Annotated in this window: 186 protein-coding genes, 1 tRNA gene, 2 pseudogenes and 1 riboswitch (2 of these 190 cut by a window edge); of the genes and pseudogenes, 137 read left to right on the top strand and 52 right to left on the bottom strand. The window is 51.5% G+C overall.

The genetic code is table 11. The features are described 5' to 3' along the window. Together ACFOLF_RS22125 and ACFOLF_RS22130 are read right to left on the bottom strand one after the other, a co-directional pair. Positions 1-384 carry the start of an S-layer homology domain-containing protein gene (locus ACFOLF_RS22125; RefSeq protein ID WP_210038588.1) on the bottom strand. Its footprint begins 993 nt before the window's first position, so the window shows 384 of its 1377 coding nt (coding positions 1-384); it begins with the start codon at positions 382-384; the stop codon falls past the left edge of the window. A 186-nt stretch (positions 385-570) separates the two neighbouring features. Then, positions 571-1014: an Rrf2 family transcriptional regulator gene (locus ACFOLF_RS22130; protein ID WP_210038589.1), complete on the bottom strand. Its 444-nt coding sequence runs from the start codon at positions 1012-1014 to the stop codon at positions 571-573. A gap of 164 nt (positions 1015-1178) precedes the next feature. On the opposite strand from ACFOLF_RS22130, the gene ACFOLF_RS22135 reads away from it, so the two are divergent. From ACFOLF_RS22135 to ACFOLF_RS22155, 5 genes are all read left to right on the top strand, one after another. Further along, on the top strand, positions 1179-1817 hold the full coding sequence (locus ACFOLF_RS22135) for an NAD(P)-dependent oxidoreductase (protein WP_210038590.1): 639 nt from the start codon (positions 1179-1181) through the stop codon (positions 1815-1817). Positions 1818-1853: 36 nt separating this feature from the next. Next, a complete protein-coding gene (locus ACFOLF_RS22140; protein ID WP_210038591.1) occupies positions 1854-2732 on the top strand; it encodes a VOC family protein in 879 nt (292 codons plus the stop codon). 114 nt (positions 2733-2846) lie between these two features. After that, positions 2847-3272 (top strand): hypothetical protein, encoded by a 426-nt coding sequence (locus ACFOLF_RS22145; protein ID WP_210038592.1) that lies wholly within the window; start codon positions 2847-2849, stop codon positions 3270-3272. Positions 3273-3518: 246 nt separating this feature from the next. Next, the gene (locus ACFOLF_RS22150; protein WP_210038593.1) at positions 3519-4541 is read left to right on the top strand and encodes a phage baseplate protein; all 1023 of its coding nucleotides are present in this window, start codon (positions 3519-3521) and stop codon (positions 4539-4541) included. Positions 4542-4738: 197 nt separating this feature from the next. Then, positions 4739-5203 carry a hypothetical protein gene (locus tag ACFOLF_RS22155; RefSeq protein WP_210038594.1) on the top strand — a complete coding sequence of 155 codons (465 nt, stop codon included), beginning with the start codon at positions 4739-4741 and terminating at the stop codon, positions 5201-5203. A 143-nt stretch (positions 5204-5346) separates the two neighbouring features. On the opposite strand, the gene ACFOLF_RS22160 is transcribed toward ACFOLF_RS22155, so the two are convergent. Then, on the bottom strand, positions 5347-6111 hold the full coding sequence (locus ACFOLF_RS22160; protein ID WP_210038595.1) for a MerR family transcriptional regulator: 765 nt from the start codon (positions 6109-6111) through the stop codon (positions 5347-5349). A gap of 290 nt (positions 6112-6401) precedes the next feature. Here ACFOLF_RS22160 and ACFOLF_RS22165 point away from each other — a divergent pair, with 290 nt between their 5' ends. From ACFOLF_RS22165 to abc-f, 5 genes are all read left to right on the top strand, one after another. Then, positions 6402-6929 (top strand): GNAT family N-acetyltransferase, encoded by a 528-nt coding sequence (locus tag ACFOLF_RS22165; RefSeq protein WP_210038596.1) that lies wholly within the window; start codon positions 6402-6404, stop codon positions 6927-6929. Positions 6930-6971: 42 nt separating this feature from the next. After that, positions 6972-7355 (top strand): ribosomal maturation YjgA family protein, encoded by a 384-nt coding sequence (locus tag ACFOLF_RS22170; RefSeq protein WP_210038597.1) that lies wholly within the window; start codon positions 6972-6974, stop codon positions 7353-7355. 26 nt (positions 7356-7381) lie between these two features. Continuing rightward, a complete protein-coding gene (lspA, locus tag ACFOLF_RS22175) occupies positions 7382-7843 on the top strand; it encodes a signal peptidase II (protein WP_210038598.1) in 462 nt (153 codons plus the stop codon). Positions 7844-8135: 292 nt separating this feature from the next. Further along, entirely contained in the window at positions 8136-9161 is a 1026-nt protein-coding gene (locus ACFOLF_RS22180; protein ID WP_210038599.1) for an NADH:flavin oxidoreductase/NADH oxidase, read from the top strand. 416 nt (positions 9162-9577) lie between these two features. Beyond that, positions 9578-11407 carry a ribosomal protection-like ABC-F family protein gene (gene abc-f / locus ACFOLF_RS22185; protein ID WP_210038600.1) on the top strand — a complete coding sequence of 610 codons (1830 nt, stop codon included), beginning with the start codon at positions 9578-9580 and terminating at the stop codon, positions 11405-11407. A gap of 405 nt (positions 11408-11812) precedes the next feature. Here the strand turns inward: abc-f and ACFOLF_RS22190 are convergent, their stop codons facing one another. Further along, a complete protein-coding gene (locus tag ACFOLF_RS22190) occupies positions 11813-13804 on the bottom strand; it encodes a beta-galactosidase trimerization domain-containing protein (RefSeq protein WP_210038601.1) in 1992 nt (663 codons plus the stop codon). 327 nt (positions 13805-14131) lie between these two features. Here ACFOLF_RS22190 and ACFOLF_RS22195 point away from each other — a divergent pair, with 327 nt between their 5' ends. Then, on the top strand, positions 14132-15007 hold the full coding sequence (locus tag ACFOLF_RS22195) for a helix-turn-helix domain-containing protein (RefSeq protein ID WP_210038602.1): 876 nt from the start codon (positions 14132-14134) through the stop codon (positions 15005-15007). A gap of 85 nt (positions 15008-15092) precedes the next feature. Here the strand turns inward: ACFOLF_RS22195 and ACFOLF_RS22200 are convergent, their stop codons facing one another. Next, the gene (locus tag ACFOLF_RS22200; protein ID WP_210038603.1) at positions 15093-15974 is read right to left on the bottom strand and encodes an AraC family transcriptional regulator; all 882 of its coding nucleotides are present in this window, start codon (positions 15972-15974) and stop codon (positions 15093-15095) included. A 160-nt stretch (positions 15975-16134) separates the two neighbouring features. Here ACFOLF_RS22200 and ACFOLF_RS22205 point away from each other — a divergent pair, with 160 nt between their 5' ends. The 12 genes from ACFOLF_RS22205 (at position 16135) to ACFOLF_RS22260 (ending at position 31275) form a co-directional block, all read left to right on the top strand. Further along, a complete protein-coding gene (locus tag ACFOLF_RS22205; RefSeq protein ID WP_210038604.1) occupies positions 16135-17424 on the top strand; it encodes a Gfo/Idh/MocA family oxidoreductase in 1290 nt (429 codons plus the stop codon). 29 nt (positions 17425-17453) lie between these two features. Further along, the gene (gene uxaC / locus ACFOLF_RS22210; RefSeq protein ID WP_210038605.1) at positions 17454-18860 is read left to right on the top strand and encodes a glucuronate isomerase; all 1407 of its coding nucleotides are present in this window, start codon (positions 17454-17456) and stop codon (positions 18858-18860) included. Between the two features lie 615 nt (positions 18861-19475). Then, a complete protein-coding gene (locus ACFOLF_RS22215; protein WP_210038606.1) occupies positions 19476-20102 on the top strand; it encodes an SGNH/GDSL hydrolase family protein in 627 nt (208 codons plus the stop codon). 269 nt (positions 20103-20371) lie between these two features. After that, positions 20372-22858, top strand: a complete 2487-nt coding sequence (locus ACFOLF_RS22220) for an O-antigen ligase family protein (protein WP_210038607.1) — start codon at positions 20372-20374, stop codon at positions 22856-22858. 291 nt (positions 22859-23149) lie between these two features. Next, positions 23150-23974, top strand: coding sequence for an HAD family hydrolase (locus tag ACFOLF_RS22225; RefSeq protein ID WP_210038608.1), 825 nt, complete (start codon positions 23150-23152; stop codon positions 23972-23974). After that, the gene (locus ACFOLF_RS22230; RefSeq protein ID WP_210038609.1) at positions 23971-24810 is read left to right on the top strand and encodes a DeoR/GlpR family DNA-binding transcription regulator; all 840 of its coding nucleotides are present in this window, start codon (positions 23971-23973) and stop codon (positions 24808-24810) included. The genes ACFOLF_RS22225 and ACFOLF_RS22230 overlap by 4 nt, the downstream gene beginning before the upstream one ends. A gap of 7 nt (positions 24811-24817) precedes the next feature. Beyond that, positions 24818-26194, top strand: coding sequence for an extracellular solute-binding protein (locus tag ACFOLF_RS22235; RefSeq protein WP_210038610.1), 1377 nt, complete (start codon positions 24818-24820; stop codon positions 26192-26194). A 71-nt stretch (positions 26195-26265) separates the two neighbouring features. Next, entirely contained in the window at positions 26266-27066 is an 801-nt protein-coding gene (locus ACFOLF_RS22240; RefSeq protein WP_210038611.1) for a sugar phosphate isomerase/epimerase family protein, read from the top strand. 3 nt (positions 27067-27069) lie between these two features. Beyond that, the gene (locus ACFOLF_RS22245; RefSeq protein WP_210038612.1) at positions 27070-27948 is read left to right on the top strand and encodes a carbohydrate ABC transporter permease; all 879 of its coding nucleotides are present in this window, start codon (positions 27070-27072) and stop codon (positions 27946-27948) included. Next, positions 27945-28775 (top strand): carbohydrate ABC transporter permease, encoded by an 831-nt coding sequence (locus tag ACFOLF_RS22250; protein ID WP_210038613.1) that lies wholly within the window; start codon positions 27945-27947, stop codon positions 28773-28775. The genes ACFOLF_RS22245 and ACFOLF_RS22250 overlap by 4 nt, the downstream gene beginning before the upstream one ends. Positions 28776-29155: 380 nt before the next feature. Beyond that, positions 29156-30106, top strand: coding sequence for a DUF1861 family protein (locus ACFOLF_RS22255; protein ID WP_210038614.1), 951 nt, complete (start codon positions 29156-29158; stop codon positions 30104-30106). 263 nt (positions 30107-30369) lie between these two features. Next, positions 30370-31275, top strand: a complete 906-nt coding sequence (locus ACFOLF_RS22260) for an aldo/keto reductase (protein ID WP_210038615.1) — start codon at positions 30370-30372, stop codon at positions 31273-31275. A gap of 92 nt (positions 31276-31367) precedes the next feature. Here the strand turns inward: ACFOLF_RS22260 and ACFOLF_RS22265 are convergent, their stop codons facing one another. The 3 genes from ACFOLF_RS22265 to ACFOLF_RS22275 all read right to left on the bottom strand — a co-directional run bounded on the left by ACFOLF_RS22265 (position 31368) and on the right by ACFOLF_RS22275 (position 33207). Further along, positions 31368-32252, bottom strand: a complete 885-nt coding sequence (locus ACFOLF_RS22265) for an NAD-dependent epimerase/dehydratase family protein (protein ID WP_210038616.1) — start codon at positions 32250-32252, stop codon at positions 31368-31370. An 86-nt stretch (positions 32253-32338) separates the two neighbouring features. Continuing rightward, positions 32339-32716, bottom strand: coding sequence for an MmcQ/YjbR family DNA-binding protein (locus ACFOLF_RS22270; protein WP_379113476.1), 378 nt, complete (start codon positions 32714-32716; stop codon positions 32339-32341). Positions 32717-32778: 62 nt separating this feature from the next. Then, positions 32779-33207, bottom strand: a complete 429-nt coding sequence (locus tag ACFOLF_RS22275; RefSeq protein ID WP_379113478.1) for a cupin domain-containing protein — start codon at positions 33205-33207, stop codon at positions 32779-32781. Positions 33208-33439: 232 nt separating this feature from the next. On the opposite strand from ACFOLF_RS22275, the gene ACFOLF_RS22280 reads away from it, so the two are divergent. After that, entirely contained in the window at positions 33440-34087 is a 648-nt protein-coding gene (locus tag ACFOLF_RS22280) for a PadR family transcriptional regulator (RefSeq protein WP_210038617.1), read from the top strand. Positions 34088-34095: 8 nt separating this feature from the next. Next, positions 34096-35934, top strand: a complete 1839-nt coding sequence (locus tag ACFOLF_RS22285) for an ABC transporter ATP-binding protein (protein WP_210038618.1) — start codon at positions 34096-34098, stop codon at positions 35932-35934. 180 nt (positions 35935-36114) lie between these two features. Here the strand turns inward: ACFOLF_RS22285 and ACFOLF_RS22290 are convergent, their stop codons facing one another. After that, complete coding sequence (locus ACFOLF_RS22290) at positions 36115-36528, bottom strand: organic hydroperoxide resistance protein (RefSeq protein ID WP_210038619.1); 414 nt, start codon at positions 36526-36528, stop codon at positions 36115-36117. 149 nt (positions 36529-36677) lie between these two features. Beyond that, a complete protein-coding gene (locus ACFOLF_RS22295; RefSeq protein ID WP_210038620.1) occupies positions 36678-37343 on the bottom strand; it encodes a fumarylacetoacetate hydrolase family protein in 666 nt (221 codons plus the stop codon). A 162-nt stretch (positions 37344-37505) separates the two neighbouring features. Between ACFOLF_RS22295 and ACFOLF_RS22300 the strand changes: the two genes are divergently transcribed. Then, on the top strand, positions 37506-39056 hold the full coding sequence (locus ACFOLF_RS22300; protein WP_210038621.1) for an FAD-dependent oxidoreductase: 1551 nt from the start codon (positions 37506-37508) through the stop codon (positions 39054-39056). A gap of 149 nt (positions 39057-39205) precedes the next feature. On the opposite strand, the gene ACFOLF_RS22305 is transcribed toward ACFOLF_RS22300, so the two are convergent. Together ACFOLF_RS22305 and ACFOLF_RS22310 are read right to left on the bottom strand one after the other, a co-directional pair. Then, entirely contained in the window at positions 39206-40738 is a 1533-nt protein-coding gene (locus ACFOLF_RS22305) for a sensor histidine kinase (RefSeq protein WP_210038622.1), read from the bottom strand. Continuing rightward, complete coding sequence (locus tag ACFOLF_RS22310; RefSeq protein ID WP_210038623.1) at positions 40735-41421, bottom strand: response regulator transcription factor; 687 nt, start codon at positions 41419-41421, stop codon at positions 40735-40737. Before ACFOLF_RS22310 ends, ACFOLF_RS22305 begins: the two co-directional genes overlap by 4 nt. A 256-nt stretch (positions 41422-41677) precedes the next feature. Between ACFOLF_RS22310 and ACFOLF_RS22315 the strand changes: the two genes are divergently transcribed. The 15 genes from ACFOLF_RS22315 to ACFOLF_RS22385 all read left to right on the top strand — a co-directional run bounded on the left by ACFOLF_RS22315 (position 41678) and on the right by ACFOLF_RS22385 (position 58532). After that, the gene (locus tag ACFOLF_RS22315; protein WP_210038624.1) at positions 41678-43849 is read left to right on the top strand and encodes an ArnT family glycosyltransferase; all 2172 of its coding nucleotides are present in this window, start codon (positions 41678-41680) and stop codon (positions 43847-43849) included. Positions 43850-43900: 51 nt separating this feature from the next. Then, complete coding sequence (locus ACFOLF_RS22320) at positions 43901-44878, top strand: glycosyltransferase family 2 protein (protein WP_210038625.1); 978 nt, start codon at positions 43901-43903, stop codon at positions 44876-44878. Then, positions 44875-46134, top strand: coding sequence for a hypothetical protein (locus tag ACFOLF_RS22325; RefSeq protein ID WP_210038626.1), 1260 nt, complete (start codon positions 44875-44877; stop codon positions 46132-46134). Before ACFOLF_RS22320 ends, ACFOLF_RS22325 begins: the two co-directional genes overlap by 4 nt. Beyond that, positions 46134-46556, top strand: coding sequence for a GtrA family protein (locus ACFOLF_RS22330; protein ID WP_210038627.1), 423 nt, complete (start codon positions 46134-46136; stop codon positions 46554-46556). The genes ACFOLF_RS22325 and ACFOLF_RS22330 overlap by 1 nt, the downstream gene beginning before the upstream one ends. A gap of 7 nt (positions 46557-46563) precedes the next feature. Next, on the top strand, positions 46564-47469 hold the full coding sequence (gene galU, locus ACFOLF_RS22335; RefSeq protein ID WP_210038628.1) for a UTP--glucose-1-phosphate uridylyltransferase GalU: 906 nt from the start codon (positions 46564-46566) through the stop codon (positions 47467-47469). Between the two features lie 442 nt (positions 47470-47911). Then, on the top strand, positions 47912-48874 hold the full coding sequence (locus ACFOLF_RS22340) for a helix-turn-helix transcriptional regulator (RefSeq protein WP_210038629.1): 963 nt from the start codon (positions 47912-47914) through the stop codon (positions 48872-48874). A 427-nt stretch (positions 48875-49301) separates the two neighbouring features. Next, positions 49302-50435, top strand: a complete 1134-nt coding sequence (locus tag ACFOLF_RS22345) for a BMP family lipoprotein (protein ID WP_210038630.1) — start codon at positions 49302-49304, stop codon at positions 50433-50435. A 234-nt stretch (positions 50436-50669) separates the two neighbouring features. Continuing rightward, complete coding sequence (locus ACFOLF_RS22350; RefSeq protein WP_210038631.1) at positions 50670-52193, top strand: ABC transporter ATP-binding protein; 1524 nt, start codon at positions 50670-50672, stop codon at positions 52191-52193. After that, positions 52190-53266 (top strand): ABC transporter permease, encoded by a 1077-nt coding sequence (locus tag ACFOLF_RS22355; protein WP_379113480.1) that lies wholly within the window; start codon positions 52190-52192, stop codon positions 53264-53266. Before ACFOLF_RS22350 ends, ACFOLF_RS22355 begins: the two co-directional genes overlap by 4 nt. 3 nt (positions 53267-53269) lie before the next feature. Beyond that, on the top strand, positions 53270-54226 hold the full coding sequence (locus ACFOLF_RS22360) for an ABC transporter permease (protein ID WP_210038632.1): 957 nt from the start codon (positions 53270-53272) through the stop codon (positions 54224-54226). A 205-nt stretch (positions 54227-54431) separates the two neighbouring features. Next, the gene (locus tag ACFOLF_RS22365; protein ID WP_210038919.1) at positions 54432-55358 is read left to right on the top strand and encodes a sugar-binding transcriptional regulator; all 927 of its coding nucleotides are present in this window, start codon (positions 54432-54434) and stop codon (positions 55356-55358) included. A 176-nt stretch (positions 55359-55534) separates the two neighbouring features. Continuing rightward, entirely contained in the window at positions 55535-56512 is a 978-nt protein-coding gene (locus tag ACFOLF_RS22370; protein ID WP_210038633.1) for a 3'-5' exoribonuclease YhaM family protein, read from the top strand. Between the two features lie 358 nt (positions 56513-56870). Further along, positions 56871-57320, top strand: a complete 450-nt coding sequence (locus ACFOLF_RS22375) for a hypothetical protein (RefSeq protein WP_210038634.1) — start codon at positions 56871-56873, stop codon at positions 57318-57320. 12 nt (positions 57321-57332) lie between these two features. Then, positions 57333-58040 (top strand): AIM24 family protein, encoded by a 708-nt coding sequence (locus ACFOLF_RS22380; protein WP_379113482.1) that lies wholly within the window; start codon positions 57333-57335, stop codon positions 58038-58040. A gap of 66 nt (positions 58041-58106) precedes the next feature. Further along, the gene (locus ACFOLF_RS22385; RefSeq protein ID WP_210038635.1) at positions 58107-58532 is read left to right on the top strand and encodes an HD domain-containing protein; all 426 of its coding nucleotides are present in this window, start codon (positions 58107-58109) and stop codon (positions 58530-58532) included. An 85-nt stretch (positions 58533-58617) separates the two neighbouring features. On the opposite strand, the gene ACFOLF_RS22390 is transcribed toward ACFOLF_RS22385, so the two are convergent. The 4 genes from ACFOLF_RS22390 to ACFOLF_RS22405 form a co-directional block, all read right to left on the bottom strand. Beyond that, positions 58618-59487, bottom strand: a complete 870-nt coding sequence (locus tag ACFOLF_RS22390) for an exonuclease domain-containing protein (protein ID WP_210038636.1) — start codon at positions 59485-59487, stop codon at positions 58618-58620. A 216-nt stretch (positions 59488-59703) separates the two neighbouring features. Continuing rightward, complete coding sequence (locus tag ACFOLF_RS22395; protein WP_210038637.1) at positions 59704-60558, bottom strand: SDR family oxidoreductase; 855 nt, start codon at positions 60556-60558, stop codon at positions 59704-59706. Next, positions 60555-61649, bottom strand: a complete 1095-nt coding sequence (gene uxuA / locus ACFOLF_RS22400) for a mannonate dehydratase (RefSeq protein WP_210038638.1) — start codon at positions 61647-61649, stop codon at positions 60555-60557. The genes ACFOLF_RS22395 and uxuA overlap by 4 nt, the downstream gene beginning before the upstream one ends. Positions 61650-61668: 19 nt before the next feature. Further along, complete coding sequence (locus ACFOLF_RS22405) at positions 61669-62349, bottom strand: GntR family transcriptional regulator (protein WP_210038639.1); 681 nt, start codon at positions 62347-62349, stop codon at positions 61669-61671. A 106-nt stretch (positions 62350-62455) separates the two neighbouring features. On the opposite strand from ACFOLF_RS22405, the gene uxaC (ACFOLF_RS22410) reads away from it, so the two are divergent. The 3 genes and pseudogenes from uxaC (ACFOLF_RS22410) (at position 62456) to ACFOLF_RS22420 (ending at position 70298) form a co-directional block, all read left to right on the top strand. Continuing rightward, positions 62456-63859: a glucuronate isomerase gene (gene uxaC, locus ACFOLF_RS22410; protein ID WP_210038640.1), complete on the top strand. Its 1404-nt coding sequence runs from the start codon at positions 62456-62458 to the stop codon at positions 63857-63859. 133 nt (positions 63860-63992) lie between these two features. Continuing rightward, positions 63993-64190: pseudogene (locus ACFOLF_RS22415) on the top strand (NAD(P)-dependent alcohol dehydrogenase); the annotation flags it as partial. 390 nt (positions 64191-64580) lie between these two features. Beyond that, positions 64581-70298, top strand: coding sequence for a choice-of-anchor I family protein (locus tag ACFOLF_RS22420; protein WP_210038641.1), 5718 nt, complete (start codon positions 64581-64583; stop codon positions 70296-70298). 245 nt (positions 70299-70543) lie between these two features. Here the strand turns inward: ACFOLF_RS22420 and ACFOLF_RS22425 are convergent, their stop codons facing one another. Continuing rightward, positions 70544-71341, bottom strand: a complete 798-nt coding sequence (locus ACFOLF_RS22425; RefSeq protein WP_210038642.1) for an SDR family oxidoreductase — start codon at positions 71339-71341, stop codon at positions 70544-70546. A gap of 266 nt (positions 71342-71607) precedes the next feature. On the opposite strand from ACFOLF_RS22425, the gene ACFOLF_RS22430 reads away from it, so the two are divergent. The 6 genes from ACFOLF_RS22430 to ACFOLF_RS22455 all read left to right on the top strand — a co-directional run bounded on the left by ACFOLF_RS22430 (position 71608) and on the right by ACFOLF_RS22455 (position 80615). Then, positions 71608-72153: a SiaB family protein kinase gene (locus ACFOLF_RS22430; RefSeq protein ID WP_210038643.1), complete on the top strand. Its 546-nt coding sequence runs from the start codon at positions 71608-71610 to the stop codon at positions 72151-72153. Positions 72154-72163: 10 nt separating this feature from the next. Next, positions 72164-72556 carry a DUF1987 domain-containing protein gene (locus tag ACFOLF_RS22435; RefSeq protein ID WP_210038644.1) on the top strand — a complete coding sequence of 131 codons (393 nt, stop codon included), beginning with the start codon at positions 72164-72166 and terminating at the stop codon, positions 72554-72556. Then, on the top strand, positions 72553-74433 hold the full coding sequence (locus ACFOLF_RS22440) for a SpoIIE family protein phosphatase (protein WP_210038645.1): 1881 nt from the start codon (positions 72553-72555) through the stop codon (positions 74431-74433). The genes ACFOLF_RS22435 and ACFOLF_RS22440 overlap by 4 nt, the downstream gene beginning before the upstream one ends. Beyond that, complete coding sequence (locus tag ACFOLF_RS22445) at positions 74430-76079, top strand: bifunctional diguanylate cyclase/phosphohydrolase (protein WP_210038646.1); 1650 nt, start codon at positions 74430-74432, stop codon at positions 76077-76079. The genes ACFOLF_RS22440 and ACFOLF_RS22445 overlap by 4 nt, the downstream gene beginning before the upstream one ends. Before the next feature lie 442 nt (positions 76080-76521). Continuing rightward, on the top strand, positions 76522-78750 hold the full coding sequence (locus tag ACFOLF_RS22450) for an ATP-dependent nuclease (RefSeq protein WP_210038647.1): 2229 nt from the start codon (positions 76522-76524) through the stop codon (positions 78748-78750). Then, complete coding sequence (locus tag ACFOLF_RS22455; protein ID WP_210038648.1) at positions 78735-80615, top strand: UvrD-helicase domain-containing protein; 1881 nt, start codon at positions 78735-78737, stop codon at positions 80613-80615. The genes ACFOLF_RS22450 and ACFOLF_RS22455 overlap by 16 nt, the downstream gene beginning before the upstream one ends. 482 nt (positions 80616-81097) lie before the next feature. Here the strand turns inward: ACFOLF_RS22455 and ACFOLF_RS22460 are convergent, their stop codons facing one another. Next, on the bottom strand, positions 81098-84238 hold the full coding sequence (locus ACFOLF_RS22460) for a hybrid sensor histidine kinase/response regulator (RefSeq protein ID WP_210038649.1): 3141 nt from the start codon (positions 84236-84238) through the stop codon (positions 81098-81100). A 207-nt stretch (positions 84239-84445) separates the two neighbouring features. On the opposite strand from ACFOLF_RS22460, the gene ACFOLF_RS22465 reads away from it, so the two are divergent. The 6 genes from ACFOLF_RS22465 (at position 84446) to ACFOLF_RS22490 (ending at position 92143) form a co-directional block, all read left to right on the top strand. Beyond that, on the top strand, positions 84446-85906 hold the full coding sequence (locus ACFOLF_RS22465) for an amidase family protein (protein WP_210038921.1): 1461 nt from the start codon (positions 84446-84448) through the stop codon (positions 85904-85906). 661 nt (positions 85907-86567) lie between these two features. Further along, a complete protein-coding gene (locus ACFOLF_RS22470; protein ID WP_210038650.1) occupies positions 86568-87668 on the top strand; it encodes a Gfo/Idh/MocA family protein in 1101 nt (366 codons plus the stop codon). Positions 87669-87676: 8 nt separating this feature from the next. Beyond that, complete coding sequence (locus ACFOLF_RS22475) at positions 87677-88570, top strand: carbohydrate ABC transporter permease (RefSeq protein ID WP_210038651.1); 894 nt, start codon at positions 87677-87679, stop codon at positions 88568-88570. Between the two features lie 12 nt (positions 88571-88582). Continuing rightward, positions 88583-89425 carry a carbohydrate ABC transporter permease gene (locus ACFOLF_RS22480; RefSeq protein ID WP_210038652.1) on the top strand — a complete coding sequence of 281 codons (843 nt, stop codon included), beginning with the start codon at positions 88583-88585 and terminating at the stop codon, positions 89423-89425. Between the two features lie 52 nt (positions 89426-89477). Next, positions 89478-90845 (top strand): ABC transporter substrate-binding protein, encoded by a 1368-nt coding sequence (locus tag ACFOLF_RS22485; protein WP_210038653.1) that lies wholly within the window; start codon positions 89478-89480, stop codon positions 90843-90845. Between the two features lie 257 nt (positions 90846-91102). Further along, entirely contained in the window at positions 91103-92143 is a 1041-nt protein-coding gene (locus ACFOLF_RS22490) for a LacI family DNA-binding transcriptional regulator (protein WP_210038654.1), read from the top strand. A gap of 142 nt (positions 92144-92285) precedes the next feature. On the opposite strand, the gene ACFOLF_RS22495 is transcribed toward ACFOLF_RS22490, so the two are convergent. Continuing rightward, entirely contained in the window at positions 92286-92636 is a 351-nt protein-coding gene (locus tag ACFOLF_RS22495; RefSeq protein WP_210038655.1) for a helix-turn-helix domain-containing protein, read from the bottom strand. 169 nt (positions 92637-92805) lie between these two features. Here ACFOLF_RS22495 and ACFOLF_RS22500 point away from each other — a divergent pair, with 169 nt between their 5' ends. The 4 genes from ACFOLF_RS22500 to ACFOLF_RS22515 all read left to right on the top strand — a co-directional run bounded on the left by ACFOLF_RS22500 (position 92806) and on the right by ACFOLF_RS22515 (position 96290). Further along, on the top strand, positions 92806-93264 hold the full coding sequence (locus tag ACFOLF_RS22500) for a hypothetical protein (RefSeq protein ID WP_210038656.1): 459 nt from the start codon (positions 92806-92808) through the stop codon (positions 93262-93264). 11 nt (positions 93265-93275) lie between these two features. Further along, positions 93276-93623: a LytTR family transcriptional regulator gene (locus ACFOLF_RS22505; RefSeq protein ID WP_210038657.1), complete on the top strand. Its 348-nt coding sequence runs from the start codon at positions 93276-93278 to the stop codon at positions 93621-93623. A 279-nt stretch (positions 93624-93902) separates the two neighbouring features. Continuing rightward, positions 93903-95861, top strand: coding sequence for a PrsW family intramembrane metalloprotease (locus ACFOLF_RS22510; RefSeq protein ID WP_379219522.1), 1959 nt, complete (start codon positions 93903-93905; stop codon positions 95859-95861). Between the two features lie 99 nt (positions 95862-95960). Continuing rightward, on the top strand, positions 95961-96290 hold the full coding sequence (locus ACFOLF_RS22515) for a hypothetical protein (protein ID WP_210038658.1): 330 nt from the start codon (positions 95961-95963) through the stop codon (positions 96288-96290). 205 nt (positions 96291-96495) lie between these two features. Here the strand turns inward: ACFOLF_RS22515 and ACFOLF_RS22520 are convergent, their stop codons facing one another. Then, entirely contained in the window at positions 96496-97701 is a 1206-nt protein-coding gene (locus ACFOLF_RS22520; protein WP_210038659.1) for a YibE/F family protein, read from the bottom strand. 178 nt (positions 97702-97879) lie between these two features. Between ACFOLF_RS22520 and ACFOLF_RS22525 the strand changes: the two genes are divergently transcribed. From ACFOLF_RS22525 to ACFOLF_RS22550, 6 genes are all read left to right on the top strand, one after another. Then, a complete protein-coding gene (locus ACFOLF_RS22525) occupies positions 97880-98959 on the top strand; it encodes a HupE/UreJ family protein (RefSeq protein WP_379113486.1) in 1080 nt (359 codons plus the stop codon). Positions 98960-99116: 157 nt separating this feature from the next. After that, the gene (locus ACFOLF_RS22530) at positions 99117-102185 is read left to right on the top strand and encodes an S-layer homology domain-containing protein (protein ID WP_210038660.1); all 3069 of its coding nucleotides are present in this window, start codon (positions 99117-99119) and stop codon (positions 102183-102185) included. Positions 102186-102262: 77 nt separating this feature from the next. Then, positions 102263-103456: a HupE/UreJ family protein gene (locus tag ACFOLF_RS22535; protein ID WP_210038661.1), complete on the top strand. Its 1194-nt coding sequence runs from the start codon at positions 102263-102265 to the stop codon at positions 103454-103456. A gap of 214 nt (positions 103457-103670) precedes the next feature. After that, a complete protein-coding gene (locus tag ACFOLF_RS22540; protein ID WP_210038662.1) occupies positions 103671-104330 on the top strand; it encodes a response regulator transcription factor in 660 nt (219 codons plus the stop codon). Further along, positions 104327-105766 carry a sensor histidine kinase gene (locus ACFOLF_RS22545; protein WP_210038663.1) on the top strand — a complete coding sequence of 480 codons (1440 nt, stop codon included), beginning with the start codon at positions 104327-104329 and terminating at the stop codon, positions 105764-105766. Before ACFOLF_RS22540 ends, ACFOLF_RS22545 begins: the two co-directional genes overlap by 4 nt. A gap of 105 nt (positions 105767-105871) precedes the next feature. Next, the gene (locus ACFOLF_RS22550; RefSeq protein ID WP_210038664.1) at positions 105872-106678 is read left to right on the top strand and encodes a hypothetical protein; all 807 of its coding nucleotides are present in this window, start codon (positions 105872-105874) and stop codon (positions 106676-106678) included. Positions 106679-106830: 152 nt separating this feature from the next. On the opposite strand, the gene ACFOLF_RS22555 is transcribed toward ACFOLF_RS22550, so the two are convergent. The 11 genes from ACFOLF_RS22555 to ACFOLF_RS22605 form a co-directional block, all read right to left on the bottom strand. Beyond that, a complete protein-coding gene (locus ACFOLF_RS22555) occupies positions 106831-107148 on the bottom strand; it encodes an NIPSNAP family protein (RefSeq protein WP_210038665.1) in 318 nt (105 codons plus the stop codon). Between the two features lie 148 nt (positions 107149-107296). Further along, positions 107297-107878 (bottom strand): DJ-1/PfpI family protein, encoded by a 582-nt coding sequence (locus tag ACFOLF_RS22560; RefSeq protein WP_210038666.1) that lies wholly within the window; start codon positions 107876-107878, stop codon positions 107297-107299. A gap of 68 nt (positions 107879-107946) precedes the next feature. Further along, positions 107947-108026, bottom strand: a riboswitch (ZMP/ZTP riboswitch). 92 nt (positions 108027-108118) lie between these two features. Further along, positions 108119-109333, bottom strand: coding sequence for an MFS transporter (locus ACFOLF_RS22565; protein ID WP_210038667.1), 1215 nt, complete (start codon positions 109331-109333; stop codon positions 108119-108121). 9 nt (positions 109334-109342) lie between these two features. Further along, a complete protein-coding gene (locus ACFOLF_RS22570; RefSeq protein ID WP_210038668.1) occupies positions 109343-110938 on the bottom strand; it encodes a response regulator transcription factor in 1596 nt (531 codons plus the stop codon). Then, positions 110935-112725, bottom strand: a complete 1791-nt coding sequence (locus tag ACFOLF_RS22575) for a sensor histidine kinase (RefSeq protein ID WP_210038669.1) — start codon at positions 112723-112725, stop codon at positions 110935-110937. Before ACFOLF_RS22575 ends, ACFOLF_RS22570 begins: the two co-directional genes overlap by 4 nt. Positions 112726-112943: 218 nt before the next feature. Continuing rightward, positions 112944-113771: a carbohydrate ABC transporter permease gene (locus ACFOLF_RS22580; protein ID WP_210038670.1), complete on the bottom strand. Its 828-nt coding sequence runs from the start codon at positions 113769-113771 to the stop codon at positions 112944-112946. 32 nt (positions 113772-113803) lie between these two features. Further along, complete coding sequence (locus tag ACFOLF_RS22585; protein WP_210038671.1) at positions 113804-114676, bottom strand: carbohydrate ABC transporter permease; 873 nt, start codon at positions 114674-114676, stop codon at positions 113804-113806. A gap of 104 nt (positions 114677-114780) precedes the next feature. Further along, entirely contained in the window at positions 114781-115914 is a 1134-nt protein-coding gene (locus tag ACFOLF_RS22590) for a Gfo/Idh/MocA family protein (RefSeq protein ID WP_379113488.1), read from the bottom strand. A gap of 5 nt (positions 115915-115919) precedes the next feature. Then, positions 115920-116735, bottom strand: coding sequence for a sugar phosphate isomerase/epimerase family protein (locus ACFOLF_RS22595; RefSeq protein WP_210038673.1), 816 nt, complete (start codon positions 116733-116735; stop codon positions 115920-115922). Positions 116736-116784: 49 nt separating this feature from the next. Beyond that, positions 116785-118098 (bottom strand): extracellular solute-binding protein, encoded by a 1314-nt coding sequence (locus ACFOLF_RS22600; protein WP_210038674.1) that lies wholly within the window; start codon positions 118096-118098, stop codon positions 116785-116787. Between the two features lie 351 nt (positions 118099-118449). After that, positions 118450-120057: a gamma-glutamyltransferase family protein gene (locus ACFOLF_RS22605; protein WP_210038675.1), complete on the bottom strand. Its 1608-nt coding sequence runs from the start codon at positions 120055-120057 to the stop codon at positions 118450-118452. 425 nt (positions 120058-120482) lie between these two features. Between ACFOLF_RS22605 and ACFOLF_RS22610 the strand changes: the two genes are divergently transcribed. The 3 genes from ACFOLF_RS22610 (at position 120483) to ACFOLF_RS22620 (ending at position 123552) form a co-directional block, all read left to right on the top strand. After that, positions 120483-121163, top strand: a complete 681-nt coding sequence (locus tag ACFOLF_RS22610) for a response regulator transcription factor (protein WP_210038676.1) — start codon at positions 120483-120485, stop codon at positions 121161-121163. 140 nt (positions 121164-121303) lie between these two features. Next, on the top strand, positions 121304-122917 hold the full coding sequence (locus ACFOLF_RS22615) for a sensor histidine kinase (RefSeq protein WP_379113490.1): 1614 nt from the start codon (positions 121304-121306) through the stop codon (positions 122915-122917). After that, positions 122914-123552 carry a hypothetical protein gene (locus ACFOLF_RS22620; protein ID WP_379113492.1) on the top strand — a complete coding sequence of 213 codons (639 nt, stop codon included), beginning with the start codon at positions 122914-122916 and terminating at the stop codon, positions 123550-123552. The genes ACFOLF_RS22615 and ACFOLF_RS22620 overlap by 4 nt, the downstream gene beginning before the upstream one ends. 79 nt (positions 123553-123631) lie before the next feature. On the opposite strand, the gene ACFOLF_RS22625 is transcribed toward ACFOLF_RS22620, so the two are convergent. Together ACFOLF_RS22625 and ACFOLF_RS22630 are read right to left on the bottom strand one after the other, a co-directional pair. Then, positions 123632-124045: a VOC family protein gene (locus ACFOLF_RS22625; protein WP_210038678.1), complete on the bottom strand. Its 414-nt coding sequence runs from the start codon at positions 124043-124045 to the stop codon at positions 123632-123634. 60 nt (positions 124046-124105) lie between these two features. Beyond that, entirely contained in the window at positions 124106-124882 is a 777-nt protein-coding gene (locus ACFOLF_RS22630; RefSeq protein WP_379113494.1) for an ArsR/SmtB family transcription factor, read from the bottom strand. A 200-nt stretch (positions 124883-125082) separates the two neighbouring features. Here ACFOLF_RS22630 and ACFOLF_RS22635 point away from each other — a divergent pair, with 200 nt between their 5' ends. The 15 genes and pseudogenes from ACFOLF_RS22635 to ACFOLF_RS22705 all read left to right on the top strand — a co-directional run bounded on the left by ACFOLF_RS22635 (position 125083) and on the right by ACFOLF_RS22705 (position 144167). Next, on the top strand, positions 125083-126360 hold the full coding sequence (locus tag ACFOLF_RS22635) for a phytoene desaturase family protein (protein WP_210038926.1): 1278 nt from the start codon (positions 125083-125085) through the stop codon (positions 126358-126360). A gap of 194 nt (positions 126361-126554) precedes the next feature. Then, the gene (locus tag ACFOLF_RS22640) at positions 126555-127265 is read left to right on the top strand and encodes an ABC transporter ATP-binding protein (RefSeq protein WP_210038679.1); all 711 of its coding nucleotides are present in this window, start codon (positions 126555-126557) and stop codon (positions 127263-127265) included. Further along, positions 127262-128620 carry an ABC transporter permease gene (locus tag ACFOLF_RS22645; RefSeq protein WP_210038680.1) on the top strand — a complete coding sequence of 453 codons (1359 nt, stop codon included), beginning with the start codon at positions 127262-127264 and terminating at the stop codon, positions 128618-128620. Before ACFOLF_RS22640 ends, ACFOLF_RS22645 begins: the two co-directional genes overlap by 4 nt. A 29-nt stretch (positions 128621-128649) precedes the next feature. After that, positions 128650-129729 carry an efflux RND transporter periplasmic adaptor subunit gene (locus ACFOLF_RS22650; RefSeq protein WP_210038681.1) on the top strand — a complete coding sequence of 360 codons (1080 nt, stop codon included), beginning with the start codon at positions 128650-128652 and terminating at the stop codon, positions 129727-129729. Positions 129730-129896: 167 nt separating this feature from the next. Continuing rightward, positions 129897-130460: a TetR/AcrR family transcriptional regulator gene (locus ACFOLF_RS22655; protein WP_379113496.1), complete on the top strand. Its 564-nt coding sequence runs from the start codon at positions 129897-129899 to the stop codon at positions 130458-130460. Between the two features lie 96 nt (positions 130461-130556). Then, positions 130557-130627 (top strand) — tRNA-Asp (locus tag ACFOLF_RS22660). 280 nt (positions 130628-130907) lie between these two features. After that, positions 130908-132845 carry an AAA family ATPase gene (locus ACFOLF_RS22665; RefSeq protein WP_210038682.1) on the top strand — a complete coding sequence of 646 codons (1938 nt, stop codon included), beginning with the start codon at positions 130908-130910 and terminating at the stop codon, positions 132843-132845. A 648-nt stretch (positions 132846-133493) separates the two neighbouring features. After that, a complete protein-coding gene (locus tag ACFOLF_RS22670) occupies positions 133494-134198 on the top strand; it encodes an ABC transporter ATP-binding protein (RefSeq protein ID WP_210038683.1) in 705 nt (234 codons plus the stop codon). A gap of 2 nt (positions 134199-134200) precedes the next feature. Next, positions 134201-136506 (top strand): annotated as a pseudogene (locus ACFOLF_RS22675) (ABC transporter permease). Between the two features lie 31 nt (positions 136507-136537). Further along, positions 136538-136684, top strand: a complete 147-nt coding sequence (locus ACFOLF_RS22680) for an IS3 family transposase (protein ID WP_210038684.1) — start codon at positions 136538-136540, stop codon at positions 136682-136684. 272 nt (positions 136685-136956) lie between these two features. Next, positions 136957-141081, top strand: coding sequence for a discoidin domain-containing protein (locus ACFOLF_RS22685; protein WP_210038685.1), 4125 nt, complete (start codon positions 136957-136959; stop codon positions 141079-141081). A gap of 369 nt (positions 141082-141450) precedes the next feature. Beyond that, entirely contained in the window at positions 141451-142104 is a 654-nt protein-coding gene (locus tag ACFOLF_RS22690) for a TetR/AcrR family transcriptional regulator (RefSeq protein WP_210038686.1), read from the top strand. A gap of 27 nt (positions 142105-142131) precedes the next feature. After that, positions 142132-142500 carry a DUF4180 domain-containing protein gene (locus ACFOLF_RS22695; RefSeq protein ID WP_210038687.1) on the top strand — a complete coding sequence of 123 codons (369 nt, stop codon included), beginning with the start codon at positions 142132-142134 and terminating at the stop codon, positions 142498-142500. A 59-nt stretch (positions 142501-142559) separates the two neighbouring features. Continuing rightward, a complete protein-coding gene (locus ACFOLF_RS22700; RefSeq protein ID WP_210038928.1) occupies positions 142560-143216 on the top strand; it encodes a formylglycine-generating enzyme family protein in 657 nt (218 codons plus the stop codon). 291 nt (positions 143217-143507) lie between these two features. Next, positions 143508-144167: an SDR family NAD(P)-dependent oxidoreductase gene (locus tag ACFOLF_RS22705; RefSeq protein ID WP_379113498.1), complete on the top strand. Its 660-nt coding sequence runs from the start codon at positions 143508-143510 to the stop codon at positions 144165-144167. A 144-nt stretch (positions 144168-144311) separates the two neighbouring features. On the opposite strand, the gene ACFOLF_RS22710 is transcribed toward ACFOLF_RS22705, so the two are convergent. Further along, a complete protein-coding gene (locus ACFOLF_RS22710; protein WP_210038688.1) occupies positions 144312-144923 on the bottom strand; it encodes a TetR/AcrR family transcriptional regulator in 612 nt (203 codons plus the stop codon). 166 nt (positions 144924-145089) lie between these two features. Between ACFOLF_RS22710 and ACFOLF_RS22715 the strand changes: the two genes are divergently transcribed. The 3 genes from ACFOLF_RS22715 (at position 145090) to ACFOLF_RS22725 (ending at position 147818) form a co-directional block, all read left to right on the top strand. Next, complete coding sequence (locus tag ACFOLF_RS22715; RefSeq protein ID WP_379113500.1) at positions 145090-145995, top strand: NADPH-dependent F420 reductase; 906 nt, start codon at positions 145090-145092, stop codon at positions 145993-145995. A gap of 125 nt (positions 145996-146120) precedes the next feature. Then, positions 146121-146612 (top strand): DinB family protein, encoded by a 492-nt coding sequence (locus tag ACFOLF_RS22720; protein WP_210038690.1) that lies wholly within the window; start codon positions 146121-146123, stop codon positions 146610-146612. Between the two features lie 318 nt (positions 146613-146930). Beyond that, positions 146931-147818, top strand: a complete 888-nt coding sequence (locus tag ACFOLF_RS22725; protein WP_210038691.1) for a fructose bisphosphate aldolase — start codon at positions 146931-146933, stop codon at positions 147816-147818. Positions 147819-147924: 106 nt separating this feature from the next. On the opposite strand, the gene ACFOLF_RS22730 is transcribed toward ACFOLF_RS22725, so the two are convergent. Continuing rightward, complete coding sequence (locus tag ACFOLF_RS22730) at positions 147925-151608, bottom strand: glucuronyl esterase domain-containing protein (protein ID WP_210038692.1); 3684 nt, start codon at positions 151606-151608, stop codon at positions 147925-147927. 474 nt (positions 151609-152082) lie between these two features. Here ACFOLF_RS22730 and ACFOLF_RS22735 point away from each other — a divergent pair, with 474 nt between their 5' ends. The 7 genes from ACFOLF_RS22735 (at position 152083) to ACFOLF_RS22765 (ending at position 159813) form a co-directional block, all read left to right on the top strand. Next, a complete protein-coding gene (locus ACFOLF_RS22735) occupies positions 152083-152640 on the top strand; it encodes a GNAT family N-acetyltransferase (protein ID WP_210038693.1) in 558 nt (185 codons plus the stop codon). 261 nt (positions 152641-152901) lie between these two features. Further along, positions 152902-154137, top strand: coding sequence for a phytoene desaturase family protein (locus tag ACFOLF_RS22740; RefSeq protein WP_379113502.1), 1236 nt, complete (start codon positions 152902-152904; stop codon positions 154135-154137). Positions 154138-154140: 3 nt separating this feature from the next. Beyond that, positions 154141-155004 (top strand): RNA polymerase sigma factor SigJ, encoded by an 864-nt coding sequence (gene sigJ / locus ACFOLF_RS22745; RefSeq protein ID WP_210038695.1) that lies wholly within the window; start codon positions 154141-154143, stop codon positions 155002-155004. A 172-nt stretch (positions 155005-155176) separates the two neighbouring features. Further along, entirely contained in the window at positions 155177-155698 is a 522-nt protein-coding gene (locus ACFOLF_RS22750) for a TetR/AcrR family transcriptional regulator (protein ID WP_210038696.1), read from the top strand. A 185-nt stretch (positions 155699-155883) separates the two neighbouring features. Next, a complete protein-coding gene (locus ACFOLF_RS22755) occupies positions 155884-157362 on the top strand; it encodes an MFS transporter (RefSeq protein ID WP_210038697.1) in 1479 nt (492 codons plus the stop codon). Next, a complete protein-coding gene (locus ACFOLF_RS22760; RefSeq protein WP_379113505.1) occupies positions 157362-158837 on the top strand; it encodes a multicopper oxidase family protein in 1476 nt (491 codons plus the stop codon). Before ACFOLF_RS22755 ends, ACFOLF_RS22760 begins: the two co-directional genes overlap by 1 nt. 121 nt (positions 158838-158958) lie before the next feature. Continuing rightward, positions 158959-159813: an alpha/beta fold hydrolase gene (locus ACFOLF_RS22765; protein WP_379113507.1), complete on the top strand. Its 855-nt coding sequence runs from the start codon at positions 158959-158961 to the stop codon at positions 159811-159813. A gap of 8 nt (positions 159814-159821) precedes the next feature. Here the strand turns inward: ACFOLF_RS22765 and ACFOLF_RS22770 are convergent, their stop codons facing one another. Together ACFOLF_RS22770 and ACFOLF_RS22775 are read right to left on the bottom strand one after the other, a co-directional pair. Continuing rightward, positions 159822-160493, bottom strand: coding sequence for a response regulator (locus tag ACFOLF_RS22770; RefSeq protein ID WP_210038698.1), 672 nt, complete (start codon positions 160491-160493; stop codon positions 159822-159824). Between the two features lie 17 nt (positions 160494-160510). Beyond that, the gene (locus tag ACFOLF_RS22775; protein ID WP_210038699.1) at positions 160511-161671 is read right to left on the bottom strand and encodes a sensor histidine kinase; all 1161 of its coding nucleotides are present in this window, start codon (positions 161669-161671) and stop codon (positions 160511-160513) included. Between the two features lie 213 nt (positions 161672-161884). Here ACFOLF_RS22775 and ACFOLF_RS22780 point away from each other — a divergent pair, with 213 nt between their 5' ends. The 8 genes from ACFOLF_RS22780 (at position 161885) to ACFOLF_RS22815 (ending at position 170240) form a co-directional block, all read left to right on the top strand. Next, the gene (locus ACFOLF_RS22780) at positions 161885-162403 is read left to right on the top strand and encodes a hypothetical protein (RefSeq protein WP_210038700.1); all 519 of its coding nucleotides are present in this window, start codon (positions 161885-161887) and stop codon (positions 162401-162403) included. A 917-nt stretch (positions 162404-163320) separates the two neighbouring features. Next, complete coding sequence (locus ACFOLF_RS22785; RefSeq protein ID WP_210038701.1) at positions 163321-164469, top strand: ABC transporter substrate-binding protein; 1149 nt, start codon at positions 163321-163323, stop codon at positions 164467-164469. 116 nt (positions 164470-164585) lie between these two features. After that, complete coding sequence (locus ACFOLF_RS22790; RefSeq protein ID WP_210038702.1) at positions 164586-165470, top strand: ABC transporter permease; 885 nt, start codon at positions 164586-164588, stop codon at positions 165468-165470. Between the two features lie 42 nt (positions 165471-165512). Next, complete coding sequence (locus tag ACFOLF_RS22795) at positions 165513-166439, top strand: ABC transporter permease (protein WP_379113510.1); 927 nt, start codon at positions 165513-165515, stop codon at positions 166437-166439. Next, positions 166436-167503 (top strand): ABC transporter ATP-binding protein, encoded by a 1068-nt coding sequence (locus ACFOLF_RS22800; protein WP_210038703.1) that lies wholly within the window; start codon positions 166436-166438, stop codon positions 167501-167503. Before ACFOLF_RS22795 ends, ACFOLF_RS22800 begins: the two co-directional genes overlap by 4 nt. A 73-nt stretch (positions 167504-167576) precedes the next feature. Continuing rightward, positions 167577-168386: a DeoR/GlpR family DNA-binding transcription regulator gene (locus ACFOLF_RS22805; RefSeq protein WP_210038704.1), complete on the top strand. Its 810-nt coding sequence runs from the start codon at positions 167577-167579 to the stop codon at positions 168384-168386. A 4-nt stretch (positions 168387-168390) separates the two neighbouring features. Next, positions 168391-169236, top strand: coding sequence for an alkaline phosphatase family protein (locus ACFOLF_RS22810; RefSeq protein ID WP_210038705.1), 846 nt, complete (start codon positions 168391-168393; stop codon positions 169234-169236). Beyond that, entirely contained in the window at positions 169233-170240 is a 1008-nt protein-coding gene (locus tag ACFOLF_RS22815; RefSeq protein WP_210038706.1) for a PHP domain-containing protein, read from the top strand. The genes ACFOLF_RS22810 and ACFOLF_RS22815 overlap by 4 nt, the downstream gene beginning before the upstream one ends. 172 nt (positions 170241-170412) lie before the next feature. Here ACFOLF_RS22815 and ACFOLF_RS22820 read toward each other — a convergent pair whose 3' ends face one another. The 3 genes from ACFOLF_RS22820 to ACFOLF_RS22830 form a co-directional block, all read right to left on the bottom strand. Beyond that, entirely contained in the window at positions 170413-171240 is an 828-nt protein-coding gene (locus ACFOLF_RS22820; RefSeq protein WP_210038707.1) for a carbohydrate ABC transporter permease, read from the bottom strand. Between the two features lie 29 nt (positions 171241-171269). After that, positions 171270-172229, bottom strand: a complete 960-nt coding sequence (locus tag ACFOLF_RS22825; RefSeq protein ID WP_210038708.1) for a carbohydrate ABC transporter permease — start codon at positions 172227-172229, stop codon at positions 171270-171272. A 132-nt stretch (positions 172230-172361) separates the two neighbouring features. Beyond that, positions 172362-173618 (bottom strand): ABC transporter substrate-binding protein, encoded by a 1257-nt coding sequence (locus ACFOLF_RS22830; RefSeq protein WP_210038709.1) that lies wholly within the window; start codon positions 173616-173618, stop codon positions 172362-172364. Between the two features lie 255 nt (positions 173619-173873). Between ACFOLF_RS22830 and ACFOLF_RS22835 the strand changes: the two genes are divergently transcribed. Both ACFOLF_RS22835 and ACFOLF_RS22840 read left to right on the top strand, forming a co-directional pair. Beyond that, positions 173874-174659 carry an arylamine N-acetyltransferase family protein gene (locus ACFOLF_RS22835; RefSeq protein ID WP_210038710.1) on the top strand — a complete coding sequence of 262 codons (786 nt, stop codon included), beginning with the start codon at positions 173874-173876 and terminating at the stop codon, positions 174657-174659. A gap of 344 nt (positions 174660-175003) precedes the next feature. Next, entirely contained in the window at positions 175004-175900 is an 897-nt protein-coding gene (locus tag ACFOLF_RS22840; RefSeq protein ID WP_210038711.1) for an aldo/keto reductase, read from the top strand. 139 nt (positions 175901-176039) lie between these two features. Here the strand turns inward: ACFOLF_RS22840 and ACFOLF_RS22845 are convergent, their stop codons facing one another. From ACFOLF_RS22845 to ACFOLF_RS22860, 4 genes are all read right to left on the bottom strand, one after another. Continuing rightward, complete coding sequence (locus ACFOLF_RS22845; RefSeq protein WP_210038712.1) at positions 176040-176462, bottom strand: DoxX family protein; 423 nt, start codon at positions 176460-176462, stop codon at positions 176040-176042. 34 nt (positions 176463-176496) lie between these two features. Beyond that, entirely contained in the window at positions 176497-176769 is a 273-nt protein-coding gene (locus tag ACFOLF_RS22850) for an SRPBCC domain-containing protein (protein WP_379113512.1), read from the bottom strand. Positions 176770-177104: 335 nt separating this feature from the next. After that, positions 177105-177803: an SDR family oxidoreductase gene (locus ACFOLF_RS22855; protein ID WP_210038713.1), complete on the bottom strand. Its 699-nt coding sequence runs from the start codon at positions 177801-177803 to the stop codon at positions 177105-177107. Between the two features lie 80 nt (positions 177804-177883). Continuing rightward, positions 177884-178924: a LacI family DNA-binding transcriptional regulator gene (locus ACFOLF_RS22860; RefSeq protein ID WP_210038714.1), complete on the bottom strand. Its 1041-nt coding sequence runs from the start codon at positions 178922-178924 to the stop codon at positions 177884-177886. Positions 178925-179136: 212 nt separating this feature from the next. Here ACFOLF_RS22860 and ACFOLF_RS22865 point away from each other — a divergent pair, with 212 nt between their 5' ends. Next, on the top strand, positions 179137-179970 hold the full coding sequence (locus tag ACFOLF_RS22865) for a sugar phosphate isomerase/epimerase family protein (protein WP_210038715.1): 834 nt from the start codon (positions 179137-179139) through the stop codon (positions 179968-179970). Between the two features lie 122 nt (positions 179971-180092). Here the strand turns inward: ACFOLF_RS22865 and ACFOLF_RS22870 are convergent, their stop codons facing one another. Further along, on the bottom strand, positions 180093-180626 hold the full coding sequence (locus tag ACFOLF_RS22870; RefSeq protein ID WP_210038716.1) for a GrpB family protein: 534 nt from the start codon (positions 180624-180626) through the stop codon (positions 180093-180095). A 199-nt stretch (positions 180627-180825) separates the two neighbouring features. On the opposite strand from ACFOLF_RS22870, the gene ACFOLF_RS22875 reads away from it, so the two are divergent. From ACFOLF_RS22875 to ACFOLF_RS22950, 16 genes are all read left to right on the top strand, one after another. Then, positions 180826-181113: a DUF6509 family protein gene (locus ACFOLF_RS22875; RefSeq protein ID WP_210038717.1), complete on the top strand. Its 288-nt coding sequence runs from the start codon at positions 180826-180828 to the stop codon at positions 181111-181113. Between the two features lie 147 nt (positions 181114-181260). Next, the gene (locus ACFOLF_RS22880; RefSeq protein ID WP_210038718.1) at positions 181261-182184 is read left to right on the top strand and encodes a S66 peptidase family protein; all 924 of its coding nucleotides are present in this window, start codon (positions 181261-181263) and stop codon (positions 182182-182184) included. 95 nt (positions 182185-182279) lie between these two features. Beyond that, a complete protein-coding gene (locus ACFOLF_RS22885; RefSeq protein ID WP_210038719.1) occupies positions 182280-183296 on the top strand; it encodes an LLM class flavin-dependent oxidoreductase in 1017 nt (338 codons plus the stop codon). Positions 183297-183525: 229 nt separating this feature from the next. Continuing rightward, entirely contained in the window at positions 183526-185337 is a 1812-nt protein-coding gene (locus tag ACFOLF_RS22890) for a sensor histidine kinase (protein ID WP_210038720.1), read from the top strand. Beyond that, on the top strand, positions 185334-186494 hold the full coding sequence (locus tag ACFOLF_RS22895; RefSeq protein WP_210038721.1) for a response regulator: 1161 nt from the start codon (positions 185334-185336) through the stop codon (positions 186492-186494). Before ACFOLF_RS22890 ends, ACFOLF_RS22895 begins: the two co-directional genes overlap by 4 nt. A gap of 27 nt (positions 186495-186521) precedes the next feature. After that, a complete protein-coding gene (locus ACFOLF_RS22900) occupies positions 186522-187367 on the top strand; it encodes an AraC family transcriptional regulator (protein WP_210038722.1) in 846 nt (281 codons plus the stop codon). Positions 187368-187499: 132 nt separating this feature from the next. Further along, complete coding sequence (locus ACFOLF_RS22905) at positions 187500-188474, top strand: ABC transporter substrate-binding protein (RefSeq protein WP_210038723.1); 975 nt, start codon at positions 187500-187502, stop codon at positions 188472-188474. 158 nt (positions 188475-188632) lie between these two features. Beyond that, positions 188633-189724: a PdaC/SigV domain-containing protein gene (locus ACFOLF_RS22910; protein WP_210038724.1), complete on the top strand. Its 1092-nt coding sequence runs from the start codon at positions 188633-188635 to the stop codon at positions 189722-189724. A 307-nt stretch (positions 189725-190031) separates the two neighbouring features. Then, a complete protein-coding gene (locus tag ACFOLF_RS22915) occupies positions 190032-192947 on the top strand; it encodes an Ig-like domain-containing protein (protein ID WP_210038725.1) in 2916 nt (971 codons plus the stop codon). A 587-nt stretch (positions 192948-193534) separates the two neighbouring features. Beyond that, positions 193535-197641 carry an IPT/TIG domain-containing protein gene (locus ACFOLF_RS22920; protein WP_210038726.1) on the top strand — a complete coding sequence of 1369 codons (4107 nt, stop codon included), beginning with the start codon at positions 193535-193537 and terminating at the stop codon, positions 197639-197641. A gap of 555 nt (positions 197642-198196) precedes the next feature. Next, positions 198197-200188, top strand: a complete 1992-nt coding sequence (locus ACFOLF_RS22925) for an ABC transporter substrate-binding protein (RefSeq protein ID WP_210038727.1) — start codon at positions 198197-198199, stop codon at positions 200186-200188. Between the two features lie 126 nt (positions 200189-200314). Next, on the top strand, positions 200315-201325 hold the full coding sequence (locus ACFOLF_RS22930) for a FecCD family ABC transporter permease (RefSeq protein WP_210038728.1): 1011 nt from the start codon (positions 200315-200317) through the stop codon (positions 201323-201325). Next, the gene (locus ACFOLF_RS22935; protein WP_210038729.1) at positions 201318-202316 is read left to right on the top strand and encodes a FecCD family ABC transporter permease; all 999 of its coding nucleotides are present in this window, start codon (positions 201318-201320) and stop codon (positions 202314-202316) included. The genes ACFOLF_RS22930 and ACFOLF_RS22935 overlap by 8 nt, the downstream gene beginning before the upstream one ends. Positions 202317-202348: 32 nt before the next feature. Then, entirely contained in the window at positions 202349-203410 is a 1062-nt protein-coding gene (locus ACFOLF_RS22940; RefSeq protein ID WP_210038730.1) for an NAD(P)/FAD-dependent oxidoreductase, read from the top strand. A 198-nt stretch (positions 203411-203608) separates the two neighbouring features. Then, positions 203609-204508, top strand: coding sequence for an AraC family transcriptional regulator (locus ACFOLF_RS22945; protein ID WP_210038731.1), 900 nt, complete (start codon positions 203609-203611; stop codon positions 204506-204508). 91 nt (positions 204509-204599) lie between these two features. After that, complete coding sequence (locus tag ACFOLF_RS22950; RefSeq protein ID WP_210038732.1) at positions 204600-205595, top strand: phytanoyl-CoA dioxygenase family protein; 996 nt, start codon at positions 204600-204602, stop codon at positions 205593-205595. Positions 205596-205682: 87 nt separating this feature from the next. Here the strand turns inward: ACFOLF_RS22950 and ACFOLF_RS22955 are convergent, their stop codons facing one another. Further along, on the bottom strand, positions 205683-206015 hold the full coding sequence (locus ACFOLF_RS22955) for a winged helix-turn-helix transcriptional regulator (protein ID WP_210038733.1): 333 nt from the start codon (positions 206013-206015) through the stop codon (positions 205683-205685). 171 nt (positions 206016-206186) lie between these two features. On the opposite strand from ACFOLF_RS22955, the gene ACFOLF_RS22960 reads away from it, so the two are divergent. Next, entirely contained in the window at positions 206187-207074 is an 888-nt protein-coding gene (locus ACFOLF_RS22960) for an NmrA/HSCARG family protein (protein ID WP_210038734.1), read from the top strand. Positions 207075-207198: 124 nt separating this feature from the next. On the opposite strand, the gene ACFOLF_RS22965 is transcribed toward ACFOLF_RS22960, so the two are convergent. Continuing rightward, entirely contained in the window at positions 207199-208527 is a 1329-nt protein-coding gene (locus ACFOLF_RS22965; RefSeq protein WP_210038735.1) for an FAD-dependent oxidoreductase, read from the bottom strand. A gap of 289 nt (positions 208528-208816) precedes the next feature. On the opposite strand from ACFOLF_RS22965, the gene ACFOLF_RS22970 reads away from it, so the two are divergent. From ACFOLF_RS22970 to ACFOLF_RS23025, 12 genes are all read left to right on the top strand, one after another. Then, entirely contained in the window at positions 208817-209914 is a 1098-nt protein-coding gene (locus ACFOLF_RS22970) for a fatty acid desaturase (RefSeq protein WP_210038736.1), read from the top strand. Positions 209915-209949: 35 nt separating this feature from the next. Continuing rightward, positions 209950-211086 (top strand): histidine kinase, encoded by a 1137-nt coding sequence (locus ACFOLF_RS22975; RefSeq protein WP_210038737.1) that lies wholly within the window; start codon positions 209950-209952, stop codon positions 211084-211086. Continuing rightward, on the top strand, positions 211083-211682 hold the full coding sequence (locus ACFOLF_RS22980) for a response regulator (protein ID WP_210038738.1): 600 nt from the start codon (positions 211083-211085) through the stop codon (positions 211680-211682). The genes ACFOLF_RS22975 and ACFOLF_RS22980 overlap by 4 nt, the downstream gene beginning before the upstream one ends. 12 nt (positions 211683-211694) lie before the next feature. Then, positions 211695-212420 (top strand): metallophosphoesterase family protein, encoded by a 726-nt coding sequence (locus ACFOLF_RS22985; protein WP_210038739.1) that lies wholly within the window; start codon positions 211695-211697, stop codon positions 212418-212420. Positions 212421-212867: 447 nt separating this feature from the next. After that, the gene (locus ACFOLF_RS22990) at positions 212868-215090 is read left to right on the top strand and encodes a helix-turn-helix domain-containing protein (protein WP_210038740.1); all 2223 of its coding nucleotides are present in this window, start codon (positions 212868-212870) and stop codon (positions 215088-215090) included. Between the two features lie 327 nt (positions 215091-215417). Then, positions 215418-216986: an extracellular solute-binding protein gene (locus ACFOLF_RS22995; RefSeq protein WP_379113544.1), complete on the top strand. Its 1569-nt coding sequence runs from the start codon at positions 215418-215420 to the stop codon at positions 216984-216986. Positions 216987-217235: 249 nt separating this feature from the next. After that, entirely contained in the window at positions 217236-218141 is a 906-nt protein-coding gene (locus tag ACFOLF_RS23000; protein ID WP_379113514.1) for an ABC transporter permease, read from the top strand. A 3-nt stretch (positions 218142-218144) separates the two neighbouring features. Continuing rightward, positions 218145-219032 carry a carbohydrate ABC transporter permease gene (locus tag ACFOLF_RS23005; RefSeq protein WP_210038742.1) on the top strand — a complete coding sequence of 296 codons (888 nt, stop codon included), beginning with the start codon at positions 218145-218147 and terminating at the stop codon, positions 219030-219032. A gap of 9 nt (positions 219033-219041) precedes the next feature. After that, complete coding sequence (locus ACFOLF_RS23010) at positions 219042-219998, top strand: sugar phosphate isomerase/epimerase family protein (protein WP_210038743.1); 957 nt, start codon at positions 219042-219044, stop codon at positions 219996-219998. An 8-nt stretch (positions 219999-220006) separates the two neighbouring features. Next, positions 220007-220681 (top strand): hypothetical protein, encoded by a 675-nt coding sequence (locus ACFOLF_RS23015; protein ID WP_379113516.1) that lies wholly within the window; start codon positions 220007-220009, stop codon positions 220679-220681. Beyond that, positions 220678-221760, top strand: coding sequence for a Gfo/Idh/MocA family protein (locus tag ACFOLF_RS23020; protein WP_210038745.1), 1083 nt, complete (start codon positions 220678-220680; stop codon positions 221758-221760). Before ACFOLF_RS23015 ends, ACFOLF_RS23020 begins: the two co-directional genes overlap by 4 nt. Before the next feature lie 26 nt (positions 221761-221786). Then, positions 221787-222782, top strand: a complete 996-nt coding sequence (locus ACFOLF_RS23025) for a Gfo/Idh/MocA family protein (protein WP_210038746.1) — start codon at positions 221787-221789, stop codon at positions 222780-222782. Positions 222783-223012: 230 nt separating this feature from the next. On the opposite strand, the gene ACFOLF_RS23030 is transcribed toward ACFOLF_RS23025, so the two are convergent. Genes ACFOLF_RS23030 through ACFOLF_RS23040 form a run of 3 tightly spaced genes read right to left on the bottom strand, consistent with a single transcriptional unit; the run spans position 223013 to position 225604 of the window. Next, entirely contained in the window at positions 223013-223996 is a 984-nt protein-coding gene (locus ACFOLF_RS23030; RefSeq protein ID WP_210038935.1) for an aldo/keto reductase, read from the bottom strand. A 60-nt stretch (positions 223997-224056) separates the two neighbouring features. Next, positions 224057-224920: an NmrA family NAD(P)-binding protein gene (locus ACFOLF_RS23035; protein ID WP_210038747.1), complete on the bottom strand. Its 864-nt coding sequence runs from the start codon at positions 224918-224920 to the stop codon at positions 224057-224059. A 54-nt stretch (positions 224921-224974) separates the two neighbouring features. After that, positions 224975-225604 (bottom strand): TetR family transcriptional regulator, encoded by a 630-nt coding sequence (locus ACFOLF_RS23040; RefSeq protein WP_210038748.1) that lies wholly within the window; start codon positions 225602-225604, stop codon positions 224975-224977. Between the two features lie 108 nt (positions 225605-225712). Between ACFOLF_RS23040 and ACFOLF_RS23045 the strand changes: the two genes are divergently transcribed. Further along, positions 225713-226084 (top strand): VOC family protein, encoded by a 372-nt coding sequence (locus tag ACFOLF_RS23045; RefSeq protein ID WP_379113546.1) that lies wholly within the window; start codon positions 225713-225715, stop codon positions 226082-226084. Positions 226085-226129: 45 nt separating this feature from the next. Here ACFOLF_RS23045 and ACFOLF_RS23050 read toward each other — a convergent pair whose 3' ends face one another. Beyond that, entirely contained in the window at positions 226130-227287 is a 1158-nt protein-coding gene (locus ACFOLF_RS23050) for an MFS transporter (protein ID WP_379113548.1), read from the bottom strand. Between the two features lie 360 nt (positions 227288-227647). Between ACFOLF_RS23050 and ACFOLF_RS23055 the strand changes: the two genes are divergently transcribed. Continuing rightward, on the top strand, positions 227648-228229 hold the full coding sequence (locus ACFOLF_RS23055) for a TetR/AcrR family transcriptional regulator (protein ID WP_210038751.1): 582 nt from the start codon (positions 227648-227650) through the stop codon (positions 228227-228229). A gap of 36 nt (positions 228230-228265) precedes the next feature. On the opposite strand, the gene ACFOLF_RS23060 is transcribed toward ACFOLF_RS23055, so the two are convergent. Further along, entirely contained in the window at positions 228266-229279 is a 1014-nt protein-coding gene (locus tag ACFOLF_RS23060) for a CobW family GTP-binding protein (RefSeq protein ID WP_210038752.1), read from the bottom strand. A 204-nt stretch (positions 229280-229483) separates the two neighbouring features. Between ACFOLF_RS23060 and ACFOLF_RS23065 the strand changes: the two genes are divergently transcribed. Continuing rightward, positions 229484-230686, top strand: partial view of a phytoene desaturase family protein gene (locus ACFOLF_RS23065; protein WP_210038753.1) — the 5' portion only. The gene runs 111 nt beyond the window's last position; the window shows 1203 of its 1314 coding nt (coding positions 1-1203); its start codon is at positions 229484-229486; its stop codon lies beyond the right edge, outside the window.

Here is a 230686-nt window from a genome sequence, read left to right on the forward strand (position 1 = left end):
GAATACGGCCTGGAAACCACCGACCGGTTCATCCGGATGAATGGCCGGGCCGCTCACAATTCCTTGTTGGCTAAGCGCAGCTGCAGCTTCATAATACGGGCTCGATGGGCTCAAGTCGCTGAAGGTGACAGCGTCAGCTGTGGGCTTGTAGTTCAAAATCAGGGCGAGATCTTGAAGCAATTCACCCTTCGTCGTTGAATCTCCAATCGTCAGATCGAATTTCTCCTGCAGAAATAATGAATAATTGCCGGTCTGGTCAACAGCTGGAGCAAGAGGGCTGGCAGCAGCCCCGGCTGCGGCGGAGCTTAGCGGAACCGCCAATAATAATGACATGGATAAAGCGGCAGCGGACAACCATTTTGGATACGAGATTTTTCTGTACATGAATAATTCCCCCCGAGTGTAGTAGCAAATAACCTTAATTCCGATTGATAAGATTGGAATTATTTTTTTCGATTCTATCATTAGAAAAAAACGCTTGTCAACAGAAATTAAATTTTGTGTTTTCCCACAGTAAAAAGCCCCCTTCATGAAAAGGGGGAGATCAATCATTTTGCAGCTTGATTGAAGCTACGGCTGCTGCTGATTCATTGACATTTTTGCACATTCTGAAGCGATGTCTGCGATCGTCACAGCAGCAAGCTCCGATTCCAGGGCAATCTGCGCTCTTCCGAAGGTGTCCTCTAAAGCATGTTCAATATTGTTTCCTACCGGGCAGTTGGGATTGGGATTCTCATGCAGGGAGAACAGCCCTTCCTGACTGGAATGCTCCACCGCGCAGTATACATCAGCCAGACTGATGTCCTTGGCAGGCCTTAACAGGGTGGCGCCGGGAATGCCCGGCGTGGTGGCAATGATGCCCGCTTTGTTCAATACGCCCATGAGCCGTCTTACGACAACGGGGTTCGTATTGACGCTGCTTGCAATATAGTCGGATGTGATCCGCTTGCCCTCATGCGTTTCGATTAATACTAATATATGCACCGCCACAGCGAGCCGGCTGCTGATTGCCATAAGAAGCACCTCATTTCGTCCTCTATCATCGTCTAACAACGGACATGAAATGTCAACGGGGATACGGGAGCAATAAAGTATTTGACAAAAGTAACCTGTAACAATTATAGTTACAACTATATCAGATATTCTGATAATCATCAACCTGTGAGAGGAGCTTGATTATGAAGATTGCCGTAATCGGAGCAAGCGGTAAGGCGGGCAATGCCATCCTGCTGGAGGCGTTGGACAGGGGCCATGAAGGTACTGCGATTGTGAGAAACCCGTTTAAAATAACCGACAAGCGCGCAGCTGTCGTTCAGAAGGATATTTTCGACCTCACGGCAGAGGACCTCAAGGGACATGACGTCATTGTTAATGCTTTCTCGGCTCCGGCAGGCGAGGAGCATCTGCATGTGGATGCCGGAAATGCGCTTATTGAGGCGCTTAAAGACTCGGCGGGCACGAGGTTGATCGTTGTCGGGGGTGCGGGGAGTCTGTTCGTGGATGAAGAGAAGACGACACGGGTGATGGAAGCGCCCGGATTTCCTGAGGAATATTTTCCTACAGCCTCGAATCAGGGCAAGAACCTGGACATTCTCAAGCAGACAGAAGGCATACAGTGGACTTTTGTCAGTCCGTCGGCTATTTTTGCACTCGGCCGCAGAACCGGGGCCTATCAATCCGGGAAAGATAATCTGCTCGTGAATTCCGCCGGTGAAAGCTATGTGAGCTATGAGGATTTTGCAGTTGCCGTCGTGGATGAAATCGAGAATCCGCAGCATAAGAACGAACGTTTTACCGTTGTTTCCGAATCCAAATGAGCGCGATATGAGAAAAACGCGGAAGAGGTGATTGTAATGTCGAACGCGATTCACCCGGAAACAGGCATCAAGCTTGTCAAGCTGAGGGTCAGCGATCTGAAACGCTCAATCGGGTTCTATCAGGATGTAGTGGGATTAAAGCTGATCAAGGAAGAGAACGGAACGGCCGAGCTTTCGGTGGAGGGCGCGGCTCCCATGCTGCTCCTGGAGGAAATAAAAGGAGCCGTTCAGCGCCCCAGAAGATCAGGAGCGGGCTTGTACCATTTTGCCATCCTGCTGCCGGACCGCAAGTCGCTGGGATTATCCTTGCGCAATCTCATCCGTGCAGGCATTCACATCGGCCAGTCCGACCATCTTGTGAGCGAGGCTCTCTACATTGCGGATCCCGACAATAACGGCATTGAGATCTATCGCGACCGTTCGCGGGAAGAATGGCAACGCGACGCTGCAGGCCATTATATCATGGCGGTTGATCCGATCGATTGGGACGGCCTGCTTGCGGAGGCGGGCGATGATCCCTGGAACGGTCTGCCCGCAGGGACCACGGTCGGGCATATCCATCTGCATGTATCCGATTTGGCCGCGGCTGAGCGTTTTTATATCGATGTGCTCGGGTTTGCTGTTATGGCGCGGATGGGCAATGCGGCTTTGTTTATATCCGCCGGCGGCTATCATCATCATATCGGACTCAATACCTGGGCTGGCGTGGGAGCTCCGCTAACACCCAAGGATGCGGCGGGACTCGCCTATTATGTGATCGGTCTGCCGGACCAGGCTGCGCTTTCTGCTGTCCTTGGACGCTTGCAGGAAGAAGGAGTTCCTGTGGCGCATCACGGGGATGGGACGGTTGTTGTTCTGGATCCCAGCGGCATTGAAATCCGTTTATCGGCTTCAGGGGTTGTTCGACACGTTTAGTCATGATAATCAGCTGGAAACTCCTGTGCGCCAAACCTTGGGTTCGGCCGGATTTTTAGTATAATTTGGCAGCTCTCCTGTTATCCGTTACTATGAACAAAGGGGGAGTGGAAAATGAAACGGATCGTTCTTGCGCTGCTCATGATATTGGCTGTGGCGACAGCCTGCACCACCGAGGCGGATCTCAATCTGGATGATCTAAAGACCGTATTCGCGGACAAAGGGATAATGCTGCTGAATGAGGACGGGACAAAGAATCATTTTGTGCTGAAAGGCCTGAAAGCTACTACCTACAAGCTGGAGAATGACGAATCGGTTTCCTTCTATTTATTCCCCACCGAGAAGAAGCGCGAAGAGGGACTCACGGATTTCAATCAGCAAAAATCGAAATTTGATATGCAAATCCCGGCCATTTATGGAGTGAAGAATGTTCTTATTCTTTATTGGTACGGCGGGCAGACAGGCTCCCCTACCCGGCATGATACGGATATCAAAGAAGCCGTCAAGGCGCTAAGCGCATTGGCGACGGATAATATTTGAACCTGGGCGACTCCCGGGGTTTACATACGCGCGCGGCTTGTCTCCTGCAACGGGAACAGGCTGCGTTTATTTTTTTATAAGGACCTGTTTAGAGAAAATTAATACCCGGAGCGGTTGACTGGGACGATCATCGTCAGTATTTTATAAGTACTGCCCGTCAATGCAGATGCATAATAAAAGGAGGTTCGGGTAAAAGAGGAATGATGATAGTCTGATCGGGATAAGTAGAGTAAGGAGGAGATGAAAATGATGAAAATACGCGTGGCCAAATGGGCCGGAGCTCTGCTGTTCATTCTGCTCGCGGCCATCACGTTCGAAAGTTATACGCAGGCAGCTGTACCCGTCTCGCAAAGGTTTGATCTGACGGACCCTTCCACTCAGCTCATTCGCTCGAAGGCTTTGCACAATAATACCGTCCTGCAGTCGTTTGCTTTTGACAATACGAATAAGAAAATCTTCACGGTCCAGCTCATGGCGGGAGGCCAGCAGCTGCCTGGGGAATCGGCTCCTGTATCCGGCGCCAACCGGGCATTGAATGGCGATTTATGCGTGACGAAGCTGGACTTGTCAGGGAATGTGGAAGGATATATGTTCTTGAAGGGATTTGGGCATGGTGTTCAAATCGGTGCTGAGCCGGTGGGTTCCGCTTCGTATTTGTGGACAGAGGTTGATGCGCTCAGCGATGGAACATCCGGCTGGGGCTCCAAGCTGGCACGGTTTCAATTCGTGAACGGTCAGGTGCTGACCTCAGCTTCCTCTTCATTGACGAAGTTCGAGCTCGTACCGGGCGCAGACCGCACAACAGTCAATATCGATATGACCCACGGGTATTTGACCATGCGTTATCGTGAGGACGGTTCTTTCCGCTATGGCGTGTACAGCCTGGCTCAGGTGAAAGCAGGGAATTACACAGCTTTTGCGGATATTGCCCAGCCGTCCGGTCTTGGCACATTCCAGGGCTTCACCTCCTTCGGAAGCACTTTGTACCTCTTGGAGGGAAATTCGTACAACTCGACCACTTCTATCTATCCGAACGGCAACACGTACATTACCAGTGTTAACCTGAATAACGGCATTGTCAGCGACAAGCAGCTGACCAAGGCAGGCTACACACTCACCTTCAGGGAGCCTGAAGGTATGGCCGTCCAGATTCCCGACACGAATCATCCGGAGAACGCGCGGCTTGGCATCGGGCTGGCTTCAACGGTATCGGAGAGCAATACATCCAAGCTGGCCAGTATTTATTATAAGGATTCATTAACGGATTAAGGAGTTTAATTAAACAGGAAGACGATCTAATCAAAAACGTCCGGATGGGTCTTATGCTTCGTTTCAGAGGCATATGGTTCCATTCAGGCGTTTTTTTTCTACGCAAACCAGCGGACCGGGTATGGGAAAGCGACTTAAATAGAAATTTGATACGAATTGTATATAGAGGACTTTAAAATGATAAGGGATGTGGTGGAATGCAGGATCGGTCCTTAATCACAATGGAAGAAATGATCCTGGAGGCGGAGCTGTTTCAATCCGTTTATCCGGATTTAATAGGAGAGATTGACCGGGGTGAGGTCGCGCATGGCAAGCTGAATGATTTTCAGCTTATGCAGGCGGTGGCGCATGCCAAGAACGGATTGGGGGTTCTTAGCTTCGAGCGCCGCCAGGTGATCAACGCGGTTTTTGATGCGTTCACAACCATTTACCGCAAGGATGGCCGGGGCTCGGCGGAGCGGTGGGCGAAGCAGTCATTTGGATGCTTCAGCAGCAGCTTGTCGGTGAAGGAGAAGGATATCGCCGATATCGTGATGAAAATCGACGAGCTGTCCCGGCTCATCCAGGGGAAGGAGTCCGAGCTGCTCCAGCTGTACCGGGAGCTGAATATGCTGCAGAGGTATTTGGCGCAGGAGGAAGGCGTTCAGCCGAATCCTTCCTGACAGCTTTCCCATAGCGGCCTATCATAGGCAGCGCGGCTTGGGCTGCGGCCCTCCACAAGCGGGCTGTGCGCCGCTTGCTGCGCTTGTGAGGATCAAAACCCCGTCCACGCGGCCATGCCGGGGGATGGGGTTTTGATTATTTTTTATTTTCCCGCACCGGTGTAGATGTGGATCGCATCTCTCAGAAATTCTGCCGTTCCCGGCTGAGCGGCGTCATAATGGGCCTTGAACCGCTCGTCGTCGACGTACATTTGCGCGAGCCCGGCATGGGCTTCCTTGCTGTAATTGCTCCAATAAAAGGTGAGCCACTGTTTGTGCAGGTCGGCCGCCTTCTGGGCGAGCCCGCCCGCCGGATCGCCCTCTTTGAATGCTTCTGCGAGTGTGACCGTTAATTCTTCCGCCAGGCGGGTCACCTCGGCATGCTCCTCCTGCGTCATGTTCATGAATTTCTGATTGGACTTGTCGATTGCCTCGTTTCCGTATTTCCGGCGAATCTCTTCTCCGTATTTGTCTTCATTGCCTTCAACCATCTTCTGTTTGAAGCCTTCAAATTTCTGCTGATCGGTCATGGTCGTTCTCCCTTCTGCCGCTGAAATGGTTTGTTCCACATTGGCGATGAGCGTATCAAGCTGCCTGCGTCTGTCAAGGAGCTGTGCGTAATGCGTCCGGAGTGCCTCGGCACTGTCGAAGGATGGAGCGGTCACGACCTCCCTGACCCGTTCCAGCGGGAACCCAAGCTCTCTGAAAAACAAAATTTGCTGCAGTCGGTCGACCTCCGCCTGACCGTAGATCCGGTAACCGGACGAATTGATCCGGGCCGGTTTGAGAATGCCGATCTGATCGTAATAGCGGAGCGTCCTTGTGCTGATTCCAGCAAGCCTGCCTAGCTTCTGTACGGTATATTCCATGCCTTCGCCTCCTGACATTTCTAAATGTACACCTTTACGCCGCGTCAATGTCAATGCCGTCATCGCGGATTTATTTCGCGGCAGACTAATTCTGTAAATGGATATTATTGGAACATAAATAAGCACATATGTTTGCTGCCATCCCGGCTTTTATGGTAAATTAAATTCAATATGAAGAGCATCGCTGGCAAGCCTTCATGCTAGCACTATCATATACCTATCGGGACCTCCTGATTCACAACATGCACATGCAATAGAACAGACCATGATCCATTATGGGAGGCGCATATATGATAAACCAAGTTATACTGGTCGAACCATCCCTGGAGTACCGCGATTTATATATGGACTTTTATGAGGACTGGCTTGGGAGCGGTGAGGACATGGTGCCCTGGGTGATTGAGAGGGATCCTTCTAATTTTGAGGCGTATGTTGCATTCTTGTATGCGGAAGACAGCGAGGACAAGCTGACAAGAGAGAGCTGGGTGCCCCACTCCACCTATTGGCTGATCAATGAAGCGGATAAGCTTGTTGGCGCAGTCAATATCCGCCACCGGCTGAATCAGAAATTATCCGAAAGCGGCGGGAATATTGGTTATGGCATCCGTCCTTCCGAGAGGCGCAAGGGTTACGCCGGAGCCTTATTGGCCAAATCCCTGATCAGAACCAGAGAGCTTGGCCTGAACCGGGTGCTGGTTGTTTGCGACCAAGGGAATATCGGCTCTGAGAAGACCATTCTCAAAAATGGCGGCATATTTGAATCGGAGTTCACCGAAGCGAATGGGAATATCATCAGGAGATTCTGGATTGAGCTGTAGAGGCCGGCGCGGACAGTCATTTGAAAATAGTTGGTGGAGGCCATGAAGGCAAGAATGTATTATATCATGGCGGTATTTATCGTTATGGTGCTGGGCTACGGCTCCAGAGCATATTCCGAAACGCTGCCCGGTTTCGTGTCCGAGCACTTCGGAGATGCACTTTGGGCGGGTATGATCTATTTTGGCGTTCGTTTCTTATGGGTCCACAAGCGCTTATCCTGGGCATTCAGGGTGAGCTTGATATTTTGCTTTGCCATTGAGTTCAGCCAGCTCTATCAGGCGGATTGGATCAATGGCATAAGGAGCACGCTTGCAGGCTCGTTGATACTGGGAAAAGGGTTCCTGGCTGTGGACTTGCTCCGCTACAGTATTGGAATTCTGGTTTCCTGCATGATAGATGCCGCTCTTCGAAGGAATCAGTCATGACAGGCAAGTGAAATGGAGATGAACGAATGCTATTTTATATCATTACTGTAGTGGTTATCCTTATTGATCAAATATCAAAAGGCCTTATCCGCATGTCGATGGAAGTGGGGGAGACGATTTCCATTTGGCCGGGCGTCCTGCGATTTATTCATTACGAAAACACCGGTGCAGCCATGAGCTCCTTTCAGGGCTTTGGCCGTTATTTTGTCATTGTTGCGGTGGTCCTTGCTGCGGCCGTGCTTTACTACCGGCGTCAAGGGGAGCTGCGCGGCGTGATGCTGGAGCTGATTACAGGGCTAATGGTTGGCGGAGCGCTGGGTAATGCTATTGATCGGGCGGTATTCGGCAAGGTGACGGATTTTATCTCGCTCGGGAAAGGGGGAGGAAGCATGAATGTGGCGGATATCGCCATCACAATCAGCTTCTTCCTCATTCTCGCCCGTCTGGCCTTGCATAAAAGAATCTCCTCCCATTCAAGGAGAGTATAAATGTACGGTGATTAATTTATACCCTTAATTATCTGCGTTGCGCTTCAGTCGCGCTCTAACATTTGCACTGCTGCAATACCCAATAAGGGTGTGGTTGTGACCGCAAGATTTTATCCCGATGAACATTCATCGGGATATTTGTGTTTGCCGATGCAGGATAAAATTTATAAATTCACATATATCCTGGTAAAATAAAATAATGCTCCCACTATTCAATTGGAAAGATGAAGGGTTATAATACTCTATAGATTATAAAGTAACTTAAAGTAATATTGTAGAGGAGGAAACAACCTTGTCCAGATTAAATCAAACTTTCTCAATTAAAGGCCTGACGCTCCGCAACCGGATTGTCATGCCTCCAATGTGTCAGTATTCCGTCAGCGCCAAGGACGGCAAGCCGAATGAGTGGCATGATGTGCATTATACTTCCCGTGCTGTAGGGGGTACCGGGCTGATCATCATAGAAATGACGGATGTGGAACCGGACGGACGGATAAGCGATTATGATCTTGGCATATGGTCGGATGAGCATGTGCCGGCGTTTGCCCGCGTTATTGAGGGCATACACCGTTTCGGCGCCAAAGCCGGCATTCAAATCGCCCATGCAGGACGCAAGGCGGGGGATGCGGAAGTGCCGGTCGGTCCTTCTGCCATCCGTTTTAGTGAAGACTTCAAGCAGCCGCATGCGCTGACGACTGAAGAAACGGAAGCCATGGTTGTCAAATTCGGAGATGCCTCCAGGCGGGCAGTGGAGGCGGGCGTGGACACGATTGAGGTGCATGGGGCACATGGTTATCTGATTCATCAGTTCCACTCGCCATCGATTAACAATCGCGATGATAAATACGGACAGGACCGTGCTCTGTTCGGTGTTGAAGTGCTGCGGGCGGTTAAGGCTCAAATGCCGTCAGACATGCCGCTTATCATGCGGTTATCGGCAATTGAATATATGGATGGAGGATACGGCGTCGAATACGCGCTAGAGATGGCGCGCCGTTACCTTGATGCGGGTGTGGATATCTTTCACGTGAGCAGCGGCGGGGACGGCCCTGTCGGCAAGCTCAAGCCGGGCAATTATCCCGGTTACCATCTGCCGCTTGCACGAAAATTCAAGGAAGCGCTGGGCGTGCCGGTTATCGCGGTTGGCATATTGGACGATCCGGAGCTTGCGCTTGCGGCAGTAGCAAATGGCGATGCGGATCTGGTCGCGGTTGGACGGGGAATGCTGAACGACCCGTACTGGGCGGCGCATGCTATTCGCGCTACCGGCGGCGAATGGAAGGAACTGCTTCCGAAGCAGTATGACAGAATCCTGTAAGCGGTCTGCTGGATTTGGCCATTTTCCCTGATACGGCTTGAATTGATGCTGTTAATCGATATATAATGGAACCGTTCCAATATACCAATGACCTTACGGAGGACCCACGCCGATGAATTAATCACATGAATCCCAAGATAACTTGTCAATGTGCAAGCAGCGTTCGTCTATAGCGCGAACCGGTCTGGGATACGTGTGTCAACGCGGGGGTACTCTTTTTATATGAAGCAAGGTGCAGATGGGCTGCGAAAATGCTTGACGCTGTCGGAGATGTCTATTTCAGGCGCTTCGTCTTGCGTTCAGGCATATTAGCGGCATGGTTCATGCTGTTCCCCTGCTTCCCCCGGACACGTATAATGACCGCGAGCTGCTGGCCGCGGTTTTTTGTGTTTCCATTTGGGATCGGGGGAATGACAATGTATGTCGTCAAGGCGTCTGGACTAAAACATGAATATGGCGGGGAACCGCTGTTTGAAGATATTGATTTGGAAATCAGGAAGGGCGAGCGGGTGGCTCTGTTCGGCAGCAACGGCATCGGCAAGACTACGCTTCTCCAGGGCTTGTTCGGCCGGATCCATCTGACAAGCGGGGATATTCACCGCATGCTCCCGCTAACGGATTGGGGCTCGATCGATCAGCTGGTGGAGCAGGGGGAAGAACTGTCCACACTGGAATTTGTCCAGTTTGGCTCGACCGAGCTATATAATCTTAAGCGCACATTACACGACCTGCAGACGCGCTTAAGTACCGGAGACAAAGAATCCGACGTTATGGACCAGTACAGCCGAACGTACGACAGGTATATACAGCTGGATGGGTATGGCTGGGAAGTGAAGACGGAGAAATGCCTGCAGCAGCTGAAACTGGATCCGGCGCTGTGGAAGCTGCCGTTCTGCCAGCTGAGCGGCGGGCAGAAAACAAGAGCGCAGCTGGCGGCGCTGATGGTCAGGGAGCCTGAGTTTATTGTGCTGGATGAGCCGACCAACCATCTGGATGCGGAGATGCTCGGCTGGTTGGAGGAGTGGGTGCGGTTCTATCCGGGCACCGTGCTGTATGTATCGCATGACCGCGCTTTTATAGACCAAACGGCAACAACTGTGATTGAGCTGTCCCGTCACGGCTGCCGTCGTTATCCCGGCGGGTACACCGATTACCGCAAGCAGAAGGATCTGGAGCTGCGGACGCAGGAAGCGCTGTATGCGAAGCAGCAGCAGGAGAAGGAGAAGCTTCTCGAGAGTATCCGCCGCTACTCGGAGTGGTTTCAGCAATCGCATAAGGCTGCGGGCCAGAATGATTTCTACCGGTCGAAGGCGAAGAAGAACGTCTCCCGCATGCACGCCAAGGAATCCGCGCTCGATAAGCTGGAACAGGAAGGGGTGCAGAAGCCGCGCGAATCAGCCCGCTTGAGCATGCGGCTGGAGGACGCGGGGTTCGCAGCAACGACTCTGCTTCGGCTCGAGAATGCGGGCTTTGCGTATGAGGGAACGCCCGAGATATTCCGGAACCTCCAGCTGTCGGTGAACCGCGGCGACCGGATTGCCATTCTGGGGCCTAACGGCGCAGGCAAATCCACGCTGCTGAAGCTGGCGGCTGGCCTGCTGCCGCCGACTTCCGGGGCCGTGCGTCTGCATCCGCAGACCAGAATCGGTTATTTTGCCCAGGAGCTTGGCAATCTGGATGAGGAGGAGACCATCCTCGGGAGCTTGCTTTCCCTTCCCGATATGACGCAGTCGCAGGCGCGGACCATTCTTGGCTGCTTCATGTTCAAGCGCGAGGAGGTCTTCAAGAAAATCGCCGGTCTGAGCATGGGCGAGAAATGCCGGGTGGCCTTCCTGAAGCTGTATTTTGGCCGCGCCAATCTGCTGGTTCTGGATGAACCGACCAACTATCTGGATATCGACACCCGGGAGCGTGTGGAGGAGGCGCTGCAGCAGTATCCCGGAGCGCTGCTGCTCGTTACGCATGACCGGTATTTGATCCGCAAGACGGCGAACCGGCTGATCCTGATGGACAACAATCAAGCTCCGGAGCTGTTTCCCGGGACATACGAGGAATATGCGTCCCGCAGCCGGACTCATCCGCTCAATACGGATGGGCAGGAACGCGCGAATGAGTGCGGACAGCTTGAGCTCCGCCTGGTCCGATTGATGAACGAGGCGGAGCCGGAGAATGAGCTGCAGCAGAAAAAGCTGATGCAGGAAATTAAAGAGCTGCAAAAGCAGATCGCGCTATTGAGGCAGATATAGAATCTGCATATGGATTGTCTGAAAGCATAGCTATTGCAAAGAAGCCGGAAGCGATGAACTGAGCGCTTCCGGCTTCTTTGTGCATGGCAGAAATATTGCTTAAGATTCAAAAGCCCAACTAACCGCCGGAGAGCGGAAAGAAGAAAGTGTCTGGAGCAGCGAAGACGCTCGCATTTTTTGTATATGGCAGAAATATTGCTTAAGATTCAAAAGCCCGACTAGCCGCAGGAGAGCGGAAAGAAGAAAGTGTCTGGAGCAGCGAAGACGCTCGCATTTTTTGTACACGGCAGAAATATTGCTTAAGATTCAAAAGCCCGACTAACCGCCGGAGAGCGGAAAGCGGAAATAGTCTGAGAAGCGCAGGGGCTCTCCTTCCATGTGCAAGCTGTCTTCTTCGCCGGACTTTTATGTCTCGATGACCACCATTTGATGGCATTCCAGGCGCGGAACCGTATAGGCGATGGTCGTTTCATTTTGCCGGAACGGCAGCTCGGTGCCTTGCGGGGCCAGATAAACGCGCTTCGCGGCTTCCGGCAGATTCAGCGCAACCTCCACATCATGAAGCGGAATAATATCTTCGATGACCTCAACGCCATCCCCGCGTTTCACGGGTGAAGCATAGAGAAGATGATTGACATAACGCGCCTGCGCCGGCTGATGCTGCAGCGTCACCACTCCCTGCGCCGGCAGGCTGGTGCGCAGCGTGATGTCAGGGAGCAGCCGGCGCAAGGCCCACAACACCGTCTCCTTCAGGATCAGGCTGCCTTTGGTCGCGTAATCCTCGAACACATTCCAGGCCAAATAAATGCCGTTCTTGTTTTCAGTCATGCCCGGACCGGCGATGCTGCCGCTGGTTGGCGTATGCTGATGGGAGCAGAACGTGAATATATCGCGGTTGAAATAAGGATCCTCCCGGTGTCCAAGCTCCGTTCCTCCGCTGCCCAGAGCTATTCTCTGCCCCTGCGAATAGAAAATATATGCGGCGGAGCCGAGTGCAGGCAGCTCGAAGTGCGGACGGAAATAATCCGGTTTATACGGGTTCTCGCCCAGCCAGGAAGCGCCCAAATCAAGCACAAAGCCGTCGTCTGGCTCCGTCAGGCTGGCGCCGCTGGCTTTCCGCAGCCCGCTCTCGCCGGTTGCGAGCAGCTTGCCTCCTTGGGCCAGATAGGCCTCCAATTGGGACGTCAATGCCTCCCCTTCCGCAAGGCGTATATGGTCGGGGAGAATGATGACCCGATATGCGCCGAAATCCGCCTCCTGGTCGATAACGTCAAACAGCAGCTTGCCTTCCAGAAGCATGCGCACAGCGCCGACATCGGAGCTTTTATTCCGTCCGGTATGCTCATTGGCGGCAGCCTCCTCGGAGAGCAGCGCCACATCGGCAACGGCTGTGGCATCGACGCACCAGGCCTCCTTGGCTTCGGCTTCGGAATACGCGGCTCCAATCAAGGAATAGGTGGCCTCATCCATCAAGCCTTCCGGGTGAAGCTGGTCGCCGATGGAGCAGCGCGCTCCGTTGGCAAGATTGAGCGCAACCTCGTAGCGCAGCGCATTGGGATGCTTGTAGCCGCCGAATTCTCCCCATGAGGTGTGGAATTTGCCTGTCATACCGAGATAAGGCATGCCAAGCGTCTGGGCATAGCGGGCGGAGAGCGGGAAGTGGTCATAGCCCCAGCCGCCCGTCGGCAGCGATTCCAGCTCCAGATGGGTATTCATATGCGCCAAATCACGGCGGCCCCGCTGGATATGGCCCCCATTATGGAAGATCGGCATATCCGGCTTGATGGCATGAATAACGCGTTTGACGGATTCCGTGTAATGGGCATAAACCGTTTCGCCATAGGCCAGAATCACGTTTTCGTCGCGGGGATCGAGACCTTGGGCGCGAATGCCGGCGATGCAGGCTTGGCAGTAGCATTTGCGAACGCCCACAATATCCAGGAAGATGCCATCGGCATCATACCGGGTGGCCACTTCCTCAATCTGCTTCAGCAGCACGTCCAGATAGGGCGTATTCATGCAGAATTCGTGATAGCCCGGCACCATGAATCCCTTGACCCACTGCGTCTGGTCGTCCCTGCTGCGGATCAGCCACTCGGGATGGCGCCGCGCAAGCTTCTCGTCAAGTCCGGCTGAGATATAGACGGGTGTGTTCACGTTGATCTCATGGGCTGCTTCGATCATGGAGCCTAGCAGATCGAAGGAGAGGCCGGGATGGGTCTCGTTGGCCTCCGAAGGGTGGTACGCCCAGCCATGATGACATTTGGAGAATACCGTGATGGAATCGACATGCCCTTTTTGGAGCATCTGCTGGAACTGTTTTTTGTCAAAGGATTTGCCGATGCCGGGGATCATTTCGGACGTATGGAAATCAAGATGGACCTGTCGGAACCGCATGATACAAACAACCCCTTTACGTTTAATGGCGTTAATCGGTACACATGGCGTGAATGTTAGGGAAAAAGGCGGCTTTCAGCTTTAATCTATCGCATCCGCTCTGTTTGCGTATAGGAACGTAAGCGATTTCAATAGGACGATATCGACTTTTTGGAACAATGGGCAAGGATAGGCTGCATAAGCGTTCCCTGCCGTCGAAGGACGGCGGCAGCAAGTTCCTTCTTACTGCCGGATTATAGCGTATAATAACTTTAAACGGAGCGTTTTCAAGCTTGAACAGGATCGTTAGGAATAGAAGCGGCAGGAGCTTGAGGGGAGGTTATAGGCATGGATTGCCTGCAGCTGTTAATACCGCCAATTCCGCAGTTTATGACGATTGGCCATACGGTCTGGGAGCCGGGAGACAGCCATTTTGAACGGACCTTCCAGGTGTACGATATGCTGATTGTGGCCAAGGGAACGATGTATATGGCTGAGGACGGGGTGGAATACGCGATCAAAACGGGCGGAATGCTGGTGCTGGAGGCAGGCAGGACGCATGTTGGGTACCGGCCGTGCGAGGAGGATACGGAGATCTATTGGCTGCACTTTGTCCATAAGGGACCGGCGATTACGGTAAAGGCCGATGATATCCCCTGGTTCTCGATCCGGCGTAAAGATACGGATACAGATACGGAGCCAACGGCGCATTACATGTTTATTCCGAAATTCGCAGAGGGCCTCGATCTGCTGCCGCTTATTCCCACGCTTCAGGCAATGCTGGACTTGCATCGCAGTCTGCAGCTGTTCGGCGCGCTTCAGCTGCATTCTTATCTGGCCAGGCTGTTTACCCAGCTGCAATCGATTGTGGCTGCCGGGCAGCAGCCGTCCAAGTCGCTGGAGATCAGCCGGGAGGCGGAGAAGTTTCTGCGCCGCAGCATCGAACAGCCCTTCTCCTCAGGCGCCCTCGAGGCTGCGCTGTCCTATCATTTTGACTACATAACCCGCTGTCTGAAGAAGCACACCGGGATGAGCCCGATGAAATACCTCCATTATCTTCGTGTGGAGGAAGCGAAGAAGCTGCTTGTCCAGACCCGCGACTCTGTGCCGGTCATCGCCGGCAAGGTCGGCATACCGGATTATAATTATTTTATCCGCGTGTTCCGCAAGCAGACCGGACAGGCACCCGGGGCGTACCGGCGGGAGCGTCAGGGCTTCGTCTGATGCATGTTGACGGCAAATAATCAAGAGTGGAGCGGGATACGCTCGGCAGCACATTAACATAGAAGGGTTTTTAGCCTATACCTCACTAGACCTGCTGCCGCATCGCGTTCATCCGGCTGCCGCTGCGGTAGGAGCGGGGCGAGAGCCCGGACATTTTCTTGAAGGCTTTGCCGAAATGCGAGAAATTATCGAAGCCGGTTCGAAGCGCGATATCCGTGATTTTCAGATCCGTTTCGCGAAGCAGCCGCTGGGATTCCTTCAAGCGCAGCAGATTGATATATTCGCTGAAAGCAAATCCTGTCGCGGATTTGAAGGTGCGGCTCAGATAATAGGAGCTGATGGTGAACTGCTTCGCTACGTCTGTTAAGGACAGCGGCTCCGCATAATGCTCATTGAGAAACTGGACTACCTTGATCATTCGTATATGCATGGGCGAACCATGGTCAGCGGGCGCAGGCTGGCCGTGATCGCCGCTTTTTGCACGGACGGCAATCAGCAGCAGCTCGATAATGGCGTGGCGCAGGCGGATGGCGCATCCTGTCTCCTGCAGCCGCATTTCGTTTATGATTTCGGCAATGACCCGCTTGAGCTCGGGAAGCTGCTGCGCCGGCAGGGAGACAACGGGATATTCGCGTCTAAAAGGCTCCACAAGTATGGCGGCATCGTGAGGGTAGGCCTGCTCCAGCCATTCATGCTGATAATTGATCACAATTCTTTCGTGGTCGGGCACTCCGGTATCGGAGGTTTTGTGCAGCACCTGCCGGTCTATAAAAACCATATCCCCCGCCTTTACCCGGTAAGCGCGGTCCTTTACGAAGTACATTCGCTCGCCCTCACATAAATAATACAGCTCATAATAAGGGTGGAAGTGGTTCGCGGTCATCGAGAAATGTCCTTTGCGTTTTAAATTATCGATATCCCATCCGCCAGATGGATCCTGAAAGCTGGTTCGTGTGGAGGCACTCATTAGTCTCGCTCACCGCCCGTCTATGTTTCCTCATGATATTATAGCAATAAAAGCGGGGTTTGGGGTGACTTATACATAAACTGCGGTGAAAAATCGTTTTATTTGCGCTAAAGTTAGCTGTGACGAACTCATTCAAATCTTGCATGAAAGCGGTGGCAAAATGGCACAACGTAAAAAATATGTATTAGTCGGCACTGGCGGAAGAGCGGAATTCTTCTATGGAGCGCTTGCCGAGCATTACCGGGCAACTTCGGAGCTGACAGCCTTCTGCGATATTAACGAAACCCGCATGGCTTACGCGAATAAGCTGCTTGTGGACAAATATGATCATCCCGAAGTGCGGACCTACCGCGCCGACGAATTCGAAGAGATGATCGCGCAGGAGCGTCCGGATGCGGTTATTGTTACGACGGTCGACCGCACGCATCACAAATATATTATCCGGGCCATGGAGCTCGGCTGCGATATTGTGACCGAGAAGCCGATGACAGTGGATGAAAACAAGCTTCAGGAAATTCTCGATGCCGTCAAACGCACAGGCCGCAAAATCAGAGTCACCTTCAACTACCGCTATGCGCCGCATCATACGAAAGCGCGCGAGCTTATTATGGAGGGGGCTATCGGCCGCGTGAATTCGATCCATTTTGAATGGCTGCTGAACACCCAGCACGGCGCGGATTATTTCCGCCGCTGGCACCGGGACAAGCGCAACAGCGGCGGACTACTGGTGCACAAATCGACGCATCACTTCGATCTGGTCAATTTCTGGATCGGCTCGGAGCCGAAGTCTGTTTTCGCATATGGCGATCTGATGTTCTATGGCCGTGAGAATGCCGAGAACCGCGGCGTGACGGAATTCTATGAGCGCGCGACGGGCAATCCGATCGCCGAGAATGATCCGTTCGCCCTCCAACTCGACAAAAATAAGCATCTGAAGGCGATGTATCTGGATGCCGAGCATGAAGACGGCTACCGCCGCGATCAGAGCGTCTTCGGCGACGGGATTTCCATTGAGGATACGATGGGCGTGCTTGTGAAATACAACAGCGGCGCGATTCTGACGTATTCCTTGAATGCTTATCTGCCTTGGGAAGGCTACCGCATCGCATTCAACGGAACCAGAGGACGGCTGGAGATGACCATTGTCGAGAAATCCTATGTCAATTCCGGCGGGGAAAAGTCCCAGGAGGGTGCCGTGGAAGGGATATCGATCACCGTTTATCCCATGTTCGACGCCCCATATACCGTGAAGGTGGATGAAGGCGAAGGCGGCCATGGCGGCGGCGATCCTGTGCTGCTCAATGATGTATTTGGCGAGCCGGTGCCGGATAAGTTCAATCGTGCCGCGGATCATCGGGACGGCGCGATGTCCATTCTGACGGGGATTGCCGCCAACCGTTCCATACGCACCGGATTGCCGGTTCAAGTGAGCGATCTTGTCAAGTTCTAGGACAACCGCAAGGGAAGGGAGCAGGTAAAATGAAACCGTTTATGGATGACAATTTTCTGCTGAACAGTGAAACGGCAATCGACCTTTACCACAGCTTTGCCAAGGATATGCCAATCATTGATTACCACTGTCATTTGAGCCCGCAGGAAATATACGAGAATAAGACGTTCCGCAATATTACCGATGTATGGCTGTCCGGAGATCATTACAAGTGGCGCGCTTTGAGAAGCAACGGGGTCGAGGAGCAGCTGATTACGGGAGATGCCGACGATCGGAGCAAATTCGACGCCTGGGCGGCTACGGTGCCGGTAACACTTGGTAATCCGCTTTATCAATGGTCGCATCTGGAGCTTAGACGGTTCTTCGGCATTGAAGAGCTTATTAATACGGGCAATGCGGAAGCGATCTGGGAGAAAGCGAACGCGCTGCTGACCGGAGGGGGTTACGGCGCCCGCGACTTGATCACACGCTCCAAGGTGAAGGTGATCTGTACGACGGATGACCCGGCGGATTCGCTTGAATACCATATCAAGCTGAAGGAGGACAGCAGCTTCGATACGGTCGTGCTGCCGTCCTTCCGCCCGGACAAAAGTCTGGAGATTAACCGCGCCACCTTCAGGCCGTGGATTGCCAGACTGAGCGAGGCTGCAGGGCACCCGATCGGCAGCTACGGGGAATTGCTCTCCGCGCTCGAATCGCGGATACAGTTCTTCGATTCGGTTGGCTGCAGGGTATCGGACCATGCGCTCGATTATGTGCCATATGCGGATACGACGGAAGAGGAAGCCGCGGAGATTTTCGCCAAAGCGCTGCAAGGTGCGGAAGTGAGCCTCCTGGAGGAGCAAAAATACAAGACGCATACGCTCCTGTTCCTGGGCCGGCAGTACAACAAGCTCGGCTGGGCCATGCAGCTTCATATTAACGCTTCCCGCAACAATAACAGCCTTATGTTCGGCAAGCTGGGGCCGGATACGGGCTACGATTCCATCAACGACAGCCAGGTTGCGTATCCCCTGACCAGACTGCTGGACGCTCTGAATTCGGCTGATGCTCTGCCCAAGACGATTCTGTACTCCCTCGATCCGGTGAATTATCCGGTGCTGGCTACTGTAATGGGCAGCTTTCAGGGCGGCGGCGTTGCGGGTAAAATGCAGCTTGGCTCCGCCTGGTGGTATAACGACACGAAGGACGGCATGCTGGTGCAGATGAACACGCTCGCGAACATTGGCTTGCTCAGCCGTTTTGTCGGCATGCTGACGGATTCGCGCAGCTTCCTGTCTTACACGCGCCATGAGTATTTCCGCAGGCTGCTGTGCGATATGCTCGGCGACTGGGTGGAGAAGGGCGAAGCTCCCCATGACCGGGAGCTGCTTGGAACCATTGTGCAGGATATTTGCTACAATAACGCGCAGCAGTATTTTGGATTTGCGCAGTAGGGATTATTGTGAAGACGGCTGTCCGGCGGTTTGCGGGCAGCTGTCTTTTTCACATGGAATGCTGCTGACGAAGAAAGCTTCGCTTGTGCGGCTGAAGTCCGACGCTGACGGGGCGCGTTAACATTACTCGCTTCTGTGCGCGTCCTGCAGCAGGTTAAGAGTTTATCGAAGCCGCCGTGCTGAAAAGCCTGCCGGTTTACATGCTTTTGCAGCCTGCTTAAAGTTCTCCATACAGAAGCTGCTGCAGGAGCGGGGATGGTGGGCTGGAAGCCGGAAATTCCTTACTGGAGTCGGCGGAGAGCGGTGAAAAATGGGGAGAGCGTGCCTGCAGTAAGGTTATTCCTTGCTGGAGCAGCTGCAGAAGCGGGGATGGTGGGCTGAAAGCCGGAAATTCCTTGCTGGAGTCGGCGGAGAGCGGTGTAAACGGGGAGAGCGTGCCTGCAGTAAGGTTATTCCTTGCTGGAGCAGCTGTAGAGCGGGAATGGTGGGCTGAAAGCCGGAAATTCCTTGCTGGAGTCGGCTTCCGTATAGGCAGAAGGCCCATAAGATCGGCTGAAATCCCCCTATCCCACTGCGGATTATCGCATGTATAATAGTTAACTGGAGGTGTTATTGATGACATTAATCGAAAACAATGCAGTTGTGCTGTTTCAGGGGGACAGCATTACCGATGCAGGACGCAACCGGGAGGATGGAAATAGTCTGGGCAGCGGCTACGCCAATATTGCCACGGCGCTGTTTACCAGCAAGCACCCGGAGAAACAGGTCCGCTTCCTTAACCGCGGTATCGGAGGCGACCGCGTGGTTGATCTGGAACGCAGGTGGGAGCGGGATTGCCTGGAACTGAAGCCGACCTGGTTGTCGATCTATATCGGGATCAACGATACCTGGCGCCGGTATGACAGGGGCATTCCGATGAGCGCGGAGGAATATGAAACCACCTACCGCAAACTGATCAAGCAGGCGAAGGAGCAGCTGAATGTCAAACTGATCCTGGTAGAGCCGTTCGTGCTTCCGGTCAACGAGGCCCAGAAGACATGGAGAGAGGATTTGGACCCGAAGATTCAAGTGGTCCGCAAGCTCGCCAACGAGTTCCAAGCCCTGTATGTTCCGCTCGACGGGTTGTTCGCTCAAGCGGGTACACAGACAGGCCCCGCTTATTGGGCGCCGGACGGTGTTCACCCATCGCCTGCGGGGAGCGCGTTGATCGCCCAGGCCTGGCTGAATGCTGTGAAAGTTTAAGAGAACTTATTATCAATGACGTGAATATAAGGCTGGTGTCCGGGAAATCAGGCGCCGGCTTTTTTATCGTTTTCTTTCGCTGCAAAGGGGAAGATCTTCCTTGATGCATCCTCTGCTCTTCATTTCATTAAAAATTAAATCACCCAAAATTGTAACTTTTTTCTTTTTTTCTCGTCCATATATTTGGAAATGTCATGCGAATCATGAAAACTGGAATTTATAAATGATAGATGAGTAAAAATCCTCAGTCGTAAAGGAGCTTCACGAAATTGAATACGAAAAAAAAGACACTTCCTCGCGTCCATGAAAAAGAGACATCGAATACTTCGCTCATTCAGTGGGCGATCGTAGCGGCGGTAACGCTTTTCCTGTTTATTTTTCCATTCAAGTACGCGCTGTTTAATGGAGCCGTATTGAATTTTGAAGCGCCCCTGTTTGAATTCCTGATGTATTCGTCCGTCATCGTCTTTCTTCTCGGCATTCGCTTTCTCTACAATTGGAGACTGGATGACTACAGGTTTCTGTTGTCCCTGGGAGTGCTCATGCTCCCGCTTATGTATGTGCTATCTTCCTTCCAGGCGGCTTCCGCCCATAATGCGAAGCTGATGGTTCAGCTTGAATTTATGACCGCGGCTTTCTTTATCGTCGGTCTGTATATGATGGAAAATAAGATTCACAGGAACATCATGGAAGCGGCCATTCAAATATCCGGCTGCACGATTGTCATCTATGGATTCATGAATTGGTTCGGACAGGTATATTATCCCAATGCACTGTGGCTGGCCGATATCTCTTACCGCCTGACCTCGGTTTTTCAGTATTCCAATTCCTATGCCGCATTTCTTACCGCTCTTTTCCTGGGCGGCCTGTTCTCAGCTATCCATACCAGGCAGTGGTACCTGCGGGCAATACATAGTTTCATGCTTGTCCCGATCTGGTTGTCACTCATGCTGACTTACTCGCGGGCGGCGCTTGTTCTGCTGCCAGTCATCGTCTTGTTCATTCTTCCTTTTCTGAAAATAGGCAGGCAGCTGCTTTATTTGATTTATATGGTTCTGGCTGTTCTGTTTTCTTTCCTGATCCTGAGCCATGTGACGCGAATAGGCACCGATATCTCGGCTATACTGGAGCCCGCCTCCGAGCTTGGGAAGACCATGTCCTTCTGGAGTCCTCTCCCCTTAAACGGCTGGAGCTTCGTTCTGGGCATATCTATCGTACTTGCGGCACTGATTGTTTTCATCCACCCGCGGTTATCCGGCTTTCTCGAAGCCAAAACCGCCGGGCTGGAAAAGTCCAGGCTGTCTATTGCCGCTGTACCTGCGCTCTTCATCATCCTGGGGACGCTGGCTGTTACTCTTGTTCTTACAAGCAGCGGAATCAGAAGCTTGCTGCCTGTGAGTATCGCGAACCGTCTGGAAAATATCAATTTGCAGCAGCACAGCGTCCTGGAGCGCGAGACCTTCTACAGAGATTCATTCAAAATCTCGGCTGACTATCCCATCCTGGGCGGCGGAGGCGGTGCCTGGGCAGCGCTTTACCAGAAGTATCAAAACAATCCGTATGGCAGCCAGCAGACGCACAGCTATTTATTACAAACCATGGTTGAAATCGGCTGGCTGGGGCTCCTCGTTCTGCTCGGATTCCTGATTACCGTTTACGGCCTGTTTATCCGGTCCTATATCAGAAATCCCGGGCTTCGCGGCGGAGGCGGATTTTATTTCTTCATCATTTCCCTGTCCATTCTGGCGCATAGTGTAATCGACTTCGATATGAGCTTCATGTTTCTTTCCGCACTTGTGTTCCTGTGCCTGGGCGCCATGCTGGCACCTTATCACAAGACATTTCTCATACCGGCGTGGCAAGCATTTCAAAAGGTCAATTGGCGATGGGTCTTTCCCTCCTCGATTTCTTTGCTGGCGCTTGTTCTATTCATCGGGGCGTACAGGGAATACGAGGCACGCGCAAGCTTCGATCATTCCTTGAATATGGCAGTCGCAGAGAGGAAGCCGCTTAATGAGCTGCTCACCTACATCGACCGGGCGATTGCGATTTCACCGGAGCATCCCGATTATACGCTGCTCAAGATAGACTGGATGAAGCAGGCGTTCAACTCAACCCGGGATGAGCAGTACCGGCAGGAGCAGGGACGGCTGATTACTCAGTTAAAATCCTATTCTCCTTACGACTATATGTTATTGAGAGAAGAATACCAATATTACAAAAGCATAGGAGACAATGACCGGGCCTTGAGGACGATCGACGAAGGTCTGGACAGGTTCCCGTGGGATATGTATTTCTATGAAGCGGGGATGATGGAGTATTATTTGTCCGGGATGAACGGGAGGCAGACGGATGAACAGGCGGCAAACGCCAAGTGGGATCACTCTTTTGCCTTGTATCAGGAAGTGCTGGACCGGATCGAACGCCTCAAATCACTTCCGGAAGGACAGCTTCAGGGCAATGAGTTTATTGTTACCCCGACGATGAGGCTGGCTCTGGGCCAAATTTATTACAACCGGCATGATTACGAGCAGGCCATTAATATGCTGAAGGAGGATATTAATGGTAATTTTGAAGATCCGATCATACGCTCCGAAGTTCATGCCTATCTATCCGCTCTTGAAGCTGCAGGACGGAAGGATGAGGCCTTGCAGGCTAAATTAGTGGAGGCCGAGGAGAAGGCCAAGGCTGAGGCTTTGCAATCCGTCCAGAAAGCAACAGCGCCTGTCGAAGACGAGGAGAAAGAATTTGCCTGAGTCCTGACAGGTCACAGGCTGCCCGGCATCCTTTTCATGAAATCGGTTCAGACCTTGGGGATATCCTCAAGGTTTTTTTGCCCGTTTTCGTAGAATAAATGCCCGATTCAATCGATATTAGTTAAATTAAATTCAAAATACTACAGTATTTTGATGAAATATTTACATGATTTTGATGAGCCTCTGATCTTCGTTCGTTAAGATAAGCACTGACAGCAGGAGAGGAGTGGATCAAATCAATTGTCGGAATACGGGAATGCGAATCATTGGATGAGCAGGATTCGGCTTATTGTGTTGGATTTGGATGGTACGTTGTATCAGGATCCGAAGTTCATTTCGCGGTATATGAATCAATTGGTAAAGGGATCGGACCACGAGCGGACGGTCGACCGGTGGATTGCTGAGGCGATAACTGTCCTTGAGGGACGCCATCCGGTGAAGCCGGGGATGTTTTATGATTCTTTGAACGACATTGTTTTTGAACAGGACGGGATGTCAGTAACCAACAAGCTGTCATGGGGAGGAGAGCGGCTGGACAAGCAGCCAGGGCAGGAGCCGGGAACGGAGCTGCCGGCCGCAGATATTCATTATATTGGAGACGAATGGGGAATAATCACCGTTCTTGCACGCCGTATGGAGCTCACTGACGAACAGCGCAGGGCCGCTTTTCTGGCTGTCAGAGAAGAAATGATCGCGGTCGGGGGTATCGAGCCCCACGAGCATCTTATTTCGGCTCTAAAAAGACTTAATATTCCAAATTTTCGTAAAATTCTAATTACAAATGCGCCAGCCCCGACTGGTTTTGCGTTTGTTTCCCATCTGGGACTGGATGGTCTGTTCGACAGCTATATTTTCGATGGCGGCAAGCCTGAGCTGTTGACCGGGCACATGCACGGGTGGATGCAAAGGGAAGAACTGACCTTCGAAGAGGTTGTGTCGATCGGAGACAATGCCTGGAACGATCTGTATCCGGTCAAACGTGAAGGCGGGCGAACGGTTTGGGTCTCCCGTTACGATTCCTTGCATGAGAACCTCTGGGATTTGCGGGTTCGCTCAATGGATGAGCTGGCGATGTTTCTGGAGCGTCTGGCTGCCTTGAAGGAATCTGCGGAATGAATACAATTACCAGGCGCAATGACATCGTCAAACGGGTGAAAAAGGAAGGCAGCATCGATGTGGAGGGATTGGCGGTGGCTTACGGGGTTTCTGTGGAGACAGTCCGCAGAGACCTGCGTTATCTGGATGATAAGGGCTTGATCAAACGCACATATGGAGGAGCTGTCAAGCGGGAGAGGACAACCTGGGACATGCCTTATAACCAAAGGATCCTGTTTCAGAAGGATCTGAAGGAAGCCATCGCCCGGGAAGCCGTCAAGCAGCTGGAGAACGGCGACAGCATCTACATTGACGGCAACACCACCTGCGTTATTTTATCCCGGTTCATTCCGCCCGATCTGGAGCTTAGCATTGTGACCAACTCCCTGCACATCGCCTGGATTCTCAAGCAGCATGGCGGACGCATGACGATTTATCTGGTAGGCGGGGAGTTGGGACAGGAGGGCATGACCTTCGGTCATAAGCTGATCATGGAGATGAAGCAGTATCAATTCGACAAGGTCTTCTTTTCCTGCATGGGGATTAACGCCAAAGGCTGTTATTACTCCAAATGGGAGCCGATGCTGACTGCTCAAACGGCGGCGGAGCATGCCAACCGTGTCATTCTGCTGGCCGATTCCTCGAAGATGAACCGGAACGGCTTTCTGTTCGGACTGGATCACAAATCCATTGATTGCCTGGTAACGGACGAAGGTGCGCCTGAGCCGCTGCTGGACAAGCTGAGAGAATCGATTGAACAGGTCATTACGGTTCCGGTAACCGAAAATTCGAATGCGGCCAACTCCGATCAGGGAAGCTGGCCGCTGGATTCGCCTATCTTAATTAAAGAGGAGTAAACCATTTATGAAGTGGATGATGGCAAAAACATTCGCCTTATTATTAATTTCCACCCTGCTGGTTACGGCTTGCGGAGTATCGACCCATAACAACAACGCCAGCGTGCAAACTGCGGCATCCGATGGTCAGTCCGCCAACACTCCGGCAGCGCAGCCCGCCGATTCATCGGCGCCGCAGACGCCGGCCGAGCCGGTCACAATTGAATTCTGGCATTCCTTCTCGGGAGAATTGGCGGATAAAGTAACGGAGCTGCTGGCGGATTTCGAATCCACCCACCCGAATATCAAGGTCAAGCCGGTGGCGGTTCCTTACGACGCCATGCTCCAAACCATGCTGTCGGCGGTGGCGGCCAAGAAGCCGCCCGCGGCTGCCCAGATCGAAACGACGCTGATGGGCCGCTTGGCGGCGGACGGAGCTTTGGCTTCAATCGCCGATCTGCTGCCCCAGGATGCGGCGGCGTTGTCGGATGCGATCATTCCAAGTATCCGAGACGCCAATTCTTACGGCGGCAAGCTGTATACGGTGCCGATGGGCTACAATTCCAATGTGCTCTATTACAATAAAAAAATGATCGAAGATGCGGGACTGACCCCGGATGATCTGCCGAAAACCTGGGATCAGTTGATGGAAGTATCGAAGAAATTGACCCAGGACACGAACAATGACGGCAAACCGGAGGTTTATGGCTACGGCTTTCCGACCAGAGCGCCCTGGATTCTCGAAGTGCGGTTGTGGCAAAACAAGGCCGAGCTGTTCGACGAGGCCGGCACGAAAGCGATGTTCGATTCCCCCGAAGCAGTTAATACGTTCAACAATTATCTGAAGCTGGTGGATACGAAATCCACGATTATGGTTTCCACGGATACGGCGGTCAATGAGCTTACAGACATGTTCGCAGCAGGACAAATTGCGATGTTCGAGCAGTCTTCAACCGCTTTCCTCGGCATCGCCGGCAAAGTGAAGTTTGATCTGGGCATGTCGCAATTCCCGACGATGGGAGAGCAGGTATACAGCCTTGGCGGTTATAATCTCGGCGTTTTCGCTGAAGCGCCGGCGGAGCAGCAGCAAGCGGCGGCCGAGCTTGCGAAATGGTGGGCAAGTCCGGAAGGTGCGGCGAAGTGGACAAGTCTTTCCAATTATATGCCGGGCATAACGGCGGCTTGGGATACGGATACGCTCAAGAACTGGCAGAGCGAAGACCCGCGCCGGGGCTTCGCTTCCCAGCAGATCCCTAATGCCCGCCCCCGTCCCTCGCTGCCGGATTACCCGGAAATCTCCGAGCTGCTGGCGGATGCGTTCGAAGCCAGCATGCTAGGTAAAGGCGATCCCGGGCAAAACCTGCAGAAGGCTGCCGGCGAGGCGAATAAAATTTTAAGCAAGTAAGTCCTATTAGCAAACAGCAGTCCCGGGCAAATTCCCGGGATTGCTCATTCCAAAATACGGAGGTTGCAGCAATGAAAATTATACCGTCTGTCGCGATGTCAATTATGAATGTGGACAAGATCCGCTCCTCTTCTTCTTTTATCCAGGCATTTGAATTATCGGTGGATTTCTCGATGGACGAAGTGTCGGACGCCTATCTTGAGGAGTTGAACGGTCTGCGCAAGGAAGCCGGTATTGCTTATACGGTCCATGCTCCGTTCCGCGACGTCAATATCGCTTCCTTGAACAATACGGTGTTTGAAGCGGCACGCATGGATATGATGCGTTCGATGGAGGTTGCCGCCCGAATCGGAGCGGGACTGGTCGTCGTGCATCCCGGTATTACCGGCTTTTTCCCGGAGGATCGTTGGACGGAGATGAAGCGGCGCGAGCTGAGCGTTTTTGAGGAAATGGGAAAATTCGGCGGAGAACGCGGCATTCAGGTCATGGTGGAGAATCTCCCGAAGATGAACGTCCATTTTGAGGATACGTGGACATTGGACGGCATTATCCGGGTGCACGACGAATGGGAGTCGGACGTGAAAGGCGTCTGCTTCGATGTGGGACACGCGTATCACGCCAATCTGGACGTGGCGGAAGCGGTGAGAAGGCTGGGCAGCCGGATCAAGCATCTGCATGTGCACGATAACCATGGAGGAATAATCGACGAGCATCTGCCAATCGGTCAGGGAACGATTCCCTGGGATGATTTCTTCGAAGCGTTGGAGGAAATTGGCTTTGAAGGCTTTGCTGTGTTTGAGTTCGGCCCGGCGGAGCGGCAGCGCGAGGCTGTTCAGCTGCTGGAAGACCGGATGCGGCAGTTCCGGGCTTAAGTTATGGCGGGGATGCGATTCTACCGCTGGATGCCATTTGTATTTGTCGTGCCGTCCATTGCGATGCTTGCCTTGTTTGTCTTTTATCCGACGTTTAACGCAGCCTGGACCAGCTTGACCGACTGGAACGGCATTGCGAAAAATCCTGATTTCATTGGTCTGCAAAATTACGCGGAGCTGTTCGGTGACGAGGATTTTCTCGGGGCGCTGCTGAACACATGCGAGTATGTCGCGCTCTCGCTTCCGGCTACGCTTGTGCTTGCGGTTGGAGCTGCACTGCTTATTGAAAAAACAAGCGTGATATCGACAGTGCTCCGCATGACCTTTGCCATTCCTTTTGTTGTGAGCATCGCCGTCACATCGGTTGTATGGGTTTGGATCGTCGATCCCAATTTCGGCGTATTAAATTACGCCTTCGACCAATTGGGCTGGGAGAAGCAGAAATGGCTGAATGAGCCGGGGATGGCGATGGTTATGGTCGCTATTCCTTCTATCTGGCGGCAGTTCGGCTATTTTATGCTTATCCTGCTCGCGGGGCTCAAGGGGCTGGATGTATCTTATCAGGAAGCGGCCAAGGTGGACGGCGCCTCCTACTGGGTCCGTACGCTGCGGATTACGGTTCCCCTGCTCGGACCGCAGCTGTTTTTTTGCCTCGTGCTTGGTGTTATAGACTCATTCCAGGTATTCGCCCAGGTCGATCTCATGACACATGGCGGGCCCCTTAACAGTACGAATGTGGTTGTCTATTATCTGTACAAGCAGGGCTTCGAATATTTCCATATCGGCTACGCTTCCGCGATCGCGATGGTTCTCATGATTTTGCTCGGGATTCTTACATTCGCGCAGCAGCGCTGGATCGGATCGAAGGTGTTCTATCAGTGAGTGCATATGCTGGACCATTCAGAACATGGTTGTCGGCTGTGGGAAAGCTGCTTTTGGCGGTGCTGGTCGCTTTTCCGATTATCTGGATGGTATTGACGTCGCTTAAGACGCAGCCTGAGGCGGTATCATGGCCTCCGGGCATTTTGCCGGAGCATTGGCAATGGAGCAATTATGCTTCAGTGAACGAGGCGGGAGCATTCGTCCGTTGGTATCTCAACAGCTTTATCGTGGCTATTTCGATTATTGTCTGCAATCTGGTGTTCGGTGTCCCCGCCGCCTTCGCCTTTTCGCGGGCCAATTTCCCCGGTCGCGGCATTCTGTTTTTTATTGTGCTCAGCACGCTGATGATTCCCGGGGAAATACTGCTCCTGCCCTTGTTTATTTTGCTTACGAGGCTTGGCTGGATCGACAGCTATCCCGCATTGATCGTACCGTTTGCGGTTAACGGGTTTATTGTTTTTTTGCTGAAGCAGTTCTTCGATTCAATTCCGCGGGCTTTGGAAGAAGCTGCGATTATCGATGGCTGCGGCCCGTTCCGCTTGCTGCGCTGCGTATTCATCCCGTTATCCTTACCAGCGCTTGCGGTCGCTGCTTTCTTCTCTTTTATCGGCTCATGGAACAGCTATCTATATCCCCTGATGATTACACGCACGGAGGAGATGCGCACCGTCACGGTGGGGCTGTCGCTCTTCAAGAGCGAATTCGGCACCAATTGGCCGCTGCTTATGACGGCTTCGACGTTGATTGCACTTCCTGCCGTAGCAGGCTTTCTGTTTATTGAAAGGCATCTGAAGGATACAATGGCGATCAGCGGCATCAAGGAATAAGGACGTATATATCTATTACCAGAATGCAGGCATAAAGGTTCAGTCTCCTCTTGTTTGCGGTTAAGCCCGGGAGTAATCCAGTCAAGGATTGTTCCCGGGCTTCTTCTTGGGGAGAATAACCGGCCTCAGCAGAGGGATTTCGTCTGGTTTATTTTCTTCGCAGCCAGAAATACGGGCTTTTTTGGTGGTATCATTGCAGCTGAGGCTGGATGACTTGGAACGGCAGAACCCAGTCGCGTATATGATGAAGCATCACTGCCTTTCTGATGGAGCATGCGCCAGAATGTTTAGACGGAGCGGCAGAAAGCGGTTTGTCAGTGGGATCATCAGCAATGATAGCATCGCGGTTAAGCGTGAACGGTTACGGAGGGACGGGACGTATGCTGCTACAACAAACGAAGGTTCAAACCTGCAGGGACCTGCTGCAGCAATTTGAGAATCATGAGCCTGCAACGGGCGGAGAGCGGATCCGCTTCGAAGGTATCGAGGGCCGGGATGTGTATAACATATCGGCTGTTTTTGCCGACCGGGAAAGTCTCGTTATCGCAGGGCGAGTGGAAGGACGCAGCACGGAATTTTCGGAGGTTATTTTTTTCCGCAAGGAAGGCGAGGTCTGGAAGCCCCATCCGGATTATCCGGTTTATGAGCTGCAGGATCCCTTCTTTACACGAATCAAAGGGGAACTGATCTTCGGCGGCGTAAGGGTTATTGCCGATCCGCTGCATCCGCACTGCATCGTGGCTTGGGTGACGGAATTCTATCGCGGTGCGGATATCGCCTGCCTGCAGCATTTTCTCAGCGGTCCATACCATATGAAGGATATTCGTCTGATCGAGCTTGCGGATGGAGAAATCGGTGTGCTGACCCGTCCTCAGGGCTACAAAGGCGGCAGAGGACAGATCGGCTTCGTCAAAGTCGGCCAGCTCGAAGATGTAACCGCTTATCTGATCGGCGAGGCTCCCGTATTCGAGGATCAATTTGCCAGTACGCAGTGGGGCGGCGCCAATGAGGCGCATCTGCTGGACAATGGCCTTGTCGGTATACTCGGTCATATCGCCTCCTTCGATGAGGAGGATGGCAGCCGCCATTACTATGCCATGACCTTCGCCTTCAACCCGGACACCCTGGAGAAGACACCGATGAAAATCATTGCCCGGCGGGGGAGCTTCCCCACAGGGCCCGCCAAGCGCCCCGATCTTGCCGATGTCATCTTCAGCGGCGGTCTGGTGCGCAGGGAAGGCGGCTTGGCGGATCTCTATGTGGGAGCGGGGGATGCCGCAGCGTATAGGATTGAAATCGCGGATCCTTTTCTGGAATACGAGCAGTTGTAAGCAGCGGCGGGTCAGGACGGCATCTGCCGGCCCTGAATCAGCAGAGCGGATAAGACAGCTATTCATCCATTCATGCGCTTGATGTGTTATCCATGTTGAACGATTTTCGCGATGCGATGACCCGTAAGACGCATCTGGAAGCCCCCTCAGTCGGAAAAAGGGGCTTATTCCGGGAATAATCCGGACAAGGATTGTTCATGGCACTTGGACAAGGGTATAATGTAAGGGTATTCAAGATCCGAATCAAAGGAGGAATACCGAAAATGGAAAAAGCATTGCTTGGCCGGACGGGCCTGCAGGTGACAAAGCTTGGTTTTGGAGCCATGGAGATTCGCGGTCCCCGGGTATGGAACGGGCGCCCCGTAGCCGATGAGGATTCCGAGCGTATTCTGAACGCTGTGCTGGACGCCGGCATTAACTTCATTGATACCGCGTACGACTACGGCAGAAGCGAGGAGCGGATCGGCAAGTATATCAGCCATCGCCGGAATGAGTATTTCCTTGCAACCAAATGCGGATGCACCTTGGTGGACAAGGGTGATCACGACGAGACGCCTCATGTCTGGACACGCGATAATATCCTTCATAATATTGAGACCAGCCTGAAACGGATGAAAACGGACTATGTCGATCTGCTGCAGCTGCACGGGCCGACAGTGGAGCAGACGGAAGAAGGCGGACTCGTCGAGGCATTGAAGGAAATCCAGGCCTCGGGCAAAGTCCGCTGGATCGGCATTTCATCCTATTTGCCCCATCTCCCGGTCTACATAGATACCGGTGCGTTCGACACCTTCCAGATTCCATATTCCGCCCTGGAGCGTGAGCATGAGAATCTTATTGCCAAGGCAGGCAAAGCTGGCGCGGGCATTATTATACGCGGCGGCGTAGGACAGGGCGAGCCTGGAGCAGGTCGCGGTTCCCAGGACCGCTGGTCGGCATGGGAAGCGGCGAAGCTGGACGAGCTTCTCGAAGAAGGAGAGAGCCGGACAGGCTTCCTGCTGCGTTTTACTTTGTCCCACCCGCAGCTCTCGACAACGATTGTAGGCACCAAGAATCCGGAGCATCTGAAGGAGAATCTGCGTTTTGCCCAGCAGGGTCCGCTTGCTGATGATGTCTATGAGGAAGCCAAGAAACGTTTGACTGAGGTAGGGCAGGCCGCGAAGGTTTAAACGGAATGGATGACGGTCCGGCAGCGCCGTAAATATAGGAGAAATAACCGGTCTAAACACAGGGTTAATGTGTCTGGCCGGTTATTTTTTGTCTATTTTGCCTGCCCGGCAGCAATCTCCCGGATCAAATTCGGCATCCAGCCGCGGAGCTGCTGGAACGAAAAGCCGGCAGCTTCGGCTTTGGCCGTGTCCATATACCAGGGCTGGGGAATGCCAAACGGCGACATATGCATGTTATCAGTCTCGCTCAGGATATTCGCCTCTTTGCCCACGGCCTGCGATATAAGCGTCATGATTTGTCCAGGGGACAGCTCCCCGTGCGAGCAGGCGTTGACCGGCCCTTCCAGATCGGAACGGCCAAGCCAGAAGAGAAAGGAGGCAGCCTCATCCGAGTTGATGAACGACATTTGCGCATTCAGGTTTGGTATTCCGACGGGCAGCCCCTGCTCAACATGCTCAATGTGAAAATGCAGCCGCCGCGTGTAATCATCATGTCCCAAAACAATGGGGAAACGTACAGCCGCCACCGGAAACGGCGCTTTTTGCAGCAATACCGCTTCAACCAGCCGTTTTCCTTCAGCATAGTCCGCGTTCGCAGGATAGGGCTCCGGAATAGGATAGGTGTAGGGGTCAAAATCACTCTCTTTTTTTCCGGGTTCTCCGAAAGGATACACACTTAATGATGAAGTTGCGATATATCTTCCTGTGCGCCCGGCAAACAAATTCACAGCTTCCTCCGCCTCTTGCGGCGTGAAGCAAATGTTGTCGTAAACAACATCATATTCCGAGGTACCCAGTACAGCGCGCAGAGCGGCCGGGTCTGTACGATCAGCCTGGAGCCGCTTCACCGAGCTTCCGAATGAATCGGGAGTAAGCCCTCTTGTTACGATGGTCAGGTCGACCTGATCATGGATCAACTGTTCCACTAACTTTTTGCCGAAAAATCGTGTTCCGCCCAAAATAAGCGCTTTTTTCATCGTCCACACCTCCTGAAATCAAATTTAACCATGCAGCCAGTCGTTTTCATAGATATATCGTTCAGCCCATCATGACTCACAGAAGGTTATATCGATTTCTCTTCCATCACTTGCTTGAACAGCCGCTTGGGCGCGGCGCGCAAATAAGCTTCCTTCAACTGAATGCCCATCTCTTCCCAGTCCTCGGGATTGCTGACGGATACCCAGCCGTGATGGCCGATATAGGGAGGCCTCGTGAAACGCTCCTGCTGGATCAGAATCTCCTGATTCTCCAGATCCGACTTGAATGTGATCCCGTAGTCGCTCATGATGATAAACGATTTGTTGGCTACCTTGAACGTCGTATGCCCATGCCCATCGATCAACTCGGCGACCTCAGGCAGCGCCTTGCAGATCTTGCGCACCTGCTCAAGCATTCTTACTCCCCCAGGCGTTTTCATCCCGCTCAAATCATGCTTCATCATAGCCCTCCTCGTATAATTGCTGCTCCCGCTCCAAATACATGCTGCCGTATCTGCGACCCGTCCTACTCAAGCAATTCGGAACCGTACCGTTCGAATAGCTGCTTCATGGATTCCGGATCCCGCTTGTCTGCAGCGTGGATGGCATCAATCAGCCCACTAATCTGCGCGGTCATGATAATGAGGTACCGGGCAGGCTCCGGTTTCGGATTCCAATAAGTGTGCGCTGTCCCCCGCGGGACCATGACAGCGTCATTGGCGGAGGCCTCAATCGCCGCATCGCCAATCTGGAAGCCGAGCGTGCCTTCGAGGATATACCACGCTTCATCGTCGTAATGATGCAGATGGAGCGGAGCGATGAGCTGCCGCTGGGTCTGGTCAGGCGAAGTGCCTGAAGCTGTCCACTCGGCAAGCACCAGATTGGAGCCGGATGGCGCCAGAGCCTGTCCGGCAAGAGGTGCGGCAAGGAAGTCAAATTCTGAAGAATGGGACAAATAAATGCCTCCTTTTGAGCGATCTATGAAAAATCTGTGAGCTTTCTGTCAGTTTGTTGTGCAGCAGAGCATCATGAACCGCTTTCTAACTATAATTTACCAGAGAAGGTGAACGAACTCTACCCGTCTGCCGGCCGGCATTGTAATTAATGTCGTTATTGACACAATACGATATATCGTTTATTTTTATATTACGATATATCGTATTCGCTAACAAGGGAGAGATTGAACGATGCGGAATGAGCGGTTTAATCATTTTTTTGAACATAGGGGCAGGAGATACGAAGAGCATGAGGGGCGTGGAGGCAGGGAGGATGGCGGCGAAGGCCGTTTCCGCAGCTCCAAACGGTATTTTGGCCGGGGAGGCGTCAAATATGCGCTGCTCCAGCTGCTTACGAAGGAGCCGATGCACGGCTATCAGATGATGAAAGCTCTGGAGGAGCAATCCGGCGGCTTGTATATTCCGAGTGCAGGATCTATTTATCCTACCCTTCAGATGCTTGAGGACCGCGAGCTGATCGCGGCGGCGGAGAGCGGCGGCAAGAAGGTATACCGGATTACGGAGGAAGGCCGCACGATGCTCAGCGAAAGCCCCGAGCCGGAGCGGGGCGCATGCGGCAAGGGCCGGGAAGGCGAAAGAGGAGAGCGGCACAGGGGAGAAGAAGAGGATCTGCACCGGCATGAGCGGTTCCGCAGAAAGCTGGGTCTAAGTATAGAATCGTATGAAGTGCTGCGGCAGCTGATGAGGGCGGAACGATCCGCAGCCGGCAGTGAGGCGAGGCAGCAAGAGCTTGCCGGAATGGTTGCGGATATGAATAATCTGTTAAAAGCTTATCTGGACTCTGGCGCGACAGATGCCGGGCCCGCCGATACGGAGTGATGGAAAGAATGGACAATTTAGCAAGACGACGAATAAGCATGCAGCCTGCCAAACCGAATCCCGGCAGCATCTGGAGCATGTATAAACGGATGTTTTTCCATATTCGCGGTCAGCGTGGGCTTATCCTTGTGGCCTTCTTCTCGATCCTGGCCGTTTCCCTGCTGGCTTTTGTGATTCCGCAGATTACGCAGTATACCATTGACCACGTTATTCCCGGCAAGCATTATATGACGCTGGTATGGATTGCATTGGGTATCCTGGCCGCCGCAATCCTGCAGGGAATCTTTAATTATTCGAGCGGCATGGCGATGGCTTCTATCGGCCAGAAGGCCGTACTTGATTTGCGTCAGCAGCTGTACCGGCATTTGCAATCGCTGGATGTCGGCTTCTTCGACCGAAGCCGGACCGGAGATCTGATGTCGCGCGTAACCAGCGATGTAGGGATGCTGCAGCAGCTGGTATCGTCCGGCATGATGTCGATCGTAACGGATTTGTTCACCTTTGTGGCTGTTCTTGCCTATATGCTGTGGGTGGATTGGCAGCTGACCGTCATCATTATGATTACCTTCCCTGTGATGATTCTGACGACGCGGTTCTTCTCCAAACGGATTCGCGCCGCATCCAAACGGATTCAGGAGTCGGTTGCCGAGGTGACCAATCATCTGCAGGATACCCTGTCCTCCATCCGGCTGATGAAGGCCTTCTCCACGGAGGACTACGAAACGGAGCGCTTCGCCGTTCGTACCCAGGCGAATATGGGGGCGAATCTGGCCGCCGTGAAGCTGCGTTCGGTCTATGAGCCGATTATCGACATGATCAACTTCGTCGGGATGGCGGCCGTCCTGATTTATGGGGCCAAGCAAACGATGGACGGGGCTTTGACCGTAGGGAACGTCGTTGCTTTTCTCGCTTATCTGCGGCTCCTGCAAAATCCGGTCCGCCGCTTCAGCCGGACGCTGAATACCATTCAGCAATCGGCGGCAGCTTACGAGCGGATAGTGGAAATCCTCGAGACGAAGTCCCAGGTGGTGGAGAGTGATCATGCCCGGGAGCTTGACCGCGTTCACGGCCATGTCCTGTTCGATGATGTAAGCTTTGCCTATCAAACAGGTCCGAAGGTGCTGGAGCATTTTAATTTCGAGCTGCTGCCCGGCAAAGTTACCGCCATCGTCGGTTCTTCGGGAGCGGGCAAATCCACCATCACCCATCTGATCACCCGTTTCTACGATCCGCAGCATGGGAGCATCACTATTGACGGGCATCCGCTGACACAGCTTAGCCTGAGCTCGCTGCGGCGGCAAATGGGAATTGTTTCCCAGGATATCGTTCTGCTGAACGGGAGCATTCGAGACAACATGGTGTACGGGAAGCCGGAAGCGACGCCGGCCCAGATCGAAGCGGCTGCACGCGCCGCTAACGCCCATGATTTCATCATGTCGTTCCCGCAGGGCTATGATTCGCAGATCGGGGAACGGGGAGTGAAGCTCTCCGGCGGCCAGAAGCAGCGATTGTCCATCGCCCGGGCGATTCTGAAGGATCCCCGGCTCATTATTCTCGATGAAGCGACCTCCTCGCTTGATACGGAATCGGAGAAGGCCATTCAGGACGCGCTGGAGCATCTGCTGGAGAACCGCACGTCACTTGTCATTGCCCATCGTTTATCAACTATTCAGCGGGCAGACCGGATCTATGTCCTGGACAAAGGAAAGGTCGTCGAGGTGGGCACGCATCAATCGCTGCTGGAGCAGGGCGGCAGGTATAAACAGCTCTATGAGCTGCAGTTTCCGCAGAAAGAGGAGCCGCAGCAGCCTGTGGAGCACCGAGGCAGGAAATTATCCCGGACATGACAGGATAGCCGGACCGGTGGTGTCGTTATAAGAGAACCTTCTGCGGAAAAGCGTTCTGCTGCAGGGCTGACTATATAACATGCGGTATTACTGCTGTAAGCTCAAAAGAAAGGCTGTATCCTCTGGCGGGTCGATTACCCGCTTGAGGATACAGCCTTTTGTCAGCTGCCGCGTATAAGATCAGGCTTGTGCCGCTCCAACTTTAAGCTCCACATCAATATTGCCGCGTGTAGCCTTGGAGTAAGGGCACATTTGATGCGCCGCTTCCGCAAGCTCCATCGTCTGCTTCTCATCGAGACCCGGAACAGTCACGGCAAGAACGGCGGAGAGCTTGAAGCCGTCATCGTCCTTGTGAAGCCGGACAGTTGCAGTAACCTCCGATTTCTCCGTTTCGATCCCCTTGCCCTTGGCAATGGCTTTCAACGCGCTGTGGTAGCAGGCCGAAAATCCGGCTGCAAACAGCTGCTCGGGATTCGTTCCTTCAGCACCTTCCTTGGGCTGAGTGGTTTTCAAATTCAAATGACCATCGGAGGAGCGGACAACGCCTTCCCGGCCTCCGCGTGATGTGACATGCGCAGTGTAGATAACGCTCATAGTAATTCCTCTCCTTTCATTATGTAAGCACGCTTCTATATTACCCTACTTGTCCGTTGTGCAAACCTTTGAGCCGCACTCTTCATATTTATTTAATATCCTGAATTAATCATGGGATTAAGATCTTTTCTTTACATAGGATTAACAGTTTATTGGTTTAAAAACTTAACTTCAAAGGAACCCAAGGTTTGCTCCCCGCCTGCGGCAGCAGAGTCCAATCCAGTGAGCCTCAGCTCCACCGAATCTCCATCATGGATAGCGCTGACGCCGGCCGGCGTGCCGGTATAAATAATATCCCCCGCATCCAGTCCATAGGTGCTGCCGATATAGGTAACCAATTGTTCCACAGAGAAGGTCATGTCATTCGGGTTGCCCGTTTGGACGGCTTGTCCATTGATATGGAGACTGAAGCGCAGAGCTGCGATTTGCTCCAGACTGGAGACGCTGTGGAATTCGGAAAGAATAGCGGAGCCTTTAAAGCCTTTGGCCAGCAGCCAGGGATGCTGGTTGGCTTTTAAACGGGACTGCACGTCTCTTGCCGTCCAATCGATGCCAAGGGCGATACCGTCAATAAGCTCGCCAACTGGCTTGCCTGGGTCGTAAGCCGAAGAGATCCGGAGCACCAGCTCGGCTTCATAATCGATAATGCCGATATGGCCGGGCAGCTCAGCCGTTCCATGGGCCGGTCGAAGGGCATGCGTCGGTTTGGAGAAGAGGATGGGCTCTTTCGGCACATCATTGCCCAGCTCCTTGGCGTGAAGGGAATAATTGCGCCCCACACAATAAATATTGCGAATCCAGTCAAACTCAGACATGGTTCATTCTCTCCTTTGCATAAACACGATTTGTTTCATTATACCTTAAGGAGAGGCTGTTTTCATCGCAATATCCGCCATCTTTACATAAAAGAGGTTAAATCTGTAAACCCTATCCGCGAACAATAGAGTGGGGCTGCCCATAGACCGGAGTGATGACAGATGTTAATTACAAACCAGCCATTAAGAGAGCTGCCGCAGCTACCCGAATCGTATTGGCGCCATTCCATACAGCTTCCCGATTACCCGAGGCTGGAAGAAGATACATCGACGGATACCGTCGTTATAGGCGGGGGAATCGCAGGAATAACGACAGCTTACCGGTTGGCTGAGGCGGGCGTCAACGTGGTGCTGCTTGAAGCGGATTCCCTTCTTGGCGGAACCACCGGGCATACGACAGCCAAGCTGACCGCCCAGCATGATCTGATCTACGCCCAATTGATCAAGGATCTAGGCGAGGAGCAGGCCAGATTATATTATGAAGCCAACCGCGATGCTCTCGATTTTGTCAGGCATACGATCAAGTCGCTGGACATAGATTGCGGTTATTCCGAGCAGGATGCATACCTCTATGCGCAAACGGTCGATACGCTGACCAAGCTGCATGACGAAGCCGAGGCGTATGCCAAGCTGGATATTCCCGGCGGCTATATTGACAAGATACCCCTCGATGTGCCGACCCATGGCGCCATTGTGATGCATAATCAGGCTCAGTTCCATCCCCTGCAGTACTTGAGCGCTCTACTTCCCCGTATCACAGAGGCGGGGGGACGCATTTATGAGCATACCACGGCGGTGGATGTGGAGAATGGAGAGGAGCCTGTTGTCATCACCAAAGACGGGCATCGGGTGAAAGCATCCCATGTGGTCGTTTGCTCGCATTATCCGTTTATCGACCGGCATGGTTTTTATTTTGCCCGGCTGCATGCCCAGCGTTCCTATGTACTTGGAGTACGCATGGCGGATGAGGAACCATTCCCGGAGGGCATGTATCTGAGCGCCGACGATCCGAAGCGTTCAATCCGTACGGCGTCTACGATGAATGGTGAGAAGCTGGTTCTGATCGGCGGGGAAAACCACAAGACGGGACAGGGTCTGTGCACAATCCAGTATTATGAGGCATTGCGGGATTATGCGGTAAGGCACTTCAACGTGGCCTCGATACCGTACCGCTGGTCCGCCCAGGATTTGCTGACTCTCGACAAGGTGCCGTATGTGGGAGCTGTCACCTCGGGCATGCCTAATGTCCAGCTTGCCAGCGGCTTTGGCAAATGGGGAATGACCGGCGGAACGGCTGCTGCGATGATGCTGAGCGACAGCATCGTCGGGCGCGGCAATCCCTATCTGGAGCTGTATACGCCTCAGCGTTTTCACGCCCGTGCCAGCATGAAGAACGTGATATCGGAGAATGCGAACGTGGCCAAGTATTTGATCGCCGGAAAGCTGGAGATGGTCCATAAGCATGTCGAAGAGCTCCCGCAGGGGGAAGGCGGAGTCGTATCGTTCAATGGAAAGCGCGCAGGCGCCTACAAGGATCCTGACGGGATACTTCATCTGGTTGATACAACCTGCACCCACATGGGCTGCGAGCTGGATTGGAACAATGGCGACCAAAGCTGGGATTGCCCCTGTCACGGCTCGAGATTCTCCTATGACGGAGAGGTTATCGAAGGACCGGCGACCAAAGCGCTTAAAAAGCTTGGCTCCGATTAAGGATTAAAGCATACTGCGGGGGTTAAACCGCTGCTCCCGGGCAATATCAACTTGTCATTACCCGGCCTGCATCACAGGTTCTTGACTTCAACCCGGTCAAGAACCTTATGTTATAACAAAAGGCTGGGAATCTTCCCGCAGCATCTGCTTTACTGCTGGATGACCGGAAAAATAACATCAAATTCGGATCCATGACCGATGCGGCTGCGTACGGTTATTTCCCCGCCGTGCGCCTCCACAATGGATTGCGAGATGGAGAGCCCGAGACCCGCTCCGCCGTATTTGCGCGCCCTCGAATGATCGCTGCGGTAGAACCGCTCAAACAGCCTTGAAAGATGATCCTCATCAATGCCGACACCGTTATCCCGAATGGACAACCTGGTACGTTCACCCTCATGAATCAACCGGATTATGATGCTGCCTGCCTGCGGATCCGTATGCTGAACGGCATTCTGGAATAGATTCAGAATAACCTGCTTCATCTTGTCCGAATCGTATTTCCCGCAAATTTCCTCTGTCAATACGTAACGCACCTCACGGTCCCCCGCAAGCATTCGAAGCTGAGGCTGCATCTCCCGGATAAGCTCGGTCAACGAGATGTCCTCGGTATGAATCCGGGAATCCTGATCGAATTTCGCCAGAACGAGCAGGTCCTCGACGAGCTTATTAATCCGTTTGGACTCACCATGCATGCTGGTTAACGCACCGTTAAGCTGTTCGGGGTTGGCTGCCGCGCCGCGGAGCAGCACTTCAAGAAAGCCGTGGATAGACGTTAATGGCGTGCGAAGCTCATGGGAAGCATCCGCTATAAACTGTCTCATCCGTTCCTTCGCTTCCTTCTCCGCTTCGAATGAGGTCTCCAGCCGCCCGAGCATACTGTTAAAAGAACGGGATAAACGGTCGATTTCCTGCTGGCCCTGGTTTTGAGGCAGCCGCTGGTCAAGCTTGCCGGAATCTATCTGCTCTACCGTGCTGATCATCCTGGACAGCGGAATCAGTGTGCGCCTCAGCACAGGCGCATATAGCGCCAAACCGCCGGCCAGTGCTAACAGGGATAAAAAAATAAAGGTTAGCAGCTGCTGCATTAATGTCCTCATAATGGGAGCCGTCTCCGTACCCATCTGAACATAATCTTCCGAATCCGGGTTGTTTGGCAATCCCAGATGACCTGCGATGACAAGCTGCTCATTACCGTTCGAATCCCGAACCAGTTTATAGTCGGTTCGTCTCCCTTTCCCTCTAAAGCCGTCCCGGGCAAGCGATTGAAGATCTCCCAAACTCAGCTGCGGAGCGGGAATTCCATTATCGGCCCCGGCATCAGTCACGGTACCGTCTTGATTAACAATGACAATGGAAGTGCCGGGCATCAAGAATAAAGGACGATTATTCAGCGGCATGTCATTTCTATCCGTATTCGAGCTTTGACCGGTGTCCCCGGGCCTGCTCGGGTCATCGTTCCTGTTCATTAAACGCGCAATTAGATCCTTGGGCAGCATCATGATCTGAGCATGCATGGATTCGGCTTTGCTGCGGTAGAGCAGATCCTTGGTCAACAGAAATTGCAGGAAGCCGATGAGCATTAGCAGCGCAGCCAATATGAACAGGGAACGGGTCAATAGCTGGGACCGGAGCGAGCGGGAAGAGGCCAGTTTATTGGAGTACCGCTTAAATTTGGCGATCATATCAAATCCACCCGATAGCCCGCGCCTCTGAGCGTGCGAATGAGCCGATGCTCCTTGTCGCGCAGCTTGTCCCGAAGCGAACGGATATAAACTTCCACGATATTTTCTTCCCCGCCAAAATCATAACCCCACACGCGATCCAAAATCATCGTTTTACTAAGCACAATTCCATGATTCAGTACCATGAACTTGAGCAGCTCATATTCCGTAGGCGATAAGGCAAGCGGTTCTTCACGGTACTTGATTTCTTTCCTCCGGTCGTCAATCTGGAAGGGGCCGTGAACCACTTCACCAAGCAAATCGGGAAATTGATTGCGCAAGCGCGCTCCGATTCGGGCCAACAGCTCTTCAAAGTTAAACGGTTTAACGAGGTAATCATCTGCACCCAGCGTTAGGCCTTTGACCCTGTCTCTGACGTCGTCCTTGGCGGTTAGCATAATGACAGCGGTATGATCAGCTGTTTCCTTGATTCGCTTACAGACCTCGAAGCCATCCATACCCGGCATCATCACATCCAATATGATGACATGCGGGGCGAATTTCTCCAGAGATTCCAGGGCAGCATGGCCATCAGGAGCTGTCTTGACTTCATACCCTTCATTTATCAATCCCATTTCCAGAAATTGCAGTATATGCGCTTCATCGTCTACAAGCAATATTTTGACCCCTTTAATTGCTTTCATCTTGCTAACCTCCTGAACGCCAGCCGTTATTTCTTCTATTATGGCCTAACTTGCTGAATTTTGTCTGAATGCGGATGGCTCCGTTATCGAGCAGCAAAAGGGCATTCAGCGAACATTCAGCGATCATTCATGCAGACTTCAGTTAGGGCAGGCACAATGAGAGCAAGCCAAGGGGGAAGATAACCGGGATCACGATCCTTTGGACCAAACAGAATTATATGAGCAAATCGTGAATTCAGGGAGTGAACTCGTACTAATGAACATAACATCTAAATTTCGTTTGGATATCCCTTTAACTTTAATTGTCCTGTTGGCTTTATTCTTGAATGTCTACGGAATATGGAATGATCAGTATGCGAACACCTACTATACGACTGCAGTCGCAAGCATGCTGCAAAATTTTCATAACTTTTTCTTTGTATCGCTTGATACAGCAGGCTTCGTATCGGTGGATAAACCGCCTCTGACATTCTGGATTCAAACACTAAGCGCGTATATCTTTGGTCTTCACGGCTGGAGCGTCATTCTGCCTCAGGCGCTATCAGGCGCAGGTTCCGTCATTCTGATGTACAAGCTGGTTAAACAGCCCTTCGGACTGGCGGCTGGCAGGATCAGCGCCCTCGTCATGGCGAGCACACCTGTGGTCGCATCGGTAAGCCGTACCAATAATATCGATAGTATGCTCGTGTTTGCTTTACTCATCGCAGCATGGCTGCTGTTAAGTGGTATCAGGAACAATCGGATATGGAGCCTGATCGGTGCTTTTGCGATGATCGGCCTGGCCTTCAATATGAAGATGATGCAGGCCTATATGGTCCTGCCGGCTTTCTTCTTCATCACGCTCATAGCCTGGAAAATCAACAGGAAAAAGAAGCTGGGCGTCTTGGCCGGAGCCAGTGCGCTTATGCTGCTTATCTCGATGTCTTGGGCTCTGATCGTTGATGCTGTGCCGGCTGGCAGCAGGCCTTATGTCGGCAGTAGTCAAACGAATTCCGTAATGGAGCTTGCGTTTGGCTACAATGGCGTTTCCCGTCTAACCGGTGAACAAGGCGGCGGAGGAGGCGGAGGCGGCCCACAAGGCGGCGGAATGATGGGCGGTGGTGGCCCACAAGGCGGCGAAATGACGGGAAGCGGCGGCATACAGCGCGATGGTTCAGGGGGACGGGGCCAGCAGAACGTCGAAGCAAGCGGCAGCGATGCGGCTCAATCGCCGCAGCAAGGCCAAGCGGATGGAAGCAATGGCACGCAGGGAGGGTCATCTCCCGGTGAAGACGGCGGAGGCTTCGGGCAAGGGCAGGCTGCAGGCGGCGGATTTGGCGGCGGCAGCCAGGGAGGATCCAGATTCGGGACAGGTCCGGCTGGACCTCTGCGGTTGTTCCAATCCGGATTGTCCGGTCAAGCAAGCTGGCTTCTTCCATTCGTGGCGTTCGCCTGCATCGGATTGTTTGCTAATCTGCGCAGACGCCATTTTACACAGCAGCACAAAGAAGCTATGTTCTGGCTCGCCTGGCTTGTTCCGGCGATGGGATTCTTCAGCGTAGCCGGATTTTTTCATCAGTATTACTTAATCATGCTGGCTGCACCGATCGCGGCTCTTGCAGGGGCAGGCTGGAGGGAGCTGGTCAATCTATATCGTCAATCAACTGGCTGGACTGCATGGCTGCTGCCGGCTGGAATCCCGGCTACAGCGAGCTTCGAGCTGTACATTATGCATCCTTATGACGATACGATCGGAATCGGCTGGTCGATATTGGTGCTGGCAGGCAGCCTCTTTGCTTCAATTCTTCTGATTGTAATGAAGCGTGTGGAGCGCGCTGCACGTCCGGCGGCATTGATTGGATTATTCATGCTGCTCGTTGGCCCGCTGTACTGGGCTGCAACACCAATTGCGTATGGACAGGACAGTATGCTTCCGCAAGCAGGACCAGGCAAAGCGAATAGAGCCGGAATGCCTGGAGGCATAGCCGCGGATGGAAAAATGGGCGGAGGAATGAATGCCGCCGGAGGCTTCGGGCAAACTTCGACCCTGGACGGAACGTCTCTGCAATATTTGCAAACTCATAATACGGGTGAGATTTACTTGTTTGCAACGACAAGCTATACAACGGCTGCTCCTTATATTATCGAATCCGGCGAGAAGATCATTATAACGGGCGGGTTCTCCGGCTCTGATCCGGTCTGGTCTTTGGATGAAGTGAAGTCGCTTGTTCAATCCGGCAAGCTGAAATATTTTATTGTAGGCGGCCGCGGCGGAAACTCGGAGGTGCTGCAGTGGATCCAGGAGAACGGAACCGAAATACCGTCCTCGGAATGGCAGAGTACGGGTACAGGATCAAATCAGCAGATAGCGGGCACGACGGATAATGATGCTAATGATTCAGGTCCCCGCGGCGGAGGAGAGACGCTGTATGAAGTTTCTTTGAGTTAACTATGCCTGTAGGAAATGGACATAGCCAAAACAGTTTAGGAGGAGAATAGAATGAAGAGCAAAATCCGCTATTCCGTTATTGTCCCGATGTATAACGAGGAAGCTGTCATACAGGAGACCTGCCTAAGGCTGAAGTCTGTGATGAACAGGACAGGAGAAACGTATGAGCTTATCTTCATCAATGACGGCAGCAGGGACCGCAGCGCAGAGATCATTCGCGAGCACAATTACTGGGACCCTACTATTAAGCTAATCGATTTCTCCCGCAACTTTGGACATCAGATCGCAATCACAGCCGGTATGGACTATGCCGCAGGAGACGCGGTTATTATTATTGACGCCGATCTGCAGGATCCCCCGGAGCTGATACTGGAAATGATCCCAAAATGGCAGGATGGTTTCGAGGTTGTCTATGCGAAAAGAACGAAGCGCAATGGCGAGTCTAAATTCAAGAAATGGTCTGCTAGCCTGTTCTACCGGGTGCTCAAGGCTTCTACTGATGTGCCGATACCCGTCGATACCGGCGATTTTCGCCTGATGGACCGGCGTGTGGTGAATGAGCTGAGGCGGCTGCCTGAGAATAACCGTTTTGTGAGAGGCTTGGTCAGCTGGGTTGGCTTTCGCCAAACCGCACTGGAATATGAGAGGGATGAACGGACTGCAGGTGAAACCAAATATCCGCTGAAACGAATGATCAAGCTCAGCCTGGACGGGATTACATCCTTCTCCTTCAAACCGCTTAAATTGGCAGGATACTTGGGCTCCATGCTGTCGGGGTCGGGTTTCCTCTACTTCATTTATGTGCTTTACATGGCTTTCTTTACGGATGTGACGATGAGAGGCTGGCCTTCCATCATTGGCGTTCTGCTCATCTTTAATGGTTTCATCCTGCTTATGCTTGGTGTACTGGGGGAATACATTGGGCGGATATACGATGAGACCAAAGGAAGGCCGTTATATATCGTCCGCGACAGCTACGGGATTGCCAGTCAGGACTGGCCCGCCGGCCAGCGGGAAAAGCCGTTATGAATGATCCGCTTGAATTGGAAAGCATCGCGGACAAGCGCAAGTTTGCCGGATTCGTTATTCTGCTCGTCCTGTGCGCAGCAGCTGTAAGACTTGCACTGGCAGAGCAGTATCCGGGTTTTATATCCGATCAAAGATTGTTCGTACAGTGGATGGAGTCGGTCCGGGATCTCGGACTCGGCGGCGCCTTCGCGGCAAATGGCCAAATTAACTATCCGCCGCTGTTTCTATGGATTATGAGTCTGTATGGCGATTTGCTTCATGCACTTGGTATCTCCGCCAATGCGGGTTCGGTTTCCTTTAAATCTCTTCTTATTCTTATTGATCTGGCTGCCATTGCGCTTGTGATAAAGCTTGCTTCAAGTGTGGGCAATTATAATTGGCGCTCTTTCACTATCGTGCTCTTCGCGCTCAATCCGGCCTTGATGACCGACAGCGCAGTCTGGGGACAAGTCGATATCCTGCATAGTATGCTGATGCTGCTTGCCGTTATCTGGCTGCCTCGGCGACCTTTCATGAGCGGGATAATATTTGCTTTGGCGATGCTGACCAAGTTCCAAGCCATAACCGTATTTCCGGTCATTGGGATATGGCTCCTGACTGGTCTTGCGAAGGAACGGAAATTCCGTCCGCTTCTGATGTGGGCTGCAGGCTTCGTTTGTCCCTGGATCGCGACACTGGGCTATTTTGGCGCAGCCGGCAGTTTGGGGAAAATGATCAGCCAAGCCTATACAGATGCCGTAGGCTTCTATACATCTGCAACGATGAATGCCATGAATATTTGGTTTTATGTCATGGGGACCGATCCGAATACCCCTGATACGGAGTACATGGCAATCGGCATTACCATCCGGAATTTTGGATTTCTGTTATTATTCCTCGCGGTGGTCGGAATATGTCTTTATATCTATCGTTCTCGGGAAGAAAGCATCACTGTCCTTCTGAAAGCATCAGCGTCACTATGCCTGGCATTCTTCATGCTTCCTACTGAAATTCATGAACGCTACAGCATTCCTGCCCTTGTGTTTACCTTGCTGGTGCTATTGAAGGATAAGAAGTGGACACTGCCCGCAGGGCTGCTCACATTGACGGTTCTGATGAACCTGATCATCGTTCTGGATGACAACGTCAATTACGGGACCGGTGTTTGGATGGCAATCGTAAATCTATTCGTCCTGCTGTGGATGTTCCGATCGCTGTGGACAGGAGCAGGAAGAGATCCAGTACCGGCTGCAGCAGCTAAAGCGGGTGATGCTTAATGCGGCGAATCATTTTCTCCAGGTTCATAACTGTCGTTAAGTTCGGGTCGGTTGGGATCATTAATACAGGTATTGATCTTGCGGTGTTCACGGCATTGACCGCACTTGGTGTCTCTGCTGTGCCCGCGCAAGTCATTTCCTACAGCTGCGGAGTTCTGAACAGCTATTATATGAACAGGAGCTGGACGTTTCACAAGAACAAGAAAGCGCCAGGCCAGGCTGTACGGTTTGCGGCAGTGAATCTGGCTGCACTCGCTGCGACAACCGTGCTGCTGATGATTTTACATGCTTATACATCTTTCTCACTGCTGGTATGCAAGATTGCCGCAACCGTCTTCAGTGTCGGTATTAATTATATCGGCACCCGGTACTGGGCATTCGGCAATCAGCATCGTTCGTCGCAAAATACGCTTCGGGAGTGATCATCCTATGACCGCCATACGAAAAGCCGTTATTCCAGCCGCAGGTCTCGGAACGCGATTCCTGCCGGCCACCAAAGCGCAGCCCAAAGAAATGCTGCCCATCGTAGATAAACCGGCGATTCAATACATTGTCGAAGAAGCTGTTCAATCCGGCATCGAAAGCATCATTATCGTAACGGGTCGCAATAAGAAATCGATTGAGGATCATTTTGACAAATCGGTTGAACTGGAGCAGTCTTTGCTCGAGAAGGGCAAGCTTACGCTGCTCGGCGAAGTACAGGCGATAAGCGACATGGCAACCATTCATTTCATTCGTCAAAGGGAGCCTCTTGGTCTTGGCCATGCGATTCTCTGTGCGCGGCAGTTCATTGGCGATGAGCCATTCGCGGTTCTGCTGGGCGATGATATTATGGTATCCGAACCGCCTGCATTAAAGCAGATGGTGCATGTGTATGAAGAGTTCGGCAAACCTGTCATCGGCGTCAAGCATGTGACAGATGCTGAAGTGAACAAATATGGGATTATCGATTCGGTCCCCAAATGGGGAGGCGTTCATGAAGTAATGGGACTTATAGAGAAACCGGCGATTCATCAAGCGCCTTCCAATATGGCTATTATGGGCCGGTACATTCTGGAACCCTCCATCTTTGATATTCTTGAGAAAACAGAGAAAGGTGCAGGCGGGGAATACCAGCTCACGGATGCGTTGAATGCATATTGCAGCAGCAAAGAAATTGCGCCGAATACGGTTTCCCGCCGGGATAGCCAAGGATTAATCGCCCTTGAACTGCAGGGCAGCCGGTATGACATAGGCGATAAATTCGGATATATCAAGGCGATCCTGGAGATTGGCCTTCAGCGGGAGGAGCTCAGCCAACTGCTTATCCCCTATCTAAGAGGGCTGGTCAGCTAGTTGGATGATCCCTTCCCATTTGGCACTCGCCCTGCCCCAGCGAATCTGAGATAACGTGGGGTAAATAGCGTTAGACATAGTATTCACGTATCCGAATTTACGTCTCTGCCGGGATACAATATACTATAGTTATCCATGTATTAGCCTTTAAGGTTTCCATTTTCCAATAAGGAAAAATCAAACCAATCCATAAGGTAATCTCTACCCACGCACTTGTCTCATAAACGCATCTCATTCCCGCCAACGTTATGATGGGACGAAGTCCACCAGGCGGCACGGGAGCGGTAAATGGAAGTGTGTCCCGCAAGGGACGAAAACGATCCATGCAGGCAGCAGCTAACAAGCGATTCTCTGTAACACAGACGTTATGCCATTCCGGGTGTCCAGAGGGCCGGGGCCCTTGGGGTCCCTCCTCAGGAGGGATTTAGGGAGGGAATTAATCGTGTCAAAAGCCGACAATATGCTATCCATCCTGTGGCTGCTCAAAACAAAGAAACGGATTACGGCCAGGGAGCTCGCCGAAAAGCTGGAAATCCATATACGCACCATCTATCGTTATATTGATGCTCTATGCGCAAGCGGAGTTCCCATCATCGCGGATTCGGGACATAACGGCGGCTACAGCCTGCTCACCGAATTCAATGAGGCTCCGCTGCTTTTTGACATGAATGAGCAGAAAGCCCTCATCCATGCGGCGATCTTCGCGCAGGAGGCGGGGTATCCGTTTGGCGAGTCGCTGACAAGCGCAGTGGCGAAGCTGAAGAAGTATACCAACGAGGACCAGTTGAATCTGATCAACCGCCATGAAGCGGGAATAGATGTGATCAGCACGCCCTACAATGGTTTGCTGGAATCCGTGCTGCAGGAGCTTGAGCTCTCAGTGGCAGGCGGCTTTACGCTGCTGATGCTTTACAGGAAATCGCACGGCAAGCAGCCCGAACCGCGATCGATTGATCCTTACGGCCTTGTCCTGTGGAAAGGCAAATGGTATATCGTCGGCTACTGCCATCTCCGCCAGGCGGTCCGCAGCTTCCGGGTGGACCGGATTCACGGCATTTCCCGGACCGGAGCTGTGTTCGAGCGTCCGGAGGATTTTTCTGCGCGCGCCTTTCTTCTTCAGGATCTGCTTCCCCGCTCCGGACATGCGGAAAATCTGGTTTCCGTCCGGATCGAAGGGATGGAGCAATCCATTAATGATTTATGCGATCACTGGCTGTTCGGGCATATGCTCGTCGACCGTTCGGAGCGCCATGTCCATGTGAGGATGGAAGAGAAAGCGCTCGGGATGGTACCGCATCTGCTCATGCTTTATGGGCGGTCAGTCCGGATCGTGGAACCGCGCTCCCTGCACGAAAGGCTGGTTGAAGTAACCTCGGAGCTGCTGGATTATTATAAAAAACAGTAGCCTCACGGTTTCGTGCGTCTGCCTGTGCAGGCATCCTATGACATTTGCGTTTGTCGAACCGGCAAACGTTTATTCGTCATGGCTTTCGGGGTATTCATAATCAAACCGTTAATTTTCCTTATTTATCCTCTATTAGGTAAATGATATGGTGAATAAAATGTTACTTACATGTCATATTTATGCATCGAGTTTTCAAGAGGCTAAAACAGATACGATTTGTCTCGCCTAAATTCCTTCAAATTCGACAGTGAAAAATAAATTTTATATGTAATATTAGTTTACAAATAGTGTGATGAGTTTTATATTTAATACAGATCAAACAAATGGTAAATTCGCGATTTTACAATTGTTCAATTATGGGGGAAGGGAGATTAGAGAAGAATAAAGAGCAAGGCCTGTGAAAATTATGAGATGGGGAGTAGAGACAATGAAAAAAAGTTTATTTACTTTGGTTCTGGTTATGATAGTGGCTGCCTTTGCGGCGGGATGCGGAAACGGCAATAACGGAGGCGGCACGGATACAAACGCGGGAACAAATGCAGGCAATGGCGGGAACGCGGCCGAGCCGGCTGGATTTAAGGTAGGCATGGTAACGGACGCCGGTACGATTGACGATAAATCGTTTAACCAGGGTTCCTGGGAAGGAATTTTGCGCGGAGGCGACGAGTTCGGACTGGAAACCAAATATTTGCGGCCAACGGGAACAACGGAAGCGGATTATTTGAAGGAAATGGGCAATCTCTACGATGCGGGCTACAAATTTATCGTGGCGCCGGGCTTTAAATTTGAAACGGCGATCTTTGCCGCTCAGGACAAGTATAAGGATGCCAAATTCGTCATCGTCGACGGAACGCCGCATACGGCTGAGGATCCAACTCCGGTAGTGAAGGAGAATACCGTGTCGATCTTCTTTGCGGAGCATGAGTCCGGATTTATTGCCGGCGTGGCAACAGCGCTGCAGCTCAAGGAAGCGGAAGCGGGCTTTATTGGCGGAATGGAGATTCCGTCTGTACAGAAATTCAACTGGGGCTTCCAGCAGGGCGTCAAATATGCCAACGACAATCTGGGCACCAAGCTGACGATCAAGCCGGAGAATGTAGTTTATCAAGGGAGCTTCGACGACGTAGCTGCCGGCGGCCAGCTGGCTGCACAGATGTATGACCGTGGCGTGAAAGTCATCTTTGCCGCTGCCGGCGGTGTTGGCGTGGGCGCCATTAACGAAGCGAAGACCCGTGTCAAAGCAGGTTCTGACGTATGGGTTGTCGGAGTAGACGTGGATCAGTTTGCCGATGGCGTCTATGAGGGGGAGAAATCGGTCATCCTGACTTCTGCCATGAAGAAGATTGACCAAGCCTCCTATGACATGGTCAAAGCGGAGAAGGAAGGAACATTCCCGGGTGGACAAACCTTGACCCTCGATATCAAAAACGACGGTGTAGGGCTTCCGGCCGAGAACCCGAATCTAAGCGATGACACGATTGCGAAGGTCGGCGAGGTAACGGACAAACTGAAAAGCGGTGAAATTACAGTAGCGGCCGAGCAGGGCAGCTTAATCAAGTAATGGCCGCATTTGCCCAATAGACCGGAAAAGAGACGGGAAACTCCGTCTCTTTTTAAATTATTTAGCCTGTTTAAGTTTCAAACCTGACCTTTTCTGCTATCTTTGAGGGAAGAAGCATTTTTCAAACGATCACAAGGTATAAAATATGGTTTTCTTCTTGAACGCTCTTCGAATTAACGGAATTACGCCGCTTCGTTGCATTTACGTGTAATTTTAGGAAAGGAGTCGTGCGGTATGGATTTTGTCGTGGAAATGATCAATATCCGTAAAGAGTTCCCCGGCGTGGTAGCCAATGACGATATTACGCTGCAGCTCAAGAGGGGCGAAATTCATGCGCTGCTTGGCGAGAATGGGGCGGGGAAATCCACGCTCATGGGCATTCTGTTCGGCATGTATCAGGCGGATCGCGGGACGATCACGGTTAATGGCAAGAATGCGAAGATCACAAGCCCCAATGTGGCGAACAGGCTGGGCATCGGTATGGTGCATCAGCATTTCAAGCTGGTCGGCAATTTTACGGTAACCGAAAATATTATATTGGGCAATGAGCCCTCCAGGGGCTTCGTGCTGAACATTGCCAAAGCTGCCCGCCGGATCGAGCAGCTGTCAAAGCAGTATGGGCTGAACGTTGATCCGCATGCGCGGGTCGAGGATATTTCGGTTGGCATGCAGCAGCGGGTGGAAATACTCAAGATGCTTTATCGCGATGCGGATGTTTTGATTCTGGACGAGCCGACGGCGGTTTTGACGCCGCAGGAAATCCAGGAGCTGGGCCGGATTATGCTGAATCTCATTGCAGAGGACAAATCGATTATTCTGATCACGCATAAATTGAAGGAAATCAAAGCCGTGGCCCACCGCTGTACGGTAATCCGCAGGGGCCGGACGGTCGGGACGGTCGATGTCCGCTCGACCAGCGAATTGAAGATGGCAGAGATGATGGTCGGGCGCAATGTGAGCTTCCAGGTGGAGAAAGAAGCGAGTACTCCAGGCGATGTCCTGCTGAAGCTTGAGGATCTCTCTGTTTATAATAACAAGAACAGTCAGGCGTTAAAGGATTTCTCGCTGGAGGTGCGCGCCGGTGAAATTGTGGGCATTGCCGGAGTCGAGGGGAACGGCCAAACCGAGCTGGTGGAAGCCATTACGGGACTTCGCAAGGTGCGCGGCGGGACGATCACGGTTCAAGGGCAGGATGTTACGAACCGGACAATCCGGGAGCGGATCCACAGCGGAATCGGCCATATTCCGGAGGACCGGCAGAAGCGGGGACTGATTCTCGATTATACGCTGGAGGAGAATATGATTCTGGAGATATACAATGATGCTCCATACTCCCGCAGGGGAATTATGAACAAGGCCGCCATCCGCAAATATGCTGCTAACGTCCTTACAAGTTACGATGTCCGGTCCGGCAAGGGCCCTCTCTCCCTGACCCGCTCGCTCTCCGGCGGGAATCAGCAGAAAGCGATTATCGGGCGGGAGATTGAACGTAATCCTTCGCTGCTGATTGCCGTACAGCCTACACGGGGGCTGGATGTCGGCTCCATTGAATATATCCACAAACGATTGATTGAGCACCGGGACAAGGGAAGAGCCGTTCTGCTCATCTCTCTGGAGCTGGATGAAATTATGAATGTCTCGGACCGGGTCGCCGTTCTGTATAACGGTGAGCTGATGGGTATCGTGAAGCCGGAGGAGTCCAATGAGAATGAAATCGGGCTGATGATGGCAGGCTGGAAAGAAGGGGATGACCAGTGAGAAAAATCATCATATCCCTGCTGGCCGTTCTGTTCGGCTTATTGGCAGGCGCGCTGCTGATGATCCTGACCGGACATCAGCCGATGGAAGGCTACAGATTCCTGTTCGAAGGCGGACTGAAGAACCCGGAGCGGATCGGGAACACGCTTGCTACGGGAACGCCGCTGATTTTTACGGGATTGTCGGTTGCCTTTGCCTTCCGGACAGGCCTGTTCAATATTGGAGCGGCCGGACAGATGCTGTTCGGAGGCTTTTGCGCGACGGCTGTCGGATTGAATCTCGATGTCTCGAGACCGCTGCTGCTGCTGCTCATGATTATCGCCGGATTCCTGGGCGGAGCCTGCTGGGCGTTTATTCCCGGCTTGTTGAAGGCGCGGTTCAATGTACATGAGGTAGTCTCGACCATTATGATGAACTGGATCGCCTATTGGACCATTTATTATGCCGTGCCTTACTACTTGAAGGCGGAATTTCTGGAGACGGAATCAAGGCCTCTGCCAGCGCATGCATCCCTGCAGGCGCCATTTCTCTCCGATATGTTCGGCGGTTCCTATGTGAACCTGGGTCTGTTTCTTGCTGTCATCGTCGTGATCGTCATTTCCTTTATCATCAATAAAACTACGCTCGGCTACGAACTGAAAGCCGTTGGCTTCAACCGGCATGCGGCTGAATATGGCGGGATGCCGGTTAAACGGAGCATTATTTTGTCCATGGTCATCTCCGGTGGATTGGCCGGACTTGGCGGGGTTGCGCAGTATGCGGGCAACAGCTCGAATATTCAAATCGGGGTGCTGCCCACGCAGGGGTATGACGGCATTGCGGTTGCTCTTTTAGGCGCGAACTCCCCTGTCGGCGTGCTAGTGTCAGCCCTGTTCTTCGGTCTGCTGTATTCGGGAAGAGGCTTCATGAACGCGATGACGGAGATTCCGCCGGAGATCGCGGATTCTATCATCGCCATCATTATCTATTTTGCGGCGACGAGCGTGCTGATGGACCGGCTGATCAGCTGGCTGAAGGCAAGGCGCCGCGCGCCTGCCGATGAACGGAAGCTGGAAAGAAAGGAAGGGGGATAAACGATGTGGACCACGATTGAACAAATTTTTCCCTATGCGATTATGTTTACGATCCCCCTTCTGATTACGGCCTTGGGCGGCTTGTTCAGCGAGCGGAGCGGGATTGTCAATATCGGCCTTGAGGGGCTGATGGTCATCGGCTCGTTTATGGGCGCCTTCGTGATTTTCAAGCTGCAGACCGCATGGCCGGATCATCCGGTTGCCGCGATCTGGGTGGGTCTGGCTGCGGCACTGGCGGCCGGCGTGCTGTTCTCTCTGCTGCATGCCTTCGCCAGCATTCACCTGAGCGCGAATCAGGTCATCAGCGGAACAGCCATCAATATGATCGCCGGGGCGCTCACGGTTTTCCTCGCCAGGAATATAACCGGAAGCGGCAATATCCGCATTACAAGCGGATTCCAGCCGTTTAATGTGCCCCTGTTGTCCAAAATACCGGTTATCGGAGACTTGTTGTTTACCAAGACCTATCCCACCACCTGGCTGATCCTGCTGCTGGTTCTGCTCGGCGGTTTTGTATTGAAGAAAACGGCGTTTGGGCTCAGGCTCAGAGCCTGCGGGGAATATCCGCAGGCCGCGGAGGCTGCGGGCATCAACGTGAGAAGGATTCGCTATATGGGCGTGATGATCTCGGGCGCATTCTCGGGACTTGGCGGAGCGGTCCTGCTGGTGACAATCGCAGGCGAGTTCACCGGAACGGTTGCGGGGCTTGGCTTCTTGTCCCTGGCGGCTTTAATATTCGGGCAGTGGCGTCCGCTCGGCATCCTTGCGGCTGCGCTGTTCTTCGGTTTTGCCAGCACGGTAGCGAATGTGTCGCAGGTTATACCGGCCTTGTCCGTATTCCCGCCTGTCATTCTGAAAGTATTCCCTTATGTGGTGACATTGATCGCCCTGGTGCTGTTCTCCAAATCCTCGCAGGCTCCGAAGGCCGCGGGCGAGGTGTTTGATTCGGCCAAGCGGTAACGGGCGGCGCCAAGCGGTGCCAATGGAGGCGAAAATAAAGAATAGCGACCGGTGATGGACTGGCGGAGCAGGTGGAAGCAGCAGCGGTCAAAAAGACAGCTCCACTTAGGCGAGCAAGGCCTGTTCACCGGTCTTCTGTAGAGAACAATAGAGGAAGAGTTGAGGTGCAGTGACTGAAGAACGATTGCAGGATAAAAGGGGCAAAATGCTCGATGCGGCGAGAATGTACTATCAATTGGACTACAGCCAGCAGGAAATAGCCCGGCAGTTCGGAGTTTCCCGGCCGACCGTAAGCCGCTTCCTGCAGCAGGCCAAGGAAGAGGGGCTTGTGCAGATCCGCATTGTGGACCCGCTGGAAAGCCATGATTCTATGGCCAGGCAGCTGGAGAAATCCTTCGGCGTCGAGAAGGCGGTGCTTGTGTCCGTACCGCGTTATGATGATGCCATCGTCAAGAAATATCTGGGGGAGGCAGCGGCGGAATATCTGGATTCCATCATCAAGGACGGGGATGTGATCGGCACTACATGGGGCACAACGCTGTATGAGGTCGCGCTCAATCTGAAGGACAAGCATGTGCGGAATGTGAAGGTTGTTCAATTGAACGGAGGCGTCAGCCATTCGCAGACCCAGACCTATGCGTATGAGATCGTCAGCCTGTTCGGCCAGGCCTTTCATACGGCCCCGTATTTTATTCCGCTGCCTGCTATTGTCGACCACCCCGTGGTGAAGCAGACCATTGAGCAGGACCGGCATATCCGCAATATACTGGAGCTGGGCAAGCAGGCGAATATCGCCATCGTCACGGTGGGAGCGCCAACCGAGGATTCGGTGCTGATCCAGGCCAATTATTTTACCGAGTCTGACCTTCGTCTGATCGGAGAGAAGGGCGCAGGCGATATATGTTCCCGTTATATTGATCAGACAGGCACACTCTGCTCGGAGGAACTGAATGAGCGGACGATCGGAATCGACCTGGAGCAGCTCCAGATCAAGGAGAAATCGATTCTTGTCGCAGGCGGTCCAAGCAAAGTGGACGGCATATACGGAGCACTGCGCGGCAAATATGCCAATATCCTCATAACCGATATCTTCACGGCGAAGCATTTGCTGGAACGGGACGGTTCTGCCTGAGCCGGAATGCGGAATGGGAAGGCGGCTGCAGCACTTTTTTCCCCGGCTGGATAGACTTTCATAGTATAATAACCCTAACCATTCCTGCGGATGCTCTCTTGTCTCTTATTCTGCCATACGTAAAGCCAGGGACAAGGCGAAGCAGCCGAAGGAAGCTTTAGGAGGACTTGCCTGATATGACGCTTATTAAAGAACTGAATTCGCAAGACGAGTTTGTCGGCTTCTATTTGCTGAAGGAGCTGGAGGTCAAGCAGACGAACGGCACGCCCCCCAAGGATTATTTTGATATTGTGCTTTGCGACTCCAGCGGCCAAATGCCGGCCAAGTACTGGGATGTCACCGGCACGGACAAGGAAACCTTCTTCCCGATGGGACTGGTCAAGGTGCAGGGCACCGTTCTGACGTACCGGGAGAGGCTGCAGATCAAGATCTCGCGCATCCGCAAAACAGAGCCTGATGACGGCGTGAATATCACCGATTTTATCCGTTCGGCGCCGATCCGGCCGATTGATCTGGTTTATACCATCAAGCAGGCTATGGAGAGCATCGGGGACCCGGAGATCAAAACCATTGTCGCCTTCTGTATCGCCAAAGTGGAAGAGAAACTGATGCATTATCCGGCGGCCAAGACGCATCATCACGCCTATTTCGCCGGACTTGCCTATCATATGGTTCGAATGCTCGAATTAGGAGAGTTTATCTGCAAGCAGCGCCCGTTCCTGAATCCCGATCTGCTGCTCGCCGGCATCATTCTGCATGATATCGCCAAGCCCGAGGAGATGATTGCGCAGCTTGGCATCGTCTCCGATTACAGCGTACGGGGGAAGCTGATGGGCCATATCTCGATGGCATCCAGCTGGATTACGGAAGCGGCTATCCTGAAGGGAATTGCGCTCGACTCCGACCGCGTTCTGGCTCTCCAGCATCTGGTCCTGTCCCATCACAATCTGGGAGAGTGGGGCAGTCCCGTTCAGCCCCAGACGGCAGAGGCGGTTGCGCTCCACCATATCGACGCTCTGGATGCCAAGCTGCAGATGGTTGAGGATGCGCTCGATACGACGCCGGAGACGGAGCCATGGACGCCGATGATCAGAGGGCTGGAGAATAAAGCCGTCTATCGGACGAACATTCCGCGTGCTGTGCTGGAATCCTGATATTTCTTGTCTAAAGGTGAAACAAGTCCGGTGTATCCGGGCAGGTTTCATCTTTTTTTTCACCTTATAGCAGCGAAGAACCTTGATCTGTCGTCAAAGGACAGGCATTAACCGTTTTTTCTTGACCTGTTTTTCATCTGGAGGGTGGCGGAATCGGGCATAAAGGGTAATGTTTTGTAAAACCGCCATTTCGCATGCTGTCGAATTTTGGGTGGGTCTGAAACAAATGCAGCTGTATATGCGTAATAGACTATAGTCAGATTTTACAAGTTTATCTGAGAGATTGTGAGATTGATAGACGGTATTGCTGTTTCGCTTGCCATGGTTTTGCGAACGCGTTGGAAGGGAGGTCTGCCGTGTGGGCGTTGTGAAATGGGGCTTGTCGCTATGCTGTGCCGTTCTGCTGGCATGCGCTGTCTCGAATGTTGCGTATGCCGGCTTTATGGAGAATGTGAAAGGGATTTTTCAGCTGCCGGACGAGGTGGATGAGCTGCGCGAGCAGTATGACAGCACGAAGACGCAGCTCGATGAGGTTACGAAGCAGTCACAGGAAACCATCGAGCAGTACCGCCAGGCGGAGGAACGGCTGCATGAGGAGAATGTGAAGCTGATGGAGCAGAATGAGAATCTCGCCAAACGCAATGACGAGCTCTCGCAGGCCGTTATTTCCCTTCAGGCTTCAGAAGAAGCGCGAACCGCCAAATCCAGACGCATATGGCTCTTTATTTATTCCGGTATCGGCTTGCTGGCGCTCTACTTCCTCTCGGGCAGATTGCTGCGGCTGCTGCTGCGAAGCAGACAAGCTTAAGAGGGGGCGCGGATGGAAATCATATCTCGTATGGGGGGCGCGGCTGCCAGCCAGCAATCAGCGGTAGAACTGCAGCTCCGCGAAGGGGATGCCGTTCATGTGCTTCACCCCCAGCAGATTGCGGCGTTTCAGGGCCTCTCGCGTCAGCGTGAAGACAAGTTTATGAATATGCAGGGAATTTACCGGAAGAAGAAGCTCATCAAATCAAAGCTGTCCGGGCCGTCCAGCCTTATTCTCGGCTTGCCCGGCGGTTATATGCTGCACTGCATGGAGCTTGACGGCGACAGCAGCTTGCTGTTTGATTTTCGCCATCTGTTGTTTTATACAGAAGGCATCGAGATGAAGAGCGTGCTGCAGAGCTTCAAGAATGTCGTGGCCACCAAAGATATTATGCGCATGAAGTTTCAAGGCCATGGCGCAATCGGACTTATTTCCTGCGGCCCCGTGATCGAGATGGAGCTGGATCCGGTTACGCCTTCTTTTATCGACAGCCGCGCATTGATCGCTTTTCCAAGCCATGTCGGGATCGATCTGAGCGTGTACGGCAACCATTTGGCCAGCCAGCATATGAGCTACCAGTGGAAAATGACCGGAACCGGCAAGGTTCTGCTGCAGGTCGGCTGGCCGGATGCGGGCCTGGAGCAGTTCATCGGCCAGGATAGTCTGGTCAAGCGGCTGCTGCGGGAAATTGTTCCGTTCGGCGGCATTTGGTTCAAGTAATTTGGAGGTTACGAAGCTGATGGATGACCGCACCTTCAGCTCGCTTTACATAAGGAGGGAACGGCTATGGATATTCTGACCAAAGCAATCATTCTTGCCGCACAGGGGCATGACGGCCAAACGGACAAGGGCGGAGAGCCTTATATTCTGCACCCGCTTCGGGTGATGCAGTCGGCAAAGGGGGAGGATGAGCGGATCGTGGCTGTGCTGCATGATCTGGTGGAGGATACCGGTTACACGCTCGCTCATCTTGCCGGGGAGGGCTTCCCGGACGAGATCGTTCAGGCTGTGGATTGCCTGACCAGAAGAGATGGCGAAACCTATGATGCCTTTATCGATCGGATACGGGTGAATCCGTTGGCTTCGAGAGTCAAGATCCTGGATATTAGCGATAATATGAATCTGGGCCGGATTGTTTCGCCGACGCAGGAGGATCACGATCGGCTGGACAAATACCGCCGCGCGCTCGTTGCGCTGAATCAGAGTGAATAGAATATCCCTCATAAAACGCCAAAAAACTGTTGCTGAGTAACAACAGTCGGGATCTGGTGTGCTTTATCATGCCTGGAGCCGTTGATTATTCTTGCTTGCCAGCATCATTGCTGGAGGATTCGGCGGAAGGCGGGTTGGTCTCACCGGCTGGAGCTGCGGGTTTCTGCTTCTGAGGCTGCTGACTTTCAACCACGGTACCAAAATAGGCCTCAAGCTCGGCAGCCTTACGCGGATCGGTCAAGGTTACCTTGTCTTTCAGAAAATGCTCGACGATCAGCTCCCATTGGGGAACCACCCGCTGCGCTTGCATGGTGCGGACCGCGTTCTTGACCATACGCCGTTCCTTGGCATTGGAATAGACATCCTTGAAGTGCTGGGCCTGGGAGAAGTCCAGCCTTGGGGCAACCGCCCGGAATACCTCTGCGGTCATACGGGCATCATCAAGGGCGCGGTGCGCCGAGCCTTCGGGGGTAATGCCCAGCTGTGCCAGCGCGGCTTCGACGCTGACGTCATTGGTGAGCTTCTGATCTCTCAGGAAACCCTTCAGCAGATCGAAGGCCAGCGCCTTCATCCAGTAGGAATCATCCAGCTTGTGCATGCGCGTATCGTATATAATCCGTTTCAGATCCTCGCCGCCCCAGGTAAGGAGCATATACGTTTCGCTGCGGTCCAGCCAGCGGATAAAGTCGGCAATTACCGTCCGGAAGCCTGAGGCCGCATCGATATCTTCTTGGGGAATGCCGGTCTTTCCCTTGATAAAGCTGTTCAGCTTGGAGAAGTAGACGGGCTTGATCAGCGCAGAAAATTCATCCACCTGCCGGTAATCCGCAGTAAGCCGCACCGCGCCGATTTCGATTACCTCCATCGGCTTGTCGCTGGCGAATTTCCGCCCGTTGAATTCAATATCCAAAATAATGTAGTCCGTAATGCTCGCCTCCGATTTTATTGAGCGCATAATCCCTTGACAGCTTGTGTTTTTCGCTCCTCAAGGTACTTATGCGTGCTTACTCCACAATAGCATGTTTGGATGCCTCCGTCGAGAATCGGGCGGGGAGGCAGGCAAAAAGAAAAACGGGCGGCAAGCGCCCGTTTCGGTAATGGCTGATCCATCAGCAGATGAATCGGCCATTACATTTATGATGAGTGAAATTATGGCATTCGTTGAAATGGATCATACTCCGGAATAAGCCATGAAACCGCCGTCGACAGGAATGGTAGTTCCGGTAATAAAGCCGGACATGCTCTCATCCGTCAGCCAGAGCAGCGTGCCGAGCAGATCCTCGGGCTTGCCGAAGCGGCGCATCGGCGTATGGGAGATGATTTTGTGGGAGCGGGGAGTCAATGAACCGTCCTCATTCGTGAGCAGCTTCTCATTCTGCTTGGTCAGGAAGAAGCCGGGGGCGATCGCATTCACGCGGATGCCGGATTCCGCCAGATGGACCGCCAGCCACTCGGTAAAGTTGTTGATTGCCGCTTTGGCGGCGCTGTAGGCGGGAACCTTGGTCATCGGCGAGAATGCGCTCATGGATGAGATATTGATAACCGTCGCACCCTGCTTGCCAAGCATCTGGCGGGCGAAGGCTTGTGTCGGAATGAGGCTGCCGATAAAATTCAGATCAAGCACGCTGCGGAAACCCGTTACGCTCAAGTCAAAGAAAGAAGTCACGCCGGGTGCGTCCACGTCCTCGGGATTGAACAGCTCATTCGTCGTGATGGCTGCCGGCTGGTTGCCGCCTGCGCCGTTGATCAGAATATCGCAGGAGCCCAGCTGCTGCTGTACAGCCTCGGCGGCCTGCCGGACGCTGTCGCTGTCGGTCACATCGCAGGAGAGAGCGATCGCTTCCCCTCCTGCGGCAGCAATCTCCCCGGCAACGGCTTCTCCGCTTGACAGCGTCCGGTTCAGCACGGCGACCCGCGCTCCCTGACGGCCCAGCTCAAGCGCCAGAACCCGGCATAATACGCCGGCTCCGCCTGTAACGACGACGACTTTTCCCTGCAGGGAGGGGTGAATAGGTAATTGGTTCATGAGTAGATCTCCTTTTCCTGTTTTTGGCTGGAAGCGCTCTTGACGTATGCGTCCCATAAGCCCCATAGATACATGATGCCGAGCGCGCGGTCGTACAGACCGTAACCGGGTCTGCATTGCTCGTCCCAGAGGTGCCGGCCGTGATCAGGACGGCAGTAGCCCTCATAATTATTTTCGTGATAGGCCTGCACCACACCTGCAATATCCACGGTCCCATCCTGGGTGCGGTGCGAGGTTTCGATGAAATCGCCGTTCTCGAATACGCGCACGTTGCGGATATGCGCGAACGGAATACGGTCGGCAAATTCGTGGATCATGGCGATGATATCATTGTCCGGATTGGCCCCAAGCGAACCGCTGCACAGCGTCAAGCCATTATAGTAGCTGTCGTGCAGCTTAAGGTAGCGGCGCAGATTGTCCCGGCTTGTAATAATTCGCGGCAGTCCAAAGATCGGCCACGGCGGATCATCCGGGTGAATGGCCATCCGGATGTTATGCTCGGCGGCGAAAGGTATGATTTCATCCAGGAAGTACTTTGCGTTATCCCACAGGTTCTCCTCTGTTACGTCCCTGTAGGCTTCGAACAATCCTGTCAAATACTGCAGCCGCTCTGGCTCCCAGCCCGGCATGGTAAAGGCCGAATTCTCATTGATCCGCTTGACCAACTCGAAGGGGTTGATGTTGTCGATCCTGCTTTTCTCATAGAACAGCGCCGTAGAGCCGTCAGCCGTCTGCTTGTGCAGATCGGTGCGCAGCCAATCAAATATCGGCATGAAGTTGTAGCAAATCACCTCAACGCCGACCTGTGCCAGCTTGGCGATGGTTTTCTTATAATTCGCGATATACATATCACGGCTTGGCAGTCCGAGCTTGATATCCTCGTGAATATTAACGCTCTCCACGACCTTGATATGCAGACCGGCCGCATCGGCTGCCTCCTTGACCTTCATAATGCCTTCCATGGGCCATTCTTCACCTGCAGGGACGTCATGCAGCGCCCATACAATGCCCTCTGTCCCCGGAATTTGCTTGATATAATGGAGCGGGACGGTATCATTGCCTTCGCCGAACCAGCGGAATACCATTTTCATCGTGCAGATTAGCCTCCGTTCATTTGAAATAGGATGGGAATTTCTCTTTCAGCAGCGCCTGATCGGCAATTGTGAGACTCAAGTGATCCTTCATGATCCTCTCGGCCCGGTCGGCATCATGCTCCTGGATGGCCTCTACCATATGCAGATGCTGCTCGTAGAGGTGATCCCAGTGATGGTCGGCAGCCAAACGCAGCATGCGGCTGCGGTTCAAATGGATGTTGATTTGCTGGATAACCGCCCAGGTGTTGCTTTTCCTGCAGCCTTCGAAGATGGTGCGGTGAAAGGCCTCGTCAAGCTCGAACATGGTACGGTAATCCTGCTTGTCGATACAGGCCTGCTGTTTGGTGAGATTCTTCTGCAGCGCCTTCAGCTGTTCATCCGGAAAGCTGTCCGAGCAGGCCAGCCGGATGACGGCGCGCTCCAGCTGCTCGCGCATAAACCGCGCTTCCTCCACAAGCTCAAGATCGATCAGCGAGACGAAGGTGCCGCGCTGGGGGAGGATCTCCAGCAGTCCCTCCTGGGCCAGACGCACGAAGCTTTCACGAATCGGCGTCCGGCTGACATTGAATTTAAGGGAAATTTCCTTCTCCGAAATACCGGTGCCGGGAACAAGCTCCAGCATCATAATTTGCTCCCTCAGCGCATGGCTTACGGCATCGCGGGTGGAGGTAGTTTGAGGCTTCATCGTAAAAGTCATGGGTTCACCTCCCTGGATTGTCAGTTAATGCTTCCATACTACCATACAAGTATGGTAGTATGGAAGCGGATTCTTTAATGCGGATATTAACTTTAGGAGGTCTACGATGTCGCCATTTATTCATGAGGATTGGCTGCTTCAGAGCAAGAGCGCAAAGACGCTGTACCACGATTATGCAAAGGATATGCCGATTTATGATTTCCACAGTCATTTGAGCCCGAATGAAATCGCTGTCAATAAGAAATACCGCAATATGGCCGAGATCTGGCTCGGAGGCGATCATTACAAGTGGAGAGCGCTCCGCTGGCTGGGCGTGGAGGAACGCCTCATTACTGGAGATGCTCCAGACGAGGACAAATTCATGGTCTGGGCCCGTTCGGTACCGGATACTGTCGGCAATCCGCTTTATCACTGGACGCATCTGGAGCTCAGCCGTTATTTCGGCATAGACGAGCTGCTGACGGGCGATAATGCGCGCGATATCTGGAACCGGTGCAATGAGCGTCTGCAGGATGAGGATATGCGGGCGAACGGGATCCTGAAGCGGTTCGATGTCAGAGTCGTCTGCACCACCGATGATCCCATCGACGAGCTGGCGGATCATCAGCAGATCCGCAGCGATAGCGCGATTGAAACGGCTGTTGCGCCAACCTTCCGTCCTGACCGTATTCTGAATGTTGGGGACAGCGGATTTGGGGATTACGTGAACCGGCTGAGCGGGGTTACACAGCTTCCGATTACGCAGTATGATCAATTCCTGGAAGCGGTCGCTTCAAGGGTCGATTATTTTCACAGTCATGGCTGCCGCATGTCGGATCATGGCTTCGAGATGCTTCCGTTTACGCTGCCAGACGAGCGGGAAGCGGCGGCGATCTTCCAGCGGGCTCTGCAGGGCGAGGCGGTATCGCAGGAGGAAGTCATCCAATACCAGACCTACACGCTTGTGCAGCTTGGCCGGTTGTATAACCAGCATGGCTGGACGATGCAGCTTCATATCGGAGCGATACGCAATAATAATGCCAGAATGTTCGCTCAGCTTGGCAAGGACACCGGCTACGATTCGATACTGGATTTTCATCTGGCAAGGTCGCTTAACGGGTTTCTGGGTAAGCTTGATAGCAGCGGCGAGCTGCCGCAAACGATTGTCTATACGTTGTATTCCGCGCAGTACGAAGCGATTGCTTCGGCTATCGGCAACTTTCAGTCGCCTGGCGTAAGGGGCAAAATCCAGCTCGGCTCAGGCTGGTGGTATCATGACCAGAAGGACGGCATGCTGCAGCAGATGAAGGTGCTTTCGAATGTCGGTCTGATCAGTACTTTCGTGGGCATGCTGACCGACTCCAGGAGCTTCCTGTCGTTCACGAGACATGAATATTTCCGAAGGGTGCTGTGCAACCTGCTTGGCACATGGATCGAAGACGGCGAGCTGCCGCGCGACTATGCGTTTATCGGGAAGCTGGTCCAGGATATCTGCTTCAATAATGCCGATAGATATATCCGCATCCAATAAGACTTTCGTTCAACCGGCCTTGAGGCATCACATATGCCAAGGGCCGTTTTTTTTTGACCTTATAGCATGTATGAGTTTCACGTCTGTACATATGTCTATTAGGTCTAAGGGAAGAAACGAACTGCGCCGCCACAATGAGATCGATATTTACGGCGTGTTCCGCTATGCGAATACATACCCGATGGGGATCGGGTTTCTCGCATCCGGCATGATCGACGCCAAATCGCTTATTACGGACCGCTATCCGCTTGCAGAGGCGAGGGATGCGATGGAGTGTGCAATACATAACAAGAGCGGCAGCTTGAAGGTTATGGTTTATCCCAACGAGTAATAGCCAATAGGATAGATTCGGAAGAAACGTCAGGATGAGCATCCTGGCGTTTTTTGTGCGCTATATAACGTTTATAAGTTTAACCTTTACAAAAATGTCTGAGGGAAGAAACCTGCTGCGCCGCCGGATGGCGATAATCGCTGCTCCTTGAAATACCCGGGAGCATAAAATATATCCTACCTTTTTTTGATATTTTTGAGGAAGAAGCTAATACTGCCGCCGGATGATGATGATAACAACTCCTTCTTAGTTTTGCCTGCTCCTTATTATTCTATCAACTTCATCTTTCATGTATTTTTACAAAACCTTAAAAAAAGAAGGGCGGCTGCGTTAACAAAAGACTACTACAATAAATGGGATTATTAAATATAAATGGGGAGTGATAGTCTTTTGAAACAAAGAGGGAAGAAATTACTTTCGCTACTGCTAGCAGCCGAAATGCTTGCCGGTTCCGTATTCGCTGGCGGCGCTGCCATGGCTGCAGAAGGTCCGATCGCAGGGACGCCTTATACTGCAGCAGGTACTTATGATGTTACTGTGCCTCATGTCATTATCAATCAGATTTATGGCGGCGGACGTGAATTGGATGACGAAATCGTGGTTTCCAACGGTTTTGTCGAGCTTTATAATCCGACAAATATCGAAGTTTCCCTGAATGGCTGGTCGCTGCAGTATGCCGATAATGGAATTCCTGGCACCACCGATAAAAGCGACACGGCTGGCGGCGTAACAGGTGATTGGGAAGTGCTTAATCTTACGGGTGCGATTCCGGCACATTCTTCTTATTTGATTAAAGCCAAGAACACAGGTTCCGCTGAGGCGAAGCTTGATATTACCGATAAACAAGATTTGATGTTTGACCATTTTCTTAACAATAAGGGCATGAAGGTTGCTCTTATGAGCGATAATACTCCGCTTACTGCCAAGAATCCTTTTGAAGCAAAGCCCTCCGGTTATGTGGATATGGTAGGAACGGGAAGCAACGATTCCAACAGCCAGATTGATGGCTATGAAATGGAGCATCCAAGCGGAGATGCGGGAGGAACGTCCAAGAAAATTGCCCTCCGCCGGATTAACTTTACCGACTCGGATCACAACAACATCGATTTCGAGCAGGTTAATTACGATAAAGTTAATGAAGCAACCATCACGGCCAAAGGCCCGCGCAGCAGCGCCGATAATGCCTGGGGCATATCACCGCTCGTATTCACGGCGTTATCGCTTCCGGAAGCAAATGCCGGTTCGCCTTATACAGCGTATTCCGTAACGACAGCTGTATATGGAGGCACGATCCCTTATCATTACGCTGCGGACGGATTGCCTTCCGGCCTGAGCATCAACCCTTCGAATGGCAGCATTACGGGTACGCCTGGCGAAGCGGGTACAGCTTCGGTAACGATCAAGGTAACTGACAGCGCAGAATCGCCGCTTACCATTGAGAAAGAACTCCCTCTTATGGTTAATGCGGCTCCGGCTCCTGCAATTGAGGACAAGCTGAGCGTTGAGAAAATCGGCGAATACCAAGTTGGAGAATCGAATGAAGACGGCGGCGTAGCCGAAATTGTGAAATATAATAAAGACAATGGCAAAATGTATGTCGTCAACGGCTCCAGTACGCCGCCAAGCCTGGATATTGTGGCCCTTACAAACGATGAGGAACTGACAAAAGAGAAATCGGTTCTCGTCAAGAACCTCTCGGAAGTAGATGGGTTCGAATATGGCGACTTGACCAGTGTAGATGTCAACACCGCGACCAAACGTGTGGCGGTAGCGATTCAGGAAGCTGATTCCATGAAGCCGGGCAAGATTCTTGTGCTTGATTATGACGGGAATTTGCTGACCAGCTACCCAGCGGGCGTACAGCCGGATATGGTGAAGTATACAACCAACGGTAAATACCTGATGACGGCGGATGAAGCTGAACCCCGCAATGCACCTGACGATCCGAATGGCAGCGTGACAATCGTCGACACAACGACAGGCGTATCGACACAAGTCGCATTCGACAAACCTGATGTCATTGACGACAATGTGCACATTCGGGGCGAGTCCGGCCCAGGCGGCCTGATCACCGGCAGCGGAACGAAAGAAGATGCAATCTTCGATCTGGAGCCAGAATATATCGCACTTTCGGCGGATGAGACCAAAGCCTATGTCTCCTTGCAGGAAGGCAACGCCATTGCAACGATAGACATCGCCGGCAAAACGGTTGATTCCATCAAAGGTCTGGGACTTAAGGATCTTAATGATCCCAAGAATTCTCTGGATTTGGTGGAGGATGGCGAGATCAATCTGGAGAACGTGCCTTTCTCGGGTATGTATATGCCTGACGGCATTGCCACCTACAGTGCGAACGGCAAGCAATACCTGTTCACAGCGAATGAAGGGGATGCGACAGAATGGCCTGTCGACGCTGATGAGCTGACCAGAACAAATGCAACGAAAATTGAGGATATCAAAGACGGACTGAATCCTGACTCAGCCGCAGCAAAATTCCTCGACGGAGAAGACAAATACGATGACGTTGAAGTCGTCAGCGACATGGGCAATGATGGTGTTTATTTGTATGGTGGACGTTCGTTCTCCATCTGGGATACAACTAACATGACGCAAGTCTTTGACAGCGGCAGCGATTTCGAGAAAATCACCGGACAGCGCGTTCCGGATAATTTCAACGCAAGCAACAGCAAGACCGATATGGATGACAGAAGCCCTAAAAAAGGCCCTGAACCGGAGTATGTGTCTGTTGGCCAAGTGGGCAGCAAAGCCTTCGCCTTCGTGGGACTTGAGCGCGTCGGCGGCATCATGACCTACGATGTGACGGACCCGACGAAGCCTGCCTTCGCCAATTACATCAATACGCGCGACTTCTCCAAGGGGATCGAAACGGATGCCGGTCCTGAAGGTCTGGAATTCATTCCGGCTACGGAAAGCCCTACAGATCTTCCGCTTCTGCTGGTCGCGAATGAAGTAGGCGGAACGGTGGCTGTTCTTCAATTGAACGTGACCAAAGTGACGCTGGACAAGTCCGAGCTTGCATTGGCGCCGGGCGGAGAAGGCGCGAAGTTGACTGCTGCTGTAACACCAGTGGGCGATAGCGCACCAACGGTAACCTGGACCTCCTCTAATTCAAGCATTGCCGAAGTAGATGCGAACGGATTTGTAAAACCGGGCTCCAAAGAAGGCACAGTCGTCATTACCGCGCTTAGCGCTGACGGTTACGGCGTTGCCGAAGCGACAGTGACGGTGAGCGACGGTTTCTGGAACCTGACCGTTATGCATACGAACGATACGCATGCACATCTGGCGGACGTTGCCAGACGGGCAACGCTTGTGAACCAGGTGCGCAGTGAAGGCGGCGACAGCCTGCTGTTCGATGCGGGCGATGTATTCTCCGGCGATCTGTATTTCACCAAATGGTTTGGTCAAGCCGATCTGTCCTTCATGAATTACATGGGCTATGACGCCATGACCTTCGGCAATCATGAATTTGATGCCGGCACAGATACTCTGAAGGATTTCGTGAGCAAAGCCAATTTCCCGCTGCTCACATCGAATATTGATTTCAGTAAGGATGCCAACATCAGTCCGCTGCTCAAAGCGCCGGCAACGATTGACGCCAGCGCAAAGAAATCAACGGATAACGCAGGCGTTTATCCTTATATCATTCTGAATGTGAGTGGTCATAAGGTTGGCGTATTCGGCTTAACAACCGAGGACACCAAGGAAACTTCAAGTCCCGGCAAGGATGTTGTGTTCAACGATGCAACCAAGCCTGCCAGGAATACGGTTGCCGCTCTTAAAGAGCAAGGCATTGATGTTATCTTCGCCTTGTCCCATCTGGGCTACAACCGCGACAGAGATCTGGCTCAGGCTGTCGAGGGCATCGATCTGATCGTTGGCGGACATACCCATACGCTGCTGGATAAACCAGTTGTCGTACAAGGTGATGATGCAGCGCCAACGGTTATCGTACAGGCGAACGAGTGGGGCAAATTCCTTGGCCGCGTCGATCTGGCTTTTGATGATCAGGGCGTAGTCATGACGGGTGAAAATCTGCTTAAAGGCGGTCTGATGACAGTTGACGCAACCGTAACGGAGGACGAGGCTGCCAAAAACATGCTCGCTCCATACAATGCGGATCTTGAAGAGCTGAAGAAGCAGGTTATCGGCAAGACGACTGTCGTTCTGAACGGCGAACGCAATGATGTCCGCGCGAAGGAAACCAATCTGGGGAACTTCATTGCAGACGGCATGCTGGCCCGGGCGAAAGAACTCAAAAATGCCGATGTGGCCATCATGAACGGCGGCGGTATCCGTACTTCAATCAAACTCGGCGATATTACGATGGGCGATTTGCGTACGGTTATGCCTTTCGGCAACACCTTGTATGTGCTTGATGTAACGGGTCAAGAACTGAAGGACGGGCTGGAGAATGGAGTCAGCGGCGCGAAGCTGGGCGATCTGCCGGGCAAATTCCCGCAGGTGGCAGGCATGCGCTTCAAATGGGACCCGAACCAGGCCGCAGGAAGCAAGGTTTTTGATTTGCAAATCAAGACAGAATCGGGCTACACCGCGGTTGATCTGACGAAAACATACCGTTTGGCAACGAACAGCTTTGTCGCTCTTGGAGGAGACGGATATGCATCCTTCGCCAAAGCGATTGAAGAAGGCGCGTACCATGAGGATCTGGGCTATCCGGATTATGAAATCTTCATCCAGTACATGACTTCGCTTGGCGGCACCATCTCCCCAGTGGTCGATGGCCGTATTACGGAGCAGGCGAAGCCGACAGAAGGAAACGGAGGTTATTACCCGCCACCAACACCTCCTGTAACGGAAGAGCCGGATCAAGAGCCAGCTGCAGGAACGACTGAATTGCCTAAAGCTGCCCTGCAGGTGACCAAAGGAACGAATGAAGCAGGTCAAGCGCTCAATCAGGTAACAGTTAAGGCAGAGGATCTGCAAGCTGCCCTTGCGGCTGCATTCACGGCAGCAGGAACAGGCAAGCAGGCGGAGCTGGTCATCAACATGCAGGATTTGAGCGGAGCAACGGAAATTACGCTGCCTGCGGAAGCGCTGAATGTTGGGGCAGACAAAGCCGGACAAATGACGATCAGAATTGAGACAGGAGCAGCAGCCTATAACCTGCCGCTGAATGTTCTTAAACTTTCCGAAGCCGGCGCACTCGGCAATGTGAGCGTCCGCGTATCCATCGCACCAGTAAGCGATGCTGCCCTTGCCGCGCTGACCAGTAAAGCAAATTCCATGGGAGCGCAGCTGGTCAACAGCACTTCGCTGGAATTCGAGGTTGTACTGGTTACGGGCAATGAAGAAGAAGAGCGGAACGATTTTGGCACCACCTATGTATCCCGCATCATTTATCTGCCGGCCTCAACGGATTTGAACGGCGGAACGGCTGTTATGGTTGATCCGGTTAGCGGCGAGCTCGTATTCGTACCGAATGTCGGGACGACGCTGAACGGCAAACCGGCGGTTGAAATGAAACGTCCGGGCAACAGCACCTACACCGTCATCAAATACAGCAAGAGCTTCGCTGATTTGAATGGACACTGGGCCAAGAATGAGATTGAGGACATGGCGTCCAAGCTGATTGTCAAAGGTATGGACGACACTCATTTTGCACCAAACAACGCCATCACCAGAGCGGAATTCACTTCCCTGCTCGTTCGCAGCCTGGGGCTGACAATGGGCAAAGGCTCGGCTTCGTTCGAGGATGTTGCTTCGGATGCATGGTATGCAGGAGCGACAGAAGCGGCGGTTGAAGCCGGACTGGTCAACGGCATGGAGCCGGGCAAATTCGCGCCAACTGCGAATATTACCCGTGCAGAGATGGCCGTAATGATCGCCCGCGCAATGGAAATGGTCGATAAGGCCAATGCTGCAGGCAATGCGGCTTCGCTGAGCAAGTTCACCGATGGCGCCTCCATTCCGGATTGGGCGTCCGCACAAGCGGCGCTGCTCGCGGACAAAGGCATCATGCAAGGCGACACGAAAGGCGCTTTCGCTCCTGCAAACAAAGCAACCCGCGCTGAAGCGGCACTGATTTTGGAGCGGACGCTGAAAGAATTGAATTTCATCGACTAAGTGATTCCGGTCCGGCTGATGCCGGACGGAGCTTATAAGGTTAATATGGGAAAAGGGATACTGCGGCTGTGCCGCGGTATCCCTTTTTTAGTCTAAGAAAGACGGGTTATCCCGCTTTCTCACTTACCACTGCTACCCTTCTCATCCAACCTTCAATTCCGGCATTAGCAACAACCTGTTCAGCAGCCGATAATCTTGCCGACCGATCTCACATCAGCTTCTACACGGTACTCAATTAATTATAATCATCCCCGAATCAGCGATTCCGCCCCGTCGATATAAATCTCCGTACCGCTGATATGGGAAGACTCGTCCGAGGCCAGGAACAGCACCAGATCCCCACACTGCTCAATGCTCCCTGCATGACCTTCCAGCGGCTGGCTGCCTTCAGGGAACTCCACCTCCATTTTGACATCATCCAGCGTAGGCGAGATATCGGTATTGTCGTTAATATTCGTATCGATAGCCCCCGGACAGATCGCGTTGACGCGAATGCGGGATGGGCCAAGCTCAAGCGCGGTCATCTTCATCATGGCCACCTGGCCCGCTTTGCTGGAGCTGTAGGCGGTTGCGCCAGTGTTGGAGAAGATCCGGTTGCCATTGACGGAGCTGGTAATAATGATGCTGCCGCCGCCGTTTTTCTTCAAGTAGGGCACAGCGTATTTCAAGGTCAGAAAGGTGCCCCGGAGATTGATCGAGAGAGTCTGATCCCAATCGTCCACGCTGAGCTCCTCCAGCGCCGCCCATTTGCCGTTAATGCCGGCATTGGCGAATACAATATCGATTTTGCCGAACTTCTCCGCCGCCTGCCGCATCCCTTTCTCCACCATCTCGGGTACGGAAACATCCGTCTCAAATACCTCCGCCCGGCCGCCCATCGATTCGATCTGTTTCTTGACTTTATTGGCGTTCTCCGGAGTCCGGTCCAGCATGCAGACCACGGCGCCATGCTTGGCGAGCTTCAAGGCCGCACCTTTGCCGATACCGGAGCCTCCGCCAGTAATAACAGCTACTTTTCCCTGCAAACGTTGTTCAATTGTCATAAGTACAGATCTCCTTTGCTTCTTGCGGATTGATTTACTTTTGTTTACACATGGGGCAAATGCTTGAACCAGTTGAACGCCGGGGGGCCGGTGCTTAACCAGCGATTTATAATCGGCGAGGCTCCTTCCCGGAAGGGAAATAACGAAAATTGTCGAATAAGAAGAGAAGTGATTTTTGCAGATATTTGCTGGAGAATAAACGCGAATTTGCTATAAGGCACAAAGGCCTACGCCTTCATGCACAGATAAGGAGATTGAAGACCACTATGCTCACAGATATGCTCAATGTCCAGCATTTGCTGCGCTCCCGCGGCATCCTGATCAGCTTTACCGGTAAATTGTCGCAGGCGCTTATTGTCGAATATGGAGAAGCGGTCAAGTCATATTTGGAGACGGAAAATCGCCCAAAAAATGAAGTGTTTAATATTTTCTCGCTATTCATTGAACAAACGCAAAACATCAACAATTATTGTGCGGTCAAGACGGAAAGCTCCAACTATGAGGAGATCGCCCATTCCAGCATCGTCACGATTGGCAAAACCGGCAGCGGAAGCTTCGTATGCTCTGGCAATTTGATCGAGAATGCGAACAGCGAAGCCCTTCAGACATATCTGGATACGATTATATCCCTGGACAAAACAGGTCTTAAGACCCTATATAAAACCGTGCTGAAACAAGAGGTCCCCGAAGGCAGCAGAGGAGCGGGACTGGGTCTGATCGATATGGCCAGAAAAGCCTCCGCCCCTCTCGAATACTCGATTGTCAAACAGGATGAAGCCCTGTCCTTCTTTACTCTGAAGGCCATCGTATAGGAGTGTAACCATGGATAAATTAGCAATCGCAGGCACCAAAAGCACGCCGGAGGTTTTATTCGATCCGGTTACCGGGAAGCTCTCGCTGACAGGCCAATCCTATCCCGAGAATGCTTTCAAATTCTATGAACCGCTGCTGCACTGGCTGGACGAGTATCTGGTTGATATGCAATCCGATACCGTGTTATCCATTATGCTGCACTTGCCTTATATTAATACAAGCAGCACGAAGTGCTTCATGATGCTGCTGGAGAAGCTGGACGGAGCCTTCCTGTCAGGCAAAAATATAAGTATCGAATGGCATTATAACGCCGATAACGAAAGCGAGCTGGAATGCGCGGAAGAGTTCCAGGAAGACTTGAGCCTTCCTTTTCAGCTCATTGCGAAAGAAGACCGGGAGTGACGAATCAGGTGGAGAGTCCGACCAGGCAGCCCAAGGCTGCCAAATCCTTGTCCGCTCCGGATTCAGGAGTGACCAGGGTTATGATTTTGGCCAGCGTGCTGATCGTCTTCTCCACTCTGCTAATCGGCACCTTCGGCTACGTGACGACGGAACGGGAGGCTGTCAAGAAGCTGAAAAGCAGCGATCTGCCGACACTGGCCCAGTCGATCTCGGCCAAGGTGGACTCCCGGATCGACAAAGCGCTGGAAACCTCCAGGCTGCTTGCCCATGATCCGGCTCTTCTGGAATGGCTGGAGGGAAAGGAACAGGATCTGAAGCTGGGTTCTATGATTTTTCAGAAAACCGGTTACCTGAAGCAGCATTTGGATTACAGCACGACCTTCATTGTCAGCTCGCTGACCGGGCATTATTGGGATGAAGAAGGTAAGCTCCTGGAAACCGTTTCACAGGAGGACCCTTCGGACGACTGGTTTTTCGACGCGCTGGCCTCCGGGCAGGAGGTCGCGGTCAACTTCGATTATAACAAGGTGCGGGGAGATACCTTCGCATTCGTCAATACACTGGCTGGTCCGGTCGATCACCCCGCAGGCGTCGTTGGCGTCGGCATGAATCTTCACGAGCTGTCAGCCGATTTCTCCTCCTATAAGGAAGATGACAGCACCAAGCTGTGGCTTATTGACAGCAAAGGGATGATCTATCTCTCCGATCAATACAGCAATAACGGGAAGCATATCAGCGATGTGCTGGCGGATTCCGCCCAGCGCCAGGTGCTGTCCGATTACGGACAAGGCATCCGCACGATCGATTACAAGTCGGGGTCGGGAGAACGGATGGACCTCATCAGCTATCCGCTGCACTCCACCGATCTTCAGCTCCTGGTGGAGGTGAAACGCAGCCGGACGGTAGCTTTCCTGCAGACCATTCGATGGAATACGATACTAGCCGCGGCGATCTCTATTATTTCCATTGTTTTCTTCTTTTATTATGTCTCCCGCAAGCTGGCTAACCCCTTCAAGCGCGCCATTGCCATGAATATGGAGCTGGAAACGAAGGTGGAGGAGCGGACCCGGGAGCTGTCTCAGCGTAATTCGGAAATTATCGACAGCATCAGCTACGCCAAGCTGCTTCAGGAATCGGTGCTTCCCGATGAAGATCAGCTGCGGAAGCTGCTGACCGGGCATTTTGTCATATGGCGGCCAAGGGATGTGGTGGGAGGGGACTTCTATTGGAGCAAGCAGATTGACGGCAAAGTCCTTGTCGCTGTCGGCGACTGCACGGGGCATGGGGTTCCCGGCGCTTTCATGACGCTGCTCGCGATCTCTGCGCTTGACCGCATCGCCGATAGGGGAGAAACCGATCCCGCAGCCATCCTTGGCCGGTTGAACGAGCTGCTGAAGCAGACTCTTCATCAGGAGGACCGGAGCGGAACGACCGACGATGGACTGGATATCGGGCTGTGTCTGATGGATGGGGAGAACCTCACTTTCGCCGGAGCTTCAAGCTCCCTGCATCGGGTCGGGGACGACGATCTGCAGATATGGAAAGGCGACAAGCGCAGTATCGGATACCGCAGGACCCCGGCGGATTATGCATACACCAACCACCGGATACCGGCAGGTGAAGCCAGCTGCTACCTGACAACGGATGGCTTCTATGATCAGAATGGCGGCGACCATGACTATTCCTTTGGCAAGAAGCGTTTTGCTGAGATGCTGGTCCGTCACAGGAATCTGGCTGTCCCGGAGCGGAAAGCGGCGCTGGAGAGGGAATTGGAAGCCTATATGGGCAGTGAGAGGCAGCGGGACGATATAACCGTGCTGTCTTTTCGGACGGAGTGGCCGTCAAACAGTGGAGAAAGAGGCAGGGGAAACCAGTGAGTACAGAGGTAAAATACAATCCGGTGTACAACAGCGAGCTCGCGGTCATAACGGAAGGACATAGACAGCTGAACAAGCTAAACCAATCGATGGCCGAGCTGCGTGACGAGTACAGGACGCTGCTGAACCAGTATGAGCGGTTGTTCAAATCATCCCGGAAAATATCTGCGATCAGCGACGTGCAGGGCAATATGCTCAAGCAGCGGGAGAACGATATTCAGAACCTGCTCGATCATGCCAATCAGGGCTTTCTGACGGTTGGACCCAATCTGCGTGTGAACAAATCATACAGCCGGGAATGCGTGCGGATCTTCGGCCGCAAAATAGGCGGCGCTGATATTACCGAGCTGCTGTGGGGCGGCGATCCGGCGCTTCAAGCGGCGGTACGGGAGCGGCTTATCCGCCTGTACGAGCTGCCTGCAGAGCAGTCAATGAGCCAGATTATCGAGCTGCCGCCTCTGGTTGATGTAGGAGACAGGCGGATTGCGATTGAATATAAACGGATTAGCAGCACAGGCAGCGGATTGGCCGAGGATCGCCTGATCATGCTGATTATGACCGATGTGACCGCGCGGCTGGCGACCGAGGAGCGTATTCGATATCTCAGCTCGCATGATTCGCTCACCTCTCTCCATAATCGTTCCTATATGGAGCCGCTGCTGGACAAGATGCCGCGAAGCGACCAGTTTCCCGTCAGCGTCGTCGTGATCGATATGAACGGGCTTAAGCTTTCCAACGATGTGTTCGGGCACCGGGCGGGAGATAATCTGCTCGTTCGCGCCGCGGAGCTGCTCAAGCAGGTGTTCGTCCGTCCCGCCGTTATCTCCCGTTGGGGTGGAGATGAATTCGTCGTTCTGCTGTATCAAACGGATGAGACGGCTTGCGAAGCTTTTCAAATGAGTCTCGAAGCAGGGTGTATGTCATCGGAGGCCGATCCCATCAAGCTGAGCATGGCCGTCGGCAGCGCAACGATTTATCGGCAGGAAGATACCGTGAATGCCGCCATGGTCACGGCCGAGAAGCTGATGTACAAGCATAAGCTGCTGGAGAGCAAGAAGGTGCGTTCCGAAATGCTGGACGGCGTCACGCAGGCGCTGCTTGCCAAAGGCATCGAGAATGAACGGAATATGGAGAAGCTGCATGAATGGACAGCCGGTTTCGCACGGCATCTGGGCATCGCGGAGGGTTCCCCGGATATGAGGCTCATTAAACTGCTGGTCCAGCTGCATGATGCCGGCAACCTGGCGCTTCCCTCCCCCATCCTGAGCAAACCGGGTCCGCTGGATGCGGAGGAATGGGAAATCGTCAAGAGCCACAGCGAGATCGGCTACCGGATGGCGCAGTCCATCGGAGAATATGCCCTGGCGGACGCCATTCTGGGCATGCATGAGCATTGGGACGGAAGCGGCTACCCCTATGGGCTTGCCGGCGAGCAGATCCCGTACTTTTCCCGAGTGCTGGCCATTGTGGACGCTTATGATGTGATGACGCATGATCAAGTGTACAAGAAGTCCGTATCCCATACGGAAGCGCTCCATAAGATCAGGGATGGCGCGGGCAAGCAGTTTGATCCCGAGCTTGTGGAGGCTTTTCTGCGGTTTATGGGTAGTGTGAGCGATGCGGGCGGGAGAATAATGGAACGGTAGATGAATAGATGCAGTTCAGGAGAAGGGGAGTTGTTCCATTGTGGAGCAGCTCCCCTTTTTCTAGTTTTAGTGGAGATGAAATTATACATAACCGCCGTTCATGCGGAGTGTTTGGCCTGTTGTAAACCAACCGGCTTACTCGTATGCAAGGAACAGTACTGTGTGGTAAGAAGAGCGTATCTGACAGGGCTAATGCATCTTATTAGTAGCAGAGGAAAGGTAAAGCAAACATCCCTCGATTTTTTGGCGAATTCCTGCTACAACGAAGAGGAGTAATTTGGAGTGAGATGGCGTTTGATGAAATAACTAATGATTTGGTTCTTTATTCCTAGTACAGGGAAGTTTTTGTACTTTGATAGAGGAAATAGTCACAAAGTGTGGAATGGATAATAAAGGATATGAATAATGTTCAGGTTATCTTTCAATCGAGGGAGTGAACTTAATGAAAATCACAAAATTAAAGGTTGAAAATTTCAGATTATTAAGATCTTTTGAACTTGATTTAGAACACGAATTATCATTGATAATTGGTAAAAACAACTGCGGTAAGACTTCATTACTCTCTTTACTTGAAAAATTTATTGGAGCTAAATCAAGCTCAAATACATTTACACTTGATGATTTTAATATCGAATTCCAAAAAGAAATGCAAATTAGGATTGAATCTATGGAACAACGACCATACTCTTATTTGGGAATTTCGTTAAAATTGTTCATTCAATATAATGACAAAGACGATTTGTCCAATGTTAGTAAACTCATGTTGGATTTAGACCCTGCTAATAAAACTATTGTATTAAAGTTTGAATACTCTTTATTAGAGGAAGACTTCAAGAAGCTAAAAGTTGATTATCAAGAGTATAAACATATTATAGATAATAAATATAGCAAATTAAATTTAGACATTTCAGATATTCCCTCTTTACATAAAAAAACATTAAATGATTTTTTGAAAATTAACCACAAAAAGTATTTTAAGTTATTAAAAAAGTCCATTGGTTATAACGTTCATACTGATACTGAGGTGGATACCGAGTATATTGATTTAATGAAAAGTAAAATCTCTATTGATAAGGTATTAAATTTCAAGATGATTAGTGCAAAAAGGAATGTCTCAAACATTGATTCAGATAGAACTTTATCAGCTTTGTCAGCAAAATATTACAGTAAGAAGGAGGAAAAAGGAAGTAATACAATAAAAATACAAGAATTCAAAGAAGCTCTCAGTAGCACGGATATTCATTTAAATGAAATATACAGTGGGTTATTTGAAAGTGTTATCGAAAAAGTAAAAACATTTGGTGGTGTTAGAAAAGGAGATTCAGTAATAAAAATTGAATCTACTTTACAACATCAAGAATTACTTAAGGATAATACCACTGTAATGTATAGTCATAATGAAGGTCATTCATTACCAGAGAATTACAACGGATTGGGTTATTTGAATTTAATAAGTATGATTTTTGAAATTGAGTTACTTTTAAGTGATTTTAGAATGGAAAACAACGTTAATGAAACTCCGGCTGACATTAATTTACTTTTCATAGAAGAACCTGAGGCGCATACTCATCCCCAAATGCAGTACATATTTATAAAAAATGTTAAAGACATCTTGAACAGAAGTAGCAACGGGGAAGATGGTAGAGCTTTTAATTTGCAGACTATTATCACAACTCATTCATGTCATATAACCTCTGAAAGTAATTTTGATGATATAAAGTATTTTTATAAAACCGATGAGAATCATGTCATTGCGAAGAACCTAAAAGACCTAGAAAAAGAATATGAAGATGACAAAGAGATTAACAATTTCAAATTCCTGAAACAGTATCTGACACTACATCGATCTGAGTTGTTTTTTGTAGATAAAGCTATCTTTATTGAAGGTGACACTGAAAGAATATTATTACCTGAAATGATGAAGAAAATCGACCTTGAATTTCCTGAAAATCCTCTTCAGTCCCAAAATATTTCAATTGTAGAAGTCGGTGCATATTCTCATATTTTTGAGAAATTTATTGATTTTATTGGGGTGAAGTCGTTAATCATAACGGATATAGATTCAGCTAAAAAAATTGAAGAAAAGAATAAAAAAGGAATAATAAAGAAGAAGAATATCAAGTGTAGAGTTTCTGACCCTATAGCAAGCATTACTACTAATGCAGCTTTAAATTATTTTTTTAAATACTATTTTCAAGAGTTTCAGGAGAGGGAAGCAGCGGTTGCTAAAGATATTGACAACAATGAAATAAACAATTTGGAATTTTTTAAAATTTTACCGTTACAGGGAAAATTGCTGAAAAAACAAAAAGAAAAAAAACAATGGTCTCAAAGTAATGAAGGAAATATACTCATAATTTTTCAAACACCCGAGAAAAACTCCAGCGGACTAGTATATCATGCAAGAAGTTTTGAGGATGCCTTTTTTCATGTGAACAGAAAATATATTGTTAATAACAAAGATACATTTAATAGCTTAGTTAACATCGATAACTTCGATGATGATGAAATTGATGCATATGATTTGGCAGAATATTGTATAGGTAAGAAACCGTCTTTTGCTATGGAGATTTTACTTAGTAGTACTAGGGTTGGGGGGAATATTGATCAATTTTCTGACTGGGTAATTCCAGGTTACATAAAGGAGGGATTACAATGGCTGAAAAATTAGAGCTTGAAGTAGAGCGAATTTTCGAAATTATTAAAGAAGAGAATAATTTTCTCCTAAGTGGGGGGGCAGGAAGTGGCAAAACTTTTTCTTTAGTTCAGATTATAAAAAAAGCAATAGAAGACAACCCAGCATCAAAGATTGCATGCATGACATATACCAATGCTGCAGTTAAAGAAATAGAAGACAGAGTTAATCACGAAAATTTATATGTTTCAACTATACATGATTTCTTATGGGATAATATCAAGTCGTTCCAAAGAGATTTAAAAAAGGGGCTAATAGCTCTTATTAACGACGAAAATTCAAAAATAATAAGTCCAGATGGATATGTAGATGAGTTATACTTCAATGGTGTAAATAGTATTCAATATAAGGAATATACTCGAATCAAAGAAGGTATTATTTCTCATAATGAGGTACTTGAATTAGCTAACTATTTATACAAAAGCTACCCACTATTATGTGATATTTTAAAGGACAAGTTTAAATTTATCTTTATTGATGAATATCAAGACACAAGTCCATTAGTTATTGAAATATTTTTAAAGCACTTGAAACAAAGCAGTAAGAAAAACATTATTGGTTTTTTTGGTGATTCAATGCAAGCAATTTATGAAGATGGTGTTGGTGACTTAAATAAATATATTGAATTCAATGACGTAAAAGAAGTTCGGATGAAACAAAATCGAAGAAATCCAAGGTTAGTCATGAATCTATCCAACATTTTAAGAGTGGATGGTTTAGTCCAAGAGCCGTCCACAGATATTGAAGCGCCTAATATGTCTAATGGAAATGTTAAAGAAGGACAAATTAAATTTTTATATTCTTCAAACAAAAATCTTAATGAAATTAAAAAAATGGATATCTTTGAAGGTTGGAACTTTAATGATGCAAAACAAACAAAAGAGTTGTACCTCACACATAATCTTATTGCACCTAAAGCGGGATTCCCAAAACTAATGGAAATTTATGATAAGGATCCGATAATTGACTTAAAGAATAAAATTAAAGCCAAAATTAAAAGTGACAATTTAGAAATAGATGAGGAAAAGACTTTTGACCAAATTGTGGATTTAATTGCACTGAAGAACAGGCAGAAACTTAGAAAGGACATTATTACTGAAGATCCAGAAAGTAAAGCTTTATACGAGCAACTGAAAGACTTACCTTTCTCCAAAGTAAAAAAAATGTACTTAGAAAAGGATTCACTAATTGATGATAAAAAACAAGATGAAACTGATGAAAATAAAAAAAACTCAAGCAGGGACGCATTAATTAACCATCTATTTAAAATCCAATTTATTGTTCAATTATACAAAGGGAAGTTATACAATGAGTTTATTAAGAAAACAGAATTTCAAATAATTTCTATAGAGAAAAAGCATGAAGTTAAAGAAATTATTGCTAATATTGAGAAAATGTCTGATTTTACTATTGAAGAAGTAATTAACTATGCAAACGAAAAAAGAATTTGCCAAAAAGATGATGGTTTTAATAATTTTATTAAAGAAAATGATTATCTTTTCAATAGAGTAAAAAAAATTAAGTTCCAAGAGTTTCAAAACTTATTTTTCTATTTAGAAGGATATACACCATTCTCAACTCAACACAAAATTAAAGGTGCAGAATTTGATAATGTGCTTGTAATATTAGAAAATGGGGGATGGAATAATTTTAATTTTGATTATTTGTTTTGTGGTAGAACTGATAAAGAAAAAATATACTCTAGAACTCAAAAAATATTTTATGTATGTTGTACCAGAGCCAAAGAGAACTTAATTGTTTTCTACCATGATCCTAGTGATATTGTTATTAATCAGGCAATGAACTGGTTTGGAAAAGAAAATGTTCATAAGGTAGAATAGTGCCCTAACGAATACAGGTGAGAAATGATTAAAGTAAGTTTCCAGAATGTTATTAATTCTAGGCCTTTGCTTAATTCTGCAAAGGTTTTTTGCAGTACTTCTCCTTTGGCTATATTAAATTTGTATCAATATCACTAGTGTTGTATAAACCATCAAAAGAAATCAAAAAATCCCATAAAGACGAGAGGATTTATCCACTGGATAATTTATGCATTGGACCTTATGAGCGACTTCCGTCTGGTTTTTAGCTTAACCTCTTATGATGAGGAGTCCGCTCGCTAAAAAGGATTCGACGCATCCTCGATCGGCCGTCTTCCACGGGGTTGTAGGTTCCTTTGCTTCAGCCAATTCCTGAACATTAGATGTAAATCAATAAAGGACTCTTCCTCAGAGAGTTTCTTCCACATCCCCAAACATCGCCTCAAATAAATTCCTCAATCACACGCTTGCAGCACATGCGAATATCGCAAAACATTCCCGTCTTACCGGACTTCCGTCCCACGTTCCGGAATCACAAACGACACCGTCGTCCCCGCCTCCACCCGGCTCTGAATCTTCAACCCCTGACCATAACGCTGCGTCAACCGCCGGTTTGTATTCAACAGCCCGATCCCACCCTTAGGCCTTCTATCGTGATCAAGCAGCCTGTTGACCTCTTCTTCGTCCATGCCCCTGCCGTCATCCTTGATCTCGAAGAGTACGGAGCCCGCCTGGCGGGTGATCCGGATGTGCACGGTGCCGTTTCGGCTGCTTCGGCGCAGTCCATGCTGGACGGCATTCTCGACTAATGGCTGCACTGTGAGCGGCGGCAGGAGCAGGTCAATATCCGGCTCAACCTCCCACACCACGGATAATTTCTCTCCGAAACGCTCCTGCTCGATATACAGATAAGCGCGGACAAGCTCCAGTTCGTGGGAAAGCATGACGAGCTGCTCTGCATTCAGAGAGTCAATGCCGATCCGCAAATACGAGATAAAGGCATCTCCAAGCCTGCGCATTTTCTCGGTGTCGATTTCGCTTAAGGCCATGATTGAATTCAGTGTATTGAACAGAAAATGAGGATGGATCTGCGCCTGCAGGTACGCGGCCTCCATACGCAGGCTCTCATTGATCGACTGCTTCAATGTCGTGAGCGACCAGACGCGGTATTTGAGCTCCAGCGAATCAACGGGCTTGGCGACGTAATCATTGGCTCCCGACAGGAAGCCGGCATAGATGTCCTCCGGCTGGTTGCGCGCGGTCAGAAGCAGAATCGGCAGCTCCGATATCGTGAAGCGCTCCCGTACAGTGCGCGTCAGCTCATAGCCGGACATATGCGGCATCATGACGTCGGCGATCAGCAGGTCCCACTGCTCGGTTCCGAGCAGGTCCAGTGCTTCCTGGCCGGACATAACGGTCCGGATATGATAAGGATCCGAGGAGAAGATGCGGACCAGCACCTTCAGGTTGACCGGATCGTCATCCACCACGAGAATGTTCAGATTCCCGGCAGCGGAGGAACGCAGCGCAGCAGGAAGCGCGTCCTTCATGACGGCTGATTCTGCCGACGCTGCAGCCTCCGGGATGAGCAGCCGGACGGCCGCTTCCTCATACTCGATATTTCCTTGAAAGGACCTTTGCCGGGAATACGTGATATTCGAATTCGCGGCCAATGGGAGCGTGAAGCTGAACACGGAGCCCTCTCCAGGGGTGGACCGGACCGTCAGCTCTCCGCCAAGCAGCTCGACAAGCTGCCTGCAAATACTTAAGCCAAGCCCGATGCCGCCGCCGCTTGTTCCCTGCTGTCCCTGCTCGTAGGGCAGAAATATACGCTCCTGGGTCTCCTCATCCATGCCGGACCCGGTGTCGCTGACATGGATTATAGCCTGGCCGTCTATCACCTCGGACGTTATGGAAATCATTCCTTCATCGGTGTATTTGATCGCGTTATGCAGCAGATTGAACAGAATTTGTATAAGTCTGCTCTCATCGGCCAGAACGAAAGGCATGGATTCCGGAATGTCCAGCTTCAACCGGACGGGCGTGCCCTCGGTCATGAATTCGAGCATGTCGATGACGCCGGAAGTGACCGACTGGATGCAGAGCGGCTCCGGCTCGATGACGATCTGCTTATCCTGCAGCCGGACGACGTCCAGCAGATCGTTAAGCATCCGCGACATCCGGCGGCTGATGGTAACGAGCAGTTCCATATCCCTGAAGCTTTTTTCGCCTATGGCATGCTTCTCGTTGGTTATGACGGTCTGGGCGATGTTGATAATGCCATGCAGCGGGGTTCGCAGCTCATGCGACGTATTGGCAAGAAACTGATCCTTGAGCTTGTTCGCCGCCTGCAATTGCTCATTAAGCTTGATGTTCTCCGCAGTATTGCGGAAATACCGCTTGAACCAGTAGGCCGAGAACCCGACAATGGCGGCAATGATATCGATCGGGTAATAAATGCTGTTGGACGTGCCTTCATGGACGATTGAACCCCAGATGACGCTGGATAGGATGCTGGCCGCGGCGAACAGGAGAAACACGGCGTCCTTATGATTATGGATTACCATGCGTCCGATCAGGCAGAAGAACCAGACCACTGGAAAAATATAAAGGACGGCAAATATTCTGGCATCGGTTGTGTAATAAACGTACGGTGCAGACATGGGTACAAGACTCGCCGAATAAAGGCCAAGTACAATTATGTACGCATAGAACAGCTTGCCCCTTCCGGTATTCCCGGAGAAACTCCTGCCCATCAGCAGCAGGAAGAAGGAGAGCCACATATACGAGAGCAGCCTGATTTTCAAAGCCCAGGTGTAATTAACAGGGAACCAGGTGAGCAGCAGCAAATCATGGTCGGCGATAATGGAAATACCAACGGTGACAAGCATCATGAAAAAAACGAGAAATGCCTTCTGGCGGATGTTGAACACAAACAGAATGAGGGCATACAAACCATGCAGCAGCAAAATGACAAAGGTCACAAGCTGGAATCCGATGGAGTACCAGTGCTCTGAGTCTATAGCGGCCTGCGAACCGAAGCGGATGGATCTGGCAATCCCTCCATGAGTCGGGTTATCGAAGTTGGCCGCCCGTATAAGCAGTTCAATGCTCTCCTGATTGCCAGCCTCGTAAGATACGGTGTAATTAGCGACTCCCATCGGCTTGTAGTCTTCTGCCCGCGCCGCCAGCTTGCCGAATTCCGTCGCCTCCTGGCCATTGATCTCCACCTGGGACGAGGTCTGGATTTCCGGAACCGAGATTTCATAAGGCTGATCCAGGGGATCGACCAGAATACGCAGCCTGTACGTTCCGTAGCCGAACGACGAGTGGCCGTCCCCAGGGAAAGCCTCGCTCCAATCGCCCGGCACCTGCACGAATGAGCGCTTGCCGTCGAATTGGCGCTGAGGGTCTGCATGTGTGATTAAGGCATCAGGGTAAAACTCCCATTCGCCGTCCAGCGTGATTGGACTGGAATTCCCGAAGTCCCAGCCGCGTAAATCCAGCACGCCTTGCTCCGCGCGGGGATGCTCCGGCGTGCTGAGCGCGTACGACCATAGCAATCTCAGGCCAATAAGAACGGCGAGAGATAGAAGGATAACAGCTGCAAATTTCAGCATAGGCTTGCGTCGATTCTTCATCATAGTTCGTTTAAATTCGACATGACAGCTTCATTTCCTTTTCCAGCGGATTACGTTTCGTTCAATCACAAAATGGGAATGATGGCTTCTTCTGTCCGGATCCTGAAACAATGCCGGAAGCTGACGGAGGTTGTCAGGGAAATATCATCAGGAGCGGATATAATGATAGCAGAAGGCCAAATTTGTTATTGGCAGGAGAGGGTGACGAAAATGGGATTTGAGATCATTGAAGCGACCATTGCGGATATTCAGGCGGCGCTGGCATCCGGTGAGTTGACCTCCAGGCAGCTGGTGCTGCTCTACATGAACAGAATCGCGGATCATGACAAGAATGGCTTGACGCTTAATTCCGTGCTGGAGATTAATCCCGACGCCCTGTTCATCGCGGATGCCCTGGATGCGGAGCGGCTAAGGGGCGAATCCCGAGGGCCGCTGCATGGCATTCCCATCTTATTGAAGGATAACATCAATACAGGGGACAAAATGCATACGAGCGCCGGCTCGCTTGCCCTGGCGAATTCCTATGCCGCGGAGGATGCCTTCATCGTGAAGAAGCTTCGGGAAGCGGGAGCCATCATACTGGGCAAGGCCAACATGACGGAGTTCGCCAATATGATGACGGAAGGGATGCCGTCCGGTTACAGCTCGCGCGGCGGTCAAGTGCTCAATCCGTACAATATTTCCACGCCGACCGGCGGCTCCAGCGCTGGCTCGGGTGTTGCGGTAGCGGCGAACCTCTGCGCGGCGTCGATCGGGACAGAGACGTCCGGTTCGATTCTGAATCCGGGCAATCTGAGCTCGACGGTCGGGATCAAACCCACCGTGGGGCTGATCAGCCGAACCGGAATACTTCCACTGTCCAACTCTCAGGATACCGCCGGGCCTATGGCCCGAACGGTGAAGGACGCCGTACTGCTGCTGCAGGGAATTATCGGATTCGATGCAGAGGACGCGGCAATGGGCGGGGGGATCGGCAGGCAGCACGCGGATTATACGGCTTTTCTGGATAAGGATGGGCTGAAAGGCGCGAGAATCGGCATTCCCCGGGATTATTATTTTGAGGAATTGACGGACGAGCAGCTCGGCATCTTCAACCGCGCGGTGGAGATTATGAAGGAATTGGGTGCGGTTATCGTGGACCCGGCGGATATTGCGACGGCAAGGAGCATCGTCTATTCCACGGTGATTCTCAATGAATTCAAAGCCTCGCTTAATGCGTATCTGGCCAAGCTTGGCCCTCACGCTCCGATGCGCACGTTGAAGGATATTATCGAATTCAATAATCAACACCCTATGGAAACGTTGAAATACGGTCAGAAGACGCTTATCGATACGGAATACACGACCTCGGGCACCTTGACCGAAGCCCGGTACATCCGGGATCGTACGACAGACCTCAGGTTCTGCAAGGATGAGGGGATCGATGCCACGATGCGGGAGCACCAATTGGACGCGCTGCTGTTTCCCGCTGATTTCGGCTCCAGAATCACTTCCCGCGCGGGATATCCGTCAATCGTCGTTCCAGCCGGCTACACGCAGGCAGGTCCGCCGTTCGGGGTCACTTTCTCGGCACGGGCCTATGAGGAGCCGGTGCTGATCAGGCTGGCTTATGCTTTCGAGCAGCATACGAAGTTCCGCAAAGCGCCTTCATTGAAGAGCTTTATCGAATAATGGGGTTAAGAAGAAGAAACTTTGCTGCCCAGTGTGACGGTACAGGTAGTTTCCTCTCCTCGGAAATAAGGGAAATGGATAGGCGTACGTACTGCCTGTCATTTGTTATCGTTCCAATTAATCAGGCTGCAGCAGTTGGCAAGCGGTTAGCCCGCTTATAACATCCCACACGTATATCGGAAAATAAATAGTTTCGCATGCGAAATCCATCTTTTTCACCAGACTCTTAGAATTACAGGGTTATTCCAAAAAGCCGTTCATCCGGCTGAAGGATAGCCCTGTTTGCTTTGCCAGCTATGCTTGCATGAAAGCCCAGCCTGCTATTTTAAGCTTTTACCCGAAGCGCACCCTAATCTAACAAGAGAATGACATGCAAAACAATTTGCGGCAAATAAATGCATGTTTGTTTTTCGGGACTACTCAGTTGAAATCGCCTTCATTTTGTAGGGGACAAAAAATAGTCATAATCGGGGCTTTACTGCGCTTAGAGAGCTGTTATTAAGAAAATTGCCGCAAATATAAATAATTTATAGCCAAAAATGTTTGACAATAACGTAAATTTGCATTACTATCAAAACATGCTTAAGAGTTGGTTAGCTTACCTGACATCAAACCCGCAGTATAAATTGGCGCAAAATTCATGACAACGGAGTGTGTACGCATGGGAAAGATAAGAATGGCATTTATTGGTGTCGGCGATATGGGCTCGCACCACTGCATCGGCTTTGATTTGCTGGACGAATGCGAGGTCCGGTACATATGCGATATGAACGAAGCGAATGTAGCCCGAACGCTGGCGGAGCTTGCGAACAGCAAGCCGGTCATCTGCACGGATTACCGCGAGCTGCTGGATAAAGAGGATCTGGATGCGGTCGTCATCAGCGTCCCTAACTATAAGCACAGAGAGGTGGCGGTCGCCTTTCTGGAGGCGGGCAAGCATGTTTTCCTGGAAAAGCCTGTCGCCCATACCCTGGAGGATTGCGATGCGATCATTGAAGCCGCAGAGAAGCATGAGCGGATCCTGCAGATCGGTCTCGTCTACCGCTACTCCAACCTGTACCGCCGGATGGCGAAGGAAGTGGAGAATGGACGCCTTGGCGATGTGAAGCTGATGTGGTGCAAGGAATTCCGCGATCCCTTTCCGCCGACGGACTGGTTCTATGACAAGAGCAAGTCGGGCGGAGCCATCGTCGAGAAGGATTGCCATCATTTCGATATTTTCAACTGGATGATCAAGGCTAACCCCGTCCGCGTATTCGCTTCAGGCGGGCAGCATGTCATGAAGCAGGGACAGGAGAATCTGATCACCAACTCCTACAGCCATTATCCCGCCAAGACGATTTCCGATACGTCCATTGTCGATCATGCTTTCATTACGGTGGATTACGATAACGGAAGCAAAGCGAATTTAGGCCTCTGCATGTATTTGAAACCAAGAAATCTGATGGGCGAAGGACTTGAGATCGGCCTGATCGGAGAGAATGGCGGACAGATGGTGGCGAGGAACGACAAGGCGATCGACATCGTGGGCGGAGCGGATTTTACAAGAGAGCATCTGGATATGGATGTGACCTCGGACTCCATCATGGGCGGCCATACCGGCGGCCAGACCCAGCGGATTGATTTTATCAAATGCATCACAGAGGGCAAGCAGCCGTTTGCGACAGGGCAAGTGGGCAGAAACGCCTTGATGATTGCCTTGGCCGCGGAGAAATCCATACTGGAAGAACGGTATGTATATTTGGATGAGCTATCCAATTAAGGGGTGTCATGATGAATAGGTTGAGGAAATATGACACATTGTTATTTTTCTTGTTTATTATGCCGTGGATTATCGGCTTCATCACCTTTTTCCTGATTCCGTTCGGAACCTCAATCTTCTATGCGTTCACGGATGCCAAGCTTCCTGGCGCGGTCCATTACAATTTTATCGGCTTCGATAATTTCGCTCATATGATCGACGATCCGATCTTCATGAAAAGTCTCTTTAATACGCTTTATTTCGTCGTGCTGGGTGTGCCGATTGTGACGGCGGGCATGCTGCTGCTGGCGATGCTGCTTAATTTCAATGTTAAAGGTATTGCCATATTCCGTACATTTTATTACCTGCCTACACTTGTGCCGATCGTGGCGACGGTCATTATCTGGAGGCTGGTGTTCAACTCGGAATTCGGCATACTCAATGCCGGGCTTGGCCTTCTTGGAATAGACAAGATCGATTGGCTTGGCGGAGAGCATACGATTAAGCCGGTCATCATTTTGCTGCAGGTATGGATATCCGGAAGCGGCGTGCTGATTTTCCTGGCGGCGCTCAAGAATGTTCCGAGTCATCTGTATGAAGCGGCCGAAATTGACGGAGCGGACAGAGTGCGCAAATTTTTCTCCATTACGCTTCCCATGATCAGCCCGTCCATTCTGTTCGTCATCATTATTCAGACCATGTACAATTTTCAAATGTTTACAGAGGCCCTGCTGCTGTCCAAGGGCGGACCAAATTACGCTTCGTACACGTTCGTGTACAACATTTATAAATCGGCCTTTACGGATCTGAAGTTCAGCATGGCGATGTCACAGTCTATTTTCCTGTTTGCCGTTATCGCATTGGTCACCTTGGTGCTGATGAAATTATCCAACCGGTTTGTTTATTACGAGGGTGAGAAATAGGGGGGAACAACTATGAATGGTGGACACAAGAGCGGCGCCGCTGGAACCGCATTGAAATATTTCCTGCTATGCGCGGTCTTCCTGCTGTTTGCGGGGCCGCTGGCCTGGATGCTCTCAACCATGATGAAGACCAAAGCCGAGACGTACAAGGTTCCTCCCGCGCTGCTGCCGGAGCAGTTTACCTTCGAAGCGTTCGAGCGATTATTCGCCATACAGCCCTTGATGTGGAAGTGGATTCAGAATTCGTTCACAATATCGATTTTCGTCGCGGCGGGGGCTGTCATCTCCAGTTCCATAGTCGCTTATGGATTCTCAAGATTCCGGACAAAATACCGGGACAGGCTGTTTCCGATTGTACTGATCACCTTAATGATTCCTCCTTCCATCATGATGATTCCTTCGTATGTTTTATTCGCGAAGCTGGGCTGGATCGATACCTGGCTGCCGCTGATCGTCCCCGCCTGGCTGGGGGGAGCGTATTATATTTTCTTGTTCCGGCAGTTCTTCCTGACGATACCGCAGGAGCTGGATGAGGCGACCTATCTCGACGGCGGCAATCGATGGACCGTCTATGCCAGAGTCATCATGCCCTTATCCAAACCAATCATCATTACGACGATCATTTTCGCTTTCGTCAACTCATGGCTCGATTTCCTCGGTCCGTTCCTGTATATCAAGAACAGCGAAATGTTCACGCTCAGCGTGGGGCTGCAGCTCTTGATCGGACAGACCAGCCAGGATTTCCCGGCGCTCGCCGCCGGAGCCTTCATAAGCATCATCCCGATCGGCCTGCTCTACTTCTTCGCGCAACGGTATATCGTTGAGGGGGTGGTGCTTACGGGCTCCAAGGGATAGCTCCTGTTAGGCTTCTGCTTGTTTTCTACATTATGTTAAAGGGGAACTGACTATGAAAACGAAGAGCAAATGGTTGTTCAGCGCTATGATTCTGGTGTTAACGATGGCAATTGTCATAACGGGATGCGGAAAAAGCAACAACACCGGCGGCGAAACAAATTCGGCCAATAATCCTGAAACGGGCGGGAGCAGCAATGCCCCATCCGATGAGCCCGTAACGATCACGTACTCCCAGTGGGGAACAGCCGAGGAGCTACAGCGTACGCAGGAGCTGCTGGATAAATTCACGGCAGCCAATCCGAACATCACCGTCAAGCTCGAAGGCAAGGACTGGGCCAGCTATTGGGATGGTCTGACGGCCAACGCTGCGGGCGGAACGCTTCCGGATGTCTTGAAAACAAGCTATGCATATATTGATAAATATGCTGACCTCGGAATTTTCAAAGAATTGGACGGCCTGCTGTCGGAGAACTCATTCGATCTTAGCAATATCGATGACAGCCTGCTTGGCCTGCACAAGTATCAGGACAAGCAGGTATCGCTCCCGATTGATGCCAATGTTATTGTATGGTACTACAACAAGGCGCTGTTCGCGGATCCCAAAACAAATCCGAAGGGTGCGGCTGTTCCTACCCTGGAGCCGACCTGGGATGAAATTGTCGATATCGCGACCAAGATGACGCTGGACAAGAACGGAAAAAGCGCTGACGACCCCGGCTTTGATTCCAAAAACATCGTGCAATGGGGCTTGTCCTTGTCCCCCGGCTCGTCCATGGACTGGTTCCTGGAGCCGGAATTGTGGTCGAACGGAGCCAAGTTAGTCAATGACGACGATACGCTTGCGCTCGATACGCCTGAAGCGCAGGAAGTGCTGAATTTCTTCATCGATCTGACCAAGAACAAGAAGATCAACACGACACCTGCCCAAATCGAAGGACTTGGCGGCGATGTGAACCTGACACTCACGACCGGCAAGGTCGCAATGAATCCGGGCGGCAGCTGGAACACCACCAACTACCAGGAAGCCAAAATCGATTACGGCATCTCGTTCCTGCCTAAATTCAAAACGAACCAAACCGTTGTTCAGCCTGCCGGACTTGCGATCAGCGCGAGCACCAAGCATGAAGAGGCTGCCTACAAATTGCTTGCCTGGCTGGCCGGTCCTGACGGACAGACAGAGCTTGCGAAGCAGGGCTATTCCATTCCGGCCAACAAAGCGGCAGCGGATGCCTATGTTCAAACCGTGGGAGAAGCGAACAAGATCTTCCTCGACGCCCAGCAGTACGGCATTGTTTCGCCATTTACAGCCAAGAAGACCGACCTTGTATGGACTTACGGCGAGCAAGCCTTGAAGCTTCCGCTCTCGGGCGAAGGCGACCTTCAGGCGGCGCTAAAGGATCTGGCTTCGAAAATGCAATAGTGCAGCAGCGTTGAGACCAGGCATACGTATAAGCCAAATACAGGACAAGCGTGAACGCGCTTGTCCTGTATTTTTCCGTATGGAAGACGGCATTAACCGTATCTTTACTGGGAACGGTCTTTAAATTCTTGACTTACTCCTGCAAGAACTATAAAATTAGATTTGCCGCAAATTATTGTTGAGTGACTAATAATTGCCCCAACAAAGTCCGGGCTCGGTTCTATTAGATATGGTTTTGTGAAAAGAGGAATGGGAGAATGGCTAAACTGAAAGATATCGCGGAGCGGGTAGGTGTATCCATTTCAACCGTTTCGCGGGTTATGAAGAACGATACGAACCGTTCGGTCAGCGATGAGACACGCAAAAAAATATGGGAAACCGCTGAACAAATTGGCTACAAAACATCCCGGCCGGCCAAGGTAAAGAAAAATGAGCCCAAAAGCACGTATCATATTGGCTGCGTTGTGGCGATGCCTCAGAACAAGTATAATAATCCGTATTTCTCGGTTATTTTGGAAGGAATTGAGAAGGCGCTTACCGAAGCGGGAATGCGTCTTGAATTTGTATACAGCATTGAGAAGCAGTCGGATATCGAGCAGCTGAAGTCGCTTGTGAAGGAGCATCGGATCGACGGCATGCTTGTGGTCGAGCGTATCGACGGAGAGGCTTATCAATGGATCAAGGCCAATGTGCGGAATATTGTCGGGGTGGATATATCGGATAAGGATGTGCCGGTTGTCAGCTATGACCGCGCCGCCGCAGCGAAGGAAGCCGTCAACCATCTGATTGAGCAGGGCCACCGGCAAATTGCGTATATCGGGGGAGCGGAGCTCGATGATAATTTCCGCGATGAGAAGCGTTTCCTCGGCTATCGGAGCGCAATGCAGGAGGCGGGTCTGACGGTCCACGATAACTGGGTTATCGATGTGAAATGGGATGTTTCCTTGAGCTATGAGCTGACGAAGCAGGCGTTTGAGAATAGCGCGCATACGCCGACCGCTATTTTTGCCGCGAGCGATATGATGGCCATTGCCGCGATGCGCGCCGCCACGGAACGCGAGCTCAAAATTCCGGATGATATCGCTTTTTTTGGCGTCGATAATATTGAAATTTCGGAATTCACCTCGCCGCCTTTATCGACCATTCATGTGCCCAAGCTGGAAATGGGCATGTTCGCCGCCAAGCTGCTGCTGGATTATATGGAAAATCAGTATCCCCTTCCGGTCAAAATGATTATCCCCTACAAAATGATGCTCAGACATTCCACAAGAAGCAAAATAGAACGCGATGCCCGGTAGAAATGGCATTCGAACAAAGAGCAAACAATAAGAAATCCCCTCAGCCCATGATCGACAGGGCGGGGGGATTTGTCGTTTCTAACGTTGCAGGAAGGATGAGCTTTTCGTCCACTGCACCAAGGATGGCGATATCCGCTACTCCTCAGCCTTTATGATCATAACGCTCGAAAATCTCCAGCAGCACATTTTTGGCCGTATTGAGATCGCGCGAATCGCGATTTTTCAGCATGGATAAAATCTCCTTGAGGCGGGACTCGCTTTCCGCAAGATCCTCGTATTCCCGGACATAGGAGAATAAATCAGAAACGCCAACATGGAGCGCCACTGCGATTTTTTCGAGATTAAGAATGGAGATATTTCGCTCCGCTCTTTCAATAAACCCGATATAACTGGAATTAAACCCGGCCAATTCGGCCAGAGCCTCCTGGGATAATCCTTTGGATTTTCGAATGTCCCGGATTCTCGCGCCCACCAGCTTAAGGGTTTCCGACATAATGACTACACCTCTCTTCTGCTAAAAGTGTAGTGAAATATAGCAAGCTTCATAACATACCGATAATAAGTTTTTTGGATAAATAACTACTATACGGTAATAAAATGGTGTATAATGACAGGACATGACGGAATAATCTTACTTTTTCCGATTTCGAAAAGAGGCTGGCATGGCAGAGCGACTGGATGAATCGTCCGTATTGTCCCACAGCTTGTTGTTGAATCCTCAATACTGGCATGACACCTCCCGGCGGTATATGGAGAGTGCGCTCATTTTCTGGAATAACGGAATGGCGGAGCAAAGCCTGACGGTTGCGGTTATGGCTGTTAATGCCATGCTGCGGGCTTACTGCCTGAAGGTGGACGGGAAGCTTCCGGCTGCTTCGCCGTCCCTCGACGATGTTCTGATCAGTCATGTCCAAATCCTCACAGGCGTAAACGTGAATATTGAGCTGCTTTCTAAATTCGGCTATCTGCCCGGTCATGGAATGACCCATCAGCTATCGCAGGAGCAGGCGAGAGCTGTATTGGAGCAAATCGACGTGTACCTGCTGCGGCTGTCGCCAGATGCAGCAGCTGCGGGCGCTGAGCCGTACAGCCTGGTTTTTGCAGAGTATCGACACGGTTAAGGAGCAAACCTATGCACGTTCCTGTTAAAGATGTTTATGGCAATCTGCGATTTATTCATATTTCCCGGGACACGGTGTTTCTGCAAACGGACCCTGGCGGAAACCTGCTGTTTCATGGGAATCAGGAGGTATACCGGTCAATCCGGAGTGTGGAGGAGTGGGCTTCCTTGCTGAGCAGGGCGGGCTTCCTCCGTGTGGATCGGGGGACCATAGTCAACCTGAACAAAGGATGGCTGTTCGATCCTAAATTGCGTGTGCTGAAGCCGCAGAGCATGAAGGACGATTCAATTCTCATTCCGGTGGCAGGCAAATTGATTCCTGAACTGAAGCAAGTTCTGGGCGGGGAACCCTGGGCTTGACGGATGATACTATCCGGCTAAAGAACGAGAGGCCTCATTCCAATCAGGAATGAGGTCTTATTTTTGCTGTCTTTCTTTTACCTTCCATTCAATTGGGGTAATCATTAGTATTTGCTCATATTGGCCTGGCCCTATTGCAAAAAAGCATACAATAGTGGGCATAAGCTGCTGTGAAGGGAGGAGAGTATAACGAATACCATCTGGCAAATCCGCACCGGAATCCGGGATTGGCTGGAGGCGGTTTACCGGTTATGTAAAGGCTGGATCGCGAGGTATCCCTTGATCCGTACGGCATATACGGTTTTTTCATGGGTTTCGCTGGCCGTGCTTCTGCTCAGCCTGATTTTCTTCGAAGAATCCCGCAAGATGATGGTCCAGTATTTATGGTCTTTTTATGTACTGCTGCAGTTCTGGGTCTTGTGCCGGGGCAAAACGCTGCCATGGAAACCGGCTGCTGCGTTCGTAATGGCGGGTGCCCTCTTCGTGGTGCCGTTTACGGCCCTTACGGTCAATGCTGTTCATGCGGTTATCGGAGGGCGAACCTCGGACACCTGGTCGATGGCGGTTCTGACACCGGTCGTGGAGGAAGCGTGGAAGCTGATTCCACTGGGAGTCTTTTTGCTATTCTCGCGGCGTGCCTCGGCCCTCAGCCTGAGCGATTATACGCTGATTGGAGCCGCATCCGGCACGGGGTTTCAGCTTGTGGAGGAGCTGTCCCGCCGCTGGGCCAACTCCGGGATCATCTCGGACACTTACGGCTACAGCTATACCATGTTCGGCGGGGAGACGATCCATTGGGATTTCTGGACGCTGTTTCCAGGACGCTTCGAGGAGAGCTTCCTGCCATCCATGATGACGGTCAGCCATCCCGTACATACGGCCATGATCGCTCTCGGCTGCGGCATTGCCTACCGTCTCCGGACCCGGCTGAACAAGTGGATTTTCGTGTTTCCCGGGCTGCTTCTGCTATGGGCGATCCTGGATCATGCCGCCTATAATGGACAATACGGGCTGCCCGGCTGGTTGCTGCATATCCACGATTGGACTGGCAGCGGCTACAAGACGAAGGATGTATTTCTGCTGATGCTGGCAGGTTCGCTGGTCGCCGATTATTGGACGCTTAATCAGGTACGGAGCAAGCTCCCGCTGCTTGCGCAGGAGTCCATCATCAACCCATTCTCCGAAATATGGAATATGGGCGAAGCACTCTTCCGCAGGAACGGCAGGTTCGCTTATCTGATGGGATTTTACCGGGAGCGGCGGGAGCTTGGCTTCATTTTACGCTATGGCAATGAGGAAGCGTCAGGCAGAGAAGACCGGGTCCGGGAACGGATGAAAATATTCCTCGGGGCGGCGGCGGGGCTTGCAGTGGTGCTGCTTGTTGCGGGGTTGTGGGCAGGAATGGAGGCGTATGCTTCGGGAGGCTCGGGTGATGCCTGCTTCGCCTGTCTGTTCGATTCCCTGCAGAACTGGTGGGACCGTCTGAGCGGATTCGAGAAAGGCGCGATTATACTGGGGGCGCTTGCGCTGTCCCTGCTGTTCTTCGAGTTCTGGCCGGCGCTGGGCATTGCGCTGACGATTCCCGGCATTGCCGGTAGCGGGCATGAGATTGCCAGCGATATCCGCGATCCCAAGCGGCTGCTGACGCCTGAGAATGCCATCGCCGCAGGTCTGGCCATCCTGCTCAGCCGAATTCCGTTTGGCAAAGCCCTCGAATGGGCGGCGAAGAAAGGGCGCAAGCCGATACAACGCATCCTCGACAAGCTCAAGCGGCGGAAGCCTGACGGGCATGAACCGGAACAACCACCGAAGAAAGACGGTGCCGGCGGCCATAAAACCGATGATCCTGAGCAGGATAAAGGCAAGGATGAAAATAAATCCGACGAAGAGAAGGACGATACAACCGCAGCGGCAGGGAAATCGTATCATGAGGTCGAAATTGTCGACCAACGGGGCAACCCGGTCGGCGAGTTCGATGGAATCGATTTGGATAAGGGTATTTTCATTGAAGACAAGACAGCCAAGGGGCTGGATATTATCAATCCAAGGACCGGCCTGCCGGCCCAGACGCCGCAGCAGTTCGCCGATAAACAAATCCTGGCGAAGACCCGCAACCGCATATTGAATATGCAAACCAAAGCGGTCGCTACCCGTCCCACTGCCCATGGTTCAGCGGAGGTGCCGTCACTTGAGGAGATCAAATCAATCCGTCAATTCGTTTTTCCGGCTGGATGGTGATACGCCTGCGCTCAGAAGCGCCGTGGAGAACAGTCTGAACCAGCTGAGGACGGAATTTCCGGATCATACATTCAACGTTCTGTTTAGGGGGAAACCATAATGTCCATTAGCGCTTTTATACCTGAGCCTGAAAATGAATTCGAGCGTTTCTTTAACGTGCCGGTCGCAACCGAGGCTTTTTTCCAGGAATGCTGGGAGCCTGCCGTGAAGGCGCTCGGGCTGCAGTGGGTGCCCGTTTTCTCATCCGGCATCGATATTACCAAAGAGGACCTGCCCGCCGTGCTGGATGAGCTGGAGCGCTTGAAGCAGTGGGCTGAGCAGGAGCTGAGCGGAGAGCGCCGCGGACAAATCCTTGTCCGGATTGAACGTCTTGCGGCAGAGCTGCCGAAGGCGCTGGAGCGGGATGGGGCCGTTGTGTTTATTGGGTGAGTTAGGGGATGACAGGCGACTGCGGAACGATTTTCAAAAGAGTGCATACCCAGAAATTGGGAGAAGCGTTTCATAAGTAAGTAATGAAGAAGTGTTGGCCAGTAAGGTGCCAACGCTTCTTTTTTGAATTTGGGATAGCTATTGAGAAAAAGAAACCCGCTCAGGAAAAGGCGGGCTAAAACAGCCGCTCTGCCCTGCACCAATCTCACACTTCAGAGGCACGGGTTACCGTCGTTTTTGCTAGTTCCCTATTCAATGCAGCCTTCTTCTCGAAATTAGGAATAATTCTTGATGAAATAAAAGCAACGATTGGAACAGTCAGAACAACGCCGAAGCATCCGGTTAATCCTTGAATCACTTCAATGGTCACCGTATTCATGTTGGTCAATTGTGTGAAGGATGCCTTAATCGCATAAAGCACCATAAGCGAAGCAAGTGTAGTACCCGTAAGGGCAAGAATAAGCGTGTTAGCCATTGTTCCCATCATATCCCGGCCTACATTGATGCCGGATTTGAATAATTCTCTCTTGGTCAGATTAGGATTAGTCATATAGACCTCGTGAACAGAAGCCGCAATAGAGATAGCCACATCAATGATGGCGCCAAGGGAGGAGAGCAATATTCCTGCGAAAAGCATCCCGCCCAGCTGCATACCCGTTTCATCGGCGATGGTGATCAAGACATCCACCTCTGCAGTATTATATCCTGAAATATGGGTTAAATTTCCAAAAATATAGGCCAGAGCCGCCGAAATAATTACTCCACAGATCGTACCTAATATAGCCGACCAAGATCTCGCAGTCCAGCCGTTCAATAATGTCAGGGTGACAAAGGTTGCTAGAATAACGATCAGCGCGGACGCCAGAAGCGGTGAATAACCTCGATAGAGCATCGGGATAAATAAATAGAATACGCAAGCAAAGGTGAAGACGATGCCTAATACAGACATTAACCCTTTTCTTCCGCCAATCCACCACAGCAGGCCAAAGAATAGCAAAGCCATACCATACAGAATCGGGGCTCTATAATAGCTGTACACTGAAATGATATAGTAGGTGGGACTGGCAGTATCAATGTCAACGATAATGGTCTGCCCTTTTTTGGCAACAACATTTAAATACACACTAATATTATTTGTGATGGTGTGAATTTCACCTTTATGCTCCCCGGAAAGAATTTTAAGCTCCAATTCCTGAGATCCATTATATAAATTCCCCCTGCTGGGCTCTCTTTGCAAATCCTCACTAATGACTCTTAATACCTTTGCTTTTTCGAATTTTTTGGAAGCTGCACTGTTTCCCGACTCATTATGCTTTGTTTCGGGAGCCTGATTGAATGCATACATCGATAAAGAAATGGCCAGCAATACCGCAATGAAAAGAATAACTCTTGCTTTCTTTGACGCCAACATAGTCTACCTCCATACATAGTTGTAACTCTGAATAAGCAAGATTGATTATACCAGTGAATAGCATCCTATAAACTTGCTTTACACAAACAACATAAAGCAACTCTTTTCACTTGATAATATTTAGAAGATAGTATTATGAGGCGATAATTTCTAAAACAGCTATCAGGAGGACTTGAAGTTGAAAACAAGATGGATTTTATTGATTGCAGTATCTATCATTATGTTTGGTATATGGGTGCCTGTTTCGGCTGCGCATGGCAACATCAGTGTAGCTTATTCGGATATCTCGATGGAGAAAGGCATTATAAAATACGTATTCCAGCTTGATATGTACGACATGATAGCAGAGGTAAATCTGGATGACCCGGACATAAACCTATCGACGCAGGAAGTTTTGAACCGCTTCTACAGCAAGTATCATGCGGAAGTGGCAACAGATTTGCTCTCCAAAATCGAACTATATGCGGATAATCTGCCGCTTAAAGGAAAACTGACACAGTTTCGTTTTATAGAAAAGGAGGGTGAGGCGCAACCGTTTGCGGAAGTGGTGCTGGAGTATCCGGTTAGAAATGTACCCAGGCAGTTGGCATTGAACTACAACGTGGTTTTTGAAAGGGATCAATGGCACGTAAATTATGTCAACCTGCATGTTGACGAATTACAAAAAACGGCTGTATTCATTACGCAGCTTCATGAATTGCAAGTGGGCCAAATGAGTTTGCAATATGCGCTAAAGCAGTTTTTTTTGATCGGTCTGGAGTATTGGCTAACGGCTGTTGAAGCTATTTTGTTCCTATTGGCGCTTCTCATTGGCTGTAGATCCGTGAAACAGTATCTTATGGTTGCAGTTATATTTGCGGTCGCTCTTTGTTTAACGCTGATCCTTGCCGGACTGCATATCCTGGTGCTGCCTGACCGTTTCGTTGAATCTCTTATTGCGCTTAGTATTCTCTATATCGCCCTGAATAGTCTATTTAATAAGAACATGAAATACCAAATAGGGCTGGCAGGCGGATTTGGTTTGATCCACGGCTTCGGATTTGCCGAGGCGGTGTCCGGAATGAGAGTGGATGGTGGGCATTCTGTGTCTTCTCTGGCAGCTTATAATGTAGGAATTGAAACCGGCCTTCTGCTGCTTGCGCTGATCCTTTATCCCATAATCCATTACTTACACAAAATCAAGCGGGGGATTCCAGCGCTCCTTACAGCAATTGCGCTGTTTGGACTGGTATGGTTCATCATAAAGGCCTATTTGTAATTCCGCTATTTGCACACTGGGCATATTTACATATTTACATATTGTTCATTTAATCATGCGTTTTATTTAATAATTCTAGACTATATTGGAGCAGTCGCTCTTATCGCCGGATGTAGGGTTAAGAGCAAACAAATCTATTTAAGAGGTGATTTTTTTCATGTTGAAGAAGTTCAGTCAGAAGGAGCAGCGTTTCTACAAGATTAGTATCATTGCTTTATCGATACTAATTGTAATCTCTCTGCTTCCTTCGGCAATCCCGGGCTTTAAAGGAAAGATAAGTCCTGTAAATGTTGTTCAAGCCGCTGACATTCCTTACGCAATCGAGAACGTCGCGCTTAATCCCGGAAGAAATGAGACCGAGTTGAACTTCACGTGGCTTTCGCCAGGTCAACCCGCTGCCAGCATCGTTCAGATGGCGAAGAAGGCGGATATGACGGGCAGCGTTTTCCCTGCTGGTCCTCAGGTAGTGACCGTTACAGGAAAGGCGGAACCTGCAACGACAGTTACAGACTCTGTTTATTATTCCAACAAAGCTACAGTCACAGGCCTTACTCCCAAAACAAAATACGTATACCGTGTAGGCGACGGCACTGACGCCCACTGGAGTCCGGTTTACGATTTTGCCACTCAAGATCCTACTAACTACACCATCATGTTTGTTGGAGATCCGCAAATCGGTGCTGGTGGCGACGTATCTAAAGATACAGCCGGCTGGGCAATGACGCTGAAGCAAGCGACCAGCATGTTCCCCAACTACAGTTTTATTATGTCGGCAGGGGATCAAATTGAAAATAGATCCGCTGAAGGACTGGCATTAGAGTATGACGGATTCCAAAGTCCTGACGTTCTGAAAAGCTTGCCTCTAGCAACGGTTGTGGGCAATCATGATGTCACGAAAGACTACGAGTATCACTATAATGTACCAAATGAGTCAGATAAAGGTACTATGAAAGATGCTCGTAATACGACTCTTGCCGACCCTTCCTTCGGTGGCGACTATTACTACACCTATGGTGACACATTGTTCATGGTATTGAATACCAATAATTCGAACGGCGCCGAGCACGCACAATTTATGCAAGAAACAGTAGCGAAAGAACCGGACACGAAATGGAGAATCGTTACCTTCCATCATGACATTTATGGCGCTGGTAAAAACCACTCCACTGAGACGTATGTTCTTAACTTGAGAGCAGCACTTTTCCCAACGCTTGACGCTCTTGATGTTGATATGATTTTCATGGGTCATGACCACTCCTACATTAGAACCGTTGTAATGAACGGGGATAACATTCAAGGAAGACAACTCGTGGACAGCCAGGGAAGAGATGTTAATCCGAACGGCAACACGTACATTACAGCGAACTCGGCAAGCGGAAGTAAATATTATGAATTGAATACCACCCCTGAGAGATATTCGGCTTCCAGAAGCCAGCTTCATACGCCGACCTTCTCTACGATCAGCATAACCCCGAACAGCATCTCGGTTGACACGTTCCGTTCGGATACGTTGGACAAGCTCGATACTTACGGTTTTGTAAAAGAACCGGAAAGCGTAAAAGTTTATGCCAAAGAAGCACTACAACCAGATACGAACTCGCAGTTGGATTATTATTACGCAATGGCCAATGCCAATGCTGTGAAACAGTTGGATACTGCATTCAACTATGACAGCACGAAAATCAAATTCGTGAAAGCTGAATTGGTTAACGCGGATACTGGCACCTTTGATGTCGATACAGCTACCGCTGGAGTGGTGAATATCAAGGCAGATCTTGCAACGCCATTCCGTTCCACAGTGTATGGGCAGTATGAGGATGTCATCAAGCTCACTTTCGAAAAAATGGACAAGCAAAATTCTGGAAAAGCGTCCGTGCAGCTTGCAAAGTCTGCTCTTACTACCGAGAATAAACATGCCGAAACTGCATCTACTGTAGAAGTTAATACGGCTGATATTATGGTCGGAGTTCCGACTACAGGAGTTAAGCTGGATAAGACTGAGATTAATTTACTCAAAGGTGAATCGGCTCAGTTGACTGCTACTGTTAACCCCGAGAATCCAACAAACAAAACGGTTAGCTGGACTTCAAGCAATGGGGCGGTAGCAACTGTAGATCCAACAGGTAAGGTAACTGCAAAAGCTGGAGGGACAGCCACAATTACGGTAACGACAATTGATGGCGGCTTGAAAGCAACAAGTGTGGTTACTGTGACAGCTCTGGTAACCGGAGTTGAACTGGACAAAACTGCTCTTGATTTGCAGGAAGGCGCTTCGGCTCAACTGACTGCGACTGTAAAACCTGAGGATGCTACGAACAAAACAGTGAGCTGGACATCAAGCAGCACTTCGGTTGCTACTGTAGATTCAAATGGTAAAGTGACTGCCAAAGCATCAGGAACGGCTACAATCACAGTAACGACGGCTGATGGCAGCTTCAAAGCAACAAGCAAGATCACTGTATTCGGTTCGACAGGAACACCGTCGACAGGTACACCATCAACCGGAACACCATCGACTGGTACACCGTCAACCGGAACACCATCAACAGGTACACCATCGACAGATACGCCATCGACCGGAACGCCGTCGACTGATACACCGTCGACTGGATCACCTTCAACCGGAACGCCATCGACAGGTACACCTTCAACAGGTACGCCTTCAACTGGCGGCAATGGTAGCACGACGAATCAATTTAAAGACGTTCCTGCCGGATATTGGGCAGCAGCAGCAATTAATGACCTGGTATCGAAACAAATTCTCAACGGTACGAGCGGCACGACGTTTGAACCTCAACGCAGCGTGACACGCGCCGAGTTCACAGCGATGCTGGTAAGAGCCTTGGAGCTTACAGAACAAAGCACTGTGAAATTCACAGACGTGAAAAGCGGAGACTGGTATGCGGATGCAGTTGCCGCAGCCGTGAAAGCGGGAATCGTTCAAGGAACGAGCGCAACGCAATTCGGAGCCAACGCAAAAATTACGCGTGAGGAAATGGTAACGATGCTTATGCGCGGATACGAGAAGCTGCATGGCAAACCGTCGGTAGACGAAAGCGTCAGCTTTAAGGATCAAGCTAAATTCTCGTCATGGGCAGCAGCTTATATTAAAGAAGCAGCGGCGCTCGGCCTGGTTGGCGGACGCGAAGAAGGCGTATTCCAGCCTGCTGGAATCACTACACGCGGTGAAGCCGCTCAAGTCATCTTTAATCTTTTGAGCAAATAAGCGTCTTATCGTAATAGGTTAACAGGGATGCCGTTCTTATGAACGGCGTCCTGTTATCTTTACAGGGAGGATATACAATGTTCCGTATAAACACCGCTGTCCGATTTTCTATTTGCATTGTGGCCTTGTTGGCCCTTCTTCTGATACCCATTGAACACCAGGTGGATGCCCACGCATACAGCGCCGGCTACACGGCGTTGAATTTGACCAAATCGAATATCGAAATGACCTATGCGCTGGATGAGCTGTCTGTGATCGAACTGGCCGGCGGGGATACGAATAAGAACGGCAAGCTTGAAGAGGAAGAATTTGCTGCAATTAAAGACGGGCTTACGGCATTGTTCAAGGAAAATTTAAAGCTGCAAATTAACAATGAAATCAAAGATTGGACCCAAATAGAAAGCTTTGATATGGAACAAAAAGGGAGTGCCGCCAATGCGATCCTGAAGGTTGTCTTTCCGCCCGCAACTGCATCCGAGCCCATTTCCTTGACAGATAATCTGTACGTGAACGATTCCGTCACCAACTATGTTAATTTAGTTACGATTAACTACGGCAGCCAAAAAAGCACATCGGCTCTATCCGGCAAATACCGGGATTGGAGCATGCAGCTGACCGAGAAAGACTATGCCGGTCTGCAGCAGGATGCGCTGGTCCAGCAAAACAGCGGCAGCGGGCAAATGGACGAGCCGCAGGAAGAGGAATCAAGCCCGTCGGAAGTCATGTCAGGCTGGTATTCATTCTTTACACTGGGGATCAACCATATATTATCCGGATACGATCATCTCCTGTTCCTGTTTTCACTGCTCATCGCAAGGCAGAAGTTCAAGCAATATGCGGCCATGATCACTGCATTTACGATTGCTCACAGCATTACGCTGACGCTTACGGTATTGGGAATTATTAATGTATCCCCAAGCATTGTCGAGCCTGCGATTGCGCTCAGCATCTGCTTTGTCGCGGTAGATAATATTATCCGCAAACAGGTCAGTCACCGCTGGGTGCTGACGTTCTTCTTCGGATTAATCCATGGAATGGGCTTTGCCGATATTTTGAAGGAAATGGATCTTCCGCGAAGCCAGCTGGCTGTGGATCTGATCAGCTTTAACCTCGGCATTGAAGCCGTTCAGGTAACGCTGGTCGCCATTCTGCTGCCGCTGCTTATGATGCTGCACCGCTGGAAATTTTCAAGGCGGACCGTTATTGCAGGCTCGTCGCTTGCGTTCATGCTGGGCGGAATCTGGCTCGTTCAACGAGTATTTCTTGGATGAATCAGCCCAGCCTCCTAACGGCAGGCAAAGGGCATTACAATCACCGACCCAGGTAATATGAGATGCACCTCATAGGACAGACGTTGAATAACTCTCCGGTTCATTCGACATCTATTCCAAGGGGTGTATTTTTTTGCGGACTTTTTTACAACTCTCACAAACTTCTGCAACAACTAGAGTGTATATTCAGCGGATAGAGCGGAGGCGCAGCATATTGGAGAACATATTGATTATAGAAGACGATCAGGCCATTTCCGACCTCATTAAATTGAATCTGGAGGTTGCGGGCTACGAGTGCAAACAAGCCTATAACGGACAAGATGCTCAAAGCGTTCTCTCGGGTTTTTCTCCGCAATTAATTTTACTGGACATCTCCCTTCCCGACATGGAGGGTTACGAGCTGATGCCCCGGTTCAGCCGCAGCGGAGTTCCGGTCATATTCCTGACTGCGCGGAACAGCCTTGCTGATAAAGTAAGAGGACTCAAGATGGGGGCGGACGATTACATTGTAAAGCCCTTTGAAGCAATGGAGCTGTTGGCCAGAATAGAAGTCGTGCTTCGCCGTTATGGAAGCAAAGCAGATCAGATAACATGCGCGGGCCTTGACATCTACCTCGAGGAGCGCACGATAAAGCGAGACGGCACCGTTATCGAACTTACAATGAAGGAATACGAGCTGCTCCTTCTTCTTATCAACAACCGGAACAAAGCCCTGTCCCGAGAAAAAATCCTTGAGCTTGTCTGGGGCTACGATTACATGGGCGAGACGCGGACTGTCGACATTCATGTCCAGAAGATTCGAAAAAAACTGGGATGGGAAGAGCGGATTAAAACCGTCTACAAGTACGGTTACAGGCTGGAGGCTCATGAATGAGACTCTGGCAGAAGGTTTTTTTTGGCACCTTCCTCCTGTTTGAACTGCTGTTCAACGCCTCTTCATTTTATCTTATCGAGCATAATTTCAATCAGAATTTGATGAGAGAAATCGACAGAACCTTGTCGGAGCAGCATATTCTGCACGTTCAGATCGAGACGGGCTGGTCGTATATTAATAATTTGAATCGGCTGTTACATTCGGCAAAAAACAATGCAGATGATTTTATTAAGAATAACACTCAAAAATATCTGAAGTCTTTTGACACCGACAACGTGTCCATTGAAGTATGGGATGAACATAATCAAACGGTTTTCACCGATTTCACCCAAATCGTAGCCGGTCCGAGGAATGAGCTTGAGATAGGGGATTCCGCAAGCAGAACCTATATCATCCGGGATGTTGGCCAGAAGAGCTATTTATTCGTCACAAGCGGGCTCCAATTGAGCGGGGACGATTTTAAGCTCGCCTACATTCGGGATATTACAGGCATTTATCAGGATAAGACGGCTCAGATCAGAAATTTTGTAAAGATCAACATTGTCATTACCGTTATTTTGGCCGCTGGCCTTTATGTGCTGATTTGGTTTCTCACACGCTCGGTCCGCATGCTCACAAAATCCGCACAGACGATAGCTTCCGGCCACTATTCACACCGTGTCGGCGTTTTATCGAATGATGAGATTGGCTTGCTTTCGGAGAATTTTAACCAGATGGCCGTTGCCGTAGAAGAAAAAGTCGAGGAACTGGAGGATGCCGCCAAGAACAGGGAACATTTTATTCACTATCTGACGCATGAATTGAAGACGCCGCTTACCTCGATTATAGGCTATGCAGACTTTTTGAGAACGACTAAATATAACGAAGAAGTTTTTTACAAGGCCTTAAACTATATTTACAGCGAAGGAAAACGGCTTGAAAGTCTGTCGTTCAAGCTTATGGACCTGGTTCTCATCGGAAATAAAAAGAAGGTCATGGACATGGAAGAGATAATGCCGATTTTTGAGGAGACGGAGCAGATTCTAAAACCACAGCTGGAACAATCAAATATTGAACTTTCACTATCGGTTGAGCCTGCAAAGCTGCTTATTGAAAGAGACCTGATCAAAATCCTCTTCACCAACTTAATCGACAATGCGATAAAAGCTTCAGGAGCCGGGGGCATCATTTATTTCAGAGGGCTCATGACGGAGGAAGTCCACTATGCAATAGAGGTAGAGGACGTGGGGATTGGCATACCGGAACAGGATATACCGAAGGTGTTCGAGCCGTTTTTCATGGTGGATAAAGCCCATTCGCGGACAAACAACAGCGCGGGGTTGGGGCTTGCCATATGCGCGGAGATCGTCAGGCTCCATGAGGGAAGGATCGAGATCAGAAGCTGTCTGAATGAGGGCACTATTGTGAGGATCTTACTTCCGGGGGTATGCAACTAATTTACAACTTACCGATACTTATGAGAGATTGTTTTTCTACAATGGAGATGTAAGCTGGAACTCGCGCATTCCTGCCTACAAAAACCAATAGCGGAGGTAAAAAACATGAAATTTCAGGCAGCAGGTAAAAACAAAAAAATAGTCGGGACCGTCCTGGCGTCGGCTCTTATCATCGGAAGCCTTGGCACCATTACCGCATTTGCGGCAAACAACAGCGACGCGGTTCAGAAGGGTGCGTTGATTTCAGTGCCGGCGGCTGCGGATGCGTCGGATGCACCGGTCGCCGCACAGGGAACGATCCAATACAGCAAGGACGTATACTCGAGAACCGACGGCAGCCAGAATATGACGACCGAACGTTGGTACAACCCGGAAACCAAGGATAACAGGTCGGATACCAAGGAATATTCGGCAGATCATCAGCTGCTGAGCTATCAGAGCACCTACTATGTCAACGGCGGCAACGATCTGATTATTGTTCAAAGGGATCTGAGCGGGAATCCGGTGAACGGGAAAATAATCAAGAGGGCCGACAACCCGGATATATTTAAAAAATACGATCTAGGCAACCTGGATTTTAGTGCCCTAAAGGACTTTTACAAGGACAGCAGTTGGACATCCGTCGGCTCCGAGCAAGCACCGGACGGGAAAATCCTGAATAAGGTTATGCAAAGCTATCAGTCCTATATCAGTGACACGACGCAGGCCAATATGCAGCTCATTGAGTTTCTCGATCAGGATACCGGCCTCCCGGTAAAGGAAGAGCTCTACGAGGATTCAACAGGACAGTTCAAGCTCTTTAGCACAGATACGAGCGAATTAAACTATGTGGCTGATGACGGCTCTATATTTAATACGGATGGAATTTCGCTGACTCCCTTCCAGACTCAAACTGCTTTTAATGGAAAATAATGCAACTAAACAGCCTGTTGGGAACCTTCTCAACAGGCTGTTTTTAAGTGCGCCAGACGCGAGCGGCAGATGGAGGGGAAACAGCTTCACGAAGGCCTGATACACATGCAGAAATGCACAGTTTCTCTTGTTGTTCAAGGGAACATCCCCGCTTAGCGCTGGAAATATCCCGCACGCTGCATGAAGATTTTTTCCACTTGTTCGACAATCGGCCCGTCCGCTTCCGACTTCTGTTTCACTTCCAGCCATTCCGGATCCTGGCCGAATACATCCCACTGGCGGTTCCGCTCGTCCATATCGTTGTATTCCATGATGTAATACAGCTTGGAGTGTCCTTCCTGATCGACCCAGAAGTCATAAACCTTCATTCCAAGGCGTTTGAAAATTCCAATGGTGTGGTTGGCGAAACGGGCATTCATAGCTTCCATCTTCCCGGCATGAACGGAATAGATACGCAGTTCGTACAGCAAGTTAATTTCCTCCCTAGGTAAAATGATTGCTTTCCTGTTAGATCCTGCCCGCCGTGAAGACGCTGCCAACAGGGGGCATATCTGATATATTCCCGCATTTTGCGGTCAAAAGCAATGGCCGCTGCGGCTATTCCGGCTATTCCGTCTGCTATTTACTCATCCGGCCGGGGCGATAATAGGGATAATCCATTTTTTCCTGAACCTGCCGGGCGACCTCCGGAGTGCTTAATGATTCGACGAGGAACAAGCCAAGGTCAAGAGATGCGGAGACGCCGCCGCCCGTGAACACATTGCCGTCCCTGACAACGCGGGACTTTACGACCTCTGAGCAATAAGGGGCAAGCAGGTCATATGCAGAAGGGTTCGTCGTAGCCCGTTTATCAGTCAAGAAACCAGCCGCCCCAAGCAGCAGGGCGCCAGTGCAAACCGACGCCTTAATCTCCACATCGCAGGCAGTTTTCACCCAGGAGACAAAATCGGGGTCATGCCTAAGCTGCCTTGTAGAAAATCCGCCGGGGATAAAAATCAGATCATATCCGGAGAGATCCGGATAGACATGCGGGATTTTTATGGTTAAACCCCGATCATCCGTGATTTCCGCCTTCGTCGAACAAAAATCCCATGACACTGCTTCTTTGACTCCCAAAATGCCCAACCAGGTTACAGCTTCGTAAAAACCGCTAAAATCCAGCGTCGTCATTCCGTCAAATAAAATAAATGCCATCTTCATTCCCGTACACCGGCCTTTCGTTTGTCTGGTATAAAACAAAAAAAAGCACCCGATCTGAAGAGAATCAAGTACTTTGCCCAGGCGTACGGCTGTTTGTCGGTGCGCTCCCTCATGGTTATCCATGTTTACGCCAGTAACGCACCGTTTCATGCTAATGTTATAATCTTACATTCTTCTGCTGGAAAGTTCAAGGAGATAAAAGGAGATAAATCTCCGCCTGGTTTTTTTAGCCTTCAGCCTTCATCCTTCACTGCTATAGCCCTGAGCCTCCAGGTTCTTGCGGCTGGCCTTCATGATGAACATGTACATGAGAGCAAAACCCGCCACGCCCAGCAAAGCCGTCCCGGCGCTGATCCGGTACATCGCATGCGCGCCAAGATTCTGGAATATCCAGCCTCCGGTGACGCCCGCTACGATCCCGGACAGCCCTCCCCAGCTGAGGGCGTATACCGCTTGACCCGAGGCCCGGTATTCCTTCGGAACGAGCAGGGCGGTCAATTGCGTGCCTACATAATAATAACCTGCAAAAGTAAGACAGTGCAGGGCCTGAATGAAGATGATCTGATAAGGGGTTTCCGCCACCGACATCAGAAACCAGCGCAGCGCGTAAAGCAGACTGACAACGGCCAGACAGAAAATCATCGTTCGTTGACTTTTGCGCAAATACCGGTCGAACAGCAGGTAAACCGGAATCTCGAAGATGGATGACAGAAAAGCGGACCAGCCGATCAGAGAGTTTTTGCCTCCCAGATCGGAGATATAGATCGAAACAAATGTGTTGTTCATGGAGTTTGGAATCGAAATGAGAACGCCGATGACAAGGAACATGATAAACGGTTTGTTGGCCCATATTTGACCATAACCGACCGGGGCCCCTTTTCGGCTGCCCGTTTTGCCTCCGCGGGGCAGCTTCAAGGCCAGGGCGATGGAGATAAGCATCATCACCCCGTACACGATCCACAGCTGATGAATGCCCAGTCGCTCGATGACCGGTCCTGTCGCCACCGCCATAACGGCCCACCCGAGGGAACCCCACAGACGGAAGCTGCCGAACTTAAGGCCTGTCTTGTCGGCCACATCGAGATTGAGGCTGTTGCTTTGCGAGAACAACGGGCTCTGGAAGAAAAAATAGAGCAGCATGAACGTAAAGATAAGATAGCCCGCGTTCAGAGAAAAGACGATCTGCATGACCACGGCATTGCCGATCAGCAGCATGAGCAGAACGCGCCTGGCATTCTCCAGCCGGTCGCTCCAATATCCCCAGAAGGGGTTGGAGAGGAGGGAGATGAACGGGCCTCCGGCGAGCAGCAGGCCAACCGTAAAGTTGGACATGCCGGCTTCCTTCAAATAAAGCGGAAAAAAAGTGCTGTAGACGGAAATAGCCCCGTAGATGAAAAAGTTGAACGCTTTTATGAAGCCCAGGGAACGTATGTTGGTCAATGATGGGTGTGACATGTAGTGCGCTCAATCCTTTCCCGCTGACGAACCTGTTTTGGCAAGCTTCCGGTACTGCGTCGGCGTGATTCCGGTATGCGATTTGAAGATCGAGCAGAAGTATTTGTACTCCTTGTAGCCGACTTTCTCGGCGATCTCGAATACCCGCTCGTCGGTTCCGACCAGACTTGCTTTGGCCCGTTCGATGCGCACCTCATTCAGATACTCCGCGAACCCTTTGCCGAAATTTTGTTTGAACAGGATGCTGAAATAATTCGGCGTTATTTTGAGCAGGGCGGCCAGCTCAGAGGCCTTCAAATCCGTATGGTAGCTGGAATCAATATGCTTGTTGACGCGTTCGGCAATCCAGTGGTTCTTGTTGGCCAGGGAGGAATGAATCATCGCATGCAGGGACCAAAGCTCTTTGCGGAGCAGCGATTCCATGGCGCGGTAGGAGTTGTGCGTCAACAGATCGATTTCGCCCGAATTGAACGGATCGGTGCGCTCCGACAAATCCATGCCGTTCGTATGCAGTCTGCGCTGCAGGATAATGCTCAATTCCTTGAAGGCCTGCAATACTTCCTTCAGCAGATAGCCCCTCTCGCGAAACTGCTGCATGATGCTCCCGATGATGTCATCCAGTTCCTCATAGCCTCCATGAAAGAGCACGTGGACCAGCTGCTTCTCCAGCTCGAACGGAGAGAACGGCAGAGGGCTCCGCCCGGAAATTTGCTCTTCATCATGAAACTGAATGGAGCGGCCCTCCGGAATTGCAGCAAGCTGCAGGGCCGTGGTGGCCTCTGTACTGCGGGCATATGCCTCGTCCAATTGGGAAAAAGCCGGCGACACGCCAAAATAAAGGCGGGGGACCGGCGGTGCCATGTTCTGCGCTGCCGATAAGGCGGCAGACAAATCCAGCTGGCTCACCTGGCGGGAGCCGATGCACAGCGAAAGCAGCAGGTTCGGATGATGGAAGAAGGAGATGACTTCCTGATCGAAGGGTTTCAGCGCCGCATGAACGGTACTTTCCCAACCGATCCGGGCGGATTGCTGCGACTCCTCCGACGAATGGCTGGTCCATTCCGCATAATCCTCCAGCTGGCTGGCGATAAACCGGTAGGACGACTGGCCGTATGCGGCCGATGGCGGCGTATCGGCGTCCTTCCGTATAGCGGCTCCTCCTTGAACAAGCTGGATCATCCACTTTAACCAGCTTTCGCGCTCGCGCTTTTTTTCCAGCTCCGCATCAAGCGAGATTTCCATGCCGATTCTCTGGACCATCGCCATCAGCTCCTCAATGTTGACGGGCTTCAGCAAATAATCCTCGATCCCAAGACGCAGGGCGCGGCGCGCATACTCAAAATCATCATAGCCGCTGACGATAATGATGCGGATCTGCGGCCATCTTTCCTTCAGCTCCTTGGCTAATTCAAGTCCATCCATTCCATCCATGTTAATATCCGTGAGCACAAGATCGACAGGCTGCCCCGATACGAATTGCAGGGCCTCTACGCCGTCATAGGCTTCGCCCGCCACTTCCGCGCCGATCGAATCCCAAGGAATGGTCTGTCTCAAGCCTTGGCAAATGATCGGTTCATCATCAACGATTAGCATTCGAATGGTCATGCTTCCTCCTCCTTTTCGTTCATCCAAAGAGGTATTCTTAACCTTACGCATGCTCCCGTAATGGACTGCTCCATGGGAAGCTCAACTCCGTAGCCGCTGCCGTTCACAAGCTGGATCCGTTCATGAATGTTGCTGATGGCGTGATCCAGCACGCTTTTATCGCCGGTCCTCTCCTCCAGAGCCCGGTGAATCAGAAGTCTTTTTTCCTTGGAAAATCCGATCCCTGAATCGGTCACGTCGATAATCAAATCCGCTCCGTCCTGATAGGCGCGAACGTCGATTTTTCCGGCCTGCCGTTTGAAGCCGTGCTTGATGCTATTCTCCACCAGCGGTTGAATAACCTTCTTGAGCACCACCGCGTCCTCTAAGGATGCTTCCATAAAGAGGGAGAACCGCAGCTTGCTGCCCATCCGCTTCTGCTGCAAATTCAGATAGGCCCGGACAAATTCCATTTCGCCGGCGAGCGTCGTATGATGCTTCCCGCTGTCCATGCCCATCCGGAAAAACCGGGACAAGGTCTCGATCAATTGGCTGGTCTCAGGCGCCTGCTCCAGACGCGCCGTCCAGCGGATCGTATCGAGCGTGTTGTACAGAAAATGCGGATCCATCTGGCTCTGCAGGATCCGCAGATCGGATTCCTTCTGCCGGATCTCCAGCTTATATTTCTTGTCGATGAGATCTTTAATCGTGGTGACCATATTGTTGAACTGCCTGCCGAGCTCGCCGATCTCATCGCGTGAACGCACCTCGACCTGGGCCGAGAAGTCTCCGTGCTTGAGACGGTGCGTCTCTTTCTTCAGCTCCAGGATCGGCCGGATGATCGCCAGCTCGAAGCCGATTAAGGCGAGCAGGCCGAGAATCAGGATCACAAGGATCAAAATCTGCAAGGATGCTTTGATGGCCTTGGTTTTCTCCACGATCGTCTCATCCTTGACCATTGCGACAATATTCCAGCCCGTGGATTTCATATGCTGGTTAAATACGACATAGGAGGTGCCTTCCTCCTGCAAGGCGAACACGCTGCTCCGCTTGTTCACGATTTCCTGAAGCATGCTGCTGTCCGGGTAAGGATGGCCGACCAGCTTCTCGTCCGGATGCAGCAGGACGCTGCCGTCGGGGCGGACGATAAATATCGAGCCCTGATCCTTGGGAACCGGCGTTGTCAATAAATCGGTGAATTCCGTTTCATTCAGACGCACGATCACCTGGCCGACCTGGTTGGACGGCTTCTCGAAGGAATTAATAACGCGGAACATGGAGATGACCCGTTTACTGCCGGTCCAGCCGCTCTCCAGCGAATAGGAATCCGTCCAGACGATTCCGCCCCGGTTGGCTTTCGCCAAGTCGCTCCATGGCTGCTCGAGGCCCTTGACCGGTTCGCCCATCTGCAGCTCGTTGCCGCCTACGCCCTGCAGCGAAATCGATTTGATGTACTGCTTGGACATGATCTGGAACGCGAAGAAGCCTTCAATCGCCGTTTTGTCCTTGTAGATTTGCTCCATATTGCCGGGAGTGGGCTTGGCCTCCAGGAAGCTGCGGAAATTTTCCTGATAAATCATATAGTCCGAGATATCTTCAATCGCCTTGATTTTCTCCGTCAGATTCATCTCGATGGTATTCAGGTTCTTCTCCATCGAGTCGATGAACTGCTGCCGCAGTATCGTCTCATACCGGCTCAGAATCACATAGCCGATCAGCAGAGAGGGCAGGGTGACCAGCATAATGAAGATCGCCACTGATTTTTTTCGCAAGCTGATATTGAGGAATCGGGTTGCGCCTGATTTCATATGGTTTCATTCCCCCCGGGTGTCTGCATACTCCTGAGTACTCTATCGGAAGTCCTGTTCCTTCTATTATAAAGGAATCCTGGGAGGAAAGCTGACATAACAAGCGGCCAATTTCTGCAAGGAGACGAGTGCGGGAGGCGGCATTTGAATCCGGAGAAGCGGTGAAACGGCGCCCTGCGAAGATCCGATCCCTCCGGAAGCGGATGAGCGCCGGTGTGTTATCCTTTGACGGCGCCTGCCGTCATACCCTGCACAAGCTGCTTCTCCATGGCCAGGTAAAAGACGAGAAGCGGGATCAACGCCATGCTCAAGGCCGCCATCTGAAGCGTCTGGAACCGGGTCTCCGTGCCGGCGAAATTGGCGAGGCCCAGAGGCAGCGTCTTCAGAGCCGCTTTATTGATCAGAACGAGAGCAAACAGGAATTCATTCCAATTATAAATGAAATTAATGATAATAACCGTGGCCAGCGCAGGCTTGGTCATCGGCAGGATGATCGACCAGAAGATCCGGTAGATGCCGGCCCCGTCCATAATGGCGGATTCCTCGATATCCTTCGGAAATATTTTCATAAAACCCACTAGAATGAAGATCGTAATCGACAGATGAAACGCCGTATACGGGAGAATGAGAGAGAGATGGGTATTGAGCAGCCCGACCTTTTTCATCAGAATAAAAATAGGGACGAGCGTAGTGTGGATGGGAATCGTCATCCCGATAATGAACAGGCTGTAAAGCCATCCCCGCACCCGAAATCGGAATCTGGACAGGAAGAAAGAGGTCAGCGCCCCCAGAAGCACGGTGAGCACAATCGCTCCCGCCGTTACGAGCACACTGTTCCAGAAATAAGTGCCAAGATGCGCCACTTTCCAGGCCTCGGTATAATTGCTGAAGTTCCAATGCTTGGGCAGTCCCATCGGGTTGGTTGCGAAGTCCTCCTCGGTCTTGAACGAACCGACAACCATCCAGACGATCGGAATGATATTAATGATGCAGAGCACCGCTAAAAACAGATGAATGATGGTTTTCTTGCCCCGTGATGTTTGCATGGCTGCTCCTCCTTTTACGCGGCTTGCGGTGCTTAATCGTTTCGGCTGGTTGCCAATTTGGCCGCATAAATAGCGATCAGGCTGAATAGTAGAATCAGGATGGAAACGGCGCTTCCGAGCCCGAAATTCATATTGTTGAAGGCGTTGGTATACATGTAAATCGTCATGACTTCGGTATTATGGGCAGGCCCGCCGGCAGTCATCACGTAGATGAGGTCGAATACCCGGAAGCTGTTGCTGATCGAGAAGATCAGCGTCACCCAGATCGTTTCCTTCAGCATCGGCAGGGTGATATGCCAGAACCGTCTCCAGCCGGTCGCTCCGTCCATAGCGGACGCTTCCCGGATCTCTTCGGGAATATTTTGCAGGCCGGCCAGAAAAATAACCATGTAGAAGCCGTAGTTTTGCCAGAGATAGGTGATGCTTACGGATAGCATGCCCCAGCGCTCGCTGCCCAGCCAGTTTTGTTTCCAGGAATCCAGATGGAGCAGGCCGAGAATGCCGTTCATCAGCCCCGATTCCGTGCTGTAGACCATATTCCAGATCATCGAGACGATAACCGCCGAGATGATGACGGGGAGAAACAAAGCGGAACGGTATATTTTGAGGCCTCTCAAAGAACGGTTCAGCAGCAGAGCGAAAAACAACCCCAGGGGCAGCTGACCCACGATTCCGCTGACCATCATGAACAGATTGTTTTTGACGCCTTTCCAGAAGATATCGTCCTTCAATATGGAGTTGTAATTGTCCCAGCCCGCGAAGGTCATGTCGGACAGACCGTCCCAATTGAAGAAGGAATAGTAGAAGGACATCGCAATAGGAACCATCGCGAAGCCGATATAAATAATCAGGGCGGGGAGCATCCCGATAAAAATAGTCAGCGCCATCCGCTTCGTTATTGTCATAGTTGGCCCTCCTTTGCTGTGGGTTTTCTTATAAGGGGGATGAAGGGCGGCCGGGGACAAGCCTCAGCCGCCTTTATACAATAAATCCCTGATCCGTTTTTCGGTTATATCCAGATTGCGAGAGACTTCGAGCCCGCAGCGATTTCATCTGCCGTCATCTCGCGGCCTAACGCGTCGGAGAGGTACAGGCCTTCGCTGATCAGCATGGTCGAAAGCGCGATTTCGGCCGTTGGCAGAAGGCTGACACGGCCCTGCAGGGCAGCAATCCAGTGCTGCTGGGAGGAATCGTACGCATCTTCATTCTCTCTCATCCGGTGCCAGCGGGTATCCATCCGGTTCAAGTCGATCCGGCTGTCCAGATCCATATCGGCAACGGTCGTATGATAGCTGAATTCGGAGGTTTGCTCCGCCGAATGATAGGCGGGAAGCCGGATGCCGCCCCGTGAGCCGATAATGCTGCTGCCTTCAACGCCGCCAAGATGAACGGCCCAGGCTTCGAAAATATCCAGCGTCACGCCGCCTTGAAAGGTGACGAAGCCAAGCGCGAGCTCTTCCACGTCGAAGCCGCTTTGCGCGCTTCTCTGCGGATCCATATCCATCTCTTGAATTAATTTGCCGGTGACCCTTGCGAGCGGCGGGTTCCCGAGCAAATACAGCATTTGGGCGATATGGTATACGCCCATATCCAGAAGGGCGCCGCCGCCTGCGCTTTCCTTCCTCGTGAAATGGGCGGTGCCGAAGCCGTCTACAAAAGGGCGGCCCCGGCGCCTGAAGCCGCTCGACCGGGCATGAAACAGCTTGCCCAATTGTCCGTCGTCGATCAGTGCCTTCGCGGCCTTCGTTTCCTTCTTGTACAGCATGCCCAGCTGGATATGCAGCATCTTCCCGGACTCGCGGGCGGCGTCCACCATCCATTTGCCGTCGTGATAAGAACCGGCGATCGGTTTCTCGCAGTAAACATGCTTGCCGGCCTGGAGCGCTGCGATCGTCAGCGGCGCATGAAAGTTATTATGCAGACATACATCTACCGCATCGATATCATCCCGCGCCAGCAGCTCTTTATAATCCGTGTAAACATCGGGAACCCCGTATTTCTCCGCAGTCTCCCGGGCTTCCCGTTCGTTGATGTCGCACACGGCTACCACCTGCGCGCCTTCAATGCGGGAATAGTTGTCCAGATGCTGCTTGCCGATAATCCCTACGCCTATAACGCCGATTCTGATTTTTGCGTTTTCCAATGTTTTTACGCCTCCAATTTCTGCCCGGCAGTCCGGTTTACCGCCGCCAGCAGTCTTTTCATTGAGGCCAATGCCCATTCAATCTCGATGTACGGATCGGACGGGGCGTTATATTCGACCGCCCAATATCCTTCATATCCGCTGTCTGCCAGCGCCTTGACGGCATCTTCGGCTCCTGGAGAAGCAAGCGTCCGGGCATCCAGATGTACGTGGTTTACCCAAGGGGCAACAAGCCGGTTTCCCTGTTCACCGGTGTCATTCCATCGTCCGATGTGGAGCAGAATACCATATCCCGGGTGATCGACAGCTTCAGCGATCCGCTTCATCCACCTGGGATCAAGCGATACGCCGGTATGATTCTCCGGGCCAACCGTAAACCCGTAATCGGCGGCTATCTGTGCATATTCCCGATAGCGTAGAACCGTATACACGAACTGCTCCTCCGTCATCTCGCCGGGTCCCCGGTTGGCATCGATCCGAACCGTCCGGGCTCCCAAGAGATGCGCAGCATGCAGATGCGCCAGCGCATTGCGGTGAAGCTGCGCCCTGACATCGGGATCCGGGTCCCACAAATGGGCCCGGTCCACGATCAGGTTGGCGACGGTCAGCTGCTTCTCGTCAAGCGATCGTTTGATTTTGCGGAGATGGTCATCGCTTGCGAGCTTCCAGACAGGAACGCTGCGATCTGTGAAGAAAGCGTTCCACAGATCCACAGCTTCCAGCCTGTAGCGGTGCTTGACCGTCTCCAGATAGCCGAAGATGTCCATTTCGCCTTCGCTGAACAGCTGGTAGAAGGAGAATCCTCCAAGGGAAGCTTTCACTTGCCATTCCTCCATTCCCTGACCAGACGGGATATACGCTCCGCCCGAATTATTTGATCTTATCCATGGCCTCTTGCATATCCTGGGCGACCTGTTCCGGCGTTTTCTGCTTCATGGTGATGGCTTGAAGGTCGTTCTCGATCACATCCTTGATCGTTGCCGGCATTACGCTGTCGAACACAAGGGCATCGCCGTTCTTGGTCAGCTCGATCATTTCCTTCAAATATTTGCTCGTATCCGCAGGCATTTCCACCGTAGCCGGAACGACAATGCCTTTGCTCATCAGGTTCTGGTACAATTCAGGGGCGTAGAAGTACTGCAGGAATTTGAGCGCCGCATCTTTCTTCGCTCCGCTTAATTCTTTGCTCAGCCCGATACCGTATTGGACGACTCCGGCACTTTTGCCTGCCGAGCCTTTGCCGCCTTCGATGGAAGGGAACAGCGCAATGCCGATGTTATCCGGGTTTTCCGTATTGCTGACGCGGAATTTGGTATCGATCGTCGAGCTTGTCATGGTCATGGCGGATTTCTTCTGCAGGAAATAATCCTGCACCTGCACTTCGTCCATCGTGTTCACATCGGAATTGAACGCTTCGGCCTTGTTCAGCTCATCGAGAATGCCCAGTGCCTTGACATAGTCGGGATCTGTGAATTTAGCTTCGCCCTGCTTGACCTTGGTGAGGAAATCGGTGCCGGCAACGCGGTCTCCGACAGCCGACATGAAAGTGGACTGCAGCGGCCATCTGTTCTTGTTGCCGATACCCATCGGCGTGACGCCTGACGCTTTCAGCTTCTTCACCAGGTCAAGGAAGTCGGCATAGGTCGTCGGAAATTCATTGTAGCCAACCTTCGCCAGCATATCTTTATGGTAGTAGATGATATCGACAAAGGTCATTTTCGTCGGGATGGCGTACTGCTTGCCGTCTACGTTATAACCGGCCAACGCCTGAGCGGGAAGGACGTCTTTCCAGTTGTCCATGATTTCATCAATGGGCATCAGCACATCGGCGTCGATGTAAGGGTCCATATCGATGCCGGGAAACAGGATGAACATGTCGGGCATGCTGTTTCCGGCCGCTTCCGTGCGCAGCTTGGTACGGTACTGTGCGGAAGGGATATCCTGCGCTTCGATGGTGATGTTCGGATTCAGCTCCTGAAATTTCTTGATCCGCTCCTTGTACAGCTCATTGTCCACATTGGGACTCGACCAGTTGTCCTCCATGGTGAGCGTAACCTTCTCATCGGATGCCGTCTGAGGCTGACCGTTCTCCGTGGCGGTGTTGTTGTTCCCGCAAGCTGTAATGACAATCAGTGCAACAGAAGCAACAGCAAGAAGTGATTTTCGAAAAAAACCTGTACCCATACACATTCCCCTCATCTTATGTTATTTTTGTTGACATTAACCTTACGGGAATATTATATAATGAGCTCATTTGCTCTTACTATCCCGGCGAATTATGATAACATCCAAATTTTTAATGCAGATACAGGACATGATACTTGTTTTTGGGGTATATCGCGATTGGACAGCCGTAGGGTTGAAAATAATGAAAAGCCCTGCTATTGCGCATTTTGGCGGGAAGCAGGGCAGGGTACCACCGATTATACAAGGGGGCAAAATGCTGCTGCCGACAGAAGAAATATGCGGCCGGCCGCCGTTATGCAGGGCCCGTACTACGCATCGGAATGCTGCGCGGCGGGATAAAAGCCGGACTCACCACGCGGCCACTTCACCGTCCGCCCTTGGTTCCGTGCCGCCAGCCAATACGCCGGTTGCGGAATCCCGCCAGATGATCTGTCCCCGTCCGAACATGCCCGAATCCAGCGCACGCTGCACCACATGTCCTCTTCTGGCCAGAGCCTGGGCGATGTGATCGGGGAACTGCGGTTCCACTTCGATTATCTTTTCTTTAATCCAGCGCCATCTCGGCGCATCCAGCGTTGCCTGGGGATTAAGGTGAAAATCGATGGCGTTCATCACGACCTGCACATGCGCTTGCGGCTGGATCGATCCGCACATCACGCCGAAGGGGCCGACCGGCATTCCGTCCTTCGTGATAAAACCCGGAATTATCGTATGGTAGGTCTTCTTCCGGGGCGCAAGGACGTTAGCGTGGTCAGGGTCCATGGAAAATCCGGCACCCCGGTTCTGCATGCAAATTCCCGTCCCGGGAATAACAATTCCGGAGCCGAAGTCGCCGGAATGGCTCTGGATGAACGAGACCATATTGCCCTCGCCATCCGCCGCTGCCAAATAAACCGTGCCTCCCTTAGGCGGCTCGCCGGCCAATGGAAGAAAAGCTTCCATTCCGATCAATGCTCTCCGCTGCTCAGCATAAGCCCCGGAGAGCAGTTCCTGGACAGTGACCTTCATGCTGCGGGGATCCGTAATATATTTCAGACCGTCCACATAAGCCAGCTTCACAGCCTCAATCTGCTTGTGGTAGGTGGCTACCGTATCCTTCGCGTCAAAATCCATGCCTTTGAGAATATTAAGCGCGATCAGAGCGACGAGACCTTGTCCGTTCGGGGGAATTTCCCAGATATCGTAGCCCCGGTAATTTACGCTGATCGGATCTACCCACTCCGGTCTGTACTGGGCCAAATCCTCTTTGCTCAGGAATCCGCCATGCTTGCGGAAGAAAGCATCGATCTGTTCCGCCAGTTCTCCGCGATAGAACGATTCCGCCCGGGTCTCGGCAATCGAGCGCAGTGTACGGGCGTGATCCGGTGAGCGCCAAATCTCGCCTGCATCAGGTGCGCGGCCGTCCGGCGCGAACGTGTCCATCCAAGGCTCATGCACTTCATTGTTCAAAGCGCTGATATTGTCATAGCCCAGCTTCCAGTATTTCGCTATTGTCGGAGATACCGGGAAGCCGTTCTCCGCGTATTCGATCGCAGGCTTCAGCACTTCGCTGAGCGGAAGACGGCCGAACCGTTCCGACAAAGCGGCCCAGGCCGCCGGCGTTCCGGGAACGGTAACCGGCAGCATGCCGTAGGCCGGAATTTTGTCGTATCCGGCGGCTCGGACTTTATCGATTGAGATCGATTCGGGAGACGGGCCGCTGGCGTTCAAGCCGTGCAGCTTGCCGTCGATCCAGACGATGGCGAAGGAGTCGCCTCCGATGCTGTTGGAATTCGGCTCGACGACAGTCAGGCAGGCGGCTGCGGCGATGGCCGCATCCACCGCGTTGCCCCCCGCTTTAAGCATATCGAGGCCCGCTTGTGCGGCAAGCGGCTGGGTGGTAGCGACCATTCCTTTTTTTGCGTAGGTTACCATCCTTCTGGAGGGGTAAGGATTCCATAAGGCGTCATAATTCATGCTGCATCTCTCCTCCTCTGCTGCTTCAATCAACTGAATAAGGTTTTCAAGCTGATGTATGCGCTTTATTTTTTGTTCAATAGAACGACTTAGCCCATTCTTCTTTACGTAAGGTTAATGTGTTTATTATAATCCGTGCCATTCAGAACCGATATCCTACGCAAATATGATAATATCCCAAAATATTAAACGGGTTTGAGGCCCACTCTTTTTTGGCTATATTGCTCCAAACCTACACACGTTGTACACAGATGTCTTCTATACTTGGTCGTGAGGTTACAAATGGAGGTGTGGCTCGCATGATGAAGAGAGCAGGAAGAACGCCGTGTCCGGTATAAGCTTGTGATAACATGACGGTATAAGAATGCATGCTGCAGCTTAAATTAAGATACACCAGATTGCAGGCAGATATGGAGTGTACAGCAATGAAACGAAGTATATTGTTAGTAGAAGATGATATGCTTATGCGTGAATTTATAACGGATTATTTTATAAAGGAACAATGGGAAGTGCATGAGGCGGAGAACGGAAGACTCGCGCTGGAAATTTTTGAACGGACCTCCGTTGATCTGATTGTTCTGGACATCATGATGCCGGAAATGGACGGATGGTCGGTATGCCGGCGCATTCGCGAGAAATCGGACGTGCCGATCATCATGATCACGGCAAGGGCGGAGGACGATGATCAGGTTATGGGGTATGAGCTTGGCGCCGATGAATATGTGACGAAGCCCTTGAGTCCGAGGGTACTGGTAGCCCGCGCTACTGCGCTAATGAAAAGAACCGAAGGGACGATCGGACGTGAAGGGGACATGCTGGTCTATGGGGATTTATTGGTGAACAGAATGGCGCATACGGTATCTGTTGCGGACAATACGATCAATCTGTCGCCGAAGGAGTACGATCTGCTCCTCTTTCTCACCAGGCACTACGGCAAGGTCCTGCCCCGTGAATATATTCTGGATTCGGTATGGGGTTACGATTACTTGGGGGATTTGCGCACAGTCGACACCCATATCAAAAAATTAAGAGCCAAGCTCGGAGACGAAGGCCGGTATATCGGCACCGTCATTCGCGCAGGCTATAAATTTGACATGGAAGCATGAGAAGGCGCGGCGTAGTCCTAAAACTTTTCATTGTCACATCTGTTCTGATTTTAATTGTTTTTTCCCTGGTTATGCTGGCGGAAGGATTGTTTTTCGAGCGGTTTTACCGGTCGTCCAAGATCCATGCGTTAGAGAGGAATATGAATCAATTCGCGGTTCAATTCGAACAGGCGGAAGCGGGCGGACAGCAGGTGTCGCGGCTGCTCGGCGCCTTTATGAACCATAATGATACCAGCACGGCAATCTTGAATGACCGGTTCGAACGGACAGCTATCAATCCCTATTTTCTGAAGCTGCAAGTGGGCAGCAAGACGGTTACCATTCCTATCCCGCAGGATGGAATGACAATCAATTCCATCCCGCAAGGGATGCAAATCGGCGATACGCTGGTGGTCGACGGGATCTTCATGGATGAGGCGGATACCGTCATGCAGCCCGTGGTCATCCAGCAGAAGAATTCGGAGCTTGAACAGGGTTTGGTGCGTGTGAAAGGGAAGATAACGGATTTGATGCTCCCCGAGCAGCGGTCGTACAACCCTCTCTATCAGGATTCCCTTATCGACGATGCGCTAGAGGACTGGAGAGAGCATTCGGAACAATACGGTTCCCTGCTGCAGAATGGTTCCCCTGTTCAAGTGGAATGGACAGACGAATGGAGCGGCGTCAGTTACGCGGTTCTGATCCGGGAGCTGCCCGAGGGTAAGAGCGGGGATCGTTATTTATTCGTCATGACCTCGCTGCAGCCTGTCGGGGAAGCGGTCGAGACACTGAAGCAATATTTTGTTTATATCGCGCCAGTTATTCTTATCCTTGTGATCGTTCTGTCCCTGATTTATTCCCGGATTGTCTCCCGTCCGTTAGTGATGCTGAGCCGCTCGGCGGCGCGTCTCGCGAAACTGGATTTTACCGCACAGCCTGAAATCCGTTCAAAGGATGAATTCGGGGATCTTTCGCGCGATATGACTGTGTTATCCCGGAATTTGGATGCAGCCCTGAAGGAGCTTACCCATGCGAATGAGAAGCTGCAGGAGGATATCGAAGACAAGGAGCGGTCCGAGCAGCTTCGCAAAGAGCTGATCGCGAACATCTCCCATGAGCTGAAGACGCCGCTCGGCATCGTTAAAGGATTTGCCGAGGGGCTGCAGGACGGGGTGGCGAGCGATAAAAGAGACCGTTATCTCGCGCTCATCGTCAATGAAACGGATCGGATGAACGCTTTAATTCTGGATATGCTGGAGCTTTCCAAATTTGAAGTCAAGGCCGTTCGGCTGCAGCCGGGAAGCCTGTCGATGGCAAGCCTTGTCCATAAGGCGGCTGATTCTTTTTCCGGGCAATTGGAGAGCAAGCGACTGCAGGTCAGGTTAAGCCAGGAGGATGGGGAAGTACCGTTAGTCACGGCAGACCCCAGACGAATCGAACAGGTAGTCATGAATTTATTGAGCAACGCCATTCGGCATGCGGTGGAGAACAGTGTCATTACAATTGACATCAGGCGGACTTCTCCGGGAAAGGTAACTACAGTTATCGAAAATACCGGACCGCCCATTGCAGAGGCGGATATGGGCCGGATATGGGATCACTTCTACCGGGCCGAGCGTTCCCGGGACCGTAAATCCGGAGGGACTGGTCTGGGACTTGCGATCGTCAAACATATTCTGGAGCTTCACGAAAGCGAGTATGGTGCGGTCAACACGAGTCAAGGCGTTGCATTTTCTTTTACATTAAATGAAAGCAGAGGAGAACACCATAAATGAAAGCAGAGGAGAACACCATGAATAACAAGAAAATCATCTATCTTATTACAGCTCTGGTTGCGCTGATTCTGATCAGCGCATGCAGTGCAAAATCAAACAACGGATTATCGGATCCTGAAAACGCGATCCCGGCTGAATCCAATCAAGGGAATACCGCCGGCCAGAACGGCGCTGCGGCGAATTCTCCAGACAATACCGCTGCTCAGGACGGCAATGCTGCGAATTCCCCGGACAATGCCGCCTCTAATGAGGGCGCTGCGGCGAATTCCCCAAACAATGCCGCCGCTGATGGCAGTGCAGCAGATTCCGACAAGGAAATTTTAATTATTATCGATCAGACTCCCAAGCCGATTGAGGGAAACAGTTTCGATTTTGTGGTGAACAAGCTCCCGGAAGGGTACTCGCTAAGTCAAATTCAGTGGGTTTCCGAGAAGAACCAGATTACCAATACGATAGCGGAAGCCATTGAACACGGGCAAAACGGGGAAGACGGGTTCTACATCAGCGGAGACGGACAATTCTCCGGCTTCTTCTACCCGGATACGATGAAGGGCGAGGAAGGCGAAGTAAGCTTCCTGTTCAAGGACGATCAAGGCCAGGAGTTAACCTGGAAAAAGAAAATTACCTTGAATTAATGCCTCAGCAGAGGCTGCAAGCGATGAACGGGTTTGGAAAACAGAGCAGTCCCAATGGGCTTGCTCTGTTTTTTCTATGTTATTCCCGGCAAACCATCAACAGGTTATCGTCGGGGTCTTTGATCACGAACCAGTGATCCTGCTGGATATCCGTGACCAGGTTAATGTTATTTTCTTGGGCAAAAGAATGGGAAGCCTGCAGGTCACGGGTCACCAGCATAAACGCCGGCGTCTTTGTATTCGGGGCGCCTCCGGGTTCCTTCCTGCCCCACATCGGCATCGTGTCCAGGATAAGACCCGTTCCCTCCATCGGCAGCGGGCAGAGATGGCCGTTCATGATTTCGCAATCCCCCGGAGACAGCCCCAGCAAGCGGCAGTACCAATCCCGTGACCGCTCAATATCCCGGACTGGCACAAAAACACTGCCGACCTTGTTCCTGATCGGACTTTGCACAGCCGCCTTCTGCAGTTCTTCCCGGCCTGAATGACTCATATCCATTCCCCCTGCTCAAATTTTTGATTTCGCCGTTCCGATTTCCTGGCAGGCCCGCCATCAACCCCCTGACAGGGAGGTTCCGGTCTCCAGCAATGTCTTCATACCCGACAGAACAACCGGCAACCCGCCTTCAAGTATCCGGGAAGTATGAGGCGACAGCTCGAATTCGTCATGTGTGACGGTTACCAGCGTGACCCCTTCCATCTCGTCATGAGGCTCGATCTCCCATGTGAGGCAGGAGGGAATTTCCTCTGCAGTCTCGGCCAATGCGAGCAGCTGCCAGGACATGACAAGCCTGCGGGGAGGGTCAAAGGCGATGATGGTTCCTTTAGCCTGAACCTGTCCTTCCGGGCTCAGAATCTCATAAGGAGAGTCGATTCCCCACTCGGACCGGATAAAGCCATTATACCAATATTTAGATGTCATAGACGGGTCGGTAAGGGCTTGCCATACCTTTTCGGGAGTCGACCGGATGGCGATGCGGTTAATGTGACGCGGCTTATGCTCCATAACAGGTTCACGCTCCAGTTCAGATTTCATGGCGGTTAGTTGCAAGGCCCAGGGCTCGGCGTATTTACTGACCCATCGTTCATAGATTTGCCTGATCGGCACGGGATTCAGATAATGCAATTTCTCTCTGCTGACCTTCCTTGTCATAATAAGGCCTGCTTCCTCCAGCAGGTTAAGATGCTTCATGACGCCGAACCTGGACATGTCCAGATGCGTGCACAGCTCGCTTAATGTGCGTCCATCCGATTCCTGCAGCAGATCCAGCAGTGTGCGCCGACTCGGGTCGGCCAGCGCTTTAAATATATCGTTTTCCAGCCGACACACCCCCTGTAGATTATTCGATCCGGATCCGTTATCCGGGAAAAGCGCATTTATTTCCTATCGTGGTGTTGACATGTTACTTGATGGTAACATAATATAAAGGTGACTTTATGGTCACATTATATCATGCCCCGGTAAAAGCGACAACTCTTTGTGCTTACTGCGCACGCGTTACGGGGTGGGGAATCGGAGGTATTTAATTGATGAATCCGTACGGGAACAAATATGATGCCGCGGTAGTCGGCGGAGGGTTGGCAGGACTGACTGCTGCCGTTTTTCTGGCAAGAGCGGGCAAATCCGTTATCGTGCTGGAGAAAGCGGGTCGGACGGGAGGCCTTGCCCAAACGGTCAACAAGAACGGAGCGCTCTTTAACTTCGGTCCTCATGCCATGTACGAGGGAGGAGCGGCGCTGCGGATATTGGAGGAGCTCGGCTGCCGGCCGAAGACAGGTTATACGGCCGCAGGCAGGATGCTGGGAATTCTGGAGGGGGAGATTATGCAAATTCCGCAGCACTTTTCACCCGAAGAAAATGCGGAATGGACCCGGCTCACGGGCGGTCTGCGCCAAATCGATACCGCTTCGCTTCGCGGGATCAGCCTTCAGGAGTGGGTGGAAACCAATCTTCGCCACGAGCGTGTCCGGCTTCTGTTCAGTGCCATGTGCCGGCAGGCGGCGTTCTGCGGTGATCTGCATCTGCTAAGCGCGGGCTATGCCATAAGGCAGTCGCAGCTTGCATCGCAAGGCGTCAAGTATGTGGAAGGCGGCTGGCAGACCGTTGCGGATAAGCTGCGGGAGCTGGCCGTTCAAGCGGGTGCCGTGATCGCCACCGGGCGCAAAACGGAGCAAATTGCAGTCGGAAGCGGGAAAGTTCGCTCCATCGTGCTGTCAGATGGAACGCCGGTTGAAGTCTCCGCTGTTATTGCCGCCGTTGGTCCGGATGAAGCCTGCCGGATGGTTGAAGGGTCGGAGCATATGTCGCTCGGATCCTGGAAGGCGCAGTCCCGTCCGATCTATGCCGCGTGTCTGGATGTGGCGCTGCGGTGTGTGCCGAGACCGGAGCATCTCTTCGCTGTCGGCATGGATCAGCCGCTCTATTATTCCAATCATTCGGCTTCGGTTACATTAAGCGATAACGGCTCTTATGTCCTGCATCTCATGAAATACAAAAATACCCGCAGCGAGGCAGAGCTGGGGGCCGACAAGAAGCAGTTGACCGGCCTTCTTGACCTGCTGCAGCCCGGCTGGGAGGGGGAAATGGTCGCCTCCAGATACTTGCCCGGCCTTCTCGTAGCGCATGATGCGCGCACGATTCATCACAATGGAGAGGGGCCGGCGGCAAGTCCCGCCGTTCCGGAAGTCCGCGGGCTGTTCGTCGCCGGCGACTGGGTCGGCAGGGATGACCGGCTCGCCGATGCGGCAATGTCCAGCGCCAGGCTCGCCGCGCAGCAGACGCTGAGCGGTATGAATGCAGCGATGTAACGGGCATGCGAAGGAGCGGATTTATTTTCTCATCAAATAGACCAGCATCGCCAGGAAGACATCTGCCGCCGGGTGTCTTTTTATTTCCCCTGAATTGTTTCCATATAAAGCTATTTGGAGCCGTTAATCGTATATATAGAAGATTTACCATTATATAGGGCGGCCCAATATAACAAAGGGAAGGATCGGAATGTATGCTGCGTGTTGAAAACTTGTCTCATTCTTTTAAGAACGGCGGCGAAATCACCCCGGTGCTTCAGCATATCAGCTTCGAAGTCAAGCAGGGCGAGATGATCGCGCTCCTGGGAAGCTCGGGCTCGGGCAAATCCACCCTGCTGAATTTGATGGCGGGTCTGATGAAGCCGACGGAAGGCACGATCCATATTGCCGGCCACAACATTGTAACCATGGGGGAGAACAAGCTGGCAGAGTTCCGGCGGGGGCATATCGGTTTTATTTTTCAGGCATATGAGCTTATTGCCAATCTGACGGTCCGCGAGAACGTGGAGCTGCCGCTTGTGTTTCAATCGATCCGCCCCTCCGTGCGCAAGCAGCGGGCGCTGGATCTGCTTGAGCAGGTGGGCATTCCGGAGAAGGCGGATATGTTTCCTTCACAGCTGTCAGGCGGACAGCAGCAGCGCGTCAGTATTGCCCGTTCCCTGATTACGGAGCCCTCGGTCATCTTCGCGGATGAGCCTACGGGCAATCTGGATACCCGGACAGAGGAGGAAATTATCGCGATTCTGAAGCAGCTCAATGAAACGATGAAGACGACCTTTATTATCGTGACGCATGAACGGGAGGTTGCACAGCAAACGCAGCATATTATTGCGCTGCGGGACGGATTTCTCGTCACCGAGACGGATGCGGCCAGCACAGTGTGGGCAGGGGGGAACAGAAGTTGAGAATTCGCGACATTACGCGCTTGTCGTGGGATCAGGTCAAACGCCGGAAAGTGGTCACGGCGCTGTGCGCGGCGGGAATTTCCATCGGCTGCGCGGCCATTGTCGTCGCATTAAGCGTGGGCGAATCGGCACAGACCTATATCGAGCAGGAAATGAACAGCTTCTTCAAAATGGATGAGATTACGGTGACGGAAAACGGCGGCGTATCCTCTCCAGGCAGTCAGGAAACAGCGGATGAGCAGAGCCTGGAGCGGGGGAAGCTGACGGACCAGAAGCTGGAGATTATCCGGAATATCCCGCATGTGAAAGCCGCGGCGCCATTCCAGCAGCTGAACAGCTTTCAAATGCAAACGGTGGATAACCGCAATTCCTATATTGAAATCATCGGGACGGATCTGAATTTGCTCCCGGAATTCGATAAACCGCTCATGCAGGGCGCTCCTTCCGATCTGCAGGGGACCGTTATCCTCAGTTACGGCGCGACACTCGGACTCGTCGACGAAGCCGCGCGGCAGAGCGTGCTGGAGCAGATGCAGAAGAATCCCTACGACAGCAAGCTGACGGATCAATACAATAAATTGAACCAGACGCCATCCTCGCTTTATCAAAGGCAGGTCCAGTTCCGCAATCTTCAGGAGCCGGAGAAAACAACGGTCAGCTCGCCTTTCCGTGTGGCAGGAATCCTGAAGAAAGCAAGCGGGGTGAGCGAGGAATCCGCCTCCTATGACAAGAAGGCCTACATATCGCTGGACACCGCGCAAATGCTCATGCAGGAGCTATATCCCGGCCAAAGTCAGCTTGCTCAGGCAAATGTCTATAATTCCATTCTCGTCAAAGTGGACGATCAAGCGTACACCGAGCAGGTCGAGAAACAAATCCAGAAGCTCACCCTGTCAACACAAACCAATTTACAGCAGAAAGAGCGGATCGCCCAGCAGTTCAGCATTATCAAGGGCGTCGCATTGGGCGGCGGCGTGTTTATTCTCATTATCGCCTCCATCTCGATCGTGGTGGCCATGACGATGTCGACCTATCAAAGACGGCGGCAGATAGGCATTATGAAGGTGCTTGGCGCGAATTTGGGACAAATCCGCAATATGTTTATCGTGGAGGCGGCCCTGCTGGGATTTCTCGGAGGCCTGCTGGGTGTATTGTTCTCCTACTGGATTGTATGGGGAATCAACGGCATCATTAATGCGGTTGCTCCCGAGCAGGAGCAGGTCATTATTTTCATCCCGCTGACGACCATTCCCATTGGCATGCTGTTTGCCATTATGACAGGCGTATTATCCGGCATTTATCCGGCGATCAGCGCGTCGCGCACAGATGCCCTGACCGCCATCCGGCGAGATTAGCTATACATGAAGGGAGAAGAGAAGCTCGCATGAAGAAAAAAATAAAATGGCTGATTATCGGGATCATTCTCATTGGCATCAGCTACGCGCTCTATACCATATCCAAGCCTGCGCCTCGAATCGAGGAAATGGCGGACAAGCAGGCCATCACCTTCAAGGTAAGCACGGAAACGCTCGTCAATACGGTTGAAGTAAAAGGGAAATCGATGTATGAGCAGGAGACGTTTGTCTATGCTCCATTTGGCTCCAGGGTTACGGAGTGGAAGGTGGAGGACGGTCAGCAGGTGAAGCAGGGGGATGTCCTCTTTCAATTGGACCAGACACAGCTGCAGAACGAGATCGAGCAGCAGGAAGCGGAAATACATAAATCGAAGCTCGAAACCGAGCTTAACACCTACATGGACAAGCTGGATCAGGAGGCGGTAGCGCTTGGCGACGAAACGGCCAGGGCACGGGAGCTTGCAGCCAAGGAGGTCGCCAGACTGAACCAGGAGCTAAGCGAGGTGACGAGCGGAATCAAGCTCAAGGAGCTTGCGCAGCAGAAGGCCAAGCTGAGCGAGGCCAAGTACCGCTCTCCCGCCTCGGGTATTTTTCTGTATGACAGCGCCAGCGCCCATCCGCAGATGGTAACCGATAATCAATATGTGGGCAAAATCGTCGATCTGAACAAGCTTCAGCTGATTGCGCTCGTTGGCGAGCAGGATATCTTCAGCATCAAGCCGGGGATGCCGGTTGTCGTCAGAATGACAGCCAAGAAGGAGCTGAAGCTCTCGGGCAGCGTATTGAAGGTGTCCAAATTCGCCAAGACCGGGACGGATCAGAACAATATCGACCAGGCCGCCCAGTTCGAGGTGGTGATTACGCTTGAGCCCAGCGAGTATCTGATTGCGGGCCTCAGTCTGAACGGCGAAATTGAAATCACGCGCAAGGAAAAGGTCACTGTCGTGCCGACCATTGCGGTCATGCGTGAGCAGGATGCCTACTATGTAATGCTGGACAAGGGAAATGGCATGTACGAGCGCAAGGATATCAAGATCGGCATGGAAACACCGGAGAATACGGAGGTGCTGGAAGGCTTGAAGGTTGGCGATACCGTTGTCCTGAATTAACACAGCTTGCAGGGGCAATGCAGCAGCCGGGACGGCAGGATTACCCAGGCTTTCCGTTCCGGGGAGTATAGGGTAAGCGGGGCGGATAAGACTGACAACGGGCGGGAGAACTCATAGACTTGACATCGCTCCCGGGCGACACTAAAGTGGAGTTTAATGAGGTGTGTATGATGAGCAAACGCCAGGATATTATGAAAGCTACGCTGGATCTGATCGATGAAGAAGGGCTGCAGTCCGTCACCTTCGCCAAAATATTGAAGAAGGCCAATGTAGGCTCAGGCACCGTCTTCAACTATTTTGGCAGCAAGGAAGAATTGGTCAATGAAGTATATAAAGAGGCGCGATTGCATATGGGCAACTGCCTTCTGGCTGGTTACGATCCGGGGCTGAGTCTGTATGAGAGGTTCAAATGCCTCCAGTTGAACAGGCTTCGCTTCGGGATCGATTTCCCCAAGGAATTTCTGTTTATCGACAACTATTCCTATTCGCCGTATATCTCTCCCGATCTGCGCAATATGGACGATGCCGGCTCGTCACGGGCCGTGCAGGACGTCATCGTCGAAGGGCAGAAGCAGGGGATCATCAAGGAGATGGCTCCCCATATGTGCCACCAGCTCATCCACGGCATTATTTCCGCCATCGTCAAGGGTTATCTGGTGGAGAAATATCCGCTGACGGAGCTTGAGGCGCAGCAGACGCTGGAGGCGTCGTGGAAGGCGATTAGGGTGTAGATGGAAAGTGGGGGCCGGATGTAGTGCGTAAGATAGTTGGAATCGCATATATCGGGTCAGAGCGGCATAGTACTAGCGGTGTAAGAAGAATCGAACTGGGCCATAGCTCAGCTGGGAGAGCGCATCGCTGTCAGCGATCAGGGGTTCGATCCCCCTAGGCTTAGCCAATACTTTAAACTTAAACGGCAGAGATGCCGTTTTTTTGTATTGATTTGATTTTGTTGCAGCACACCAAACATGTGGAGTGCTTATTATTGATGGTGCGAAATGATTAATTGAGATGTGACAGTATTGCTCAAATGTTCAACTATAGTGAGTACCATATAAGTTAAAGGAATATCTATTTGAAATTGTAAAAATATGTAGAAGAAGAGGTATTCCAGTATTTCCCTTGAATATATAAATAGGTCTATCAGCCTATTTGAACTATTCGAGGGGGATATAAGTATGAAACTACATTCATTCAAGATTGAAGGCTTTAGAAGACACTTAAACACTGAAATATTATTTTCTGACGCTACGTTTCTAATTGGGGAGAACAATATAGGAAAAAGTTCTGCATTAAAAGCATTAGAATGCTTTTTAACTGGAACAAAAAGGATTCCTTTAGATGATTTTACAAGGACAGTTAATAAAGAGAATAATACAGAAGAAACAATTGTCAATAATATTGTTCTAACCGCAGAGTTTAGAGATGTCCCTTTAGAAGCAAATGAATGGCAGGGATTTAAAGGACGTCTTATACCATATAGTACTGAACATGAAACGAGTGAAACGGGATTAAGTTGTATTTACAGAAAAACGTATTATCATGATAAAGATTTTGAAGGCGAAATGAAGGAGTATAAGAGAGAACTAAAACCAGAATATAGTTCATGTAAAACGGTTTCTGATTTTATTAATGCTGGATTGGATCAATCAATCGTAGAAGAATTGTTCCCTGATGAGAAGCCCTCCAAAAAGATTGGTGCGAAAGAGATCAGTATCTTCAAAGACAACAACATCATTACTCTTTTCGATGTTAATGAGTCGGAAGAAGATTGGTTTGTAAATCCAGGAGGGTTAGCAAATAACATATTGATTCATTTACCGAAATTTTTATTGATTCCTGCACAGGATAAAATAGACGAGCTCTCTGGAAAGAGTGGTGCTCTGCTAGAGACTCTGAATAGTTTATTTAGTGATGTTAGAGATTCATCAGAAAACTTCAAAGAAGCTCAAAGACATTTGAATCTACTAGCAACTGAATTAGATCCAAATGACGAGAAGAGTGAGTTTGCAGCAATGCTTAAAGGTCTGAATAAAGTAGTTGGCGAAGTATTTCCAAACACTTTGTTTGATGCAAAAGCAAATTTATCAGATGCAAAAGATATTCTTAATCCAAAATTTGATATTAAGTTGGGAAGTAATATATCGACTAAAGTTGAACAACAAGGAACAGGGGTTGTTCGTTCTGCTGTTTTTGCTATGTTGAGGTATCGAAGTATGCGTGAGAATGAAAAGAGTAGGAGAGAGAATTCTACTGTTCGCCCATTATTCGTCGCTTTTGAAGAACCAGAAATTTATTTACATCCAAAAGCGGCATTTCAAATGAGAGAAACAATATATGAGCTGGCATGTGAGTCTTCAAACCAAATCGTTTGTACTACCCATTCACCTTACATGATTGATTTATCAAAAAAATCATCACAAATATTGAATTGCTTACAATTTGTTTTGGAAAAAGTTAAAAAGAATGAAAAAACTTTGGAATTTGAGTCTATTAAAGTAAATCCTTTTAACATAAGTAAGGCATTTAAATCATTGCATGAAGACGATCAAACCTACGTTAAAATGCTACTTAAAATAGATGATTCAATTGCAAAGGTCTTTTTCGCTAGGAAAATACTAATAATTGAGGGTGACACAGAAGATATTGTGTTTAGAGAGACAATCAACAGAATGAGCGAGGATAAAAGGAAAGATGTGACATATAATTGGGAAATAGTTAAAGCAAGAGGTAAAGCGACTATTATTTCTCTTGTAAAGTATTTGAAGGCAATGGGCTTTCAACCGTATGTAGTTCATGACTTAGATATTGGAACGGAACATGCTGTGAAGTTTAATGAACCAATCCAAGTTGCTGTTGGAAGTGTCATTCACGTGTTTCCACTAGCAAACTGCATTGAAGATGTGCTAGGATATCCTGCTCCTACAAGTAATAAACCAGTCAAAGCGTATAAACATATTTTAAATACTTGGAATCAAGATTGGGAAAGTGTTACTGAAGATTGGAGAAAAATTGTAGAATGTATATTTTTCAGCTCGAATGAAGGACAAGAAGCCGTGGATGTCGTTTTGCAAGAGTTAGCAAGTATTCAGGAAGCTGCATCAGCAAGCGAGTAGTCTGGAAGGTCGTCAACAATCGAACCATTGCGGTAGAAGTGGGTTGAACTAGAGGAACAGTTAAAGCAGGATTTACTTTTGAGGAGGCTAGTATGTCAAAACAGAGTATTGGAGTCAGTAAACGGGAAAGATCATCTTAATGATATGTTTAGGATATAGTTTAGGGGTAATACCCCCATCTGCTAGAGCGCTCCACTGGCAGCAACGAGGTCAGAGGTTCGCCCGCGCGGAGGGAACGGATGATTAAGCTTCGAAGAAGTTACATCAAGAGTGCAGGAGCACGGCGTCTGAATCTGCCGCTAAAAATCCCCATAGACTAAGCTTCGTCAGCCATTAAATCAAGAATCGATACGCCCAGGCCCCACTAAATAAACAATTTCAACCACGTCCAAATTCGGACGTGGTTTTCTGTTTATTGCTGGATTGCCCAGGGGGATGAGAACCCCAAGGAGTGTCTCGTGCACAGGGAGTGCTGTTGTGTTTGGACCCGACTTTGGTCTAGTTGAAGTGGAGACTGTAGATGGATGTTTCTCTTCACTTGCCTTCGTAAAATCAACTCGAATAATGTTCTAATTTCATTCAAATCTGGAGTAATAAGGATGCGCGTCAAACCAAGCTTCAAAAAATGCAATAAGAGGAGATGTGAAAATGAAAACGTTAATCGAATTCAAAAAAGTAACGAAGGAATACAAAATAGGAGAAGTGCCAATCAAAGCTCTTGCTGGTGTTGATTTCTCCATATCAGAGGGAGAGTTCGTCGTTGTTTTGGGTGCTAGTGGTGCCGGCAAAAGTACAATTTTGAATATCCTTGGCGGTATGGATACGGCTACTGCAGGCCATGTGTTTGTTGGTGATCAAGAAATCACAAGGTTCAATGAAAAAAAATTAACCGAATATCGCGGTGAGAAAGTTGGCTTTGTATTTCAATTCTATAACTTGATTCCCAATTTAAACGCTCTGGAAAACGTTGAATTTGCCACTGAAGTATGTAAAAACCATCTGGATGCTAAAGATATTCTACATAAGGTTGGATTACAGGATCGTATCAAAAACTTCCCTTCCCAGCTCTCTGGAGGAGAACAACAAAGAGTGGCCATAGCTAGAGCTGTTGCCAAAAATCCTTTGCTTCTACTTTGTGATGAACCAACCGGAGCTTTGGATTATGTGACAGGGAAGTCCGTCTTAAAGCTTCTTCAAGATCTGAACAAGGAGACGAGGAAATGCGTTGTCCTGGTCACGCATAACTCCGCGATTGCTCCTATGGCGGATAAAATTATCAAGGTGAAGAGCGGAATGATCGAAAGTGTTGCGGTGAATCACGACAAACAGAATGTCGAAGGGATCGAGTGGTAATGATGAAGTTATTTTTAAAATTGTTAAGGGATATCAAACAATCGGTCGGGCAATTTATCGCCTTTGTGCTGGTTATCGCAGTAGGCGCTTTTTTCTATACGGGGCTGGTCACGTTAAGCGATAATCTTGGCGCTTATACAAAGGTTTACTTTAAAGAGCATAATTTAAGCGACTTGAATGTCTATTACAGCCAAATTTCCAAGCAGGACGTGGCCGGGTTAAGCCAAATTCAAGGTATAAGCAAAATCGAAGGGCGGTTCACCCTGGATGCGACGCAGGCTTTTGAAGATACGAAATCTTCCTTAAAGATACATTCGATCCCTGCAAATAATGTAATCAATACACCTGCGCTGATTGAGGGCAGGATTCCGTCACAAAAGGATGAAATCCTGCTGGATTCCCATTATGCGAAGGAGCATCAATACCAGGTCGGTGATCAAATTCAGACAAGTGTGAATGAGAAAAATGTGACGTTCACCATAAGCGGCTTGGGTGAGAATGTGGAATATGCCAAAAAAAACGAGATCCAGGACCATAAAACCTTCGGTGTAGCTTATATGACTGAAGCGGCCATACCTCAAATCGCAGGCGGCCTTTACTATAATGAAATCTTGATTGATGCCGGGGAAGGTTACGATATTGACCAATTAGGCCAAACCATTGAAGCACAATCTGAAAACTCTCCTATGTAAACCAAATCAATAAAGAGCGGACGTTCAGTTATTCTCAACTACAACAAACAATTCATAATAATAAATTGATGAGCAGGGTTATCCCGTTGGTTCTCTTTATGATCGAAGCGATTATTCTCTTCCTTACCATGTCGCGGATCATTGATTCTCAAAGAAATCAAGTAGGCATCATGAAGGCGTTAGGTGTAAAAAACAGAAACATCATGCTTCATTACATGGGTTACCCAGTGCTGGTAGGGATCATAGGCTCCATTCTAGGTTCTGTCCTTGCCGCTAGCGTATTTATTCCATTAGTGAGGGCGTCGAATGCCAAAGCCTACTCGCTGCCTGATATCATCTTCTCCTTATCCTTAACTTCTGTGATCCCACCTATCCTTTTCTCCAGTGCGCTTGGAATCCTGTCCTGTTACTTGAGTGGCAGAGCCATCCTGCAGGAACGTGCAGCCCAGGCGATGCGTCCCAAACCGCCTAAGAAGATGAAGAAGCTGTTAATCGAAAGAATTCCGGGCATCTGGAGCCATATTTCCTACAGCTACAAGCTCATTTTGAGAAATATATTTTTAAATAAACCAAAAGCGTTAGCGAGCTCGGTTGGTGTTGTAGTGAGTACGGTATTATTGATTACCGCTTTTGGTACTCAAACAGCATTGCTTAGAGTGGCTAACCAAGTTGAAGAAGTTTATTCCTATGATTTGAGAGTGGATTATAAGACGGGAACCTCTATGAATACGTTAAACCTGCCCTCCGGCATAACGAATAGTTATTTTTTATCCACCTTTCCTGTTGCATTCATGAAAGATGATAAACAAGAAAATACAAATTTAGTCATTTCTGAAAAAGATAACAAGATCATTCATTTTTTTGACGAAAATGACAAAAAGATTTCTTTAGAAAATAGCGGTGTACTGGTACCCAAATCTTACGCCGACAAATATCACATAGTAGAAGGGGATATCATCAACATCCAGTTCGCATAGCCCGAGTTTAAAAATAAGATTGTAGAGTTGAAGGTTTTGCGCATATCTACACAGTATTCGAATCCGTCGTTTTATTGCACGCCAGCGTATCTGGAGAGCTTTGGCATCAAGTACAATCCAACCTCGCTTTTAGTGGAGACCAGCAGCGCTACAGAGCTTACAAGTGTTCGTAATTTCTTCGATACAATCGCAGACAAGAATGATTTGAAGGAATCGGCTCAATATATACTGAAGCAAAATAGTTTTATCTTTATCATGTTTATCATTTGTGCGGTCGTGCTTTCCTTTGGCGCTATCTATACGATATCTTCCATAAACATTTATGAAAGAATTCGAGAGCTTGCAACACTTAAGGTATTAGGCTATCAGAAAAACAAAATAAATAGACTTATATTCTTGGAAAACATCATTCTAACCACATTTGCAGTAATTGCAGGATTACCGATAAGCGGCTATATGTATGGAATGGTGGTAAAGGCACTGTCGAGTTCCCATCAGCAAATCCCGGATAAATTAAGTATTTCTATATTGCTTGTGTCGATTATGCTTGCATACTTGCTTACCATCCTCTCTAACTTATTGCTTCGAAGAAAAGTAACCAAAATCAATATGATTGAATCACTAAAAAGAATAGAATGAAAGCAAAAAAACAAATTATATTTATGAGAAAGTGGAGCGTATCTTTGGCTATCGTCAATTGACGCTGCATACGCGCAGCCAAACGGGAAAAACGATTAACCATAAGCGCGTATACCGTCTGATGAGGGTACAGGGAATCCAATCCGTTATATCCTGGAAGCAGCCCTTTGCTTCATAGCGATCGAGGCTACAGGCGAAGCAGTAGTATTGGCTAAGAAACAGGCAACCCATTACGGCGGGATGCCTGTTTTTCTTATTTCGCCTCCATTCGAAATCCAACTTCTCCTTTAGCATAAATCTAATGAAAGCAGCAGGAATCGCTAAAAAAACAGCAGGAATCGCTATAAAAACCCTCATACCATTTGGCCGGAGGATCATCTACAATTTAAAGCAGGAAGGACGATTCTTCCTAAAATGTTAAGTGAATCTATTTTGATTAGGAGGTAACTGATGAAACGTATTACAGCAATTCATTTCAGAGGTTTATGGAAGCGCCTGTCCGCTGTAATTGTAACCGTGAGTATGGTTGCGATGTTTGCGCCGGTCGTTGCGGTTTCGGCTGCAGAATCGGGGACAGAGGAAGGGGCCGGAACCGGTTATATCGTTGAAATTAATGAAACTGTTACCAACGGTTTTACCCATCCAGGCGTTGGGGTAACCAAATCGATACTGGAAAACATGAGAACGCAGGTACTGGAGCAAAAGGAGCCTTGGTATTCCTACTACCAGGCCATGACCGTATCCGCGACCGCCTCGAAGACGGTTACATCCAGCAATCAAAGCGCCGTGGATCCGACTAAACCGGACATCACTGCTTTTGACAGCCAAGGCTTTAATTCGAGATTTATTGCAGATGGTTTGAAAGCGTATACACAATCGCTGATGTATTATATTACCGGCGAAGAGGTTTATCGGGCGAATGCCATGGGCATTATCCGTATCTGGTCCCAGATGGACCCCGCGAAATACAAGTATTTTACTGATTCGCATATTCATACGGGCATTCCTCTCAACCGGATGGTCACGGCGGCGGAAATTTTAAGATATTCCAGCTCCCAATCGGATGAACTGAAGTGGACCGAGAAGGATACGGCCGACTTTACGAATAATCTGATTAATCCGGTCATCGAAACCTTTCAGCACGATAATAATCAATTTATGAACCAGCATAACTATCCGCTGCTCGGAGCAATGGCGGGTTACATCTTTACCGATAACAGAGCAAGATACAATGAAGCGGTCGAATGGGCGACCGTGAATAAGACGGCTAGCAATCAGGGCTTCAACGGATCGATTAAGCAATTGTTCCGATTAGTCGACACGAATGCGGAGACAGGCGAGAAATTGGACGAGCCGGTCGTTCAACAGGTGGAGATGGGCCGGGATCAGGCACATGGGGCCGGCGACTTGACGAATGCGGCCATTCTCTCACGTATGTTTTTGGCGCAGGGGACCAAAGTCGACCCGGTGGAAGGCACTGTATCCGCACAGGACAATGCCGTCGGGTACTATGAGTTTCTGGATGACCGGGTTTTAGCGGCTGCCGACTTCTTCTGGAAGTACATGCTCGGTTATGACACGCATTGGGTTCCGGTACCATTCTCCATCTTTCCGGACGGAACGGTGAAAGGCATCTACTCGAAGTTCTCGGATTCGTACAGAGGAAGAATGAATACGGCTTTATTTTGGGATATGTATTACTACTACACCTATGTGAAAGGGGTCAATGTCGCGGAGAAAGCCCCTTACTTCTATGAAGCATTTACCAAGCGAATTCCATCCAATTATTATTATCAAGGATCGTTCAGGCAAGCATGGGAAAGTCCGGACGGAGGCGGAGACTTCTGGATCTATATGCCGAAGGAGGCGGAGTCCGAGGGAGCGAAGTATCTTCCCAAAGAACAGACAAGCGATGCGCTGGTAGAAGCAGAAGACCGGTATACGGCGTTTGACGACAATACGGTTACCATCCAAGAGGGAGATGCCGCTTATGTGCGGACAAAGGCAACGGAAGAGGGAAGCAAATACGCCCTGCAGAATATTTCGTATGCCAATCGCGCAAATTCCCGGCTTATCGGAATAAAGTTTCGAACGGACGGAACGGCTGTATTAGAGTTAAGTAAAGAAAGCGATTCGGCGCCATATCATACGCTAACGCTGCCGGATACAAAGGGCCAATGGAAATACATGACCTATGACATGGGGATCAGCCATGTTTCCTATGGTCAGCTTGACGGCGATTACAGCCTCCTGTATATGAACGTGAGAGGAGCAGGCACAACGGTAGACATTGACCACCTAAACGTCAGGGCAGGCGAGCAACTGACGCCTCCGGCTTTTAAAGCCGGAAATTCGGATATGACTTTATTTGCTTTTGTCGGCGCGCCTGTGAACCTGGATTTTTCCGCCGATGATGCTGGTCAAGATGGGGTCATCTCTTATGGGTTGTCGAATAAGCCGCAGGATGCTTCGTTTCATACGGGTACCGGCATATTGTCCTGGCAGCCGGCGCAGGCCGGGACGTATTCCTTCATTGCCGAAGCTTCCGACGGCACGACGCTTGCAGCCAAGAATGTCACCATCATTGTTTCCGACGACCGTGCTTCTGCCATTGAAGCGGCAACGGCGATTTATGATCCGGATGCAAGCTACGTAACCGCGTCGCTGAATCATTACCAAGCCGTGTATGACGCGACGATGAGCCAGCTTGCGAACGCGACCGATGAGGCTTTCTATCAACAATTGTTAAGCCTGAGGAACGCGGCCGAAAGCCTTCAACTGTTGACGCCTGTATTACCGGATGACGGAAGTATAGATTATAGCAAAATCGTTACGTCCACATTTGGCGATGCAATCTCTCTCCTCGTGGATGGCAACGACAACACTTTCCCGGTCTACTCGCTGGCACCGTATCCGAATCTGTATCACATCTTGGATTTCGGACTCGATTATAAAGTTTCGGCCGATTCGTTTGCTTTTGAAGGCAGAATGAATTTCGTAGACCGGATGGCGGGTTCGACGGTATTCGGGTCCAACGACGGAGAGAATTGGACACGGATCACGCCGGGACAAACGGCGTTTACCGACGGACTTGCAACGCTTGACGTGGCCGATACCTATAAAGATGCCAGGTTCCGGTATCTTAAAATTCATTTGGTCGATCCGCAGCCCGATGTGCTTCGCGGCAGCATTCAGAATTTGTTAGAGCTCGCCGAGTTTAGAATCTATGGCAAGCGGTACGAGACGAATAACAAGCTGGCGTCGGTTTCGATTAGCTCGGACCAGAGCGTGAACGGCAGAATCGTGTTAGGCGATACGGCCAAACTATCGATCAAATTCAAAGAAGCGATTCGTAACGTAAAAGTCAGCATTCAAGGTCAGGAGGCGACGGTCAGCACGCAGGACAACGTCAATTGGACGGCCGAGGCAGTCCTGAACGATAAGGACCAAACCGGCATGGTGAAATTCGTCATCGACTACGAGGAGAATGATGGAACGAGGGGAGAACAGGCGTATTCCACGACCGACAATTCCAAGCTGTATTTGACCGACGAGTCGGCTTTGATTCGCAACGTGACCGGCATCGCCGATCTTCTTGATTCGACTTCGGGAAGGACCGCTGCTGAAACATTAAAACAGACCAATTATCTATTCGATAACAATCCTACAACGAATTCCGATTTCCGCTTAAATGGCGGCGGGGCTGGGGGCTACATTACGTTCGACTTCAAGGAAGGCCATGCAGCCGCATTATCGAGCGTAGAACTGCTTGCAAGACAAGACAATAATTACGCCAGAATTAAAGGCGCCGTTGTTCAAGGCTCCAATAATCTTGTGGCGTGGAAGACAATTTCCCAGGAAGCGGTAGCTTCGGCGGATTGGCAAAGCATCACCACGAGCAGCCAGGTACCGTACCGTTATATCCGGATTTTCAATTCGAATTCGTGGTTCGGCAACATGGCGGAGTTAAGATTGCACGGGGAAGTGAAAGCGGCAGACTTGACGCCGCCGGTGACAACGGATAATGCGCCGCAAAGCTGGATTAATGAGGATGTGAAAGTAACCTTCCATGCCGACGATGCCGATTCCGGCGTAGAGGCTACCTATTATTCCGTAAACGGAGACGAGCGTCAAACCGGGAACGAGGTGACGTTGACCGCCGATGGAACGCATACATTAGTGTATTGGAGCGTGGACTTTGCAGGCAATGCGGAAGAGCCGCATACGGTTACGGTGAACGTCGACAAGACGGCGCCGGCGTTATCCGTCCTGCCGGATAAGACATCGATTTGGCCGCCGAATCATAAAATGGTGAAGGTCCATGCTGAGCTGAGTTCCGATGATGCCGGATCGGGCGTTGAGTCTGTGGCGTTAACGTCAGTCTCCTGTGATCAACCCGATAGCTGTCAAAGCGACATAGAGGCCGAATTCGGCACGGCCGCCGTTTCCTTCTATTTGCGCGCTGAAAAATCGCGCAACTATTCGATCACGTATACGGCAACCGATAAAGCAGGTAACAAAACGGTTGTAACTGTAACCGTCGCAGTACCTCATGATCAGGCTGATAACCAATAAGAAAATCCTGTTTCAGTAGGAAGGCTTAGCGACATTCTCCCAAGATGAGAGGTGTCAGATACACCAGAAGTGAATGAGAGGCTGCTCCGAGAGGGAGTGGCCTCTTGATTATGCAAATGACTTGAACGGCTATGCATAAATGGTTTATGGGCCGAAAGAGGAGGCAACCCAGGCTGAAACTGTGGTTACTATTCTTGCTGTGCTTCACCTGAAGGTGAACCTTCGTATGTCCACGCGTATATCTGCATCAGTTGTTACTTGCCCCCAAACTTCAACACACCCGACTCCTCATTGACAACAGGGTCAATCAATATGTACAATTTATTTATTCTGACCATTCAGTATAAATAAATTGGATAAGGTGAAATCATGCCCAAACTAGGAATGGAACCAAAGCGCCGAGCAGATGTCATAAACGCTACGTTAACCTGCATTAGCATTTACGGAATCGATGGCATGACTCTGGATAAGGTTGCCGAGTATGCGGATTGCTCGAAGGGTGTTGTCACTTATTATTTTAAGAATAAGGATAATCTGACGATCGAAGCCTTCCAATCGTTCTTGGCCTATTATGGGCTGAAGATAGAATCAGAAATTGAAAACACCATGACAGCCGGGGAAATGATTGACGTTACGCTGAAACATATACTGCCGCCATACCGTGATGACAAGGAGAAGAAGATTAATGTTTCGCGGCTTGATGGAATTGACAAGATGTTTATCCCGTATGAAGATCAAGGAAGGCTCTTTCTGCAATTTTTCTCAAAAGCCGTGTTGGATCGCAATTTGCAGGAAGTCGCATCCAAGAGCTATCGGGCTGATTTCGATGGCATAGCAAAGATTTTTGATTACGGCAACAGGACGGGACACATGTCTGTGGAAAATTCCCAAAACGCTGCATATGGGCTGCTGGCGATGGCAGTAGGTCTAAGCTTCTTTCGAGTAGCGGACATTCCGCCCGTCAATGGCGAAGATAATCGAGCCATCGGCGACGATTATGTGAGAAGGCTCACCAATGTTTGAGTATATTTCTTTATCAGGAGGATGTTTATGAATATAACGAGGGTAGAAACAGATGCGGGAACGATTGCCGTCGTGAGCAGCAGCGAGATCGTAATAGAGGATGTACAGTCAGCATTGGATTTAATGGCAACCGTACAATATGAAGCAGGCACTGATCGTATCGTTATAAACAAATCCCTGCTAAACGAAAGCTTTTTCGATTTGAAAACACGCCTTGCAGGTGAAATACTTCAGAAGTTCATCAATTATCGGGTGAAGTTTGCCATTATTGGAGATTTTTCCGTGTATTCAAGTCAAAGCCTTAAGGATTTCATCTATGAATGCAACAACGGCAACGATTTCTTTTTCCTGCCGACCGAGCAGCAAGCGATTGAAAAGTTAAGCAAGTTGAGGTAGCAGATGGGACAGGAGGAAGACAGGTGTCAAACGCGCGGCGTCGTGATACTGAGTATCCAATGGTGCTAATTCCTGCAGGTGAAATTGAATTAAGGGACGATCGAATAAAGGCGGTATGGACGGCCCAGGTGAATTCTTTTTGGCTTGCACCGGTTCCTGTTACGAAAGCGTTATATGAGTCGATCGTGCAAAAGTCAGTTGGACGTAATGACGATTCTCTAGTTCCGGTTGTGGATGTTTCTTGGAACGATGCCATTCTCTTTTGTAATTTGCTTTCCCGGCAGTCGGGTCTGAAGGAATGTTACTCGATAAGTGATGATGGTGAGAGTGTCGTCTGCAGCTGGGAGGCGGATGGTTACCGTCTTCCTACGGAAGCGGAATGGCAGTATGCGTGTAAAGCGGGAACAACCGGTTACCGGTACGGCGAGCTTGACGAGATAGCCTGGTATCGTGAAAACTCCACGGGCATGGCGCATGAGACAGGTAAAAAGCTGCCGAATGCGTGGGGCCTCCATGATATGTTGGGAAATGTTTGGGAGTGGTGCTGGGATCTATACGATGTGAAAGTATACGGTTCGTACAGAGTGTTCCGCGGCGGCAGCTGGGCGGAAGAGGCCAGGGGCTGTGGAGCGACGTGCCGCCGCCGCAGTCACCCCACATTTCGCATTGATGATCTCGGCTTCCGCCTTGCCGGGTCCCTCCCCCAGGCTCTATAAAAAAATGTCCTCGGAACCAATAAGGTTTCGGGGACATTTTTTGAAATATAGGAAAGTATATCATTTCGCCATACTTTCTCTATATTTCTCCGGAATGAAACGCGCCCCGCCATAAGGACGGAGACAGCCGTTTCACCTTGCATCAGATGAACTTGCTGAATGAAGCAATAAGAGGCGAAGCTGTCGTTTTCTACAGTAAATGTTGACTATTCCCGTGTGATTTAATATACTTTCAAATAATTATATACTATATATTTTATGTTTCATCACTAATCGTAAGAAGGAGATGGGATGATGAACAGCAAACCATTGCTTGTGATAGTTGGTGCGGGCCCTGGAGTAAGCCTCGGTATAGGGAAAAAATTTGGCGGCAATGGATTTCGGGTGGTTCTTGTCTCAAGAACTCAACAATCGCTGGAACCCAATCTACAGGAACTTCATGAACAAAATATTGAGTCTTATGGCATCTCCGCGGATGCTTCCGATCCGGATTCCTTGAAACAGGCATTTGAACAAATCAAGTCCGAATATGGAGCGACTGACGTCCTTGTCTATAATGCAGCCAATATTGTGCCGGGGGACCCTCTTTCGTTAACCGAACAGCAGCTGATCAATGACTTTAAAGTGAACACGGTAGGTGCATTAACGAGCGCTCAACAGGTGATTCCGGAAATGATCGAGCGTAAGCAAGGGACTCTCTTTTTCACGGGAGGCGCAATAGCGCTTGATCCGAATCCGGATTACGCTTCTTTATCCTTAGGCAAAGCTGCGACTCGTTCGCTCGCGCTGTCGCTGGCTGATACGCTGTCGCCGCACGGAATTTATGTAGGGCAGGTTTTGATAGCCGATCATGTTAAAAGAGGAACCTTTTACGATCCGGATCGCATTGCGGATGTTTTTTGGAATTTATATAACGCCAGGGACCAAAAGGAAATTATATTTAAGGAATAACAATCTTCGCCGTGAGAATGAAAGGACAGTTCCTCGTTCTTTATTTTATAAAAACAAAAAGAAACCGTTCTTTCGTCAAATGGAGGCACCACCCAACCATCTGCGAAAGAACGGTTTCTTTTTGCCATACGTAAAGCGCGTTCGTCATTGAAGTCCTTTTATGAAGACCCCCACTGATTTCTCCCCCGTCGTGGCAATATCATATGCGAAGTTTGATAAGCACCAGGTGATCAAGGCTCCCGTTAAATAAGAGTATACATAATTCACGATCTCTTCTGTGGATAAATCGTTCCTGAACACCGAGCCGGATACGCCTTCATCAATAATTCCCATAAGCAGCTCCGGCTCTAAACAATCCGCAAAAAATGAGGATTGCTCCGGTGATTTTGGCGACAGATTGACAATAAAAGAAAGCTTGGTAAGCTCTTCCCCTACGACTGACGGAAAGCGCAAGGTACACATCATAAACGTTTTTAGCTTGTCTATTGGACTGGCATCCTTATGTTCAAGCGTAAACTTCCTGAAATTCTCGTTCATATATTCCGTAATATCGTCACGGTACAATTTTCTGACGATGTCCTCTTTTGACTTGTAATGAATATAAAACGCGCCTTTTGAAAGGCTGCATTTCTCGCATATTTCGTCAACCGTAACATTATTATACCCTTTAGTTATGATAAGCTCCTTAGCCACAGCAAAAATCCTTTTCTGTGTTTCTTTCCCCTTAAGCTGTCGACTCGTCTCTGTTGCCTTCATTCAATCCCTCCTTAGAAGCGTTGAGGTCATAAAGCCAGTTTGTCTATTTTCCAACTACAACTATAATGCATGTGTTTCAACCAAGTCAAAGAATCGGAGGGAGAAGCGTTTGACAAAACAAAAGTGACCGGAGTATACTGACTGCAGTCACATTTTACGAATAACTGTGACAGATACACCAAATCATACGGAAAGAAGGATGTGCAAAATGAAGATTGCCATTATCGGAGCAGGATATATTGGAAGCAGCCTCGCCAGAGTTTTTACCAGGCTGGGACATGAGGTCTCAATCACTAACGCCAGTAACGCTCAAGTCCTTCAGGAAATAGCCAAGGAGACAGGGGCAAAGCCGGCTGCGATTATGGAGGTTGCACAAGGCGCTGAAGCTGTTATTATATCAATTCCGCCGAAAAGCATTCCCAGTCTGCCAGCAGGATTTCTCGATGAGGCCGCTTCAGGCGCTGTCGTGATCGATACCGGCAATTATTATCCCTTATTGCGCGATGGCTTGATTGAGCCAATTGAAAGGGGCCTAACTGAAAGCCGCTGGGTGGAACAGCAAATCAAACACCCGGTCATTAAAGCATTCAATGCGACTCCGTGGTACAATCTGGCTAAAGGGCTGCCGGCGGGTACCCCGGGACGTCTGGCAATGCCCGTAGCCGGCGATGATCATGCTGCTAAGGCAGTCGTATTCAAACTGGTGGAAGAGGCAGGGTTTGATGCGGTCGATGCTGGCGGGTTGGACGAGTCATGGCGCCAACAACCCGGAACGCCTGCCTATTGCGTCGATCTTGATGTGCCGGGCCTGCGTCAAGCGCTATCCGAAGCGACCACCGAACGCGGTTATGACTTCAAAGCCATCCATCTAAGTGAGGAAGAGCTCACAGCCGCGTATGAGATGCAGAATTCTTTTCACAAAAGAATAGGCGAGGCCGTTCTTACTCTGATGGAATCGAACAATTGGACGGAAGCGGAAGCGACCAAGGCTCTGTACATTCAATTTGCGGCTGGCAGCAAACCGGCAAATGAAATTCTGGATTTCGTTTTTGAATATAAACGGCTGGAATAAGTGAATCCTATGTAGAAATGGATACTCCGGTCATTGGATGGCTGCGATATTAGCAATCAAGAAGAAATGTGTTGTTTTGTTTCATGGTACTGTATGTGTAGCAAGCATACAGAGGAGGAGTTCTAATGAAACAAAACGATGGATTGATTGCTGAGTTGAAGCAGGAGGCCGAATCAACCAGGAGATTGCTGGAACGTGTGCCGTCAGACAAGCTTTCCTGGAAGCCTCATGAAAGGTCGATGTCATTGGGTCAGTTGGCTTTGCATATCGCGGGCTTGCCCGGAGGCGTGGCCGAATTTTTGAATGAACAGGTACGCGAAGTTCCGACATTTGCATCATTTCCTGAGGCAGCATCGCTGAACGAGATCCTCTCGGTATTTGATGAATATGTGATAATCGCTGAAAACAAGCTTCTCACATGGGGAGAAGCAGGACTTATGGAGACATGGAAGCTCACCCGTGAAGGCAACCCGGTCCTGGAGATGCCCCGAGTCGAAATGGCGCGTACATTAATGTTCAATCATTGGTACCACCATAGGGGACAACTAACGGTTTATCTCCGGATGCTTGAGGTCCCGCTCCCTGCCATTTACGGTCCCAGCGCAGACGAGAATTAACAGATCTCCGGTCAAGCAATAAAGATTGATCTTATGCAATTATTTAACAGGGGCCGCTACTCGGGTCCCAAGGTTCCGCGACATAACAATTCAACCGCGTCCATCGGACGCGGTTTTTGGTTTAAATATAAGAACGTATAAAATACCTCCGGCACAGATTGTCACATTTAACCGGCATGCGGAATTTATCAAGATTTTGTAGCTTTGTCTGTTTTGCCGTGCTTAGGCTTCGCAATTATTGTACAATATAAAGAACTTCAACTGCTTTATGCATCAAGCACGTTTGTATGAATCCATGAATTGGAGGGAGCGACAACAATGAATCTGGAACAATTGAATCGTATTTCCACTGGAAAAGGATTTATCGCTGCACTGGACCAAAGCGGCGGGAGCACCCCGAAGGCACTGCTGCAGTATGGCATCAAGGAAGACAGCTATTCCGGCGAAGAAGCCATGTATGCCGTGGTCCACGAGATGAGAACGCGGATCATTAAGAGTCCGGCATTTGATTCGGAACGCATTTTGGGTGCGATTCTGTTTGAAAACACGATGGACCGTGAGATTGACGGCCAATTTACCGCGGATTATCTGTGGCAGAAGAAAGGCATCGTCCCTTTTCTGAAGGTCGACAAAGGGCTGGCCGAACCTGCAAACGGCGTGCAGCTCATGAAGCCGATACCGGATTTGAACAATCTCCTGAAGCGTGCGAACGATAAGCATATTTTCGGGACCAAAATGCGCTCGGTCATTAAGGAAGCCAGTCCGGAAGGCATCAGACAGGTTGTGGAGCAGCAGTTCGAGATCGGCAAACAAATTTTGGCGATGGGGCTGGTGCCCATTATCGAACCTGAGGTCGATATTCACAGTGCGGACAAGCAGAAATCGGAGCAAATCCTGAAAGACGAGATCCTCAAGCAATTGTCGGCTCTCGATAAGGACGTAAAAGTGATGCTGAAGCTCTCCATACCGACGGAGGATAACTTCTACAGCGATCTGATCGAACATCCCCAGGTTGCAAGGGTTGTAGCTTTGTCGGGCGGATACGATCAAGTTGAGGCCAATGAGAAATTGACGCATAATCACGGCCTGATCGCCAGCTTCTCGCGTGCCTTGTCGGAGGGGCTGACAGCCCAGCAAACGGACGAAGAATTCAACGCGTTGCTGTCCCAATCGATCGCGTCCATTTATAAAGCATCCATCACCTGAAAATATTCAAAACCAGATTCTAATCCAACACAAAAACACGCCGATCAAGGCGTGTTTTTGTGTTGGAGCGGATTGCGGCAGCTCATCGGCATGGTGAAATTTCGTTTTATTTTTTCAGGAACTTGTAGAACAGCTCCGCCATGCCGCTGCGGCTGAGGAGCGCTCTCGGCGTGATTTGGTTCTCATGCAGCGCGGCGCCGGCTCCTGCAAAAACTTTGGTCGCGTCCATCGCCCAGGCAGGGATGTCGGCGTAATCCGAATAGCTCGTCAGAGCCGGTGCCTTCGGATCCTTGGCGGGCAGATCATTTTGCAGCGCATTGTACAGGAATTGATAGAATTCCGATACATTCACGTTCAAATTGCCCCCGAAGGTGGTACCTGCAGCATTATTGCCCTTGGAAATGCCAAGACGCTTGGCTGCTGCGAGGTATCCGGCAGCATAGTCTTTACCCGCGTCCTTGAAATTATCCGTCCATGTCTTGTCTGGCGCTATGTCCATGATACGCATCAGGGATACCAGCATTTCCTTGCGGGTCAGCGTCGAGTCAAGATCAAACCTGCTGCCGCCCACTCCCTGCGTGATGCCGCGTGCGGCAAGGAATACGACGGAATCATACAGCTTGCTTGTTTTCGGAACATCGCTGAATTCGACGAGGTTGTAGGTGACAAGGAAATCGGAGAAGTGCTTTGTCGTAAAGATCATCTTCTTCGTGTCCGGGTCATAGTGACCGCGAAGGACAGCGTTGTCTCCTTTGTTCTTGGCAATTACAGCGTCTGGATGGCGGCCGTCGGCCAGTGTATACGGAACGCTTACCGTGACGGGACTGGCGGCGAACGGGGTAATCTGCTTGCCGTCAGAGTTCTTCAGCGTCAGCGAGACGGTTACATCGCCTTTCTCATCCGGCTTCGTCACAGACATGCTCAGCTTCACGTCTTGGCCTCCGGCCTGCTTGGCTATTTCAGCGACTGCCTCCTCCGGGAAAGTAACGGTACCGGCGGCCATTTCGACGGTGATGGACTTTGGAGCTTCGCTGTCGGCGGCAGCCTCCAGGTTAAGCTTGGGAATCGTAAGCTCCGCGCTATTACCTTTGACCGTGATATTCCCATCGCTCTCGCTGATGGATGGCACTTCTGTAACCGGTGTTGACGGCCAGTAGAACGGCGGCTGTGACTCCGGTGCAGAGATGACGATGCTCAGCGGTTGTGTCGCGCTGCCGCCGGCATTTTGCGCCTTGACGATGAAGCTGAACGTTCCCGCTGCGGTGGGTGTGCCGGAGATACTGCCGGTGGCGGCGTCAAGAGAAAGCCCGTCCGGCAGGGCGCCGCTGACCAGCGACCATGCGATAGGCGTGTCGCCTGCTGCCGCCAGGGTCTGGCTGTATGCCGTGCCTGTCGTTCCACCCGGAAGCCCGCTCGTCGTCACGGACGGCGTGATCGGGAATGCATAATCCTTCCACGGCGCGATCGTTTCATAACCCCCGAAATAACGGTTGTATGCGTTCTCCGCTCTTTTGCCTTCATTATCGAACGGATCGTCGCTCAGGTATTCAGCGGTTTCCGCTGGCATTTCCTTGTCATAGAAATAGTGATTCAGATACTCTGCTGTTCTCTGTCTCTGAGGGGCGTCTTCGGAATGTCCGTCACCGGGAGCGAGCGGCCGGATGTTGAACTTCACCAGATCGTCGGCATCATAGCCCAGCGTGTTATATACGAACTTGGCGGTCTCCAGACCCAACGGATCGCTTTCCGCGCCATCGCCGTAGTCGTTAATCGTGTTATGAAGCACGATGGCTCTCGGCGCCAAAGTGGCTACCAGCTCATGCTGGTCGAAGGGCAGGCGCTCGCCGTAGCCCCAGGCGCCGTCCAGGCGCTCATAGAAGCGGCCAGGCGTAAGGAAGCGGCGGAAAAGCTCGGTGGTACGGCCCGGGTTGTGACGGATGGAATCGCCCATCATCTCGGTGCCGCTTGCTTTGCCCCAGCTGTACTCATGCCCGATGTAGACATAGCGGTAAGGGGACGGGCCTGTTGCGCCGGCTGCGCTTGGAATGCATACGTCAATGCGCTCGTCAAACAGAGCGGAAACAAAGGCATACTTGCCGTTGATGGAATGGCCTGTCACCGCAAGCTTATCCGGAGCAATCAGCGAGCCGACACCCTCGCCGTATGTGCTGCCCGATGCGGACAGAAGCTCCAGGGCGTCAATGGCGCGGGAGGAGCCCCAGGCAGCGCCCATCTCATTGCTGATCTCCTGCGTATCGCCGTCGCGGGTGTACGGGAAGAACGTGCGGAATGTTCCGCTGCGAGGTCCCCAAGGGTTATTGCGGTCATCCGTTGTGACGTTGGCCGGAACGGCCAGAACAGCGAAACCGGCGTCGCCGTACTGGGCGATATACCCGCCGAAGCTCAAGACAACCGGCACCGGACCAACATGGCCGGAGGCTTGCTTTGCTTCCTCCGTGGGAGGATACAGCGTAAAGGTCATCGGTGCCGTAATCGTTCCATACGTGATGGAAACGGTAATGCCAAGCCCCGCGGGACGGCCCTGTCCGGCCGGTACCGCCGCAACATTGGTAATCGACATCTTATCCGGCGGAGCGGGCATATAACCGTACTCGTAGAACTGGGCCATGTCCAGGATCTCCTCGCGGCGGCCGCCATCGCCGAACCAGTCGCCGGTACTTGTGACCTTGTGTCCGTCAAAGAAGGTCCAAGGGTCGGGCAGCGTGAATTGGGCAGGCAGATCCATCGGATCCGGATATTTCTTGTCGGCCCAACGCAGCGCGGCTATAGCGTTCTGCAGCCGCTTGGCCACGGAATTGACCATCGATTGATTGCTGGAACCGACAATTCCTTTTGCAGCCGCCAGCGCCGCATACAATTCATTTTCCGTCTCGGGGGTCCATACGCCCTTGACCAGCGAATTGGATTCCACCCAACGGATGGTGTCTCTCAGCTGCCAGTCGCTGAATTTGAAGGGCGCCGTGCCGTTCCAGCCGGCAAGCGTAACGGTTCCCCAGTCAACCGAATGGTCCTGGCTCAGTGCCGCATAAGCATTGTTGTTATGGCTCCAGAATACGTAGCCGGCACGGCTTACGCCTTCGGCGGGCGAATCGCTTATCGCGACTTCAACACCGAATGAAGTTCCATTCTGAAGCGCCGCTCCTTCAATCTGCAGCGCCAGCTCGACAATGTAGCCGTCAGCCGTTTCGGAAGCGGCATAGCTCTTAATCCGATTCGAATACTCGCGGTTCTGCGGATACGCGTGGACAGAGGAGTGATTGTTGACGCCCGCGTTGAGCTGGTAGGTCAGATTGCCGTTGGAGCTGATGGTGAATAAACCATCGTCATCCTGGAATTTATCAACCTTGTCATTCCAGAAGTCCAGGCCGAACACTACGCTGTCGCGAAGCGCAGGGTTGTTGGCGTTGTTTTGCTGCAGTCCCGTATCCGTTGAAGCGCTGCGCGACTTCGTTGCGTCGTGCACCTCGACTAGCAGGTACAGCACCGGCCCGTCCCAAACGGAGCGAAGCTCGCCGTATGTAGCGGTGACCACGTCGGCGCTTGCCGCCGCGTTCTTCCCGTGCCCGATCCGTGACGGTTCAGCCGTGTTGTACGCTTGATCCCGTACGCCATCCACGGTTACATTCTGGGCGGTAAACTGGGCGTTCAACTGCTCCGATGGCATCGGACCGGCCGGATCCGGCGCGAAGTTTGATGCCGCAGCGACCGTTCCTATCGACCCGAAGAGCATCAAAAGGGCGACAAGAAACGAGATTATTCGTTTATCCATAGTTCATTCTCCTTGTTTGCCAAGAGAAGCTCCTGATTCAGAGGTTCCTCTTATGATTTTTGGTACCATGAGAACCGAAGATATTGTCTTCATCAGCTATACGGCCAGGCTATTAAGCGAGAAAGCGCTTGCAAAATACTCTTTCCCCCAGATGCTCATGTCTGCCACGGGTATCAATTCGAAATCCCGGCTTGATAAATAGTGGAGCAGGTTCGTTTGTATTTGCCTTTTTCCGGGTCACCACCTGACTGGAGTGAGGTTCATTGCATTTCGTAGAACTGATGTCTTGATATCCGCGCTGCTGCTCTCTTGTGAGGTTATATTCATCATAAGCAGGCTGCTGGACGGACAGAATTCTATTTTGTCGGCACTTCGCTATCAAATTTTACAGATAATAAAAGGGACAGGGGGCGCATCCGGCATCTGGTATAATGAAACTAATAGAACATGAGAAGGTCAGATTGGAGAGCTTATATGGAAAATGCAACACTGTTATTAGTTACACATAGCCGGATGGAAAGCGAGCGCATTCTGTTGCGTCCGGTTTCGCTTAAGGATGCTGAAGATATGTTCGAATATACATCCGATGAAGAAACGACACGCTTCATTTATGCGCAGCATCAGGATTTGAACAAAACGAAACAGGTGATAGCGAACTATTTTGTGAAAGAAGCGCTTGGAAAATATGCAATCGTGTTAAAAGATAGCGATAAAATGATCGGAACGATTGAGTTCAGAGTCCATGAAGCCAACCAAAGCGGCGAATTGGGTTTTACGTTAAGCAGGCAACATTGGGGCAAAGGCTATATGACAGAAGCGGGCCAATTAATATTGGCATTAGCCTTCGATGTGCTGGGTCTGGAGCGGGTATTTGCGATGCATGACGTTAATAATCCCGCTTCCGGAAAAGTAATGATCCGTTTAGGGATGACTTATGAGGGGACTCTTCGGAGAAACCATGTGGCGAATGGCGTATTTGCCGACAGCGCTAATTATTCTATTTTGAAAGAAGAGTATGGTGTAAATTCCTGAGACTATATTAACATCAGGGGTTATCCTTTTAACCGGTTGCACCAACGGGTTGAAGAATAACCCTTTTTTATTGAAACTTTGAGCAGGAATCGCCTCACAATGGAATGAAAATACGGAAAGAAAGCATATCCCGGGGCATAAATTTTTTATTATTTCTGTCACACTCCGCCTCCATTGCCCGTCATACAGGTGAAAAAACCGAAAGGGTGATTCACGATGCGACAATACGATGTAGCAGTTGTAGGTGGAGGAGTTGCCGGTTTGACAGCGGCAATCTATGCCGCAAAAGCAGGAAAGAAAACGGCAGTCATCGAAAAACAGAATCGCTTGGGCGGCCGGGCCATTTCCAATAAGAAAAAAGGAGCCTATTTTAATTTAGGTGGTCATGCCTTATATCATGGGGATGCTCTTGCAACGTTCCGTAAATTGGGACTGAGTTTGCAGGGAAATAAGCCTTCGATCGATGGCTACGCGATTTGGAAAGGGAAATTGCTTACTTTACCTATGGGTGTTAAATCCTTGCTCACCACCTCTCTTTTGTCCTGGAAGGGTAAAATGGAGCTTGCCTCCTGGCTCACGAAATTAGGAAAACTGGATGCCCATCGATATGATCAAATCAGCCTCCGTGAATGGATTGAAGGAAATTTACAGGATCCCATGGTACGGAATTTATTCTACGCTCTGACGCGTACGGCAAGTTATGTGGTGGCGCCTGATTTACAAGCCGCAGGTCCAGTCATCAAACAGCTTCAAAATACCCTTCAAGGCGTGCTCTATCTGGATCGGGGCTGGGGCGCAGCGGTTGACGAATTAGAAAAAAAAGCATCGGAGCATGGCGTGCAGCTTTTAACGGGGAACAAGGTCATTTCTATCGGTCATTGCGACGGTGCCGTGCAGCATGTCCATTGTGAAGACGGAACGCCAATTGAGGCGAAAAATATCATCGTCACCACTCCGCCGGCGGTCACTCACCAACTCGTGCCCGATGCTGAAGCAACCGCTCTTCATACTTGGAAAGAACAAGCGATAGAAATCACGGCTGCTTGTCTGGATGTAGCTTTGCGGCGTCTCCCAAAACCGAAACAACAATTTGTTTATGGAATTGATCAAACGGTCTTTCTCTCCAACCAGTCGCGTGCGGCCTATCTAAGCGAAGATGGTGCGCAGGTCATTTCCATGATCAAGTATCAAGGGCAGGAGACCTGTCCGGAAAAAGATCTGCAGGAGCTGGAACAAGCCCTGGAGCTTATTCAGCCGGGCTGGAGGGACGAATTGATTGTCCGACAATATCTCCCGAAGATCACGGTTTGCCATGATTTTATGCATATGAAACGCCAGGAAAACCCCGGCCCCGCCGTCCAGGAAATCAAGGGGTTATATGTGGCAGGAGAATGGGCATCGCATGGTGAATTATTGGTCGATGCCGCGACAGCGAGCGCGAAAAGAGCCGTACAACATATACTCTCCCTTGAGGGCAAGGAGAAAGATGGTTGGTAATATATGAGCACAGAAGCATTGTATAAAGTCTACAAAGCTCCTCTTATTTCTTTGGCTTATCGAATGCTGGGAAGTGTCATGGACGCAGAAGACATTGTGCAGGAAGCCTTTCTAAGCTATGATCAATTGCCCGATTCCAATACTATTCATAATGAAAGAGCGTTCCTGTATAAAATCGTAACGAATCGTTGCCTTGACCTGTTGCGTTCATCGGCCAAAAAACGGGAGATGTACGTTGGGCCGTGGCTCCCGGAGCCTTTGATTGACCAAGGGGTCCCGGAGGCCAACCCCTCCGATGCTTATTTACGACGAGAATCAATATCCACGGCGTACCTGCTGCTCTTGCAGCAGCTCAATGCTGTGGAAAGAGCGGTCTTTCTGCTTCGTGAGATTTTTCACTACCCGTTTGACGAAATTGCTGAAATGGTCGGGAAAAGCAGTGAGAATTGCCGACAAATATTCCATCGCGCCAAAAAAAGTATTCATTTTGATCCTGAACAGAATCTGCCGATCCCGATTGCAGAGAAGAAAGTCAAGGATTTTGTGAATTATCTTTTACAGGGGAATGCGAATAAATTGCTTGAACTGGTAAGTGAAAATGCGGTTTTTTATTCAGACGGTGGCGGCAAAGCAAGAGCGGCGCAAGTTCCTATAGTCGGATTTGATCGAGTCATCAACCTGCATTTCAATCTGCTCAAGATGTACGAAGGCAAATTTACGTACTCATTCCTTAACGTTAATGGATTACCGGGGATTCGAATCCTCTTCGATGGTGATATTCAACATGTGTATTCGTTTGCATTCAATCATAATAAAATCCAATCGATCTATGCTGTAGCAAATCCAGAGAAACTAAGACATTTATAAAGCAGGGCAGCGGGAAAATAATAGTGAAGTTAAATTTAGCTCCTGGCGGAGGGTTGTTAGCCATTTTCAAAATAAGAGTTGCAAACTAAAAAAAGATCGGTTATGATGAGTTCAAGTTAGTAATTGGTCAATCAATAATGTAAATTGCTTTTGGAGAAAGAAGGTCATCATCATGGCGAAAGGATCAGCAGCCTCTGTAAACCGCCGTACAGATATTGTCTCCGCCGCGATTGAGGTCTTTGCTGAAATTGGTTATTACCGCGCAACTACAGCACAGGTCGCAGAGCGCGCTTCGATCTCGCAGCCCTACGTTTATCGTTTCTTTACGAAGGAATCCCTGCTGGTGGAGGCTCTGGAGGTTTCATGGGAACGAATTATTAAAGCATTCCAGATTGTCATTGACAAAGAAACCCCCAAGCAATTGGAAATCGGTCTTACAAGGGCCTATGAGGAGATCATGGAATCCCACCGCAATGAAATTTTGCTTCAGATGCAGGCACAGACGATTCGGGAAACGCCGATTCGGGAGGCAATGAGAACGGGCATGGGCCAGGTGAAAGAGCTCGTGGAGAATGCCTTTATCCAAGCCGGGTTTGAAGATGTGCGGGACCGGACTTCAGATTTTCTCGCAAGAGGCATGCTGTGCAATGTATCGATGGCCATGGATATGCCGAATTTGATGGTAAAGAGATAAGATATAAATTTTTTTATAGGACTGTAATTGATCAATCAATAATAACGAAAAAGGCTGCACGTATTGCTTGTTCCAACAAGCGTTGCTAAGAATGAATTAAAGCTTTGATCCGAAGCAGAACCGGAAAAAACTTTAAACAATAGTAATTGGCTAATCAATAACAAATGAAAAGGAGAGAAGCTAATATGAAAAACGCAGTAGGTTTGAGGACTATGGAGAGAAGCCAGGCAAGGAGCGGCTTTGCTCCAGAAGTAAGGAATGCAATCAGCGCTAACCGGTGGTGGGCATTGATTATTCTTGCGCTCGCGCAATTCCTGGTGGTCCTGGATGCTTCAATCGTTAATATTGCCCTGCCTACAGTAGGTACAGAGCTTCATCTGGATGCGGGCACGCTAAGCTGGATCATTACCGCTTATGTTTTGCCATTTGGGGGCTTGCTGCTGCTGCTGGGCGGACGCCTGGCTGACCGGTTCGGGCACCGGCGGATCTTTATCAGCGGAGTTGCCGGCTTCGTAATCGCTTCTGCGGCGGCAGGCATGGCTGCATCGGGGGCATGGCTCCTGACAGCCCGTGCCGTCCAGGGAGCATCGGCGGCTCTCTTGGCTCCGGCTGCTCTCGCACTGGTGACGAAGCTGTTCCTGTCGCCGCAGGATCGTGCCAAGGCCCTTGGCATCTGGGGAGCTGTGGCCGGGATAGGAAGCGCGGCGGGCGTTCTTCTTGGAGGCGTGCTTACTTCGGCTTTTGGCTGGGAGGCCGTATTTTATGTGAATGTGCCCGTTGGTCTTCTCGTTATTGCAGCCATTCCCTTTCTGATTGCAAAAGATTCAACCCGGAGGCATCTAAGAGTCGATCTTCCGGGAGCGGTGACGGTTACGGCAGGCATCGTTGCCCTTGTCGCTGCCCTTTCTGAAGCCCAGCGCATCGGATGGTCCAATCCGCTGACCCTGTTTCTTGCCGCCGCCGCGCTCCTGATGCTTATCGTATTCATGGTCATTGAGAAGCGCACGCCGGAGCCGCTTGTTCCATTTGCCATCTTCAGGAATATCTCTGTAACGGGCGGAAATCTCGCCATGCTGCTTATTGGCGGAGCTGCAACCGGATTGTTTTTTGCACTCTCGGTTTATATGCAGCAGGTTCTTCAATACAACGCTCTGACTGCGGGTCTTACACAGCTTCCGCTTGCAGGAGCTTTGGTCGTCTTCGCCGGAATCGTTCCGGGATTGATCAAATCCATCGGCACAAGATGGACGCTCGCCAGCTCGCTTCTACTCTTCGCGGCAGGGTTGATCTGGCTTTCTTTCGCGCCAAGCGAAGCATCGTTTGCCGCACATCTGCTCGGGCCGACGCTTGTCATTGGCGCAGGGCTTGGCGGCGCTTTTGTCGCAGGGACAGAGCTTGCCGTACACGGCGTGACGGAGAACGAGGCAGGGCTGGCCGGCGGACTGGTCAATACGAGCCAGCAAATCGGAGGAGCGATCGGGCTGGCCGTCCTGGCTGCGGTTGCGGCATCCAGAACGAATGGACTGTTGTCTGAGGGCAGCAGCAATCTTCAGGCGCTGACCGGGGGATTCGCCCGGGTATTCCTGGGAGCGGCAGTGTTTGCAATCGTCGGTGCGCTCATAGTTATCCTTGTGCATCGGACAGAAAAGAAGGTGAACGCATAATGGCTGGAACAACAAGCAAAAAGCGTAAATTGTGGATGGGACTGCTGCTTGCGCCAGTCATCCTGATCGGGGCTGCCGCCGCCCTGTATTTTTGGCAAATCCGGCTTCAAAAACCGGAGGAGATCAATATGGCCGACCATATGCATGCTATGGATGCCATGTCGCATGCCAGCCATCAGATGGAAGCTTCAGCAACATCCGTCACTCCCTGCGATGCGATTAGAGCCGCAGATACTCAGGCGCCGGTTCGTACGTTTGAGATGACCGCCGCTCAAACCGCGTTGAAGCTGGATAATGGAAAGACTGTAGAGGCATGGACATTCAATGGCTCATCGCCGGGCCCAGAGCTTCGGGTAACCGAAGGCGACCGGGTTATGGTGACGCTTCATAACAAGGACATTGAAGAGGGTGTAACGATTCATTGGCATGGTGTGGTTGTCCCTTGCTCGCAAGACGGAGTAGCGGGTGTCACGCAAAATGCGGTGCTGCCCGGGGAGGAGTTCACTTATGAATTTATTGCATCCCAACCTGGCACCTACTGGTACCATTCCCACCAGATGAGCTCGATTCAGGCGGAAAAAGGACTTCTGGGACAGTTCATCGTGGAGCCCAAGCAGGCCAAGGCTGCTGCAGCACAGGATATTGCCGGCCTCATGCAGAAGCTGGATTCGAGCTTCGTCATTAACGGCAGGACGAAGGGACTTGAGGTATCCGGCAAACCGGGCGATACCGTCCGGGTGAGGCTGACCAATGGCGCCAACGATACGATGGAGATGGCTGTCGAAGGGGCGCCGTATCGGATCATTGCGATGGATGGCAACGATATCCATGAACCGGGGCTGCTCGATCATACGAATTTCCAGATGGGAGCAGGTCAGCGGTATGATTTGCTGCTGAAGATTCCGGAGCAAGGTACAGCCGTGGTCAGAAGCCTCACGGAGGAAGGCTTGAAGATTACGATCGGAGAAGGAGCGGAACCTGTCCATTCGGCGAACAATATTTTATTCGACTTCCTTGATTATGGAACAGCCTCTGAAGATGATCCTGTTGATCAGCCGACCTTTGATCAAACCTTCGATCTGAGGCTCGGACAGAACTTATTCGTTAATACAATCAACGGCAAGTCCTTTCACGAAATTCCGCCTATGACGGTGAAAGAAGGAGAGCGGATCAAGATCACGCTCACAAACGAAGGAGGAGGCGACCACCCTTTTCATATTCATGGTCATACCTTTCGCGTATTGAGCCGGAACGGTGAGGCCTTGAGAGGAAGCCCCGTCTTTCTGGACACCATTCTAACGAAGAAAGATGAGACTTATGAGCTGTATGTGCTGGCCAATAATCCTGGACTATGGATGGCGCACTGCCATAATTTGATGCATGCCTCTATGGGTATGAGCATGATGCTCAATTACGAGGGTGTCACGACTTCATACCGGGTAGGAACCAAATCCGGAAATTTGCCTGATCTGTAGGGCGGCCCGCCTGTCGATATGCCGCCGCCGCTGCCGACGAAACAAGAAGATACTTAAAGACTCATGAGCCACATATATTTTTGTTATGGCGGAGAATGAAAGCATCGGAAAGGATGTTGACATGATGGTGCTGTACAAAAAAATAAAGATCGACGGATTGGATATATTTTTTCGTGAAGCCGGGCATCCGGGCAATCCGCCGATTATCCTGCTTCACGGATTCCCAAGCTCCTCCCATATGTTCAGGGATCTGATTCCTCTTCTGGAAGACCGGTTTCATGTCATTGCCCCTGATTACCCCGGCTTTGGAAACAGCAGCATGCCTGCGGCCCAAGACTATCCTTACACCTTCGAAAATCTGTCTCTTGTGATGGAAAAGCTAATCGCCAAGCTTGGTATTTCCCGTTATATCTTGTACGTTCATGATTATGGAGGGCCTGTCGGGTTCAGGCTGGCTGTCCGCAATCCTCACCGTATTCTCGGGTTTGTCATTCAAAATGCAGTGGCCGATGTGAGGGGGCTGGGGCAGCCGTTCGATCTCTTCAAAGCCCTTTGGGCGGACAGAAACCCGGCAACCGAAGCGGCATTTTCCGAACTGGTGACCTTTGATTTTACAAAAAAGCAGTATCTGACCGGAGTATGCCAGCCGTATCTGATCAGCCCCGACGGGTACTCGATGGACCAGTTTTTTCTGGACCGCCCGGGAAACAGTGAAATCCAGCTGGAGCTGGGCTACGATTACAGAAAGAACGTAGAGGAATACCCTGCCTGGAAGCAATATTTGCGGACCTATCAGCCCCCTGCGCTGATAGCCTGGGGTAAAAACGATTTTATCTTTACGTTGGAAGGGGCCTATGCCTTTAGCAGAGAACTTCATCATATTGAAACCTGTTTTTTATGCGGAGGGCATTTTGTGCTGGAGGAACAAAGCCGGCATGTTTCAGAGCTTATCAAAAGCTTCTTTGGACGCAAATAGTGACTCTATCACTTTACCATCCCGCTGCGGAGCGCAAAGACCACTGCCTGCGTTCGATCCTCGCATCCGAATTTTTGCAAAATACGATGTACATGCGATTTTACCGTACCCTCGGCAATGTACAGCTTTTGCGCGATTTGGTCATTGCGCAGCCCGTAAGCCATCTCCTGCAAAATCTCCTGCTCCCGGTCCGTCAATGGCTCCAATAGAGGGAGTTTCGAGTCACCTCCGGTTGCCGGAAAACCGGGTGCGGCCACTCTCTGCAGAGCGACGGCTGCCTGTCCGGTCTTGTACACGGCTTCGCCTCTGAATGCGGACCGGACCGCCTCCAGCATCTCTTCAACCTCCGCGTCCTTCAGCAAATACCCGACCGCTCCAACCCGAATCCCCTGATAAATATACTCCTGGTCGTCAAATGTGGTTAAAATGACGGTCTTTGCTTCCGGCATCCGCTTCATAATCTCCTTTACCGCTTCAATGCCCGACATGCGGGGCATCTGAACATCCATCAGAATGACATCCGGACGAAGCCGCAGAGCCAGCTCAACCGCTTCTACGCCGTCAGCAGCCTCCCCTGCGAGCATCATATCGGCCTGCAAGCCGATGATGTAGCCGAATCCTTGCCGGATCATCGTCTGATCGTCGGCGAGCAGAACTTGAATTTTTCCGTTGAGCGGCATAAATCCGGACCTCCTGTTTAAGATTCAATTTGCCCGCCCGTATCAACGCTTGGGATGGTTGCTGTAATTTCAAAGCCGTCCTGTTCGGCAATCCTGTAGCTGAGGCTTCCGCCTTTCTCCTCCAGCCTTGCTTTCATGACCCGCAAGCCAAATCCTTCGCTGATTTTGTAATCGTCCGCAAGCACGCCGTTATCGCGGATGCGCATCACGATATTGTCCCCATCCCTGCCCAGTCCGACCTCCAGCAGCGTTGCGCGGGAATGCCGCATAACGTTGGTGATCGATTCCTGCAGTACCGGGAATAGAGTCTCATATACTTCGGCGCTCACATCCTCGTCTTGCAAATCGGTATGAAACCGGTAAGCGATTGAGGCTGCAGCCTCCATTCGCGAAAGCAGCGATTTCAGAGCCGCAATCCCGGGAATCGTGCGGTTGCCGGCAAGGGCGTGTACGGAAGACCGTATGTCCTGCAGCCCCTGGCGGGCTACGCCCAGCATTCCTTCCAGCGATTGTCCCGCTTGGACGGGATCTTCCTTCATCATATAGCGTAAAGCCTGCATTTGTACGATCAATGACGTCAAACTGTGTCCCACGGCATCGTGAATTTCACGGGCGATATGGGTCCGCTCTTCCAAGATTGCGTTCTGCAAAGCAGTAGCCGAAGCGTCCTGCAGCTGTTCATAGGCGTCCTGCAGCTCTTCCAGATGCCGTTTGTTCATTTCATGGATTTCATTTCTCTGGATCCGGCTGCGGATAAAAAAATAAAGCACGATGGCAAGGAGAATAAAAGAAACGAGATTGAACAAGTCCGCATGGCCAAACCGGATATACAACGTCGCCGTTATGAACATGACCGCAATTGCCGTATTCCGGCCTTTGAGAAGAGACTGGCGAAGCGCTGCGGCAAACAGGAGGATAGCGATAAAATAAAGCAGCTTCATCTCCTGGAACCAAATGATCCCGATCGCGCACTCGATGATGAGCAAACTTGCGGCAATCACTGCCCGCGTTATCGTCCACCATGTTTTCGGAATGAACAGGATGCCGGAGAAGGTCGCCCATATCACGAGATGGATCCCGATTTGGGGTAGGGGAGCCTCAAACATCCGATTTGTATTCATAAGAAAAAAAATGACCGCGGCGCTGGCAAACGGTTTTCCATAGGAGCGGTAATCCACATTTATCCCCTCCCTTGTTCCTTTCGCTGCATACCCCTTCATTTTAGACCGGGCCATCGGCAGAATACAACAATCCCGGCTGTCTTTAAGCGAATATCTATCGGCAGATATAAGGATGCATGTTTAAGTTCTATCTGTAGTTGGTCGTTCGCAAGCGGTATAGGGGGTATCATTAGCATCAATCGACGGGAATTTATAAAGGAGGCAATGTTCATGAGTGGGCAAGTCATTATTTCTTTGCTCTTAGGCGTTTTTATTGTTTACCGGATTTTCCTGCGCGTCCGCCGAACGTTCGGATGGCAGCAGCTGAACCTGGGAAAAGTGCGGATCATGACCGTTATTTTGGGCGTGGTCGGGCTCCTTTTCTTTGTTGAAGGAGCCTTCGACACCGTAAGCCTGATTTCGAATATGATCGGAATTGCGCTGGGTATTGCTCTGGCTTGTTACGGAGCGGCCAAGACCCGCTTCGAGCGGCGGGACGGAAATTGGCGGTACCGTCCCAGCGCCTGGATTGGCGGAACCGTGACCATTCTTTTTTTGGGGCGTTTGATTTATCGCATATACGATATGATGCAGTCCGGCAATCTTGAGCAGGGCCTTCAATTATCCGACCGGCTGAAAGATATGGGCAGCTCCTGGACATCGGGGCTGATGCTCATTATGTTCGCTTATTATGTCACCTGCAATATCATTTTATTATCCAGGCAAGAATTGAGAGTATCGGGAGTGTAAGGCTTTCGAATGTCCCCGACAGCCACTGGGCGTTTCTTAAAAGAGACGATGCGTATCTGGCAACCCAACAAGGGAGGCGCAAGAGCTCTGCACAAAAGAACAGCAAAATGACAGCAGTTGCGGTCAGGGGCTGCCTCCATAACATGGAAGGCAGCCCTTTCCTACATTAAAATTTACTGCTATCGTGATTTTCTCTGATTCGCGTCTTTGTCATAGGCCGTTCGCGCTGTCACTTCCTCACCTCTGTTATCGTGTACTCCGATTCGGGTCTTCGTTAAAGATAATTCGCGCTGCTGTCACTTCCTCACCTTGGGCTGGCTCATTCGCTCTGAAATACAGTCTGATCTGCAAGCTTCCAGCATGGACCCTACTTTCACTCCAACTTCCTCGGAATCAGAAGCTCTCGCGTCATATGTGCACAGAGCTGAGCCCATTAACCTGTCCCGCTGCAGCTGCAGCGGGGTTTTTCCTTGTTAGAGATGAACGGGGTTCAATTTGGGTGCTTGCAAGCAGGAAATTCCTTTTTGGATCGGCACACGGATGATGAACGGCATGCTGAGGGTGATTGCAGCGAGGTATTTCCTTGTTGGAGAGCCAGTGGAGACTTCGTGAAAGTACATAAGCAGGAATTTCCTTGCTAGGCGATTCCATAGGACTTGCCAGGATCATTGAGGCGCTTCGTTGAAGCAGCAGTCGATATGTTCGGACGCTTAAGCGTCAAAAAAGAGAATTGGAGCCTGCGGGAAGCGAATGTGGTTTTGTGTACGGGCTGTATGCAAACCCGACCTGTTTTCCCCAGCCTTTACAAATGAAACACGCAGCGTTGAAGAACCGATAACATAGGGCTGTTAAAGTGAAAACAGAAATAAATCAACAAGAAACCGCAACAAACCACAAAAGGAGAGGGACAAGAAACCATGCAGAAGCAGCTAACAAGAGGGATTATGCTCCTGGCCATCATTCTATTGACGGTGAGTCTGGCAGCATGCACGAAGGCGAAGGATAACGGCAGCGCCAATGCGGCGGCAGCCGGAAACGGCGGAAATGCGCAGACGAATGCCAATTCGGAGGCAGCGCCGGAATTATCGGCGGCCGATCTGGAAGCCAAAGCGAAAGAAGAAGGCGAAGTCGTCAGTGTCGGCATGCCGGACTCCTGGGCGAACTGGAAAGACACCTGGGCGGATATGAACGCCAACTACGGCCTGAAGCATACCGATACGGATATGTCGAGCGCCGAGGAAATTGCCAAGTTTGAAGCGGAGAAGGACAAGGCTACCGCCGATATCGGCGATGTAGGCATCGCGTTTGGACCGGTTGCGGCTGAGAAAGGCGTAACACAGCCTTACAAAACCTCCTACTGGGACGAGCTTCCTGCCTGGGCGAAAGACGCAGACGGCAACTGGGTAGTCGGGTATCAGGGCACCATCGCATTCATGGTCAACAAGAACCTCGTGAAGGACGTGCCAAAAAGCTGGGATGACCTGCTCAAAGGGGATTATAAAATAGCGGTCGGCGACGTTACCAAAGCCGCGCAAGCGCAAATGTCCGTACTTGCCGCAGCCATCGCAATGGGCGGCGACGAGAAGAATATCCAGCCGGGCATCGATTTCTTCAAGAAGCTGGCCGAGCAGAACCGGATCAGCAGCGCCGATGTTACGACAGCCAATATGGAAAAAGGTGAAATTCCGGTTGGATTGATGTGGGATTTCAACGCTCTTGGCTACCGCGATCAAATCAACCCGGATCAATTCGAAGTGGTTATCCCTTCAGAAGGCAGCGTCGTGAGCGGCTATGCCACCATTATTAACAAATACGCGCCGCATCCGAATGCGGCGAAGCTGACACGCGAGTATATTCTCAGCGACGCCGGCCAGATCAATCTGGCCAAAGGCTTTGCCCGTCCGATCCGCGACAGCGTCAAGCTTCCGGACGACGTAGCCGCCAAGCTGATTCCGCTGGAGCAGTATAAGAACGCCAAGCCGATTGCGGATTATCAGGCCTGGGACGAGACGGCGAAGACGCTGCCGCAGCTGTGGCAGGATAACGTACTGATCCATATGAGTTAATCCGGACCGGCTCACGCGGACATGGATGCAGGCGGCGCAGGGCTGCGCCGTCCGTATCCGGCTTCCGCGCGCAGCCGGCGGACAACAACCGAGCTATCATAAGGAAGGGAAAGATTATGAGCCAACAGTTGACGCTCAAGAAGAAAGCTGCCCGGCGGTACCGCTTCAATCCCGTCGTGCTCGCGCTCATCCCGTTCGTGGTGCTGATCGTCATGTTTGAATTGCTGCCTCTTATCTATCTGATCATGACCAGCCTGCTGTCCGATGACGAAACGCATTATACGTTATCCCAATATGCGACGGCGCTAACCAGTCCGTATTATCTGAAAGCGATCACGAACAGCGTCACGATCTCGCTCGGCTCGAGCGTCATCGGTCTTATCGTGTCCCTGTTCGCCGCTTATTCGCTTACGAAGCTGTCCACGGCGGCACGGGAGAGACTGCTCACCATCTCCAACATGTCCTCCAACTTTGCCGGCGTTCCGCTGGCATTTGCTTATATCATTTTGCTTGGAAATAACGGGATTTTCACGATTCTTCTGAATTCATGGGGGCTTGACGCATTCACTCCCGATCTTTATTCCTGGACCGGCCTGATGCTGGTTTACGTTTATTTCCAAATTCCGCTGGCCACGCTGCTGCTTTATCCTGTCTATTTCGGCATACAGGAGCAGTGGAAGGACGCTTCAGCCCTGCTCGGGGCGGGCACCTTCACGTTTTGGCGGAAAATCGGGCTTCCGGTTATCCTCCCCGGCCTTGCCGGCACATTTATTATCCTGTTCGCCAATTCGATGGGCGCTTATGCCACGGCGTATGCCCTGGTTGGCGGCAACTTTAATCTGCTGGCGATCCGGATCGGATCTCTTGTAGCCGGCGATGTCGTCACGAAGCCGCAGCTGGGAAGCGCGCTTGCGGTGCTGCTCGGTCTGATGATGATGGCGGCGCTGGCGGTCAATGCGCGGCTGATGCGCAGCCTGCGCAAGGAGCTTACGAACGTATAAACCAGGGCATGCGAATAAGCTTGGCGGAAAGGGGCATTAACCTTGAACAGGAATATGCCGCGGGGGCAGCGGCGCGCTAACCGTTTTCATCGCATCATCTGGACGATTCTCATCATCTATCTGGTTCTCCCGCTGCTGGCGACGTTGTTGTATGCGCTGGCAGGAAATTGGCAGACGACGGTTTTGCCCGAATCATGGACGCTCAAGTGGTTTGACGACCTGCTGCACGACAGCCGGTTCACGGATGCGTTCGTCCGTTCGATCGTCGTATGCGGGATAAGCCTGATAGTCAGCACCGCGGTCATGGTGCCTACAGTTATTATTGTCGTACTTGAGTTTCCGAAATGGGAGAAGGTGCTGAATATTCTGGCCCTCATCCCCTATGCGGTGCCGGGCGTAGTTGCCGCGGTCGGGCTGATTCGTCTCTATTCGTCCGGTCCGCTTGCCATCTCGGGCACGATCTGGCTCCTGTGCGGCGCCTATTTCGTCGTGGTTCTGCCCTTCATGTACCAGGGAATCCGCAACAGCCTTCGTTCGGTCAATGCCGTCATGCTCCAGGACGCTGCGATGCTGCTGGGCGCCGGACGCTGGCAGACGTTCCGTTATGTGCTGCTGCCGAACGTTATGCCGGGCCTTACCGTATCGCTGCTGCTTTCGTTTGCGGTGCTGTTCGGCGAATTCGTGCTGGCGAACCTGCTGGTCGGCGGACAATACGAAACGATCCAGATTTATTTGTACCGGCGGCAGGGGGAGAGCGGACATCTGTCGAGCGCGGTATCCATTACGTATTTCGTACTGGTTGCCATTATTTCAGGCGTGATGCTCAAACTGGGCAAGCGGGTGCTGAACGCGCCTTCCGGGGCGGACGACGACAAGCCGGCGGCAGCAGGGACCAGGAAGGGCAGGCATTCGGACCCGGGAACCGCTGCGGGCGGAATCAACTTGCAGGGAGGACAGGAACTTAGATGAGCTATGTCGAATTTGAAGGCGTATCGAAGTTTTTCGGAACCGCCGGCGCAGCGCCGGTGCTGGATGCATTGTCGCTGGGAGTGGAGAAGGGCGAATTCGTCACGCTGCTCGGTCCCAGCGGCTGCGGCAAGAGCACGCTCCTTCGCTGCGTGGCCGGCTTGACCGGAATTGACGAAGGCACCGTCCGGCTGGATGGGGTCGATCTTACGAACATGGCGCCGAAGAAAAGGAATGTCGGGATGGTTTTTCAAGCCTATGCGCTGTTCCCCAACATGACGGTCTACGAGAATGTTGCCTTCGGGCTGAAAATGAAGGGCATGCCGCGCGCCGAAATCGAGCGGACGGTCAAGAAAATGCTCGAGATCATCGACATGTCGGAGAAAAGCGGACAGTATCCGCAGAGGCTGTCCGGAGGCCAGCAGCAGCGGGTGGCGCTGGTCCGGTCCCTTGCCGTTCAGCCGAAGCTGATGATGATGGATGAGCCGCTCAGCGCACTCGATGCGAAAATCCGGAAAATGCTGCGGCTGGAAATCCGCCGCATTCAGCAGGAGCTGGGCATGACGACGCTGTTCGTGACGCATGACCAGGAAGAGGCGCTTACGATGTCCGACCGGATCTGCATTATGAATCAGGGCCGGATCGAACAAAACGGAACGCCCGAGGAAATATATACGAGGCCCAAAACGGCGTTTGTCGCCCGTTTTATCGGCAACTACAACGTGCTGACCGCAGATGAAATGGCGGGTATCGGGGGATCGGCGGCTTCTTCAGCCGGACGCTTCGAACCGGCAGCCTTCGCCATCCGGCCGGAAGCGGTACGGATGTCCTCCGCGGAAGACGGGGCTGCGGGCAATGCAACGGACACGGGCACGGACTCGTACCGGATGAGCGGCACCGTCTCGGAATGCACGGCACTTGGCGCACTGCTGCGCTACACGGTCAGAGTGGGGAATTTGAGCATCACGACCGACGAATTGAATGCGCCGGCGAGCCGCCGTTTTGCTCCGGGCAGCCGGGTCCGCCTCACAGTCGACCGGGACGCGTGCGTCCCGCTGGAAGGATAGGCGCATAGAATGCCGCCGCAAGCGGCAATGGCTGTCATGAAAGGCAAGCGAATAGTATTGAGGTGAGTTGCAATTGTCAGTTTCATCGGAACAGAGAAAAGAATTTATTCTGCAAATCCTTGACCGTGAGGGAAAAGTGAATGTGCTTCCGCTTGCGAACCGGTTCATGGTGTCTTCGGAGACGATCCGGCGCGATCTGGATGTGCTGGAGAGGGAAGGCCAGCTTCGAAGGGTGTACGGCGGGGCCGTCAGGCATTCCGGTTACAGCCCCTCGGAACCGCCGTATGCGCTGCGGAAGAGCCAGAATGCGGAGGAGAAACGGGCGATCGGCCGGGCTGCCGCAGACTGGATCGAGGATGGAAGCACCATTGTGATTGATGTTGGCACAACGGCTATGGAGCTGGCTATGGCGATTCAGGACAAGCAGCAGCTCAAAGTCATTACCAATTCCGTCGCTGTCGCTGCCGTCCTCTCGGACTCGCTGAACCAGGGCCGGTTCCGCGGCAAGGTGACATTGCTCGGCGGCGAGCTCAACCCGGAGCAGCAGTCGATCAGCGGTCCCTTATGCGAACGGATGATGGAGCAGTTCCGGGTGGACCTCGCGTTCATGTCGGTCGGCGGCGTATCGCTCGTCGACGGCATAACCGATTACGACGCGAACGAAGCGTCCATGTCGCAGCTGTTCGCCCGCTGCGCGCAGAGGGTTGTCGTCCTGGCTGATCATTCGAAGCTGGGCGTAACGACTTTCGCGCGAATTATGCCTTTTGACGGGATTGAGGCTATCATCTGCGATGTGGAATGTCCGGATGAATGGAAGGATGCCGTTGATCAATCCGGCGTACAGTGGATTGCGGCAGCGTCCGAATACATGAAGGAGGAATAACGGCATGCAGAAAGTGATTATGGTTGTGCTTGATGGCTTGCGCTATGACACGGCGCGCGCCGTCATGGGATATATGGAGCATCTGGTGGAGAAGGGCCGTGCCGCCTGCTACCGCGTCAGCTCGGAGCTGCCGAGTCTGTCGAGGCCGCTGTATGAGGTGCTGCTCACGGGGACGCCGCCCGTGGAGAACGGCATTACAGCCAATCATACGGTGAGGCTGTCGAATCAGCGCAGCGTTTTTCAGCTTGCGGCTGAACAGGGACTCACAACCGCGGCGGCGGCTTATCATTGGGTCAGCGAGCTGTACAACCGCGCCCCGTTCAATCCGATGACCGACCGGATTCAGCTGGACGGAACATCTCCGATCCAATACGGGATGTTTTATTTTGACGATACGTACCCGGATACGCATCTGTTCGCCGATGCCGAATACCTTCGCCGGGCGTATGCTCCGGATTTTCTCTACGTCCATCCGATGGGAATCGACGACATCGGCCATAAGCATGGAGCCGGTTCCGCCGAATACCGGCAAATCACCGGAGCGGCAGATGCGGTTCTCGCAGGACTGCTCCCCGTATGGCTGGAAAATAAATACCGCATCATCGTCACAGCCGATCACGGCATGAACGAATTCGGACAGCACGGGGGGACCGGCCAGGGAGAACGGGATGTGCCCTTCTACGCCATAGGACCGGAGTTTACCCCGGGCGTATACGAAGACCCCATTCCGCAGCTGGCGGTCGCGCCGCTGGTGTGCGGACTTCTCGGTATTCCTTGTTCGCCAGCGATGAGGCCGATTGAGCTGCCGGGCTGTTCATTGAATCAAGCGGCTGCAGGCAGGACGGAATGAAAGTAGACTTTCATTTTCACCTGGAGGAAGGCCCGTATTCGCTGCGCTGGCTGGAGCGGACGGCGAGGGCGCTTTCTGCAACGTCGGATGAGATCGGAAGGGAACAGGAGACGGGGCGGTCCCCTCTCCACTCCCTGTCATGGATCAATAGCGTGAGCGCCCAGCTGGGACGGCGCATTGAGCAGGGGCCGTTCCACCAGAACTGGATTAAACGGTACCTGGCGGAGGGACGGCGAAGAGGAATCGGGAAGTTCGGACTGGTCGATCATCTGTACCGGTTCGAGGAGTTCAAGCCCTATTACCTCAAGCATATCTGTGTCGACGATTCGCCGCTCGGCAGACTGCAGCGGGAATGGCTGGACCGGGTATGTGTGACATCGGCGTCTGCGTTTATTGAGGCAGCCAAGGCCGCTGCCGGCAGCGATGACGCGCTGTCGGTTGGTTTGGAGGCGGATTATTTTCCCGGCGGGGAAGCCGAGCTGGCAGGATTGCTGGAGATGCTGGATGTCGATTATGTCATCGGTTCCGTCCATTTCATTGACGGCTGGGGCTTTGACAATCCGGAGACGGCTTCACGGTTTGAGGACGAGAATCTGGAATTGCTGTATGCCAGGCATTTCTCGCTGGTCCAGCGTGCGGCCCGCAGCGGGCTGTTCGATATGATCGGCCATCCCGACAACATCAAGGTATTCGGCTACAGGCCGGATGAGGGGCTGTTGGGGGAGCTTTATCGGGAGACGGCGCGGGCCTTCAAGGAGGCGGGTGTCGCAACTGAAGTGAACACGGGTCTGGCGTACCGGTATCCGGTGAAGGAGATTTGTCCAAGCCCGCTGCTGCTTGCCGCAATGTTTGAGTATGGCGTGCCGGTCACATTCTCGTCGGACGCGCATTATCCCGACGATCTGGGCACTTTGATTGACGAAGCGGTCGAGCTGGCGAAGCGGACCGGCTACCGCGAAGCCGCCTGGTTCAAGGGCGGGAAGCGTTATTTGTGCGAATTGTAAGCGGGCTTTTTTTGAGCTGAAAATGAAATGGGGGCTTTTCCATAAGGCCAGGCTCTAAGGAGCCAACCCAATAAACATACGAAAGCACCTTCTTAAAACCACGATTGACGTGGGAAAGAAGGTGCTTTTTCGTTATCGTTCAAGCCTTCAGACAAAGCCCGGCAGGTCCGGGTCAGCTTTTGATGGCGCCAGCGGCGATATCGGATATAAACTGCTTGCTGATAAACAGAAACAGCAGAATCAGCGGCAGCACCGCAAGCAGCGTACCTGCGATAACCATGGAGTAATCGGTCATATAGATCCCGTTCAAGGACGAGAGGGCAATCTGAAGCGTGAATTTGCTCTCGTCGGTGATGATAATGAGCGGCCAGAGATAGTCATTCCATACGCCGATAAACGTGAACGCGCCGAGAAAGGATAATGCGGGACGCAGAATCGGCAGGGACAGATTCCAATACAGGCGGAAGAATCCGCACCCGTCAATCCGTCCGGCATCCAGCAGCTCCGACGGAATGGATTCCTCGGCATACTGCCTGATCCAGAAAATCCCGAAGGCATTCACCATGCCGGGAATAATAAGCGCCTTGAAGGATCCCACCCATCCGAACTTGGCCATAATGACGAAGGATGGAACGAGCGACAGCTGGGCAGGCGCCATCATGGTGGCCAGCAGCAGGATAAACAGCCACTTTTTGCCTGGAAAATGATATTTGGCAAACGTGATGCCGGCCAGCGAATCGAAGAACAATACCAGCACCGTACAGACCGAAGCGACGAACAGTGTATTCAGAAAAGCGCCAAAGAAATCAATATTGGCCATAACCCGCGATATATTGTCAAACAGCTCGCCGCCGAACCATAATTTCGGAGGATAGCTGTATATTTCAGCTGTCGTGCGTGTGGACATCACCAGTAGCCAGTAGAAAGGAAAGATTGAAACGATTAATCCTGCAATTAGTCCCAGATGCAGCAGAGTCGATTTCCATTTTGCTGTTGGCATATGCCATCACCCCATTTATCATATAATCGTCAATTATTGGCCGACTTGCCCTGAACCAGCTTCCAGTTCACGATCGAGAACAACGCGATCAGCACGAACATTCCCCAGCCCACTGCGGCTCCATAGCCAAAGTAGTTGTTGATGAAAGCCTCGCGGTACAAATACAGCACGATGGTAAGCCCGCCGCCGCTCACGCCGCCGTCATTGCCGACGAGCACCTGGGACTCTGTAAAGATCTGCATGCCGCCGATGGTCGAGGTTATGACAGTGAACAGAATAATCGGCCGCAGAATGGGAACCGTAATCCGGAAGAAGGACTGGACGCCAGAGGCGCCGTCAATTTTGGCTGCCTCATACAGCACGGTTGGAATGCTTTGCAATCCGGCCAGATAAATGACGGCATTATAGCCGACCCAGCGCCAGACTACCATCAGGGAAACTGCCAGCTGAATCCCCCATGTTTCGTTCAGCCATTCCACGGAATGAAGGCCGAACAGGGAGAGAATGTAGTTCAACAGGCCATAATTGTTGGAGAAAAGGGTGCTGAAAATAATCGCTACCGCTACCAGCGACGTTACGTTCGGCAGAAAATAACCGATCCGGAAGAAGGTGCGGAATTTTACGAATGACGCATTCAGCAGGAAAGCGACGACAAGCGCCGAGAACAGCATCGGTATGGTGGAATACACCCAGATGAGCAGGGTGTTGCCCACGGCTTTCCAGAATTCCGGGTCCGACAGCATGAACCGGTAATTGTTCAGGCCGTTGAAGGTCATCTCCCCGATTCCGTCCCATCGTTGAAACGACAGATACATGGAGAAGGCAATCGGGAACAGCCCGAATATGGCAAACAACAGGTAAAATGGCGAAATGGCTAAATATTCTTTGCGGTGCTTCCATATTTCCGAGGCGAGTCCGCGATTGGGTTCCCGCACCCTTGCATGCAGGGCAGGCTTCGTCGATGATTGCAGTCTGGTTGGTTCGGCCATAAGCTTAACCTCCTTATAGTAGATGGCGTACCGCCATTTCATTTTGGCTGCTTTCAACCTTTGCGGGCGGCATGGCCTCAACGCTGTAATGCCACAGATGAGCGGCATGGCTGAGCGGCCGGCTTGGTGCCTTTAGCGCAGCAGCTCCTTTTTAACCCGGGCCAATGCAGCCTTCCATGCTACATCGGGGTTCTTCCCCTGAAGCGCAACGGACTGCAGCTGGCGGCTTACGATCCCGTTAAGATTCGCGTATTTAGAACCGAAGTAAGCAGGCTTGACATTCCTTGCCGACTCGGTAAAAATTTCACCGGTCGCCTGTCCCCCGAAGAAATCTTCTTTCTTCAGCAGCTCCTTCGCATCAAGCGCCTTGACAGCCGATGGAAACAGGTTGACATCGGTGAAGGATTTCACTTGATTCTCGGGATTCTGCAGCCATTTGATGACCTCGAAGGCTTCCTTCGGGTGCTTGCTTGTTCTCATGATGGACAGGAAGGAGCCGCCATTGTTGCCGTCTCCGCCTGGCGCCCGCGCCACACGCCATTTGCCGGCCGTGTCGGGTGCGGCTTGCATCAGAACTTCCTTGTTCCAGACCGCGCCGACAAAGGAAGCTATTTTACCGTTGTTCATGGCGGCGTTCCATTCGGAGGTACTGCCGTTGGCATTGGCCAGGAGTCCCATTTGGGATGCCTTCACAGCAAGATCCCAGGCTTTCTTCATGGAAGAAGAGGAATCTTCCCCGATGAAGGTCTCATCCTTGTTGAAGTAGATCTTATCGCTCTGGGCATTAACCTGGGTATAGATGCTGCCGATATTATCCGTCAGCTTGACGTCATCTCCCAGCGCGGCCTGGAGATTCTCTCCCGCCGCGAAATACTCCTCCCAGGTTCCCAGCGCATCGCTGACCTCCTTGGGGTCGCTGGGCAGCCCGGCCTTCTCGAACAGATCGGCGCGGTAAAATAAAGCTGTTGGCCCCGTATCGATAGGAAGCGCTATCATTTTTCCTTCAGGCGAAACCCCGAGCTGCCATTTCCAATCCAGATAATCCGGCTCAATTTCTTTGGCGCCGAGATCATACAGATTATAGAAACGGTCCGAATTCGGGAACATTTCCGTCACCCAGTCATTGAAAGCGACGATATCAGGTCCGCCTGATCCGGCGGCAAGCGTTGTTTTCAGCTTGGATTTGAAATCGCCGCCGATTTTTTGCGCGTTGATCTGCAGTGTCGGGAATTGCGTCTCAATGGATGCAATGAGCTTATCATCCAGGCCGCGGTTCCAGTACCATAGTGTAAGCGTTGTCTTTTCACTTGAAGAAGAATTTCCAGCGGAACACCCGCACACGGTCAGGATAACAATAAATAATAATAAGGCAATCCGTTTTTTTGCCACTAACGCCGCCCCCTTTTTTGTTTGTACATACTTTTTGTATGCTCCTAAATGTAATAAGTACGAAAAAAGCTATACTTCCTTATGTAATAAACAAAGATAACACGATTGAAACGCATTATTATATGGTAGTTAATTACATATGAAAAGGATTGGAAGCGATCCAATTGCCTGTTCATGTGGTATAGTAATATCAGGAAACACACCGGATTCAGCCCATTGTGGCGAACCGCAACCCCTGGCGAAGGAGTTCATGCGATGACGACCAACCAAGCCCCTATTCATCCTGAAGTAACCGCTTACCTGAAGCGGATCGGCTATGAAGGCAATCTTGACGGAAGCGCCGCGGCGCTGGCCGAACTGCAGGAGCGGCATCTTCATGCGGTCCCCTATGAGAATCTTGATATTTTGAAGCGCATTCCGCTGTCGCTGGAAATCCCGGCGCTCCTCGACAAAATCGTTGTGCGCCGCCGGGGCGGATACTGCTTCGAGCTCAACGCGCTGTTTGGCTGGCTGCTGCGGGAGCTGGGATACCCCGTTACCGACCTGTTCGCGCGGTTTTGGCGCGATGAGACAGATGCCCCGCCCAAACGGCGCCACCATGTGCTGAAGGTGGAGGCCGAAGGCATCTCCTACCTGTGCGATGTCGGCGTGGGGGGCATCGTGCCGCGCCGTCCCATCCAGATGCAGGAGCTGCTGGAGCAGCCGCAAGGAGAAGAAAGCTATCGTCTGGAGCAAGATGCCTACTATGGATGGGTGCTCTGCGAATGGAAGCGGGGCGGGTGGAGCTGGCTGTATTCATTTACCGACGAGCCGCAGCTGCCCAAGGATTTTATTATGGCAACCTACTGGTGCGAGAACGCCCCGGATTCTATTTTCACGAGGAACGCCATGGTGGCGATGCGCACCCGCGAGGGGCGAAACACGATCGCAGGGCAGGAATTCCGTATCTTTACTGCGGATGGGGTTCATGCTTTTACGCCAGCTTCGGAAGACGATTATAATGAGGCGCTGCTTACGTATTTCGGAATTGCCGCCCCTTAGCAGGGAAGGCCGCTCAGGCGGTCTTTTTGACCTTATAGAATTTATAAGTTTTCACGCCTATAAATTTCTATAAGGTTTGAGGGAAGAAACTAACGATGCCGCTAAAGGACGGCGAAGCCGTTTCTTCTTACACGTTTTAGAATGTATAAGTTGCCATTTATCCATTTCTATAAGTTCTAAGGGAAGAAGTATACTCTGCCGCAAAGTAAGGCGGAGCCGGTTCTTCTTGTTACACTGGGCTTCAGGACGGGTAATCCAGGTTATGAATTGCTGCTGAAACAAGTCAGCCAAGGGTAATGATTCTTGTGAATTCTGGGAAATTGGGAAAGCGAGGCATGGACGACATGGAGAAACGACAGTATGGACGTACCGGTATGAATGTGAGCATCTTGGGATTGGGGGGAGCGGAAATCGGCTTTCAGGGCATCACCGGGGAACAGGCGGACAAGCTGCTTGGAAGCGCGCTGGATGCTGGCCTGAATCTGATCGATACCGCGGAATGCTATGCGATCAGCGAGGAATTGATCGGCAAGACGGTGAGGCATCGCCGTGACGATTATTATCTGTTTACCAAATGCGGGCATTCATCCGGTATTGATTTGCCCGATTGGGATCCCGCTCTGCTGGAGCAAAGCATTGACCGCAGCCTGAGCAGGCTGCAGACGGACTATGTCGATGTCATTCATCTCCACAGCTGCTCGGAAGATATCCTGCGGCAAGGCGATGTGATCGATGTGCTGAAGCGGGCCAAGGAGAAGGGGAAAACCCGGTTTATCGGGTACAGCGGGGACTCTTCGGCCGCCCTGTACGCGGTGCAAAGCGGGGCGTTTGACTCATTGGAGACATCCATCAGCATCGCGGATCAGGAAGCGATCGAGCTGACCTTGCCGGAAGCGGCCAAGCGGGGCATGGGCGTTGTCGTGAAACGTCCGATTGCCAATGCGGCCTGGAAAACAGGCAAGCTGCCGGAAGATGAATATCCGCGCGAATATTGGAGGCGGCTGCAGGAATTGAACTATGATTTCCTGGATGGCGGCCTGAGTGAATCGGTGGGAACGGCCCTGCGCTTCACGCTGTCCATCCCCGGCGTTCATGCCGCAATTGTCGGCACGGCCAACCCCGGGCGGTGGTTGGAGAATGCCAAGCTGCTTGAGGAGGGGCTTCTTCCCCGGCAGCAGTACGAGGCCATTCGAACGCGCTGGAAGGAAATTGCCGGTGCGGATTGGGTTGGCCAGGGTTAAATCGGAAGATGGCTGCCGGAGCGGATTGGTAAGCCAAGGTTAAACCGGATTAAGCATGCCGGACTATGCTTCATCATCCGTAGCCAGTGCGCGCCGACATGAGTAACGGCGCGCACTGGCTGTTTGGTTTTTATTTTCTTCAGACCTGAATTTGGGCATTTTCAGAAGAATAAGCGGAATGGGAACGAATCGAAGCTGCTGCTTTTGATCTTTTATGATAGAACACATAAGAACCGGCTATGAACAGGAATCCGATAATGACGGCCAACCAGCTGCCTGCAGGGTCGCCCACGGCCATGCTTGAATACATGGCCCCTGCCAGATCAAAAACCAACCCGGCATAAGCCCACTCCTTGATTCGCGGAAATCCGGGAATCAGGATGGCTGCGACACCCAGCAGCTTGGCGATTCCAAGAAAGGGCAGCAGGTAGTGGGGATAGCCCAGATGATCGAATAATTCAACGGCATCGGGTACGGACATGATGTCAGGGATGGAGCCAACAAGCATTAAGGCTGCCAGAGGGCCGGTAAATATCCAGTAGATCAGTGTATTTCTTTTCATTTGTTAATCATTCCTTCCTGGTTTAAGTTCACAATTACATAAGTTTTGCCAATTGCTCCTCGAAACGATCAAGCGTTTCTTTGGCCCCTTCAACGGCTCCGTATTCTTTTACCACAGTATCCGTCTCTTCTGCCGACTTGAAGAGGGACCGCATGGTAAGACGGGTCTTATTGCCCTGCTCGGCGAACGTCACCGTGACGTGAAATTGCTCGTCATCTCCGTCACCGCCATGGGAATAGACGAGGCGTCCCGGTCTGACAACCTCAATATAAGTAATTTTGCAGCCGGTTCGGTTCGGCCAAGGCAATAAAGCTTGAATTCATGAGTTGAATATACCCCAACAGGAATATTCCTGTCAAGGAATATTATAAACATATTTTGGTGCGTCTTTGCATCATGTTTTTGATGGCTGGTTTTCGTTCCCCAAAAAAAACCGCCTCCTTAAAGGAGACGGCGGATGGAATGACTATTAGGGATATGGCATTTGAATGCTATACCCCCAGCGCTATGGGCAGGCCGGGTTATTTCCAGACAATCGTGCATCTCGAAGAGATGCGCATGAAGTTCTGCATTCCTCGAAAGATGGGCATACAAGCGTGTGCAGCCTCAGAAGAACCATTCAATGAATGGTCGCCCGCGCCTTTAAATAGGCATTTCTTTACCGGAGAAATCAACGAAATTGAAGCGGCTCTCCGGAACGATTTTGCGTTCGATCTGATCCACGATGCCGCGGGCGCTGTTGCCCGGATCGTTCGGGGCCGTTGCTCCGCCCATATCCGTCCGCATCCAGCCGGGGTGGATGCTGAGCACCTGAATGCCGCGGCCTTTCACATAGGAAAGCAGCTGCTGCGAGAACATATTCAGCGCGGTTTTGGAAATCGCATAAGGATAATCGCCCGGATAGGCATTCGTGATGCTGCCCGCTTCCGAGGAAATATTAATGATCGCAGCATCCTTCTCCGTCAAGAGCGGCAGGAAATGCTTGACTACACGCATCGGACCGTAAAGATTGATCTCAAATGTATTCACCACATCGTCCATATCCAGGCTCTCAATTTGCGTGTTGCGGGCTACCAGAATCGCCGCGTTATTGACGATCGCTCCAAGCGTCCTGCCCTCCTGCTGCATCCGGGCAGCAAGCGCTGCTATGCCTGCTTCGTCGGTTACATCCAGCTCGGCGACGGTAAGCCGTTCTCCGTACTTGGCGGCAAGTGCCGACAGCTTGTCATTTTCCTGACCGGGGCTTCGCACTCCTGCTATTACGGCATGTCCCCGCTCCAGCGCTTCAGCGGCAATCTCGTAGCCCAATCCACGATTGGCGCCTGTTATAAGCAAATTCATTGTTATATCCTCCTTCAAATGGTTGGTAAGCATACAGATCTGAATGATAGACGAACGCGTGTTTATGGAATTGAAAAAATTCACACCCTCCGGCATGAATCCCGGACCACAAGGCTGCATTCGAGTGTGATTTGTTTCACATCGTCGGTTGGCTGCTCGATCTTGCCGATGAGGATGGAGGTCAGCTGCTTCAGCATGTCGCTGAAATCGACCCTGATCGTCGTAAGCGGCGGATGATGCTTCTCGCTGAGCGCATGATCATCGAAGCCAATGACGGATATATCCTCCGGCACCTGCAGTCCATGCTCCTTCAATGCCCGGATCGCTCCGAAAGCTACGCTGTCGTTGGCCGCTATGATGGCTGTCGGCCGTTCCCCATTCTTGCGGAGAAAGGAATAGATCGCCTCATATCCGCTTTCTTCATGAAAGCTGCCATCCAGCACCCAATCCTGATTGACCTGCAAACCGCATAGCTGCATGGCTTTCAGGAAGCCCTCGTATTTTGTAGGGCCTGATAGACGGTTCATATCGCCGTTAATAACGCCAATCCTGGTATGCCCGAGTCCTGTCAAATAAGCGACTGCCTGCTTCATGCCGGAATCATTGTTGAAATTGGCGACTATCCGGTTGGATTGGGGAATTTCCGGATGCTGCTGATCCACAACGCCGACGATGAAGCCTTCGGCAATAAGCTCTTCGATGAATGGCTCACGATTGGCGGCGCCAATGAAGATCCCACCGTCAATCCGGCGCTGGAAGAAGATCTCCTTCACATTTCTGACCGTTTCCTGGTCGCTTGCGTCACGAATGATATGCGTCAGCACGTAATAACCGTAAGCGGAGACATCTTCAATGACACTTACGATCATCCTGTTCACCAGCATGTCGCTTGATACATGCCCAGGCGCAATCAGGAACAGCCCGATGGTGCGCGCGCGTTTGCCGGCAAGCACCTGAGCGGAAGCATTGGGGAAATAATTATACTGCTGGATCACTTTCATGACTTTCTCACGCGTCTTCGGCGGAACGTTGGCGTAATTGTTGATAACTCTGCTGACCGTGCTTCTCGATACGCCAGCCAAACGGGCGATCTCAACGCTGTTTATATCCGCCTTTTTCACAATGTCCTTCAGCCTCTTTCGTAAACACGTGTTTATGGGTCAATCATACACAATATTTGAAATCGCTGTCAATCTATTAAACCCCTCAACTGTCCATTTTTCGGCGGTGCTGCAAAACCGGACTTGTATAAACGCGTGTCTATGATATACTGTCCGCAACATCAAGTATTTCCTGCTAGCGACAATCGTATGAAAGAAAGGAAGGGATTGTAATGAGGCTTGGTGGCCAGGTGTTTCTAGAAGACAAGAATCCGGAGAGTTGGTCAGCCGCATTGCGGCAAGCGGGGTTTCGCGCAACAACCTGCCCGATTAACGGGGAAGACGATATCGGCGAGCTCGAAGACTATCTGAAGGCGGCGCGGGAGCATGATATTCTGATCTCGGAGGTTGGCGCCTGGAGCAATCCGATCAGCCGGAACGAGGAAACAAGGCGCAGTGCCGTCGCCTACTGCATCAAGCGGCTGGAGCTCGCGGAGCGGATTGGCGCCCAATGCTGCGTCAATATCGCCGGTTCCCGCGGAGAACAATGGGATGGGCCGGATCCGGACAATTTCAGCGACGAGACCTTTGATCTCATTGTGGAGACGACACGCGAAATCATCGATGCGGTCAAGCCGGAGCGTACCGTATTCGCATTGGAAATGATGCCCTGGGTATTCCCCGACTCTGCCGACACTTATCTTGCTCTGATCAAGGCGATTGACCGCAAAGGCTTTGGCGTCCACTTTGACCCCGTCAACATTGTCAGCAGTCCCCGGACCTACTACCGGAATGGCGAGATGATCCGTGACTTTTTTGCCAGGCTTGGGCCTTATATCCGTAATTGCCACGCCAAGGACATTCTGCTGCACGGCAAGCTGACCGTTCATCTGGATGAGGTCATACCGGGCCGCGGGATGCTCGATTACCGGATATTCCTGAGTGAATTGAACAAGCTGCACCCGGATACCACCTTGATCATCGAGCATCTGTCTACCAATGAGGACTATCAGCAGGCCGCGGATTACATACGCAAGACCGCCTTGGAGCTGCATATCCCGTTGTGAGGAATACGTTAGAGAAATGATAACCGGAATATTATCACGGAGCGAACGGAGGGCCTGCCGCCGGCAGGCCCTCTTCATGCTGAAATATTTGTGCTGCAGCCGGAGGAATTCAGCGGTTTCCGCTACAGTTTCGGGGACAAATCATGGCCTTCGTTTTTTGCCAATCCGATAACCGAGTTAATGAAGGGTGCTTTTAACAACGTATATGTAGCTCTATCCTCAGCATACAGGGATGCGAGCTGTTTCTTAAGCCGGGCATATTCCTGAGCTTTCTCCGGGTTGCTTCTCAGGTAATTGCGAAACCGTATATTATTGCTCCATTCCTCGCTCTGCAGTTCATAAACATGCAGATGATGCGTACCCTTCCGCCATTCTCCCTTTCTAAAGAATCTCCGGTTTGGAAAGTCCGCTTTGGGGACATATTCGTAGCCTATTGCGCATAACGGCCCGATAAAGTCATCCGCTTCCGCCAATTTGCTTACTCCAACCGCAATATCCAGAATCGGCTTTGCCGGCAGCCCCTGAACGGAGGTGCTTCCTATATGCTCAATAACAATCGTCTTATCGTGCAGCGCCGATTGCAGCCTTGCCTTCTCGTATTCGAACTGCTCCGCCCACTCTGATTGATAGTCGGCAATGATCACTTCCTCCGCCATTTTTCATCCCCCTGAGCATCCTGAATATTGCGGAACCCACGCTTGCTGCCTGGACAAATCCGCATGGAGTATAATACCACAATGTTTATCGTTGGACTTGTATGAACACGGCATTTTTTGGGCATAACGTGAAAACTGCATCTTTTTCCGTCCAGTGTAAGGTATAATAAGATCCAGATGTGCCAGAGAGGATGATCAGATGTTTAAGGTTACGGAATATAGTGCGGATTTGGTGAAGGATCCATTTGGGATATTGACTGGAAAGCGTTATGAGTTTGTGCTGGATCTGGATGTGCCGGAGGAAGACGAGCTGCACTCCGATAAAGGCGTCTATATAAAGCTCATTTACATCGTGGACGAGAACCGCGAGGGTATTCTCAAATATGAACTGCATGAGAGAACATCCGATCTGATACTCGATTTCGAGATGGAAGAGGATGAAGAGGAAGCGATCGCCGCTTTCTGCAAAGAGCATTTGCCGGCTTGACGACCGGCTTTGGCAATGCGAAGGAAGAGGGTATAGGGATGCAAGGGCCTTGTATGCCCTTCTTTTTTTTGCCCAATAACCGCATACCAGTTCCGCCTCCATTCATAATCTAATAGCAGAGGAAGTTTTGGATGGAGGTTTGGGAGAATGGCCATTAAACCGTTAGCTCTTCAGCGGGGGGATACGATCGGCATTGTAACGCTTGGAAGCCCGCTGGCTGCGGAGAGAATAAATGCCTGCATCGCCTATTTGCAGAGCATGGGGCTTCAAGTACTTCTGGGACGGTATGTATATGCGGAGAACGGCTTTCTGGCAGGCTCGGATCAGCAGCGCGCGGAGGATTTGATGAGCATGTTCACCAATCCAAGGGTGAAGATGATTCTTCCTGTCAGAGGCGGAGTTGGCGTGGAGGGAATTCTGCCGTATTTGGATTATTCCGTGATCAAAGCGAATCCGAAGCTTATCAGCGGGTACAGCGACATTACCATTCTGCTGAACGTGTTATATCAGTATGCGGATATCGTAACCCTCCACAGCCTGCTGCTGCTTGACTTCAGGGCGAATACGCCACCCTATAATTTCGAGCAGTTTTTTACTGCGACCTCATCTACTGCGGTTCCCCGTCCTCTGGTCAATCCGCCCGGTATGCCGCTGACGGGCAAGGTGCCGGGCAGTGCCACGGGACCGATCGTAGGAGGGAACATCACGTCTCTCATCGGTTCGCTCGGTACGCCGTACGAGATCGATACAGCGGGGAAGATTTTCTTTATTGAAGAGACGCATGAGCCGATCAACCGGGTGTACCGTTATGTGGAGCAGCTGAAGCTTGCCGGAAAGTTCAGCGACGCCTCCGCTATCCTCATGGGTGAATGCAACGAATGCGCAGACGCCTACGGTGTCTCCTATGAGGACTTGATCAACGAGGTGATGGTGCCGCTGGGCAAACCGCTTATCACGAATCTGGCTTCCGGCCATGGACGCTACAAGGCTGCTGTCCCGATTGGAGTCGTGGCAAACCTTAACAGCCATACTCAGACCGTTACACTGCTGGAGCCGGCTGTCCGGTATTGATGCTGCAATGGGGGCCAGGCGTTTGCGATTGGCTGCGCCTTTCGTTATCATGAGTGTACGGGTTGTCATGATTACGAAATAAGCCAAAAGGTGTGATGAAAATGCGGTTAAGCGTATTGGATCAATCGCCGGTACCGGAGGGAAGCACCGCGGCGGAGGCTTTGAAGCAGACGGTAAGGCTGGCAGAGCTGGCAGAACGGCTGGGCTATCATCGATTCTGGGTATCGGAGCATCATAATACGGAAAGTCTGGCGCATTCGAGCCCGGAAGTATTCATCTCGCATATCGCAGCGAATACCTCGACGATTCGCGTAGGCTCGGGCGGCGTGATGCTGCCTCATTACAGCGCGTACAAAGTGGCGGAGAATTTCCGTCTTCTTGAAGCATTGTACCCGGGACGCATCGATATGGGGCTGGGACGCGCGCCAGGCGGCATGCCCATTGCCACAAGAGCGCTGCAGGAAGGTAATGCAGGCACGGTTGACCGTTATCCGCAGCAGATTGAAGATTTGCTGCATTATCTGAATGTCGCCAACCATGTGAATCACCGGTTTCCCGGGTTGACGGCATCCCCTGCGATAAGCTCGGCGCCTGAAGTGTGGCTGCTTGGCTCTAGCGGGGACAGCGCCATGCTTGCCGCGGAACGCGGCGTCTCCTTCGCTTTCGCCCAGTTTATTAACGGGAGTGGCGGGGCCTCCTATGTAAGGGATTATAAGGAAACATTCACGCCTGCCCTCCCAGGCGGCAAGCCTTCGGCGATGGTGGCGATATTCGTCGTTTGCGCAAAAACCGACGAAGAAGCGCAGAGATTGGCGTCGAGCTTCGATTATCAATTTCTGCTGCTCGAACAGGGCCGGTTCAGCGCCGGGATTGCGCCCCCGGAGAAAGCGCTGGCTTATCCGTATTCCGAGGTGGAGAGAATGCGGGTGCGTGAGAACCGCAAGCGGGTGGTCGTCGGCTCCCCGGAGACGGTGAAGGAGCAGCTGCTGCGCCTGGGCCGGGAATATGATACCGAGGAAATTATGGTCGCGACCATCGTCCATGATTATGAAGCCAAGCGGATGTCGTTCAAGCTGCTGGCGGAGGCGTTTGGGCTGCCGGCTGCGGAGTAGATGATTGTGAGAAACGGAGGACAGCTGTGATGCAGCTGTCTTTTTTTTGAAGCTTAAACAAGCTCATAAAATAAATGACCGAAAACCGCATAAAACAAGGATTTTTAGCACTCTCTGTCGAATTTGAACTAAGGAAGAGTCCGGGTTTCGGATGAAACCTTGCAGTATAGGCTGGATAAATCGTCTGCAGGGTTGGTTACCCATGTAAGTGATGTAAGGAGCGGCTTTTGTGGATACAAGACAATGGATGTCGATATTGCTTTTTTTTGCAACGGCGCTGATGCTGTTCGTGTCATTTCTGTCCTACCGGAAACGCCATCTGCAGGTTGCGCGAACGATGATTTACCTTATGCTGGGAGCATCGTGTTACTCATTTGGCTACGCGTTCGAGATTTTGAGCACAAACCTGCGCGACGTGAAGCTTTCCCTCCAGTTCGAATATTTGGGCATACCGTTTGTTGCGACATTTTGGCTCCTGCTGGTCATTCAATTTACCGGCGCGGCAACCCGGCTCCGGAGACGATACGTATTATTGCTTTTTATCATCCCTTCAGCGACCTTCCTCATCCATTTGACCGATGACTGGCATCATTTCTTTTATAAAGGATACATACTTAGGGCGGATGAAGCCGTTCCCATGTACACCATGACTATGGGACCCTGGTATCGGGTGCACGGATTTTACAATTATGGCATCATGGTGTGCGGATTGCTGCTGTTTATACCGATGTATCTGCGGTCTTTGCCTATTGTGCGGAAACAAATTATGGTTCTTATTCTGGGTGCGGCCGCCCCCTTGCTCTCTAATCTTGCCTATGTATACAGCAAGGGAGAAACAATTGACTTTACGCCGTTCGGATTTGCCGTCTCGGGGGTCGTTTACGTTTGGGGCATTTACCGGTTCAACTTGCTGCGCTTGACGCCGCTGGCGTTTGCCAAAGTATTCGATACTATCCGGGACGGCGTTATCTTGATGGATTATGAGGATGAAATCGTGAATTACAATCTCGCCGCCGAAGAGGTGTTTCCAGAGCTCGGCCGTGCAAAAGGCTACCCTGCGAACGGCAAGGACATTTTGTCGGCTTCCCCGGAGCTGCTGGAGTGGATTTCCGCTGCGGACAGCGGGGATGAACGCTTCCCGTTTCGGCGTCTGCGGGATAATCGGCACAGGCATTATATTTGCAGCATGTCTTTTATTTACGATACCGGGAAGACCCCGATTGGCAAAATGCTGATGTTCAACGATATTACGGAGTGGATGGAGAATGAGGAGCGCCTGCGGGAAAATGCCCGCCAGCTGTCCCAGCTGAACACGTTCAAAGACAAGCTGTTCACCGTCGTGGCCCATGATATCCGCGATCCGATCGCGCTTCTTGTCAGCCTGACCGAGCTCTTGGGCGAGGAACCGACGGATCCCGATATTGCGCATGCCGAAGTGTTCCAGGAAATCAGAAGGCAGGTAAGCAGCACCTTCCATCTCGTTGATAATTTGCTTGACTGGTACCGCAGCCAAAACGGGAGAGTCGTTTTTCACCCGGTGGTGTGGAATCTGAAGCAGGTTGTGCGGCAGAGCGTGGCGCTTGCCGGGACTCGGGCCGCCATGAAGCAAATTCAATTGACGGAGCTTGTGGACGAGCTGTTGACGGTGAATGCCGACAAAGAGATGCTCGACCTTATTCTCCGGAATTTACTATCGAATGCGATCAAGTTTACCGGACTTGGCGGAAGGATCGAAATCGGAGCCTCTTTGGAAGAGGGTCTGGTTAAGGTTTACGTGAGGGACAACGGGTCGGGCATCGATGAGGAGACGTCAAGGCTGCTGCGGCAGGAAGAGCTGTTCTTCAAGGGTCCGGGCTTCGTGAGTGAAGGAGGAGAGATGAGATTCGGTCTGGTGCTGACCCGCGAATTTCTCCGCATTCATGGAGGCAGCCTCCAGTTTGACAGCATACCCGGAAAAGGAACGACCTTTATATTCACATTGCCTGGCTCCGCCGGCGGCACGGGAACGGTTAAGAACGATGAAACGGGGTTGGGCGCATGATGAAAGTAATATTGATTGATGATGATCCTGTGATGCATCTGATCTTGCGGAAGATGCTGGTCAAGTTTCCCGGAGTCCAGGTAGCGGGGGCTTTCAAGGATACACAGTCCGCAGCCGCATTTCTGAGCGCCAACAACGACATCGGGCTGGCTTTCGTGGACATTTCCATGCCGGGCGAAAGCGGGATGGTGTTTGCCTCCAGGATGGAGGAGGCGGGCGGCGGGGTGCAGATCGTATTTGTCACGTCGAGTAAAGAATTTGCCGTAAAGGCCTATGAGCTGTCCGTGGTGGATTATCTGGTTAAGCCCGTGTCCCAGGAGCGGCTGGAACGGACGGTTAACCGCGCGCTGGCGGGCAGAGAATCCTTCCGTATGCCGCCGCTGAAGGATCCGGCTGACAAGGGAACAGGTGAAATTATCATTACGGCGCTGGGCGACTTCTCCATACAGAACGAATTGGGCCGCGTGAAATGGATTTCCAGCAAAAGCGCCGAGTTGTTCGCATACTTGCTGCTGCATCGGGGCAAACGGATTGCCCGTACCCGGCTGGTTGGGGATATTTTCGGGGGCATGACCAGGGAAAGTGCGGAGAAATATTTGAATACGGCTGTCTATCAGCTGCGCAAGTCATTGGAGCCGCTTGGTTTGCGGGAGGTTGTACGTTCCGAGAATGATGGTTATGCTTTGGAATTAACCAACGCCGTTATCGACTACGAGGTGTTTGAACAGCAGGTGGGAAAGCCCGGGAACATTGAGGCGGACGACATGGAAAGCGTGCTGCAGTTCGAAAGGCTGTATACAGGAGACTTGTTCGGCAATAAAGCCTATGTATGGGCGATATACGAGACGGAGCGCCTTGCCGAGCTGTATGCCTCCTTCGTAAAAAGGCTCTCCGAGTTGTTAATATTCCTGCGGAACAGGACTGCCGCTTCGAAGCTGCTGCTTAAGCTGCATGCCCGCAATCCGCTGGACGAATCGGTCGTAAGTCTGCTTATGAAGATACACGGACAGGAAGGAAACAAAAAAGGCTTGACCGCCCAGTATACCGATTACGTAAAGCTGCTCAACAGGGAGCTTGGCATTCGCCCGTCCAAGGAACTGCTTATGCTGTATGACTCGCTTGTAAGCGAAAAAAATAATCAAATGTCAAAGGCATGAGAACAGGAAAGGAGGCCGCTGGCCGCAATGGAAGTGGATTTGAATGAATTGGCGGGCCAAATCGCCGGAGGACAGCTGTCCGTAGACGGTGTTTATCGAGTGTTTTTACCGTCAGGCTCCTATCCTGCCCATACCCGTGAATACCCGACTCCCTTTTCCGGGTTTGTATTTGCGCTGCGGGGAAGAGGGACCTTCATCTTCGAAGGACGGGAGGCCTATGAGCTGATTCCTGGAAAAATCGTACATGGGGCGAAGAATATGGAGCTCTCTCTTGTCATAGACGAGCCTGGCCTGGAGTACTGCCTGATTCATTACACACTTGCCCGTGAAGCGGTAGCTGAAAGGCAGCGCTATGCGGACACCCATTATTCGCTTGAGACCGGCGAGAATGCGATCATTGCTCAGCTGCTTCAGCTGCTGCACGAAGTATATGGCGTCCCCGGCCATATGTCGGCCGTTCGAATCAAAGAATTATTTTACAGTCTGCTCTATGAATCATTAACGGCAGCCCGCAATCAGCAGAACCGCGAGAGTGAAGAGCTGATCAGACATGCGATCGAGCACATACATAACCGTTACAGGGAGCCGATAACCTTAGCCAGCCTGGCGCAGCTGGAAGGGCTGGAGGTCAAGCAGTTCTCCTATTTATTCAATAAATACAGCGGGATGTTTCCCATTGATTATTTGATTCAGCACCGGATGAAAAGAGCCAGGCAGCTTCTGGCGCAAAGCAATTGCAGCATAAGCGGGATCGCGGAGAGCATCGGGTACAATGACCCGCACTATTTCAGCCGTCTGTTCAAGAAGCATACCGGGAGCTCGCCGAGAGCCTTCCGGTCCGGTCTGGGTAATAATCCACATTTACTTGAGTAATTGTCTATTCCCCTCCTGCCTGTTTATGCTTATAATTTACATTGATAATGAATATCATTATCATAATATAACAAGCTTCAGAGGCTTGAGGCTTGAGGCTGGACAGACGATAAGGGTGGAGGAACAGATATCATGTCAGGATTACAGAAGAAAAGCAGGTTCCGGTTCCGGACAGCTTGGCTGCTTGGAGCAGTGCTAATCGCAATCGCGGGGTGCGGAGCTCCGAATGCCGACAAAGCCAATGACGGTGCGGCGGCAGAGCCTGCGCAGCAGGCTGCGGAATTCCCCAAGGTCATCAAGGATGCCAAGGGAGAAGTAGCGCTGGAGTCAAAGCCTGAAACCATTGCCGTGACCTATTTCCCTTACGCTGAGCATCTATTCGCCATTGGACAAGCCGATGCTGTCACGGGTGTGGTGGGGCTCAAATCGCTTCAGAATTTCCCGGTGTACAAGCCATTCCTAAGCGACGGACGAATCGCCGATCTGGGGGATGAAGCGAATCTCGAGAAGATAATGGCCCTGGCTCCGGATGTCATTATCACCTCGGATTATGAAGAGGCGATTTATGATAAACTTGTAAAAATCGCTCCGACGATCGTGATTCCCGTTTCGGAGAAATGGGAGGATACAATCACGAAGGTTGCAGAAGTGATCGGTGAAGAAGAAGCGGCGCAGCAGTATATCGATTCGTACCATAAGAAGCTGGATGAGGTTGCGGCCAGGATGGAGCAGTCGGGGGAGAAGGGGAAGACAGCTGTGTTTATGATGACCTGGGGCAAAGGCTTCTATTATTACAGCGGCCCCAGAATGGAGCCCTATTATAAACAGCTTGGCTTCAAGGAGTTTGACGATATGGAGGATTACGGGGAGATTAGCCTGGAGGGCCTCAGCAAATGGAATCCCGATTATATCTTTCTCGGCCAGGACTTTACCAATGCCGCAGAGCTGACTGCCGACGAGCTTGCGAAGAATGCGGTGTGGAACAGTCTGGCCGCGGTGAAGAATAAGAAGATGTTCATCGTGGACACGGAAATCGTGGGCCCGCTCGCCATGGGTCAGTTCAAGGGATTGGAGTTCATGGATCAAATTATGAGCGGGAACAAATAGTCCCTGCGAAAGTAAGATAAACGGGAGGCTAAACAGCCTCCCGTTTATTTTTTGCTCTAAGAATGCAACCTTTCTTGATTTAATACCGTTTATTGGATGATGCATTCATTTGACTTACAGGTGGGCGATTGCCCGACACATGAAGGGATTGTTGACAATTGAAAAGAAATAATAAGAAAAAAAAGCTGCTTGCCCTGACTCTTGCAGCAGCATTTCTCGCATCTCCAGTAGCACTGTCAATTGCTGATCATGCGTCTGCCGCAGCTTCCAGTTCGAAATTCAAGATTACAGCCCAGCCGTTTAACATAGAAGGAGCTAAAACGAGCATCGGTACGATCAATAAAGAGGGTTCGACCTACATTGCGCTGAGGAATTTTAATACGGCCTTGGGGCTGGTCACAAATTTTGATAAGAATACCCAGATAGCTAAAATTTCAGGTAACGACCGGCTGCTGGAGATTAATCTGAAAAGCAATGCCATCACATTGAACAACCAACTGATTGCCGGACCTCAAGTGATTGTTCAGGATAATACGACTTACCTGCCGCTTCGCTTTTTGCTGGAGCGTATGGGTTATGAAATTGCCTATGAGCAAAGCACAAAGCTAATTGGAATTCATGCGATTCAAGAGAATGATCTGCAAATTCAATCTGAAGTTATCGGTGCGGATGGAGACGGCAAGTCATTATCGGTTTACTATCCTGTGATCTCGGGTTATAGCAATGTGGAGGTCCAACAGAAAATTAATGCATTTTTGAAGCAGGAGGCCGACAAGCATGCTGCGGCTGGATCGACGGAAATGGACCCGGTTGTAAAAGGAAACAATGAAATCCTGGCCGGTGATCCAAAGGCTGAGGTTCGGCAGCCAAGCCTCGACGGCCGGTATACCGTTACGTATAATGAGAAGGGCAGATTGAGCCTTTACGTGGATTATTATGTCTATTCGGGTGGAGCACACGGGATTACTGCACGCGTGCCTTATACATTCGATCTGGCAACGGGCGATCTGCTGTCATTGAAGGATGTCATTGAAAAGAATGCCAATTATGTATCCGTCATTAACAATGAGATTAAAGAGCAAATTAAAAGCCGGAAATTATCGTTGATTGCTCCTTTTGAGACTATAGAGGCGAATCGCGATTATTTCCTCAACCGCAATGGGGTTGTTATTTACTTCACGCAATATGAATACACAGCATTTGCTGATGGAATGCCGGAGTTTGTTATTCCGTATTCGGCGTTTAAATAACTGTGCTAATGAAGGAAGAATGCAGACAGGCAGGTCATAATCTGTTAATCACGTTTAATTGAGCGCTACAGCCGATCCCAACTAATGGGGGTCGGCTTTTTTTTGTAAGACGGATTGTAGTATGAAGTGTTCAGAAATAATTTACCCTTAATAGAAGCTGTGGCAGCTATACCATATGTGATAGACTTTACAGTTTACAGACGAATTTTTATAGAAAAGGCAGTATAATTGATGGCGGTGTACCAGAAAGGGAATTAGAAGACGATAATAGGAAGAAGACGTATTTTCAAAGGGAGAGCTGAAATATTTGATAAATGCTGTGTTCCAGAAAAAGGTAATGCCGTTGCTTCTTATTGCTTTCATGATCTTATCTTTATTTCCCGTATCCAACAGGATTCAAGCGGCAGCGAGCGGAGTCGGCAGCGCACCAACGGTGACGATCGCCTCCAGTGAATCGAACCCCACGAACAATGGTACGATCCCAATCACGATCAGCTTTAGCGAGCCGGTTACGGGTTTTTCGCTGCTGGGTGTAGATGTGGGCAATGCAGCTGCAAGCAACTTACAAACGGTTGACAACATAACGTACACGGTAAATATCACACCAGCTTCAGACGGGGAAGTGACTGTAGGCGTACCAGACGGGGCTGGGGTAAATATTGCAGGCAAAGGCAATACGGCATCCGCGCTATTTTACATTACCTATGATACAACCGCACCGACATTGACGATCAGTTCCAGTGAATCGAGCCCAACGAATAGCAGTACAATCCCGGTTACGATCGGTTTTAGCGAAGCGGTTACGAATTTTGCGATGGAAGACGTAGCGGTAAGCAATGGAACAGCGGGCAATTTTCAGACACTGGATAACAAAACGTACACGGTAGATATCATACCAGCGTCAGTAGGACAAGTGACCCTGGAAGTGGCAGGCGGGGCTGCGATAGACGCGGCGGGCAACGGCAGCATGGCTGCTGCGCCATTCAGCATTATTTATTCTGACACGACAGTACCTGCGGTGACGATCGCCTCCAATGAATCGAACCCCACGAACAACGGCAGGATCCCGATCTCGATTCGGTTTAGCGAAGCGGTTACGGGCTTTACGTTACTGGATATAGAGGCGGGAAATGCAGCTGCGAGCAACTTACAAACGTTTGATAACATAACGTATACGGTAGATATCACGCCAGCGTCAGACGGAGAAGTGACTGTACGTGTACCGGATGGAGCTGCGGTAGATGCCGCGGGCAATGGCAGCACGGCGTCCGCACTATTTCACATCAACTATGATACGACTGCGCCGGTATTGACGATTAGCTCCAGTGAAGCGAGCACAACGAATAGCGGGACGATCCCGGTTACGATCCGTTCTACCGAAGCGGTTACGAATTTTGTGTTGGAAGACGTGGCGGTAAGCAATGGAACAGCGGGCAATTTGCAGGCATTGGACAGCCAAACGTATACGGTAGATGTCACGCCAGCGTCAGACGGAGAAGTGATCATAAATGTACCGGGCGAAGCTGCGGAAGATGCCGCGGGCAATGGCAGCACGGCGTCCGCACTATTTCACATCATCTCTGATACGACTGCGCCGGTATTGACGATTAGCTCCAGTGAATCGAGCCCAACGAATAGCGGGACGATCCCGGTTACGATCCGTTCTAGCGAAGCGGTTACGAATTTTGCAATGGAAGACGTAGCGGTAAGCAATGGTACAGCGGGTAACTTGCAGACATTGGACAGCCAAGCGTATACGGTAGATGTCACGCCAGCGTCAGACGGAGAAGTGATCATAAATGTACCGGGCGGAGCTGCGGTAGATGCCGCGGGCAACAGCAGCAAGGCGGCAGCGCCATTTAGCATGACTTATCATTCGCCAACACCGCCGGTGACTTCACCAACACCGCCGGTGACTTCACCAACACCAACACAGCCTGCAATGCCAAGTGAACCGGGCACAAATGATTGGGAATTTGATATCCTTGTCAACGGCAGGGCTGAACGTGTCGGCAAGGCAGCAATACAGGAAGCAAACGATCAACAAGTGACCACGATCACAATGGACGAGGAAAAATTAGCGCAGCTCCTTAAAGAAGAAGGCGAGCGGGCGGTCATTATAATTCCCGTTACAACAGATAGCGATGTTGTCATTGCCGAATTAAACGGACGCCTGGTCAAAGATATGGAAGCGCAGCAAAATGTTGTGGAGGTTCGAACAATGCAGGCAGCCTATACCTTGCCGGCGGAGCAAATCAATATCGATGCCATTTCGCAACGCTTTGGGACAAATGTCGGGCTGCAGGACATCAAGGTTCGGCTTGAAATCGCCAAACCGTCACCTGAAGCGATACATATGGTGGAGCTCGCAGCTGCAAACGATGGATTCGCACTGGCAGCCCCTCCGGTAAATTTTAAAGTGAGTGCCGTACACGGCGATCGCCAGGAAGAAGTGACGAAGTTTAATGCGTATGTGGAGCACTCCGTTGCATTACCGGAAGGCGCGGATCCAAGCCATATTACAACTGGTATTGTTGTGGAGCCGGACGGGACTGTTCGCCCTGTTCCGACAAGAATTGCAGTTATTGATGGAAAATCCTACGCACAAATAAACAGCTTGATCAGTGGCATGTATTCCGTTGTTTGGCATTCTCTCGCATTTAAGGATGTGGAGAATCACTGGGCGAAGGAGGCGGTGAATGATATGGGTTCACGCATGGTAATCGACGGGATCGGCAACGGGCTGTTTCTGCCGGATCAATCTATTAGCCGTGCTGATTTTGCAGCGATTATGGTTCGGGGGTTGGGCTTGCAGTTAGAGAGCGGATCGACTCCATTCACGGACATGTGCCAGAAAGAGGAGGGGTATCAACAAGCAGTTATTACCGCATATTCCTATGGCTTAGTGAGTGGTTTCGAAGATGGCAGCTTCCGGCCTCTCGACAAGATTACGAGAGAACAAGCAATGGTGATAATCGCGAAAGCCATGAAAATCACATATCTGCAGGGTGTGAACGCTGCTCAAACTTCAGACCATGTACTCCATTCATTCACCGATGCAATAAATGTGTCTGACTGGGCGAAGAGCAGTTTTGCAATCTGTGTGCAAGCCGGCATTGTATCGGGGAGAGACAACGGTCAACTGGAGCCTAAAGCGTTTATAACAAGAGCTGAGACAGCGCTGATCATGCAACGGCTGCTGCAAAAGTCCGATTTAATATAATTCATGATGGTTCAATAAGGCTGATCCAATAACCATTGTCAAAAAAGTCATGTGAATAGCTTCCGACTAACTGAGGGCATCCAATTGGGTGCCCTTTATTTCTGCTCGATAGGTTATACGTGAACCGCAGTATAAGCAATGGAAACAGGAGGATCGCCCGCATGTTGGCAAGGAGTATATTACGATTTGTTCTCCGCAGCTTGTTTAATTGACCTGCTGATTTCAAAATACATCGAACTCTGTCACACCCTGCCGGTTTCGGCAAACAACCGGGGACTGCGGGTTCAAACAATCGGGAAAAGCAGACTTGGCAGCGTACAGAGTAGGTCGATTGAATGGATATCCTACTCGGTCTTTAGGCGCTTGCTGCGAATTTTGCAGTCTGGAATATTTAACTAGTCGAATAAAATGAAAACGGTTGAATCACACCGGATTTGTCTGATTTTCCGGGATTTAAGGTTCCCGGTCAGAGCGCAGGGCTGACGTCATATATGCCTTCATCTTGGCAGCTTCGCGGATATAAGAATTGTGGCTGTTCGAATTTACGAATGGAATAACGCAAGGTAAATCCAAGAGGAGGTATGAGAATGGAAAAGGGAACCGCTTTATTCTTATTGAAAAACGACAGCGAGGGGGCCTATGACGGTTCAATCAAAGGAATTTCCATTGCGCAGACCGTCAATGCGAAGGTCCTTGACGGCGACATGGGCTTCCATCTGGACAAAGGCTACATCGAACTGGCGGGCAATAAAGCGTTAGAGTCGCTGCAGTCCTTTACGCTGGAAGCAACCATCGCTCCCGATGGGGTGGACGGCGGCAGGCAGACCATTATGGAGGCGCAAAGTCCCTCGGTAGCCCTGTATCTGGAGGCAGGCGGCAGGCTCGTTGGCGCTGTTCACACCTCCGCAGGCTGGGAGACGCTGGACAGCGGCAGCGCGCTGATCAAGGCGGGCGAAGCAGCCGGCGTCCGGTTGACCAGGGATGATTCCGGTATCATGGAGCTTCATATTAATAATCAGGTTGTGGGATCCAAAGCGGTCTCGAGCCCTATTCAAAATGTCGGACAGCTTGGCTTCAAGCTGGGGGCGGGCATCGACGGCCACAGCAGCGCGTTCACGGGAAGAATCGGCCAAACGGTTATCCGCAGCGGTGCGGTGAGCGCCAATTTCGCGACGCTGAAGCAGCAGCAGGCAGCGGGCATCGAGCAATCCGTGAGGCAGGTGGTCGGCAATCCCAACATCAAGGTTATTCTGCAGCCTGATATCAGCCGGGCGCGCCTGCAGCCGGTGAAGGATCTGATGAATGCGGCCGGTGTCGAGAAGCTGACGGATCTGGGGACCCTGAAGTTCACGGCCAAGACAGTTATGACGCCTGGCAAAATTCTGATTGCCCCGCGCAAGACGTCGGCTGCCGTCATTGACTGGCCCCAAATTGCGCTCCAGCTGTCCTCCATAACAGATGTTGTGGCGAAGCGGGATAGTCTGGCGAAGTATCTGGTGAACCGCAACAGCACATCCACTCTCAGGAGATGGCTGCCGCCGTCGCAGAACACGCCTCCCATATCGACGATTCCCCGTCCTGGCTTTCCGGGAGGAATAAGTATTCCGACCGTTACCAGAACGTCTCCGGCTGCCGGTTCGCGAAGTCTGGATGCCGTGAGGCGCGGCGGAGTTCTGATGCCGACCAATGTCCTGCGCGAGAGTCCGGTTCTCCGCCAGTCCTTGCGCAACACGTCGATCTCGGAGCTGATCACTGTTAACCGTAACGCCATTCAGCTGAATGATGTGGCGATCATCGACAAGCTGGAGCTTCTCAAGCCGGCGGACTGGCCGTCCCTTTCGGAGAAGGGGGCACAGCTGTTCAGCCTGAAGACTATTCCCGTATCCAGTGCCGTTATTATCGCCCATACGCTGGATCTGACGGAAACAGAGCTTGTGGTGGAGCCCAACGTATCGACCTTCTATATCATCGCCGAGAAAATCATCTGCGGTGATCAAGCCAGGATCACCTGGCGCAGACCGGGCGGTGAAACCCCTCCAAGGCTGGATAATCCCGATCTGAACGGCCGGGGATGGTCCGGTGTTCATACCAAGCCGGATTCCCGGGATGGTCTGAACGGCGATGACGGGCGCTCCGGTGAGCCGGGTATTGATGGGGCGAAGGGGGCGGTGGCCCCCAATCTGGAAATGTGGGTGCGCGATATGAGCGCTATGCCCAATCTCGATTTGAATGGAGAAGACGGCCGCAAGGGCGGGCTTGGCCAGCGCGGCGGCAGAGGCGGCGACGGCGCTGACGGGGAGGCGGGCGACCGGTGGTGGGCATTCGGCTGGCATTGCTGGGAGGATCCGGGCGATGGCGGTGAAGGCGGCGACGGCGGTGCCGGCGGACGCGGAGGCCGCGGCGGCAACGGGGGAGCAGGCGGCAATATTACGATCGGCGTATTGGACGGAACGCTGGTATCGACGGTGACCAGCCGCGCGTTCAAGATCAAGAATCAGGGCGGCCAGCGCGGACGCGGCGGCAATGGCGCCGAAGGCGGTTTTCCGGGCTTCGGAGGCAGAAGCGGCGTGGGCGAAACCTGTAAGGATGCGCGGGATGGAAGAAGCGGGGCACAGGGGCAGCGCGGCAATCCGGGTATGGATGCCGCCTACGAGGGCCTTGATGGAAGCATCCAGTTTTTTGAGTTTTCCGATGATGCCTGGGAGGACCTGCTGGAACGCCCTTGGCTGTCGGAAATCACACCGACCCAGGCGTTCCCGGGGGATAGTCTGACGCTTCGCGGAAGCCATTTCACCAGCCACGACCGCGTCGTATTCGGAGGGACCGTGCTTGTGCCGGCAGTTAATGCGGATGAAAGCTTGTCCGTCACGATTCCGCTGGATGCGGCAGGGGGAGAGAAGACCGTATACGTGCGCCGCGAGGACGCAACAGAGAGCAACCGGATCACGATGCGGGTCAAGCCGCAGCTGGATACCTTCGTGGCAGCGCTGATACCGGGCTCGACCATCGCGCTTGCGGGACGCGCTTTCCTGCCGGGAGCCTCGGTGCTTGTTAATGGTGCTGCGGCACCCGCGGATGTGCTTGGCCGGACCCAGCTCACCTTTGTTATGCCGGGAACCGGCGGGACGGGCAGCGCAGGGGGCAATGTATCGCTTCAGGTGCGCAACCCCGATGGTCTGGTCAGCAACGGCCGATCCGCATCGGTAGCCAGGGTACTGGAAATTCCGTTCAAATACGGCGTCCATAATTTAAAATTCGGCAACTTCACGGATGGCGTCCCGGATTGGGGGACGTACAAGGATACCTTCGGGGCAGCGGAAATCTGGCATGAGCAGCTGGACCCGGTATTTGGCCACCCGATCCTGACAGCGGCCTTCTACGGCTTCTATCATTATTTCCTCAAGGGGACGGCCAACGGCGGACTGGCTACCGGCTACTGCACTTCACTGGCAAGCATCGTCGCGGATAATTTCTGGCAGGGACGTACGGATACGCCGACTTTGACAAAAGCAAAGCTGCAGGAGCAGCTGACCGGCGTGCACGGCAAGCTGCTCAGCCGTGAAAGCCTGATCCACTTTCATGATCAGGGCCGCGAAGGAACGGCGCGGGTGGAGAAAACCTGTCGCGAGATTGAAGCCGCGTTCCTGCGCGGCTGCGACCGCGACAACGCTCCGCTGCTTTTCTTTATCCCATCGGGCGAGGTTTGGGATGCAGGGTATACGGACAAGCTGAGCAGCTCGCATTGCGTTATGCCTTACAAGTTTGTTTATCCGAACGGACATCCCGGGCCACAGCTGTCCGCCGACGGAATAACGACGATTAACGACCTTGACGGCGTCGAGATGTTCGTATGGGACTGCAACCGTCCGGAATCCGATCAATGCAGGCTCAAATTCAAGCGTAATGGAGGCATCTTCGAATTTGAATACTTTGCCGATCCGGGCGTGGTGAGCTTCCGCAGTCAGGATGGCATTACGCTGGGACTTATGACGAACGGCCAGTATATGCTGGCTGATCACGATCTGCCCTTCAGCGGACCGTTCGGGCTTACCCGCTTCGTGTTCGACTTCCTGCTCTCGCCGGCCGATCTGCAGATCACGGACGAGAACGGGCTTGCGACCGGCCGCTTCGGCTCGCAGCTGCATGCGGGCATTCCGGACAGCCATCCATGCTATCTGATTCCCGGAGCATACCTGCTGCCGGAAAATGTGCCGCTCTCGCGGAAAATTGTCGGCACCGGCGCGGGGACCTATACCTACAACTCCATTCTCCCCAACGGTTTGTCGATTGTCATCTCGGATGTATCCACGACAGTGGGACAGGAAGACCTGCTGTCGACGAATGCCGATTACACGCAGCTTCGTTTTACGCCAGGGGCGGAGAAGGAATTCACGATGACGATTGCCCGCCAAATCGACGATCAGGTACGGGCGTTCGCGATTCAGGGAATTGGCGGAGGACCCGCCGCAGGACTGGACATCACGCTGTCTCCCGAAATGTCGGTCGTGCGTATCGGCAACCGAAGCAGCGCGAAGACCGTCGAGGTGCGCGCCTTCACGATCGATAAAGCCGCCAATTCGCCCCAGAACGATAAGGTGGAGGCTATTCATCTGCCAAGCAGCTACGATCTGGTCGTTGCAGTACCCGACTGGACAGTGCTGGATCTGAACGTGCAGACGATCAGCTTCAGCTAGAGGGAAATCAGGAATGAACAAGGCCGGGCAGGCAATTGCTGCCCGGCCTTGTTCACGTTCAGATATAAGGCTGGGAGAGCGAATAGGCCGGAGAGTGAGGAGCCTGAGGTGTTGCGGGTGCGCGGGGCAGCGGCAGCAAGGTTTTCCCCTGCTGGAGTGACCAAATAGCGGCGGAGATGCAATATAAGCAGGAAAAACCAAAAAAAACCGGCTTGAGGGCCGGAGACGGGCGATGCCGGTGTACGGCGAGTCTTACCACTGAAGAGGGGTTGTCCTGCAGCTCGAGTGCGGAAAAAGTTAAAGTGGGTCCCGACAGGGACGTAAACGAGGATATCTGGCAAGTAACTAATACGCTTCTCGGCAGCGCTTGCGTTATACCTTTCCGGGTGTCCAGAGGGCAGGCGCCCTCGGGGTCCCCCTCCGGGGGATTTAGGGGGGCATTAAAATTTTCAGGTTGTAACTGAGAATAATTATCATTTATAATGATTTCAATGCCTGATATATTTTTCGAATTTGATCCATTTGATAGGTTTGGAAGGGAAGGAAGATAGACGGATGAAGCTTAATGACCATATCATACTGTGGAATCATGTTTTCATCAGGGTGATGGATGTGCGCCATACAATCATGGAGTCCGGGGAGGAATTGCACTCTTACCGGCTGCCGGCAAGCGCCTTTATATATATCACACGCGGCAGTGCCCGGATACGGATGGACGGAGCTGCCGGCATAGTGGAGCGGTTCCATGTTCTTCATGGCGGCAAAGGGCTGTGCCTGGATATTGCGGTTGAAGAAATCCTCGAGTTTTATCTGATTCTGTACAAGGCTGTTCTGCCGCTGCCGTACCGGCGGGAGCTGCTGAGGATCATGGAAACCGAAAACCCGTTTCACATGCAATACGGCTTTTCTCCGCAATTTCCGGCTTCTTTATCCGTCAAGGCCGAGCTGATGTACAAAGAGTGGCAGCGGCCTGATACGCTGGAAAAGCTGCATGTCAAAGCGCTGTTCTACCAGTTTGTCTATGAGCTTATGGAGCAGCTGCACCAGCAAGGCGTTTGCAGCGTCAAGCCTGATCTGGCAGAGCAGGCCATCCGTTACATGCAGGAGCATTATCGGGAGCAGGTTACGCTCGAATCACTGGCGGAGCTGCTGGATTGCAATTCCAGACAGCTGCTGAGGATATTCAAGAGCCAGAAGAATACCAGCCCGATCGACTATCTGATCCACGTCCGCATGAACAAGGCCAAGGAGCTACTGCGGAGCAGGGCATATACGCTGAAGGAAATAGCGGAGAGCGTCGGGTATTCAGACAGCTATTATTTCAGCCGTGTCTTTAAGAAAATGGTAGGGGTATCTCCGATGAGCTTCAAAGAAAACGCCCATCAAACGGAAGGGAGTCGAAATAATCCATCCTTTTTGTCGGGATCCCCTATTGCTGCCAAAAAGCTTCGACGTTATATTGTTAATGAGTATGATAATCATTATCAATATAAAGGAGAGGGAAATACACTCATGTACAGAAGGTCCGGAATATCCATGGCCGCAACATTATTATTTTGCTTTACATTACTGCTCAGCGCATGCACGACCGGCACGAACAATTCGAATACGGTGAACGGCAATACGGCCAATACGGCCAACACGGCGGGGAGCAATGCGGCAGCCGCCGCGCAAGCGGCTGCGAACACACCGGAAGCCGAAGCGCCGCGGGTAATCAAACACGCAATGGGCGAAGAAACGCTCACAGGCACGCCCGAACGCGTCGTCATTCTGACGAATGAAGGAACCGAAGCCCTTCTTACTGTCGGTATCAAGCCAATCGGCGCTGTCCAGTCCTGGATTGGCGATCCCTGGTATGACCATATAAAAGAGGATATGCAGGATGTCACAGTTGTCGGAGACGAATTGCAGCCGAATATCGAGATGATCGCAAGCCTCAAGCCGGATCTGATTATTGGAAATAAAGTCAGGCAAGAGAAAATATATGAGCAATTGAAGCAGATTGCCCCTACTGTCTTCGCGGAGGATCTGGGCGGTGATTGGAAAGTCAACTTCAATCTGTATATGGAGGCCGTGAACAAGAAAGAAGAAGGCGAGAAGGCTATGGCTGACTTCGACAAGCGCGTTGAGGATGTAAAGGCCAAGCTTGGCAGCAAAGCGGATACGAAAGTGTCGCTTGTGCGCTTCTCCGCCTCGCAGGTGCGGATTTATCAGAAGCAAACCTTCGCGGGCGTACTTTTAAGCCAATTAGGAATTGCCCGCCCTGCGTCACAGGATAAGGATGCCTTTATCGAGGTTATGTCCAAGGAACGGATTCCCGAAATGGACGGGGATGTGATGTTTTACTTCGTCACGGATTCCCCCGGCACGACAGACGGGAGCAAAGTGGTTGAAGAGTGGATGAAGGATCCCCTGTTCAAAAACCTGAACGTATCCAAGAACAACAAGGTTATTCAAGTCGATGAAGCCATCTGGAATACGGCAGGCGGTTATAAAGCGGCTAATCTGCTCCTGGACGAGCTCATTGAATATTTTGACGTAAAATAGATTGGCATGATTTCATCCGCAAGCTGATGTCGGCACGATTTGGCGTCAGCTTGTTTTTATTTCAACGGAACCATGACAGGCGGGCGCGAGGGCGTCCTTCAAGCCTGCACACGGGAGGGACGTATTTTGGCATTATGGATGCAAAGCCGATGGCGGAAGCTACTGGTACTGGGGGCAGGTGTAATTTTGCTGCTTGTCACAATTCTTGCCAGTATTTTGTTCGGCCTACAACAATTCGGCTTAAGCGATTTATGGCTGGCTTACAGTCAGTTCGATGGCTCCAATGAGCATCTCATTATTACGACGACACGCGTTCCCAGGGCGCTGACTGCGGCTGCGGTAGGCGCATGTCTGGCCGTAGCCGGGGCGATTATGCAAATCTTAACGAGGAATCCGCTCGCTTCTCCATCCATATTCGGGATTAACTCCGGCGCAGCCTTGTTTATTGTGATCGGACTGGCTGTTTTTGGATCGTCACTCACGATGAGCAGCATGATCTGGATTGCCTTTGCCGGCGCGGTCGTCACTTCGGCAGTGGTCTATGCGCTGGGTACCCAGGGGAGCGGAGGTTTTGAACCGGTTAGGCTTACACTTGCCGGGGCTTCGATTGCGGCATTCGCTTCATCGGTCACATCCGGCATGATTCTGATTAATAAAGATTCGCTGGAATCCGCCTTGTTCTGGATGATCGGCTCTGTATCCGGAAGACAGCTGGATCAGCTGCTGATTGTGCTGCCCTATATGGCTGCGGGACTGCTTATAGCGGCGATGCTGTCCGGCTCGTTGAATGTATTGGCTCTGGGAGATGACAGCGCCAGAGGTCTCGGCCAGCGGTTAATGCTTACGCGAGCCTTATCAGGCCTTGCTGTAGTCCTGCTGGCGGGAAGCTCTGTTTCCGCAGCGGGTCCTATTGCTTTTGTAGGACTAGTCGTCCCGCATTTATGCAGATACATAGCAGGAAACGATCACCGCTGGCTGCTGCCCTATTGTGCTGTAACAGGCGCCATTTTGCTGGTGGCTGCAGATATTGCCGCCCGTTTCGTCCTTATGCCGAAGGAGGTTCCTGTAGGCGTCGCAACGGCGCTTATCGGGGTTCCCTTCCTGATTCATGTGGCGAGAAGGAGGAAGCATGCGTAGACACCGAACAGGAAAATCCATGGCTATCCTTGCCGCGTTGAGTCTTCTTGCAGCCGTTTTATCGCTTGTTTGTTTGTCCATAGGCGGAGTTCATGTTCCCATCAAGGAAGTATTCTTCTCTCTTATAGGCTCGAATGCAGAGAGCAGCGATCTCATTGTCATGCAGCTCCGCCTGCCGAGAATAGTCGCGGCCCTGTTGATCGGAGCGGCATTGGCGGTTTCAGGCGCCTTGCTCCAGGGGGTAATCCGCAATCCGCTTGCGTCCCCGGATTTGCTGGGAGTAACGGGAGGAGCCTCGGTTGCGGTGGTTGCCTTTATGACCTTATTCACAGGCTACAGCATACATCTCGTGCCGGTAATTGCCATAGCAGGCGCTTATATTACGGTCGCTATCAATTATGGACTCGCATGGAAGAGAGGGGTGTCCCCATTCAGACTGGTGCTTATCGGTATCGGCATATCCACGGCTATGAGCGCAATGACGATGTTCCTGCTCATAAGCGGTCCCGCTTATCTGGCGGCGCAGGTATTGAACTGGATGACGGGAAGCATTTACGGTACCAACTGGAGCTATGTTGAAGCCTTATGGCCTTGGATCGCTGTGTTCATTCCGCTGTCCCTGCTGTTTGCCAAAGAGCTGAATATTCAGGCATTGGGCGAGGAGGCGGCTGTCGGACTCGGAAGCCGCCTTCAGCTTAGCCGGATGCTGCTGCTGTTTTACAGCGTGGCGCTGGCCGGAGCCGCGGTCGGAGTAGCAGGAACCATCTCCTTCATCGGCCTGCTCGCTCCGCATATCGCGAGAAGGCTTGCAGGCAGCTCCTATACTATCGTGATCCCGGTTTCTGCGCTGCTTGGCGCGATTATTTTGCTGCTCGCGGATTTGGCGGGAAGAATGCTGTTCCAGCCGCTCGATATTCCGGCAGGTGTCTTCACGGCAGGGGTCGGCGCTCCTTTTTTCATGTATTTGCTGTTCAAACGTAAAGCGGTATAACTTGCAAATCCATCATGGCAGGAGGAAACGGTATGAAAGAGGCATCAGAGCTTTATGACGTGACCATTATAGGCGGTGGACCTGCAGGGTTGTATGCCGCCTTCTACAGCGGCATGCGGGATATGAGAACCAAGCTGATCGAGGCAAAAGAAGAACTCGGTGGAAGAACGCTTATCTATCCGGAGAAAATGATCTGGGATGTCGGCGGAGTTCCGCCTATCCGCTGCGAGCAGTTAACCCGTCAAATGATCCGGCAGGCCTGCACATTTGATCCTACGATCGTATTGGGGCAGCAGATTAACAAGCTGGAGCGGCTGGAAGACGGTACGATGATTGTGACCGCTGAAACCGGAGAGCGCCATCATACCCGGACGTTGATTTTAGCGGTGGGGTACGGCGTATTGAAGCTTGCGAAGCTGGAGATCCAGGGAGCGGAACGCTACGAGGCCGCCAATCTGTATTACACGGTCACGGAAGTGGAAGGCTTTCGCGGCAAACGGCTGCTTATCTCCGGCGGAGGGGATTCCGCGGTGGATTGGGCCAATGAGTTGGAGCCGGTCGCCGGGCAGGTGACCGTGGTGCACCGCCGCGACCGTTTCGGCGGGCATGAGAAGAGTGTAAGCCGGATGAAGGAATCGTCCGTCGATGTAAGAACGCCCTATGCGGTTACGCAGCTGCATGGCAGCGGAGGACGGATTGAAGCGGTATCGATTGAGCGCGTGAATCCGGAAGGCCATCTCTCCGGAGAAGCGGAACGGCTGGAGATTGATGCTGTGATCGTCAATCATGGTCTGCGCGGCGACAGGGGTCCGATTTCCGGATGGGGTCTGGATATGGGGGAGTGGAATATTAACGCGGATGAGAAGCTGGCGACCAATCTGCCCGGTGTCTTCGTAGCGGGAGACACGGCCAATTACCCGAGCAAGCTCCATCTGATCGCCGGCACATTCACGGATGCGGCCCTGGCAGTCAACAGCGCCAAATTATATATGGAGCCGGATGCGCCGAAGACGGCATATGTCTCCTCGCATAATAGCAGATTCAATGAGAAGAATGAGGCTTTGAGCGTTTCGGAGGAAGAGGCGCATCGCTGAGAACATCAGCAGGTGGTTTGATTCATGGGGAGGAGGGAAAGGAAGCTGCAGACTCTGTTATCTACCGGCGGGAAGCAGATGAACGATCAGACCGTGAGAAGCCGCCGCTTCGCCCGAGCAGCGAGCGCCCAAAAGCGGTATAATGGCCATAAACCCGCCCGCTAAAGGGCATTTCACCGGAAAAGGAGTGGACAGGGTATGGCCGCACCAGAGGACGGATGGCCGATCGTTCATAGTGTCGGGGATATCGTCATTAAAGCCGGTTTTGTGCTGGATGCGCGGACCATCGAGGATTATGAACTGGTATATTTTCCAGTGGGCACGGATACCGTCTACGAGCTTGAGGGCAAGCCGCATATACTGAATGATCCGTGCTTTGTTTTTACGCGCCCGGATGAACGTCACCGCTACTGCTTTGACAAGGAGAAGAATGTGCGCCATCTGTTCGTGCATTTTGATTACGAGGTGCTGCGCCTGACGGATAACCGGCTGATTTCGCTCCTGCATGATCGTGCCGTGCATCCGGTCCGCCCGAACAGCCTCATTCCCGACCTGATCAGGCAGATGCTCCGCATTTCGGGCAAGCAGTCCCTTCATTGGAAAAGGCGGCTGTCCGTTCTGCTCGCGGCGGCGCTTGAGGAACTGAGCGCATCGGCGGATCAGCCGCCCGAGGACACCCTGCTTCAGGTGCCCATCCAGATCACGCGGGCCATCGCGTATATGGAGGAGCATCTTGACGAGGCGTTGACGATTGAAGATATCGCCCGCCAAACAGGCTGGTCGCATGAGCATTTTACCCGGATGTTCCGGGCAAGCGTCGGCATGACGCCCAAGCGGGCACTGCTGGAGCACCGCCTGAAGCGGGCGGAGCAGCTGATGCTGAACGGCCAGTGGTCGGTCAAGCAAATTTCCTATGAAGTCGGCTTCGGCGACGAGCATCATTTCTCCAAAACCTATAAAAAGCTTCGCGGAATCTCGGCTTCCGACTACATTCAACAATGCCGGAACCCGATTTTCCGCCATATGGCCGAGTCTGCCGGTACGGAAGCGCCATATACGGTGAACCGTCATATTGTGGTCAATAACCATATCAAATAAATACATCGTTTTGCCGGATTGCTCCATTGAGAACGCTCTCTTGCATGATGCACAATGATAGTGAAAGCAGCTGATGTGGAGGGATACGGCAATGGGCAAATTTTACACACCGAAGTCGCGCCAGCGCAACGATCGTTATTTGGTAAGCGTGGATGAATATAAGCATTACCATCGCGAAGGATATGTCGTCGTCAAGGGTCTCGTATCAAAAGAAGACATCGGCAGGCTCTATCAATTGGCAGAGCAAACGCGATTGGACAGCAAGGAGAAAATCAAGGCTCCCGATCCGAACAGCAAGGATCCGCTGAAGGAGGAATTCACCAACCTGACGCGCGTTCATATGCTCTCCAGGCTGGAGGCCGTGGCCGAGCAGGGATTGCTCAATCCAAGAATCCTGGATGTGACGGAGGCTCTTATCGGGCCCGATGTCTATGCGGTTCAATCGATGATGTTTCTGAATCCGCCGGGACGGGGCGGACAAGGCTGGCATCAAGACTCCTGCTACATCAAAACGCATCCGGATACGCTGATCGGAGCATGGGTCGCGCTTGAGAAAGCGGACGAGGAGAACGGCTGCCTGTGGGTGGTGCCTGGCTCCAATCATGAGCCGGTCTATCCACCGGAGGGAATGGGCGGCGGCAATGTTCACGCCCTGGATGCTTTCGGGGATTTGAATGCGGTGCACAACGTCAGTCATCTCGATGACGAGGTAAACACTCTCTCGAGGATCGTGGCGAAGTACCCGCCAGCGATACCGGTGCCTATGGAAGCGGGGGATGTTCTATTCTTCCATTCGCATCTGTTTCACCGGTCTTATCCGAACAGGACGGAGGACCGCTACCGCCGCTCGTATGTCTGTCATTACTGCAGCGCCCGTTCCTGGGTGCCCTGGGATCATGACGGGTATGAAGGCGATTCCGGCAATTACCGGCAGATTCTGGCCCGCGGCCGGACGCATCTGCCATACGCGGAGCCTGCATTCGGGACCGAGGTGTTCCTCGCGGAAGAGAACGAGTCTGCGGACAGCGTAACCATGATGGGCATGGATAACGGCATGATGATGCCGGTCGCGCAGAAGAAGGACTAAGGGAAATTGTACGTTTACGATCAAGGGACTCAGCTGCAAATAAGATGAACAAAAGCCAGCCATTCTTTAATAGGAATGGGCTGGCTTTTATTCATCTGGATTTGTGATCCATCTTTCACCCCACTGGCGCATTTGAAGGAGCACTGTCCTGTACGCCTTGCCTTTTTCCGTTAACGAGTATTCTACGCTTATGGGGATTGTCGGGATGACTTGACGATGGATGATCTGATGCTGCTCCAAATGCCGCAGTATATCCGTTAAAGATTTGATGCTGATAGGGTCCAAATTTCTTTTCAACTGATTGAAGCGCTGAGTGTCATAATACAATTGGGAGATAACCAGGAAGGCCCACTTGCCGCTAATAACCTGCAACGCTTCGTTAACAGCGGTAAAGCAGAGCTGATCATCGTTTCTGTTCAAGGAATCCCACCCCTATCTAATATAAAGTAGGCAACTTATTGTGAGTAGATCTCAATGAAGTGTCTCCTTATAAAAATAAAGCATCTGTTATAGACTTTCAACAGGGCATATTCTTAATCAAAACAATTGAGATATTAGACAGGCCCAATAAATTTATCAGGGAGGAAGCATATGACTACGTTTAACAGGACCATCCTGGTTTTGGGAGCTACTGGTCAGCAGGGCGGCGCGGCGGCGGCACATCTGCTCGCTGAGGGCTGGCAGGTGCGTGCATTCACCCGCAATCCATCAAGTAAAACAGCGCAGGCTATTGCGCAGGCAGGCGCACAACTGGTTTCGGGAGATATGGGGGACCGCGCATCGTTGGATGCTGCTGTGCAGGGAGTGTATGGGGTTTTCAGCGTTCAGCCTCCTGAATGGAATCCCAGCGACGCCTCTACCGCCGAAGAGATACGGTTAGGCAAAAATGTCGTTGATGCGGCTAGAGATGCCGGAGTACAGCATCTCGTCTATTCATCGGTTAGCGGCGCTGACAAACAGTCCCGCTTTCGTTATCTTGCGAAGTGGGAAATCGAACAATATATAAAGAGACTGGGTATTCGGGCAACAGTATTGCGTCCATCCGGATTCATGGAAAGTTATGTTAACCCGATTTTCGGCATCCAGAGCGGAACGTTGGGAGAAGCCACGAAGCCGGATGTGCCTGTAAAATTAATTGCTGTGGACGACATCGGCGCGTTCGTCACGCTTGCTTTTAAACAGCCCGACAAATTTATGGGCAAGACAATTGAAATCGCCAGTGATGCATTAACGCCGCCGGGCATTGCCAAGGCCATTGCTCATGCGGTTAATCGTCCTGTCAACTACGTTCAGATTCCGGTAAAAACCTTACGTCAGCATAACGAAACGGTAGCCCGGCTGTATGAATGGTTAAACGATGAGGGCTATGACGTAGATTTCCCCGCATTGCGCAATCTTTATCCCGGTCTTACGAATTTTGAAACATGGCTGGAGAAGAAGGGTAAAGCGATGTTCGAAGAGCTGTTTCTTTCCGGGTAAATAGCTGATGGCTCCTTGGTCACACATGAAACGGGAATCCGAAACAGAATCAGCAGCACAAGAACCGCATCGATGGGATTCAGCATGCGGTTCCTGGCTTTCATGTCATACGACCATTCTAACTTCAAATCGCCTGCAGCCCGGCCTGATTCAGCAGATTCCATGGCTTGTTGTAATGCGGCTGGAAGAAGAAGTCGACGAAGCTCAGCTCATCCATAGTCATCTCATTCTGAATGCACACCGACAGCGTATTGATAGCCTGGGTCAAATCCGCCTTCGACATGATCTGGGCGCCTATAATCCGTCTTCCGGTCTCTTCATAGACGACCTTGAGCAGCACCTTCTCATACGTGGGCATAAATTCCGGACGATAATTGTCATTGATTGTGACAGATTTCACAATCATCCCCGCAGAACGGGCGGCCTGTTCGGTCATGCCGGTCGAGGCGATATGATAATCGTAGATTTTGATGCCCGACGTGCCCTGGGTTCCCATATATTTGACCGTCGGCTTCACCAGGTTGCGGGCAATGAGAGCGCCCATCCGGACGGCATTGGTAGCCAGCGGTATATAGGCATCCTGGCCTGTCGGATTGTAGTGGATCGCACAGCTGTCGCCTGCCGCAAACACGTCAGGGCAGCTGGTACGCATATATTCGTCCACGATGAGAGCGCCGTTGTCCAGCATATTCGCCTGTCCCTTGAGCAGCTCCGTATTGGGGCGGAAGCCGATGCACAGAACGACAAGATCGGTTTCATATTCCCCGGCCGTTGTTACAACCCGCGTGACTTTTCCGGCTTCGCCTGCAAAACCGGTAACACCCTGCCCCAGCGCCAGCCGGATCTGGCGGCTTGTCAGCTCTTCCTCGACCCGCTCCGTATACTCGCGGTCCAGATATTTGAACAGCACGCGGTCGGTATTGTCGATGAGCGTGACTTCCTTGCCAAGCTGCTGGAAGGCTTCAGCCAGTTCAATGCCGATGTAGCCTGCGCCGATAACCGTGATCTTGGCGGCGTCTGCCGCTTTCTGAATAATCGTCTGCGAATGCGCGTAGTTTTTGCACAGCAGGATATTCGCAAGCTCGATGCCAGCGAGCTTCGGAATAATCGGCCACGAGCCGGTGGTCATGACCAACTTGTCGTAGCGGTCGTAGAGGATTTCGCCGGTTGCCAGATTTTTGACCTGCACCTTCTTGCCGATCGTATCGACCGCCAGCACGTCATGACGCATCCGGGTGGCAACGCCCATTTCGGCCAGCTGCGCCGGATTCGCGTAGAAGAGCTGAGCGGCATCCTTGACAATGCCCCCGACATGAAGCGCGATCCCGCACGAGAGAAAAGAAATATTATCATTGCGTTCATAAACGACAATCTCGGCATCGGGATATAATTTGGCCATTTGGGTAGTGGCGGCCGTGCCTGCATGTGTACAGCCTATCACAATAATCTTCATATGAAGCACCTCCTCAATATTCAATATTGTGATTAAATTCACAATGTACTCTACTATGTGATTTATTTCACAATACCTTGTTGCTTTTAGTATACGCCTCCTGCCGGAAAATGACAAGGGGTCAGCGAAATATGGGCGATTTATACGAAAGGATGACGTTTGTCATACTCCCGACTGTGACGTTTATGACTGTGGCGAACGGGCAGCGTTCTCTATAATGAAAGTAGGAAGTTATAGCGTAGCGGCTTATTTCATCCTACAAGAGCATCATACCCAGGAGGCATATGCGATGAATAAAGCCGGAAACATAGCCCAATTGAAAGAAAATATGACCCCATTTGAAAAAAACAATAAAAAGTCAAGCGTGAAGCAGCTGATTAACACGCTTGCGCCGCTTGTCCTGCTCTGGATTGCCGCGTACCTCAGTATTTCGGTATCCTACTGGCTCACTGTGCCTATCGCCATTGCGGCATCAGGTTTTGTCATCCGCACCTTTATTATTTTTCACGACTGCTGCCACGGATCATTCTTTAAAAGCCGGCGGGTGAATGATATTCTTGGCACCATTACCGGCGTTCTGACGCTGGTGCCGTACCAGCAGTGGAAGCTGAGCCACTCCATCCATCATGCGACGAGCAGCAATCTCGACAAACGGGGAACCGGGGATATGTGGATCCTGACTGTGGAAGAATATAGGGCAGCCCCCCTGCTTCGCCGGATCGCTTATCGGTTGTACCGGAATCCCATTGTGATGTTCGGTATAGGACCGATCTTCGTGTTCCTGATTCAATACCGCTTTAACCGCAAAGGGGCAAAACGCAAAGAGCGTATCAACACTTACGTGACCAATGTTTCCATAGCCGCCTTGTACGGGCTGCTGATATGGGCTATTGGCTGGCAGGATTTTCTTCTGATCCAGGGCCTTGTCTTCTTTGTTTCTGGTTCGATGGGCATCTGGCTGTTTTATGTGCAGCATCAGTTTGAGGATTCGTATTTCGAGAATGAAGAGGAATGGAGCTATGTGAAGGCCGCAGTAGACGGCAGCTCCTATTATAAGCTTCCCAAGGTTCTGCAGTGGATCACCGGAAATATCGGTTTTCACCATGTTCATCATCTGAGCCCCCGGGTACCGAACTATAACCTGGAGAAGGCCCATAATGCTTCATTGCCCCTGCAGAAAGCGACGACCATTACCATTGCCGCAAGTTTGAAATCGCTTCAATTCCGGCTGTGGGATGAGCAGAACAAAACATTTGTCGGCTTCAAAAAAGTCAGACGTTTGCTGAATCACGCGGATGCCGCGGCAGGCGCAACCAGCACACTTAAAAGCGGCATTAAAGGCGGCAAAATAATAAAACCTGCCGTAAAGGTCGAGAATAACTTATAATTAATACGTGCGCCAAGATAAAGGTGGGGAAGCCCATGCAGAAGTGGTATCAGATTTTTCATAAAAACACGGGAATAATCCCTTATGTTTGGGTCGTTCTCTACATTCTTCCTTATTACTTTATATTCCGCTCTTCCTCGACGTATGAGGTCATGGTCGGGGGCATGCTCATCGCCGCTTTTTTTATCTGCTATGTGCTTTCCTTTATTTCAAAGGGCTGGCCGGTATATGTGTGGATCAGCATCCAAATTTTGATCTCGATTGCCATGAGCTTAATATACGGTTACGTATATTTTGCTATATTTTTAGCTTTTTTTATCGGAAATATCAAAAATCGCGCCGGATTTATTACGCTGTACGCCATCCATCTATCCAGCACGATCGTCACCATCAACTTCGGGTTCGTCTCCAAGAATCCCGTTATCATTACCCAGCTGCCCTTCGTGCTTATCAGTCTTATTGCCGTCATTCTTCTTCCGGTAACTACTTACAACCGGAACAAGAGCGACAAGCTGCAGGAGCAGCTGGAGGATGCCAACAAACGGATATCCGAGCTTGTGAAGCTGGAGGAACGCCAGCGGATCGCCAGGGATCTGCATGATACGCTGGGACAGAAGCTTTCCCTGATCGGCTTGAAGAGCGATTTGGCTCACAAATTAATCGCCCAGAACCCGGTTCAGGCCCAGAGCGAAATCGACGATGTCCGGGTAACGGCGAGAAGCGCCTTGAAGGAAGTCAGGAAGATGGTTACGGAAATGCGCGGAACAACCGTAGAGGATGAGATTTTCCGCATCAGGCAGATTCTCAAGGCCGCCGGTATCGAGTTCACGCTGGAGGGAGATCCCAGGCTGACTGACACCTCCCTGCTGAACGAGAATGTCGTGAGCATGTGCCTCAAGGAAGCTGTAACCAATGTGGTGAGACACAGCAGCGCTTCCGCCTGTTCCGTGAGGCTTGATCCTTCGCCCGCAGGCTTAAGAATCACCGTGAAGGACAACGGCGTCGGCATAGGCGATCCCACCACCTGCATGAGAGGAAACGGTCTTCAGGGGATGAAAGAGCGTCTTGATTTTGTGAACGGCAGTCTGGACATTCATTCAGCTGCTGGTACGACCCTTGTGATAAACGTCCCGAACGTCTTGAAACAACAGGTACAGGAGGCGGAGGTATGATTCGAATCGTAATTGCCGAGGACCAGCGGATGCTGCTTGGCGCGCTTGCTTCCCTGCTGGACCTTGAGGAAGATATGCAGGTTGTCGGGAGAGCCAACAATGGCGAGGAAGCCGTCAAGCTTGTCAAGCTTCTTCGGCCTGACCTTTGTATCATGGACATCGAGATGCCCATCAAGAGCGGGCTGGACGCTGCCGAGGAGCTGAAGGGCTTCGGATGCAAGGTGATGATTCTGACCACCTTTGCCCGTTCCGGCTATTTTGAACGCGCGCTCAAGGCCGATGTGCATGGCTATTTATTGAAGGACAGTCCCAGCGAGGAATTGGCGGATTCGATCCGAAGCCTGATGACAGGCCGCCGTATTTATGCATCGGATCTGGTGGACGAGGGCTACAGCGAAGAGAATCCGTTAACGCTCCGGGAGAAGGAAGTGCTGGCGTTAATCGCCGACGGCAAGAACACGAAGGATATCGCCAGCCACATGGACATTACCACAGGAACCGTCCGTAATTATATATCCGTCATTCTGGATAAGCTGCAGGTCACCAACCGGATCGAAGCGATCACACGCTTCAAGGAGAAGGGTTGGTTTAAATAAAGGAGTGAGCTGATGAGAGCAGCATTTATTTCGGATATTCATGGCAATTCCGTCGCGCTTCAGGCCGTTCTGGAGGACATCCGCAAGAAGGCCATCGATCAAATCTATGTGCTTGGCGATCTGTGCTACCGCGGACCCGATCCGAAAGGCTCTCTTGCTCTGGTCCAGTCGCTGCATACCCGCGTTATTAAGGGAAATGCGGACGAGTGGGTCGTCCGGGGCGTTCTTCCAGGGGAGGTTCCCGATAAGGTCATCGACATGATGAATACGGAGCGGGACTGGACGGTGTCACGGCTGGATCAACAGGATATCGGATATTTGAACGGGCTGCCGACCAGGCTTCATCTGGATATGGAAGGCGTCTCCGTCAGCGCGTTCCACGCCACGCCGGACAGCCTGTTCGACGTTGTTCTTCCAGGCGGGGAGGATGAGCTGCTGGAGGAGAAGCTTATGTCGGGGGCGGATGCGGATATTTTCATATATGCTCATATTCATAAGCCTTACATACGTTATATCAAAGGCAGGGTGCTTATGAATATCGGGAGCGTAGGCCTGCCATTTGACGGGATGAAGAAAGCCTCTTACGCCATTGTCGAGGCGGTTCAGGGTTCAATCAGCTGTTCAATCGAGCGTGTTGATTTTGATATCGAAGAGGTTATCCGTCAGTATGGGGAAGGGCAGTATCCCAATGCCGAAATGATGGCAAGAATCCTGCGCATTGCCAGCGTGAATCTGTAGCGGGGCGGAAAAAGCGCAGTCTTCAGGCAGCGTTCCTCCCAGCTGCAGCAGCTTGTTAACCCGGACATCGTCAATTCAATTCCTTTATTCACCATAAAAAGAGGCGCTTCGATTTTTCGAAGCGGCTCTTTTTTTCATAGCATAGGAAAATATAAAATTTTCCATATATTCCTTATATTTGAATTTTTATGCTCCGCCAAAAGACGGCGCCAGCCAATTCTTCTTGTTCCCGGCGAATTTCCCGCTGACAACACTGCGATAACACATCGGGGGTATGATGGAGATAGCCGGCTTTATTTTGTTTGCCAAGATAGCATCCAAATGCCTGTCAGGTTGAGGAAGAAACCAACTATGCCGTCAGAGGAAGGCAAGGCTGTTTCTTTCCTGCGGTATAGGATTCCAAATCCGCTGCCGGTAAAAAGCTCAAATGGAAGGGGCGAGGTTGATATGGAAAACAAAAAATGGTATAAGCGGTTTCTGCTTTCCCACCTCTCGACTCTGTTTGTCTCCGGAGCCGTCATTATCGCGATCGTTTTTGCCGTTACATACAACAATGTGGTCAAGGAAACCGAAAAGACCAACCGCACGTATGCGGACCATGTCGTGGACGGCATGACGACCTCGCTCAAAAATATCGAGCTGATGCTCGCCAATCAGATCGTCAAGAACGAGGCGATCAACGATTATTTCAACGGCAGCGCCTACGAGCCGAGTCTGATCAACTACAAAGCGTCCAGTGAAATTGCCAAGATCCGCAACAACCCGCTGATTCATTCGATTTACTTTTACAGAAACAAGGACCAGATGGTGCTGACAGGCGGATATGCCGCGAAGCTTGAGGACTTTACGGACAGGCAATTTGTACAGGAGGCGCAAAATAAGTCCCAGAGCGTCCACTGGTCGCCCATCCGCAAATATTCCGAGTTTTCGTTGATCGATCCGCCGGAGAGAATTATTTCGATTACCAAAAACTCCATCGGCAATGAGGGCATCATCGTGCTGAACGTAAAGGCCGATCTGCTGCTGTCGATGGCAAGCAAGCTCAGAGGCGGCACCAAGGAATTCATGGACATCACCGACGGGCAGGGCAGCCCGATCTATTCGACGCGTCCCGCCGCTCCGAGGGCGAAGCCGCTCACTGATCTGGAATCGGATTACATCGGCTGGCATTATTCGAGCGGAACGATCAGTACCAATCTGTTTGCTCAGGCTGCGATACGCTCACTGATGCCCTTGGCGATCATTATCCTGTCTCTGGCCGCCATTATTGCGTATATCATGTATGTCACCCGGAGAAACTATCAGCCGATCGAGAACATTGTAAGGCGGGTTTCATCCTATCAGCAGGGGACAAAGGCGGCTAATAGCGACGAGTTCTCGATTATCGAGCACGCATTCGACACGATGATGGTCCGTATGGATTTGATCGACCGGCAGGAGGCCGAGAGCGTGCATGTCAGGCGCAAGCAATTTTTCTATGAGCTGCAGGAGGACGAGAAAACCATCCCCATGCAGGAGTGGCAGGAATACGCCCGTCTGTTCGGATTGCCGGAGGATAAGTGCGGTTTGGTAATCGCGATTATGGAAATTGATAAATATGTCCCTCTGCTGCGTCGTGACCGGCAGGAACTGCTTGCTTCCAAGGAACTGCTGGACAAGGCGGCCGGGAAGTGGCGGCATTCCGGCGCAATGGTCGTCGGCTCGGAGTGGATATCCGGCGACCGGTTGGCTCTCCTGGTTCAGGTTCATCCGGATCCGGAAGCCAAGCCGCGTCCCAGCGACGCCATGATGGAAAGGCTGCGCAAATGGGCGGCGGGCGATCTGGTCTTCTCGGTAACGATCGGTATCGGTTCGTCTGCAGACGATTGGCCGGATATCAAGACGTCCTTCCGCGAGGCGCTCGCCGCTCTTCAATATAAGATGACGGCCGGAAACAACCGGATTATCGTCTATCAGCAAATCAGGGACAAGGAGAATCGCGTCGATTCGCTTTATTTCAAATGGCTGGAGGATCTGATTCATCATTTCCGAATTCCTGCGCCGGCCTGGATGGACGATTTTGCCCGGATTTTCGATCATCTGGAGGAGCGGGTGCTGAGGAACGAAGAGATGCAGCTGCTCCTGAACTATTTGACCCACCGTTTCGCCCGCGAGATGGAGGAGATATCGCCGGAGATCAATGAATATTGGGATACGGTCACCTATCCCCGGATGGCAGAGGCGCTCAAGGAGACGGGGGCGATGACGGAGATTCGGGCAATATATGAGTCGCTGATCGGCGAGCTGTACGATAAATACGTCACGATTCTGGAATCCGGCAGCAATACCCATATCATCTATGATGTGAAAAAGTATATCGAGGACAATTACGCGAATTCCGACTTGTCCCTGAATCATATCAGCGAACGGTTCGGCATGAACGGGAAATATGCCAGCCAGCTGTTCAAGGAAGAATTCGGCGTCAAGTTTGTCGATTTTCTGATCGGGCTGCGCGTTGGCCAGGCGCAAAAGCTGCTGCGTGAAACGGATCAATCGATCAATGAAATTTCGCGGCAGGTCGGATACGAGCATGCCATTTCCTTCGGCAGGATTTTCAAGAAAATGGTTGGCGTGTCTCCCGGCGACTATCGCAGGCTGATGCACCCCGGCAGAACGCAAGAGGGAATGTGAAAAGCGGGAAAGCTAGTCGTTATGCGGGTTTTCGGGGATTTCCGACCTTTCGTATGTTCACTGAATTTCGTTTGCTCTATACAAAACTCCAGGCAGATGCGCCAATCTGCTTTTTTGTTTGTTCCGCGGAAACGTGTAAATTGCCCTGCTTTTTAAGAAGCGCTATAACTTGAGATGCAGAGAAGAAACGGCATGCTCCGACCTTCCTTATGAGGCGCAGTAAGTTTCTTCACTCAAAAATATAAGCAAAGTGCAGGTCGAATTCTATGCTTTCTTATATTTTAAAAAAAGATGGCGAGGTGTTTTATGAGAAGGAAAGGGTTGAGTATGATGCTGGCGGTTGTCGCATCGTTCGGTCTGCTGGCGGGATGCTCGCAGGGCGGGAATGAGGCGGGCAATTCCTCCGCATCGACAGGGGGCTCCGCGGCGAAGCCGGAGCAGGTTACCTTGAAGGTCGGTATTTTCGACAGGGGCAATTCTCCTGCGGGAGTTACCGTAACCGACAATTATTGGACTGATTATGTGCAGACGAATTTCGGCGATCCGAACAACATTAAAGTGGAATTCGTGCCGATCCCGCGTACGGACGCCACCGACAAAGTCAATGTCATGATGTCCAGCGGCGATGCCCCGGATATCGTATTCGCCAACACGAACGTGCTCACATCCTACGGCTACGCCAAGGACGGAGGACTGCTGGCGCTTGATGATCTCATCAATCAGTATGGTCCGAACCTGAAAAAATATCTGGCTCCCACGCTTGACCGCGGCAAGGTGGAGGGCGTTCAATATTCGATTCCCGGCCGACGCGTCAATACGGGCAAATATGAGAATCTCATCCGTCAGGACTGGCTGGACAAGCTGGGATTGCCGATGCCGAAGACAACGGAAGAGGTCTATCAGACCTTAAAAGCATTTAAGGAAAAGGATCCCGGTCAGACGGGCGGCAAGGTTATTCCCCTCGGCTTCTCACTGACGCCTGCATCCATCGAGCCGATTGTCTGGTCCTTCATTCAGGACGGTCTTACGGACGAGCAGCGTTACACGCTGTCGGAGAGCATGGGCTATCCGCTTCTGCTCCCGGGGCATAAGGATGCGGTTGAGTTTCTGAACAAGCTGTACAACGAAGGACTGATGAGTCCCGATTTCGCGCTGGACAAGGATGAGAAGCAGGTCTTCCAGGATGTCATGACGGGTAAAGTCGGCATGTACAGCGACAATCTGGGCAACAGCTACAATGCGACACCGGGCATCGCCAAGGTGCTGACGCAGAACGTCCCTGACGCCAAGCTTGTCCCTGTCGATCCGTATACGAATAACGCCGGCAAGCATCTCAAGCCGGAATATGATCCGACGGGCTTCTTTTTGATGGTGCCGGCATCCAGCAAGCGCGGAGCGGAAGCGATCAAATATCTGGACTGGATGGCGCAGCCGGATGTCCTGTTTACGCTGATGAACGGCGTCGAAGGCGAGGACTATACGCTGGAGGACGGTCTGCCGCACCGCATCGAATCCGATGCGACGAGCAAGCGGATGTACAATTCCAGCGACATTACAATGATTACCCAAGGCGAGGACTTCGGCAGCGACGAGAAGAATTGGGCGGCGGCAGCTGCGGCTGTGCCTGAGGAATTCCAGCAATATGTGAAGGATGCCTACAAGATGTCGCTGACGGATACGATCAATTATGCGAACTTTACGACGCCGATCGAAGCGGAGAACAAGTATATGCCAACGTTGCAGGACAAATACGATGAAATTATCGTCAAGAGCGTGATGGCAAAGCCGGAGGCTTTCAACAAAACCTACGACGATCTGCTCAAGGATTATATGGCAAGCGGCGGCGATGCCATTGTGAAAGAACGCACGGAAGCCTTTCAAGCGATGAAGAATTAACAGCAGGAGCATTAAAGTCCGGTGAATAACAGGCGGAGCAGACGGAAACAGTCTGGAGAAGCGCAAGCTGAAAGCGTTCGTAAGAAAGCTGCTTCGGGAGCATCTACAGGGTACAACAGCGATCTTGACAAGCGACAAGCGATAGATATGCTTGCTGCACCCCGCGAGTATCGGATGATGTTTTTCGCATGCGCAGCCTGTTTTTTCACCGAGCTTTTAATTCGCGAAGCAGCAAGGGAGTGAGCTGGATTGAACAACAAAGGCCTTTATTTCTACCGTAACTGGCAGCTGTATGCCCTGCTGGTCCTGCCGCTCGCCTATTTCCTGATCTTCAAGTACGGTCCGATGTACGGCATTCTGATCGCCTTTCAGGACTACAATCTGTTCAAAGGCGTCAGCGGCAGTCCCTGGGTCGGGCTTGACGTGTTCCGGGAAGTGTTCGGGATGAGCGGCTTCTATGAAGCGCTGCGGAACACCTTCATGCTCAACATACTGGATCTGATCGTATCCTTTCCCGCTCCGATCGTGCTTGCGCTGCTGCTGAACGAGCTGAGCGGACGCCGGTTCAAGAAGCTGGCGCAGACGGCGTTGTATCTGCCCCATTTCCTGTCCTGGGTTATTATCGGCGGGATCATGTATCAGGTGTTTGCAACGAATACCGGTATTATCAATCTGCTGCTCGGCCATTTTGGCATCGATCCGATTCCGTTCCTGACGAACAAATATGACTGGCTTATTACGTATCTGGCTGTCGGCGTCTGGCAGAGCGCGGGCTGGGGGACGATTATCTATCTGGCCGCCATTACCGGCGTCAATACCGAGCTGTACGAAGCCGCCGCAGTCGACGGGGCTGGCCGGATGCGCAGGATGTGGTCAGTGACGCTTCCGGGGATTCAGCCGACCATCGTCGTCCTGCTCATTCTCAAGATCGGCGAAATTGTCCAGATCGGCTTTGACCGGCCGTTTGTGATCGGGAATGTGAGCGTCCGGGATTTCTCGGAGGTGATCAGTACCTTTGTGTACAAAATGGGGATACAGACCTCGCAATTCTCGCTTGCGACCGCCGTCGGTCTGTTTCAGGCTCTGGTCGGCATTGTGCTGCTTCTGGGAGCGAACTATATCGCCAAAAAAATAACCGAAAACGGAGTTTTCTAAACGATGGCTGAGAACACTCGACTGATAATGGCCCGCAAAGGGAGGCCCTTCGAGGCTGTCAACGTAATCCTGATCGTTGTGCTGGTAATCCTCTGCCTCGCTCCCTTGTTTCATATCGCTTCGGTGTCGCTCAGCTCCAACAGAGCGATACTGTCGGGAGAAGTGACGGTTTTTCCAAGGGGCATCAATATGGAAGCCTACCGGAAGGTATTTCAGGACGATACGATGATCAGATCGCTTGGACTGACGCTGGTGATGACGGCAGGCTACACCTGTCTGGCCATGCTGATGACGATCGCTGCGGCCTATCCCTTATCCAAGAGGCTGCGGGGCAAGAAGTTCTTCATGTTTCTGATTTTGTTCACGATGTTTTTCAGCGGCGGAACGATTCCTGATTATTTGCTGATCAGGGGTCTGCACCTGACGAATAATATCGGCTCGCTCATACTGCCGACGATGGTAAATCCGTTCTTCCTGATCATTCTTATCACGTTCATCCGCTCGCTCCCGGCAAGCCTGTCGGAGGCAGCCGAGATGGACGGAAGCAGCCATTTTCGGACGCTTGTCCAGATCATTCTGCCGCTGTCCATGCCGGCGCTTGCCACGCTTAGTCTCTTCTATGCGGTGGGCCGCTGGAACAGCTTTATGGATGCGCTTATGTATATTACCAATCCCGAGCTGTATCCCATTCAGCTCAAGCTGTATCAGGTCATCGTGAACAGCATGACCAACGATCCGCTGTCGATGCAGGGAGACCAGCTGGTCTCGATAATGCCGGAGAGCATTAAAGCGGCAAGCATCATGTTCGCCACGGTGCCGATTCTGATCGTGTACCCATGGCTGCAGAAATATTTTATCTCGGGCGTCATGCTGGGATCGGTGAAGGAGTAGAGACCCGATATGAACAAGGTAACGGACAAGGGAGAGTTTTCGTTTTCTACCTGCTGGAACATCAAGAAGCACCGGGATGGCCGGGCCATGATCGAAGAGATCAAGGGACTCGGGTTTGGCAGCGTGGAGCTGAACTATAACGTGACGCGCGAGCATCTGGAGACGATCGAGCCGATGATTGACAGCGGGGGGATCCGCATATCCAGCGTACATCATGCGTTCCCGTTCGTCGACGACAAGGAGTACGACACGGATTCCGTCATGCTCGGCTTTGAGGATGAAGAGAAACGCAGGCGCGCAGTCGACCTGCTGAAGCAGTCCATTGAATATGCGGATCGTTACGGGGCGGAGGCAGTAGTCGTTCATCCCGGCGAGGTGCCGTTCCCGGTCAATATCGATTCGCAGCTCAAGCAGATCTACCGCGAGCAGGGCCGGGATTCGCAGGAATACCGGGAGCTGTGGCAGGAGATGACGGAGAGGCGGGAGAAGCTTGCCCCGTCGTATCTGAATCGAATCCGGCACAGTCTGGAGGAGATCAGTGAATTTGTCGCCAGAAAAGGCTATCGCGTCTCCATCGGCATCGAGACGCGTGCCCGCTGCTATCAGATCCCGACGCTTCGGGAGGCCGGGGCGCTTATAGAAAGCCTGAAGGGCAGCCCGGTCGGGCTCTGGTACGACATCGGACACGCCATGATGATGGACCGGATGGGCCTGTACGACAATTTGCGCGACCTGCGGGAGGTCAATCCCCATATCGTCGGCGTTCATATTCACGAGACGATCGGACTGTCGGATCACTGGTGCCCGTATGTGCACAGCGGGGATGACGTCTATTTCGACCATTTCCTCGAGGTCATCAAGCGCGCGCCAATCAAGGTATATGAACTGAAATCACAGTGTCTGCCTGAAGAAATCGAACAAAGCCATAATCGTATCACCCAAAAAACAGCTCTCCTGGAAGGATGAATATAACAATGAATAACGAATGGATTTCCAAATACGCCCCATATATTTATTTTGACAACAACGAGCCTTTCTTCCCTGTCCGTGTCGGCGTTACCGTACTGGAAGAGGCGGGACCTTCTCCCTCGACGCGCAGAATTTTCGAATTTGAAGACCCGCAGGTCAAATATCTGATCGAATATGCAATCTATTGGGATTACGATATCCAGCATCTTTACGAGCTGGAGCATGTATGGATCTATGTCGGACATGACGGCGAAGTAGTGGACTGCGACGCCAGCTTTCACGGCCGGCATTTCAAAGGACTGCTCCACGACCGCAGCAATCTGGTGGACGGCACCCATGTCAAGCTGTATTCCCAGCCCGGCAAGCACGCCTTTCTGCCGCAGCCGGATATGTTCTATCTGCTGCCCGAGCTGATGACCTGCACGTATGAAACGGCTGGACGGCGGGGCCTGCTCATCACCGGTCCGTTCGACGGCGTCTATACGACCGATGACGAGACGGACCGGCTGGTGGAGCAGTACTTGAAGACGCGCCGTTTCAAGCCATCCATGGAATTTACCGAGTATCGCATCGATCCCGCCTTGTATGTGACCTGGGCCGAGCTGCATGCGGAAGTACCGCTGCGCATCAAGGACAGATTGGCGGAAATCAGAGAGCTGCTGGGAGGCGACCAGCAATGATGGACAAAGTAAAGGTTGGCGTGATCGGCTGCGGGTCCATCGCTTCCGGCAAGCATTTGCCCTCGCTCAGCAAGCTGGAGCAGGTTGAGCTGTGCGCGTTCAGCGATATCCTGCCCGAACGTGCCCGGCAGGCTGCGGATAAATTCGGCGCTTCCGGAGCCAAGGTCTACGCGGACTACCGCGAGCTGCTGGCGGATGCCTCCATCGATGTCATCCATGTATGCACCCCTAACGACGCCCATGCCGAGGTATCCATCGCGGCGCTGGAAGCGGGCAAGCACGTCATGTGCGAGAAGCCGATGGCGAAGACGGCAGCGGATGCCCGCCGCATGGCGGAAGCGGCCCGCCGTACGGGCAAGAAGCTGACGATCGGCTACAACAACCGCTTCCGTCCGGACAGTCTTTTCTTGAAGAAAATGTGCGAGAACGGCGAGCTGGGCGATATTTATTTTGCCAAGGCGCATGCTCTCCGCAGACGGGGCGTACCAACCTGGGGCGTCTTCCTGGACAAGGACAAGCAGGGCGGCGGGCCGCTTATCGACATCGGCACCCATGCGCTTGATCTGACCCTCTGGCTGATGAACAATTATGAACCGCGCGTCGTGCTGGGTTCGGCTTATCACAAGCTGTCGCAGCGCGAGCAGGCGGCGAACGCCGCCGGTCCATGGGACCCGAAGAAATTCACGGTTGAGGATTCGGCATTCGGAATGATCGTGATGAAGAACGGCGCTACGGTCATGCTGGAATCCAGCTGGGCGCTGAATATGCTCGATACGCGGGAGGCCATCTATACGCTGTGCGGAACCGAGGGCGGAGCGGATGTGAAGGAAACGCTGCGCATCAACGGAGAGAAGTTCGGGCGGCTGTACGATACCGATATTCAATTCAACGTCAAAGGCGCTGACTTCTTCGAGGGCCGCAAGGAAAGCATGCACGACAAGGAGATCCGTCTCTGGATCGAAGCTGTTATGAATGACACGGAACCGATGACCACACCGGAGCAGGCCTGCGTCGTATCCGAGATTATTGAGGCAATCTATGAATCGAACCGTACCGGGAATGCAGTCTATTTTGACTGATCCGGCCGATGGGAGGAAGGGATAAAATGATCCGGACAGCAATATTGAGCTTCTGGCATGTTCACGCCAAGGATTACGTGCTGCAGGCGCAGCAGCATCCGGATATCGCCATTGCGGCCGTATGGGATGAGGATCCGCAGCGGGGACGCATGCACGCGGATACGCATGAGGTTCCCTATTACGACAATCTGGCGGAGCTGCTGGCTGAGCCGGGCATCGATGCGGTCATCGTAACCGCGCCAACGACGCTGCATCGGGATATTATGGTGGCGGCGGCTAATGCAGGCAAGCATATTTTTACGGAAAAGGTGCTTGCCCCAACCATCCTGGAGTGCAATGAAATTATGGCGGCCGTGGATTCCGCAGGAGTCATGCTTACCGTATCGCTGCCACGGCTGAATACGCCGTTTGCACAGGCTGCGCAGGAGGTTATCGGCAAAGGTCTGCTCGGCAGGCTGACGCTGGCCCGCATGAGGCTGGCGCATAAAGGCGCGCTTTCGGAAACCGGGCTGCCGGCGTATTTCTACAGCCTGGAGCAGTGCGCAGGCGGCGCGATGATCGATCTCGGATGCCATCCGATGTATCTGACGCGCCTGCTGCTCGGCATGCCGGAGAGCGTCAGCGCAAGCTACGGTTATGTAACCGGCCGCGAAGTGGAGGACAATGCCGCAGTCGTGCTTCGCTATCCTGACGGTGCTCTTGGTATCGTCGAGGCGGGGTTTGTGAACCCGTTCTCGCCGTTCACGCTTGAAGTGCACGGGACGGAGGGCAGCCTGCAGTATTCCGCTCACAGCCGCAAGCTTATCGTCGCGGGCTACGCTAACGGCGCAGATCCTGTTGTGGAGTGGCCGCTGCCCGACGCGCTGCCAACGGCGTTCGAGCAGTGGGTATCGAGTATCCGCAGCGGAATTCCGGGCACCCGGAATATGGAACTTGCGCTTGATCTGACCCGGCTGATGGAGGCCTCCAATCTGTCGGCGCGTTCGGGCGGAGCGGTAAGTCTGGCCGATCTGAAGGAGTAGCATTTATCAATGACTGTTCGGGCAATCTGCGCTTGGCTTCTTTTAAGCGATGCGGCTTTGAACGAGGGCGCTCCTGGACAAATTATTGTAGAATTCGAAGAAGACCACCTGGGCGAAGTTAGACACCCGGGTGGTCTTCTTTGTTTGAGAAACGAACAACCAGAACCAACAAGTAAAGCATTGCTGACGGGAAGCAGGACAGTGTGATCGTTATCCAGCAGATACGATTTTTACAAGCTCAGGTTATTCATGCCCGCCTCTGCATAACGGGTTCCCTCCGCCACGCCTTTGGGGGCGATTTCGTCGATCAGCTTAAGCTCGTCCGGAGTGAACTGAATCCCAAGCGCGCCTATATTCTCCTCCAGATACTTTCTCCGCTTCGTACCGGGAATGGGCACAATGTCGTTGCCCTGAGCCAGCAGCCAGGCCAGCGCCAGCTGCGAAGGCTGACAGCCTTTAATGGCGGCCAATTCCTCGATCTTGCTGACAAGGTCCAGATTCTTGCGGAAATTGTCGCCCTGGAATCTCGGGGAGTTCCGGCGGAAATCATCCTCCGCAAGATCATCGAATTTCTTAATCTCCCCGGTCAGGAACCCGCGTCCAAGCGGACTGTACGGGACGAAGCCGATGCCGAGTTCCCTGCATGTCGGCAGGATCTCATCCTCGACATCCCGGCTCCACAGCGAATATTCCGTCTGCAGGGCCGTAATCGGATGAACCGCATGGGCTCTGCGGATGGTGGCGGGACCGGCTTCGGATAATCCGATGTATCGCACTTTTCCTTCGCGGACGAGATCGGACATAGCCCCAACCGTTTCTTCAATCGGCGTATTGCGGTCTACGCGATGCTGGTAATAAAGATCAATATGATCCGTTCCAAGCCTGCGCAGGCTCGCTTCGCAGGCAGCCTTCACATATTCGGGACGCCCATTGATGCCGATCATCTTGCCTTCGTCGTTCCATTGGTTGCCGAACTTGGTCGCGATCACAACTTCGCTGCGGCGCTTGGCAAGCGCCTTGCCGACAAGCTCTTCATTCCGGCCTGTCCCATACATATCCGCTGTGTCAAAAAAAGTAATACCCAGCTCCAATGCGCGTTCGATCGTCAGGTTCGATTCCTCGTCGTCCCTTCCGCCGTAGAAAGCGGACATGCCCATACAGCCCAGGCCCAGCGCGGACACTTCAAGATTTTTACCAAGCACTCTCTTATTCATCATTTTCCTGATACACCTCCGCAAAATGGATATTACAGCAAGCTCTTCTCGTTATATTGTTTACATAAGCTTTTTCAAAGATTCCTCTAATGTCACTGAACCCGAGACAAGCTCAGTTCCTTGGCGCTTAAAGTCAATCCATCCGTTATTAAAGCCGTCCAGCATTTCAATTCTGCCATGTATCCGTCCGGCAATCCCGCCCTGGCTGATAAAGAGCTCATCCCAATCAGCACGGGGAATGGAAACGGCCTCTACCTTGCGATCCAGCAGCCTGCCGAGCACAGAAGCAATATCATCGGGGGAATAGGAGTCTGGTCCCTGCAGTTCAAGATAGCGCGTGCCTTCCCAGCTTTGCTGAAGGGTTTCGGCTGCAATTCTGCCGATATCCAACGTCGAAATCATCGGTATCTTACGATCCGATGGGGAAAGGAAAACGGGAATTTGTCCTTCTCTTCGCGCAGGCTCAATATCCCAGAAAGAATTGTCCATGAACCAGGCTGCTCGCAGAAATGCCGAAGGAATAGACAGCCGCCCAAGCTCCTGCTCCAGGATGTGCAGAGATTCAATAATTCCAAGTCCGTGATCGCGATGCGCGCCTACAGAGGACAAAGCAACGAACTTCGGCGGAGCTGCGGCTTCAAGCGCCCTGCGTATGGATTCCGCAACCGCTCTTGTTTCGGGAAATCCATCCTCCGGATAAAAATAAGGCGGATTCATAACGAATACACCTTTCACGCCTGTAAAAGCTTCCTGCAGGGCTGCAGAGTCGCGGTAATCCGCAATCGCCGTCTCGGCGCCGCGTTCATGCCATGCTTTGGCCTTTTCTTCATTCCTTACGATGGCTCTAACCTTCTTGCCCTCCGCCAGCAGCGCCTCGGCTGCAGCACCTCCGACTTGTCCTGTAACACCCATAATGGCATACATCTGTAATCATCTCCTCAAAACAACAACATTATTTGAAGACTGGACCTCTTGCACCTAGGATCTGATTGTTAAACCATTCATCAGCAGTTTCCAGGTAATTTCATAATTGATGTCGGAATCGGATAATTCCCATTCCCCCGCATGACTGGGATGATGGAAACGGGTCGTAGCCAGATAAAATGCCCGTGCGCTCTCCCGCGCATCGCACGGCGCAAACACGCCTGCGGCAATACCGTCTGCAATAATGACAGTCAGCTGTTCCAGCATGTCCTCGACATGACGATGCAGCAAGTCGGCCGCTTCAGCGGTCAGAGCCATATACATGGCGAAGAGCTCCGGATCGGTTAAGGCCCGGCTGCGTTTGAATGCCCGCAGAGTATCCAGCCAGCTTCGCAAGCGGATTTCAGGTTCGTCATTATTGGCTACAATGGCATTCAGCGGCTCCATGACATGGTTCAGCCACCGCTCGGCCATAGCTTCGCGGAGCGCAGCTTTATTGTCAAAATGCCTGTAGATCGCTGCATGACTGACACCGAGCGCCCGGGCCACGTCGGACAAATTGGATTTGGCCATTCCGAATCGCCGGAGAACTTCTTCAGCGGCATCAAGAATGGATGTCCGGGAAATCGTGGAGTCTGCGATGATAAATTCCTCCTTTCCTATGAGGATATAGTACTGTTTCATGTTTCATGTGTCAAGTTACATATTATATATATTGTAACTTAATTTTTGAATGTATAAAAACGCCTGGTGTATTCCCATCCGGGATAGAGACCAGCGACAAATCAATCCATTACTACGTTTCTCATGTTCTCCGGCAAGGCGGAGGAGGCAATGAATTTCTACATCTCTTTATTCGGCCAATCCGAGGTAAACAGTATCATGCACCATGAGGACGGGACGGTCATGCATGCTGTATTCACCCTAAGAGGTCAATCGTTCATGTGTATAGACAGCATCGTCGAGCATGCTTTCACATTCACACCGGCCATCTCCCTGTTCGTATCTTTTAAGACTGAAGAAGAAATCAACCGCGTCTTCGAACGGTTGTCCGAAGGCGGTCAGATCTTGATGCCGCTTGCTCCATCTCCCGTGAGTGAGAAGTTTGGCTGGGTAGCGGATCAATACGGCGTTTCCTGGCAGCTCAACCTGGCAAAAGGTTAATATGCCGGACTGATTCAGCCGTCTTACCGCGAATAACGTAAAAATTCAGGATTGGTTGAGCAGCCGGTCGGTCCGGCGGCGAGTCAGCGCCCAGAACAACAAGGCAAATGCGCTGACCGCTGCGCCAAGCATGCATACACCGTTCCAGCCTGCATGCGCGTAGACTGCAGTCGAACCGGTTGAACCTGTAGCGCTGCCGATGGAATAAAAGATCATATAACCGGCTGTGAGCCGGCTGCGCGCCTCGGGACGAACGCTCATGATCATGCTCTGGTTGGTGACATGCGCCGCTTGTACCGCGAGGTCGAGCAGGACAACCCCAACAATTAAAGCGAATAGCGAATGGCTGATGAAACTGATCGGCAGCCATGAGAGGAACAGGAGGGCAAGCGCGGTTCCGGTGGTCCATTGTCCCAACCCCCGGTCCGCCAGCCTGCCTGCCCTTGCTGCCGCCAATGCCCCCGCCGCTCCAGCAAGCCCGAACGAGCCGATTGCAGTATGGGAAAGCGAGATAGGCGGCGCGCTTAGAGGCAGTACCAGTGAAGTCCAAAGGATGCTGAACGCGGTGAAGATCAAGAGAGCGAGCACGGCGCGGATGCGCAGAACCGGCTCCTGAAGAAACAAGGCGAACACCGAGCGAAGCAGCTGCGAATAGGAAAGCGGCGCTTTCCTCTGCTCATATCGAGGGAGTACCCGGAACAATAAGCAGGCCATCGCCAGCGTCATAGCCGAAGAAATATAATAGACCGAACGCCAGCCTGCCAAATCGGTCAAAATCCCCGCAAAAGTTCTGGCAAGTAAAATTCCGATAACTATTCCGCTTGTCACCAGTCCCACCACACGCCCACGCTCGTCAGGTGCCGCCAACGCTGCGGCATAGGCAACCACAGTCTGCGTCACGACGGCAAGCAAGCCGACAGCAGCCATTCCCGCAAACAATATAATGCCGGTGGGCGCGAATCCGACTATGACCAACGCCAGTACGGACAACAGGAGATGAGTGACGATCAGCCTGCGGCGGTTGACCAGATCGCCAAGCGGGACGAGCAGCAGCAGTCCCAGCGCATAACAAATTTGAGTCATGGTTATGACCATGCCGACGGATGCCTGTCCAATACCGAATTCGCCCGCAAGAGTGTCAAGAAGCGGCTGGGCATAATAAATATTAGCGACCGCCAGCCCGCAGGAAACGGCAAACAGCATTGCTGTGGAACTTTTCAGTGCGGGAACAGGAGCAGCTTCGGATACGGTCTCTTCGGATGCTTCTTCTGTTTCCGGCTGTACGTTGACATTCTCTCCGATGAGGGCCACTCCTTTACCGGATTCCCCATATTCCATGAATCAACAACTCCCCCTGATGAGTGAAATCACGATTATTTCATACTAATTGGTATGTTATGAATTGATGTAAATATAACGATGATGAATATGTAATGTCAAGATAAAAACCCGAAATTATTGATGATAACAAAAAGACGTTTGATAATTGAAGTTGGATTTGACAATAATCCCTGATCATACTAACATGATATTATACTGATTGATATGAAATGAGGTCATAGGATGACAAGGCCACGGGAATTTGACGAGGATCAAGCACTGGATGCTGCGCTGCAGCTCTTTTGGGAGAAGGGGTATGAAGCCGTTTCCTTGAGTGATTTGACATCCGGAATGGGCATTCAGAGGCCAAGCATATATGCGGCCTTCGGCAATAAACAGGGGCTGTTTGAAGCCGCGCTCCGCAAATACACCCGTGACCACTCTTCCAATGCCAGGGCGAAGCTGCAAAACACCGCATCGGTAAAAGAAGCCTTCCGCTCCTATTTTGAAAGCATCGTGGAAGAGGGGTATGATGACGGGCCAAGCAGGGGCTGCTTTTGCATCAATACGATGGTAGAGCTCGCCCCGCATGACAGAAAAATGGAGATCCTGACAAGAGAACATCAGATGTATCTGGCTGCCTTGTTTCAGGAGACGATTGAAAAAGGCATCCGTTCGGGTGAATTTGGGAATGATATGAATGCTCAGGTAATGGCTCAAACGCTGGTGGTGTCGCTGATCGGGCTTACCGTCATGATGAAGTCCCGCCCCGAGCGTTCGTTTATAGACAATTCCGTCAAAACCCTGCTGAACCTGCTCGAATAAGGATTAAGCGCGGGAGGATATACGGTTAATGACCGTTCAAGCCTCAACTTCCGCCTGCCAAAGCCTCGTCCAGCAGGCAGCCAGATCCGTATCGTTCAATTGCATGCCGATCGCGACCAGATAAGGAGTGCCGGGGTAATTGGAGGGCTCCCATACCGATCGCTTCCCGGCATATTGGATTAATTGAATCGACTCTGCGCCTGCGATGCGGATATATCCTTTGGCCCGAACCAGATGCCCGCTCCAATCATGCAGAAATTGCTCCACCTGCTCCCTGCTGACTTGTCCCCCGGCCGGAGAGGGCAGGGTAACGGCTTGCATCTGCGAGTAGGATTCGGCTAAGTAATGATGGGGCTTCGTATGCGGCTTGCCATCAGCGGGGGGATGTCCGCTTAACACACGGAATGGACTCGCTGCTGAAGGCGGCTCTTCATTCGGACGCATGCCGGCGAGCAGTGCAGCGGTATCGATATGGCTTCTGACGCTGTAGAGAATCTCCGCCTTTTCGTTGAGCTTGCGGACCGCTTTTTCAATTTTTCCGGATATATTCGGGTTGATCAGGTCCGTTTTATTGACGATAACAAGACCGGCCGAAGCGATTTGGCGGCGCAAAGTCTTCACAAGCTGACGGTCGGAAGCGAAGATGCTGTTATAATCCAGTACATATTCGGCGTCCAGGACAGTAATGACCCGGATGTCCCCGATACGCTCTGCAAAAGCCGGCCCTTTCGCAATCGCAACCACATCCCCGGGATCAGCCACGCCCGTAAGCTCCAGCAAGAGAATATCGGGTTGTCCCATAAGCAGCGCTTCCAGACTTCCGGCGAGTTCTTCTTTTTTGCTGCAGCAGACGCAGCCGTCGAGCAGCTTCTCGACCTGAACACCAAGCTGCTCGCTTAAAATATTCCCGTCCACGTCCTGTTTGCCCAACTCGTTCATTAATATCCCCGGCCTTATCCCCCGGATTCGCGCCTCTTCCAGCAGCCGCAGCAGCAGAGTCGTTTTGCCGCTGCCCAGAAAGCCGCTCAAGATCATAACTGGAATGGTCATTTCCATTGTATCCTTTCATCGTTTCGTTCATTTCCCTGATCGGGATATACAATAGATATGCTTTAATTATTCGTAATTATTACATAATGGTAAAAAAACAAATCCTTTCTGCCCAGCCGCTCAATGTTTTTTTGAATGATTTGTCACAGCAGATCACCGATCCCCGTCTTGTTTGCAGATCAACCAAATAAGGAGGAGCTTAACATGAAAAATTATGATGCAGCCGTAATCGGTGGAGGAATATCCGGGTTAATCGCGGCGATAGATTTGGCAAGAGCGAAGAAGTCTGTTATTTTACTGGAGAAATCGTCACGTGTAGGAGGGAGGGCCATCACCGTCAACAAGAATGGCGCCCTCTTCAATCTGGGAGGCCACGCGCTTTATCTCGGAGGGGAGGCCTATCCGATTCTGCAGCAGTTAGGCGTAAGTCTGCAGGGAGGGAAGCCTTCTGCAAGCGGGCTGGCCATTTGGCAGAACGGGATTGTCCCGCTGCCGGGCGATGCCCTGAAATTATTATCGTCCCGGCTGCTGACCCTGCCGGGTAAAATGGAGTTTGGACGGTTTATGGTCAAATTGGGCAAAATGGATACCGCCGCCATGGGGAATATCAGCTTGCGGGAATGGGCCGAGCAGGAAATCCACGATCCGATGGTCCGCCATCTGTTCTATGCGCTGTGCAGGACATCCACCTACAGCAAAGACATCGATTATCAACGGGTTGGTCCTGCGGTCCGGCAGGTGCAGCTCGCGCTCAAGAGCGGCGTGCTCTATTTGGACGGGGGCTGGCAAACGATCGTCGATCAGCTTCGCGGGCAGGCGGTGAAGGCTGGAGTAACCGTGCTGAATAATAGGAAGGTATCGCAAATCAGGCATGATAATGGCTCTGTCTGCGGCCTGCTGCTGGATGACCAGGAAGTGCTGAATGTTTCCCGGGTCATCAGCACACTATCTCCGAATGAAACGTCCCGGTTGTTCCCGGGCGCTGAGCAAACCGCGCTGCGCAGCTGGGCGGAGGATGCCCGGCCGATTATGGCGGCGTGTCTGGACCTCTCCCTGGGACGCCTGCCCGTACCCGGCAGACAGCTTGCAATGGGAATTGACCAGCCCGTTTTTTTCACAAATCATTCAAGATCCTCCAAATTGAGCGACAACGGCGAGCAGGTCGTGCATCTTATCCAGTATAATGGGACCGGGGAGAGTGATCCGCGGGAAGACGAACGCAAGCTGGAGCAAACGATGAATCTCCTGCATCCCCATTGGCAAAAAGAAGTGGTCGCCAGACAGTACCTTCCGAATATAACGGTCGTTCACGATTACATGCATATTGGCCGCAGAGACCCCATGCCAGGACCGGCTGTTGCAGGAATAGAAGGTCTTTATGTGGCAGGAGATTGGGCCAGCCATGGA

The sequence above is a fragment of the Paenibacillus sepulcri genome (genome assembly GCF_042647105.1).
GTDB classification, from domain to species: domain Bacteria; phylum Bacillota; class Bacilli; order Paenibacillales; family Paenibacillaceae; genus Paenibacillus_Z; species Paenibacillus_Z sepulcri.

What these genes read in the sequence shown, in the direction of transcription:
- ACFOLF_RS22130 (WP_210038589.1), bottom strand. Translation starts at nt 1,014, where the DNA reads ATGGCAATCAGCAGCCGGCTCGCTGTGGCGGTGCATATATTAGTATTA.
- ACFOLF_RS22135 (WP_210038590.1), top strand. Translation starts at nt 1,179, where the DNA reads ATGAAGATTGCCGTAATCGGAGCAAGCGGTAAGGCGGGCAATGCCATC.
- ACFOLF_RS22140 (WP_210038591.1), top strand. Translation starts at nt 1,854, where the DNA reads ATGTCGAACGCGATTCACCCGGAAACAGGCATCAAGCTTGTCAAGCTG.
- ACFOLF_RS22145 (WP_210038592.1), top strand. Translation starts at nt 2,847, where the DNA reads ATGAAACGGATCGTTCTTGCGCTGCTCATGATATTGGCTGTGGCGACA.
- ACFOLF_RS22150 (WP_210038593.1), top strand. Translation starts at nt 3,519, where the DNA reads ATGATGAAAATACGCGTGGCCAAATGGGCCGGAGCTCTGCTGTTCATT.
- ACFOLF_RS22155 (WP_210038594.1), top strand. Translation starts at nt 4,739, where the DNA reads ATGCAGGATCGGTCCTTAATCACAATGGAAGAAATGATCCTGGAGGCG.
- ACFOLF_RS22160 (WP_210038595.1), bottom strand. Translation starts at nt 6,111, where the DNA reads ATGGAATATACCGTACAGAAGCTAGGCAGGCTTGCTGGAATCAGCACA.
- ACFOLF_RS22165 (WP_210038596.1), top strand. Translation starts at nt 6,402, where the DNA reads ATGATAAACCAAGTTATACTGGTCGAACCATCCCTGGAGTACCGCGAT.
- ACFOLF_RS22170 (WP_210038597.1), top strand. Translation starts at nt 6,972, where the DNA reads ATGAAGGCAAGAATGTATTATATCATGGCGGTATTTATCGTTATGGTG.
- lspA (WP_210038598.1), top strand. Translation starts at nt 7,382, where the DNA reads ATGCTATTTTATATCATTACTGTAGTGGTTATCCTTATTGATCAAATA.
- abc-f (WP_210038600.1), top strand. Translation starts at nt 9,578, where the DNA reads ATGTATGTCGTCAAGGCGTCTGGACTAAAACATGAATATGGCGGGGAA.
- ACFOLF_RS22190 (WP_210038601.1), bottom strand. Translation starts at nt 13,804, where the DNA reads ATGCGGTTCCGACAGGTCCATCTTGATTTCCATACGTCCGAAATGATC.
- ACFOLF_RS22195 (WP_210038602.1), top strand. Translation starts at nt 14,132, where the DNA reads ATGGATTGCCTGCAGCTGTTAATACCGCCAATTCCGCAGTTTATGACG.
- ACFOLF_RS22200 (WP_210038603.1), bottom strand. Translation starts at nt 15,974, where the DNA reads ATGAGTGCCTCCACACGAACCAGCTTTCAGGATCCATCTGGCGGATGG.
- ACFOLF_RS22205 (WP_210038604.1), top strand. Translation starts at nt 16,135, where the DNA reads ATGGCACAACGTAAAAAATATGTATTAGTCGGCACTGGCGGAAGAGCG.
- uxaC (WP_210038605.1), top strand. Translation starts at nt 17,454, where the DNA reads ATGAAACCGTTTATGGATGACAATTTTCTGCTGAACAGTGAAACGGCA.
- ACFOLF_RS22215 (WP_210038606.1), top strand. Translation starts at nt 19,476, where the DNA reads ATGACATTAATCGAAAACAATGCAGTTGTGCTGTTTCAGGGGGACAGC.
- ACFOLF_RS22230 (WP_210038609.1), top strand. Translation starts at nt 23,971, where the DNA reads ATGAATACAATTACCAGGCGCAATGACATCGTCAAACGGGTGAAAAAG.
- ACFOLF_RS22235 (WP_210038610.1), top strand. Translation starts at nt 24,818, where the DNA reads ATGAAGTGGATGATGGCAAAAACATTCGCCTTATTATTAATTTCCACC.
- ACFOLF_RS22240 (WP_210038611.1), top strand. Translation starts at nt 26,266, where the DNA reads ATGAAAATTATACCGTCTGTCGCGATGTCAATTATGAATGTGGACAAG.
- ACFOLF_RS22245 (WP_210038612.1), top strand. Translation starts at nt 27,070, where the DNA reads ATGGCGGGGATGCGATTCTACCGCTGGATGCCATTTGTATTTGTCGTG.
- ACFOLF_RS22255 (WP_210038614.1), top strand. Translation starts at nt 29,156, where the DNA reads ATGCTGCTACAACAAACGAAGGTTCAAACCTGCAGGGACCTGCTGCAG.
- ACFOLF_RS22260 (WP_210038615.1), top strand. Translation starts at nt 30,370, where the DNA reads ATGGAAAAAGCATTGCTTGGCCGGACGGGCCTGCAGGTGACAAAGCTT.
- ACFOLF_RS22265 (WP_210038616.1), bottom strand. Translation starts at nt 32,252, where the DNA reads ATGAAAAAAGCGCTTATTTTGGGCGGAACACGATTTTTCGGCAAAAAG.
- ACFOLF_RS22270 (WP_379113476.1), bottom strand. Translation starts at nt 32,716, where the DNA reads ATGATGAAGCATGATTTGAGCGGGATGAAAACGCCTGGGGGAGTAAGA.
- ACFOLF_RS22280 (WP_210038617.1), top strand. Translation starts at nt 33,440, where the DNA reads ATGCGGAATGAGCGGTTTAATCATTTTTTTGAACATAGGGGCAGGAGA.
- ACFOLF_RS22285 (WP_210038618.1), top strand. Translation starts at nt 34,096, where the DNA reads ATGGACAATTTAGCAAGACGACGAATAAGCATGCAGCCTGCCAAACCG.
- ACFOLF_RS22290 (WP_210038619.1), bottom strand. Translation starts at nt 36,528, where the DNA reads ATGAGCGTTATCTACACTGCGCATGTCACATCACGCGGAGGCCGGGAA.
- ACFOLF_RS22295 (WP_210038620.1), bottom strand. Translation starts at nt 37,343, where the DNA reads ATGTCTGAGTTTGACTGGATTCGCAATATTTATTGTGTGGGGCGCAAT.
- ACFOLF_RS22300 (WP_210038621.1), top strand. Translation starts at nt 37,506, where the DNA reads ATGTTAATTACAAACCAGCCATTAAGAGAGCTGCCGCAGCTACCCGAA.
- ACFOLF_RS22305 (WP_210038622.1), bottom strand. Translation starts at nt 40,738, where the DNA reads ATGATCGCCAAATTTAAGCGGTACTCCAATAAACTGGCCTCTTCCCGC.
- ACFOLF_RS22310 (WP_210038623.1), bottom strand. Translation starts at nt 41,421, where the DNA reads ATGAAAGCAATTAAAGGGGTCAAAATATTGCTTGTAGACGATGAAGCG.
- ACFOLF_RS22315 (WP_210038624.1), top strand. Translation starts at nt 41,678, where the DNA reads ATGAACATAACATCTAAATTTCGTTTGGATATCCCTTTAACTTTAATT.
- ACFOLF_RS22320 (WP_210038625.1), top strand. Translation starts at nt 43,901, where the DNA reads ATGAAGAGCAAAATCCGCTATTCCGTTATTGTCCCGATGTATAACGAG.
- ACFOLF_RS22325 (WP_210038626.1), top strand. Translation starts at nt 44,875, where the DNA reads ATGAATGATCCGCTTGAATTGGAAAGCATCGCGGACAAGCGCAAGTTT.
- ACFOLF_RS22330 (WP_210038627.1), top strand. Translation starts at nt 46,134, where the DNA reads ATGCGGCGAATCATTTTCTCCAGGTTCATAACTGTCGTTAAGTTCGGG.
- galU (WP_210038628.1), top strand. Translation starts at nt 46,564, where the DNA reads ATGACCGCCATACGAAAAGCCGTTATTCCAGCCGCAGGTCTCGGAACG.
- ACFOLF_RS22345 (WP_210038630.1), top strand. Translation starts at nt 49,302, where the DNA reads ATGAAAAAAAGTTTATTTACTTTGGTTCTGGTTATGATAGTGGCTGCC.
- ACFOLF_RS22350 (WP_210038631.1), top strand. Translation starts at nt 50,670, where the DNA reads ATGGATTTTGTCGTGGAAATGATCAATATCCGTAAAGAGTTCCCCGGC.
- ACFOLF_RS22360 (WP_210038632.1), top strand. Translation starts at nt 53,270, where the DNA reads ATGTGGACCACGATTGAACAAATTTTTCCCTATGCGATTATGTTTACG.
- ACFOLF_RS22365 (WP_210038919.1), top strand. Translation starts at nt 54,432, where the DNA reads ATGCTCGATGCGGCGAGAATGTACTATCAATTGGACTACAGCCAGCAG.
- ACFOLF_RS22370 (WP_210038633.1), top strand. Translation starts at nt 55,535, where the DNA reads ATGACGCTTATTAAAGAACTGAATTCGCAAGACGAGTTTGTCGGCTTC.
- ACFOLF_RS22380 (WP_379113482.1), top strand. Translation starts at nt 57,333, where the DNA reads ATGGAAATCATATCTCGTATGGGGGGCGCGGCTGCCAGCCAGCAATCA.
- ACFOLF_RS22385 (WP_210038635.1), top strand. Translation starts at nt 58,107, where the DNA reads ATGGATATTCTGACCAAAGCAATCATTCTTGCCGCACAGGGGCATGAC.
- ACFOLF_RS22390 (WP_210038636.1), bottom strand. Translation starts at nt 59,487, where the DNA reads ATGCGCTCAATAAAATCGGAGGCGAGCATTACGGACTACATTATTTTG.
- ACFOLF_RS22395 (WP_210038637.1), bottom strand. Translation starts at nt 60,558, where the DNA reads ATGAACCAATTACCTATTCACCCCTCCCTGCAGGGAAAAGTCGTCGTC.
- uxuA (WP_210038638.1), bottom strand. Translation starts at nt 61,649, where the DNA reads ATGAAAATGGTATTCCGCTGGTTCGGCGAAGGCAATGATACCGTCCCG.
- ACFOLF_RS22405 (WP_210038639.1), bottom strand. Translation starts at nt 62,349, where the DNA reads ATGACTTTTACGATGAAGCCTCAAACTACCTCCACCCGCGATGCCGTA.
- uxaC (WP_210038640.1), top strand. Translation starts at nt 62,456, where the DNA reads ATGTCGCCATTTATTCATGAGGATTGGCTGCTTCAGAGCAAGAGCGCA.
- ACFOLF_RS22425 (WP_210038642.1), bottom strand. Translation starts at nt 71,341, where the DNA reads ATGACAATTGAACAACGTTTGCAGGGAAAAGTAGCTGTTATTACTGGC.
- ACFOLF_RS22430 (WP_210038643.1), top strand. Translation starts at nt 71,608, where the DNA reads ATGCTCACAGATATGCTCAATGTCCAGCATTTGCTGCGCTCCCGCGGC.
- ACFOLF_RS22435 (WP_210038644.1), top strand. Translation starts at nt 72,164, where the DNA reads ATGGATAAATTAGCAATCGCAGGCACCAAAAGCACGCCGGAGGTTTTA.
- ACFOLF_RS22450 (WP_210038647.1), top strand. Translation starts at nt 76,522, where the DNA reads ATGAAAATCACAAAATTAAAGGTTGAAAATTTCAGATTATTAAGATCT.
- ACFOLF_RS22455 (WP_210038648.1), top strand. Translation starts at nt 78,735, where the DNA reads ATGGCTGAAAAATTAGAGCTTGAAGTAGAGCGAATTTTCGAAATTATT.
- ACFOLF_RS22460 (WP_210038649.1), bottom strand. Translation starts at nt 84,238, where the DNA reads ATGATGAAGAATCGACGCAAGCCTATGCTGAAATTTGCAGCTGTTATC.
- ACFOLF_RS22465 (WP_210038921.1), top strand. Translation starts at nt 84,446, where the DNA reads ATGGGATTTGAGATCATTGAAGCGACCATTGCGGATATTCAGGCGGCG.
- ACFOLF_RS22470 (WP_210038650.1), top strand. Translation starts at nt 86,568, where the DNA reads ATGGGAAAGATAAGAATGGCATTTATTGGTGTCGGCGATATGGGCTCG.
- ACFOLF_RS22475 (WP_210038651.1), top strand. Translation starts at nt 87,677, where the DNA reads ATGATGAATAGGTTGAGGAAATATGACACATTGTTATTTTTCTTGTTT.
- ACFOLF_RS22480 (WP_210038652.1), top strand. Translation starts at nt 88,583, where the DNA reads ATGAATGGTGGACACAAGAGCGGCGCCGCTGGAACCGCATTGAAATAT.
- ACFOLF_RS22485 (WP_210038653.1), top strand. Translation starts at nt 89,478, where the DNA reads ATGAAAACGAAGAGCAAATGGTTGTTCAGCGCTATGATTCTGGTGTTA.
- ACFOLF_RS22490 (WP_210038654.1), top strand. Translation starts at nt 91,103, where the DNA reads ATGGCTAAACTGAAAGATATCGCGGAGCGGGTAGGTGTATCCATTTCA.
- ACFOLF_RS22495 (WP_210038655.1), bottom strand. Translation starts at nt 92,636, where the DNA reads ATGTCGGAAACCCTTAAGCTGGTGGGCGCGAGAATCCGGGACATTCGA.
- ACFOLF_RS22500 (WP_210038656.1), top strand. Translation starts at nt 92,806, where the DNA reads ATGGCAGAGCGACTGGATGAATCGTCCGTATTGTCCCACAGCTTGTTG.
- ACFOLF_RS22505 (WP_210038657.1), top strand. Translation starts at nt 93,276, where the DNA reads ATGCACGTTCCTGTTAAAGATGTTTATGGCAATCTGCGATTTATTCAT.
- ACFOLF_RS22515 (WP_210038658.1), top strand. Translation starts at nt 95,961, where the DNA reads ATGTCCATTAGCGCTTTTATACCTGAGCCTGAAAATGAATTCGAGCGT.
- ACFOLF_RS22520 (WP_210038659.1), bottom strand. Translation starts at nt 97,701, where the DNA reads ATGTTGGCGTCAAAGAAAGCAAGAGTTATTCTTTTCATTGCGGTATTG.
- ACFOLF_RS22530 (WP_210038660.1), top strand. Translation starts at nt 99,117, where the DNA reads ATGTTGAAGAAGTTCAGTCAGAAGGAGCAGCGTTTCTACAAGATTAGT.
- ACFOLF_RS22535 (WP_210038661.1), top strand. Translation starts at nt 102,263, where the DNA reads ATGTTCCGTATAAACACCGCTGTCCGATTTTCTATTTGCATTGTGGCC.
- ACFOLF_RS22545 (WP_210038663.1), top strand. Translation starts at nt 104,327, where the DNA reads ATGAGACTCTGGCAGAAGGTTTTTTTTGGCACCTTCCTCCTGTTTGAA.
- ACFOLF_RS22550 (WP_210038664.1), top strand. Translation starts at nt 105,872, where the DNA reads ATGAAATTTCAGGCAGCAGGTAAAAACAAAAAAATAGTCGGGACCGTC.
- ACFOLF_RS22560 (WP_210038666.1), bottom strand. Translation starts at nt 107,878, where the DNA reads ATGAAGATGGCATTTATTTTATTTGACGGAATGACGACGCTGGATTTT.
- ACFOLF_RS22565 (WP_210038667.1), bottom strand. Translation starts at nt 109,333, where the DNA reads ATGTCACACCCATCATTGACCAACATACGTTCCCTGGGCTTCATAAAA.
- ACFOLF_RS22570 (WP_210038668.1), bottom strand. Translation starts at nt 110,938, where the DNA reads ATGACCATTCGAATGCTAATCGTTGATGATGAACCGATCATTTGCCAA.
- ACFOLF_RS22575 (WP_210038669.1), bottom strand. Translation starts at nt 112,725, where the DNA reads ATGAAATCAGGCGCAACCCGATTCCTCAATATCAGCTTGCGAAAAAAA.
- ACFOLF_RS22580 (WP_210038670.1), bottom strand. Translation starts at nt 113,771, where the DNA reads ATGCAAACATCACGGGGCAAGAAAACCATCATTCATCTGTTTTTAGCG.
- ACFOLF_RS22585 (WP_210038671.1), bottom strand. Translation starts at nt 114,676, where the DNA reads ATGACAATAACGAAGCGGATGGCGCTGACTATTTTTATCGGGATGCTC.
- ACFOLF_RS22600 (WP_210038674.1), bottom strand. Translation starts at nt 118,098, where the DNA reads ATGGGTACAGGTTTTTTTCGAAAATCACTTCTTGCTGTTGCTTCTGTT.
- ACFOLF_RS22605 (WP_210038675.1), bottom strand. Translation starts at nt 120,057, where the DNA reads ATGAATTATGACGCCTTATGGAATCCTTACCCCTCCAGAAGGATGGTA.
- ACFOLF_RS22610 (WP_210038676.1), top strand. Translation starts at nt 120,483, where the DNA reads ATGAAACGAAGTATATTGTTAGTAGAAGATGATATGCTTATGCGTGAA.
- ACFOLF_RS22615 (WP_379113490.1), top strand. Translation starts at nt 121,304, where the DNA reads ATGAATCAATTCGCGGTTCAATTCGAACAGGCGGAAGCGGGCGGACAG.
- ACFOLF_RS22620 (WP_379113492.1), top strand. Translation starts at nt 122,914, where the DNA reads ATGAAAGCAGAGGAGAACACCATGAATAACAAGAAAATCATCTATCTT.
- ACFOLF_RS22625 (WP_210038678.1), bottom strand. Translation starts at nt 124,045, where the DNA reads ATGAGTCATTCAGGCCGGGAAGAACTGCAGAAGGCGGCTGTGCAAAGT.
- ACFOLF_RS22635 (WP_210038926.1), top strand. Translation starts at nt 125,083, where the DNA reads ATGAATCCGTACGGGAACAAATATGATGCCGCGGTAGTCGGCGGAGGG.
- ACFOLF_RS22640 (WP_210038679.1), top strand. Translation starts at nt 126,555, where the DNA reads ATGCTGCGTGTTGAAAACTTGTCTCATTCTTTTAAGAACGGCGGCGAA.
- ACFOLF_RS22650 (WP_210038681.1), top strand. Translation starts at nt 128,650, where the DNA reads ATGAAGAAAAAAATAAAATGGCTGATTATCGGGATCATTCTCATTGGC.
- ACFOLF_RS22655 (WP_379113496.1), top strand. Translation starts at nt 129,897, where the DNA reads ATGATGAGCAAACGCCAGGATATTATGAAAGCTACGCTGGATCTGATC.
- ACFOLF_RS22665 (WP_210038682.1), top strand. Translation starts at nt 130,908, where the DNA reads ATGAAACTACATTCATTCAAGATTGAAGGCTTTAGAAGACACTTAAAC.
- ACFOLF_RS22670 (WP_210038683.1), top strand. Translation starts at nt 133,494, where the DNA reads ATGAAAACGTTAATCGAATTCAAAAAAGTAACGAAGGAATACAAAATA.
- ACFOLF_RS22685 (WP_210038685.1), top strand. Translation starts at nt 136,957, where the DNA reads ATGAAACGTATTACAGCAATTCATTTCAGAGGTTTATGGAAGCGCCTG.
- ACFOLF_RS22690 (WP_210038686.1), top strand. Translation starts at nt 141,451, where the DNA reads ATGCCCAAACTAGGAATGGAACCAAAGCGCCGAGCAGATGTCATAAAC.
- ACFOLF_RS22695 (WP_210038687.1), top strand. Translation starts at nt 142,132, where the DNA reads ATGAATATAACGAGGGTAGAAACAGATGCGGGAACGATTGCCGTCGTG.
- ACFOLF_RS22700 (WP_210038928.1), top strand. Translation starts at nt 142,560, where the DNA reads ATGGTGCTAATTCCTGCAGGTGAAATTGAATTAAGGGACGATCGAATA.
- ACFOLF_RS22705 (WP_379113498.1), top strand. Translation starts at nt 143,508, where the DNA reads ATGATGAACAGCAAACCATTGCTTGTGATAGTTGGTGCGGGCCCTGGA.
- ACFOLF_RS22710 (WP_210038688.1), bottom strand. Translation starts at nt 144,923, where the DNA reads ATGAAGGCAACAGAGACGAGTCGACAGCTTAAGGGGAAAGAAACACAG.
- ACFOLF_RS22720 (WP_210038690.1), top strand. Translation starts at nt 146,121, where the DNA reads ATGAAACAAAACGATGGATTGATTGCTGAGTTGAAGCAGGAGGCCGAA.
- ACFOLF_RS22725 (WP_210038691.1), top strand. Translation starts at nt 146,931, where the DNA reads ATGAATCTGGAACAATTGAATCGTATTTCCACTGGAAAAGGATTTATC.
- ACFOLF_RS22730 (WP_210038692.1), bottom strand. Translation starts at nt 151,608, where the DNA reads ATGGATAAACGAATAATCTCGTTTCTTGTCGCCCTTTTGATGCTCTTC.
- ACFOLF_RS22735 (WP_210038693.1), top strand. Translation starts at nt 152,083, where the DNA reads ATGGAAAATGCAACACTGTTATTAGTTACACATAGCCGGATGGAAAGC.
- sigJ (WP_210038695.1), top strand. Translation starts at nt 154,141, where the DNA reads ATGAGCACAGAAGCATTGTATAAAGTCTACAAAGCTCCTCTTATTTCT.
- ACFOLF_RS22750 (WP_210038696.1), top strand. Translation starts at nt 155,177, where the DNA reads ATGGCGAAAGGATCAGCAGCCTCTGTAAACCGCCGTACAGATATTGTC.
- ACFOLF_RS22755 (WP_210038697.1), top strand. Translation starts at nt 155,884, where the DNA reads ATGAAAAACGCAGTAGGTTTGAGGACTATGGAGAGAAGCCAGGCAAGG.
- ACFOLF_RS22760 (WP_379113505.1), top strand. Translation starts at nt 157,362, where the DNA reads ATGGCTGGAACAACAAGCAAAAAGCGTAAATTGTGGATGGGACTGCTG.
- ACFOLF_RS22765 (WP_379113507.1), top strand. Translation starts at nt 158,959, where the DNA reads ATGATGGTGCTGTACAAAAAAATAAAGATCGACGGATTGGATATATTT.
- ACFOLF_RS22770 (WP_210038698.1), bottom strand. Translation starts at nt 160,493, where the DNA reads ATGCCGCTCAACGGAAAAATTCAAGTTCTGCTCGCCGACGATCAGACG.
- ACFOLF_RS22780 (WP_210038700.1), top strand. Translation starts at nt 161,885, where the DNA reads ATGAGTGGGCAAGTCATTATTTCTTTGCTCTTAGGCGTTTTTATTGTT.
- ACFOLF_RS22785 (WP_210038701.1), top strand. Translation starts at nt 163,321, where the DNA reads ATGCAGAAGCAGCTAACAAGAGGGATTATGCTCCTGGCCATCATTCTA.
- ACFOLF_RS22790 (WP_210038702.1), top strand. Translation starts at nt 164,586, where the DNA reads ATGAGCCAACAGTTGACGCTCAAGAAGAAAGCTGCCCGGCGGTACCGC.
- ACFOLF_RS22800 (WP_210038703.1), top strand. Translation starts at nt 166,436, where the DNA reads ATGAGCTATGTCGAATTTGAAGGCGTATCGAAGTTTTTCGGAACCGCC.
- ACFOLF_RS22810 (WP_210038705.1), top strand. Translation starts at nt 168,391, where the DNA reads ATGCAGAAAGTGATTATGGTTGTGCTTGATGGCTTGCGCTATGACACG.
- ACFOLF_RS22815 (WP_210038706.1), top strand. Translation starts at nt 169,233, where the DNA reads ATGAAAGTAGACTTTCATTTTCACCTGGAGGAAGGCCCGTATTCGCTG.
- ACFOLF_RS22820 (WP_210038707.1), bottom strand. Translation starts at nt 171,240, where the DNA reads ATGCCAACAGCAAAATGGAAATCGACTCTGCTGCATCTGGGACTAATT.
- ACFOLF_RS22825 (WP_210038708.1), bottom strand. Translation starts at nt 172,229, where the DNA reads ATGGCCGAACCAACCAGACTGCAATCATCGACGAAGCCTGCCCTGCAT.
- ACFOLF_RS22835 (WP_210038710.1), top strand. Translation starts at nt 173,874, where the DNA reads ATGACGACCAACCAAGCCCCTATTCATCCTGAAGTAACCGCTTACCTG.
- ACFOLF_RS22840 (WP_210038711.1), top strand. Translation starts at nt 175,004, where the DNA reads ATGGAGAAACGACAGTATGGACGTACCGGTATGAATGTGAGCATCTTG.
- ACFOLF_RS22845 (WP_210038712.1), bottom strand. Translation starts at nt 176,462, where the DNA reads ATGAAAAGAAATACACTGATCTACTGGATATTTACCGGCCCTCTGGCA.
- ACFOLF_RS22855 (WP_210038713.1), bottom strand. Translation starts at nt 177,803, where the DNA reads ATGAATTTGCTTATAACAGGCGCCAATCGTGGATTGGGCTACGAGATT.
- ACFOLF_RS22865 (WP_210038715.1), top strand. Translation starts at nt 179,137, where the DNA reads ATGAGGCTTGGTGGCCAGGTGTTTCTAGAAGACAAGAATCCGGAGAGT.
- ACFOLF_RS22870 (WP_210038716.1), bottom strand. Translation starts at nt 180,626, where the DNA reads ATGGCGGAGGAAGTGATCATTGCCGACTATCAATCAGAGTGGGCGGAG.
- ACFOLF_RS22875 (WP_210038717.1), top strand. Translation starts at nt 180,826, where the DNA reads ATGTTTAAGGTTACGGAATATAGTGCGGATTTGGTGAAGGATCCATTT.
- ACFOLF_RS22880 (WP_210038718.1), top strand. Translation starts at nt 181,261, where the DNA reads ATGGCCATTAAACCGTTAGCTCTTCAGCGGGGGGATACGATCGGCATT.
- ACFOLF_RS22885 (WP_210038719.1), top strand. Translation starts at nt 182,280, where the DNA reads ATGAAAATGCGGTTAAGCGTATTGGATCAATCGCCGGTACCGGAGGGA.
- ACFOLF_RS22895 (WP_210038721.1), top strand. Translation starts at nt 185,334, where the DNA reads ATGATGAAAGTAATATTGATTGATGATGATCCTGTGATGCATCTGATC.
- ACFOLF_RS22900 (WP_210038722.1), top strand. Translation starts at nt 186,522, where the DNA reads ATGGAAGTGGATTTGAATGAATTGGCGGGCCAAATCGCCGGAGGACAG.
- ACFOLF_RS22905 (WP_210038723.1), top strand. Translation starts at nt 187,500, where the DNA reads ATGTCAGGATTACAGAAGAAAAGCAGGTTCCGGTTCCGGACAGCTTGG.
- ACFOLF_RS22920 (WP_210038726.1), top strand. Translation starts at nt 193,535, where the DNA reads ATGGAAAAGGGAACCGCTTTATTCTTATTGAAAAACGACAGCGAGGGG.
- ACFOLF_RS22925 (WP_210038727.1), top strand. Translation starts at nt 198,197, where the DNA reads ATGAAGCTTAATGACCATATCATACTGTGGAATCATGTTTTCATCAGG.
- ACFOLF_RS22935 (WP_210038729.1), top strand. Translation starts at nt 201,318, where the DNA reads ATGCGTAGACACCGAACAGGAAAATCCATGGCTATCCTTGCCGCGTTG.
- ACFOLF_RS22940 (WP_210038730.1), top strand. Translation starts at nt 202,349, where the DNA reads ATGAAAGAGGCATCAGAGCTTTATGACGTGACCATTATAGGCGGTGGA.
- ACFOLF_RS22945 (WP_210038731.1), top strand. Translation starts at nt 203,609, where the DNA reads ATGGCCGCACCAGAGGACGGATGGCCGATCGTTCATAGTGTCGGGGAT.
- ACFOLF_RS22950 (WP_210038732.1), top strand. Translation starts at nt 204,600, where the DNA reads ATGGGCAAATTTTACACACCGAAGTCGCGCCAGCGCAACGATCGTTAT.
- ACFOLF_RS22960 (WP_210038734.1), top strand. Translation starts at nt 206,187, where the DNA reads ATGACTACGTTTAACAGGACCATCCTGGTTTTGGGAGCTACTGGTCAG.
- ACFOLF_RS22965 (WP_210038735.1), bottom strand. Translation starts at nt 208,527, where the DNA reads ATGAAGATTATTGTGATAGGCTGTACACATGCAGGCACGGCCGCCACT.
- ACFOLF_RS22970 (WP_210038736.1), top strand. Translation starts at nt 208,817, where the DNA reads ATGAATAAAGCCGGAAACATAGCCCAATTGAAAGAAAATATGACCCCA.
- ACFOLF_RS22975 (WP_210038737.1), top strand. Translation starts at nt 209,950, where the DNA reads ATGCAGAAGTGGTATCAGATTTTTCATAAAAACACGGGAATAATCCCT.
- ACFOLF_RS22980 (WP_210038738.1), top strand. Translation starts at nt 211,083, where the DNA reads ATGATTCGAATCGTAATTGCCGAGGACCAGCGGATGCTGCTTGGCGCG.
- ACFOLF_RS22985 (WP_210038739.1), top strand. Translation starts at nt 211,695, where the DNA reads ATGAGAGCAGCATTTATTTCGGATATTCATGGCAATTCCGTCGCGCTT.
- ACFOLF_RS22990 (WP_210038740.1), top strand. Translation starts at nt 212,868, where the DNA reads ATGGAAAACAAAAAATGGTATAAGCGGTTTCTGCTTTCCCACCTCTCG.
- ACFOLF_RS22995 (WP_379113544.1), top strand. Translation starts at nt 215,418, where the DNA reads ATGATGCTGGCGGTTGTCGCATCGTTCGGTCTGCTGGCGGGATGCTCG.
- ACFOLF_RS23005 (WP_210038742.1), top strand. Translation starts at nt 218,145, where the DNA reads ATGGCTGAGAACACTCGACTGATAATGGCCCGCAAAGGGAGGCCCTTC.
- ACFOLF_RS23010 (WP_210038743.1), top strand. Translation starts at nt 219,042, where the DNA reads ATGAACAAGGTAACGGACAAGGGAGAGTTTTCGTTTTCTACCTGCTGG.
- ACFOLF_RS23015 (WP_379113516.1), top strand. Translation starts at nt 220,007, where the DNA reads ATGAATAACGAATGGATTTCCAAATACGCCCCATATATTTATTTTGAC.
- ACFOLF_RS23020 (WP_210038745.1), top strand. Translation starts at nt 220,678, where the DNA reads ATGATGGACAAAGTAAAGGTTGGCGTGATCGGCTGCGGGTCCATCGCT.
- ACFOLF_RS23025 (WP_210038746.1), top strand. Translation starts at nt 221,787, where the DNA reads ATGATCCGGACAGCAATATTGAGCTTCTGGCATGTTCACGCCAAGGAT.
- ACFOLF_RS23030 (WP_210038935.1), bottom strand. Translation starts at nt 223,996, where the DNA reads ATGAATAAGAGAGTGCTTGGTAAAAATCTTGAAGTGTCCGCGCTGGGC.
- ACFOLF_RS23035 (WP_210038747.1), bottom strand. Translation starts at nt 224,920, where the DNA reads ATGTATGCCATTATGGGTGTTACAGGACAAGTCGGAGGTGCTGCAGCC.
- ACFOLF_RS23040 (WP_210038748.1), bottom strand. Translation starts at nt 225,604, where the DNA reads ATGAAACAGTACTATATCCTCATAGGAAAGGAGGAATTTATCATCGCA.
- ACFOLF_RS23050 (WP_379113548.1), bottom strand. Translation starts at nt 227,287, where the DNA reads ATGCTGTTTGCCGTTTCCTGCGGGCTGGCGGTCGCTAATATTTATTAT.
- ACFOLF_RS23055 (WP_210038751.1), top strand. Translation starts at nt 227,648, where the DNA reads ATGACAAGGCCACGGGAATTTGACGAGGATCAAGCACTGGATGCTGCG.
- ACFOLF_RS23060 (WP_210038752.1), bottom strand. Translation starts at nt 229,279, where the DNA reads ATGACCATTCCAGTTATGATCTTGAGCGGCTTTCTGGGCAGCGGCAAA.